The sequence below is a fragment of the Kitasatospora sp. NPDC006697 genome, assembly GCF_042869935.1.
Classification (GTDB): Bacteria; Actinomycetota; Actinomycetes; order Streptomycetales; family Streptomycetaceae; genus Kitasatospora.
This window is the reverse complement of record NZ_JBIAGU010000005.1, coordinates 55,142-281,213: the sequence shown is the minus strand read 5'-3', so window position 1 is coordinate 281,213 and position 226,072 is coordinate 55,142. Positions and strand designations below refer to the sequence as shown.

Below are 226,072 nucleotides of genomic sequence, written 5' to 3'. Positions count from 1 at the left end.
CCTCCCGTCCCCCGCCGAGCGCGGCGCCGAGCCCGGCGGCCTCGATCGGGTCGCCCACCCGGGTGCCCGTGCCGTGCAGTTCGACGTACTGCACCCGCTCGGCGGCCACCCCGGCGCGCCGGGCGGCGGCCCGGATCACGGCGGCCTGCGCGGTGGCGCTGGGCACGGTGAGCCCGTCGGTGGCACCGTCGCTGTTGACGGCGCTGCCCAGCAGCACGGCGTAGACCCGGTCGCCGTCCTCGACGGCCCGCCGCAGCGGCTTGAGCACCAGCAGCGCCGCACCCTCGCCGCGCGCGTAGCCGTTCGCCCGGGCGTCGAAGGTGTAGCACCGGTCGTCCGGCGAGAGGGCGCCGAAGCGGTCGACCGTCTCGGTGCTGTCCGGCGCCAGGTTGAGGTTGACCCCGGCGGCCAGCGCCAGTTCGCTCTCGCCGCCGCGCAGGCTCTCCATCGCCAGGTGCACGGCGACCAGCGAGGAGGACTGCGCGGAGTCCACGGTGAGGCTCGGGCCGCGCAGGTCCAGGGCGTAGGAGACCCGGTTGGCGATGATGCCCCGGTTGAGCCCGGTCAGGCTGTGCCGGCCCACCGCCTCGGCCCGGGCCACCAGGGTCGCGTAGTCGCCGCCGATCGCACCGACGAAGACGCCCGCCGGGCCGCCGCGCAGTTGCTCCGGGCGGAGGCCGGCGTCCTCCAGCGCCTCCCAGGCCAGCTCCAGCACCAGCCGCTGCTGCGGGTCGGCGGCGGCGGCCTCGGCGGCGGAGAGGCCGAAGAACTCGTGGTCGAAGCGGTCGACCTGGTCGAGGAAGCCCCCGGCCCGCACCGGCCGCTCACCCGCCGGGAACCGCCCCGCGGGCACCTGGCCGACGGCACTGCGGCCGCCGTCCAGCAGGTGCCAGAAGGCCCCCGGGTCGGCCGCCCCCGGGAGCCGGCAGGCGACACCCACGACGGCCACGGCGTCGGCCGGGACGCGGTCCGGGGCTTCGGGGACGACCAGTTCCAGGCGTGCCATCGTCAGTTCCAGTCCTGAGGGAGCGGGGTGCGGAGCCTCAGACTCGCCTCCGTCTCAGCGGAACTGACCCCTAGCCAACCCCTGTCGAACCCCTAGGAGGCGGCCGCCCCCCTCGATTCGGGTACCGAGCAGCCGCTGTTCTAGGCTGTCGGGATGACCGAGGCCCTGATCAACCGTCACCGCAGGAACGTCGACCCGCTGCTCGAACCGGGCGAGCGCCTGCTGGACATCGCGAGCGTGGTTCCGGTGGCCGGCTCGCACGGCGCAGGGCACGGGCTCGGCGGCGCGGTGGGCAACCGGCTGGCGCAGGCCGGGGCGGTCTCCGGCGGCACCGGCAGCATCGCGAGCGGCTTCCCCACCACCTCGGGCAACGCGATGGCCCGCCTGCTGGTGGTCACCGACCGCCGCGCCGCCTACGTCCACGTCCGGGACATCCGCAAGACCGGCCAGGTGCTCTGGCACGCACCGCGCCAGCTGGTGCTGCGGGTCGAGCGGCGCCCGCGGCTGCAGGCGATGGCCAAGTTCCGCCTGCACTTCGTGGACGGCTCCTCGGTCGCGATCGCGACGATGCGCCGCCGCACCATCGAGGGCCTGGCCGACCACCTCGGCCGGTAGGCCGCGTCGGGCGGCGCCCGCCGGCCGACAGGGCAGTGCCGGGCAGCCCTCCGCCCAACGCGGCGCCGGGGGCCTGCCATTCGGATCACCCCGGGCGGTCGCCGACGGGGTCCGCCCACTGCCGGTCTTCGGCGGGGAGGGGAGCCCCACCGCTTCGGGCTCCCCTCCCGGGCACCGCCGAAGCACGCACGCGTGGGCCCCTCCCAGCCTGAGGCCGGGAGGGGCCCGTCGAGCCAGCAGGCGGATCCCCTAACCCACCTGGTCCGCCATCATCAGCTCCATCTCCGCCGGCGCCGCCGAACCTCCCCCGCTCGCCAGCAGGTTGCGCAGCTCGACCCGGCGGCGGACCCCGAGCTTGCGGTAGACCCGGGTCAGGTGCTGCTCGACGGTGCTGACGGTGATGTAGAGCCTGCGCGCCACCTCGCGGTTGCTCAGGCCGCGCGCCGCGAGCTCGGCCACCCGCTGCTCCGCCTCGCTCAACTCGGCTGCGGGCACCGCGGACGGCGCCACCGCCGGTGCCACCGCGACCGGCGCGCCACGCAGCCGGGCCGAGGTGTGCCGGGCCTGCACCGGGTCGCCCAGCACATCCTGGGCCTCGCTCAGTTCGGCCAGCGCAGCGCCGAGTTCCGCCTCGTCGCCCGACTCCTCCAGCACCGCCACCGCGCTCTCCAGCAGCGCGGACCGCTCGGCCGGGACGCCGGCCGCCGCCCGGACCCGCAACGCCATGCCGCGCACCCGGGGTTGGCCGGCCGGGGTGAGCCGGGCCAGCTGCTGGTCGGCGAGTTCGGCGGCGGCCACGGGACGGCCGAGGGCGAGCTGGGCGCGGGCCGCGCCGATCCGCCACGGGGCGAGCGCGGGCAGGTGGTCCAGGCCCCAGCGGGCCATCGCCTCGCCGCAGGAACGGAATTCGGCCAGCGCCCGCTCGGGTTCACCGGTGGCCAGCAGGTGGCCGCCGAGCGCATGGCGGTAGTGCAGGGCGGCGGGGGTGCGGTCCATCTCCTCGGGGACGGCCAGTTCCAGGAACCGCGCGGCGTCCTGGTGCCGGCCCAGCGCGGTGCGCACGGCCACCATGGTGGCGAGCGGGAACCCGACGGCCACACCCCAACCCTGCGGCGGCACCCGGGAGAAGGCGGCCCGGGCGGACTCCTCGGCCGCCTTGAGGTCGCCCTGCCGCAGTTGGGCCTCGGCGAGCAGCGCGGAGAAGAGCGCGTGCCAGGTGTCGGCGCACCGGGTGCCGGTGCGCTCGGCGATCGGGCCGCACCAGCGGGCGGCCCGGTCGGCGCGGTCGGTGTAGAGCAGCACGGTGAGCGCGGAGGTGAGCGAGGCCATCGGGATGCGGCCGAGCCGGCTCTCCCGGAGGATCCGCTCCGCCTGGGGGACCACGCGCTCGGCGGGCGCCCCGCGCAACAGGGTCTCCAGCACGCGCAGCCCGTCATGGACCGGGCCACGGGACGGGGTCGGACGGCTCGCGGCCTCCGGCAGCAGCCCGGGGTACCAGTAGGCGAGCCAGGAGCGCAGTTCGCCGGTCTCCTCGGGGCCGCCCGGTTCGGCGTCCAGCCGGGCCAGGCCGGCCAGGCCCTGGTCCACCCGGCCGTGCCAGAAGTGGTGGCGCACGGTCTTGAGTTCGCGCCGAAGCGGCGGGTCGGTCTGCTCGGAGCCGGGCAGCCAGGGCACGCACTGGATCGCGACCTGCTCGGCGCGCTGCGGGACGGCCGCGACCGGCGGGAGGGCGGTGATCGGCGGAGCGGCCTCGGCCGACGGGACGGCCGTGATCAGCGGAGCGGCCGCGGCCGACGGGACGGCCGCGACCGGCGGGCTCTCCGCCACCGCGGGAGCGGAGCCGCGCTCCCCCGCGAGCAGTTCGGCCGCCCGCTGCTGCAGGGCGGCGAGTTCGGCGGGCCGCACCGCCGCCAGCAGGTCGCCGCCGCCGCTGGGGTGCCGGAACCCGTCCTCGCCGAACAGCCCGGCGGCCCGCAGCAGGTAGAAGGCCCGCTCGAGCGAGTCCGCGCCGAGCTGCAACAGCTCGGCCAGCAGCGGGACTTCCACCGACCCACCGAGCGCCGCGACACCGCGCGCGCAGCGCAGCGCCAGCGGGTCGATCCGGTGCAGGCAGTTCATCAGGGCCCGCCGGTAGCCCTCGCCGACGGCCAGCCCGCCGTCGGCCGGCTGCGGCCAGCTGCCCTGGTCGTCGATCAACGCCCGCAGCAGCAGCGGGTTCCCGCCGGTGAGGGCGTGCGCCTGGACGGTGTGCACGGCGGCCGCGGCCACGCCGAGCCGGTCGGCGAGCTGCTGCTCGACCTGTCCGGGCGGCAGCAGGTTGAGCCGGACCCGCTCGTGGTGCGGCTGGCTGGCGAGTTCGACCTCGAAGAACGGGTTCTCCGGGGTCATCGTCTCGCGGGAGCTGAGCAGGGTCAGCACCGGGGCGTTGCGGGTGCGGCGGACCAGGTAGAGCAGGAACTCCAGCGACGGCACATCGGCGTCCTGCCGGTCGTCCACGGCGATCAACACCGGTGCCCGTCCGGCGAGTTCGAGCACGATCCGGGTCAGTCCCTCCAGCGTGCGCTGGTCCAGCCCGCTCGGTGCGCCCTCGGCGGCGGGTTCGTCGGCGGGCCGGGCCGGTGCGCCCTGCCGGACGCCGTCCGCGAGCAGTTCGGCGGCCTCGGCGGCGGCCGCCCCGTCCAGCTCGGCGCTCTGCAGCAGTTGGCGGACCAGGCCGAGCGGGAACCCGCGCTCCAGCGGCGAGCCGGTGCCGAGCAGCACCTGCGCCCCGGAGCCTGCGGCCAGCTCGGCGAAGCCGTAGAGCAGTTCGCTGCGGCCGCTGCCGACCGAGCCGTGCAGGGCGACCACCGAGCCGGCGCCGGCCAGGCAGCGGTCGAGCGCGGCGCGCAGCCGCGCGGTCTCGGCCTCCCGGCCGGCCGCGGCGAGCCGCGCCCAGGCACCTTCGGCGGCGGCGGGCTCCCCTGCTCCGGCCTCGGCGTCGGCCTCGGCCAAGGGCACCGCGGCGCGCAGCCGCGGCGCGGACGGGAACCAGCCGGGCCGATGGAGCTGTTCGCGCCGATCGAAGGGATCGAGCAGTTCGCGCGCCGAGCGCGCGGGGAACGCGGACATCGTTCTCCTGGAGCAGTGCGCACCCGGCCGCCCACGGCCGCGAGGGAGCGGCGGGCGGTGCCGGGTGGGTGACGTGCGTGACGGGTGACCGGAAGCGAACGGGTCGCGCGGTCCGGGTGCGGGCGGTCGGCGGGCCGGGGAGGCGAACCCACGGGGCGCGGGGCGGGCGGCCACCCGCGGCGCGGGTCAACCGGACCGGAGGTCAGCCGCTACACAGTGAGCTGGCGTGGCGCAGCAGGTCGATGTCGAGCCTGGCGACCAGCACGAGCCGCGCGGCACGGCTGCCGACGCACTGCCGCATACCTGCCCCCCGGTGCACTCGCTCGCCCGCCGGCACGTCGCCGGCCGTCATCCGTCGGCCCGAGTGTACGAATGCGCCCGCTGCACCGTCAATCGAGCCGCCCCGACCATCCGACAAGCCGTCAGCCCCGGCGGCGCCCAGCCCGCGCACCACCCGCCACTCCCACCACCACCCCTCCCACCGGCCAACCTGTCCTACACAACCGGACGGAGTTGTTCAGAAGAACGGTCCGGAGTTGTCCAGTCATCTTGCCCCCGGAGAGCCGTCTGTTCGTCACGTCCCGTCCCTCTGCGGGCCGTTGGCTGGACAGCTGGTGTCCGCAGGATGTCTGCGGCCCGGGCACCGGCCCGGCGTCGCTCTCACCTCCACCCAGTGTCGAGAGGTCTTTCCCCGATGCGTCTCACCCGCTCCCCCGGACGCGCCCGCGTCCTCGCCGCGAGCACGGTGTTCTCCTGCCTGGTCGGCCTGGCCGGCGCCGTCGCCGCGGCCCCGCCCGCCTCAGCCACCGGCGTCACCGGCACCATCACCGGCCTGGCCGGCAAGTGCCTGGACGACTCCGGCGCGGGCACCGCCGACGGCAACCCGATCATCCTCTGGACCTGCGACAACGGGGCCAACCAGTCCTGGAACCTGCCCGGCGACGGCACCATCCGCACCCTGGGCAAGTGCCTGGACGCCACCAACGGCGGCACCACGGCCGGCACCTACGCCGACCTGGTGAGCTGCGACGGGCTGCCCCGCCAGCAGTGGGCCGCCAAGGGCGCCACCCTGGTCAACCCGGTCTCCGGCCTCTGCCTGGACGCCTTCGGCGGCGCCTCGGCCGACGGCACCAGGATCGACCTGTGGACCTGCGGCAGCAACCAGGCCAACCAGCAGTGGACCGTCCCGGCCCCGGCCGGCTCCGGCGGCGGCTCGACCAGCGCCAACCTGCTGACCGACCCGGGCGCCGAGTCGGTGGCGATCTGCTCCGGCACCGGCGAGGACGGCATGACCGTGCCGGGCTGGACCATCACCAGCGGCGAGCCGAGCCTGGTCTGCTACGGCGCCTCGGGCTTCCCGACCTCCGCCACCCCCGGCCCGGCCAATCGCGGCACCGCCTTCTTCGCGGGCGGCGCCACCGGCAACTCCGGCCTCTCGCAGACCGCGGACGTCTCCTCGGCGGCCACCGCGATCGACGGCGGCGGCGTCTCCTACAACCTGTCGGGCTGGCTGGGCGGTTACGCCGGCCAGAACGACCGGGTGGGCCTGACCGCCACCTTCCAGGGCGCGAACGGCGCCTCCCTCGGCACCGCCGCGATCGCCCCGGTCTCCAACACCGACCGCGGCAACACCACCGAGCTGCTGCAGCGTTCGGCGGTCGGCACGCTGCCGGTCGGCACCCGGTCGATCAAGGTGGACCTGGCCTTCACCTGGACCGCCGGCAGCACCACCGACGGCTACGCCGACAACCTCTCGCTCACCCTCTCGGCCCCGCTCCCCGCGCCCGCGCTGACCGCCCCGGCGTCCAGCGTGCCCGGCTACGACCACGTCTTCCTGGTCTACATGGAGAACGAGGACTACGGGAACATCATCGGCAACACCTCGGCCGCCCCGTACATCAACAGCCTTCTGCCCCAGGGAACTTCGCTGACCCAGTCGTACGCCACCACGCACCCGAGCGACCCCAACTACGTCGCCCTGGCGGCCGGCGGCCTGTACGGCCTGACCGGCAACAGCGTCTCCACCACCACCATCGACGCCCCGCACCTGGGCAACGCGGTGGAGAACGCGGGCAGGACCTGGAAGGAGTACCTGGACGGCGCCAACGGCAACTGCGACAGCACCAGCCACGGTTACTACGCGCCGGACGACGCGCCGTTCTACTACTTCAAGGACATGAAGACCGACGCGGCCTACTGCCAGGCCCACATGCAGCCGCTCACCCAGATGGCCACCGACCTGAAGTCCACCGCCACCACCCCGGCGTTCTCCTGGTTCGCGGCCGACGACTGCAACGACATGGAGGCCTGCGGCATCACCCCCGGCGACACCTGGCTGAAGCAGACCCTGGCCCCGATCCTCACCTCCCCGGCCTGGACCACCCAGCGCTCGCTGCTGATCGTCACCTGGGACGAGGGCGCCACCAAGGCCTTCGGCCCGAGCTACCCGAACCGGATCCCGACCATCCTGCTCGGCTCGCAGAACTCGGTGAAGGCCGGCTACTCCTCCAGCCAGCGCACCGACCAGTACGGCCAGTTGCGCACCATCGACACCGCGCTCGGCCTGCAGCCGCTGACCACCAACGACCGCTACGCCGCCACCGTCAACGACGCCTGGCAGTAGCCGTCCCCCGCCCCACCCGGCGACCCGGCGACTCCACGGTCCGGCGGCCCAGCAGGCCGCCGGACCTCCCATTTCCGTAACGACAATCTGACGGTACGAATTATTGTTCCTCCGCATGCCACCAACCGGTCACGCCCCGCGTCTGAGTTGTAGGAGGGGGCACCGGGACGTTCCCCGGCGACCGAGGAGGACGGATGACCGAGCAGGACCGCAGCAGCACACCGGAGCAGGAGGCGGACGCCGGGGGGCGGCGCGGGAGCGGTCGGCGCGGGAGCGCCCGGCGTGCCGGGCCGCTCGCGGTGGTCGGGCGGACGCTGGTGCTCGGGGTCTCGCTGGCCGTCTTCGGCACCTGCGGCTTCACCTGGTACACGTACCACTCGCTCGCCGCCGGGATCACCACCTCGCACGCGCTGGACCCGGTCAAGCAGGCCGCCCCGCCCCGGCCCACCGACAGCGCGGGCCACCTGGACACCTCGGTCAACGTGCTGCTGATCGGCCTGGACAGCCGCCGCGACCAGGACGGCCGGTCGCTGCCGCAGGCGGTGCTGGAGAACGACCTGCACGCCGGCTCCAGCTCGGACATCGGCGGCTACAACACCAACACCCTGATCCTGATGCACATCCCGGCCAACGGCGGCAAGGTGGAGGCCTTCTCCATCCCGCGCGACGACTACGTCGACCTGGTCAACGCGCCGGGCCAGCCCAAGCTGGGCAAGCACAAGATCAAGGAGGCCTACGACCGGGCCAAGTACCAGGCCGTCAACCAGCTGACCGCACAGGGCGTCACCGATCCGGTGGAGCTGGAGCACCGCAGCCGCGAGGCGGGCCGGCAGGCCACCCTGCTGACGGTGCAGAACATGCTGCAGGTGCCGATCGACCACTTCGCCGAGGTCAACCTGATCGGCTTCTACCACGTGGCCCAGGCGCTCGGGCCGATCGAGGTCTGCCTGAAGAAGGCGGTCAAGGACCCGATCGTGGCCCGCACCTCCACCCGGGTCGGCCACGGCTCCGGCGCCGACTTCCCGGCCGGGCCGCAGTTCCTGAACGCCGCCCAGTCGCTCTCCTTCGTCCGCCAGCGCTACAACCTGCCCAACGGCGACCTGGACCGGACCCAGCGTCAGCAGGCCTTCCTCGCCGGGGTGACCAAGCAGCTCCGGGACCAGGGCGTCTTCGGCGACCTCGGCCGGATGCAGGGCCTGCTGGACGCGGTCAAGCAGGACGTGGTGATCGACGACAGCTGGAAGCTGCTCGACTTCGCCCAGCAGGTGCCGGACCTGACCGGCGGCAACGTCGAGTTCCACACCCTCGGCTCCGTGCTCAGCCAGCCCGACCTGGGCGGCAGCGACGGGGACGTCAACATCGTCGACGTCGCGAAGATCCGCGCCCAGGTGAAGCAGACCATCGGCGACACGGACAGCACACCGCCGGCGCCCCCGGCCGGCCCGTCCGACGTTCCAAGCGCAAGCCCGAACGCAACCGCGAACGCGAACGCGAACGCGGACTCCACCGCAAGCGCCACCCCGGGCGCAGGATCCAGCACCGGCGGACCCACCACCGACACCCCCGCCCCGGACTCCGGCGCCACCGCCACCGCCTCCCCCACCAGCGGAACCATCGCCGACGAGTTCAGCGGCAGCGCCGTCGACGGCGGCAGCATCCCCTGCGTGTACTGACCGCTCCCCCTCCCCGCGTCAAGGCCGTGTCAACACCCCCGGCGCGCGGATCAAGGAGCCGTCAGGAGCGGGCGCCGGGTCCCCGGCGGCGGGGTTAGCGTCGAGACGCGCCCCGCCGCCGCGGGACCGACCCGCCCCTGGAGGAACCCATGGACCAGCGCAGCACCACCGAGGCCGAGCCCGAACTGGTCGTGCCGGTCCGCCCCGGTCCCGCGGGCCACGCGGTCCGCCTCTTCCGCACCCCGCTGGGCGAGCGCACCGCCGTCGCCTTCAGCACCGCCGAGCGCCTGTCCGCCGCGCTCGGCCCGGAGCAGGCCTGGGTCACCCTCTGCCCGACGGCCCTGCGCGAGCTCACCGCCCCGATCGGCGTGGCGCTGCTGACCGTCGACCCGCAACTGGTCGCCCCCGCCCCGGCCCCGCTGAGCCCGACACCGCTCCCCACCCCGGTGGGCTAGTCGAGCGCCGCCCGCACCGCCGCCGCCACCCGTTCGGCGGCCGCCCGGTCGGCGTAGCGGGTCCGCGGCCAGAAGAACCCGCGCAGCCCGTCCTTCGGGTTGCGCGGCACCACGTGCACGTGCAGGTGCGGCACCGACTGGCTGATCCGGTTGTTCATCGCCACGAACGACCCCGCGGCGCCGGTGCCGCGCTCGACGGCCGCAGTGAGCCGGCGCACCCGGTCGAAGAACGGACCGGTCAGCTCGGGCGGCAGCTCGGTCAGCGTGGCGGCGTGCCGCACCGGCACCACCAGCAGGTGCCCGGGGAAGAGCGGGCGGTGATCCAGGAAGGCCAGCACCACCTCGTCCCGCAGCACCACCTCGATCTCCCCCTCCCCCGCCGCGAACCGGCAGAACAGGCAGTCGCTCACGCCGCCGCACCCCCGTCCCCGGCCCGCAGCTCGCTGACCACCGCCCAGATCACCGATACCAGCGGCAGCGCCACCACCGCCCCGATCACCCCGGCCAGCACACCCCCCGCGATCACCGAGAGCGCCACCGCCACCGGGTGGATCCGCACCGCCCAGCTCATCACCACCGGGTGCAGCAGGTGCCCCTCGATCTGGCCGATCACCACGATCAGCCCGAGCACGATCACCGCCGTCACCGGCCCGCGCGCCGCCAGCGCCACCACCGCGGCGATCACCATCGCGATCGGCGAGCCGATCAGCGGCACCAGCGTGGCGAAGAACTCCAGCACCACCAGCGGCAGCACCAGCGGCACCCGGAGCAGCGCCAGCGCGATGCCGACCAGCACGGCGTTGCTGGCCGCGACGATGACGATGCCCCGGGTGTAGCCGGCGAAGGTGTGCCAGGCGGTGCGCCCGCCGCGGTCCCAGCCGCGCCGGGCGCCGGGCGGCAGCTGGCGCAGCAGCCAGCCCCACATCCGGTCGCCGGAGTGGATGAAGAAGACGGCGCAGAACAGCGCCAGCACACCGCCGGTGACCACCTCCACCACCCGCCCGGCCTGGCTGACGGCGGTGTTGATCAGGGTGGCGCGGTGTTGGGAGAGGTAGGAGCCGAGCTTGTTCTGCAGCGTGGTGGCGGTCTCGGGACGGACGTGGAAGGGCGCGCCCTCCAGCCACCGCTCGATCCGCCCGACGCCGCCGCGGAACTCGCTGCCCAGGGTGTCCCACTCGTCGGCCACCGAGGCGCCGATCAGCGCCAGCAGCCCGGCGACCAGCAGCAGCGCGCCGAGCACGGCGCCGGCCACCGCGAGCGAGCGGGGCAGCCGGCGGCCCAGCAGGTCGGCCAGCGGGCGCAGCACGGAGGTGATCACCAGCGCCAGGAAGACCGCGCCGACCGGCAGCACCAGCCGCCCGACGACGAGCAGCAGCAGGTAGACCGCGACGGCCAGCACCAGCAGCCGCCAGGTGTAGCCGGCGGCCCGCTGCAGCCCGGGCGCCACCGGCCGCCCGTCGCGCCCCGGCCGCCGCGGGCGCATCCCGCCGGTCACCCGCCACCCCCGCTCGCTCGCTCCATGACGGCCAGTCTGCGGCCGGGGCGGGCCGGTGCCCCCGCACCGCGCGGTACGGGGGGACCGAATGGGGCAACTGCTGACGCTGCGTCACGCCGGGTGGAGCACGCCCGGCAGCGTCACGGCAGCGGGGTGGGCGCCGCCAGGTACGACTGGGTCCGGGTCGCCCAGTACCCGAAGTCGCCGGGCGCGCTCTGGTCGGCGCCGGACATCTCCGGCACCCCGTACGTCCCGCTCCCCGTCCCCGCGCCGAACAGGATGGCGACCACTCCGGCGGCCGCGGCCTCCGGCAGGTGCGAGCCCCAGCTCACCGTCGAGCCGTTGACGCTCACCTTGGGGTCGGCCCCCGGGTTGGCCGAGTAGAACGCGAGGTTGTTGCCGCTGGAGGTGAAGGTGTCGCCGTAGAAGAAGGTGGACGAGGAGTCCTCGTTCTCCTCCTGGGTGGTGTTGTCCAGGTCCGGGAACCTGCCGGAGGCGTTGAAGTAGGTGGGGCTGGGGGTCTGGGTGGAGTTGAGGTGGCCGACCGGCAGCTGCCAGAGCACCGCGGGCAGTCCGAGCGCCTGTCGGATGGTCTGCACGTAGAGCAGGTAGTTGCTCCAGTGCGCCGCGTTCAGGTAGCGGATGTCGCCGGCCGGGTTGGGGTCGCGCAGCACGCCGAAGTCCTGGCCCCACTGGTCGAAGGCGACGAAGTCGGCGTGGTAGCCGAGGTCGGCGGTCTTCAGGAAGGCGGCCACCTGGTTGGCGGTGGTGACCACGGACTGGCGTCCGGCGGTCCAGCCCATGCTGTCGGTGTCCTTGAGCGCGTCGCGCACGCCCCAGGTGTTGACCTGCCAGCCGAGGAAGGCGGCCGGGTCGTACTTCTTGATGGTGTAGCTGATCGCCTCCACCAGGCCCTTGAGGGTGTTGTCGAAGGCCGGGTCGGTGCCGCCGGCGAGGACGCCGGAGGAGTAGGCGGCGCTGGTGGCGGCGGCCATCCTGGTGGCGTCGCTGCCGTAGTTCTGCTGCAGGTAGCCCATCATGTCGGGCTCGACGACCCAGCCGACGGGCTTCCCGCCGGAGGCCGTGTTGGCCGCGCCGGCCGCGTTCTTGAGCGCCTGGAAGTAGGTGGTGAGCCAGCCGGGGTTCTGCATGTTGTTCCAGTCGACGCTGGTGCCGTCGATGTTGCCGTTCATGCCGTACTCGGTCAGTACCGGCGTCATGCCGAACTGCTCGGAGTGCTGCACCATCGTGGTGGTGGTCGCGGCCCAGTTCGGCATGTCGTTGCCGACCAGGTACTCGTACCCGTAGTCGGGCAGCTTGCCGTGGGTGCCCCAGCTGCTGAAGAAGGAGTCCACGGTGGAGCCCGGGGTGTAGACCGAGCCGATCGCCAGGTAGCCGGGGTGCCAGCCGGTGCCGGTGCCGCCTCCGCCGCCGCTGCTCTGCGTGGTGGCGGTGACGGCGGCGGAGTGGGCGGACTCGTGGCCGGCCGCGTCCACGGCGGTGACGGTGTAGCTGTGGGTGCTGCCGGCGGCCAGGCCGCTGACGGTGGCCGTCAGGCCGGTGCTGGTGGCCACCGCCGTGGCGCCCTCGTAGACCTTGTAGCCGGTGGCCTGGGTGTAGGCGGTGTTGGCGGGCGGCATGGTCCAGCTCAGCGAGACGCTGGAGCTGGTGGTCCCGGTGACGGCGAGCATGGCGGGGGTGGCGGGGCCGCCGGCGGTGCCGCCGCCGGGGCCGGTGAGCTGCACGTCGTCGGCGTGGTAGGTGCCCTGGCCGTACCAGCCGTGCAGGTAGAGGGTGACCGAGGTGGCCGAGGCGCCGGTGGTGAAGCTGGTGCTGAGCTGCTGCCAGTTGGTGGCGGAGGGGGTCCAGGCGGCGTTTCCGTTGTTCTGCGCGCCCAGGTAGACGTACGCGCCCTGGACCCAGGCGCTCAGCGTGTAGGTGGAGTTGGGCTGAACGGCGACGGTCTGGGTGCACTGGGCGTCGTCGGAGGCGGTGGCGGCGCCGGCCAGCGCGTCGCTGCCGGAGTGTGCCGGTGTGTGCACGACGCCGGCGGTGCCGGCGTCGCAGCTCCAGCCGGTCAGGTCGCCGGTCTCGAAGCCGGGGTTGGTCACCAGGTTGCTGCTGTCGGCGTACGCGCTGCCGGTGACGGCGAGTGTGCCGCCGAGCAGCAGGGCGCTGCTGGTCAGCAGGGCCAGCGCGGTGCGCGGCCGGCGGACGGCATGGCGGGGCAATGGATCCTCCTGCGTGCGAGCGGTGGGGGGCGACGCATGGCAGTTGATACGGGCTTGACAATGGACTAGACCTTTCACTCCGTCAAGAGCTGCTCCCGCACGACCCCTTGACGGGTTCCCGGCAATGGGTGGACCCTGTGGGCCAGGTTAGGAAGCTTTACTAACTCCGTCTCCACCAGCTCCGCCCCAGCGCGCCTCCCTCCCCACACGCCAGGAGCCCGCATGCGCCCGCACGCGTCGAGAATCCGCCTCCTGGCCGGCACCGTGGTGTCGGCCCTGCTCACCCTCCCGCTCACCGCGCTGGCCGCCGCGCCCGCGCAGGCGGCCACCGCCGCCCACCCGTTCCCCACCCACACCACCTACCGGGTCGGCGTCATGCCCTCGGCCTCGCAGTCCAGCCGGGACGCCGCCGTCGAGAAGCAGTACGACTCCTGGAAGGCGAACTACCTGGTCCACGGCTGCGCTTCGAACGAGTACTACGTCTCCACCAAGGGCGACGGCGACGCCACCAACAACGGCCCGGTCTCCGAGGGCCAGGGCTACGGCATGAACATCGTCCCGCTGATGGCGGGTTACGACGCCAACGCGCAGACCGAGTTCAACGGCCTCTGGCAGCTGGTCAAGGACCACAAGGACCAGGACGGCCTGATGGAGTGGCAGTTGGACGGCAAGACCTGCACCTACTACAGCAGCGGCACCCCGGACGCCGCCACCGACGGCGACCTGGACATCGGCTACGGCCTGGTCCTGGCCGACCACCAGTGGGGCGGCTACACCGCCGACGCCAAGGCCTGGCTGGCCGCCGTCTACGCCCACGACGTGGCCCCGGACGGCCACCTCAAGTGCGAGGACGACGGCCCCAACACCGACACCCGGCCCAGCGACCACATGCTCGACCACCTCAAGGCCTTCGCCGCCTACGACACCGCGCACGACTGGAACAAGGTGCTCACCCGCACCGAGGCGGTGATCAACGAGTTCACCTCCGCCTACTCGTCCACCGGCGGCCTGCTCTCCGACTTCGTGGTCGGCGCGGACACCACCAGCCCCAAGCCGGCGCCCGCCAACTACCAGGAGAGCCAGCCGGACAACATCGTCGGCTACAACTCCATCCGGGTGCCCTGGCACCTGGGCACCGACGCGCTGCTCTACGGCGACACCACCGCCCAGTCGGTGGCTGCCAAGGAGTCCGCCTGCCTGAAGAAGGAGTCCGGCGGCAACCCGCAGAAGGTGTACCCGCACACCAAGTTGGACTGCACCGCGTACTCCACCAGCGACCAGGCCGAGGAGGCCGGCGACGCGGTCGGCCCGGCCGCGATGGCCGCGGGCGACCAGGCCTGGACCGACACCCTCTGGAACTACCTTGCCACCAACCCGTTCGGCGACGGCTACTACGGCGAGTCCATCAAGACCCTGGTCTACCTGGTGATGGCCGGCGACTACTGGGCGCCCGGCAGCACCCCCACCGGCGGCACCGGCTGCACCGCGGCCCAGCTCCTCGGCAACCCGGGCTTCGAGAACGGCAGCAACCCCGCCCCGTGGACCCAGACCTCCACCCTGGCCCAGTCCCCGGTGAACAACGACACCGCCGACCAGCCCGCCCACTCCGGCAGTTGGACCGCCTGGCTGAACGGCGACGGCAAGGCCGACACCGACACCCTCGCCCAGACCGTCAGCATCCCGGCCGGCTGCACCGCCGGCCTCGGCTACTGGCTGCACACCGACACCACCGAGAGCACCAGCACCGCCAAGCCCGACACCCTCAAGGTGCAGGTGCTGAACGGCGCGGGCACCGTGCTGGCCACCCTGGCCACCTGGTCCAACCTGGACCACAACACCGGCTACGCCCAGCACACCGCCGACCTGACCGCCTACGCCGGCCAGACCGTCACCCTCAAGTTCACCGGCACCGAGACCGACGCCAACGGCGGCACCACCAGCTTCGTGCTGGACGACACCTCGCTCTCCGTCAGCTGACACCCGCACCCCATGACGGCTCCCGGCGGCACCGCCCGCCGGGGGCCGTCCCACATCGCCCGGCACACAGAGGAGTTGCCCATGGTCCAGCACGCCCGCACGCTCGGCGCCGCCGCGCTGGCGCTCGGCCTCGCCCTGCTCGGCCTGCAGCCGCCCGGCGCGGCCGCCAGCCCGCGCAGCACCCCGCAGGAATCCGCCCCGGTCGCCTTCACCGACCCGCCCACCGGCTCCAGCGCCCTCAGCGACCTCGGCGCCACCGGCGGCTGGAAGGTGCTGAGCAGCGCCACCGCCACCCAGTCCGGCGCCGCCATCTCCACCCCCGGCTTCGCCACCGCGAAGTGGCTCAGCGTCGCCAACGACGGCGGCGGAGCCCCGGGCACCGAGATCAACGCACTGCTGCAGAACGGCGGTTGCCCGGACGTCTTCTACTCCACCACGATGAAGGGCTGCTACGGGCAGCTCACCGCCGTCGGCCCCGACACCCTGGCCCGGTTCGCCGTGCCCTGGTGGTACCGCACCGATTTCGCCTCCCCGCCGGCCGGCCGCTCGGCCCGGCTGGTGCTGAACGGCGTGATCGGCGCGGCCGACGTCTGGGTCAACGGCACCGAGGTGGCCACCGCCGCCACCGTGACCGGCGGCTACGCCCAGCACGTGCTGGACATCACCAAGCTGCTGCGCCCGGGCGGCAATTCGCTCGCCATCGAGCTGCACCCCAACGACCCGAACAGCATGCTCACCCTGGACGACGTGGACTGGACCCAGATCCCGCCGGACAACAACACCGGCATCCAGTTCCCGGTCCAGCTGCAGTCCGGCGGCCCGCTGATCGACGGCAACGCCCATGTGCTGCAGGACACGTCGGCCGACCTCAAGAGCTCCCGGCTGACCGTGAAGACCGATGTCACCAACACCACCGGCAGCCCGCAGACCGGCACCGTGACGGCCACCGTCACCCCGCCCGGCGGCGGCGCCCCGATCACCGTCAGCAGCCCGGTCACCGTCGCCGCCAACAGCACCGCCACGGTGGTCTTCGACCCGGCCGGCTACCCCCGACTCGCTCTCACCGCCCCGAAGATCTGGTGGCCCTACCAGCTCGGCGGGCAGCCGCTCTACACCCTGGCCACCACCGTCTCCCAGGGCGGCGCCACGCTCGGCTCCACCAGCTCCACCTTCGGCATCCGCACCGTGGACTCCCGGCTCACCGGCCCGTCCGCCGCCGCCCCCGACGGCGTGCGGGCCTTCGCCGTCGACGGCACCCCGCTGGTGATCCGCGGCGGCGGCTGGGATCCGGACCTCTTCCTGCGCTACGACCCGGCCGACACCGCCCAGCAGATCGGCCTGCTCAAGGCGATGGGCATCAACATGGTCCGCCTGGAGGGCCACTTCATGCCCGCCGACTGGTTCCGGCAGATGGACGCCGCCGGCATCCTGGTCAACGCGGGCTACCAGTGCTGCGACTTCTGGGAGGCCACCAGCTACACCCCGGCCGAGCAGTCGCTCTACCAGCTCACCGCGCAGAGCGTGGGCACCGCACTGCGCGACCACCCGAGCGTCTTCAGCTTCCAGTGGAGCGACAACGCGCCCACCGCCACCCAGGAGAGCCTGGCCCTGAACGGCTTCCGGGCCGCCGACCTGGACGTGCCGTTCGTCGCCTCCGCCGAGTACAAGAGCAGCCCCAAGCTCGGCAGTTCGGGCGAGAAGGAGGGCCCGTACGACTGGGTCCCGCCGAACTACTGGTACGACACCTCGCACTTCGACCCCAAGGACGCCACCCGCACCAACGCCGGCGGCGCCTGGGGCTTCGACAGCGAGCAGGGCTCCGGCAACACCGTGCCCACCCTGGACTCGATCGGCCGCTTCCTCTCCCCCGCCGAACAGGCCGCCCTCTGGCAGCGCCCCACCGCCGCCCAGTACCACGACAACTACGAGGGCACCGGCCACACCGGCTACGCCTTCGGCACCAACTACAACCTGGACCAGGCGATCGACCACCGCTACGGCACCCCGACCAGCCTGCCGCAGTACGTCGAGGAGGCCCAGCTGCAGAACTACGAGTCGGTCCGCGCCCAGTTCGAGGCCTTCATCGACCACTCCACCAACACGGCCGCCCCGGCCACCGGCACCATCTACTGGCAGCTCAACAAGGGCTGGCCGAGCATGCTCTGGTCTCTCTACAACAACGACGGCGACCAGGCCGGCGCCTTCTTCGGCGCCCAGCGGGCCAACCGCCCGCTGCACGCGCTCTACGCCCTGGACACCGGCACGGTCACCCTGGACAACCTGACCGGGGCCGTCCAGTCCGGCCTCACCGTGGAGGCCAAGGTGTACGACACCGCCGGCCGCCTGCTCGACGACCGCACCAGCCCCACCCGCTCGCTCGCCTCCCAGCAGGTCGCCAACGCGGTGCTCAGGCCCAGCGTGCCGACCACCGCCCACACCGTCTACTTCGTCGAACTGCTGCTCCGTCAGAACGGCACCCTGGTGGACCGCAACACCTACTGGAACTCCACCACGCCCGACGTCACCGACTGGTCCAGGACCATCGGCCAGCCGCAGGCCGTGATGAGCTCCTACGCCGACCTCAAGGCGCTGGCCCAGCTGCCCGCCGCCACCGTCCGCACCACCGCGAAGTCCACGGCGCAGGCCGGTCCGAACGGGGCCGACCGGCTGCTGACCGTCACCGTCACCAACACCTCCGGCACCCCCGCGGTCGGCTTCTTCCTCCGCGCCGACCTGCGCCGGGGCACCGCCGCCGGGGCGGAACTGCCCGGCGACAACGAGGTCCGCTCGGCCATCTGGGGGGACGACGACGTCACCCTCTGGCCCGGCGAGTCGGAGACCCTGACGGCCAGTTACCGCTCGGCCGACCTGCGCGGCGCCGTCCCGGTGGTCAGCCTGGCCGGCGCGAACACCGCCCGCACCGACACGGTGGCCGCCGGCTGACGGACACCGGCCGGCCGGTGCCGCCGGTGCCACCGTCCACCTCCGCGTCCACCAAGTGACCCCCTTTCCGACGGCTCCCGGTCACCTCCGGGAGCCGTCGCGACGGGACATACTGTCCTCAGGTGTGGAAGCGGGACCGGTGGTCCCGAACAGGGCGGTTGCCGAGCCGGAGGAGGTGGCGGGTGGACCCTGCGGTACCGGACCGGCCGGCCGCAGACGCACAGCTGCGGGCGGCCGCGGAGGCGCTGGACGGCGACCCGGTCGAACTGCTCCGGGCCCTGACCGAGCAGGCGCCGATCGGCCTCGCCCTGCTCGACCGCCGACTGCGCTGGCGGTACGTCAACCCGGCCGTCTCCCGCCTCACCGGCCACCCCGCCGACCGGCTGACCGGCAGCGTGCTGGGCCCCCGCGCGGCCCGGGTGCTGGAGCGGGTGCTGGCCGACGGCCGGACCAGGACCATGCCGATCACCGACCTGCTGCCGCTGCCCGACCCCGGCGATCCAGCCCGGCGCCCGCTGGCCGCCCTGGTCCGCCGGCTGGAACTGCACGACCGGCCGGTCGGCCTGGTGGTCGCCGTGACCACCGTGGAGGCCGCGCCCGACCGCCACGACCTGGAGCACGCCCGGGCCCGGCTCACCCTGCTGGACGCAGCCGCCGAGCGGATCGGCACCACCCTGGACATCGGCACCACCTGCACCGAACTGGCCGACTTCACCGTGCCGCGGCTGGCCGACCTGGCCACCATCGACGTGCTGCCGCCGGAGGCCGCCGTCCGGGAGAGCGGCGCGGGCGGCGCGGTGCCCCGGCTGCGCCGCACCGCCGTGGCCCGGGCGCCGCAGCTGCTGGCCCGCCTCGCCGAGCTGGCCGCGCCCGGCGAGACCGTCCGCTACCGCCCCGGCACCGCCGCCGCCCGCTGCCTGGCCACCGGGAAGCCGGTGGCCGCCAACCAGCTGACCGCCGAGGAGCTGGCCGCCACCGCCGCCGACCCCGCCACCCTGGCCGCCTATCGGGCGGCCGGCGTGGACTCGCTGCTGGAGGTGCCGCTGACCGCCCGCGGCCAGCTGATCGGCATGCTCTCGCTGGCCCGCACCGCCGAGGCCTCGCCGTTCGGCTTCACCGACGACGACGTGGTGCTGGTCCAGGACCTGGCCGGCCGGGCCGCCCTCAGCATCGACAACGCCCGCCGCTACACCCGCTCCCAGGGCATCGCGCTGGAGCTGCAGCGCGCCCTGCTCGCCGAGCCCGGCAGCCCGCACCCCAACCTGGAACTGGCCTCCCGCTACCTGCCCTCCGGCACCAGCTCGGTGGTCGGCGGCGACTGGTACGAGACGGTCCGGCTGCCGTTCGGCCGCACCCTGCTGGTGATGGGCGACGTGATGGGCCATGGCGTGGAGGCGGCCGTGGACATGAGCAGCTACCGCTCGATGCTGCGCTACATCGCCTCCATGGACCTGCCGCCGCACCGCATCCTGCGCCAGCTGGACCACCTGATCTCGGAGAACGAGTCGGCCCGCCCCGCCACCTGCCTGCTCGCCCTCGCCGACCCGGCCCGGCAGCGCTGGACCCTGAGCAGCGCCGGCCACCTGCCGCCCGCCCTGCTCACCGCCGGGCGGCCGATAGAGCTGCTGGCCGTGCCGACCGGCCCGCCGCTCGGCACCGGCCTGGGCGGCTACGAGCAGACCGCCCGCGAGCTGCGGCCCGGCCAGGTGCTGATGCTCTACACCGACGGCCTGGTGGAGCGCCGCGGCGAGGACATCGACGACTCGCTGGCCCGGCTGGCCGGCCTGCACCTGCCGGTCGGCGGCGACCTGGAGGACCTGCTGGACGCGGCCCTGCACGGCCTGACCCCGCAGGCCGCCGAGGACGACATCGCGCTGCTGGCGGCCCGGGCCAGGGCCCGCCCGGGTGTCGGACCCCGGGCCTAACCTGGGCTGCATGGCCGCCGACCTCCCGCCCGCCCGCCACCTGCTGCGCGCCAAGGACCTCGCCGACGCCCGGTACGCCGAACCCCTCGGGGTGGCCGACCTGGCGGCGGCGGCCGGGCTCTCCCGCGCGCACTTCAGCCGCGCCTTCCGGCAGGCCTTCGGCGAGTCGCCGCACGTCTACCTGCTGACCCGGCGGCTGGAGCGGGCCGCCCACCTGCTGCGGCACACCGACCGGCCGATCGCCGAGATCTGCTACGCGGTCGGCCTGAGCAGCCTGGGCTCCTTCACCACCAGCTTCACCCGGATGTACGGGCATTCCCCGGCCGCCTACCGGGCCGCCTACCCGCCGGCCGCCGACTACGCCCGGGTGCCCAGCTGCATGCTGCGCGCCTACGGCCGGCCGCAACACCGCACGTTTCGAGAAGACGGCGCCTGACACCACACCCTAGGTTTGGGGCATGTCCTCCGGGCGGGCGCACGCGGCCCCCGGCGGAGCGCGGAGTACCGAGGAAAGGTGGAAGAGGACCATGAGCATGAAGATCAGCACGATACAGGTCTGGGTGCACGACCAGGACGCGGCGCTGGAGTTCTGGACCAAGAAGGTGGGCTTCCAGGTCACCGCCGATGTGACCGTGGCCGAGCTGGGCAACTTCCGCTGGCTGACCGTCGGCCCGGCCGGCCAGCCCGACGTGTCGCTCAGCCTGATGGCGGTGCCCGGCCAGCCGGTGATGGACGAGCAGACCCGCGACCAGGTGCTCGAGGTGGTCGGCAAGGGCTTCGCCAACACGGTCTTCCTCACCACCGACGACGTGGACGGCGACTACGCCCGGATGACCGCCCTGGGCGTGGAGTTCGTCGAGAAGCCGGAGGACCGCCCGTACGGCCGTGACTGCGGCTTCCGCGACCCGTCCGGCAACCACATCCGGCTCAGCCAGCTGAACCCCGACTTCGCGGGCTGACGCCGCTCCTGACGCTCCGTACGACGGGCCCCGCCACCGGAGGGTGGCGGGGCCCGTCGGCGTTCCGACCCCGGATCAGCCGGCGGCGACCGCCCGCACCGCCTCGGCCACCGGCTCGCTGCCGCCGATCAGCTCCAGCGTCCGGCGGGCGGTGCCCGGCTCGTCGAGCAGCGCGGCCAGCACGGCGGCCACGTCGTCGCGCGGCACCTGGCCGCGGCCGGTGGACTCGGCCAGCGCCACCCTCCCGGTGCCGGGCCCGTCGGTCAGCGCGCCCGGGCGCAGCACCGTCCAGTCCAGGCCCGGGCGGGAGCGCACGTCGTCGTCCGCCGCGCCCTTGGCCCGCAGGTAGCGGGTGAAGACCTCGTCCGCGCCGCCGCTCGCTCCGGCGTCGGCGCCCATCGAGGAGACCACCAGGAAACGCCGCACCCCGGCGGTCTCGGCCGCGTCGGCGAAGAGCGTGCAGGCGCCCCGGTCCACGGTGTCCTTGCGGTCCGCGCCGCTGCCCGGGCCGGCGCCGGCCGCGAAGACGGCGGCGTCCGCGCCCTCGAGGTGGCGGGCCACCTCGTCCACCGTGGCCGACTCCAGGTCGCAGACCACCGGCACCGCGCCGGCCGCCTCCAGGTCGCCGGACTGCTCGACCCGCCGGATCAGGCCGGCCACCTCGTCGCCCCGCGCGCTCAGCAGCCGCTCCAGCCGCCGCGCGATCTGTCCATGTCCGCCCGCGATGACAATGCGCATGCGGCCGAGCATACGGGCGCCCGCCCCGGCGGACCCGGCGAACCGCCGGGACTGATCCCCCGTCACCCGGCGGCCACCTCGGCGCCACCGTACGCTCGGGAAACCGTTTCCCCCGCGCACCGCCGCGCTGGCATGCTGGCCGGGTGGAGAAGCAGCAGATCACCATCGGCTTCGCGGCCGACCTGCACGTGTTCGTCCCGGCCCGGCAGCGCACCGACGCCTCGGCGGTCCTGGTGGACGGCGTGTCCTCGCTGGGCCACGTGGTGGAGTCACTGGGCGTGCCGCTGACCGAGGTCGGCGCGCTGCTGGTGGACGGCGCGCCGGTGCGCCCCGGCCACGTCCCGGCCGCCGGCGAGCGCATCGAGGTGCGGGCCTTCGGGCGTCCGCAGCCGCTGCCCGGCCCGGCCCGCTTCCTGCTCGACGTGCACCTCGGCACGCTGGCCCGCCGGCTGCGGCTGCTCGGCGTGGACGCCGCCTACGAGAACCTGGACATCGGCGACGCCGCGCTGGCCGCCCGCTCCGCCGCCGAGCAGCGGGTGATGCTCTCCCGCGACCGCGGCCTGCTGCGCCGCCGCGAGCTCTGGGCCGGCGGCTACGTCTACAGCCACCGCCCCGACGAGCAACTGCACGACGTGCTCTCCCGGTTCGCACCCGCGCTCGCGCCGTGGACCAGGTGCACGGCCTGCAACGGGCTGCTCCGGCCGACCACCAAGTCCGCCGTCCACGAGCAGTTGGAGGACGGCACCGAGCGCTCCTACGACGCCTTCGCCCAGTGCGGCAGCTGCGGCCAGGTCTACTGGCGCGGCGCCCACCACGCCCGGCTGGACGCGATCGTCGAGGAAGCCCTGCGCGCGTACGCCTGACCCGTCACTCCTGCTGCTCCGGCGGCTGAGGCTGCGGCTGCCGCGCCGCGCCCTGCCGCAGCGCGTCCAGCACCGCCAGGCCCTGCCCGACGATGCCGGTGGCCACCTGGGTCAGCCCCTCGCTGCCGTTCAGCACGGTCAGGTTGGCGCCCGCCAGGCTGCGGGCCGCCGCCTCGACCAGCGCGGGCAGGTTCTCCACCACCCGGTTGGCGGCGATCAGCTCCTGGGCACCGTCGCGCAGCGAGTCGGCGCGGGCCGAGTTGGCGGCCGCCTGGGCCTCGGCGGTGGTCCGCTCGGCGTAGGCGGCGCCGTCCGCCTGCACCCGGGCGGCCTGCGCCTCGGCGGTGGCCAGCGTGGTGCGGCGGTAGGCCTCGCCCTCGGCCTCGAACTTGGCCCGGTCCCGCTGGGCCTCGGCCAGGGTCCGCTGGCGGTAGGCCTCGGCGTCGGCCGGGCGGCGCACCTCGGCCTCCAGCCGCTGGGCGGCCAGGTCGGCGTGCCGGCGGGCCAGCGCGGTCTGCTCCTCGATGACCTCCTGGGTGGCCCGGGCCTCGGCCAGCGGTCCGGCCTGGGCGGCCTGGGCGTTGGCCTGCTCGGTCTCGGCGACGAAGCCGGCCCGCTTGATCGCGGTGTCCCGCTCGTACTGGGCCTTGAGCGCGGCGGCCTCCTGCTCGCGCTGGGCGGCCTCCTGGTCGGCGCGGGCCTGGGCGATCCGGGCCTGGCTGGCCACGGCGGCGGCGTGCGGGGCGGCCAGGTTGGTGATGTAGCCGGTGGAGTCCTCGATCTCCTGGATCTGCAGCGCGTCCACCACGATGCCCAGCTTCTCCATCTCGGAGTGGCTGCCCGCCTTGACCTCCTGGGCCACCCGGTCGCGCTCCCGGATGATCTGCTCCACCGTCAGACCGCCGACGATGGACCGCAGATGGCCCGCGAAGATCCGGCCGACCAGCTCCTCCATCCGCCGCTGCTCGGTCAGGAACCGCCGGGCGGCGTTGGCGATCGAGACCGGATCGTCGCCGACCTTGAACACGGTGACCGCCCGCACCCGCAGCTTGATGCCCTGCTGGGTCACGCAGTCCTCGGAGATCTCGGCCTCGCGCAGCGCCAGCGAGAGCATCCGGGCCTTCTGCTTGATCGGCAGCACGAAGCTGCCGTGGCCGGTGACGATCCGGAACTGGGTGTCCTGGGCCTGCCGTTTGGACCCCGAGATCAGCAGCGCCTCGTTGGGCGCCGGTACGTACCAGAACAACATGGCCGGTCTCCTCAGCTGTCGGGGAACGGAACGACGACGACGGACCGGGCGGAGGACTGCTCGACCACCATGACGATGGTGTTGCGGGGGATCGGCCGCTCGGCCCAGGCGGCGAAGGCCTCGCTGCCGCCGCGCACCGGGACCAGCACCTCGCCGGGCCCGTCGGCCGGGATCGAGACGGTGACCCGGCCGATCGCGCCGACCGGGCTCTGCTCCGCCGCGTCCGGCACACCCATCAGGCTCACCCGCTCCCGCCCGTCCGCACCGCCGGCCATCGCTCCTGTCCTCCAATCTAACGAGCCCCGGCCGGAAAGGCGCCGGTCCGGAGCGCACGGCTCGGCCCGCCACTCACCCGGTCGGCGCATTCCCCGGGCGCGCCGTCCGCGCCGGGGCGCCCGGCCGTGCCAGCCTGGGGCCTGTCGTACGGGCCCCGAGCCGGCCGCCCCTCGTTCCCACGGGAGCTGATATGACGTCAGATCCCGCCGATCCCCCGGCCGCCCGACCGCATATGCCGGGCTACGGCGTGCTGCCCGCCGGCGAGGGGCGCGGGCTGCTGCCCTGGTTCTGGGCCGAGCGCCGGCTGGCCGACTCGCACGAGTACTGGGTCGGCTCGGTGCGCCCGGACGGGCGGCCGCACCTGATGCCGGTCTGGGGCGTCTGGCTGCGAGGCTCGCTCTGGTTCAGCAGCAGCGTGCGCTCGCGCAAGTACCGCAACCTGGCGGCCCGCCCGGCCTGCACGGTGGCCACCGACGACGCGCACCAGCCGGTGGTGCTGGACGGGGACGCGGCCGCCGTGACCGACCCGGCCGGGATCGCCGGCTTCCTGGCCGCGCTCAACGCCAAGTACGCCACCGCCTACGGTCCGGAGTTCCTGGACCCGGCGGTGAACGCCACCCTGCGGGTGGTGCCGCGCAGCGTCTTCGGGCTGGACGACGCGGACTTCACCGGCACTCCGACCCGCTGGACCTTCCGCTCCGGCTGACATAATCGTCACCGTGCGCATCCTCATCGCCACCGCCGGCTCCCGCGGCGACGTCGCGCCCTACACCGGCCTCGGCGCCCGCCTGCGACAGGCCGGGCACCAGGTCGCCCTGGCCTCCCACCAGGGGTTCGCCGAGCTGGTCGCGGCGGCCGGCCTGGAGTTCCGCGCGCTCCCGGTGGACCCGCGCCAGGCGCTCGCCTCCCGGGGCGGGCAGCGCCTGCTCGCGGCCGGCAACGGGCCCCGGGCGGTGCTCGAACTGCTGAAGCTGGGGCGGGAGTTCATGCCCGAGCTGGCCGCCGGGCTGCTCGCCGCGACGGAGGCCGGCACCGATCTACTGCTGCTCAGCAGCACCACCGCGCCGTTCGGCGAGGTGATCGCCGCCGCGCTCGGCCTGCCCGCTCTCCGGGTCTACCTCCAACCCCTGGACCCGACGGGCGAGTTCCCGCCGATCGTGGCCGGCCCGCGGTCCTTCGGCCGGCTCGGCAACCGGGCCGCCGGACAGGCCGCCCGGCTGGCCCTCGACCAGCTCTTCGGCCCGACCGTGCGACAACTCCGCCGCCGACTCGGCCCCGGCGCCCGCCAGGCCGTCGACTCGCCGACCCTGCACGGCATCTCGCCGACCGTGCTGCCGCGCCCCCGGGACTGGCATCCGGGGCTGACGGTCGACGGCTACTGGTGGCCGCACCACCCGGACGGCTGGCAGCCGCCCGCCGAGCTGGCCGACTTCCTCCAGGCCGGCCCGCCGCCGGTCTTCCTCGGCTTCGGCAGCCTGGTCACCGATGCCGACCGGCTCGGCCGGGTGGTCGGCACCGCCCTGCGCCGGGCCCGGCTGCGGGCCGTGGTGCAGGCGGGCTGGACCGGCCTGCGGGTCGAGGGGGACGGGGTGCTGGCGGTCGGCGACCTGCCGCACCACTGGCTCTTCCCCCGGGTCGCCGCCGTGGTCCACCACGCGGGCGCGGGCACCACCGCGGCCGGGCTGCGCGCGGGCGTCCCGGCGGTGCCGGTGCCGGCCCAACTCGACGCCCCCTTCTGGTCGGCCCGGCTGACCGCCCTGGGGGTCAGCCCGGGCCCGGTACCGCTGCGCGAGCTCACCGCGGACCGGCTGGCGGCGGCCCTGCACCGGGCCGTCCACGAGCCCCGGCACCGCGACCGGGCCCGCGCGGTGGCCGGGCGGATCGCGGCGGAGGACGGCGCGGCGGCCGTGCTGCGCGCGGTGGAGCGGATCCGCACCCGCTGAGCGCCCCGAACCGCCGCGCGCGGGGCTACACTTGTGCGTACACCAGACAACCGGAGAGAGCCGCACCGCCCTCGGAGACGTCCGACGGCCGTCCGAGCGACTCCCGTGTCCAGGAGGCCTGGCCAGGCCCCCGGTGGGACCAGTCGACAGCGCCGCCCCGAGCGACGGCAGGAGCGCGCCGAGCCGATGCCGTGCCCTACCGGGGACCGACCCATGCCGTCACTGCGGCAGCTCCTGCTCGGTCCAGATGGTCTTGCCCGAGGAGGTGTACCGGCTGCCCCACCGCCTGGTCAGCTGCGCCACCAGGTAGAGCCCGCGCCCGCCCTCGTCGGTGAGCCGGGCCCGCCGCATCCGCGGCTGGGTGCTGCTGCCGTCCGACACCTCGCAGGTGAGGGTGTCCGCCCGGATCAGCCGCACCACCACCGGGCCCCCCGCGTACCGGATGGCATTGGTGACCAGCTCGCTCAGCACCAGTTCGGTGGTGAAGGCCAGCTCGCCCAGCCCCCAGCGGTCGAGGGTGGCGGTGGCGTCCTCGCGGACCCGGGCGACCGCCGCCGGGTCCGGCTCCACGCTCCACACCGCCGTGTCGGCGGGCGGCACGGTCTTGGTGCGGGCCAGCAGCAGCGTGACGTCGTCGTGCAGCCGGGTCGGCGGCAGCCCGGCCACCAGCCGCTGCCCGGCCTCCCGCAGCGGCACCTCCAGTCCGCGCACGGCGGCCAGCCGGCGCAGCAGTTCGGCGGTCCCGGCGTCGATGTCGCCGTCGCCCCGCTCGATCAGCCCGTCGGTGTAGAGCGCCAGCACGCTGCCCTCGGGCAGTTCCACCGGCGTCGACTCGAAGGGCAGGCCGCCGACCCCGAGCGGCGGCCCGGGCGCGACGGGCAGCACGGCCGCGCTGCCGTCCGGGTAGGCGACGGCCGGCGGCGGGTGCCCGGCGCTGGCCACGGTGCAGATCCGGGAGACCGGGTCGTAGACCGCGTAGAGGCAGGTGCCGCCGAAGGAGCCGGGCTCGGGCCGGGCGGGCGGGACCGGCCCGGGCTGCGGGGGTTCGGCCGGCCCCTCGGCGCCCTCCTCGTCCACGTCGGCCACCAGCGCCGCCTCCACCAGCAGCTGGGCGACCAGGTCGTCCAGGTGCACCAGCAGTTCGTCCGGCTCCAGGTCCAGATCGGCCAGGGTCCGCACGGCGGTGCGCAGCCGGCCCATCGTGGCCGAGGCGTGCAGGCCGTGCCCGGTGACGTCGCCGACCACCAGCGCGACCCGGGCCGAGGAGAGCGGGATGACGTCGAACCAGTCGCCGCCCACCCCGCCGACGGTGTCGGTGGGCAGGTAGACGCTGGCGGTGGAGACCGCGGCGACCGAGCGCACGGCGGGCGGCAGCAGGCTGCGCTGCAGCCCGATCGCGGCCCGGTGCTCGCGGGTGTAGCGGCGGGCGTTGTCCAGGGCGAGCGCGACCCGGGCGGCGAGCTCGCGCATCAGCGCCCGGTCCTCCTCCACGAAGGCGTCCTTCCAGCGCTCCCGGCTCACGCTGATCCGGCCGAGCAGCACGCCGCGGGCGATCAGCGGCACGGTGATCGCCCAGGCCTGGGCCGGGTCCTCGGGCTCGCTCAGCCCGTCCTCGTCCACCAGCACGGTGTCGCCGAGCGGCGGGCGGGCCTCGGGCGGTCCGGCCACCGCGATCCGGCGCAGCAGCAGCCGGCCGTCCTCCTCCGGCACCGGCTCCTCGCCGGTGGAGACCGCGGCGGCCACCTCCACGGCCGCGACGTCGGCGAAGCCGATCACCAGGGCGTCGGCCATGTGCCGGGCGTTGTCGCCGACCGAGAGCGAGTGGCCGGCCGAGGCGGTCACCTGGTGCAGCAGGGCGAGCCGGCGGCGGGCCTGGTACTGCTCGGTGATGTCGTTGAAGAGCGCGGTGACCCCGATCACCGTGCCGTCGGTGGCCTGCAGCCGGAAGGCGGAGATGGCCATCATGCGGCCGCTGCGCGGGTCGACCAGGGTGCGGGCCAGCTCCTCGCCGAGCACCAGCGGCTGGCCGGTGCGCAGCACCTCGCGCAGCAGCACCTCCAGCGCGAGGGCGTCCTCGGTCCGCAGGAAGTCGTTCAGCCGGCGCCCGGCGAGGTCGTCGGGCACGCCGGTGTAGGGCAGCAGGTGGGTGTTGGTCCGGATGATCTGCAGGTCGGCGTCGAAGACGGCCAGGCCGAACCGGTCCTGGAGGAAGAGCTCCCGGGTGAAGGCCTGGTCCTGGCGCCAGCGGTCGGCCTGCCGGGCGGTGGCGCCGAGCACCACGTAGCGCGGGGCGCGCCGGTCCCGGGGGTCGGGGCCGCGCAGTCTGAGCACCCGGATGTCCAGCTCGGCCGGCTCGCCGTCCTCGCCGGTGCGCACGGTCACCCGGCCGCGCCAGCCGCCGATCGCGCCGTCGGTCCGGTCGGCCGCCCGCGGCCCGCCGGCCAGCACCAGGTCGCTGAGCGGGCGGCCGCGCAGCCTGTCGACCGGCAGCCCGAGCAGCCGTTCCGCGGCGGCGGTGCCGGCCAGCACCTGGCCGCCGCCGTCGACCAGTACCCCTGCCACTCCGCTGAGGAACGGGAAGCGGGAGTCGTCCAAATCGTCCACCTCGCCCGGTTCTGCCCTTCCCATCCTGGCCCGGCGCAGTGCCGCGCGGGCGCGCGGCACTCCGGCAGGGTCCGTCCGATCACGGTCCGTCCGATCAGTGGCCGCCGGCGTCCAGCACCTCGACGTCGGCCACGTTGCGCTCGATCTCCTCGGCGGGCAGCGCCACCGCCAGGGCCCAGTAGTAGACGGCGAGCGAGAAGCCGGCCACGACCCCCAGGTCCCACCAGAGCGGCAGGTTGCCGGTGGCGCCCGCGCCGAACTGGCCCTGCCAGGAGATCAGCCCCATGCCCAGCAGGTAGACCGGCAGCCACTGGCCGGCCCTGAAGTCCATCCGCGGCGCCTGCGGCAGGCCCTTGGCCCGGGCCCAGGCCGCGTAGCCGCCGAGCAGGAGGTAGCCGATCAGGATGGAGGCGCCCAGGCGCCAGAGGGTGTCCCAGCCGGACCAGTAGATGACCAGTCCGGCGATGACGAAGGAGAGCGGGGAGACCAGCCCGCCGGCCGGCAGCCGGTAGGAGCGCTCCAGGTCGGGGAAGCGCCGCCGGAGCACCCCGAAGGCGAGCGGCGCGCCCGCGTACATCAGCACCACGGCGGAGGTGATGAAGCTGACCAGCCGCTGCCAGCTGGGGAAGGGCAGGAAGCAGAGCACCCCGGCGGCCCAGGCCACCACCAGGCCCAGCCAGGGCACGGCCCGCCGGTCGGTGGCCTGCAGCGCCTGCGGTGCGTAGCCGTTGCGGCTGAGGCCGTAGCTGATCCGGGAGCTGGAGGTGATGTAGATCAGGCCGGTGCCGGCGGGCGAGACCACGGCGTCGATGTAGAGCACGGTGGCCAGCCAGCCGAGGCCGATCAGCGCGGCCAGCCCGGCGAACGGGCCGCTGATCCCGTGGTAGTCCAGCGCACCCCAGCCGGCGGCGAAGGTGTCCGGCGGCAGCGCGCCGATGAAGACCACCTGGAGCATCAGGTAGATCAGCGAGCCGATCAGCACCGAGCCGAGCACGGCGCGCGGGATGTCCCGGCGCGGGTTGCGGGACTCGCCGGCCCACTGGATCGCCTGCTCGAAGCCGAGCAGCGCGAAGATCACCCCGCTGGTGCTGATCGCCGAGAGCACCCCGCGGGCGCCGAACGGGGCGAAGCCCTGGCTGTGGAAGTTGCTCGCGTGGAACTCCTTGAGCCCGAACACCACCATGGTCACCACCGGGACGGCGACCTTCCACCAGGTGGCCGCGCTGTTGGTGTGCGCGAGCCACTTGACGCCGAGGAAGTTGATCGCGGCGAAGATCGCCAGCAGGGCGGCGGCCACCACGAAGCCGGCGGCGGTCAGGGTCTGGTCCTTGTGGTGCTGCAGGCCGGAGGCCCAGGTCCAGTGCTGGGAGTAGCCGATCATCGCCTGCACCTCGATCGGCGCGATGGTGGCGGCCTGCAGCCAGGTGAACCAGCCGAAGCTCATGCCGACGAAGCCGCCGAAGGCGTAGTGCGGGTAGCGGGCGGTGCCGCCGGCCACCGGGAAGAGGCCGCCGAGCTCGGCGTGCACCAGGGCGAGCAGCACGATGGCGACGGCGCCGACGCCCCAGGAGAGCATCGCGGCGGGTCCGGCTGCGCGGACGGCCTTCTCGGCGCCGAACAGCCAGCCGGAGCCGATGATCGCCCCGACCGAGGCCCAGAGCAGCCCCGCCAGCCCGACCTCGCGGCGCAGCGCGTGCCGTCCGCGGCCGCGTCCGCCGTTGGGCCGGCCGTTGGGTCCGCCTGGTGCCGGATGTGGTGCGGCCATGGGGGCGGGCCCTCCGATCGACGGCGGTGGCGGTGACTGGGCCTGACGCTGCCTCAGATCGGGGGCGGGCCGGGCGGTGCGCGCGGGAGCGGCGGCGGAGCGCCAGCCATCCGGCGCAGTCATATCGGCTGAAATGAACGGGGTGCGGCGGCTGATCCATGACGGTTGCTAAACGCGGGCGCGCCTGGCAGGCTCTTCACCGCCAGACCTGCGGACCCGCCGCCCAGTACCAGAGGACGTCCCGTGCGCAGCAGACCCCCGCTTGAGCGGACCACCCGGCCCGACGCCTCCGACCTCGCGTCCGGCCCCGCGTCCGGCCTCGCGTCCGGCCCCGCGTCCGGCCTCGCGTCCGGCCTCGCGTCGGCCGGCCCGAGCCGCCTGGACCGGGTCCCCCTCCCGGTCCAGGCCTCCGCTCCGACCCGCTACGCGCTGAGGTTGCGCTCCACGGCGGCCAGCAGCCGGACCAGCTCGGCGCGCTCCCCGGAGTCCAGCCCGGCCACCGTCAGCTGCTCCAGGTCCCGCCAGATCCCGCCGACCTGCTCGCGCAGCGCCCGCGCCGCCGCCGTCGGCTCCACGATCACCGCCCGCCGGTCCAGTGCGCTGCGGCTGCGCCGGACGAACCCGGCCTGCTCCAGCCGCTGCACCATCCGGGTCACCGTCGAGGCGTCCAGCCCCAGCAGCTCGATCAACTCGCCCTGCGGCAGCGCCCCGCGCTCCCAGAGCGCCATCATCAGCAGCTCCTGCCCGGCGTGCAGGCCGGAACGGCGCAGCATCCGCTCGGCGGCGGCCCGGTGCAGGCGGGCCACCCGCGCGATGGCGTGGCCGGTGGTGTCGGTGGAGGCACTCACGCGCTGATTGTACGCACAACGGGGAGCCCTTTCGGAATAGCGGATACCCTGGGATCTCCCTTGCCATAAAAGGACCTTAAGTGTGCCAATTTGTATAGTTGGCCGGACAACTTATTCACGTTGACGGCACGACAACCCCACCCGGCGCGCGACCCACGACCGCACCTTCCGTCCACCCCGTCGGGACAGCGTCCCCACATACGTGATTCTCATGTGATGTGTGCGATGCGGGGTTGTTATCGAGATGATGATCCGTCTAGTCTCCCTGCCAGGCCCGCTCACGCGGGCACCGGACGCGGCACGCCGAACCCTGCCCACCACGTCCGCGGCTCCCGACACCACGACTCGTCAGGGCAGGGACGGGGGACCCAGGTTCTCCACCGCCGTCCCGCACGGCTAGGGGTGAAGCCGGGCGCAGGGGTATTCCGCTGCGGCCGGCCGGGCCAACCTCACCGGCCCGAACCCGACAGCTCACCTCGCAGGCGTGCGGAGAGGGACATCTTCATGGTCTTCACCGGACCGGGCCGGCACCGCCGCCCGACCCAGGCCGAACGCGCCGTCGCCACCGCCACCGTGGTGGGCGCCGGGCTGGCGCTGCCGCTGCTCGCGGCCACCGGCGCGCACGCCGCCCAGGCTCCCGACTGGGACGCGCTCGCCCAGTGCGAGACCGGCGGCAACTGGACCATGGACACCGGCGACGGCTACTACGGCGGGCTGCACCTGACCCAGCGCCAGTGGGACGCGCACGGCGGCGACCTGTTCGGCGCGGAGCCCTCGCACGCCACCAAGGCGCAGCAGATCACGGTGGCGGGCGCGGTGTTCGCCGACGAGGGGCCGAGCGCCTGGCCGTCCTGCGCGACGGCCGCGGGGCTGACGGGTCAGGGTGACCAGGGCGGGCAGGGCGGCCAGCCGAGCGCGGCGCCTACGGCTGCGGCCACCGCCACGCCCACCGCCGCGCCGACGCCCGCGCCGGGCGATCCGGGGACGGCCGCGCCGGCTCCTGCCGCCACGCCCACCGCGGCGCCGTCGGCGGACCCGACCGCCGCGCCCACGCCCACCGCCGGGAGCTCCACCGCCGCGCCCGCGCAGCCCGCGCCCGCGGCCACCTCGACGCCTCCGGCCGCACCCGCGCCCTCGGCTTCGGCCGCGCCCACCCAGGCGCCCGCGCAGGCGAGCACCGCCCCCGCTCCCGGGCAGTCGGCGCCCGTCTCCGCCCCGGCCACCAGCGCGCCGGGCGCCCCCGCGGGCACGCCTGCGCCGGTCGCGACGCCCGTCACTCCGGTCATGCCCGTGGTGCCGGTGGTGCCCGCCTCGCTCGCGGCCGCCCCCACGGCCGCCCCCGGCGGCGAGTACACCGTGGTCGGCGGCGACACCCTCTCCGGCATCGCCTACGCCCACCACCTGGACGGCTGGCAGCAGTTCTACCAGCAGAACGCCGGCGTGGTCGGCGACAACCCGAACCTGATCTACCCGGGCCAGCAGCTCCACCTGTCCTGACGCGCTCGGCGGGGCGAACGGTGCGTCCACGGCCCGACGAGCCGTCACAATGGACCCATGTCCCGACGCACCGCCCGCCCTGCCAAGCGCCCCGCCGCGCCCGTCCTCCCGCAGGACTGCCCCTGCGGCCTGCCCGCCGCCTACGCCGACTGCTGCGGCCGGCTGCACCGCGGACTCGCCCCCGCCGCCACCGCCGAGCAGCTGATGCGCTCGCGCTACAGCGCCTTCGCCGTCCGGGACACCGCCTACCTGCTGCGCAGCTGGCACCCCGACACCCGCCCCGCCGAGCTGGACCTGGCGCCCGCACTGAGCTGGGAGCGGCTGGAGATCATCGGCAGCACCGAGGGCGGCCCGTTCCACACCGCCGGCACGGTGGAGTTCCGCGCCCACTACCGCGAGCACGGCGTGCCGGGCAGCCTGCACGAGAACAGCCGCTTCCTGCGCCACGAGGGCGCCTGGGTCTACCTGGACGGCGACCACTGCGACGACTGACCCCGCCCGCACCAGTCCTCCAGGAGAGCTCCGCGATGGCCCAACTCCCGCTCGCCGACCACCTGCGCACCCTGCCGCACGGAATCCTGTTCGGCCTGGTCCACTTCACCGACACCGAGGGCAACCCGCTGCTGCTGAAGTCGGTCTACGACCCCGAGGTCTGGCAACTGGCGGGCGGCAACCTGGAGTTCGACAGCGAGCCGTGGCACTGCGCCCGGCGCGAGGTGCTGGAGGAGACCGGCCTGGTGCTGCCCGCCGAGCCGGCCGCGCCGCTGCTGGCGCTGCTCTTCCTGCCCGCCGCGGGCGAGTGGCCGTTCCGGGTCGGCGTGGTCTTCGACGGCGGCGCGCTCAGCGCCGAGCAGCTGGCCGGCCTGGTGCTGGACCCGGCCGAGCACACCGAGTTCGCCGTCCGCCCGCTCACCGAGTGGCGCACCGTGCTGAGCCCGGTCCGGCTGGCGCTGGTGGAGGCCGTCGCCGAGGCCCGCCGCACCGGCCGGGCCGCCTACCTGCACCTGCCGGGCCCGCGCAGGCCGAGCTGAACCCGCGCCACCCCGCACCGACACCTTCGACCCACCCGACGAGAGGACCCGCAGTGTCGCCGACGACCACCGAGGACCAGCAGCGCCGCGCACTCGCCTTCCGAGAACTGCACGCCGGTCCGGGCGCCTTCGTCATCCCCAACGCCTGGGACGCCGGCACCGCCCGGCTGCTCACCGGCCTGGGCTTCGCCGCCCTGGCCACCACCAGCGGCGGCCTGGCGTTCAGCCTGGGCCGGGGCGACGGCGCCAACCTGGTCACCCGCGACGAGGCACTGGCCAACGCCCGCGCCCTGGTCGCCGCCTCCCACCTGCCGGTCTCCGCCGACCTGGAGAGCGGCTACGGCGAGGACCCGGAGCAGGTCGCCGAGACCATCCGGCTGGCGGCCGCGAGCGGCGTGGTCGGCGGCTCGATCGAGGACGCGACGGGCGACCCGGACGAGCCGCTGCACCCGTTCGCGGAGGCCGTCGCCCGGGTCCGCGCCGCCGTGCTGGCCGCGCGCGAACTCGACTTCCCGTTCACGGTCACCGCCCGCGCGGAGAACTTCCTCTACGGCAAGCCCGACCTGGACGACACCATCCGCCGCCTCCAGGCCTTCGAGGCGGCGGGCGCCGACGTCCTGTTCGCCCCCGGCCTGCCGGACGCCGAGTCCGTGCGCGCCGTCTGCTCGGCCGTCTCCCAGCCGGTCAACGTCCTGGTCGCCGGTCCGCTGCTGGAGCTGACGGTCGACCAGCTCACCGAGCTGGGCGCCCGCCGGATCAGCCTGGGCTCGGGCCTCTCCCGGCTCGCCCTCACCTCCACCGTCAACGCCGCCCGCACCATCCAGCACACCGGCACCTTCGCCCCGATCGCCGAGGCCCTCCCCTACGGCACCGTGAACGCCCTGCTCAGCTGAGGCTCACCCGAGGTCGATCGCCAGCTGGCTGCCGATCTCCCGGTACCCCAGCGCCACCGCCGCCCGCCGCGAGGCGGGCACCCGCGCCCGCCACTGCGGCAACAGCCCCGCACCGAGCGCGTGCGCGGTGGCCGCCGTCCCCGTCACCCGCACCAGACCGCGCCCGCGCCACGCGGGCGCGGTCAGCACGCTCAGGTGCGCGCCCCGCCCCGCCCACACCTGGTACCCGGCGGCGGCCACCACCTCGCCGTCCACCCGCACCACGAAGGCCGGCGAGCCGATCTCGAACAGCCCGGCCTCCTGGGTGTCGTCCTCCCCGGCCGCCTCCTCCAGCCGCCGCAACGCCGGATCGCTCCCGGGCAGTTGCTCCACCGCCCACTCCCCCGCCGCCACCGGCCGGAACTCTGCCTCGTCCAGGTACGCCAACGCCACCGGCCCGAGCACCCGCGCCTCCGGGAAGACCGCCCCCAGCTCCGCCACCCCCGCCTTCGCCAGCCCCTCCCGCACCATCCGCGCCACCCGCTCATCGGGCGCGCTCGCGATCACGGACCCGGCGACCTCCACCACCCCGGCCCACCCCCAGGGCGCGAGCGCCGCGCCCTGGGCGAGGACGGGGGTCACCTCGCCATCACTGAAGCGGGCTGCGCCGCCCAGGAGCTCGACCCACATCCGACGAGCCCTGGCGACTATCTGATCATCACTCATGCGACCATCATCCATCGCACTGTGCGCTGGTCGTGCCCGACCCGCTGCCGGCCCGGCGATGGCCAGAGCGGCGGCGTCCAGCGGGTGCGCGGTGGTGCTCGTGCCCCAGCGGTGCCAGTGCGCGATCCGCTCGCGCAGCTGCGCGCCGGCCGCGGTCGCGCCCAGCGCCTCCCGGCGGGCGGCGGGCGGGATCGCCACGGCGTCGAGCGGCGGTGCGACGGGGTGCCTTCAGGGGCTGCTAGCAGATCCTCAGCCGCGCCCGCACAGTCGCCCGCTCACCGGGCCCGAGGTTCCGGTTGCCGTGCGCCGCCTCCCCCGGTGCCTCCAGCACGAAGCCGAGCCCACCGAGGAACTGTGCTCCCGGCCGCCACCCCTCCGCGACCGACGCGACGACCTCGGTGCAGCCCTCCGCCGTCAGGGAGTCGATGAGTGCCGAGGCCACGGCCCGCCCCACGCCACGCCGACGGCAGTCGGGGTGGATCAGGAACATCCCGACCGAACACGCACCACGCTCGGGGTACTCCCGGACCGCGTCGACGAGACCGACGATCCGCCCCCCGGCCTCCAGCACCAGGATGGCCTTGTTCTCGAACTCCGCCCCCTCGGGCAGTCCGTAGTAGAGGCTCTGCACATCACCCGGCATGGCCGGCTGCCCGTGCGCGTACCCGAACCAGTCCTCGCAGGCCTCGAACAGCTCGAGCACACCGGCTTCGTCCGCCGGATCGAGATCACGGATCCGAAGGCGGCGACCGCCCGAGTCCACCTCCAGCAGCATGCCGACCACCGTACGCTCACCTCCCGCACGGCAAGCCCATCGCCGCGCCGCCGCCCGTCCCGTCCCGCCTCGCCTGCCCGGACCGGGCCGCCCCATGCGTCCCGAGGCAACAGCCGGAACCGGTCGACGACATGACGCACCTACAGCACCGCACCGCCCGGCCGCTCACCGGCTCCGCCGCCGCCCGTCACTTCCCCCGCACCGTGCGGAACCCCGGGTGCACGCCGGGCACCAGGCCCTGCGCGTCCGCGACCCGCCGCAGCAGGGCGATGAACTGCTCGCGCTCCTCCCCCGACAGCGACTCGCACATCTGCCGCTCGTGCTCCATCGCCACCTTCGCCAACTCCCCCAGCAGCGCCGTGCCCTGGTCGGTGAGGTGGAGGGCGTAGAGGCGGCGGTCCTCCGCGTTGCGGCGGCGTTCGATCAGGCCGCGCTGCTCGAGGCCGTCGGCGAACGGGACGAAGCGGCTGGGCGGCATGCCGAGGTCGTCGGCGAGTTCGCGCTGACTGCGGCCGGGGGCGCGGGCCAGGGTGCGCAGCAGGCCGGCCTGGGCGGGGGTGAGGTCGAGGACGGCGATCCGCTCGGCGAAGCGCTCGGCCGCGTGGGCGCCGAGCTGGGCCAGCAGGAAGGCCGCGCCGCCCTGGGCCGGGGGGCGGCCGGCGGCCCCGGGGTTCGTAGTCATGGGGACATGATAGCCGCTTGACAATCGTTCCATTGTGTAATCATTATCTTGTGTATACCGCTACTCCGGGAGAAACCGAGAGGCCCGCCATGACCACCACCACCCCGCCCCCGACCCCCATCGCCGCCCCCGTCCCCAAGCCCGCGCGCCGTCCGCAGTCCGGACCGCCGCTGCTCGCCCCGGCGATCGCGGTCGCCGTCGTGACCATCGCCTACGCCGTGGTCAACCGCTCCACCCCGCATCCGGAGGCCTCGGGCGCCGCCGTCCTGCAGTACGCGCAACAGCACGGCGGGACGGCGCGGTTCGGCGCCTTCCTGCTGCTCTCCTCCGCGGTGCCGCTCGCGCTCTGCGCGGCGGTGTTCTACCGGCGGCTGCGCGCGCTCGGCATCACCGCGCCCGGGTCGGCGATCACCCTGGTCGGCGGGGTGCTGGGCGCCGGCGCGCTCGGCATCAGCGCCACCGCCGCCTGGGCGGGCAGCCGCCTGCCGGCCGACTCGCCGACAGCGCTGGCCCGGGCGCTCGCCGACATCTCGTTCGCCGCCGGCGGCCCGGCCTTCGCGGCCGGATTCGCGGTCTTCGCCGCCGGGGTCTCCGTCTCCGCGCTGAAGGCCCGGCTGCTGCCGCGAGCCGTCTGCTGGCCCGGCCTGGTGATCGCCGCCGCCGGAATGCTCGGACTGCTGGGCCTGCTGGTCAGCGGCTTCGCCTACCTGCTGCCGGTGGTGCGGTTCGGCGGCCTGATCTGGCTGCTCTTCGCCGCGGCCCTGCTGCCGGCCACCCGCCCCCGCACCACCTGACCCCTCGGACAACGCCGACAGCGCTTAGGAGCCCCACCATGACCAGCACCACCCTCCACCCCAGCCTCGCCGCCAAGACCGTCCTCGTCACCGGCGGTTCACGCGGCATCGGCGCCGACACCGCCCGGGCCTTCGCCGCGCAGGGCGCCAAGGTCGGCGTGGTCGGCCGGGACACCGCCGCACTGGCGGACGTCGTCGCGGGGATCACCGAATCCGGCGGCACCGCCCTCGCCCTGACCGCCGACGTCACCGACGCCGCCGCGGTGGCCTCCGCCCGGGACGCCGTCGAGTTCCAGCTCGGCCCGGTCGACGTGCTCTGCGCCTTCGCCGGCGGCCAGGGCTACCCGGTGAGGTCCACCGAACTGACCGAGCAGCGCTGGCGCGAGGTCCTGGACGCGGACCTGACCTCGGCCTTCCTCAGCATCCAGGCCGTCCTCCCCGGCATGGTCGAGCGCGGCTCGGGGAGCATCATCACCATGTCCTCCACGGCCGGCCGCCAGCCCGGCCAGGCCAACCTCGCCTACGCGGTCGCCAACGCGGGCATCGTGATGCTGACCCGCCACCTCGCCACCGAACTCGGCCCCCAGGGCATCCGGATCAACTGCCTCGCCCCGACCTCCATCCTCACCGAGAAGGTCCGCGCCAACATGCCCCCGGCCGTCCAGGACCAGGTCGCCGCCATCCACCCCCTGCGCCGCCTCGGCCTCCCCGCGGACGTCACCGAAGCCGCCCTCTTCCTCGCCTCCGACGCCGCCTCCTACCTCACCGGCCTCACCCTCGACATCTCCGGCGGCCGCGTCACCAACTGACTCGCCCGCCCGGACTCCCGGGCGCACGGGCGGGCAAGCCCAGACACCTCAACCGGACTGGTGCCACTCACCGAACACGGCCGCACACGCAAGGAAGAGCCCCATGAAGACCACCACCGCTCCCACACCCCGCATGCTCCCGGACGGCCCGAGGTGCCTGAGGACCCGGTTCCGCTGCCGCGCGGCATCCGCCGAAGCCTTGAACCGGGTACTGACTCCGCGGTAGTCGAGCACCAGGAGCATCCCCAGCGCTGCTACCGCGAGACCGCCGACCACAAAGGGAACACGCTCCACGTCAACCCCCTACCGAACGGACCACCGCGATCGTGCGGAGCGGAGCGTAGCACCGCCAAGTCCCGTCGGTAGCTGCGATTATGCGGACAGTACCGCCCGGGCTCACGGCTTCGGCAGCAGCCGCGGCTCCAACCGGTGCTCGACCGCCTTCTCGCCCTCCCGCTCGACCACGTAGGCCGCCTTGCCCTCCGTCTCCGCGACGACCTCCACCAGCTCCGTGCCTCGGTAGACCAGCCCCACGCCGTCGTCCGTGCAGTGGGTGGTGGGCAGGGTGCCGTCGGCGACCAGTTGGTGGACCAGGGGGCGGCGGCCGGGGTCGACGTCGTAGTGGACGCCGTTGCCGTACGGAAGGAGGCCCAACGCATTGGTGATCGGGCGGAGTTCGCGGCCGAAGGAGTCCGTCGTGCCGCCCTGGAACCAGCAGATCGAGCCCGCGCTGACGCCGCTGAGGACCACGCCGGCCTCCCAGGCGCGGCGCATGATCGCGTCGACGCCGTGGACGCGCCAGACGGCCAGCAGGTTGGCGACCGAGCCGCCCATCACCCAGACGACGTCCTGTTCCAGCACGGTGCCCTCGATGTCCGCCAGGTTGGGCATCGGGAAGAGGTGCAGCGGCGTCAGGTCGAAGCCGGCGACCCGGGCGGCCTCGGTCATCCGGCCGGTGAAGAACTCGGCGTCGCCGATTGCCGTGCCGACGTACATCACCCGGGGGCGGCGGCCGTGGGCGCCGGAGAGGTCGACGGCATGGTGGACCAAGGCGTCGAACTCCACCGGGGTGCGGGCACCGGGCCGGTGCCCGCCGGACGTGGCGAGGATGGTGGGTTCAGGAGCAGCCATGGTTCGTGATCATAGAGTGAGCGTGCGTGGGGACTTGCTCCGGGCCGGTGGCGGCGGGCTCCGAGGGCGGCCTGCGCGGGTACGCGCCTGCGGGTGACGGGTGCTCGGTGCTCGGTGTTCGGGGCTGGCGGGAACACGAACGACTACCCGCTGTGATGTGAGCCACAGACCCGTAACCGGACTGACGGATCGTCAATTAATCGATACATGACAACGATTCCGACGACTCGAGCCCCGCTGCGACTCCCCGACACCCCCACACCCCGCCCCGGCAGCACCGCCACCACCCACCTCACCACCCTCCTCTTCGGCTCCGACCGCGACCGCACCCACGCCCCCTGGCGCGCCCTCACCACCGACCCCGCCATGCACCGCGCCCCCGAGGACGCCCCCGCCGACCAGATCGCCGCCTCCTACGACCGCCTGCGCCGGATCAACGCGGTCACCCCCGCCCCGGCCGCCCTCGCCGCCGATCCCCGCCGCCTGGCCGCCCTGCACGAGTGGACCGCCCCGCTCGACGGCGCGCTCACCGTGCTCGCGGGCATCCACTACAACCTCTTCCTCGGCAGCCTGCTCGACCACGACCCGGACCCGGCCCGCCCCCTGGACCCGTACCTCCGGATGGACCGGATCGGCACCTTCCTCTGCACCGAGGTCGGCCACGGCAACGACGCGGCCGCCTTGGAGACCACCGCCGAGTACCACCGGGCCACCCGCACCTTCACCCTGCACACGCCCGGCCCGGGCGCCCGCAAGTTCATGCCCAACACCGGCCCGGCCGGCGGTCCCAAGTCGGCCGTGGTCGCCGCCCGCCTGCTGGTGGACGGCGAGGACCAGGGCGTCTTCCTCTTCCTCACCCCGCTCACCGGCGCCGACGGCCCGCTGCCCGGGGTCACCGTCCGTCCGCTGCCGCAGCGCCCGGGCAGCCCGGTGGACCACTGCCTCACCTCCTTCGACCGGGTCGTCCTGCCGCGCGAGGCCCTGCTGGCCGGCCCGCACGGCCGCCTCGCCGCGGACGGCACGCTGAGCAGCACCCTCGGCAGCAAGCGGAAGCGGTTCCTCGCCGCGATCGGCCGGGTCACCACCGGCAAGCTCTGCATGAGCGCCAGCGCCCTCGGCGGCGCCCGGACGGCGCTGGCGACCGCCGTCCGCTACTCGCTGCACCGCTTGATCAGCGGCGGCCGGGCCGACCGACGGATCCCGGTCTGGTCCCACCGCACCCACCACGGCCCGCTACTCGCCGCGCTGGCCACCGGCTACGCGATGACCGCTTTGCACCGCGTCACCGTCGACCGCTGGACCGGCCACGACCCGGCGGATCCCGCCGGAACCGCCGAGGCCGAGCGCCAGGTCGCCATCGCCAAGGGCTGGATCACCTGGCAGTCCCGCGACGTGATCACCGAGTGCCGCGAGCGCTGCGGCGCGCAGGGACTGCTGCCGGTCAACGGGCTGACCGCCCTGGCCGCGGACGTCGAGGGCGCCATCACCGCCGAGGGCGACAACCTGGCGCTCTGGGCGAAGGCCGCCGCCGAACTGCTGCTGACACCGAACGGATCGTCGGATGAGCCGACCGTCGTCGACCTCACCGACCCGTTGAGCCGCCAGGCCCTGCTGCGCGCCGCGGGCGACCACCACCTGGACCGGGCCCGCGCCCTGCTGCGCGGCTCACCGGCCGGCGACGGCCTGCGCCGCTGGAACGCCGCGGCACCCGACGCCCTGACGGCCGTCCGGGCCCGCGCCGAGCACGACGCCGCGGCCGCCCTGCACGGCTGGTGCACGGCCGCGACCGACCCGCTCGCCCGCGCCCTGCTGCTCGACCTGCACCAGCTCTTCACGCTGCGCCGGATCGAGGCGCACGGCCTCGCGCTGCTGGCCGGCGGGCGGCTGACGGCGCACCAGCTGGCGGACCTGCCGGCGCTGCAGGAACGATCCCTCGCGGCCCTCGCCGGACACGCCCGCTGCCTGGTGGACGCCTTCGACCTGCCCGAGGAGTTCCTGGCCCGGCGCCCGATCACCACCCCGGGGTACCAGGAGGCGCTGGCGGACGAGCTGAGCCGACCGGCCTAGCCGACATCCCCACAGCACGGGACAACACGCCGTCGGACAGCCGCAGCCGGACGGAGCCGCCCCCGCCCGCCTATGCTCACCAGCGCCGGACCCTGGTGTGCGGGGCGGGCGCGGGCTGGGAGGGCTGGGACGTAGGCACCAATCGAGAGCGCGCCGTCAGGGCGCTCACCTTCTGGCTGCGGCCGGTCTTCGCCCTGCGGGTGGTCAACCGGTTCCAGCGGCTGGTCGGCTTCGACCGGTCGATGGCGCTGGCCTCGAGCGCGCTCTCCGCCGTGGTGCCGCTGTCGATCCTCTCCGGCATCCTGCTGAAGCACATCGGCTACCCCGACACCGCGCAGCGGATCATCGACCGCTACCACCTCACCGGCGGCGGGGCGCAGGCGGTCAGCTACGTCTTCTCGCCCAGCAGCGACACCGGCGCCGGGGCGAGCATCTTCGGCGGGGTGTTCCTGCTCGTCTCGGTGCTCAGCTTCTCGCGCGCCGTGCAGCGGCTCTTCGAGCAGGCCTGGGAGCTGCCGCCGCTCAGCGTGCGCAACACGCTCAACGGGCTGCTCTGGGCGATCGCCCTGATCATCTACCTCGCGCTCGGCAGCTGGGTCTTCGCCGTGCTCGGCGGCGGCCCGCTGGGCGTGCTCGCCGCGGGGGTGCAGGCGCCGCTCACCGGGCTCTTCCTGCTCTGGAGCGGACGGATCCTCAGCGCCAAGCGCACCACCTGGCGGGGCCTGGCGCCGTTCGCGGCCGTCGCGGCGATCGCGGAGGCCGCCTACTCCGTCGCGACCACCGTCTACCTGCCGCACCTGTTCAGCACCTCCGCCGACCGCTACGGCGCGATCGGCGCGGTCTTCGCGATGCTCTCGGCGCTCTTCGGCATGATGCTGGTGCTGGTCGCCGCCGCGGCCACCGGGCGCGAGGTGGGCGACGAGCTGGAGCGGATCGCCCGGGGCGAGCGGCCGGCCGACGACGAGGTGCGCCAGGAGTGGCACAAGGTGATCGCCGAGGCGAAGCTGCGCTGGGAGGCCGCCCGCGGCCAGTGGGCGCGGCGGCGCCGCCGGGCCGGGAGCCCGGGCGAGTAGCGGTCCCGACCGTATGCTGATCGGCATGGTTCTGGGACGCATCGCGATCACGGGCGCGGCGGGGACGATCGGTACGGCGGTCCGGCGGGCCCTGCGGTCGGAGGCGGAACTCCTGCTGCTCACCGACCGCGTTCCGCTCCGCGCCGAGGCGCCGAACGAGGAAGTCCGCCCGGCCGACCTTTCGGACCCGGCGGCCGTCGAAGCCGCGCTCGCCGGCGCCGATGCGGTGCTGCACCTCGGCGGCATCCCGGACGAGGCGCCGCTGGCCGCGCTGCTGACGGCCAATGTGCTCGGGACGCACCACGTGCTGGAGGCCGCACGGCGGCTCGGGATCGGCCGGGTGGTGCTGGCGAGCAGCAACCGGGCGGCGGGCTTCTACCCGGCCGGGCACCTCACCAGCCCGCGGGAGCCGGTGCGGCCGGACGGGCTGTACGGCGTCAGCAAGGCCGCGCTGGAGGCGCTGGGCAGCCTCTACGCGGACAAGTTCGGCCTCTCGGTGCTCTGCCTGCGGATCGGCACCTTCGCGCCCGCGCCGGTCGAGCCGCGCGACCTGGCCACCTGGCTGAGCCCTCGGGACGCCGTCGGCTTCGTCCGCGCGGCGCTCACCGCGCCCGCGCGCCCCGGGTTCGCCACGGCGTACGCGGTCTCGGCCAACACCCGCCGGTTCTGGGAGCTGCCGGACCGGGACGTCCTGGACTACGTGCCGGTGGATGACGCGGAAGTCCACTCGGCCGACGTTCCGGGAGCAGAGCTGCCGACCGACCCGACCGCCCCGCAGGCCGGACCGTACGCGCGGCCGGAGTTCACGCTCCGTCATCTCGGCTGAGCCGGAGGCGGACGCCGCGGGTCCGGTCGCCTTGGCGGTCACGGCCTCGCGCGGGTGGTGCGAGAAGACGGCCACCGCTCGGTCATGCCGTCACCGTGCCGGGGACTGACGGCCCATCATTCCCCCAGGTGGCGCCCCCAGCACGGGAATTCCTGCACACCGCCCATACGTTGTGGAGGTCATGAACACGCTCTTGGGTGGTGCCGGGAGCCTGCTGGTACCGGCGATCGTCACCGTGCTCTTCTTCGTCACGGCGGTCGCCCGCCGGGTGCTGCTCCGATCCCGCTCGACATCGACCGACCGCCCGGCGAACGGGCAGTCCCGCGGCGCCGCCGCCGGCGCCACCGAGGAGCTGCACGCCCTGCTCTACCCGGGCAAGCGGATCCAGCTGGAACAGCGTCAGGTGGAGCTCGTCCTGCGCGACGACGAGCAGGACGGGGCACCGCCCCGCACGGGCATCGACCTGGCGGGCGGCACGGCCGTGGTCCGGCCTCCGCACCGGGGCGGGGAGGGGCACCAGCCCGGCGCGGCCGGCTGAGGGCCGAGCCTCACCCCACCGGGATCTCGGCGGCGGAGACGGTGACGCGGTCTCCGAAACGGGCCCCCAAGTCCCGCTTGGCCTGGGCCAGGTCGCCGGCGACCCCGACTTCCACCACGCCCTGACCGAAGCTCAGCTCCGACCCGTCGCCAACGGTCACGAAGGTGTAGCCGGTCGTCTTCCCCATGAGCGCCTCCACCTGTCCACGGGTGGCCGCCAGCTCACCGATCGAACGCGGCGCGTCCCGCAGGTCGATGGGAACGCCCGGGGCGAGGCGGGCGAGGGCGCTGTCGAAGTCGGTGCCGGGCTTGCGGTAGACGACCAGGCGAGCATTCCGGGTGTCGACGACCAGGCCGGTGAAAGCGTCCTGGTGGGAGCGCCCGAGAGCCGAGACCCGGCCCGCCGCCACGTCCAGCCGCTCCTGGTCAGCCGGGCCGGAGCCGGACGGGGCGGGTGGGGCGGGTGGGGTGGACGAGCCGGGTGGGACGGGCGGCAGCGTTGGGCTCACCGGTGCGAAGCCGGACGGCGCCGGCGAGAGCGCAGGGCTCACCGCTGCGGCACTGGACGGGGCCGGCGGAAGTGCAGGGCCCGCCACCGAAGCGGTACTGCTCCGCCCGGCGCACCCCGCCGCCACCAGCACACACGCGACGGCCAGACCGGCGGCTGCCGCCGGCCTCCAGGGACGGGTGCGGAGCATGCGTCCACCTCAATTCAGCGGCAGCGGCGCCCGGTTGTCCGCCGCTGTTCGCCCTACTCTAGAGCGGCGCCCTCCCCCGCCGACCGCCCGCACTCGCCGCCCAGGCCGCTGCTCCGGCCCCGCTCGCCCAGGCAGACCGCCTCGATCAGCCCCTGCTCCGCCACCCCCGCGAGGAAGCCCAGGACCTGTTCCGCCGTCACCTCGAAGAACTCAGCCTCCAGCAGCGCCGCGATCTCGCCCGCCCCCCGGGTGCCGTCGCAGAGCCGCAGGACGGCGGCGGCGGTGGCGTTGAGCCGCAGCACGCCCTCGGCGTGCAGCAGGACGGGCACACCGTGCGCATCGTCCAGCGCGAGCCGGACGTCCCGGCGCAGGCGCCAGCCGACCGGGTGGGCCAGGATGCCGCGGCCGATCCAGCCGCCCTCCACCGGTTACCCGCCCGCCCCGGCGCGCCCGGCCGCCGCGGGTCTCTCGCGGACGGCGGCGCGGTGGCCGCGGTGCTGGCGCCCGGCGGCTCCGGCGCGCCGCTCGCGCAGCCCGTCGGCCCGCGGCCCGCAAGCCCGGCGTGCCCGAGTCCCGCTCATCAGCTGCCCCCGTCCGTGCCCCTGAGCACCGATCAGTCCTGCTGCGTATACGGCCGACACCATGATGACGCCACGCTGAGCAACCACGCAATCACCAAATGGAGTGAATCAACCCCCTACTCCACCCGCGACCCACAGGGTTGCGATGTCAAACCCGCCCCCGCTACGGTGCAGCCTCATGCAGACAGTTGGAAATCCAAACTCATCAGCTGGGCGCCCGCCCGGTCGTGCGGTGTTCCTGGTCGTCGCCACCGCCGTCTTCGTCGCCAACCTCGACCTCTTCATCGTCAACGTCGCGCTCCCGGCGATGAACCAGCACTTCCACGGCAGTACGCTGTCCGCCCTCTCCTGGGTGCTGAACGGCTACGCGATCGTCTTCGCCGCGCTGCTGGTGCCGGCCGGGCGGGTGGCCGACCGGATCGGGCACCGCACCGGGTTCCTGCTCGGGCTGGCACTGTTCACCGCCGCCTCCGCGCTCTGCGCGCTCGCCCCGGGCGTGGGCTGGCTGGTCGCCGCCCGGGTGCTGCAAGCGGCGGGGGCCGCTCTGCTGATGCCCACCTCGCTCGCCCTCCTGCTGGACTCCACCGCCCCCGAGCGGCGCGCCGGTGCCGTGCGGGCCTGGGCCTCGATCGGCGGGATCGCGGCCGGGCTCGGCCCGGTGGTCGGCGGACTGCTGGTGGAGGCCGACTGGCGCTGGGTCTTCCTGGTCAACGTGCCGATCGGCGCCGCCGGCCTGCTGGCCGGCCTGCGCGTGCTGCCCCGGCGCACCGTCAGGACCGCGGACGCCGGGGAGCCCTGGCCCGACCTCGCCGGCGCGCTGCTGCTCACCGCCGCGATCGGCCTGCTCGCCGTCGGCCTGGTCAAGTCCGACGGCTGGGGCTGGGGCTCCGCCCGGGTGCTGGGCTGCCTGGCCGGTGCCGCCCTGCTCACCGCCGGCTTCCTGCTGCGCTCCGCCCGCCACCCGGCCCCGGTGGTGGAGCTGCCGCTGCTCCGGGTGCCGGTCTTCGCGGCCGCCAACGCCACCGCGCTGCTCTTCTCGGTCGCCTTCGCGGGGATGCTGCTCACCTCCGTGCTCTGGTGCCAGCAGGTCTGGGGCTACTCGGCGCTGCGCACCGGGCTGGCCGTCGCCCCCGGACCGCTGCTGGTGCCGCCGATCACCCTGGCCGCCGCCCCGCTGCTGCGCCGCCTCGGCGCGGGCCGGCTGGCGGCGCTCGGGCTGCTGGCCTTCGGCGCCGGCCTCGGCTGGTGGGTGGCGGCGATCGGCACCGCCCCGGACTACGCCGCCGGCCTGCTGCCGGGCATGCTGCTCACCGGCGCGGGGGTGGGCCTGACCCTGCCGACCCTGCTCGGCACGGCCGCCGCCGCACTCCCGCCGACCCGCTTCGCCACCGGCTCGGCCGTCACCACGATGGGCCGTCAGGTCGGCGCGGTGGTCGGCGTCGCCGTGGTGGTCAGCCTGCTCGGCACCCCGCGCACGGCCGACCAGGCCCGCACGGCCTTCCAGCACGCCTGGTGGGCGCTGATCGCCGCCACGGCGCTCGCGCTGGTCACGACGGCGGTGCTGACCAGGACGGCGGCGGCCAGGGCGGCTGAGTAGCAGGGCAACCGGCCGGGGCCCGCAACCGAGCGCCCCACCCCCACTCCCACCCCCACCCCCGCCCCGGACGCCGCACCCCGATGGCCCGTCAGCTCCCCCGGTGCCAAGCTCGAAACCGGAGACCGCCCCCGTGCCCGAGGAGATCCGCCATGTCCGAGCGTGCCGCCGCCCACTCGGGAGCCGCCGCGCAGGCGCCGGCCGTGTCGGGACCGCAGGACCTGCGCAACGTGGTGCTGGTCGGAGTGAGCGGCTCGGGCAAGACCACGCTGGTGGAGTCGCTGGCGCTGGCGGCCGGTGCGGTGACCCGGGCGGGCAGGGTCGCCGACGGCAGCACGGTCTCCGACCACGAGGAGATCGAGCAGCGCCGCCAGCACTCCGTCCGGCTCTCCCTGGTCCCCGTCGAGTGGCAGGGCGTCAAGATCAACCTGCTCGACCCGCCCGGACATGCCGACTTCCTGGGCGAGTTGCGGGCGGGGCTGCGGGCCGCGGACGCCGCCGTCTTCGTGGTCTCCGCCACCGACCCGGTCTCCGGGCCGGTGCTGGCGCTCTGGCAGGAGTGCGCGGCGGCCGGGCTGCCCCGGGTCATCGCGGTCACCCACATGGACGCGGCCCGGGCCGACTTCGACGAGGTGCTGACGGTCTGCCAGGCGGCCTTCGGCGAGGGCCGGACCGACGCGGTGCAGCCGCTGGACCTCCCGGTGCGCAGCGACGGCCGGATGCGCGGCACGGTCGAGCTGATCTCCGGCGAGACCCACGGCGAGGCCGGCCGGCCGCCGGCCACCGGACCGGCCCGGGAGCGCCTGGTGGAGGCCATCGCGGGCGAGGACGACGAGCTGCTGGAGCGCTACCTCGGCGGCGAGGAGCTGGCGCCGGACGCGCTGACCCGCGGCCTGCGCGGCGCGGTGCTGCACGACGCGATCCACCCGGTGCTGCCGCTCACCGAGGACGGCACCGGCGCGGTGGACCTGCTGGACCTGATCGTCTCCGCCTTCCCAACCCCGCCGGACCGTCCGGGCCCGGAGGGCCTGCCGCCCGGCACGGCCGGCGACGCCTCGGCACCGCTCGCCGCCCAGGTGATCCAGAACACCGGCGACCCGTACGTCGGCCGGCTGAGCCTGGTCCGGGTCTTCTCCGGCACGCTCCACCCGGACCAGCCGCTCCGGCTGGCGGGCGCGGACGGCGCCGAGCCCGCCGAGACCAAGGCCACCGGCCTGACCAGCCCGTTCGGCAAGCAGCAGCGGCTGGTGGACCGGGCGGTGGCGGGCGACCTGGTCTGCATCGGCAAGCTGACGGAGGCCCGGGTCGCGGACACCCTCACCGATGCCGCCGAGCCGGCCGCCCCGCCGCCCCTCGCGCCCTGGCCGCTGCCCGAGCCGCTGCTCCCGGTGGCCGTGGAGGCGCAGAGCCGCAGCGACGAGGACAAGCTCTCCCAGGGCCTGGCCCGGCTGACCGCCCAGGATCCGACGGTGCGGCTGGAGCAGGACCCGGCCACCGGGCAGCTGGTGCTCTGGTGCACCGGCGAGGCGCACGCGGCCGTGGTGCTGGAGCAGTTGGCGGAGCAGCACGGCGTGCGGGTGGCGCAGGTGCCGTACCGGGTGGCGCTGCGGGAGACCTTCGGCGCCGCGGCCACCGGGCACGGGCGGCTGGTGAAGCAGTCCGGCGGGCACGGCCAGTACGCGATCTGCGAGCTGCTGGTGGAGCCGCTGCCGGAGGGCGGCGGCTTCGAGTTCGTGGACCGGGTGGTGGGCGGGGCGGTGCCGAAGCACTTCGTGCCCTCGGTGGAGAAGGGGGTGCGGGCACAGCTGGAGCGCGGGGTGGCCGGCGGGCGGCCGCTGGTGGACCTGCGGGTGACGCTGGTGGACGGCAAGGCCCACTCGGTGGACTCCTCGGACGCGGCCTTCCAGTCGGCGGCGGCGCTGGCGCTGCGGGACGCGGCGGCGCAGGCCCCGCTGCGGCTGCTGGAGCCGGTGGCCTCGGTGGCGGTGCTGGTGGCGGACGAGTTCCAGGGCGCGGTCTTCGGCGACCTGTCGGCGCGGCGCGGCCGGGTGCTGGGCGCGGAGCCGGCCGGACCGGGCCGCAGCCTGCTGCGGGCGGAGGTGCCCGAGCTGGAGCTGACCCGGTACGCGGTCGACCTGCGGGCGCTGACCCACGGCACCGGGTCCTTCACCCGCACCCCGCTGCGCCACGAGCCGGTGCCGCCGGCCGTGGCGCAGAAGCTGGCCAAGCCCGACGAGGGCTAGGCGCCCAGCAGCCGGACCGCCTCCTCCCGCATCTCCACCTTGCGCACCTTGCCGGTGACGGTCATCGGGAAGCCGTCCACCAGGTGCACGTAGCGCGGGATCTTGTAGTGCGCGAGCCTGCCGGTGCAGAAGGCGCGCAGGGCCTCGGCGGTGAGCGGGGCGGCGCCGGCGCGCAGCCGGATCCAGGCCATCAGCTCCTCGCCGTACTTCTCGTCCGGCACGCCGATCACCTGGGCGTCCAGCACGTCGGGGTGGGTGAGCAGGAACTCCTCGATCTCCCGGGGGTAGATGTTCTCGCCGCCGCGGATCACCATGTCCTTGATCCGGCCGGTGATGGCGAGGAAGCCGTCCGGGTCCATCACGGCGAGGTCGCCGGTGTGCATCCAGCCGTCGGCGTCGACGGCCTCGGCGGTCTTCGCCGGCTCGTCCCAGTAGCCGAGCATCACCGAGTAGCCGCGGGTGCAGAGCTCTCCGGGGGTGCCGCGCTCGACGGTGCTGCCGGTGGCGGGGTCGACCACCTTGACCTCCAGGTGCGGGCCGACCCGGCCGACGGTGCTGATCCGCTGCTCGAAGGTGTCGCCGGCCCGGGTCTGGGTGGAGACCGGGGAGGTCTCGGTCATGCCGTAGCAGATCGAGACCTCGCGCATGTTCATCTTCTCGATGACCTGCTTCATCACCTCGGCGGGGCAGGGCGAGCCGGCCATGATGCCGGTGCGCAGCGTGCTGAGGTCGTGGTCGGCGAAGCCGGGGTGGTTGAGCTCGGCGATGAACATGGTGGGCACGCCGTAGAGCGAGGTGCAGCGCTCGGCGGCGACGGCGGCCAGGGTGGCGGCGGGTTCGAAGGCGGGGGCGGGGATGACCACGCAGGCGCCGTGCGAGGTGGCGGCCAGGTTGCCCAGCACCATGCCGAAGCAGTGGTAGAAGGGGACGGGTACGCAGATCCGGTCGGCCTCGGTGTAGCCGCAGAGCTCGGCGACGAAGTAGCCGTTGTTGAGGATGTTGCGGTGCGAGAGGGTGGCGCCCTTGGGGAAGCCGGTGGTGCCGGAGGTGTACTGGATGTTGATCGGCTCGTCGGCGTCGAGCCCGGCCTCGATGGCGGCCAGTTCGGCGGGGTCGCCGGCCCGCCCGTCGGTGAACAGCCGCTCCCAGGACTCCTCGCCGATCAGCAGCACGTCGCGCAGCGCCGGGCAGTCGGGGCGGGCCTCGGCCAGCATGCCGGCGTAGTCGGAGGTCTTGAAGGACGGCGTCGCGACCACCGTCCGGGCCCCCGACTGGCGCAGCACGTAGCTCAGTTCGTGGGTGCGGTAGCCGGGGTTGATGTTGACCAGCACGGCGCCGATCCGGGCGGTGGCGTACTGCAGCAGCATCCACTCGGGGCAGTTGGGCGCCCAGATGCCGACCCGGTCGCCCTTGCGCACCCCGAGGGCGTGCAGGCCGAGGGCGAGCACCGCGGTGTCGGCGCCGAACTGCCGGTAGGTCCAGCGGCGGCCGCTGGGGACGTCCACCAGCACCTCGCGCTCGCCGAAGCCGGCGACGGCGCGCAGCAGGTTGGCGCCGATGGTGTCGGTGAGCAGCGGCGGGTCGGTGGGTCCGCTGGCGTGGCTGGGCGCGGTGGCGAGGGTCATCGGGTGACTCCGGAGGGTGCGGGGACGGGCACGCAGGAGGCTGCCACAGCCGGGGCCGCGCGGCCAGACCCCGCCGGCTCATTTCAGCAGGCGGGAGAGCCTGCGGTCGGCCAGCGGCTTGCCGCCGGTCTGGCAGGTCGGGCAGTACTGCAGCGAGGAGTCGGCGAAGGAGACCTCGCGGATGGTGTCCCCGCAGACCGGGCAGGGCTGACCGGTGCGGCCGTGCACCCGCAGGCCGGTCTTCTTCTCGGCCTTCAGTTCGCCCGCGGCCACGCCCCGGGAGCGTTCCACGGCCTCGCGCAGGGTGTCGCCGATCGCCGCGTACAGGGTGTCGGTCTCCGGTCCGGTGAGCTTGGCGGCGAGCTTGAAGGGGGACATCCTGGCCGCGTGCAGGATCTCGTCGGAGTAGGCGTTGCCGATGCCGGCCAGCACGCTCTGGTCCCGCAGCACGCCTTTGAGCTGGCGGCGCTCGCCGGCCAGCAGCTCGTGCAGCCGCTGCACGGTGAAGCCGGGGTCGAGCGGGTCGGGGCCGAGCCGGGCGATGCCGGGGACCTCCGCGGGGTCGGCGACGCAGTAGACGGCGAGGCGCTTCTGGGTGCCGGCCTCGGTGAGGTCGAAGCCCTCGGCGGGGTCGCCGGCCAGCCGGACCCGCAGGGCGAGCGGGCCCTTGCCGGGGCGGGGCGGTTCGGCGGGCAGACCGGCCTGCCAGCGCAGCCAGCCGGCCCGGGCCAGGTGGAAGACGAGGTGCAGGTCGCCGGCGGTGACCACCAGGAACTTGCCGCGCCGTCCGACGGCCTCCACGGTGCGGCCGTGCAGCGCGTCCAGCGGCGGCGCGTAGGTCTTCAGCACGTTGATCGCCACCGGGTGGATCCGGGCGATCTCCCGGCCGACCAGGTGTTCGGTGAGGTAGGCGCTCAGCGCCTCGACTTCTGGCAGCTCCGGCACCCGTCCAGCATGCCGCACGGCACCGGCGGGCCGGGCGAGCCGCGCCGATCAGTCGGATCATCCGTCCGGCCCCGGCCCACCCCGCACGACCTCGGGAAACACGTCCCCGCGCGCTCCCCCACCGGGCGTGCCGCCGCCGCTACGCTGGCCCCGCCCGCGCCTACCGAGGAGCCGCCCGATGAGCCCGACGCCACGCGAGGCGCTGCTGACCCTCCGTCAGGAGCTGGCCCCGGCCGAGTCGGAGAACCGGCTGGTGCCCCGGCTCGAGCAGGGCCTGGCCCCCGTCTCGCTGCTCGCCGAGCTGGCCGCGCAGCAGTACCGGATCCTGCGCAGCGACCGCCGCAGCCTGCTGGTGCTGGCCGCCCGCTGCGCGGACCGGCCGGCCGGCGGGTACTTCGCCAAGCTGGCGGCCGGCGAGTCGCTGGCGCTGGCCGAGCTGCCCGCGCTCGGCGCCGCCTGCGGCCTGGACGAGGCCGGGCTGGCCGGGCGGGAGCCGCTGCCCGGCTGCCAGGCCTACCCCGCGCAGCTGGCCTGGCTGGCGCTGAACGGCGACCCGGTCGCCACCGTGCTCGCGCTGACCGCCAACTTCGCCGCCTGGGGGCGGTACTGCGCGATCACCGCGACGGCGCTGCGCCGCCACTACGGCTTCTCCGACCAGGCCTGCGCCTTCTTCGACTTCTTCGCCACGCCGATGCCGGAGCTGGAGGAGGAGGCGGTCGCGGTGGTGGCGGCGGCCGGCCTGGACGAGGCCGTGCTGGCCGAGGGCCGCCGCTACGGGCGGCTGCTGCAGGCCTACGAGTTGATGTTCTGGAACACCCTGGCCGCGCTGACCCCCGCCGCCGAGCCGGCCGTCGACCCCGGCCTCGGACTCGCCTGAGCGGAAAGCCCCGATCCGTCCGGTTTGCCCGCCCCGTGCCCCCGGGCGCAGGCTGGAGGGATCGGAGCGGCCGCGCCGCTCACCGTCGCGAGCAGGGAGGACACCATGCCCATCGGCCCGGAGCACCCCGAGCGGGCGACCGCACCGGCGGAAGCCGACCAGGGCGCAGTCCCGGCGGAGGAACCGGGGGACACCAGCCTGCTGGAGGGCATCACCTCGGATCAGGTGATGCGCGCGCGTGAGGAGAGCCGCGCGGAGGGCGAGCCCTACGAGGACGCGGAGTGATCGGATGCACACCCTGGAAGAGCAGATCGACCTCGACGTCCCGGTCCAGGTGGCCTGGGAGCAGCTGCACCGGGTGCACCAGTACCCGGAGTTCGTCGACGGCCTGAAGCACGCGCACGCGCACGGCAACCACCGGGCCCACCTGGACATCGAGGTCGACGGCCAGGAGCGGGTCTTCGAGACCGCGATCAGCGACCACGGGGCCGGCCAGGTGATGGACTGGCGGACCCTGGACGGTGCCCACCTGCACGGCACCGTGGTGCTGCGGCAGCTCGACCCGGGCTCCACCCAGCTGCAGGTCCGGGTCGAGTACGAGCCGGACGCGGTGCACGAGGCCTTCGGCGGCCCGCACGGCTTCGCCCAGTCCGGCGTGATCGAGCGCACCGTGCGCAGCGACCTGGAGCAGTTCAAGCGGCTGGTCGAGACCGACCGGCCGCTCCCCGGCGGCTGAGCCCCGGGGCGAACGCGGCGGACGCCGGACCAGTCCTGGTGGTCCGGCGCCCGCCGCGTTCGCTGTCTCCGAATGTCCGACGGGGCGTCAGTGGCCGCCCTCGTCGACCACCTCGACGTCCGAGATGTTCCGCTCGATCTCCTCCGCCGGCAGCGCGACGGCGCGGGCCCAGTAGTAGATCCCCACCGCGAAGGCGGTGATCAGGGCGATGTCCCACCAGAGCGGGATGATGTTCTTCGCCGAGTCGCCGAAGCCGCCCAGGTAGGAGATGACGCCCAGGCCGATCAGGTAGACCGGCAGCCACTGGGCCGCCTTGAAGGCCATGCTCGGGGCGTTCGGCAGCCGCTTGGCGGTGGCGTACCAGGCGTAGCCGCCGAGCAGCAGGTAGCCGAAGACGATGGCGCAGCCGAGCCGCCACAGGGTGTCCCAGCCGGACCAGTAGATGATCAGGCTGGCGACCACGAAGGAGACCGGGGAGATGATCTCGCCGTAGGGCAGCCGGTAGGGGCGGTTCATCTCCGGCATCCGCTTGCGCAGCGCGCCGAAGGCGAGCGGGGCGCCCGCGTACATCAGCACGCTGGCCGAGGTGATGAAGCTGACCAGCTGCTGCCAGCTGGGGAACGGCAGGAAGCAGACCACGCCGGTGACGAAGGAGATCGCCAGGCCGAACCACGGCACGCCGCGCTTGTCGGTGCGCTCGAAGAGCTGCGGGGCGTAGCCGTTGCGGCTCAGGCCGTAGGAGATCCGGGAGGTGGAGGTGGTGTAGATCAGGCCGGTGCCGCCGGGCGAGACCAGCGCGTCCACGTAGAGCACCCAGGCCAGCCAGCCGAGGCCGACCACGGTGGCCAGGCCGGCGAACGGGCCGCTGATGCCCTCGTAGGCCAGGTTGGCCCAGCCCTTGGCGAAGCTGGCGCCGGGCAGCGCGCCGATGTAGACCACCTGCAGCAGGGTGTAGATCGCGGCGCCGATGAAGACCGAGCCGAGCACGGCGCGCGGGATGTCCTTCTTCGGGTTCTTGCTCTCGCCGGAGAGCTGGATCGCCTGCTCGAAGCCGAGCAGCGCGAAGATGATGCCGCTGGTGCTGATCGCCCCGAGCACGCCCTTGGCGCCGAACGGCAGGAAGCCGTGCGAGGTGAAGTTCGACGGGTGGAAGTTGGTGATCGCCAGCACGAAGATCGTCGCCAGCGGGACGAAGACCTTCCACCAGGTGGCCACGCTGTTGGTCCGCGCCAGCAGGCGCACCCCGAGGAAGTTGACCGCGACGAAGACCGCCATCAGCAGCACGGCGACCGCGAAGCCGGACGGGGTGAGGGTGCCGTTGGCGTGCAGGAAGCCCTGGGCGAAGTGCCAGTGGCCCGCGTAGCCGATCATCGCCTCGACCTCGATCGGCGCGACGGTGGCCGCCTGCAACCAGGAGAACCAGCCGAAGCTCATGCCGGCCAGGCCGCCGAAGGTGTAGTGCGGGTAGCGGGCGGTGCCGCCGGCCACCGGGAACATGCCGCCGAGCTCGGCGTGGACCAGCGCGAGCAGCACGATCGCGACGGCCCCGACCCCCCAGGAGATGACGGCCGCGGGGCCGGCCACCACGACGGCGTTCTTGGCGCCGTAGAGCCAGCCGGAGCCGATGATGGAGCCGACCGAGGCCCAGAGCAGGCCGATCAGGCCGATCTCGCGGCGGAGCTTGCCGCCGCTTCCGGTGCCGGTCGCCGCTATTTTGTCAACAACTGCCATGAATGGGGACCCTCTTCAAAGATGGCGGACGAGAGTGCGGTGAACGCTAGCGGTCGATTAGGGATCTGCAAAGACCCGTGGTCCGAATAGTTATGTTCCGGACGCTTGCTAGCACGGAGATTCAGAATCCGCACTCGCCGCCCGCCTGTTGAGATCGCCGCAGGTCAGAGCCGTAGCGGCACTGGGCCACTTACACGTGACAAAGTCCGTACCAACATTTGAGGAGGATTTGAGCTTCGCCGGACGGCGGCTTTCGATGAGTTCCGCACACGGTTTGGGATCGCATTTCCGGGGCAGATCAGGGCCCGTTCGGGTCCCATTGCGGCCGGGCCGGGCTGATCTGACGGTCCGTCCGCCCGGCCGTGCCCCGGCGGGATTCAGCCCGCCGCCGGGGCCAATGTGACCTTCTGGTGCTGCACGGCCAGCGGCTGCGGCAGCGGCAGCCCGCCGGAGGTGTCCAGGCGCACCAGGCTGACCTCGGCCTCGGCCGGTCCGCCGCTGCTCAGGGTCAGGTAGCGCGGGGTGTCCTGGCTGCTCCAGGCGTGCTCGGCGCCGTCGCAGACCGCCCGGCTGCTGCCCAGGCTCTGCTGGATGTCGCCGGTGCGCAGGTTCGCGGCCAGGAAGACCGGGCCGGAGCCGGTGCAGCGGTAGGTGCCGGAGAGGGTGACCGAGCCGTCCTGGCCCAGGGCCGCGGTGGGCGAGACGGTCACCTGGTCGGCACCGGCCGCGAGGGCCGGGGTGGCCGCGGTCAACACGGCACAGAGCAGGGCGCCGCCGGCGGCGGCGAGGGCGGACGGGCGGATGGCCACGGTTACCTCCGGTCACGGGCGTCACCCTGCGGTGACGGCTGATTCGGGCCAGTGGTACCGCCTCGCGACCGGTTTGCGCCGGATTGTCACCCGCCCGGCGGCGTGTCCTGGTCCACACCAGTGACCCTCTTGCCCCGGTAGCGGGCCCTGCGGCAGGCTCGTCGCCAGGGGGCACAGCGGCGTGCCCCCGCAGCTACCGGAGAAGGACCTGCCAGATGACGAGCCCTCAGGCCCCCCAGAGCGTGATCCCCCCGCTCTTCGCCGGCCTCTGCGACGATGCGGCGGTCTTCCCGCCCGGTGACCTCCCGCTCACCGAGGCGCTGCCCGCCCACCGGGCCCACCGCACGGCCTGGTACGCGGACCTGGTCGGCCCGTTCCTGGTCGCCGCCGGCCGGCTGGGCCAGCTCGCCGAGCAGCTGGAGGCGCTGCCGGGCGAGTCCGGCGAGCCGCTGGCCGTCGGCCTGATCGTGCCCGACGGCAGCAAGGGCCTGGAGCCGGCGCTGCGCCGGGTCGCGGCCGACCCGCGGCTGCGGCTGGCCGGGCTCGAGGTGCTGGCCGACCAGGGCGGCAGTGCGGCCGAGGGCGTCCGCTCGGTCCGCGCGGAGCTGGACCGGCTGGTGCCGGAGCTGGCGCCCGGGGCGCCGGTGGCCGTGGAGGTGGTGCGCGGCCCGGACCTGCTGCTGGCCCTGGACGAGCTGGAGGGCGGCCCGTACCGGGCCAAGTTCCGCACCGGCGGCCTGACCGCCGAGGCCTTCCCCGGCGAGCTGGAGCTGGCCTCCTTCCTCTACGGCGCGGTCTACCGCAAGCTGTCCTTCAAGTGCACCGCCGGCCTGCACCACGCGGTGCGGCACGAGGACCCGGCCACCGGCTTCGCCCACCACGGCTTCCTCAACGTGCTGCTCGCCGCCCACCTGGCGCTCGGCGGCGCGGAGCACCCGGAGCTGGCGGCGGCGCTGCGCGAGCGCGAGGGCCAGGTGCTCGCGGCCGCCCTGGCGGAGCTGACCGCGGAGCAGACGGCGGCCGTGCGGGCGGCCTTCACCGCCTTCGGCACCTGCAGCATCGCCGAGCCGCTGGCCGATCTGGCGGCACTCGGACTGGTCGCCATCCCGCCGAGCTGACCGGCTCGTCCCCGCCCCTTACCCTGCGCGCTACCTGGCGGTAACCTCTCCCGGTCCCACCCGCGCGGCCAACCGGGCCGCGCCGGGTGCCACGGGAGGGTCCATGCGCATCTCCAGCAGAACCGGCCGCCGCCTGCGCGCCGCGGCCGGCGCCGCCGTGCTCGGCACCACGCTGCTCGGCCTGGCGGCCGGCCCGGCCGCGGCCGCCGAGCCGCACCACACCCGCTACTACCTGGCGCTGGGCGACTCGCTCGCGGCCGGCTACCAGTCGCTGCCCGGCGGCGGCCACGAGGTCGGCCACGGCTACGCCCAGGACCTGGCCCGCACCCTCGGGCAGCGGGCGGCGGCCGACCGCCGGGGCTTCTCCTTCACCGACCTGGGCTGCCCGGGTGAGACCAGCGGGTCGATGATCAACGGCGGCTGCGCCTTCCCGCACGACTACCAGGGCCCGCAGCTGGCTGCCGCGGTCGCCTACCTGAAGGCGCACCACAAGGACGACCTGACGGTCACCCTGGACATCGGCGCCAACAACGTGGACGGCTGCGCGGACGGCGGCTCGCTGGACGCGGCCTGCGCCGCCAAGGGCATCGCCACCGCGGGCAAGGACCTGGGCACCATCCTGACCGCGCTCAAGTCGGCGGCCGGCCCGCACACCCGGATCGTCGGGATGAACCTCTACGACCCGTTCCTGGCCGCCTGGATGACCGATGCCCAGGGGCAGGCCATGGCCACCCTCTCGGTGCCGCTGGCCGACACCCTGAACGGGGTGCTGGAGTTCCAGGACTTCGTGCACGGCGTGCCGACGGCGGACGTCGCGGGCGCCTTCGACACCAACTCCTTCCTGCCGCTGGTGGACCTGGGCGGGCAGCGGGTGCCGCTGAACGTGGCCCGGATCATGAGCTGGACCAACATGTCCCGCGGCGACATCCACGCCAACGACACCGGCTACCAGGTGATCGCGGACGCCTTCCTGCGCAAGCTCTGAGCCTGCTCAGCTCCCCAGGGCGGCGGTGAACTCCTTCGCCCTTCGGGTCAGTCCGGCCCAGTCGCCGGCCGCCACCGCGGCCGGCGGCACCAGCTCGCCCCCGCCGCAGACCGCCAGCGCCCCGTGCGCCAGGTAGTCGGCGGCATCGGCCCCGGTCACCCCGCCGGAGGCGACCAGCGGCACCCCGGGGTACGGGCCGCGCAGGTCCTTGAAGTAGCCGGGGCCGAAGGCGCGGGCCGGGAAGACCTTCACGGCGGCGGCGCCCAGGTCCACCGCCTCGGCCACCTCGGTGGGGGTGAGCGCGCCCAGCAGCACGGGCACCGCGCCCGCCGCGGCCGCCTCGGCGACCGGCCGGCGCAGCCCCGGGGTGACCAGGTAGCCGGCGCCGGCCCCGATCCCGGCCCGGGCCTGCTCGGCGGTGAGCACGGTGCCCAGGCCCACCCGGCAGTCCAGCCGCTCGGCGGCGGCCGCGGCCCGCTCCAGATGGGCCGTCACCTCCGGGGTGGTGCAGGTCAGTTCGATCCACCGGATGCCGCCCTCGCGCAGCGCGGCGCAGAGCCGGACGGCGTCGGGTATCGCGGGGGCGCGGACCACCGCGATCACCCGGTCGGCGGCCAGCTCGTCGCGGAACTCGGTCATCTGGGGGCTCCTTCGGTCAGCGGACCCGGCCGTCCGGGCCGCGGCGCAGCGCGCGGCCGGGCAGCGCGCCGGTGGGGCGGGTGTCGCGCAGCACGGCGGTGCCGTTGACGAAGACGTGCTGGATGCCGGCGGCGGGGCGGCGCGGGTGGTCGTAGTCGGCCCGGTCGGCGACCGTGGCGGGGTCGAAGAGCACCAGGTCCGCGCGGTGGCCGGGGCGGACCAGGCCGCGCCGGTGCAGGCCGAGCCGGCGGGCCGGGCGGCCGGTCATCCGGTGCACGGCGGCCTCCAGGGTGAGCACGCCCTCCTCCCGCGCGTAGCGGCCGAGGTAGCGCGGGAAGGTGCCCCAGGCCCGGGGGTGCGGGCGGGCGCCGACCAGCAGGCCGTCGCTCCCGGCGGTGTGCGCCCGGTGGCGCATGATCGCCCGGACGTTCTCCTCGTGGCCGACGTGCTGCAGGATGGTGCTGCCCAGCGCGTCGGCCAGCAGCAGCTCGAAGAACGCCTCGGTGCCGGACTGCCCGCGCTCGGCGGCGAGTTCGGCGATGGTGCGGCCGACGGCGGCGCCCAGTGCGGGGTCGGCGGTGCCGGAGATCTGCACGGTGTGCCAGTCGGCGACCACGCCGTGGCAGCCGTCGCTGCCGGTCTGCTCCAGCTCCCGGCGGATCCGCTCCCGGGCCGCCGGGTCGGCGAGCCGGGCCAGGGTGGCGTCCGGGCCGCCCTCGGCGGCCCAGCTGGGCAGCAGCGCGGCCAGCGTGGTGGAGCCCGGCAGGTAGGGGTAGCTGTCCAGGGTGAGGTCGACGCCCTCGGCGAGGGCCGCGTCCAGCAGGTCCAGCAGCTCGCCGGCCCGCCCCTGGTTGACGGCGAAGTTCATGGTGGCGTGGGCCAGGTGGAGCGGGCAGCCGGAGCGGCGGGAGATCTCCACCATCTCGGCGTAGCCCGCCAGCGCCCCGGCGCCGTAGGACCGCTGGTGCGGCGAGTGGTAGCCGCCGTGCTCGGCCACCACGGCGCAGAGCGCGGCCAGTTCGTCGGTGTCGGCGTACATGCCCGGGGTGTAGCTGAGCCCGCTGGAGAGCCCGACCGCGCCCTCCCGCAGCGCCTGCGCCAGCAGCTCGCGCATCCGGTCGAGTTCGGCGGCGCCCGGCGGGCGGCGGTCCCAGCCGAGCACCAGGGTGCGCAGGGTGCCGTGCGGCACCAGGTAGCAGGCGTTGACGGCGATGCCCCGGTCCAGCCGGTCCAGGTACTGGCCGACGGTCCGCCAGCTCCAGTCGAAGCCGGCCGGATCGCCGTTCCAGCCGGCCAGTTGGCGGCGCAGCACGGGCAGCGTGCGCTCGTCCACCGGCGCGTAGGAGAGGCCGTCCTGGCCCAGCACCTCGCAGGTGACGCCCTGGGTGACCCGGGACGGGTGGCCGGGCTCCACCAACAGCCGCAGGTCGGAGTGCGAGTGCATGTCGATGAAGCCGGGAGCCAGCGCCAGCCCGTCGGCCGCCACGACCTGACGGGCCGTCAGCCCCTGGCCCAGCTCGGCGATCACGCCGTCCCGGACCAGCACGTCGGCGCGGAACCGGTCGGCGCCGGTGCCGTCGATGACGGTGGCACCGCGCAGCAGCAGCTCGGCCATCAGAAGAACGTCCGGACCAGGTCGACCACCCGGGGCCCGGCCGCGTCGGCGTCGTCGAGCACCGGGATCAGGGTCCACTTGTCGAAGGCCGTGCAGGGGTGCGAGAGCCCGAGCCGGACCACCTCGCCGAGCTCGGCGCCGCTGTCGCGCAGGAAGGCGTGCTGGTCGTTGAGGGCGGTCACGGTGCCGGTCAGCGCACGGCCCTCGCGCGTGCGCTGCACGGTGGGCAGGCCCTCGTCATAGGGGAAGTCGCGCTTGCCGCCGTCCAGCAGGGCGAGCCCGGGCTCCGGCCGGGAGGCGACCCTCGCCCAGCCGTGCATCGCGGTGCGCAGCGGGGCCGGGCCGCCGCCCCGGGCCAGCGGGGAGATGCCCTGGTAGAAGCCGGAGTCGTGGATCAGGTAGGCGCCGGAGCGCAGCACCGTGACGGTGTCGGGGACGGCGCCGAGCACCCGGGCGACCTGGTCGAAGTAGGCGCTGCCGCCGGCGCTGAGCAGCACCGGGCCGGTGCCGTCGTAGAGCCGGTCGGCGGCGATCCGGGCGTGCAGGGCGACCAGGCGCTCCAGGTAGGCCTCGACGACGGCCAGTCCGTCCGGGCCGGCGTCGTGGGCGAGCGCGCCCTCGTAGCCGCCGACGCCGGCCAGCCGCAGCCCGGGGGTGGCGGCGATCGCGCGGGCGGTGGCCAGCGCCGCCTCCTGGTCGCGGGCACCGGTGCGCCCGCCCGGGCCGCCGAGTTCGACCAGCACGTCGATCGGGCGGCCGGCGCCGGTCAGCGCCGCGCCCATCTGCCCGACGGCGGCGGGCGAGTCGGCCCAGCAGGTGAACTCGAAGCCGGGGTCGGCGGCCAGCTCGGCGGCGGCCCAGCGCAGCCCGGCCGGGTCGAGCAGCGCATTGGCCAGCAGCAGCCGGCGCACCCCGAAGGCCCGGGCCACCCGCAGCTGGGCGAGGTTGGCCAGGGTGATGCCCCAGGCGCCGGCGTCCAGTTGGGCCTGCCAGAGGGCGGGGGCCATGGTGGTCTTGCCGTGCGGGGCGAGCCGCACACCGGCCGCGGCGCACCAGTCGGCCATGGTGCGCAGGTTGTGCGCCAGCGCGCCCTGGTCAAGGGTCAGCAGCGGGGTCGGGAACTGCGCGAGCACCGGCTCGGTGGCCAGGAACTGACGGGCCGTCAGTCCGTGCGCGGCCGCCGGCAGCGCCTTGAACCGCCAGTCCAGCTGCTCCTCGGCCAGTGCGGCCACCTTCGCCCGGTCCACCCGGCACCTCCCGATGCGCTGCAGCATGTGCAACGGTCTTTGCATATGTTGCTACAGCGGTTCTAACATGCGCCACGAAGCCGGTCAACGAAGGAGCGTGCCTGGTGGGAGAGGTGCCCGAGGCGGTCTGCCTGGGCGAGTCGATGGCGGTGCTGCTGCCCGACCGGCCGGGCTCGCTGGCCGCCGTGGAGTCCTTCCGCGCGGCGGTCGGCGGGGCGGAGTCCAACACCGCCTGCGCGCTGGCCGCGCTCGGCATACCGACCGCCTGGGTCAGCCGGGTCGGCGACGACGGCTTCGGCCGCCGGCTGCTGGCCGAGGTCGCCGCCCACGGCGTGGACACCTCCGCCGTGGCCGTGGACCCGGAGCGCCCGACCGGCCTCTACCTCAAGGAGGGCGGCCCGCACGGGCCGGTCCCCCGCTACTACCGGGAAGGCTCCGCCGCCGCCGCGCTCGATCCCGGCTACCTGGCCGAGCCCGCCGTGGCCCGGCTGCTGGCCGGCGCCCGGCTGCTGCACCTGTCCGGCATCACGCCCGCGCTCTCCGACGGCTGCCTGGCCCTGGTCCGCGAGCTGCTGGCCCGGCCCGGCCGGCCCACCGTCAGCTTCGACCTCAACTGGCGTCCCGCGCTCTGGCGCCGGCGTGACCCGGCCGTCCTGCGCGAACTGCTGGACGCGGCCGACCTGGTGCTGTTCGGTGCCGACGAGGCCGCCGCCGCGCTCGGCACCGGCGACCCGGCCGAACTGCGCGCCCTGCTCCCGCACCCCGCCACCCTGGTGGTCAAGGACGCCGCCCACCAGGCCACCGCCGTGGACCGGGACGGCCGCCACAGCACCGAGCCCGCCCTCGCCGTCACCGTCGTGGAGCCGACGGGGGCGGGCGATGCCTTCGCCGCCGGCTACCTGGCCGGCACCCTGCGCGGCCTGGACCAGCACCGCCGGCTGCGCCTGGGCCACCTGGCCGCGGCCGCCGCGCTCACCGCCCACGGCGACCAGGGCACCCTGCCGCCCGCCGACCGGCGGGCCGCGCTGCTGGACGCCTCCCCCGCCGACTGGGCCGCGGTCCGGGTCGGCCCCGAGGGGTGGCGGCTGCCGTGAGCCAGACCGTCGACCGGGCGCTCGTGCTGCTCACCGAACTGGCCGAGGGCGAGCGCTCGCTGGAGCAGCTGGCCGGCCTGCTCGGGGTGCACAAGACCACCGCGATGCGCCTGCTGCAGAGCCTGGAGCAGGCCCGGCTGGTCTACCGCGACGCCGAGTACCGCTACCACCTGGGCGCCGGCCTGTTCGCGCTCGCCAGCCGCGCCGTGGAGCAGCGACCGGTGCGCCGCACCGCCGCCCCCCACCTGGCGGCGCTGAACGCGGCCACCGGGCAGACCGTGCACCTGGCCGCCCTGGAGGGCAACGAGGTGGTCTACATCGACAAGTACGAATCCCGGCAGCCGGTGCGGATGTACTCCCGGATCGGGCTGCCGGTGCCGATGCACTGCACCGCCTCGGCCAAGGTGCTGCTGGCGGCGCTGCCGCCGGAGGAGCGCGACCGGCGGGTGGCCGAGCTGGAGTTCACGCCGTTCACCGAACGGACCCTGACCACCCCGCAGGCGCTGCTGGCCGAGCTGGCCCTGGTCGCCGAGCGCGGCTGGGCCCAGGACCGGGCCGAGCACGAGCCGTTCATGAACTGCCTGGCCGCGCCGGTCCGGGACCCCGGCGGGCAGGTGGTCGCCGCCGCCTCGCTCTCGGTGCCGAACCTGGTCCTGCCCTACGAGGGCGTCCTGGAGCTGCTGCCGCAGCTGCTGGCCGCCACCGCCGCCGCCTCCGCGGTCGGCAACTGACCGCCCACCAGAGGAGCACGCCGATGACCGAGAAGACCGAGATCCGCACCACCGGTGCCCCCGCCCCCGCCTGGGTGTTCTCCCAGGGCGTGCGCAAGGGCCCGGTCCTGCAGGTCTCCGGCCAGGGGCCGCAGGACCCGCGGACCGGCGCCTACCTGTACCCGGGCGACGTCCGGGCGCAGACCCGGCGCACCCTGGAGAACGTCAAGGCGGTGCTGACGGCGGGCGGCGCCGGGGTGGCCGACGTGGTGATGTTCCGGGTCTACCTGACCACCCGGGAGGATTTCGCGGCGATGAACGAGGCGTACGCCGAGTTCCTGGCCGAGAACCTGCCCGAGGGTGCGGTCAAGCCGTGCCGGACCACGGTCATGGTGGAGCTGCCGAACGAGGCGATGCTGGTCGAGATCGACGCCCAGGCCGTGCTGGACTGAGCACCCGCCGAACGGTCGGCCCGGTGCCGGGGCGGTCCCCGGCACCGAGCCGAGGCCGGGTCAGATCCGGCAGAGCGAGCGGCCCGCCGAGCGCGCGGGCGCCGGCACCTTGCGCGGCTGTCCGCCGGGGTGCCCCGTCGCCACCCGGGCGGTCAACGGCTTCGGCTTGCGCTGCGGCATCGCCTTGGGGGTGATCCGGGGCGGCTGCGCGGGCACCGGCACCGGGTGCTCGCCGGTGTGCGGTGCCGCCATGTAGTCGGACAGGAACTGCCGCTCCGAGCTGCTGAGCTTGCGCGAACGGCCGGAGGCCCGGTCCCGCGCGACCACCACCGTGCGGGCCGTCATATACGTCGACCGGTCCCGGCAGACGTCCACCCGGACGTGTGCGGAACTGCGGCCCAGCCGCTCCACCGAGAGCCGCACCGCGAGCGGTTCCGGCTGGTGGTGCAACTGCTCCAGATAATCGATCTCGTGCCGCGCGATCAGGAATCCGGCCGGAAAGAGGGATTCCCGGGCGGCGTGCGCGTGGTGGTGAAAGAGATCGTAGATTCCCTCCTGGATGTAGCCGACCAGCCGGGCATTGTTGATGTGCCCGTTCTCGTCGACGTCGCTCCACCGGGTGGGGCAGCGCAGCACGTGGGCGTTCCGGGTCGCCGGCGGTGCGGGGTGCGGGGTGCTCCGGTGCGTCATCGGGTGGTCCACTCCTCGTCCGCGGAGGCCAGGGCGCGCTGCAGGCGGGCGTGGTAGCCGGGCGCGGTCTCCCGCATCCGGCCGGTGGTCCAGCCCTCCTCGGCCGCTTCCGCGGCGGTCCGGACGATCAGCGAGTCCATCGCCCGCTCGACCTCCTCGCAGAGCGCGGCGACCACGCTGATCCGCCCGGCCACGTTCTCCGCTCCGGCCCGGACGGGGAATTCGGCGAGCGCGTTGACCGCGAGCCGCAGACTGTCGGCGGCGACCGCACTGCTTTCCGGCTGGCAATTGTCGTGCACGGGTTCTCCCGGGGAAATAGCGGTGGGCAGGGACGGCGGCACCCGAATGCCGGGTGCCGCCGCGAGACGCAGCGAGCCCGACGCTAACCCAGCCCGCCCGCCCAATTCACCGGTTCTCCGCCGAGCTGGGGTACTTCCCCACGTCCGGAGTACGGATAATTCACCGACATCAGTCAAGTAACCAGCCGAACGGCGGCACTCCCGGGAATTGGCCCCGCCCGGTCAGCCGGCCGCGAGTTCCTTGCCCAGGCAAATGCTCTCGGGGGCGTCCCGGTAGACGCCGAACTTGGTGATCGGGGCGTATCCCTCGGAGGTGTAGAGCGCCACCGCCTCGGGCTGCTCGGTGCCGGTCTCCAGCACCACCCGGCGCCGGCCGGCCTCGGCGGCGGCCGTCTCCAGGTGCCGCAGCAGCACCCGGGAGAGCCCCCGGCCGCGGGCGCCGGGGATCACGAACATGCGCTTCAGCTCGGCGTCGCCGTCCCGCAGGTACGGGTAACTGCCGTCCTTGGCCCGCCAGCCGCCGCAGGCCACCGGCTCGCCGTCCAGGTAGCCGACCACGAAGACGCCGTGCGGCGCGGCGAAGTGCTCGGGCCGCATCTCGGTGGTGTCGATGCCGCCGTAGCGGCGCACGTACTCCTGCTGCACCGCCTCGGTGAGCGTGACGGCGTCGGGGTGGTCGTAGCCGGTGATGCGCAGTTCCATGGCCGCCAAGCATACGGCGGCCCGATCATCGGACGATTCCAGCATCCGACCTCCGCGGACCTCAGGCGGTGAACCGGGCGACCAGCTCCTCCTTCTGGAACATCTGCGCCGTCATCAGCGCGGACGGCTGCCCGGCCCGCGGGTCGGCCCCGGCCGCCAGCAGCGCCTCCAGCACCGCCTCGTGCCCCTTGAAGACGGCCCCGGCCAGCGGGGTCTGCCCGCGGTCGTTGGTCCGGTCCGGGTCGGCGCCGCGCGCCAGCAGCAGCCGGACCGCCTCCGCGTGGCCGTGGTAGGCGGCGAGCATCAGCAGGGTGTCGCCGCCCTCGTTCGCCAGGTCCACCGAGACGCCGGCCGCCAGGTAGGACTCCAGGGCGGGCACCTCCCCGGAACGGGCGGCGCCGAAGATCCGGGTGCCCAGCTCGATCAGCTCGGCCTCGGTCAGCGGGTCGGGGTTCTGGTGGGTCTCGGACATCGCACGCCCTCTCTCGGTTCCGCAGCCTGCGGTGGTCGGCCACCGGAACCGTACCCGACGCCGCCCGGCGGCCATCCGGGGAGCCGAGTGGGCGCATTTTGCACCCGAGCGGGCGACAGAGGGAGGTCTTGGGAGTCAATCCACCCGTTTGCCCCGTTCCATCATCTATTACTTTTTGTCACGATGATGGAACATTCCGTGACACTGTCCCCACAGTGACCACCTGTCCCCCGCCTCACCGAGGAGCAGACCCGTGATCCTGTCCATCTCCGGCATCGTCCTGTTCGGCACCATCGCCTTCCTCTTCTTCCGACGGGACGGACTCAAGGTCTCCCACGCCTTGACCTGCGCGCTCTTCGGCTTCTACCTGGCGGGCACCGCGATCGCCCCGAGCATCCAGGCCGGCGGCGCGAGCCTGGCCAACCTGCTCGGCGGCATCAAGTTCTGACCGTCCCGCCACGGCCCGGGCCCGGCGGCCCGGGCCTCCCCCACCGCCGAAGGCTCAGGAGACCATGTCCCTCACCCGCCACCTGACCCGCGGTCGCGACTTCGCCCGCACCGCCGGGGACCACGCCGCCGACATGTTCGCGCCGCTCACCCTGATCGGCCGGGGCCTGCGGCGGCACGCCGGCTGGGCCCGGGCCCGCTGGCAGGCCACCCCCAAGGAGAAGCGCGGACCCACCGCGCTGCTCGCCGTCGCCGCGGTCGTCGGCGTCGTGCTGCTGCCGCACGGCCCGCTGCTGGCGGTGGCCGCCGTGCTCGGCAGCGCCGCCTGGACCGGACGGCAGCCCAAGTCGGCCCCGGCCCCCGAGCCCGACCCCGCCGACGTGAAACTGCCCGCGCTCTACGCCGCGCTCACCCCCTACCTGGCCGGCCCCGACGAGCCGTGCCCGCTCTACCGCCCGGACGGCGGCTACCAGGACGCCTTCGCCGACTGGGCCTTCGACCCGGACGGGCGGCTGGCCGCGCTGGAGATCGGCTACCCGGCCTGGTTCACCGACACCGAGCCCGCCGCCCGCTCCCGGATCGAGCAGGTGGTGCAGGGCAAGGCCGGCCGCGCCCGGGAGTACCGCTTCGACTGGGACCTGGAGTGCAACCGGCTGCAGGTCACCGCGCTCGCCCCGCTGCCGCAGGACGTGCCCGCCCAGCCCTGGGTCACCGCGCCCGGCGAGGTCCTGCTCGGCTTCACCGACCAGGCGGCCACCCAGCGCCGCATCCCGGTCGCCCACGACGGCGGCCCGGGCCACCAGCCGCCGGTGATCTGGCGCACCGGCCCGCGCTCCGCCGAGCCGCACCTGCTCGCCCTGGGCGGCACCGGCTCCGGCACCTCCACCCTGCTGCGCACCGTGGCCCTGCAGGCGCTGGCCCACGGCGACCTGCTGGTGATCGACGGCGCCGGCACCGGCGAGCACGCCTGCCTGGTCAACCGGCCCGGCGTGCTCACCGTGGAGACCAGCCTGCACGGGGCGCTGGCCGCCCTGGAGTGGGCCGCCCGGGAGACCGAGCGCCGGCTCGCCGCGCTCAACGCCGCCCGCTACGCCGGGGAGCCGGCGCCGGCCGACGTCACCCGCCCGCTCTGGCTGCTGATCGACCACCCCACCGAGCTCTCCGAGCTGGCCCAGGCCGAGGGCCGCCCCGACCCGCAGGAGCTGCTGGAGGTGCCGCTGCGGCACGGCCGGGCCGCCCGGGTGACGGTGGTGGTGGCCGAGTCGCTGGCGGCGGCCGACCGGCTCTCCCCCGCGCTGCGCGGCGCCGTCCGGGCCCGGGTGGTGCTCGGCGACCACCCGGCGCCCGAGCTGGCCGCCGCGCTCGGCACCGCCCTGGACCTCACCCCGGCCGCGCACATCCCGCCCGGCCGCGGCTACGCCCGGATCGGCACCGGCCCGGTCGCCCGGCTGCAGGTGCCGGCCACCGTGGACCCGCTGGACGAGGAGGCCCCGGCCCGGCTGCGGGACGCGGTGATCGCCCTGCTGCCGCACCGCGGCACCCGGATCGAGGCCGCCGCCCCGCCCCACCCCGAGCAGCAGCCCCAGGTACCGCCCGCGGCCGAGGAGCCGGCCGCCCGGGTGGTCCTGGACAAGGGGACGGCGGCCCGGCCGACGCCATTGAGGTGAACACGCGGCCACTGCCCGGACAAATGGGCAATAAGGAAAACGACCCGTCACAGGGCGCTAATTCCAGGCCACTCAGGGTGATATCCCACTCCAGATGTGACAAATCGGACGGAGATGGGTACAAACAGGGGCGGCACGACAGACGACTGACGCCCGGACGGGAATCTTCGTCGACGGCCAGGCGTTGACCGAACGACGAAGACAGCGACCCCAACTAGTCCTGTGGGCCATAAGCCCTGGAGGCACGATTCATGAGCGAGCGAGCTCTCCGAGGCACGCGACTCGGCGCCACTAGCTACGAGACCGACCGTGGCATTGACCTGGCCCCGCGCCAGACCGTCGAGTACGCATGTCAGAACGGACACCGGTTCGAGGTGCCCTTCTCCGTCGAGGCGGAGATCCCCTCGGTGTGGGAGTGCCGGTTCTGCGGCACCGAGGCCGTCCTGCTCGACGGCGACGAGCCGGAAGAGAAGAAGATCAAGCCGACCCGCACCCATTGGGACATGCTGATGGAGCGGCGGACCCGTGAGGAGCTGGAGGAGGTGCTGGCCGAGCGGCTGGCCGTGCTCCGCTCCGGCGGGATGAACCTCGCGGTCCACCCGCGGGACACCCGCAAGAGCGCCTGACCGCACCGGCCCCGCAGCGCCCGGGGTCTGCGGGAGGCGAGAACGAGTCAAGGCCCTGGGCCCGATCCGAGGATCGGGCCCAGGGCCTTTCTCGTAAGCCTTTCTCGCGTCTGCGATCAGCGGCTGAGCGGGGGCCGGGGGTCGTCGCCGTCCGTGCGGGGCTGCGGCTCGGCCGGGTCGACCACCTCGCCCTGGACCACCTTGCCGTCGGGGCGGTGCATCCGGAACTGCTGCTGCATCCGCAGCGCGTCCGCCAACGGATCGCCCATCGGGGCGGCGCGCACCAGCTTGCGGGCGGTGCTCCGGCCGGCCACCCGCCAGAGCGCCCGGGTCGGCGGGAAGAGCAGGGTGAGCGCCAGCGCGTCGGAGAGGAAGCCGGGCAGGATCAGCAGCAGCCCGGCCAGCACGGTCAGGCTGGTCCCGGTCTCGGCCGCGCCGGACTCCGGCAGCCGGCCCTGTTCGAAGGCGGCCGAGGCGCTGCGCAGCGCCCGCAGGCCGGCCCGCTTGATCAGCCGGGAGCCCAGCACCGCGCCGAGCACCAGCAGCAGGACCACCAGCAGGCCGTTGGTGGCGTCGGCCACCTGGATCATCAGCCAGATCTCCAGCAGCATCCAGGCGACCAGCAGCAGCGGCAGCACCCGGCGCAGCCGGCTGCGCCGGGGGGCGCGGGTCAGGTCAACGTGCGGGGTCACGGTAGGAATCCACTCCATCGCGGCACCGTTTCGCGCCGTTCGGGCTGGTCCCGCGCGGTCTGGGTGCCAACGGGTCCAACGGTTCGAGCGGGCCGGGTGTTCCGCCCGTCGCCCCTGGTCAGGGCCGACGGGCGGACTCCGGGTCAGGCCTGCGCGTCCGCCTTCGCCGCCGCGGCCCGGCGCCGGGTCAGCGCCACGGCGGCGGCGCAGGCCAGCAGGCCGATCACCGAGATCGCCCACTCGGGGGCCTCGCCGAGCCGGTCGGCCAGCGTCTTGCCGTCCCGCAGCGGGACGGTGGCGTTCAGCTCAGCAGCGGTGAGCTCGCTGGTGCGGCTCTCGATCGTGCCGTCGGGCCGGATCACCGCGCTGATCCCGCTGGTGGCGGCGATCAGCACCGCCCGGCCGTGCTCGACGGCGCGCAGCCGGGACATCGCCAGCTGCTGGTCGGGCTGGCCGCTCTCGGCGTAGGTGGCGTTGTTGGTCTGCACCACCAGCACCCGGCCGCCGCCGTTGACGGTGCCGCGGACGATCTCGTCGTAGGCGACCTCGAAGCAGATCACGTCGCCGATCTTCGCCGGGCCGAGCTGCATCACGCCGATGCCCTTGCCGGGGTAGAAGTCGTGGGCGACCCGCTGCAGCCGGGTGATCACCTTCATCAGCACCGAGCGGAACGGCACGTACTCGCCGAACGGCACCGGGTGCTGCTTGGTGTAGTGCGCGCCGGGGCCGCTGACCGGGTCCCAGACGATGCCCTCGTTCTGCACGTGCTGCGCGTCCGGGCCGTTGACCAGGGCGCCGACCAGGGTGGGCAGGCCGATGGTCCGCACGGCCTCGGTGATCCGGCTGTAGGCCGCCGAGTCGCTGTAGGGGTCCAGGTCGGAGGAGTTCTCCGGCCAGATCACCGCGTCCGGCGCGGGCACCTGGCCGGCCTTGATCGCGGCGGCCAGCCGCTCGGTCTCGGCCGCGTGGTTGTTCAGCACCTGCATCGGCCGGCCGAGGAAGTCCATCCCGGGCTGCTGGACGTTGCCCTGGATCAGCGCGACCTTGAAGGAGGCGGGGCCGCCGGCGGTGTCGCCGCCGGTCGGGATCGGCACCAGCGCGCCGCCGCCGGTGGCCATCGCGGCGCAGAGCACCGCGGCGGCCGGCTTGAGCCAGCCCGGCGAGCCGGCGCCGGCGCCGGTGCCGGCGGCCGCGCGGAGCCGGACGGCCCGCAGCACCAGGAAGGCCAGCAACGAGCCGGTCAGCGCCACCGCGAAGGTGACCAGCGGCGCGCCGCCGAGCGCGGCCAGCGGGGTGTAGGGGCTGGCGGTGTTGGCGAAGGCCAGCCGGCCCCAGGGGAAGCCGCCGAGCGGCTGCCGGTCGCGCACCAGCTCCTCGGCCACCCAGAGGCAGGCGCCCCAGAGCGGCCAGCCGCGCAGCCGGGAGGTGAGCGCCAGGCCGCCGCCGAGCGCGCAGACGAAGAGCGCCTCGGCGAGCGAGAGCCCGAACCAGGCGTCCCAGCCGATCACCCGGATCCAGTCCAGCAGCCAGAGGAAGAACGGCAGCCCGAAGGCGAACCCGGTCCACAGGCCCTGACGGACCGTCCGGCCCCGGGTGAGCAGCGCCAGCGCGGCGACGGCCAGCAGCGAGAGCGGCCAGACGCCGTAGGGCGGGAAGGCGGCGGCCAGCGCCAGCCCGGCGGCCGCGGCGAGGGCGCTGCGCTTCCAGCCGGCGCGGACCTTGCCGCGCATTCGGCTCAGCCGGCCCTCGGCGCGCTCCGGGCGGGCCGGCTTCGGGTCGACGGCCTGCGGGGCCGCGTCGACGGGCACTGCCACCTGGACACCCATCTCTCTGTGGCGGATCGGTCCTGCCGATGGCAGGTGTTGGACGAAGGTACCTCCCCGCCGGGGGCTCGCGGTAGCGGCCCCTGGTGAGAAATGCCAGGTGGGAAAGCGGCGGCTCAGCCGGTGGCGCGCGCCTCGTGCACGGTGCGGCCGCGGACCACGGTGCGCAGGCAGACCGGCAGTTCGGTGCCGGGGGTGAGGTCAGGCAGGCCGGGGGTGCCGGAGCGCGGGTCGGTGGACCAGCCGGCCACCCGGGAGTCGGGGGCCTGGACCACCAGCTCGCCGGTGCGCCAGACCGCGTAGCTGGCGGGTGCGCCGGGCACCAGCACGCCCTCCTGGTCGCGGCCCAGGGCCCGCCAGCCGCCGCGGGTGTGGGCGGCGAAGGCGGCCCGGACCGAGATCCGGTGCTCGGGCGTGCGGTGGAAGGCGGCGGCCCGCACGGTGCCCCACGGGTCCAGCGGGGTCACCGGCGAGTCGGAGCCGAAGGCCAGCGGCACGCCGGCCCGCAGCAGCGCGGCGAACGGGTTGAGTCCGGCCGCCCGCTCGGCGCCCAGCCGGGCCGCGTACATGCCGTCCGGTCCGCCCCAGGCGGCATCGAAGGCGGGCTGCACGGAGGCCGTCAGGCCCAGTTCGGCGAAGGCGGCGACGGCCGCCTCGTCCAGCGCCTCGGCGTGCTCGACCCGGTGCCGCAGCGCCTTGACGGCGGGCAGGCCGAGCTTGTCGGCGGCGGCCCGCACGCCCGCCAGCACGGCGGACAGGGCGGCGTCGCCGATCGCGTGGAAACCCGCCTGCAGGCCGGCCTCGGTGCAGGCGGTGACATGGTCGGCGATCTGCTCGGCCGTCAGGTAGGCCGTCCCCGTGTGGTCGGCGTCCTGGTACGGGGTGTGCAGGCAGGCGGTGTGCGAGCCGAGCGCCCCGTCGGCGAAGAGGTCGCCGCCCGCGCCGGCCGCGCCGAGCTCGCGGGCGGGGTCGACGCCGCCGAGCTCGCCCCAGTAGCCGTACACCTCGGGGCCGTCGGTCTCGGCGGCCAGCGCCAGCAGGGCGGTCAGGTCGCGGGCGGAGGAGATCTCCGGCCCGGCGCACTCGTGCAGCGCGGCGATGCCGAGGCTCGCGGCGTGCCGCAGGGTGGCGAGCTGGGCGGTGCGGCGCTGCTCGTCGGTGAGCCGGGCGAGCGCGGCCCGGCGCACGGCGTGGTGGGCGTCCCGGGTGAGCGGGCCGTCGGGGTGGTGGCCGGGCAGCCCGGCCAGGCCCGGGGTGCGCTCGCGCAGCGCGCTGGAGGCGAGGGCGGAGTGCACGTCGGTGCGGGAGAGGTAGAGCGGGGCCCCGCCGGCGGCCGCGTCGAGCTCGGCCAGGGTCGGCGGGCGGCCCTCGGGCCAGCCGGTCTCGTCCCAGCCGTGGCCGATCAGCACCTCGGTGCGGCCGGCGGTGAAGTCGGTGACCCGGCGCAGCGCCTCGGCCAGCGAGGGGCAGCCGGTGAGGTCCAGCCCGGTGAGCGCCAGGCCGGTGGCGGTGGCGTGCACGTGGGCGTCCACGAAGGCGGGGGTGACCAGCGCACCGTCCAGCTCGACCACCTCGTCGGCGACGGCCGCGTAGGCGTCCGCGGCGCCCTCGCTGCCGACCCAGGCGATCTGCCCGCCCTCGATCAGCATCGCGGTGGCGAAGGGGTCGGCCGGGCTGTAGACGTTGCCGCCGCGCAGCAGCACGGTGCGGGGGGTGCGTTCGGTCATGACTGGAGCTTAGGTCGAGCTTGTCCCGGTATGGGACGCGCCCCCTACAGCTTGGGCGGTCGCGCCTCGTACGGGGTGGAGAGGACGACGGTGGTGCGGGTGGAGACGCCGGCCGCGCTGCGGATGCGGGCGAGCAGGTCCTCCAGGTCGCCGGGGGCGCCGACCCGGACCTTGAGGATGTAGTTCTCGTCGCCGGCCACGCTGTGGCAGGCCTCGATCTCGGGCAGCGGGGCCAGCCGCTCGGGCACGTCGTCGGGGGCGCTCGGGTCGAAGGGCTTCACCGAGATGAAGGCCGTCAGCGCCAGGTTGACGGCGTCCGGGTCGATGATCGCCGAGTAGCCGCGGATCACCCCGCGCTGCTCCAGCCGCCGGACCCGCTGGTGGACGGCCGAGGTGGACAGGCCGGTGGCCTTGCCCAGGTCGGTGTAGCTCATCCGGCCGTCCTGGACGAGCAGCTGAACGATGCGCTGGTCGAGATCCTCCACGAGGTGTAAACCTACCCGACACCCGGACTCCCGGTGCCCGTCACGGTGCCCGGAGGCCGCCGGCGGCACATGCCGACGGAATGTGGCGAAGGCCACACCGGAGCGCATCACCCTGCGGCGACCTGCAGGGTTATGAGGGTCCGTCAGCGGGAAGTGCTGGTGGTGGCCCCGGCCGAGTTGGCCCGGCCCGATCCATAGGGGGATCACTATGCCTTCCACTGAGCCGCGCACACGGCGCGCAGCAGACTTCGAGGACGCCGAGGGCGACGATCTCGTCCCGGGTCCCGACAGTGCCGCCGGGGTCGAACCCGGCGAGACGGAGACCTGGGACCTCGTCCGGGTGGACTGTCCCGAGTGCCACCGTGCCATCGCCCTGGTGGGCGACGAGGAGCAGTTGCCCCAGCACGCGGTGCTGCGGCAGGCCTGGCACCCGTTCTCCCCGGCGCTCTGCCCGGGCTCCGGGGTGCCGACCGAGGAGCTGGCGCTGGTCGAGCCGGAGGCCGGCAAGCCGGCCGACGCGCTGGCCGCCCTGCTCACGCTGCCGGCCGGACTCGACTGGCGCACCCAGCCGTTCTCGCACTCGCAGACGGTGCGCGCGGCCTGAGGCCGCGGGGCCGTGGACGTGCGAACGGAGGGCCGGCCGCGGCGGCCGGCCCTCCGTCGGTCCGGGGCTCAGACCCGGGTCAGGTGGCGGCCGATGACCAGCCGCTGGATCTGGTTGGTGCCTTCGACGATCTGCAGCACCTTGGCCTCGCGCATGTACCGCTCGGCCGGGAAGTCCTGGGTGTAGCCGTAGCCGCCGAGCACCTGCACCGCGTCGGTGGTCACCTTCATCGCCGTGTCGGTGCAGAACAGCTTGGCCATCGCCGCCTCCTTGGTGAACGGCAGGCCGGCGTCCCGCAGCCGGGCGGCGGAGAGGTAGAGCGCGCGGCCGGCCTCGATCTGGGTGGCCATGTCGGCCAGCATGAAGGACAGGCCCTGGAAGTCGGCGATCGGGCGGCCGAACTGCCGGCGGGTGCCTGCGTACTCCACGGCCTGGTCCAGCGCGGCCTGGGCCACGCCGATCGCGCAGGCGGCGATGCCCAGCCGGCCGGAGTCCAGCGCGGCCAGCGCGATCTGGAAGCCCTGGCCGGGCTCGCCGACCAGGCGCTCGCGGTCCACCCGGACGCCGTCGAAGTGCAGCTGGGCGGTGGGCGAGCTGTTCATCCCCATCTTGTGCTCCGGCGGGGCGGCCGAGAGGTGGTCGGCGTCGCCGGGGATGAGCAGGCAGCTTATGCCGCGCGGGCCCTCCTCGCCGGTGCGCACGATCGCGCTGTAGAAGTCGGCGCGGCCGCCGTGGGTGATCCAGGCCTTGGTGCCGTTGACCACGTACTGGTCACCGGACAGCTCGGCCCGGGTGCGCAGCGCCGCCGCGTCCGAGCCGGACTGCGGCTCGGAGAGGCAGTAGGCGCCGAGCTGCTCGCCGGAGAGCATGCCGGGCAGCCAGGCCGCCCGCTGCCCGTCGGTGCCGAATCCGGCCAGCGCGTGGCAGGAGAGGGTGTGCACGCTGACCCCGAGGCCGACGGCCAGCCAGCCCGCGGCCAGCTCCTCCAGCACCTGGAGGTAGACCTCGTAGGGCTGCTCGCCGCCGCCGTACTGCTCGGCGTAGGGCAGCGAGAGCAGGCCGGCCTCGCCGAGGATCCCGAACACCTCCCGGGGGAACCGCCCGGCAGCCTCGAACTCGGCCGCGCGCGGGAGCAGTTCGCGCTCGACCAGCTCGCGGGTGAGGCCGAGCAGGGCGTGCGCCTCCTCGGACGGCAGCCGGCGCTCCACAGGCTTGACGGGTGCGGCGTTCATGAGGGTGGTCGCCTCCTCGGACGGGCCCCGGGGTGACCGGTGCGGCACGGTAGGGAGAACACCCGCGGCCGGATCGCGGTGAACGGGCGTTCACATGGGGGTAGCGAAGCGAGTATGCCGCATGCCGCGCCGTTCGTCACGACCACGAACATCAGCAGGTCAGCGGGCGCGTAACGTACCGCCTCGTGTCCGCACGGAACCCTTCTGTCGATCTTGCTCCCCTGGCCGGCCGGCTCCGCGCCCTGCCGCCCTCGCTCGGCCCGGTGCGGCTGGTGGCGGTGGACGGCCACGCCGGCTCGGGCAAGACCACCTTCGCCACCCGGCTGGCGGCCGCGCTCGGCGGCGCGCCGGTCGTACACCTGGACGACCTGGCCACCCACGAGGAGTACTTCGCGTGGACCGGACGGCTGCGCACCCTGGTGCTCGATCCGCTCGAACGGGGCGAACCGGCCACCTTCGAGGCATACGACTGGGTGGCTCGGAGCTTCCAGGGGGCGCGCGAGATCACTCCTGCGCCGGTGGTGCTCCTGGAGGGCGTCGGCGCGGGGCGCCGGGCGGTGCGGCCGGTACTGGCCGCGCTGGCCTGGATGGAACTGCCGGCCGCCGAGGCCCGGGAGCGCGGACTGCGCCGGGACGGCCCGCAGCTGTCCGCCTTCTGGGAGCGCTGGACGGCGGCCGAGGCGGCGCACTTCGCGGCCGACCCGAGCCGTCCGTTCGCGGACCTGCTGGTGGACGGCCGAACGGGGACGCCGATCGTCCGACCGCACACTAAGCGGTCGCTTGACCGGGATGCCGAAGAAGAACTAGGTTTTCCTCTCAGCGGGAGTAGTTGAGCCCGCAACTAGACGCGGCACCTCCGGCTTGTTCCCCCGTGAGCCGGAGGTGTCGTTCCCCTTTTCGGCCGGATTTCGGCACTGACCGTCCGTCAGTACACCAACGGTCATCCGGCCAGGGCGATTTGGCCGTGACCGACCGCTACCGGATCTGTCCGGCCCGGGTACGATTCCGAACAGGCGCAACAGCGTCCCGGGTGCACGGCGCTGAGGCTGCCGACGACCGGGCCTCGGTGCACACCACGGGGGGCGTGAGTGATCATCGGTGACAACTTGGGCACCGGACCGCAAGGACCGGCCGACCGGGCATGGCTGCGTGCCATGGACGCGTACACGGCCGGGTCCTACGCACGGGCCGAGGAGGAGTTCCGCACGGCCGTGCGGCTCGACCCCGGCATGGCGGACGCCTGGCTCGGGCTGCACGCACTGCGCTGCGACACCTCCGGCGCGCTGCTCGCGATGCACCGCAACAAGAAACGTTTCGGCGAGCAGCGCCGCATCCACTCCCGCCCGCTCAGCTCCTGGTACTGGCTCGGCTGGTGGGTGCAGCCGGTGCTGGAGGACGACCGCGACCTCGCGCTGGCGCACGCCTCGCACTGGCTGGACGGCCGCCACCTGACCGAGCTGGACCGGGCGATGGCGCACTGCCCGCCGGTCGACCAGGACCCCTCGGTGCGCTTCCTGCACGCCTGCCGCTCCTACCTGGTCAAGGACTGGGAGCAGCTGATCCGGGACACCGACCAGCTGCTGGACGATCCGCTGCTGGGCATCGAGGCCGGCCTGTTCGGCGGCATGGCCCGGGTCCGGCTGGACATGTGCGCCCAGGCCCAGCGCCCGCTCGCCGCCTCGCTGGCCCGCTGCCGCTCCGAGCAGCCGCAGCGCAAGGAGCTGCGCTACTGGCTGGCCCGCGCCTACGAGGGGGCCGGCCGCAGCGCCGCCGCCCTGCCGCTCTACCGCTCGGTGCACCGCGCGGATCCGGCCTTCATGGACACCGCCGCCCGGCTGGCCGCGATCGCCGCCGAGGACGGCCTCGGGCTGCTGGACGAGCTGCCCCCGCTGCTGGATCTCGGCGCCGGGCCGGCCGAGTCCGCCGACACCATGGCGCTGGACCTGATCACCGGCCTGGGCCCGGCCCCGGTGGCCGAGAGTGCGGGGCCGGCCGACGGGCCGCTGCCGCTGGCCGAGCGCTCCGGCCAGGGCCCGCGCGAGGGCGAGCCGCCCAGGGGGCCCGCCGCCGAGCCGGCCGCCCCGCCGGCGCCGGTGCTGGCCACCCGTCAGGAGGACGGCGGGCCCGTCCCCGCCGCTCCCCCGGCCGTGCCGGCCGGCGACCAGCAGCGGCTGGACGCGGCACTGGAGTCGCTGGAGCAGATGGTCGGCCTGGACCCGGTCAAGCGCCAGGTCCGGGCGCTCTCCGCGCAGTTGCGGATGGCCGGGCTGCGCGCCGAGCAGGGCCTGCCGGTGCAGCCGCCGAAGCGGCACTTCGTCTTCTCCGGCCCCTCCGGCACCGGCAAGACCACGGTGGCCCGGATCCTCGGCCAGGTCTTCCACGCCCTCGGCCTGCTCTCCGGCGACCACCTGGTGGAGGCCCAACGGTCCGATCTGGTCGGCGAGTTCCTGGGCCAGACCGCCGTCAAGGCGAATGAGCTGATCGACTCCGCGCTGGACGGCGTGCTCTTCATCGACGAGGCCTACAGCCTGGCCAACTCCGGCTACAGCAAGGGCGACGCCTACGGCGACGAGGCACTGCAGGTGCTGCTCAAGCGGGCCGAGGACAACCGGGACCGGCTGGTGGTGATCCTGGCCGGCTACCCGGAGGGGATGAACCGGCTGCTGGCCACCAACCCGGGCCTCAACTCCCGCTTCACCACCCGGGTGGACTTCCCCAGCTACCGCCCCGCCGAGCTGACCGCGATCGGCAGCGCGCTGGCCGCCCGGGACGGCGACACCTGGGACGAGGACGCCGCGGACGAGCTGGCCAGCATCTGCGCCCACGTGGTCGCCGAGGGCTGGATCGACGAGCTGGGCAACGGGCGGTTCATCCGCACCCTCTACGAGAAGTCCTGCGCCTACCGCGACCTGCGGCTCTCCCAGTCCCGCGAGCTGCCGAGCCGGGACGACCTGGCCACCCTGCGGCTGCCCGACCTGGTGCAGGCCTACGGCGAGCTGATCGACGGCGCCGGCTGACCCTCCGCCGCAGGTGGCGGGGGCCGGCCGGCGCGCCCTCAGGCGGCCCGGCGCACGTGGTCCGGGTCGTGCATCTCGCCGACCAGCTCCTCCAGCACGTCCTCCAGCGTCACCACGCCGAGGGTGTGCCCGGCCGGGTCGGTGACCGCCGCCAGGTGGGCGGCCGCCCGCCGCATCGCGGTCAGCGCGTCGTCCAGCGGCAGCGACTCGGGCACCGCGGTGACCGGGCGCCACAGCCGCACCGGCAGCGGCGCGTCCGGGTCCTCGGCCTCCAGCACGTCCTTGAGGTGCAGGTAGCCGAGGATCGCGCCGTCCGGGCCGACCACCGGGAACCGGGAGAAGCCGGTGGCCAGCGCCCGCTCCTCGACCTGCCGGGCGGTCACCGCGGAGTCCACCGTGACCAGGCCGTCCAGCGGCATCAGCACCTCGCGCACCGGCCGCTGGCCCAGCTCCAGGGCGTCCTCCAGGCGCTCCTGCTCGGCCTCGGCGAGCAGGCCGGCGGCCCGCGACTCGGCCAGGATCCAGAGCAGCTGCTCGTCCGTGACCACCGACTCCACCTCGGACTTCGGCGCCACCTTGAAGAGCCGCAGCACCAGGTTGGCGAAGGCGTTCAGGAACCGGATCACCGGACCGAGCAGCCGGGCCAGCCGGGCCAGCGGCGGGCCCAGCCAGAGCGCGGCCTTGTCCGGGGCGGCGAGCGCCATGTTCTTCGGCACCATCTCGCCGATCACCATGTGCAGGAAGACCACCAGGGCCAGCGCCAGCAGGTAGGAGACCAGGTGCTCCACCGAGTCCGGCATCCCGAGCGCGTGGAACGGCCCGGAGAGCAGCTCGGCGATGGTCGGCTCGGCCAGCGCGCCGAGCAGCAGCGAGCAGACCGTGATGCCCAGCTGGGCGGCGGCCAGCATCGCCGACACGTCGGAGAGCGCGCCCAGCACGCTGCGGGCCCGGCGGTTGCCGGCCTCGGCCAGCGGCTCCAGCTGGCTGCGGCGGACCGAGATCACGGCGAACTCGGCGCCGACGAAGCAGGCGTTGCCGAGCAGCAGGAGCAGCGCGGCGAAGAGCTGGAAGGCGATCACGCCGTCTCCCCCTGGTGGACCAGCCGGACGCTGGTGGTGCGGTGCCGGTCGACGGCCTGGACGGTCAGCTCCCAGCCGGGCAGCGCGGCGGTGTCGCCGCGCTCCGGGATCCGGCCGAGCAGGTCGGCGAGCAGGCCGGCCAGCGTCTCGTAGGGCCCGTGCGGGGCGTGCAGGCCGATCACGGCCAGCTGGTCGAGCCGGGCCCGGCCGTCGGCCAGCCAGGCCGGGTGGCCGCCGACCGGCGGGGCGGCCAGCAGCTCCGGGTTCTCCCCCGGGTCGTGCTCGTCGCGCACCTCGCCGACGATCTCCTCGACGATGTCCTCCAGGGTGGCCACCCCGGCCGTGCCGCCGTACTCGTCGATCACGATCGCCATCGGCTGACGGCGCCTCAGCTGCTCCAGCAGCTGCTCGGCGGGCAGCGTCTCGGGCACCAGCAGCGGCGCGGCGGCCAGCCCGCCCACGGTCACCTCGGTGCGCCGGTCGGCGCTGACCCCGAGGGCGTCCTTGAGGGTGACTGTGCCGGTGATGTCGTCCAGGCCCTCCCCGTAGACCGGGAACCGGGAGAAGCCGGTGGCCCGGGTCAGGTTGATCACGTCGGCGGCGGTGGCGCCGTGCTGCAGCGCGGCCACGTCCACCCGCGGGGTCATCACCGACTCGGCGGTCAGCTCGCCGAGGTTGAGGGTGCGCACGAAGAGCAGCGCCGCGTCCGCCTCCAGCGCCCCCGCCTGGGCCGAGTGCCGTGCCAGGAAGGCGAGTTCGTCGGGGGTGCGGGCGTGCTCCAGCTCCTCGGCGGGCTCGATGCCGAGCGCCCGGACCAGCCGGTTGGCGGCGCCGTTGAGGGCGCGGATCAGCGGGCGGCAGGCGGCGCTGAAGATCCGCTGCGGGGCGGCGACCGCCCTGGCCACCTGGAGCGGGCGGGAGATCGCCCAGTTCTTCGGCACCAGCTCGCCGATCACCATCTGCAGCACGGTGGCCAGCAGCATGCCGGCCACCGCGGAGACCGCGCGGGCCGTGCCGGCGGAGAGTCCCAGGTCGGTGAGCAGCGGGGAGAGCAGCACCGAGAGCGCCGGTTCGGCGAGCATGCCGACCACCAGCGAGGTGATGGTGATGCCCAGCTGGGCGCCGGAGAGCTCGAAGGAGAGCGAGCGCAGCGAGCGGGACAGGCCCTGGGCCCGCCGGTCGCCGGCCTTCGCCGCCCGCTCGACCTCGCCCCGGTCCACGGTGACGAAGGAGAACTCGGCGGCCACGAAGAGGCCGTTGGCGAGGATGAGCAGCAGGGCCGCGAGCAGGAGCAGCAGTGCGGTGATCACAGCGCCGCCTGCCCGGTGATCGTGTGGTGGGGCACGGCGGCGTGGCTACTACCGGACGGATCGTCCATCGAGGGAGGGAGTCACTCCTCAGGTCGCGGGCGGGAGGCGCGCAGGGCTTTTTGCCCCGGCTTTACCAGCGTAGACGATACCTGTTCGAATGCTCAGGACGGGTCAGGCGTGCGCCGGTTCGCCGGCCGCGCCGTGCAGCTCCACCAGGTCGCGCAGCTGGACGGCGGCCCGGATGGCCTGCTCGCGGCCGCCGCCGGGCTGGATGCCCATGGCGGCGAGCGAGGTGCCGTCGGCCAGGTCGAGGGTGGCCCAGGGGTCGCCCTGGCGCAGGTTCACCCGCAGGATCTCCGCCCAGGCGAGCTGCCGGGAGCGCAGGTGGTTGACCACCAGCACGCCTTCGGCGCTGGCCACCACCCGGGGGCGGGCCAGCATCAGGCCGACGGCGGAGAAGCACAGGCCGAGCATGACCAGCATCACCCGGTCGTTCAGCTGCCAGCTGGGCGGGAGCACCAGCGCCATCCCGACGAAGACCGCCGCCAGCACCGCACTGGCCGTCAGCAGCACCGCGCGGCTGCGGCGGGGCAGCCAGGTGACGGGCAGGGCGGGCGGGGTCGACGGGACGGGGCCGGTCATGGTGCTGGTGCTCCTGGCGGATCGGTCAGAGACGGCAGGCGTGGATGTTGGTGACCAGGACGCCGCGGGCGCCGATCGCCCAGAGGTCGTCCATGATCCGCTGGGCCTCCTTGCGGAGCACCATCGAGCGGACCGCGACCCAGCCCTCGGTGTGCAGCGGGGAGACGGTCGGCGACTCCAGTCCGGGGGTCAGGTTGACCGCCTCGGAGACCTTCTCGGCGCGGATGTCGTAGTCCATCAGCACGTAGCGGCGGGCCACCAGCACGCCCTGCAGCCGGCGCAGGAACTGCTCGACGGCGATGTCGTCTCCGGCGCCCTTGGGCCGGATCACCACGGCGTCGGAGACCAGGATCGGCTCGCCGAAGACCTCCAGGCCGGCGTTGCGCAGGCTGGTGCCGGTCTCCACCACGTCGGCGATCACGTCGGCGACGCCGAGCTGCACCGCGGTCTCCACCGCGCCGTCGAGCTTGGTGACGGTGGCCTGCACGCCGTGCTCGGCCAGGTGCTGGGTGACCAGGCCGGTGTAGGAGGTGGCGATCCGCAGGCCCTGCAGGCCCTGGACGTCCTTCGGCGAGCCGGCCGGGCCGGCGAACCGGAAGGTGGAGCCGGCGAAGCCGAGCGCCAGCACCTCGTCGGCGTCGGCGTTGGAGTCCAGCAGCAGGTCGCGGCCGGTGATGCCGATGTCCAGGCGGCCGGAGCCGACGTAGACCGCGATGTCGCGCGGGCGCAGGAAGAAGAACTCGACCTGGTTCTCCGGGTCGACCAGGACCAGTTCCTTGGGGTCCTTGCGCTGGCGGTAGCCGGCCTCATGGAGCATCTCCGCCGCGGGACCCGAGAGCGAACCCTTGTTGGGGAGGGCGATGCGCAGCATGGGAGGAAGATCCTTCGTTGGGTGCCGGTACGGGCGTTGGCGGGTGGGTCGGGCCGGTGGGATCAGAGGTAGGCGTAGACGTCGTCGAGCGTCAGCCCGCGCGCGACCATCATCACCTGGAGGTGGTAGAGCAGCTGCGAGATCTCCTCGGCGGTCTGCTCCTTGGTCTGGAACTCGGCGGCCATCCAGACCTCGGCGGCCTCCTCGACCACCTTCTTGCCGATCGCATGGACGCCCTGCTCGACGAGCTGGGCGGTGCGGGAGGTCGCGGGGTCGCCGGTGGCGGCCTTCTGCTGGAGCTCGGCGAAGAGCTCCTCGAATGTCTTCGAAGCCATGATGGGTCACACCTTACGGGGTCCGGCCGGACGGATCGGCCGACGTCCCGGACAGTGGACACCGGGGTGGACGTCCGGCGCCGGCCGTATCGCCTGAACGGTACCGGCCGGGGGGCCCCGCCCCCCCCCCCGGGCCCCCCCCGGGGGGGCCCCCCCCCCGTGGGGGCCGCGGGCGCGGGCGCCCCCGCCGCCGGGGCCGCCCCCGCTGCCCAGGCGCGGCCCGCGCCCCGCCCGCCCCCCCCCCCGCGCCCCCGCGCCCCCCCCCGCCCCCGCCGGGCCCCCCCCCGCGGGGCCCGCCCCCCCCCCCCCGCGCGCCGCCCCCCCCCCCCCCCCCCCCCCCCCCCCCCCCGGGGGGATCACGCCAGTGTGCGGAGCGCGGCGGCGGTCGCGACGGCGGCGGTGACCGCCTCGTGGCCCTTGTCCTCGGCGGAGCCGGGCAGGCCCGCCCGGTCGATCGCCTGCTCCTCGTTGTCGCAGGTCAGCACGCCGAAGCCGACCGGCACGCCGGTGCGCACCGAGACCTCGGTGAGGCCCACGGTGGCGGCCTGGCAGACGTAGTCGAAGTGCGGGGTGCCGCCGCGGATCACCACGCCGAGGGCGACCACGGCATCGAAGCCGGCCCCGGCGAGCCGGGCGGCGGCCACCGGCAGCTCGAAGGTGCCGGGGACCCGCAGCACGGTCGGCTCCTCGATGCCGAGTTCCTTGAGGGCGCGCTCGGCGCCGTTCAGCAGGCCGTCCATCACCTGGGTGTGCCACTGGGCCGCGACCACCGCGACCCGCAGTCCGGCGGTGTTCTCGACGGTGTCGACAGTCAGCACCGGGGCGCCGTGACCAGCCATGTCTCTCGTTCTCCTTGGTGTGGTGGGCTTGCGGGCGTCAGCCGACGAGCCACGGCAGGTCGTGGCCCATCCGGTCGCGCTTGGTGAGCAGGTAGGCCAGGTTGTACCGGCCGGCCTGCACCGGGATCGGCTCGCGGGCCTTGACCTTGAGGCCGTGCTCGGTGAGCGCGGCCTGCTTGTCCGGGTTGTTGGTGAGCAGGGTGAGCGAGTGCACCCCGAGGTCGCCGAGGATCTGGGCGCCGGTGCTGTAGTCCCGGGCGTCGGCGGGCAGGCCGAGCTCCAGGTTGGCGTCCACGGTGTCCCGGCCGCGCTCCTGCAGCTGGTAGGCGCGCAGCTTGTGGCCCAGGCCGATGCCCCGGCCCTCGTGGCCGCGCAGGTAGACCACCACCCCGCGGCCGGCGGCGGCCACCTGCTCCAGCGCCGCGGTGAGCTGCGGGCCGCAGTCGCAGCGCAGCGAGCCCAGCACGTCGCCGGTCAGGCACTCGGAGTGCACCCGGACCAGCACGTCCTCGCCGTCCGGCAGCCGGCCGTCGGCGTCCAGCCCGCCGGCCACCAGGGCGACGTGCTCGGTGCCGTCCAGCAGGTCGCGGTAGCCGACCGCGGTGAAGTCGCCGTGCACCGTGGGCAGCGAGGTGACGGCCACCCGCTCCACCTGCATCTCGGTGCGGCGGCGGTAGGCGATCAGGTCCTCGATGGAGATGATCGCCAGGCCGTGCTCGCGGGCGAACCGGACCAGCTCGGGCAGCCGGGCCATGGTGCCGTCGTCGTTGACCACCTCGCAGATCGCGGCCGCCGGCGGCAGGCCGGCCAGCCGGGCCAGGTCCACGCCGGCCTCGGTGTGGCCGGGGCGGACCAGCACCCCGCCGTCCATCGCGCGCAGCGGGAAGACGTGGCCTGGTCGGGTGAAGTCCTCGGCGGTGGAGGCGGGTTCGCCGAGCAGCCGGATGGTGAGCGCGCGGTCCACGGCGGAGATGCCGGTGGACTCCACCTCGCGGGCGTCGACCGAGACGGTGTAGGCGGTGCCCTTGCGGTCCTGGTTGACCCGGACCATCGGGGGCAGGCCGAGCCGGTCGGCGTCGTCCTGGGTGACCGGCACGCAGATCACGCCGGAGGAGTAGCGGATGGTGAAGGCGAGCAGTTCGGGGGTGGCGGCGGTGGCCGCGAAGATCAGGTCGCCCTCGTTCTCGCGGTCCTCGTCGTCCACCACGACCACGGCGCGGCCGGCCGCGATGTCGGCGATGGCCCGCTCGACCGGGTCCAGGGTGAGGTCGAGGTCGTGCACCGTGGCGCTCATACCGGGGCTCCCTGCAGCGTGGGGGTGGTGGGGGTGGCGATCCGGGTGCGCAGCCACCAGGACCGCAGGCCCAGCAGCACCAGGACGAAGTAGACGAGGTAGACGGTCCCGGAGAACGGCAGGCCGCTGTTGAAGGCGAGCGGCACGCCGACCACGTCGACCGCGATCCAGGCGAACCAGAACTCCACCCAGCCGCGGGCCTGGGCCACCATGGCGGCCATCGTGCCGACGAAGATGTAGGCGTCGGCCCAGGGGGACCAGGAGAGGTTCCAGTGCTGGAAGACCAGCGCCACGACGGTGGTGGCGACGGCGGTGCCGAGCACCAGCAGGCCGCGCTCGGTCCAGCCGGCGAACCGGATCCGGATGTCGCCGTCCTGGCGCAGGCCGCGCTGCCAGCGGGTCCAGCCCCAGATCGAGGCGGCGATCACCACGACCTGCTTGCCGGTGCCGCCGGCCAGGTGGGCGGAGAGGTTGGCGCTGATCAGCACCAGGCCGGAGAGCAGCTGGACCGGCCAGCTGAGCACCGAGCGGCGCCAGCCGAGCGCCAGGGCGGCCAGGCCGAGCAGGTTGCCCAGCACGTCGTTCCACTTGAACTGCTGGCCGAGTACGGCGAAGGCGTTGTCGTTCAGCCAGTTCACGAGGCGTCCCGGGCGGTCTGGACGCGGGTGTCCTGAGCGCGGGTGTCCTGGGCGCGGTCGCCGAGCAGCCGCTCGACGTACTTGGCGAGCACGTCCACCTCGAGGTTGACCGGCTCGCCGACCTGCTTGGCGCCGAGCGTGGTGAGCGCCAGGGTGGCGGGGATCAGGCTGACGGAGAACCAGTCCTCGCCCGCCTGGACGACGGTGAGGCTGATGCCGTCCACCGTGATCGAGCCCTTGTCGACCAGGTAGCGGGCGATGCTCGAGGGTAGCGAGAAGCGCAGCACCTCCCAGCGCGGGCGGCCCTCGGTGTCGAGTTCGCCCGGGGCGCGGGAGAGCAGTTCGCCGGTGGCGTCGACATGGCCCTGGACCAGGTGGCCGCCGAGCCGGGCGCCGAGCGCCATGGCCCGCTCCAGGTTGACCGGGGAGCCGGGCCCGAGCGCGCCCAGGCTGGACCGCAGCAGCGTCTCGGCCATCACATCGGCGCTGAACTCGCCGTTCTCCTCGGCCAGTTCGTCCGGGCTGTCGACCACCGTGAGGCAGACGCCGTTGACCGCGATGGAGTCGCCGTGCCGGGCACCGGTGGAGACCAGCGGGCCGCGCAGGCGGATGCGCGAGGAATCCCCGTACTCCTCGATGGAGACGACCTCGCCGAGCTCTTCGATGATGCCGGTGAACACCCGGGTTCTCCTCGCGCTTGGAGCGCGGTTCCGGGGTGTGGCAATGGGAAGGCGACTACGGGTGCGGACAAGGGGCAAGCGGGGAAGGCGGGTTGGGCGTGGCCCAGCCCTCGGTTCCGGACACGGCTCCCCGGGGGAAGACGCGCCTGCTGCCGTCGTGCCTGTCGAACCCGTCGCGCACGCCTCCCATCCGGACTTTAACCGTCGGTCCAGGAGTTTCACCTGGTCAACCGGCCGCTGGCTGCGGACGGGTCGCGGACTGTAACCGCCGGTTCGGAATTACACCGACCCCGGAGTGCGCTGAACGTCACTGCTTAGTGCAGTGGACTCATCATGCCATGATCCGCAACTGGCGCGGGAGGGGGCCCGGCTGTGCTCTCTTTCACTCCGGCGGCGGGAATGCGGGTGCGCCCGGCCGCCCTCGCCGCACGCCCCGGCCTCAGCGGCGCACGAACCACCGGCCCAGGTAGGCCGCCACCTCCTCCGGACGGCTCGCGCCGAGCGCCAGGTGGCCGTCCGGGCGCACCAGCACCAGCGACTCGGGCGGCAGCAGCCGGCCGTGCCCCTGGGAGGGCGTGACGGCCCGGGTGCGGACCGGCACCGGGTAGCCGGCCAGCAGCCGGGCCAGCTGCGGGTCGGCCGGCCCGGTGGTCACCCGCAGCAGCGTCCAGTGCTGGTAGTCCAGCAGCGCGTGCAGCCGCCGCCAGCCGCCCTCGGACCAGACCGGCAGGTCGGGCAGCCGCTCCCCCGCCCCGCTGCCCACCGAGAGCGGGCTCTCCCGGTGGTGCATCTCCAGGTCGCTCAGCCGGCTGCGGATCCCCGCGGCGGCCCGCCGGCTGCGCACCAGGTGCGGGCCGAGCAGCCGCATGCCGAGCAGGGTGAGCCGGCCGGCGGGCAGCTCCATCCGGTCCCGCGAGGTCTTGCGCATCACCCGCAGTGCGGTCAGCCGCTGCTCGCTGGAATACGTGTCCAGCAGCTCGGGCCGGGCCCAGCCGCGCTGCACGCTGGCCAGCTTCCAGGCCAGGTTGTGCGCGCCGCGCAGGCCGGTGTTGAGTCCGTGCGCGGCCACCGGCGCCCACAGGTGGGCGCTGTCGCCGGCCAGCAGCGCCCGGCCGCTGCGCAGGGTGCGGGCGAACCGGTCCTGGAACCGGGCCCGGTTGGTCCACGGCGGGTCGGTCGGCCGCAGCCGCAGGTCCGGGTCGTGGGTGACCCGGGCCAGGTAGTCGCGCATCTCCTCCAGGGTGGGCGGGGTGAGCGGGCGCCGGTCCGGGTCGCCGGTGAAGCCGTAGAACCGGTAGCCGCCGCCGGGCCGGGGCGCCGCGCCCGCCGACATCCCGTGCTCCAGGAACATGTAGGTGTGGCCGGGGAGGTACGGGTAGCGCCAGTCGGCGAGCGCGTTGAACTGCACCACCCGGAGGTTGGCCCGCGGCCCGCCGTCGAACGGCAGCCCGAGGGTCCGGCGGACCAGGCTGTGCGCGCCCTCGCAGCCCACCACCCAGCCGCAGCGCAGGGTGCGCACCATGCCGTCCGGGCCGCGGGCGGCCACCTCGGCGCCGTCCGGCCCGACCTCGACGCCGACCGCCTCGGTGGACCAGTCGACCGCCCCGCCGACCTCCCGCAGCCGTTCGCCGAGCAGCCGTTCCATGGCGTCCTGCTCGATCGAGAGCGGGCGCGGGTAGCGGGTGCCGGGCGCGGCCATCGAGAGCACGCCGAGCGGGCGGCCGCGGACCACCAGCTCCGAGCTGTGCAGCGGGATGCCGTGGGCCACGAACCGCTCGGCGCAGCCCAGGTCGGCCAGCACCTCCAGGGCCCGCTGCCAGACCACGCCGGCCCGGGCCTGCCGCTTGGACCGGTCCTCCTTCTCCAGCACCGCCACGTCGAGCCCGTACTGCCGCAGGCCGATCGCCAGCGCCAGGCCGGTCGGGCCGGCGCCGATCACCACCACGTCGTGGGCGTTCTCCGACACAGCGTCAGCTCCTCTGCAGCAGCAGGCGGGACGGTCCGTGGAAGACCAGGTCCCGGGCGTACCGGACCGGTTCGGCGGTGCGGGTGGAGAGGGCGGGGACGGGCAGCCGGCCGAGCAGCGCGGCCAGGCCGATCTCGGCCTCGGCGCGGGCCAGCGGGGCGCCCACGCAGTAGTGGATGCCGGTGCCGAAGCCGCAGTGCCGGTGGGTGTCGCGGGCCAGGTCGAGCCGGTCGGGGTGCGGGAAGTGGGCCGGGTCGCGGTTGGCGGAGCCGAGCACCAGCACCACCTTGCTGCCGGCCGGCACGGTCCGCCCGCCCAGCACGTCGGCCCGGGCGGCGTGCCGGGTGATCATCTGCACCGGCGGGTCGTAGCGGATCAGCTCCTCCACGGCGGCCGCGGCGACCAGCGGGCGGGAGCGCAGCGCGGCCAGCTGCCCGGGGTGGGCGAGCAGGGCGAGCAGGCCCTTGGCGAGCAGGTTGGTGGTGGTCTCGTGGCCGGCCGTCAGCAGGTGCACGCAGGTGCCGACCAGGGTGTCCTCGGGCAGGTCGGTGCCGTAGCGGAGCATCAGGCCGATCAGGTCGCCGCGCTCGGCCCGGCCGGGGCGGCGCAGTTCGGCGCGGAAGTAGGCGTCCAGCTCGCCGGCGGCGGCCTCGGCGACCGCGAAGCCGTCGGCCCGGCGGCCGGTGCGGGCGCTGGTGGCCTGCTCCAGGTCGAGCGCCCGGGCCCGGAACCAGTCGCGGTCCTGTTCGGGGACGCCGAGCAGTTCGCTGATCACCAGCACCGGCAGCGGGGCGGCGAATCCGGCCACCAGGTCGGCCTCGCCCTCCTCGCGGATCCGCACGGCCAGCTCCTCGGCCAGCCGGGTGGCGATCCGCCGGATCCGCGGGCGGAGCACCTGCACGGTGCGCGGGGTGAAGCTGCGGGCCACCAGGGCGCGGGCCCGGGTGTGCGCGGGCGGGTCCATGAAGACCATCCAGTTGGCCACGGTGCGGCGCAGGTGCGGGCAGTCCGGCGGGATCCGGGCGGGGGCCGGGCCGCGCAGGTACTCGCGGCGGCCGGAGAGGACCTGGGACACCTCGGCGTGGCCGAAGACGTACCAGCTGCCGTCGGGGGCGAGGTGCACGGGCTCGGCCTCGCGGTAGCGGCGGTAGTGCGGGTAGGGGTCGGCGATCGGCACCTCGGCGGGGCGGAAGCCGGCGGCCGGGACGGCGGGGTCCTCGGTGGGTGCGCTCATCGGGCGCCGCCGCGCACGGTGTCCGCCAGCGCGCCGGGATCGGCGGGCAATTCCTGGGCCCGCCAAGCGACATGGCCGTCCGGGCGGACCAGCACGTAGCGGTCCGGGTAGACCGCCGCCCGGGTGGTCTGGAACGGGATCTTCCGCTCGCCGAAGGCCCTTGCCACGCCGTCGAGTTCGCTGCTCGGGGTGACCAGGCGGTAGTCCCGGCCGTAGTGGTCGAGCACCGAGGCGCCGTCCGGCAGCCAGGCGTGCGGGGCGCGGGCGCCTGGCAGCGGGGTGCTGCGCCAGTCCGCGTCCGGCCGCTCGGCCGGGTCGGGGACGATCAGCGGGGAGCGGTAGCGGTAGCCGAAGTGCACGTCGGGGGCGTCGAATTCGCCGCGTACCTCGCTGCGGCGCAGGCCCTCGGCCAGGGTGGCGCGGGCCTGCTCGCCGGCCGGGGAGTCCAGCAGCAGCTCCATGGGCAGCTCCCGGCCCAGGGTGCGGCGCAGGTTGCGGTTGGCCTCGGTGAGGCTGCGCTCGGCGACCGGGCGGCGTTCGGTGTCGTAGCTGTCCAGCAGTCCGGGCCCGGCCCAGCCGGCGAGTTCGCCGGCCAGCTTCCAGCCGAGGTCGGCGGCGTCCGCCAGGCCGGTGTTCATGCCGAAGCCGCCGGAGGGCGAGAGGGTGTGCGCGGCGTCGCCGAGCAGCAGCACCCTGCCGTGCCGGAACCGGGCGGCCACCCGGTGGGTGAGGTGCCAGACGTTCTCGGAGAGCAGTTCCAGCGGGGTGTCCAGGGCGATCGCCGAGCGGACCAGGCTCAGGCCGTCGGCCAGGCTGTCCTCGGCCACCGTGAGCCGGTACAGCTCGCGGCCGTCCATCGAGCGCAGCGGGTAGCGCAGGCCGGGCGGCTGGGTGAGGAAGAAGACCAGCGCCGAGCGCTCGCCCAGCTGTTCGCGCAGCCGGGGGGCGCGGAACAGGATGTTGCGGAAGACCCGGGTCTCGAAGTACTGCGGGGACTCCACCCCGAGCTGCTTGCGCACGGTGGAGGCGGCACCGTCGCTGCCGACCAGGTAGCGGGCGGTGATGGCCAGCGGGGTGCCGTCGGAGAGGTCGGTGGCCCGGGCCAGGACCAGGCCGTCCCGCTCGGCGAAGGAGTCCAGCCGGACCCGGCGGCGCAGCGGCCCGTCCGGGTGGCGGCCCACCGCATCGGCCAGCAGCGGCATCAACCAGTGCTGCGGGCAGACCTGTTCGGGCTCGGGGGTGTACGGCGGGGGGGTCCGGGTGTCGGCGGTGCCGAAGTCGATCCGGTGGATCTCGTGGCCGCCGAGCGCCGTCACCCAGGCGATGTCCAGCGGGTGGTCGCCCGGCCAGCCGGCCGCCCGGACCCGGCCGGCCAGCCCCCAGCGGCGCATCAGCTCCATCGAACGGGGGCCCACGGTGCCGACCTTGGGGTGGCTGACGGTGCCGTCGGCGGCGTCCAGCACCAGGCACCTGACACCCCGGTAGCCGAGGTCGAGGGCCAGGGCCAGGCCGACCGGGCCGCCACCGACGATCAGCACCTCGGTCTCCTGGTGCTCCGGGACTTGTTTCTGACTGCTCATCACATCACCTACCGATCAGGGAGTCTCTGCTTGCTTCCTGAAGCTCTCGGCGTACCAGCCCATCAGCTCGGGCACCTGCGGCGGCGCGGCCGCGCACCGCCGGGCGGCCGCCGCCAGGTGCTCGAAGCGCAGCGCCAGCGCGCGCCGGGCCACGTCCGGGCGGGGCACGAAGCCCGGCACCGACTCGAGTTCGAAGGACGGCCCTGCGGTGCGCCCGGGCCGGCCGGATTCCATCGTCACCAGCCGCTCCCCCAGCGGGCGGAGCAGCCCGGCCATCACGTCGATGGCGGCGTTCATCAGCTTGGAGCGGCGCAGGCTGCCGTCCGGCGCCTCGCCGAAGTGCTGCACCATCAGCTGGCACATCAGCAGGTAGCTGCGGTTGAAGAGGGTCAGCACCTCGCGGGCCGCCGGGTCGGTGACCCGGGCCAGCGCGCCGTCCGGCCCGTCCAGGGTGGGGTTGCGCAGCACCGGGTGGGCGGGCTCCCAGGGCAGCAGCAGGCCGGCCGGGCCCGGCACCCGCTCGGTGGTCAGGGTGTCGGCGATCCGGCAGAAGGTGCGGTGGTGGGAGACCTCCGGGCCGTCGGTGGCACTGCTGCCCCGGCCCTCGCCCTGTTCGGTGATCAGGTCGACGGCGGTGAGCGCGCTGGGCAGGTCGTCCACCTCCAACTGGTAGTCCGGGTGGGCCGAGTCGACCGACTCGCGGAGGAAGAGGTGGTGCTCCCCGCCGCCCCGGCCCGGCTCCACCAGGAAGAGCTCCGGCACCCGCTGCAGCCCGTCCCGGATCGCCGCGTAGAGCGCGCTGATCGAGCCCCAGCCGGTGGGGTTCGCGCCCGGGTCGGGCCGCTCGACGGCGATGAAGCGCTGCACGCTGCCGATGTGCAGCCCTTCGAGGGCGAAGTCCAGCGGCACCGGGAGCCGGGCGCCGATGGTGGCGAAGTCGATCGCGGGCAGGTGGAACGGCTCGCCCATGGCGGTGATGATGTTGTTCACCAGCAGGAAGTGGATCATCTCCTCGCGGGCCACCCCGAAGAGCGCACCGCGGATGCCGTCCTCGGTGTCCGCACCTCCTCCGCCGCAGACCAGGGCGAGTTGGCGCTCCGTCCACGCGCCGCGGCGCAGCAGCTCGCGGGCGGTGGCGTGGGTGGGCAGGGAGAAGGCGGCGTAGAGGTACTGCAGCATCACCGCCAACTCCAGGGCGGCGGCCTGCTGGAGGGCGGCGAGCAGGCGGCCACGGGTGCGGATCGGCTCCGCGGCGGGGGCGGCCGACGGGGGGTGCGGGGTGCTGCGGGCGCGCTGGACGTTGCGCAGGTAGGCCAGCAGCAGGCGGGACTTGGGGGCGGTGAGGTCGCGACCGGGGGGCATGGCGTAGGTCAGACGGCGGTTGCGCGGGTCGCACATCTGCCAGATCAGCTCGGCGTAGGTGGCCACCTTGCACTCGTCGGCGAGGCTGAACACCTCGGCGGACATGAAGGAGGAGGTCTGCTCGTAGAAGGCGAACACCTCGCGGTGCAGGAGGCCGAAGTCCACCTCGCCGTCCGGGACCGCGTCGAGCCGGCGGTCGTCCGGCAGCACCCGGGCAGCCACCAGGCCGGCGCCCGCCCAGAAGCGGTGGGCGTCCTGCTCGTCGAAGTCCTCCGGGTCGCCGGGGCGGGCGTCGAGCAGCAGGCGGCAGCCGCCGGGGTGCGCGCCGCGCAGCTGGAGGGTGGCGTGGCCGCGGTCGTCCAGGGCGAGGGCGCAGGCGGCGGCTGCTGCGGGGCCGAGGGCGAGGGGGTGGGGGTGGGGGTGCGGCTGCCCGCCGCTGCGGGGGTTGGCGCACTGGCGGACCTGCACGGTGCGGGCGGTGGCCGGTGCACCGCGCCAGTAGCCGCGCACGGGGAGGTCGGTGGTGCCCTGGTCGGCGGGGTCGAGCAGGAGGAGGGCTTCGTCGCTCTGCAGGACGAGTTCGCGTTCGGTGAGCCCGTTGAGCCGGAGCGGTTCCTCCGCGGCGGCCTGCCACCCCGGTTCGGCGGGCACGGTGACGATGCCGGAGGTGGTCGTGTCATCGCGGTAGGCGGCGGCGGGCAGGCGGGCGATCAGGCGGCCGGAGGCGGTGCGCAGTTCGAGGTCGCCGAAGTCGGCGAGCGGGCCGAGCGGGTGCAGCCCGTCCGGCCCTGGCCCGGCGGCGCGGGTGGTCGGGGGGATGGCGGTGATGAGGTTGAACTGGGCGAGGCCGTCCGCGACTTGGACGGTGAGGTGGTGGGGCGTCGGCGTCGCGGCGGTCGGCTGCAGCAGTCGCCCGGCGGGGTAGCTGCGGAGCTCGCCGGCCCGCCAAGGCGCGATGGTGCCGCGCAGCCGCCAGCGGTTCGGCGCATCGGGGGCGGTGGGGGTGGCCATGGCGTCGAGCGCGAACTGCACCACCAGCCCGTCGGCCCGCCGGGCGGCCTCGCGCAGCGCCGCGACGGCGGGCGATGTGTCGGCGGCGGGCAGCCAGTCGAGCCCGTCCTCGGTGGCCACGGCGAACTGGTGCACGGCGGCGTACCGGAACGGCGCCTCGGCCCGCACGATCCGCCGGAAGTCCACCCACCGCGGCGGCTGCAGCCCGTGGACGACACCGCTGGCGGCGTACCCCGCGTCGTGCGACCGGCCGCGCCGCCCGAAGGCGAACCGCCCGACCTGGACGGTCATGGTCCACGCACTCGCCGGGTCGACGTCGAAGACGCGCGCGCGGTTGACGGTGGTGCGGAGGTAGGGGTTGTAGTGGCCCCAGACATCGACGGCACTGCCGACGACGGGATCGCGGTGGTCGGGGGCACCGGGGGTGAGCTCGACGGTGGTGACCTCGGCGTCGAACCAGAAGTGGCCGTTGCCACCGTAGTTCCAGCCGTGCTGGGGGGTGGCGGGAGCGGGCGGGGAGGCGCGAACGGTGTGGGTGGTGAAGTCGACAAAGCCACTGCGGAGGCCGGTCGGAAGCCGGGTGACGGCAACGCCCGCGAAGTGCAGCCGCGGCAGATCGAAGACGCTCATGCCGGCGCCCACCGATCGCCCGGAACCCCGGGCAGGAGGCGAGCCCCCCTCACCCCGCCACCCCCGCCCCGCGCCGTCGTGGCTCGGCGAAGTCGCCCACCGCGGCCACCGCCTGCTCCGCCGACTCGATCGCGCCCTCGATCCACGCCGGCGTGCTCGAGCAGTGCTCGCCCGCGAAGAACAGCCGGTGGACCGGGCGCGCCGCGCGCTGCGACTGCTGCACCGCGCGCTGCGGGTCGAGCCCCCACCGGGTGGCGCAGCCGCCGCTGAGCGGGGACTGCCCCCAGGCGGCCGTGGCGGAGCCCAGCACCATGCCCGGCCGCAGCAGTTCGGGGTGGACCGAGGCCAGTTCGCGCACCACCTGGCGGTGCCGCAGCCGCGGTGGTAGCAGGCCCAGGCCGTCCGCCTCCGCGCCGATGGTGTAGGAGGCGAGCAGTGCCGCGCCGCGGCCGGGGGCGCCCTCGACGGGCGGGTAGTAGGTCTGGCGCAGCCGCCCCCCGGTGAACGAGGCGCCGCCGGTGATCCCCGCCCGCTGCCAGAACGGCTCCCGGCAGTGCAGCGCCACCTTGGTCGCCGCGCAGTAGTCCACCTCCCGCAGCACCGCGAGCTTCTCGGCGTCCACCCCCGTCAGCCGCATCCGCCGGACGGTCGGGAACGGCGCGGTGCAGACCACGAAGTCGCTCGGCCTCAGGTACGTCCGCCCGCCGTGCCGGACGTGCAGCACCACCTCCCCCGCCCGCACGTCGATCCGCTCCACCCGGTGCCCGCAGCGGATCGGCCCCTGCAGTGCGCGGGCCAGCCGGTGCGGCAGTTGGTCGAGCCCGCCGGCCAGCCGGTGCAGTCCGGTGCTGGTCTCCAGCAGGATGTCGTCCAGGAATCCGTTCAGCCGGGCGCTGCAGCCGGCCCGGATGCCGGGGTGGTCACGGAAGAGGGCGTGCAGGTCGATCCGCCCGTCGTCGCCGCGCGGCACCCGCTCCAGCCGGTCGACCAGGCCGAGCAGGTGGCAGCGCAGGTCGGTGGCGAGGGCTTCGCGCAGCTCCGGCGGCGCGCTCGCCCCGACGACGGCCGTGAACCAGGCGCCGAACGCCAGGGTGTCCGGCCGGTAGTGGTCGGCGGGTGCCCCGAGCCGGCCGCGCAGTTCGGCCCGGAGCGGATCGGTGGCCTCGCCGATCCGGACGTGTCCGCGCCCGGTGGAGACGAAGGCGTGGGGCTCGGAGAGCAGCGGACGGAATTCGGTGAGCCGGTCGCCGAGGCCCAGCCGGTCGATCCAGCGGAGCGTGCGCCGATGGTGCGCGGGAATCCGCATCGCGCCGAGTTCCACCGAGGGCGCGCCCGGATCGGTGCCGAAACGGTGCGTCAGAATGCGGCCGCCGATGCGCCCGTCGGCCTCGACCACGGTGACCCGGTAGCCGCTCCGCTCCAGCTCGGCGGCGGTCACGAGCCCTGCCATTCCGGCACCGATCACGGTCACCTGACGGCCAGCACGCATCGCGCCACCCTCCAGAATGTTCGGACACGGTGGAATCGCTGACAGTATTTCAGGAATTCCACTCCACTAAACCCGATGGTTCGTCAACGACGGCTCACGGCGAGGCGCTGCCCGCCCCACCGGTGCTTCCCGCGCCGCCGGGGCCGGTGCCCGGCGCGCTGGTCACACCGGCACCACCACCGCCACTGCTGCCGCCGCCGCCCGGAGCGGGCGAGCCGGCGGTGCTGTGCGAGGAGCCGCTGCTCGCACCGGAGGCGGAGGCCGAGGCGGAGCCCGAGGTCGCGGCCGAGTGCGTCCCGGTCCCGGTTCCCGTCGCCGTCCCCGACCCCGTGCCCGTGCCCGTTCCCGTCGTCGTGGCGGTCGGGGAGCTGGTCCGCTGGTCCCCCGTCCCGGAGCCGCCCACCGGCCGGACGAACCAGCCGCCCGTCTGCTGGTCCACCAGCACCAGCGACGGCACCGCCGAGGGCGCGGGGCTGACCGTGACCACCTGGCCGGCGTGGAAGCCCGGCCAGCTGTCCCCGCCGAACTGCGGCGGCGCGGTGTCGGCGGTCGGCGGGGTCAGCGGGTTGCCGCAGGCGCAGCGGGCGCGCGGCACGCCGTGGTCGTCCACCAGCACGGCGCTGCCCGCCTGCAGCACGGACTGGAACGCCGTGGCCTGCCCGTCGACGAAGCCGTGGTTGGTCACCCGGGTGTCGAACCGCAGCACCACGGGGGTGAGGGCGTGCAGGTACTGGGGGATCGCGCTCGGCTCGATACCCTCCACACCTGCCCAGGCCTTGCCCTTGTCGGCGTGGCTGGTGAGGAAGTCGGAGAGTTGCTGCACATCGCAGCTGGCGGCGTGCTCGGTGCCGCCGTAGAGGCCGACCGTGCCGCCGTCGACGGTCCCGCTCCCGTTCGCGCTCGGGCTCGCACCCACGCTCGCACTCGGCGAGGCACCGGCACCACCGCCGCTGGTGGACGCCGCCACGGCGACCGACCCCGTGTACGGATCGCGCCCGGGTGAGCCGACCGCCTGCCCGGTGACCTGCGCCGCCGCCACGGTGCTGTGGCTGCCCGAGGGCTGGCGCTCGACCAGCAGCACCGAGAGCCCGGCGACCACCGCCACGGCGACGCCCGCGACCACCAGCGTGCGGGTCCGCCGCCACCAGGGCTTGCCCGGGCCGCCGCCGCTGCCGCCCGCACCGACCAGCGTCCGGGCCGGCGGCGGGGGCGGGGGCGGCGCGCCCGAGCCGCCCGAAGCACCGGAGGGCACCGACGCCGACTCCGAGGTCGGCGGCTGCGCCACCACCTCCGTGGGCCCGGCCTCCCCGGGCTCCGAGGCCGGCCCGGACGGCGGACCGGACGGCGCGTCACCGGCGCCCGACCCGCCCGCCAACGGTCCGGACGGCGGACCCGAGGCCGACTGCTCGGTTGGCTGGTCTGACGGGTTCTCAGCGCTCACGCCCCATTCTCCGCGTACGCTCCGTCACCCCCGCAACCGCTGCTGCGGTGAACGGGGCAACGGCGCCTCAGCGCCTGCGGAAGACCGGCGCCGCCCAGCCCGGTGGCTCCGGCGGCGCCACCGACGGCACCGCCGCCACCCGCACCGCCTCCCCCGCCCCGCGCAGCGCCGCCGCCAGCTGCGCGCAGCTGGCGTACCGCCGCTCCGGCTCCTTGGCCAGCGCCCGCGCCAGCACCCCGTCGACCCGGGTGCCCAGCCCGGCGGCCGGCGGCTCGTCGTGCAGGTGCGCCCAGATCAGCGCCATGTCGGTGTCCCGGACGAACGGCGGCCGCCCGGTCAGCATCTCCTGCAGCACGGCGGCCAGGCTGTAGACGTCGCAGCGCCCGTCCACCGGCTTGCCGGCGATCTGCTCGGGCGCCACGTAGTCCAGCGTGCCGACGAACTGGCCGACGGTGGTGAACCCGGTGAGCGAGAGCGACTTCTTGGTCAGCCCGAAGTCGGTCAGGTAGATGTGCTCGGGGTGGTCCGGGTCGGTGCCCTCGGCGACCAGGATGTTGCCGGGCTTGACGTCCCGGTGCACCAGGTCGTGGGCGTGCGCGGCGTCCAGCGCGGAGGCGACCTGGACGGCGATCCGGGCCGCCCGCTCCAGCGGCAGCGGCCCCTCGCGGTCCAGCAGCGCCCGCAGGTCGCGCCCCCGCACGTACCGCATCGCCAGGTAGAGCACGCCCTCCGCCTCGCCCGCCTCGAAGATCGGCACGATGTGCGGGTGGTCGATCGAGGCGGCGATCCGGGACTCGTGCTCGAAGCGCTTGCGGAAGACGTCGTTGCGGGCCAGGTCGGGTGCCAGCACCTTGACCGCCACCGTCCGCCCGAGCCGCAGGTCCTCGGCCCGGAAGACCACCGCCATGCCGCCCCGGCCGATCTCCCGCTCCAGCCGGTAGCCGGCGATCCGACGGCCGGTCAGGTCCGACGGGACGCCGCTCACCGGTCCGCGCCGTCCCGCCCGGCGGCCGGGTCGGCCGCGTGCCCGGCGGCCCCGTCCCCGGCCTGCCCGGCGTCCGCGTACGGCACCAGCCGCCGCCCGTCGCAGTAGGTCCAGCGCCGCTCGGCGAGGTCCAGCAGCCAGGCGTCGGTGCCGTCCAGCACGGCGCCGAGCCGCAGCCCGGCGGTCCGCTCGGCGAAGGCGGCGGCGGTCAGCCGGCCCTCAGCCAGCTCGTCCAGCAGCGCCCGGTACTCGGCGAGCGCCGCCTGCAGCCGGGCCAGCAGTGGTCGCGGGTCCTCGCCGGCGGTCAGCTCGCCGCCCTCCGGCGGGTGCGGCAGGCCGAGCAGCAGCCGCCCGTCCAGCCAGGTCTGCCAGCCGTTGGCGCAGGCCACCCTGGCCCAGTCGCCGCGCAGTTCGGTGAGCCGTACCGGCAGCAGCGGGTCCAGCCGGGCGGCCGGGCGGCCCGGGTCCGGCGCCGCCCAGCTGGGCAGTCCGCCCGGCGGCACCACGTGGGTGGGCTCGAAGTCCGTCACCGCCCCGCTCCCCGCTCGCTCACCGCCGCCGCATCACGGCGGGCTCGACCCGGCGCAGCAGCCGGGCGGTGATCAGTCCGAAGAGCAGGCCGAGCACCACCAGCATCCCCATGTCCAGCAGCCAGATGTGCCCGGCGTGCCGGAACAGCGGGTCGGCGGTGAGCGTGCCGGGCACGATGGTGTGCAGGTCCACGGTGGCGGCCATCGCGGCCAGCGCCCAGCGGGACGGCACCAGCCAGGAGAGCTGGTTCAGCCCGGGCACCCCGTTCAGCCGCAGCAGCGCGCCGCAGAAGACCACCTGCACGATGGCCAGCAGCACCAGCAGCGGCATGGTGACCTCCTCCTTGCCGACCAGCGCGGAGACCATCAGCCCGAGCATCATCGCGGTGAACGAGAGCAGCGCCACGGCCAGCGTGATCTCGGCCAGCGGGGGCAGGAACACCCCGCCGCCGCCCTGTGGTCCGAGTCTGACCCCGGCCAGCCCGATCATGGTCAGCACCACCGACTGGAGCACCGTCACCGTGCCGAGCACCACCACCTTGGAGCAGAGGTAGGCGGACCGGGAGAGCCCGACCGCCCGCTCCCGCCGGTAGATCACCCGCTCCTTGACCAGCTCGCGCACCGCGTTGGCCGCGCCGGTGAGCACGCCGCCGACGCAGAGCAGCAGCAGCGCGTTGAGGGCGCTGCTCTGGGTGAGCGTGCCGCCGGCCAGCGCCCGGGTCATCGCGCCCATCACGAACGGCAACGCGATCATGATCGCCACGAAGGTGCGGTCGGCGGTGAGCGCCGTGGTGTAGCGGCGGACCAGGGTGCCGAGCTGGCGGTGCCAGCGCTGCGGGGTGGGCTGGTTGAGCGGTGGCGGTGGCTTGGCGAGGTCGCCGGCCGGGGCCGCCGCCACGGGCGCGGCGTACCGGCGGTACTCGGGCGAGGAGCGGAACTCCCCGGCCCAGTCGCGGTCCTCGGCGGTCTCGAACTGCTCGAAGGCCTCGGGCCACTGCGGGCAGCCGAGGAACTCCAGGGCGTCGCCGGGCGGTCCGTAGTAGGCGGTGCGGCCGCCCGGGGCGAGCAGCAGCAGCCGGTCGCAGAGGTCGAGGCTGAGCACGCTGTGGGTGACCACGACCACGGTGCGGCCGTCGTCGGCGAGCGCGCGCAGCATCTGCATCACCGAGCGGTCCATGCCGGGGTCCAGGCCGGAGGTGGGCTCGTCGAGGAAGAGCAGCGAGGGCTTGGTGAGCAGTTCCAGTGCGACGCTGACCCGCTTGCGCTGGCCGCCGGAGAGGCTGGCGACCACCAGGTCGGCCCGCTTCTCCAGGCCGAGTTCGCCGATCACCTCGCTGACCCGGGCCTCGCGCTCGGCGGGCGCGGTGTCGCCGGGGAACCGCAGTTCGGCCGCGTAGCCGAGGGCGCGGCGCACGGTGAGCTGGGTGTGCAGGATGTCGTCCTGCGGCACCAGGCCGATCCGGCGGCGCAGTTCGGCGTAGTCGCGGTAGAGGTCGCGGCCGTCGTAGCGCACGCTGCCCTGGTCGGCGGGGCGCAGGCCGGTGAGCGCGTTGAGCAGGGTGGACTTGCCGGAGCCGCTGGGGCCGGCGACGGCCAGCAGGCAGCGCTCGCCGACCGGGAAGCTGATGCCGTCCAGCAGCCGGCGCTGTTCGGCGACGGTGACCACCAGGTCGTGCACGTCCAGGGTGATGTCGCCGGTGTCCGCGTACTCCTGGAGTTCGCCCTCGACCAGGCAGAAGACCGAGTGGCCGATGCCGAGCAGGTCGCCGGGGCCCATCGAGGCGCTGCGCACGGCGCGGCCGTTGAGGTAGGTGCCGTTGTGGCTCTCCAGGTCGGTGATCTGCTGCGTGCCGTCGGGGCCGGTGGCCAGTTCGGCGTGGTGGCGGGAGACGGCGAGGTCGTCGACCACCAGGTCGTTGTCGTGCGAGCGGCCGATCCGCACGGTGCGGGCCCGCTCGGGCAGCGGGTAGACGTTGGTGGGCGGGCGGTAGGAGCCGGTGATCGCGGTCAGCGCGGTGGGGCGGGCGGCCTGCGGGGCGGCGGCCGGGGCCAGGGTGAGTTCCACCTCGGGGCCGTCGCCGGGGCTGCCGAACCGGAGCCGGCTGTCCGGTCCGAGGTCCAGGTGGGAGACCCGGTGTCCGCCCAGGTAGGTGCCGTTGGTGCTCTGCAGGTCGTCCAGCTCCCAGTGGCCGTCGTAAACGTGCAGCAGCGCGTGGTGGCGGGAGACCCGGGTGTCGTCGAGCACGATCTCGCAGTCCGGATCGCGGCCGAGGCGGTACGTGCGGCTCGGGTTGAGGACCAGCGAGTCGCCGGCGGTCTGCAGGACCAGCTGCGGCGCGGTGGGCGCGACCTGTCGCTCTCCCATACCTCGACCTTAGCCCGCGGGCGGGGGCGCAGCGATCGGGAGCGGGGCGTCGCCCCGGGGTGCATCACCGGCCGTGATAGCCTCGTCACACAGCGCACACGGGCCCCTATTGCCCCGTGCGCCACGGGAGTTTCACGCTGCGCACGCCGCTATGCACACCGCGGACCCGAGGGGGCCGAACACCGATGCGCGAGTCCACCCTGCCGCGCCCCGCCGCACCGCCGGCCGCCACCACCGCCCCGCTTGCCGGGGTGCCACTGGCGGTGGCCGGGCAGGGACCGGCGGTCGACCTCGCGGTCCGCCAACTCACCCACCTGGGAGCTCAGCTGACGGCCTACCAGCAGCACGGGCCGGCCCTGCTGCGGCTGGGCCGGGGCGCCGAGGCGGTGGAGTGCGAGCTGGACTGGTCCGGCCGGGTCGAGTTGCCGCTGGCCACCGAGGCCGATGTGCAGGCGGCCTGCGGGATCGCCGCCGTGCACGGGCGCCGACACGGGGCGCCGCGGCGGCTCGGCATCGGCTGCGCGGGTGCCGCAGCAGGGGTGTTGGCGGTGCAGGGCCTGCTCGCGGCGCGCTACGCGGTGCTGCGCGGCGCTGCCGGGCCGCGGCGGGTGCGAACCTCGGTGGCGGAGGCGGCGCTGCTCGTGGTCGGGCAGTACCTGGCGGCGGCCACGGCGGACGAGGAGGCCGAGCCGCTGGCGGCCGGCGCCGGTGCGCCGCCGTTCACCAGCGCGGACGGGGTGCGGTTCGAGATCGAGGCGCTGGAGCCCGGCCAGTGGCTGGCGTTCTGGACGGCGCTCGGCGTGGACCGCCGGGTGGTGGGCCGGGGCTGGCCGCCGTTCCGGCTGCGCTTCGCCACGGGGTGCTGCGTACTGCCGGCCGAACTCGAGGCGGCGACAATAGATCTGACGTATCGTCAGCTCTGCTCCGCCGCCGCGGCCGCCGAGGTCAGCATCCTCCCCGTGCGCACCTCGCCGAGCGCGCAGGCCGGCCCCGCCGGCCTGCCGTGGCGGATCAGCCCGTTGGGCCGGGCCGGCGCCCCGGAGCCGCCGGCCGTTCCCGGGGGCCCGCCGCTGGCCGGGCTGCGGGTGGCCGAGATGACCCGGCGGCTGCAAGGCCCGCTGGCCGGGCACCTGTTGGCGCTGCTGGGCGCCGAGGTGACCCGGGTCGAACCGCTCGGCGGCGACCCGCTGCGCGGGGTGCCGCCGATGGCGGGGGCGGTCTCCGCCCGGTTCCACGCGCTGAACCGCGGCAAGCGGGTGCTGGAGGCCGACCCGCGCTCCGCCGAGGGCCGGCTGGCGGTCCGGCGGCTGGTCGCCGCCTCCGGGGTGTTCCTGCACAACCTGGCCCCCGGCAAGGCCGAGCAGTTCGGTCTGGGCGCCGCCGAACTGCTGAATCTCCGGCCCGGGTTGGTGCACGCCTGGGCGGGCGGCTGGGAGGACCGGGGCGCCGGGCCGAGGCCGGTCGGCACCGACTACCTGGTGCAGGCGCGCAGCGGGCTGGCCGCCCTGGTCACCCCGCCCGGGCAGCCGGTCGCGCCGACCCTGATGACGGTGACCGACATCTTCGGCGGCCTGACCGCCGCGACCGGCGTGCTGGCCGCGCTGGTGGCCCGGGCGGCGGGCGGGCCTGGGCAGCGGGTGGAGTCCTCGCTCTGGACGGCCGCTGTGACGCTGCTGGACACCGCCCTCCCGCCGGACACCCCGCCCGCCCGGTTCCCGGCCCGCACCCCCGCCGAGATCGCCCGCGACCCGCGGTTCGCGGGCGCCCTGCTGCGGGACGGCTGCGTGCTGCCGCGCAGCCCCTGGCAGTTCGACCCCTCGGCCTGACACCCGATCCACCCCACCCACCGCTGGAGCCGCCGCCATGACCTGGACCTCCCGCCAGGGCCTCGACCTCCCCGACCGCGTCGGCGCCGAGCAGCGCCGGGCCTGGGCCGCCGAGGGGCACTACCTCGACGTGGACCTCTACCGGCTGTTCCGCCAGCGGGTGCTCGCCCACCCCGACCGGCCGGCCGTGATCGACCCGACGGCCTCCGTCAGCTACGCCGAACTGGACTCCGGCGTCCGCCGGTTCGCCGGCGTGCTGCGGGCCGCCGGGGTGCGCGACCGGGAGATCGTGGCGATCCGGCTGCCCAACGGCTGGCCGGCGGTGGCGGCCGAACTCGCGGTGGCGCTGCTCGGCTCGGTCGCGCTGACCTTCCCCGACGGCCCCGGCAGCAGCGAGGCCCGCTCGCTGCTGCTGCGCTCCCGGGCCACCGCGCTGATCAGCGACCGCCCGTTCGATCCGGCCGGCCTCCCCTTCCTCCGGGCCGTCCTGACGACCGACCGGCTGCTGGCCGGCCGCCTCCCGGCCGCCCCCGCCCCGGCCGCCGAGCCCGACGCGCCGGCCCGGATCCTGGTCTCCTCCGGCTCCGAGTCCGAGCCGAAGATGATCGCCTACTCGCACAACGCGATGGGCGGCGGGCGCGGCAACTACCTGCGCGCCATCTACGCGGGCCAGGACGCGCCGCGCGCCCTGGTGCTGGTGCCGCTCTCCGCCTCCTACGGCTCGCTGGGCACGGTCTCGCTGCAGCGGCACGGCGCCACCCTGGTGCTGCTCGACCGCTTCGACCCGGCCGCCGCGCTGGCCGCCGTCGCCGAGCACCGGATCACCCACCTGTTCGGCGTGGCCACCATCCTGCGCCGGATGACTGCCCACCGGCCGCTACCGGCGGAGGACTTGAGCAGTCTGCGGGCGGTGATCGCGAGCTGCGACGGACTGCCGCCCGAGGTGCTGGCCGCCGCCCTGGAGCGGTTCGGCTGTCCGATCAGCAACCTCTACGGCTCCTCCGACGGCGTCAACTGCCGTGGCGAGTACGCGGCCGCCGGAGCCGAGACCACCACCCTGGCCCGGCCCGACCTGGCGGTCTGCGACTTCGAGGTGCGCGACGACCGGGGCCGCCCGCTGCCCGACGGCGCCCCCGGCGAGCTCTGGGCGCGCGGCCCGATGACCCCGCACTGCTACGTCGGCGCACCGGAGTTGGACGCCGCCCGGCGCGACCCGGGGGGCTGGGTGCGGACCGGCGACCACGGGGTGCTCGACGGCGCGGGGCGGCTGCGGCTGCTGCGCCGCAACAGCGCGGTGATCAAGCGCGGCGGTTACACCATCAGCCCGGCCGAGGTGGAGCGGCACGCCGGCGCGCATCCGGCGCTGGCCGAGGCGGTCTGCGTGGCGGTGCCGGATCCGGAGCTGGGCGAACGGCTCTGCGTCTGCGTGGTCCCGCACCAGGGCGCGGCGGCGCCGAGCCTGGCCGAGCTGAACCTCTTCCTGGCCGAGCAGCGCGGCCTGGAACGCCGCAAGCTGCCCGAGCAGTTGGTCTCGCTGGCGGTACTGCCGCTGGGCAGCACCGGCAAGCTCTCCCGGGTCGAGCTCTCCCGGCTGGCCGCGCGGCGCACCGGCTCCTGAGGACGCGTCAGGAGGTCACACCGGTCATCTGCTGCGAGCCGATCACCCGCAGCAGCTCCAGCCGGCCGGCCGACTCGCTGCCGGGGCGGGCCGTGTAGACCAGCAGCAGCTGGCCGTCCTGCGTGCTGGTCAGCACCTCGCAGTCCAGCTCGACCGGGCCGACCACCGGGTGCAGCACGGTCTTCTGCCCGGAGCGCCGCACCGCCACGTCGTGCCGGCTCCAGAGCTCGGCGAACTCCTGACTGGCGGCGAGCAGTTCGGCGACCAGCTCGGCGGCCTCGGCGTCCTGCGGGTCGGCGGCGCGGATCGCCCGCAGGTTGGCCACCTGGGCCCGGGCCAGCTGCTCGTGCTCGGCCTCGGGGAACCGCGCCCGGGAGGCCGGGTCGGTGAACCAGGTCCAGACCACGTTCCGCTCGCGCGGCGGCAGTTGGGTGCGGTCGCCGAGCAGTGCGATGGCCATCCGGTTCTGCGCCAGCACGTCGCCGAGCCGGGAGACCACCTGGGCCGGGGTGTCGTGCAGCCGGTCCAGGATCAGCAGCAGCGAGGGGCGCAGGTGGGTCAGGGTCCGCCGGGTGCGCGGCGGTTCGTGGCCGGCCAGGTGGAAGAGGTGGTCGCGCTCGTCCTCGCCGAGCCGCAACGCGCGGGCCAGCGAGACCAGCAGCTGCGGCGAGGGCTGCGGCCCGCGGCCCTGCTCGAGCCGGGCGTAGTAGTCCATCGACAGGCCGGCCAGCTGGGCCACCTCCTCGCGGCGCAGCCCCGGGGTGCGGCGCCGGGCGCCGGGCTGCAGGCCGACGTCGGCCGGGACCAGGCGGGCGCGGCAGCGGCAGAGGAAGTCGGCGAGTTCCGTGCGGTCGGTCATGCGCCCAGCATGCCCAGTCGGGAAGCCCCGATCCAGGGCCGGTTTATCCGGGGATCGCCAGTCCCTGGTTGGCGGAGCCGCTGCTCAGCGGGTCTCTCCCGCCGCCGTGCCGGCCCCGGCAGGCTGGTGGCCGTGCCCGGCGGGGAGCGCCGGGGAGCGGACGGGAGAGCGATCATGGCGGGCATTCTGGTGACCGGGGCGACGGGTCGGGTCGGCCGGCGGTTCGTGCCGCGGCTGGCGCAGTGGGCGGGGGCCGGGGCGGTGCGGGTGCTGGTGCGGGACCCGGAGCGGGCCGAGCCGCTGGCCCGGCTGGGCGTCGAGGTGGTGGCGGGCGACCTGCGGGACGCGGGCGACCGGGCCAAGGCGCTGGCGGGCGTGGACTCGGTGGTGAACGTGGCGGCCGCGCTGCGCGGGGTGACGGACGAGGAGGCCTTCGCCGTCAACCGGGACGCGGCAGTGGAGCTGGCCCGGGACGCGCTGGCGGCCGGGGTGCGGCGGTTCGTGCAGACCAGCACCAACCTGGTCTACGCCGGCGGCCTCGGCCGGCCGGCCGTGGAGGAGGACGAGCTGGCGCCGGCCCCGGCCTGGGGCGCCTACGCCCGGTCCAAGGCCGAGGCCGAACTGGCCCTGCGCGAACTGGCTCCGGCGCTGGGCCTGACGGTGGTGCGGCTCGCCTTCGTCTACGGCGAGGGCGACAGCCACCTGCGGGAGTCGCTGCACTGGGCCGGGCACTGGCCGGCCCACCGGCGGCTGCCGGTGGTGCACCACGCGGACGCGGGCCTCGCCCTGCGGCTGGCGCTGGCCCACCCGGCGGCGGCCGGGCGCAGCTACAACGTGATGGACGACGCGCCGGTCTCCGCCCATGAGCTGCACGAGCTGCACGGGGTGCCGCAGCCGGTGGACGCGGCGGAGCAGCCGGCCGGCGACCCGTGGGAGGGCGTGGTCTCCACCGCCCGGCTCCGGGCCGAGCTGGGCTGGCGGCCGCTCTACCCCTCGGTGTGGACCGCGCTGGACGCCGGCGCGCTGTGAGGGGCCCGGCCGGCGGTGCGGCGGCCCCCTGCCCGGGGCCGCCGCACCCCAGCTGACCTGCCGCGCTGCGGCCCGCCGACCCTTGTGCCGCCCTTGTGATGACCGGAAATCAGGTCCGCTTAAGGGTCGGTGTATTGACGCACCACATTGGTCTCTACCAATGTGGTGATGCCGCGGCACACCCCCACACTGTCCCTGGCAGCGTGCCCCCGCGCGCCGCCCCATGCCAAGGAGGACCCGCCCATGAGGCGCGTCACCCTGCCCGCCTTCGTGACCACCGCCCTGCTGGCGGGCGCCGTCCTGCCGCTCGGCCTGCCGGCCGCCGCCCAGGCCGACGCCGGCGTCTCCGGGCTGGTCGCCATCGCCACCTCGCCGCAGAGCTGGTCCACCGGCTTCGAGGTCGACTACACGGTCACCAACCACACCAACGCCACCGTGAACTCCTGGTCGATCACCTTCGACCTGCCGGCCGGCGAGACCGCCGGCAGCGCCTGGAACGGCACCATGACCGTGAACAACGGCCACTACACCATCACCTCGCCGAGCTGGGCCGCGCCGCTGGCCCCCGGCGCCTCGGCCCCGGTGGTCGGCTTCGACGTCAGCACCACCGGCCCGCAGGGCCTGCCGGTCAACTGCCTGATCAACAACAAGTCCTGTGCCGGCGCCCCGGTGGACACCAGCGCGCCCACCGTGCCGGCCGGCGTGGCCGTCTCCGGCACCGGCCCGGACGCCGTCTCGCTGCGCTGGAACGCCTCCACCGACAACGTCGGGGTGACCGGTTACCGGGTCTACGAGGGCGGCACCGTGGTCGCCTCGACCACCACGGGCACCTCGGCCACCGTCTACGGCCTGCTCGCGGGCAGCAGCCACACCTTCACCGTGACCGCCTACGACGACGCGGGCAACGAGTCCGCCAAGTCCGCCGCCGTGACCGGCGTGGCCGGCAGCGGCGGCACCGCCGGGGTGGCCGCGCCCTTCGTGGACCTGGGCGCCTACCCGACCCCGAGCCTGACCCAGATCGCCGCCGCGACCGGGCTGAAGCAGTTCTCGCTCGGCTTCATCGTCAACGGCACCACCGCCTGCACCGCCAGCTGGTTCAACGCCTACGACCCGGGCACCGCCTGGAACAAGGCCGACTTCGACGCCTTCCGGGCCACCGGCGGCGACATCCGCCCGTCCTTCGGCGGCGCCAACGGCACCGAGCTGGCCCAGTCCTGCACCGACGTGCCGAGCCTGACCGCGCAGTACCAGAAGGTCGTCGACGCCTACAACCTGGACCGGATCGACTTCGACATCGAGGGCTCCGCGGTCTCCGACCACGCCTCGATCGACCGCCGCTCGGCCGCGATCGCCGCCGTCCAGGCCGCCCAGCGGGCCAAGGGCCGCGACCTCAAGGTCACCCTGACCCTGCCGGTGCTGCCCAGCGGCCTGACCACCGACGGCGTCTACGTGCTGCAGTCGGCCAAGGCGGCCGGCGTCGGCGTCGACGCGGTCAACGTGATGGCGATGGACTTCGGCGACACCGAGGCCCCCAACCCGTCCGGCAGGATGGGCGCCTACGCGATCCAGTCGGCGCAGTCCACCCGGGCGCAGATCGCCTCGGTCTGGACCAGCCTGACCACCGCGCAGACCTGGGCGATGGTCGGCGTCACCCCGATGCTGGGCCAGAACGACAACGCCAGCGAGGTGTTCGGCATCTCCGACGCCCAGCAGCTGCTCGCCTTCGCCCAGCAGAACCACCTCGGCGAGCTCTCCTTCTGGGAGGTCACCCGGGACGGCAACGCCTGCACCGGTGCGCTCTTCAAGTGCACCAACATCAGCCAGACCCCGTACCAGTTCTCCAAGATGTGGGCCGGCTACACGGGCTGACGCCCCGTCACACGACTGAGCCCCCGGCCGCCACGCGGCCGGGGGCTCAGCCCTTCTCCCCTACCAGCTGGAGTGCAGCGGCTTGCCCTCCGCGTACCCGGCCGCGCTCTGCACGCCGACGATCGCCTTCTGGTGGAACTCCTCCAGGGTGTTGGCGCCCGCGTAGGTGCAGGAGCTGCGCACGCCCGCGATGATCGAGTCGATCAGGTCCTCCACACCCGGGCGGGCCGGGTCGATGAACATCCGGGAGGTGGAGATGCCCTCCTCGAACAGCGCCTTGCGGGCCCGGTCGTAGGCCGACTCCTCGGCGGTCCGGTTGCGCACCGCGCGGGCCGAGGCCATGCCGAAGCTCTCCTTGTACTGCCGCCCGTCGGGCGCGGTCTGCAGGTCGCCGGGCGACTCGTAGGTGCCGGCGAACCAGGAGCCGATCATCACGTTGGACGCACCGGCGGCCAGCGCCATCGCCACGTCCCGCGGGTGCCGCACCCCGCCGTCGGCCCAGACGTGCTTGCCCAGCCGGCGCGCCTCGGCGGCGCACTCCAGCACGGCGGAGAACTGCGGCCGGCCGACGCCGGTCATCATCCGGGTGGTGCACATCGCGCCCGGGCCGACCCCGACCTTGAGGATGTCCGCGCCGGCCTCCACCAGGTCGCGCACCCCGGCGGCGGAGACCACGTTGCCCGCCACGATCGGGATCTGCGGGTCCAGACCGCGCACCGCGCGCAGCGCGCTGATCATGCTCTCCTGGTGCCCGTGCGCGGTGTCCACCACCAGCACGTCGGCCCCGGCCTCGATCAGCGCCTTGGCCTTGCCGGCCACGTCGCCGTTGATCCCCACGGTCGCCGCGATCCGCAGCTTGCCCGCGCCGTCCACGGCGGGCGTGTACAGGGTGGCCCGCAGCGCGCCCTTGCGGGTCAGGATGCCGACCAGCTTGCCGTCCGCGTCCACCACCGGCGCCAGCTTGCGGTGCCCCTCGCTCAGCCGCTCGAAGGCGGCCCGCGGGTCCACGCCCTCCTCCAGCAGCAGCAGGTCCCGCGACATCACCTGCGACAGGCTGGTGAACCGGTCCACCCCCTGGCAGTCACCCTCGGTCACCACCCCGACGGGCCTGCCGTCCTCGACCACCACCAGCGCCCCGTGCGCCCGCTTCGGCAGCAGCGCCAGCGCATCCGCCACGGTCGCCCCGGGAGTCAGCGTCACCGGCGTGTCGAACACCAGGTGCCGCCCCTTGACCCACCCGATCACCTCGGCGATCACCTCGGTCGGCAGGTCCTGCGGAATCGCCACCAGCCCGCCCCGCCGGGCCACCGTCTCCGCCATCCGCCGCCCCGCGATGGCGGTCATGTTCGCCACCACCAGCGGGATCGTCGTCCCCGTCCCGTCGTTCGACGCGAGGTCCACCCCCTGCCGCGACCCCACGGCGGATCGACTGGGGACCATGAAGACGTCGTCGTACGTCAGGTCGTACGGTCCCGAGTAGCGGTTGTCGATCGTGCCGGTCTGGGGGTTCAGGAAACGCATGTGATCGGACTCTCTGACGTCGGGAGGGTAGACCTCTGGTGCAGTAGGGGGCCGGCCGACCAGGCGTTCTCGGGCGCCCAGCACCCAACCGTCGAGTCTGACTCCTACCCGGATCGAAAGCCAGTTCACACGCGAACGTTGAAGATCCACACAACGAAGATCGTCGGATCGGCTCACCGCGCTGTAGGAACATCCAAAGGAAGCACTGGCGCGGCGGCCGGCAGCGGCACGGTGCCGGACGGCCCCGGTACGGAGGTGCGGCGGGCGCGTCCGGCTGGGCCGCGCCTCGGCCTCGGAACGGATTCGCTGCCTGCCGGCTCCCCGTAACTTCCCTTGCTGGTACGGGACTTCGGACGGCTCCGGGCGGCGGCCCGCGGAGGGGTCGACGGCGGCGTCACGGGATCGCGTTGAGGTGGATCCGGGCTCCCGAGTACAGCTCGAAGGTGGCCCCGCGGCCCACGGCCGGCGGGTTCGGCCGCTGCGAGTACCGGTCCACCGCGCGGATCTCGCCCGGGTCCGCGCGCAACACGGCGGCCACCAGGGCCCCTTCGACGGTCGCCGGGTCGGAGCCGACGGCCGGCAGCGGCTGCTCGGGCAGCCGCTCGCCCAGGGTCGGGGCGGGCTCCGGACGGGAGTAGTCGTCGCCCGGGGTGACGGCCACGACCTGCCACCGCGTGGTGCGGCCGGCCGCCTCGGCCGCGATGCCGTAGGGGTGCGCGGTGTGCCCGGCGGCGGCGAGGGTCCGCGCCGTGATGCCGGGGACGCAGTTGGCGGCCTCGAGGAGCAGGCGCTCGAAGCGTTCGGGTCTCACGGTCCTCAGGTCCCCTCATCGGACGCGGTCCCGGCCGGGCCGGCCCGCTGGGGCGAAGGCCTGCAGGGGCGAAGGCCCGGCCGGGCGGTGGGCAGTGGGCGGTTCAGGCGGCCTGGGCCAGCAGGTCGGCGCGGCCGAACAGCAGGGCGTAACCGCGCGGCAGCGCGGCGAGGAGGCTGTCGACCAGGTCGCTGCCGGTCAGCTCGGCCAGCCCGGCCAGGACCGAGGAGGCGTGCCAACGTGCCTGGCCCAGCGGGATGTTGAGATTGCGTGCGACGGCCTCGACGAATGCCGGGGCGGTGACCGGCCGGGTGAGCGGGATCGGTGCGACGAAGGTGGCCCGGGCGCGGTCGGGCAGGGCCGCGGCGAGGGCGCAGCGCTCCTCGCCGGCGAGCTGGGAGCCGAGGATGCCCAGGACGGCCTCGAGGGCCTGTCGGGCTTCCTCGTCGGTGGCGTACTGGCCGGCGACGCGGACGCTGTGGAGGAGTTGCTGCCAGGTCATGAGGGCCTTCGGTGATCGGGGCCGCGGACGCGGCTCGGGAGGGTCAGGGGCGCCGGCCGGGCTCGGGGCGGCCGACGAGGATGTCGTAGCCGGGCGGGAGTTGGAGCAGGATGCGCTGCATCAGTTCGTCGCCGGCTGCGTCGGCGGCGGTGGACAGGACGGCGCCGACGTCCCAGAGGGCGGTGGCCTCGGTGGCGCCCTCGATCCAGGCCGCGGTGGCGCGCACGAACCGCTCGGGGCTGAGCGGTTCGGCGGCGGGCAGCGGGTTGAGGAGGATCAGGGCCAGGGTTTCGGGCAGCCGGGCCGCGAGGTCGGCGCGGACCTGCCCGAGGAGGTGGGCGCCGAGCAGCGCGAGCACCACGCGCGCCGCCCGCTCCGCCTCCTCCGGGGTGGCGTACTCGCCGCGTTCCCGGACCTGCTCCAGGAAGGCTTCCCATCGAACTGTCACCTCGTGCCTCCCTTCGGGATGCGCGGGCGACCGCTGCCCGCTCAGGGCCGGACGGTCACCCGCGTGCCGAAGCCGGTGAGTTCCAGCAGCCGCCGGACGGCGGGGCCGACGCCGCGCACCGCCAGGGCGACGCCCAGGCGGTCGGCCTGGTTCTGCGCGTGGACGAGGGCCTTCAGGCCCGAGCAGTCCATGAAGTGCACGCCGGACAGGTCGAGCACGACCTGCCGGTGGGTGCGGATCGCTGCGCTGAGCTCGCGGGACAGAGCGGGCGCGGAGTCGAGGTCGAGGTCGCCGTCAGCGGTGACCACGGCGACCGCGGGGTTCCGGTCCGTCATGGCACTTCGCCTGCCTCAGTGGTCCGCTGTGCCGGCCGGCGCGAACGCGGCCTGTCTGCGGTGGGCCGGACCGCCGCGCGCGGCAACGGGGGAGGGAAGCCGCGCGGGGCGGTCCGGCGGGGGCCGTCAGGCCTGGATCTGCCTGCGGTCGCTGCGGTGGCTGATCGCGATCTTCCGGGGCTTGGCCTTCTCGGCGACCGGAATCCTCAGGGTCAGCACGCCGGCGTCGTACTCGGCGCTGATCCCCTCCGGCTCGAGGGTGTCGGACAGCATGACCTGCCGGGAGAAGACGCCGAGCGGGCGCTCGGACAGCTCCCACTTCACGTCCTCGCCCTGGTGGCGGGGACGGCGCTCGGCCTTGACGGTCAGCATGTTCCGCTCGACGTCGATGTCGATCGCCTCGGGGTCCACCCCGGGCAGGTCGAAGCAGACCACGTACTCGTCGCCGACGCGGTAGGCGTCCAGCGGCATCGGCGCCGGACGGGACCAGGTGCCGTTCGTGCCCAGGAACTGCTGGGTCAGGCGGTCCAGTTCGCGGAACGGGTCAGTGCGCATCAGCATTGCGAAACACCTCCAGGACTTGATGGGTGCCAGTGCGCTTCACCTGGAATCCGTTCTAACATGTCATCCATCGGATGACAACTTCCCGAGTCGCCAGGAGAGTGACACTGATGCGCGAGACGCCCGCACGGCCGCCCACCGGACCCGGGGGCGAGGACGGCCCCAGCTCCTTCCTCGCCGCGGCCGCCGCCCTGGCCGAGGTGGCCGACGCCCTGGGCACCGCCGAGACGGCGGTGCGGCCGGCGGACGAACCGCAGCCCCACCCGCAGGACGCCCTGGCCGCCGTCCTGCTGCTGCGCGAGCTGCGCGGCCGACTCGCCGGTTGGGAGGCGACCCTGGTGGAAACCGCGCGCGCCACCGGCGCCACCTGGGCCGACCTCGCCCGGCCCATGGGCGTCGCCAGCCGCCAGGCGGCCGAGAACCGCTACCTGCGCCTGCGCCCCGCCGGCACCGGCGCCGAGCGGGAGAAGAGCACCGGCGCCGAGCGGGTCAAGGCCGTGCGCGACCGCCGGGCCGCGGACCGCACCGTCGACGTCTGGGCACGCGCCAACGCCGCCGACCTGCGCGTCCTCGCTGCCCAGGCCATCGCCCTCACCGGCCTGCCGCCCCGGGGCCGCGCCGCCCAGGCCGCCCTCACCACCGCTCTCGGCGACGCCGACCCGGCCGCCCTGCTCCCACCGCTGGACGAGATCCGCCCCCACCTCGCCGCCGGCCACCCCGATCTGACGGGCCGGCTGGACGCCCTCGCCAACCACACCGACCAACTCCGCCAGGACAGTGACCAACGACGCGCCTGACACCGCCGAAGAGCGCTGGCAGCGGATCCGGCAGCAGCTCGACCGGGTCCGCCGCCGAGTACGCAGCGAGACCGACCCGGCCATCGCCGCCCTGGACGACTGCCTCCGCCGCCTCGATGCCCTCCGCGACGGCCTCGCCCGCGCGCCGGCTGCCCCAGGGCCGGGCGACCAACTCCGCGTACGTGCACAGCCGGTGGCCAGCCAGCCCGCCGGAGCCCTGGTCCACCAGGGCTCCGGCCGCAGCGGGGTGACCGACGCCCCGGGAGTTCCAGTCCCGGCTGGAGCGGCTGGCCCGGCGGAGTAGCGCAGGTGGACGCCTCGGGCCCGCGCGGGGCGGCTAGGGATGAGAACGGCGAGGGCGGGTAGCCGAGCAGGTGCTCTGCCCCGTCCCGCACCCGAATCGCCAGCGAAGGTCGTGCCGAATGCCCGGTTCCACGGAGCGCACCATCATCGTCGCCCTGCCGTACAGCGAGCTCCCCATGGTCCGGATCCCGGCCCAGCTGGAGTACGACACTTCGCTGCCGTACGGGGTGTGCATCACCTTCACTCCGGCCGGGAACCCGGTGCGCTGGTACTTCGGGCGGGACCTGCTCAACGAGGGACGCCTCGTGCCCAGCGGGTGCGGGGACGTCCGGGTCGCCCCCGGCGACGCGGGACGGACCATGATCACCTTGCGTGCCTGGGGGAAGGAGGCGGTGATCGCGGCCCCCACCGAGGACGTGACGGCCTTCCTCGCGGACACCTACGCGCTGGTGCCGGCCGGCGCCGAGTCCCAGCACATCGATGTCGACGAGGTGCTCGAACGCATCCTGCTCTGAGCCTCCGGCTGGGGGTCTCGGGGTGGGGGTCTCCGGGTGGGGGTCTCCGCCGCCGTGGCCCTCGCGGATCCGCATTCCTCAGGGCCGGGTCGGCGTGTCGGGCGCGCCCCGATCGGCTGTGGGCTCCGGACAGCCTGACCTGCCCCCACCGGCCCCGGAGGCGGTTTCCGTCGCGACGGTCGGGGCAGACGCCGGGCCGATGGACGGCGGCTCGGGGGCTGGGCCGGCGGCGGTGCGCCGTGCGCGCAGACGAGTGAGCGGGAGGGTGGCCTATGACGACCACACAGCCGGAATCCACAGTGATCAGGACCGATGTGCCGGCCAGGCTGGACCGGCTGCCGTGGTCCCGCTGGCACTGGCGGATCGTGATCGGCCTGGGGACGGTCTGGATCCTGGACGGCCTCGAGGTCACCATCGTCGGCAACATGGCGAGCCGGCTCGCCGAGCACGGCAGCGGCATCGCAATCAGCACCTCGCAGGTGACCACGGTGGCGGCGGCGCTGTACGTGGCCGGTGCCTGCAGCGGGGCGCTGTTCTTCGGGTGGCTGACCGACCGGCTGGGCAGGAAGCGGCTCTTCATGGTGACCCTGGCGGTCTACCTGGCGGCCACCGCCGTCACCGCCCTGTCCTGGACGGCCTGGTTCTTCTTCCTCTGCCGGTTCTTCACCGGCTTCGGCATCGGCGGCGAGTACGCGGCGATCAACTCGGCGATCGACGAGCTGATCCCGGCCCGGGTCCGCGGCCGGGTCGACCTGGTCATCAACGGCAGCTTCTGGGTCGGCGCGGCGATCGGCGCGTTCGCCTCGATCGCGCTGCTGAACACCGCGCTGTTCGCCACCGACCTCGGCTGGCGGCTGGCCTTCGGCATCGGGGTGGCGCTCGGCCTGGTGATCCTGCTGGTGCGGCGGCACGTGCCGGAGAGCCCGCGCTGGCTCTTCACCCGCGGCCGGGCCGACGAGGCCGAGGCAGTGGTGCGCGAGGCGGAGCGGGAGGTCGAGGAGGAGACCGGCGAGGCGCTGCCCGCGCCCGAGGGCGAGCCCATCGCCATCCGTCCCCGCGCCTCGATCGGCTTCCTGACCATCGCCCGCACGGTGACCCGCCGGTACCCGCGCCGGACCGTGCTCGGACTGGCCCTCTTCGTCGGCCAGGCGTTCCTCTACAACTCGGTCACCTTCGGCTACGCGGTCATCCTCACCACCTTCTTCAAGGTGCCCGCCGGGAACACCGGCTACTACTTCGCGGTGATCGCGGTCGGCAACTTCCTCGGGCCGCTGCTGCTGGGCCGGCTGTTCGACACCGTGGGCCGCAAGCCGATGATCGCCGGGACCTACATCGGCTCGGGCGTGCTGCTCTTCGGCACGGCGTTCCTCTTCCAGCACGGCGAGCTGTCGGCGGCGACCATGACGGCCTGCTGGACGGCGGTGCTCTTCCTCGCCTCGGCCGGCGCCAGCGCGGCCTATCTGACGGTCAGCGAGATCTTCCCGCTGGAGACCCGGGCGCTGTGCATCGCGTTCTTCTACGCGGTCGGCACCGCGATCGGCGGCATCACCGGGCCGCTGCTCTTCAACAGCCTGGTGAGCAGCGGCAAGGTGTCCGACACCACGCTCGCCTTCTGCATCGGCGCCGCGCTGATGACGCTGGCCGGACTGGTCGAGGCCGCGATCGGCGTGCGGGCCGAGCGGCGCAGCCTGGAGTCCCTGGCCGCTCCGCTCAGCATGGTGGACCGCCCCGCCTCCGCCGCCCGGTCGGCTGAATCGCCGGGCTGAGGCGCCTCCTGCCGGGGTGGTCGGCGCGGCTGATCGAGGGTGGCCTTCCGGTGGGCAGCGCGGCGAGCGCTCCGAGCGGCGGCGGCCCCGCACCTGGCTGCCCACCCCGGCGGGCCTCAGAGCACCACGCTCACCACGGTGGTCGGCGCCCCCTGGCTCAGTGCGGCCACCGCGGCCGAGCCGACGGTCAGGCCGGCGAGGATCGCCACCCGCAGCCGGGCCTGGCGGGCCGCGTGGTCAGCCGCCGTGCGGGGCTCGTCGGTCTCCTGCGGCTCGTTGTCCGCAGGGTCGAGCAGTTCGCCGTCCAGCATGGTGATGCCTTTCCTCTCCTTCGACGGGCCTCGGTGCTGCTGCCGCCGGTCGCAGCAGCAGCACCGAGGGGATCCTGGGGCCGAGGCCGAGCCGCAGCAGGCCGTAGCCGATGCCGGCCAGGCCGGTCAGCAGGCCGGGGGTGGGCACCTCGCCGGGGGTGGCGCAGCGGGGGGCGTGCCGGTCGGCGGACCGCAGCAGTCGGGCGGCCTCGGCGGGGGTGGGCGCCATCCGGAGCTCGAGGTACTGCTCCGGCACCGCCCGCTCCCCCAGTGCCCACGCGACGCCCTGGTGACCGTGCAGGAAGCCGGGCCGCTCGGGGCGGGGTCGGCGGTCCGCCAGGGCCCGGACGGTGCGGGCGAGTTCGGCGGCCGCGGGCAGCCGGGTCTGCGCGTGCACGGCCTCGGCCGCGAGCAGGGCGCCGGCCAGGCCGTCGGCGAGGTCCGCGGGGGCGGCCGGGTCGACGGCGGCCGTGCGGAGGGCGGCGAGGCCGGCGGGCAGGGCGGCGGCGAGCTCCGGGGAGTCCAGCAGGGCGGCGAGCCGGGCGGTGGCGTAGCTGATGCCGCCGAGTCCGGAGAAGCCGCCAGGGCCCACGGCGCGGGCGAGTTCGGGGTGGTCGGCCAGGAGGGAGAGCAGCCGTGGGAGGGCTTGGACGGCCTGGGCGGCGGCCTCCTGGTAGCGGGCCGTCCCCGTGAGCCGGCCGAGTTCGGCGAGGAAGAGCGCCGGGCCGGTGTAGCCGTCGCCGAGCGCCATGCCCATCGGCAGCACCGCCCACTGCCCGGCCCCGACCTCCTGCAGGCCGAGCCAGTTCACCCGGTCCGCGCCCCGGCAGGCCCTGGCGAGCAGGTCCTCCCCGATCTCCCGGGCGAGTTGCAGCGCCTCGGTGGCGGGGTCGCCGTCGCGGGCGCCCGGGGGTTCGGCGGCGGGGCGGGCCGGAGCGGGTCGTTCGGTGGCCAGGGCGGCGCGGATCAGCCAGCTCTGCCGGTCGAGGTCGGCCTCGGACATGCCCCGGATCGTCCGGGTGGCGGCCGCCAGCCCGGACTGCTCCAGCAGGAAGGGGAGTTCACGGCCGGTCCAGCTGCGCGGGGTGCGGGCGGCGGGGGTCGTGGTGAAGAGCGGGAGGTCGCCGGCGAGCAGGTCGGCGCGTTCCTGGGGCGCCAGTGCGTGCAGGTGCGGGTGGCCGGTCTCGTCCTGCAGGGCGGCGAAGGCGCGCTCGCGGCCGGCGTGGTCGCGCAGCAGCTCCGGCTCGGTCGCCTCGGCGAGCAGCGTCGCGTAGCTCTGGCTGGGCCGCACCACCAGTCGCATCGTCTCGCCCGCGAAGCGGGACAGCAGCCCCTGCTCGGCGAGCAGTTCATCGGCGTGGGCGGCGACCGTCCGGTAGCCGGCGCGGAACCCGCGCAGCAGCGCGTCGAGTTGGCGGGCCGGGTCGACCTGTCGGCCGGCCGGGACGGGACGGTTGCCGGCGCCCGGCCAGCGGGCCGGGCGGCGGACCAGCCGCATCCGGTCGGTGCCCGGGTCCGCCCAGCCGGGCACCGGGTCCGGCGTCCACTGGCCGGGCCGGCCGCCGAGGGCCGAGAGGTCGAGTGAACCGCCGTCGCCGACGTGCGGATCGGGCAGCACCATGGTCCGCTGCACGGACCCGGCGAGCGCCCGGGCAGCCGGGTCGGCGCCGCCGTCGGTGACGGGCACCCAAGACGGATGGAAGAGCGTCTCCACATCGACCACGACCGGCTGGTCGCGCGCGGCGATCAGGTTCTCGGCGTGGATGTCGACCGCGTTCACCGCGTACAGCAGGGCGAGTTGGGCGCCGAGCCGCTCGTAGAACCGCCCGACCGCGGCCCGCGACCGGCAGCGGACCGGGGCGATGTACTCGGCCCAGCCGTACCCCGCTCGGGGCAGCAACCGGACGGCCCGCGGCGCCAGGTGGGGCTGGTGTCCGCCGAACCAGGCGAGCAGCTCGTTCCACCGGGCGTGCAGGCCGAGCGGGCGCGGCTTGTAGACCAGGCGCCGCCCGCCCTCGAACTCCAGCACGGCGACGGAGCGGCCGGCCGCATGCCGGTCCCCCAGCCCGAAGCGGACCCGGGTCAGCCGACCGGGCCCGCCGCCCGCGAACTGCTGGAACCGCTGCACCTGCTCGCGGTCGGTACGGAACCGCTCCAGCAGTTCGGTGGCGGCGGCCACGGTGTGCAGGCAGCGTTCGGCCAGCAGCCGGGCCAGCACGGGATGCCGGCTCAGCAGTTCGCCCAGGGCGGGCCCGGCGGCGGCCGCGCGCAGGAAGGCGTCGAACCGCTCGCGCCCGTCCTGCCCGGCCAGCGTTCCGGCCCGCCGCGCCTGCCCCAACTCCCGTACCAGCGTGCGCCCGGCCAGCCGCACCAGGCCGTCGGCCAGCCCGCGCCGGGCACCGGCCCACACCACCCGCCGCTCCGGCCCGGCGGGGTTCGCCGCCGCGAACCGGTGGGCGGCGACCCGAAGGAACGGCCGGAGCGGATGCAGCAGTCGGCCCTCGGGCCCCGCGCCGGGCAGCGAGTGGAGCCGCCCGCCGGCCACCGGCCCGGCGAGGCTCACCGCCTCGGCCGCCAACTCGGCCCAGCCCGGCGCCCGTCCGGGCGCCAGGGCGTCCCGCTCGGCCGGCGACAGTGCGGGCAGCCACCAGGCGCCGGACGCCGCGGGCGGCGGACCCGTCCGAGGCGTCTGCACCGTCACTCCACAATCGTGACACACCATCACCCGCGTCGGCAGGGTGGTGGATCAGACTCCCCGGGGCCCTATCGTGCGGCGAGGAACTCCGCCACGAAGTCGCAGAGATGCGCGCGGGAACCGGAATTGGTCTTGCCGATCAGACTGGCGATGTGCTTCTCGACCGTCCGGGGCGAGATCTGCAGCCGGGCGGCGACGGCCTTGTTACCGACCCGTTCGACCAGCAGCCGGAACACGTCGTACTCCCGCAAGGTGACGCCGAGCGCGAGGAGTTCGGCCGGAATCCGATCCGTGCCGGTGCGGCGCCGCCCGACCGGGGCGCCCAGCGACCGCAGCCGGGACCGGCAGGCGGCGGCGACGGCGTCGGCACCCGACCGGTGGAAGTAGGTCTCGGCCTCGACCAGCCAGTCGCCGGCCTCCCCCCATCCGTCGGTGAGCGCGGCGTCGGCGACCAGGCGCAGGCCCAGGTGACGGGCCGTCGGGAAGACCGCCGCGTCGGCCTGCGCGGTGCGGCACGCGGCCGCCGCCTCGGCCCCTCGGCCGTCCCGGCCGAGCAGCACCGCCCGGGCCAGGCCGACGAACTGCCGGTTCCACCGCATCCGGCCGGCCTGGCCGGCGGCGATCCGGTCGACCTCGGCCCGGTCGGCCCGCCCGGCGAGTGCCGACAGCAACAGCACCAGCCCGTGGCTGCCGGCCAGGTGGAAGTAGTTCTCCTCGTCCGGCGGGACGGCGGCGGCCAGCCGCGCGGCCAGCTCCGCCGCCTGCTCGTGGTCCTCCTCCAGCAGTGCGCAGAACAGCTCGGCGAGGCCGAGCACCAGCGGTGCCTCCCGCGACTCCTCCCCGCCGCCGCTGCGGAACCGGGCCAGCGCCGCCCGCAGTTGGGGCCGGCGGGCCCGGTGGGCGGCGGCCACCGCGCTCACCATCAGGGCGTACCGGGTCACCGAGTGCAGCTGCAGGCGCTCGGTCTCGGCGATCGAGCCGTCCAGCAGCGCGGTGGCCCGGTCGAAGTCGGCCCGCAGCACCGCGTCGAGCGCCAGCATCGCCCCGACGTTGTGCGCCAGGCTGACGCACCCGGTGCGCGTCGCCTCGTGGTGGGCGTGCTGCAGCCCGTCCGGATCGGCCTCGGCCAGCCAGGCGTTGCTGCCCAGGCCGATCAACCCGTGGTTGTGCCAGCTCACCTGGCGGCTCTCGGCGGCCAGCCGCAGCGTGCGGCGGAAGCACCGGTCGGATTCGGCCAGCGAGCGCCCCCGGGTCGCGAAACCCATCGCGTACCAGGCCTGGCAGGCCAGGGTGTGGTCGCCGCGCTGTTCCGCGCCCTCGATCGCCCGGCGGGCCAGCTGCTCGCTGCGGGCGATCCGGCCCTGCTCCGCCGTCGACACCGCCAGGTAGGCCTCGACCACGTCGATCCCCGCGGTCTCCCGCGCGCCCGCGCCCTCGGGCAGCAGCGCCCGGGCCGCGCGGACCTGTGCCAGCCCCGCGTCCCACTGCCCGGCCACCTGCGCCGCCCAGGCGAGCCGCACGTGCAGTTCCACCCGGCGTCCCGGATCGGCCTCCACATCGGCCCGGCGCAGCTGCTGCGCCACCTCGGTGGCCCGGTCGAGCCGGCCGTCGTCCGCCAGGGCGAACAGCAGGGTCTCCAGCAACTCCCTTCGCACGCCCGCCGGTACGGCGTCGTCGGGCGGGAGGAGGGGCGATCCGTCGACGGGCCCCAGGGCCGAGCGGGCCTCGTGCAGCACCGCGATCGCCGTGCCGGGCCCGTGGCCGGCCAGGGCCCGCCGGGCCACCTCCAGGTAGCCGAGGGCGGCGGCCCGGCGGTCCCCCGCCTGCCCGTGCAGCCGGGCGGCCAACAGGCACCAGGTGCCGGGCAGGCCCGGGTTGAGCTCGTACATGGCGGCCACCGCCCGGGCGGCGAGCTCGGCCCGGTCGGCCGGGGTGAGCCGGTCGAGCAAGGCCTCCTGGGTCAGCGGGTGTTCGAAGGCGTACCAGTCCGGCCCGCGCTCGTCGTCCGGCACCAGCAGGCCGTCGACGACGGCGGCGCGCAGCGAGCCGGCCAGGTCGTGCTCCTCCGGCAGGGTGCAGCGCCGCGCCACCGAGAGCGGGAAGCTGCGGCCCAGCACGGCGGCGGCCGACAGCAGCCGCAGCGTCTGCGCGCCGAGCCGCTCGGCCCGCTGCTCGACCGCCCGGACCAGGGTGAACGGGATGACCGCGCGGCTGGTGCCGACCAGCCGCCACCGGCCCTCGGTCCGGACCAGCCGGCCCTCGGCGCGCATGCCGCGGATCAACTCGGCGGCGGTGAAGGGGATTCCGCTGCTGTCGGCGAGCACCCGGCCGGACACCTCCGCGGGCAGTTCGGCCGGCGGGCAGCCGAGGCAGCTCGCCGTCAGCAGGTGCACCTGGGCGGCCTCCAGCCGGCCGAGCCGCAGCAGGCCGGCCTCCCCGCGCTGGGCCAGCGTGTCGGCGAGCTCGTGGGCGGCGCCCGGCGTGTCCCGCAGGGTGGCGATGACGGCGACCGGCAGCAGGGCCAGGTTGGCCGCCAGGTACTCCAGCACCGCCAGCGTCTCGGGGTCCGCGTCGTGCAGGTCGTCGATGACGAGCAGGCAGCCGCGCTCCCGGCCGCAGGCGGCGGCCAGCCGGAGCACGGCCTCGGCCAGCACGATCGGCGACCGGTCGTAGGCGTCCCCGGTCGCCCACTCGGGCACCAGCCGGCCCAGCACGGGCAGGTACGGGCCGAGCGCGCCGATGGGCGGCGCGCCGCCGGCCCGGGTGAGGGAGAGCAGCGCCTCGGTGAGCGACCGGTACGGCACGGCCGGGCCGGTGGCGACGCAGCGGCCCTTGAGCACCGTCATCCCGGTCTCCCGGGCCAGTGCGACCGCCTCGGCGGCCAGTCTGGTCTTCCCGATCCCCGGCTCTCCGGTCACGCAGACCGTGCCGCCCCGGGACTGCCGCGCGTCGTGCAGGGCGCGGCCCAGCAGGTCGAGTTCGTCCTCGCGTCCGACGAGTCCACCGGACCGGTCCGCGCGCGGTTCCGTCATCGTGATCCCCTCCGGTCTGCCCGATCCGGTCCGTCCGCTGTGCACCCTATGCCGACTCCTCGCCTCCGTTGAGGGCGTCCTCCAGCCACTTCACGATGGTCTCGGCGGCCTCGTCGGGCATCGGCATGCCGGGCCCGACGCCGTTCTCCCGCTGCCACAGCACGAACATCTCGCGCTCGACCGGTTCGACCACGGTGTGGCCGTCGGCGCGCAGCGTGCTGACGTGGCGTCGGGTCACCGGCTTGTGCCACATCGAGCCGTTCATGTTCGGGAAGAAGAGCGCGGGCCGCTCGTGGGCCAGCAGGGCCGTCTGGGCCGGGGTGCCGGCCAGCCCGAGCGCCGCCGCGGCCAGCGTGTGGGCGGTGGCGGGCAGCACCACCAGGCCGAGCGAGCGGTGCGCCAGTTCGGTGGGGTTGAGGGCCGGGTCGTCGGCCGCGAACACCTCGTCCGCGTGCCAGGCCACGACCTGGGGGTGGACGAAGCGCGCGGCGCTCGCGGTCAGCAGGACCCGCAGCGGCAGGTCGACCTCCTGGCGGAGGAAGACCAGGTAGTTCGGCAGGTCCTTGGCCGCGACCGAGCCGCAGGCGATCACGGTGAGGGCGTCATCTCGCATGGCATGGATGGTGTCCGAGCCCGGCCGGGCCGCGGTATGGGGAGCGGGCCCCCGTTTTCCGTCCCGGGCGGCGGCGGGAAGACGGGGAGCGACTACCCATGCCCGCCCGGCGGGTGGCATGCCACCGTCGGAACCGCCGATCCACCACCGGGGTGGAGCGGCGCCAACTCACCTCTTCATTCAGGGAGTCGAACCATGAAGAAGATCACCGTGCGCAAGACCGGTGCCATCAAGCTGACCTCGCCGGCGCTCTACGTCATCGTGATCGGCATCTGCTGATCCGGTGACGCCCCGGGCCTGCGCGCCGCAGCGCGCAGGCCCGGTCCGCCGCACCGCACCCGTCCGAGAGGCCCGCACCGCTCCGAGGGAGAGACCATGGCGACCGCCGACCTCGCGTTCCACCCCCTCACCTTCGTCACCGAACGCGACGGCACCCTGGTGGGCCGGCCCGACACCGGCTCCTACGCGCTGCTGCCGGAGGACGGCGCGGCGCTGCTGCGGCGCCTGGCCGACGGCATGCCGCTCGCCGAGGCCGCCGCCTGGTACGACGCGGCCTACGGGGAGCCGGTCGACCTGGCCGACTTCGTCGAGTCCATGCGCGACCTCGGCTTCGTCCGGGAGGCCGGCGCCGCCGCCGAGCCCCGTCCGGTGCGCCTCCAGGCCTGGGGGCGCGCCCTGTTCTCACCGCTCGGCTGGCTCTGCTACGCGCTGATCACCGCCCTGGCGATCGCGGCGATGACCGGCGAGCCCCGGCTGCGGCCGCACGCCCGCAACCTGTTCTTCGTCCCCTCCCTGGTCGCGGTGGAGCTGACCCTCGCCATGCTGCAGCTGCCGCTGACGCTCTGGCACGAGAGCTGGCACGTGCTGGCCGGCCGCAGGCTCGGCCTGCCGACCGGTCTGGGCATCGGGCGGCGGCTCTACTTCGTGGTCTTCGAGACCCGGCTCAACGCGCTGTTCGGCGTGCGGCCCGGGCAGCGCTACCTGCCCTTCCTGGCCGGGATGCTCGGCGAGGTCGTGCTCTTCGGCATGCTCACCCTCGCGGCGGCCGCCGACTTCGCGACCGGGCCGTCCTGGCTGGGGCGGTTCGCCCTCGCCGCGGCCTACCTGATCCTGCCCCGGCTGGCCTGGCAGTTCCTGGTCTTCCTGCGCACCGACCTCTACTACGTGCTCGCCACCGCCCTGGGCTGCGCCAACCTGCACGAGGTGGGTTCGGCCTACCTGCGGCACCGCCTGGGCCGGGGCGGCTGGGCGGCGGAGCCCTGGTCGGCGCGCGAGCGGGCGCTGGCCCCCTGGTTCGCCCTGCTGACCGCGATCGGCACCGCCGTCCTGCTGGTCGCCGCCGTGTTCACCGTCGTGCTGCCCGCCGTGACCTTCGTCCACCGCCTCACCGACGGCATCGCGCACCGCTCGCTGGGCGACGGCCGGCTCTGGGACGCCGCCACCGCCCTGCTGGTCATCGTCGTGCAGGTCCTCGTGCTGCCCCTGCTGGTCGGCCGCCGGCAGCGCCGCGCCGCCGCCTGACCGGCCCGCGCCCTCACGAAAGGAAGATCCGTGACCTCCCACACCTGGCGCCTCCAGCCCGAAGGCACCGCGCCCGCGGACCGGTACGACGTCCGAGCCGACTGCCACCGGCGGCTGCGCGGACCGTACACCGGCGTGGGCACCCTGCTGCGCGCACTGGTGCCGGACGCCCACCGGGCGCACCCGGAGCTGGTGGCGCACCACGCCGTCGAGATCCTCTCCGCCGCTCCGGAGCTCAAGGAGCTGACCGGCGCCGGGCGGCAGACCCTCACCTCGCTGGCCGTGCCCAACGAGCGCACCCGCCTCTACCCGGCGAAGCGCACCCGCCGGCTCGCCCACGGCATCGTCGAGTTCCTGCACGGCCACGCCCGCGAGCTCGGCCGGCCGCTGGCGCTCTGCTTCGACCGGGTCGACGAGGCCGACCACACCGACCAGGAGTTCCTTGCCATCCTGCTGCGCCGGACCCGGCCCGAGCTGGTGACCGTCACCGTGCACGCCGGCGGCGCCGAACCGGCCCCCGAGCTCGGCACCGCCCTCGCCGCCCACTGCGCCGTCCAGGAACCGCAGGAGCCGCAGGAGCAAGCGGATCCGACGGAGCACCAGTCCACGGCCCAGGCCTACGTCGACTCCGACGGCACCTCCGGGGACCCCGCCGCGCAGGCCGCCTACCACCGCGCCGACCCCGCCGAGCGGGCCCGGCTGCACGACCGGCGGGCGGCCGAGCTGCGCGGCAGCGGCGACTGGAGCCTGCGCCTCGGCGCGATCCCGTACCACCTGGAGCACGGCAGCGACCGGGCGGCTGCCGCCGAGGCCTTCCTCGAAGCCGCCGAGTACCTGGTCTCGATGGGCTTCTACGAGGCGCTGCTCGACCTGGCCGAGCGCGGCACGGCCCTGGTGGACCCGGTCCAGGAGCCCCGCAAGTACTGGGTCTTGGGCACCAAGGTCACCACGGCGCTGGCGGTCCTCGGCCGGCCGGAGCAGGCCGAGCGGCGCTACATCGAGCTGCGCGCCATGTTCCACCAGCCGATGCTGCACATCTTCTCCGGCTACGCCCTCGCCATGCTCTACACGCGCTACTACCCGAGCGGGCAGAAGGACCACCAGCTGGCCAAGGCCCACCTGAACAACGTGCTGGCGATCGCCTCCCTGCTGACGGACCACCACGAGCGGGTCTTCCAGACGGTCTTCAACCGCAACGGCCTGGCCCTGGTGGAGCTGCACCTCGGCAACCTGGCCGAGGCGCTGCGCCTGGTGGACACCGGTCTGGCCGACATCGACCGCGAACTCCCCGCCGAGAAGCACCGGTTGCACCGCTCCGTGCTGGTGCACAACCGCGGCCGGGTGTACGCGGCGCTCGGCCGGCTGGACGAGGCGCTGGCCGACATCAGCACTGTCATCGAGCTGGACCCCAACTACCCGGACTACTACTTCGACCGGGCCGACGTGCGACGCCGGATGGGCGACCTGCCGGGCGCGCTGGCCGACTACAGCGAGGCGATCACCTTCACCGCGCCGTTCTGGGAGCTGCACTACAACCGGGCCGACCTGCGGCTGGAACTCGGCGACCTGGCGGGCGCGATCGCGGACCTGGCGTACGTGCTCGAGCTGGAACCCGAGGAGCTGGACGCCCGGATCAACCTCGCCAGCCTGCTGCGGGAGCAGGAGGACGCGGCGGGCTCGCTCGCCCACATCGAGCAGGGGCTGCGCCACCACCCGGGCAACGCCCGGCTGTTGTGCGCGCGGGGGCTGCTGGCGCTGGACGCCGGTGCCGAGGCGGAGGCGCTGCGCGACTTCGACCTGGCGCTGGCCGCCGAGCCCGACCTGGTGAGCGCGCTGGCCAACCGGGCGGCCCTGGTGCTGGAGGCGGGCGACCACCGCACCGCCGTCGCGGACCTGACCCGGGCGCTGGCGGTGGAGGCCGACAATCCGGACCTGCTCTACAACCGCGGCTACGTCCACCAACAGGCCGGGGACTGGGAGTCGGCGCGCCGCGACTACACCGCAGCGCTGCTGCTGCCCGGCGCCGACCGGGCCGACCTGCTGCGGCAGCGGGCCGAATGCCACCTCGCGCTCGGCGATCCGACGGCCCATCAGGCCGATCTGGCGGAGGCCGAGAAGGCGGACCCGGAAGCGGCATCGGAGTCGGATGGGGTGAGGGTGTCGTGACGGCCCGGCCGGACCCTGGCGCCGTCACCGGACCGGCCCTGCGCAGCGTGCTGCGCCGCTGGGCCACGGGGGTCGCCCTGGTCACCGCCACCGCCCAGGGCCGGCCGACCGGTTGCACCGCCAGCTCCTTCACCTCGATCTCGCTCAGCCCGCCGCTGGTGCTGGTGTCGCTGGACCGCGGCAGCCGCACCCTGGCCGCGATCACCGGCGCGGGCGCCTTCGGCATCAACCTGCTCGGCCGCCACCACCGGGACCTGGCCGAGCGGTTCGCCACCGCACCCGCCGACCGGCGGTTCGACGGGGTCGGCCACCGGCTGGTCCGGGAGGTCCCGGTGGTCGACGGGGCGATGGCGGCCCTGGTGTGCCGGCTGGAGCGCACCGTCGCCGCCGCCGACCACCTGCTCGTGCTGGGGCAGCCCGTCTGGTGCGACCAGCGCGGCACCGCCGACCCCCTGGTGCACTTCGGGAGCCACTACCAGTGCCTGGCGGTGGGAACGCCGAGCGGGTGATCCGCGGCAGCGGCCTCAGGCGACGGCGGCGGTGTCCTGGTGGCTGCTGGTGAGCTCGATCCCCTCCCCCAGCAGGCCGCGCAGGATCCGCCCGATGCTGTCGATCAGGGCGCGCATGGCGACCGGGTTGATGATCGGCTCCAGGCTGGGGATGCCCAGGTCGAACTCGCAGGAGAACAGCACCGCGATCCGGTCACCGGTCGGCCGGACGTCCCAGCTGCCCACGAACCGGGCGAAGTCCCCGGTGAGCTGTTCGAAGGCGATCGTCCGGGCGGCGGCGTCGATCACGTCCCGTTCGGTCCAGCGCAGCACTCCGCCGCGGAAGTTGACCGCCCAGGCGGAGTCGACCGTGCCCGCCCGGTCGGCGGTCACCGTGACCTCGCGCACGGCGTCGGTGTGGTCGGCGTACCGTTCGAAGTCGCGGATGCGGTCGAAGACCTCGTCCGCGTCCCGGCCTGAGAGCAGTCCCTCGACACGTATCGAGCAAGGCATTGCGGGGTCCTTTCCAGAAGGTCGAACGCCAGAGAACGCCAGGAGGGCGCCAGAAGATCGAGTGCCGGAGAGTCCGCCGGGGGCGGCCGGCACGGTCAGCCCAGGACCAGCGGCCCGCCGGCGTAGGCCGTGCAGAGCGCCTGGCCGGACCAGGCGCGCGAGGGCGGGTGGAACTTCAACGCGGCCGTGCAGGCGGCCAGGTACGAGGTCTCGTCGCTGGAGACGTACGACATGCCGCCGAGCGCCTCCAGGCAGCGCGGGACCACCCGGTCGATGGTGTCCTGCGCCGCGAAGCGGACCACCAGGGACTGCAGCAGCTCCGCCTGTCCCACCGGCCCGTCGCCGTCCAGCGGCGCGGCGGCGCCGGCCACGGCGCCCATCGCGGCCTCCAGCTCCACCAGGATCCGGGCCCGCTCGGCGGCATCCGTCCGCTCCCGGGCGAGCACCCGCTCCGCCAGGGCGCTGGCCATGCCCAGGTAGGAGGCCGCCATCATCAGCTCGAACCAGATGAAGCCCACGGTCTGGATCCGGTCCAGGCTGCCGTCCTCGCCCAGTTCGGTGCGGACCACCATCGCCGCCGGCACCCGGACGTCCGCCAGCCGCACCTCGTCGCTCTCGGCGCCGGCGAGCGCGGCGGTGCCCCAGAACGGGTGCACGGAGATGCCGGGGCTGGCGGCCGGGACCAGCGCCACGGCCAACTGCGGTCCGCTGTCGGTGTCCAGCGCCACCGAGGCGGTCAGCAGGTCCATCGAGGCGGACAGGCTGCAGGGCTTCTTGGACCCGTTGAGGACCACGTCCTCGCCGTCCTGCCGGGCCGTGATGGCGGAGGCCAGGATCGACTGCCCCGACCTGCCCTCGGCGAATCCGGAGGCCATCAGCAGCCGCTGGTCGGCGACGGCCTCCAGCAGCATCCACTCCAGGCCCTTGGTCGCCTCGTACGCCTGGATCAGGCCCGCGACCGAGAAGTGGTGCATGGTGGTGGCCACCGCCAGCGAGGGGCTGCGCGAGGCCACCGCCCGCTGCAGCCGGACGGCCTGCACGGCGCCCGCGCCCAGCCCGTGGTGCTCCGCGGGCACCACCAAGCCGGGGCCGCCCGCCTCCTTGAAGAGGGTCAGGGCGGGACCCTGCGGCCGTTCGCGCTCCTTCAGCGGGAGGGCGGCCAGCCGCTCGTCCAGTCCGGGCAGGAACGTCTCCAGGATCTCGCGCTCGGGTTCAAGAAACCGCATCGCCGCCTCCTTCGGGTCCGGGCCGGGGCTTGCCCGCGAGCGTGGTGTCGATCCATCGGCCGATCTCGCCGGCGACCGGACCGGGCCGGGTGGCCCAGCCGGTGTGGCCGAGCGGTTCGGCGTGGTGCCGGCGGGACACCTCGGCGCGCGGCATCAGCGCGCACAGGGCGTCCACCGCGCCGGGCGGGGCCAGCCGGTCGTCGCCGACCGACACCGCCAGCACGGGCAGCCGCAGGTCCGCGATCCCCCGCTCGTAGTCGGTGTCGGCGCCGGCCGGGCGGAACCGGCCGGTGCGGGCCATCCGGGCCCAGTCCGCGACCAGCACCCGGGACTGCCGCCCGGCGAAGCCCAGCAGGTCGCCGGGCCAGTAGCCGCGCAGCCGGGCGACGCCCGCCATCGCTCCGGTGCCCAGCAGCGGGATCAGCGCGGTCAGCCCCGGGTAGCTGCGGAAGTGCGGGGTACCCGAGGCGACCAGCAGGATCCCGGACAGCCCGGCCGGGTTCCCGGCCGCGTACATCAGGCCGAGCTGGCCGCCGATGCTGTGGCCCAGCAGGAACACCGGGCTGCCCGGCGCGCGCCCGCGCAGGGCGTCGAACACGGCGGGGTAGTCGACGGTGGCGAGCTCGTGGTAGCCGTACCGGGCCGAGGAGTCCGGCCGGGGGCGGCTGTCGCCCTGCCCGCGCAGGTCCACGGCCGCCACGCCCAGTCCGTGCCCGGCCAGCGCCCCGGCGAAGCGCCGGTAGAACCGGGCCGGCACACCGAGTGCGGGCCAGAGGACCACCAGCGGGGCTCCGGCCGGACCCGGCCAGTGGAGCACCGCCAGTTCCGCTCCGTCCGGCAGTGCCACCGTCAGCCGCTCGGCCGGGCCGTCCGCCGCCGCCGGCCCCGGCGGACCGCTCACTCGCCGATCCCCATGTAGGCCAGGCGGGCGGTCTGGGTCCGGGCGGACCACTCCAGCGCGGTGCCGATCCGCTCGTCGACGGTGCTGTCCAGCAGGCGGCGGCCCGGCCAGATCTCGTAGTCGCCGACCAGGTCGGCGATCTGCTGGACGCCCTCCTGGAACAGCTCCTCCCGGCGCTGCAGCACGGCGAAAGCCGGCAGCGTGGCCCACAGCTCGTTGCCCCGCCGGAGCACCTCCGCCAGGTGGCCCCGCAGCGAGGGGTCCCGCTCCAGGTGCCGCTTGACGATCTCGCTGCCGACGGTCAGGTGCCGGATCTCGTCGATGCCCGCGCCCCGCTCCACGCTGGCCGCCGCGGGGTCGACGACCTTCCACTTGTGCTCGCTGAGTTCGCCGGTGGGCGCCAGGACGCCCTCGACCAGGATGGTCAGCACCGCCACGCCGGAGACGAACGGGTGCGGCCCGTCCATCACCTCCAGGCCGAACTCCTCCAGCGGGTCCAGCACGTTGCTCCGGTGCTCGCCCGCGTACTTCTCGACCACGTCGTCGAGTTCCGCCGCGGGGACGCCGACCTCCAGCATGTGGGCGCGGAACGCCTGGGCGTGCCGGGCCTCGTCGATCAGCTGGGTGGCGTAGAACTCCATGGACTTGACGTCGGGGGCGTTCTGCACCAGGGAGGTGATGGCCCGGGCGGCCTTGTCCTCGGCGATCGAGCGGAAGGAGAACTCGGAGAGCAGCGCGTCGCGCAGCGGTCCGGGGCGGCGCATGTGCTCGGGTGTCACGGCCTCCGGCCGGTGGCCGTTGACCAGCCCCCGGAGGGTGCCCTGGGCGACGTTGGCGATCCAGTAGTCGAGGTCGCACCGCTCGGGGCTGAGCCGCAGTTCCCGGGCTCCCGCCAGCACGTCGGGGGCGAGGTCCCAGTCGGTCTCGGGTGCGCCGGCGGGGTGCTCTTGCGTCGTCATCCTGTGGTCCTCGTGGTCGTCGGTCAGATGGCGTTGGTGATGCGGAACAGCTGCCAGAGGGAGGACGGCCGGGGTCCGCCCCAAAAGGCCACGTACTCGGGCTCGATCACCTGCGGCGCCCACTTGAGCTTGAACGCCTGCTGGGACCGGGCCGGGTAGACGAAGCTGCCCCGCTCGGCGATCAGCGGCACCATGCGGGCGAGCAGCGGGCTGGCGTTGGCCGGCTCGGTGCCGAGCCCGGCGAACGGGGTCAGCCCCAGGTGGAGCCAGCCCGCCCCCTCCTCGGTGAACGCCTGCAGGGCGGTGTGGTTGATCAGTTCGATGGTGCCGACCGAGGCCTGCGGGGTGCGCCTGGTCAGGTCGTACAGCCACCCCGGGCGGGTGCCGTAGGAGGGCGAGTAGGAGATGTAGCCGATCACGGCCCCGTCCCGCTCGGCCACGAACAGCCGCCGGTGCGGGATGCCGCGGCCGGTGCGTTCGCCCACCAGGAAGGTCATCCGCTTGACGTGCCAGCCCTTGTCGCGCAGCCAGCTGCGGTCGATCTCGTCGAGTTCCGCCGGCGGGTCGGCGGCGGGCACCTCGCGGACCGTGACGCCCTCGCGGCCGGCCCTGGCCATGTTCTGCCGGATCTTGGCCAGCGGCTTGCCCTTCAGCGTGAACCGGGTCAGGTCGATGCTGTAGGAGCTGCCCAACTGGTTGACCGTCCACTCCGGTCCGGCGAACAGGTCCAGGTCCGCGGCCCGGACCTGGGCGGCCACCAGGCGCTGCCGGGCGCCGACCACCCGCTGCCGGAACTCGGCCAGCAGCGCGGCCCGGTGCTCGGCCGGCGCGAACGGCCCGCCGAAGGTGAACACGGTGCCCCCGCGCCGCCGGTAGGCGATGACGCCCGGCACGGACGGGGTGCTGAAGTGCTCCACGCCGTCGTTGTAGGCGAGGAACCCGCTCGGGTGGTCGGCGTAGGCGGCGATGCTCGCCAGCGCGTCGAGCTGAACGGCCGTCATACGGCTTGCACCTCCGCCTGCCGCGCGATGCGGAAGGCCTTCTGCCGGCCGGTCTCGAAGTGCTCGAAGGGCTCGTCCACCGGCTTGGCGTAGTTGCCCAGCAGGCCGCGGTCGCCGAACAGGTGCAGCGGGACGACCAGCAGGGCCCACTCCGGACCCACCAGCCAGGCCCAGAGCAGGATCACCACGCCGGCCGACAGCCAGGTGTGCATGACGTTGTACAGCAGGTGGAAGACCGGGTGGATCCGCCCGTCCTCGGAGAGGCTGTAGGCGATCAGGCCCGGCAGGTAGCCGATCACGTCGATGTAGGCGAACAGCAGGATCGCCGGGCCCCAGCGCACCTCGCCGATGTGCCAGAGGAAGGCGACGGCGGCCACCACCAGGGCGCCCAGGTACTCCGCCCGGGTGGTGCGGTAGTTCTGCCGGTGCCCGAAGGCTTGCTCCGCGCTCATGGTTTCCCTCCGATGCTCGGGCGGTCAGGCCGCGGCGTAGACGTGGTACCGGTTCTGGATCATGCGGCGGATGGAGGCCCGCCAGGCGTTCTCGGTGGCCCGGACGTCCGCCGCGGACTCGCAGCCGGGGATCTCGGTCAGCGAACTGGGGATCGGGTGTTCGTGGAAGAGCACGGCGGACATGTCCAGCAGCCGGTCGAGCCGGGTCTTCGCCCAGGTCGGCACCACGTCGAAGAACGCGGGGCGGACCAGCCGCTCCACGATGTCCGGGGCGAGCACCCGCAGCGGGTTGACGGTGATGCCCTGGGCGGCGGCCTCCTCGATGATCACCTCGGTCAGCCGGTGCGAGGTGAGCGCGTGGGGGCCGCTGCTGATCCAGTACTCGCCCTCCCGGACGTCCCGGTCGAGCAGCGTCACGATCGCCCTGGCCACCAGGTCCTGCGGGACGAAGTCCACGTAGCCGGTGGGGTCGCTGGGGACGAACGGCAGCCGGTTGCGCAGCACGTTGTGGGCGAAGGTGTGCAGGCCCTGCGTCTCGGAGATCTCCCCGGTGGCCGAGTCCCCGATGATGATCGACGGCCGGACGATCACGGCCTGCGCGCCGCTCTCCCGGACGATCCGCTCGCCGGCCAGCTTGGAGGTCACGTACAGCGAGGGGCTGCTGCCGGCCCGGCCGGCCTGCTCCCCGCCCGCCACCCGGATCTCCTCCGCCCGGGCGACGTACGCCGTGCTGACGTGGACCAGGGGTGCGTCCGCGTCGACGGCGAACCGCGACATCCCCTGGGCGCCCCGCACGTTGAGGGTCTCCATCTCCTCCGCGGTGCTGCTGAACTTCACCATGCCCGCGGCGTGGATCACCGCGTCCACCTCGGCGCAGAGTTCGCGGTAGGCGTCTTCGCCCAGCCCGAGCAGGGGCTGGGAGACGTCGCCGTACACCACCGCGTCGCAGTCGGCGGGGGCTTTGCGATGGGCCAGGGCGATGACCCGGTGGTGGCGCAACTGCGGTACCAGCGCGGTGCCGAGGACTCCGGAGCCGCCGGTGAGCAGGACGGTCTTCGTCGGGTTCGCCGACTTCCTTGACGTAGCCATGTGCGTGGTCCCCCGAATGCTGTCGGGTCGACTGGACAGGACGGTCTCAGAACTTCTTCGCCATGGCCGACAGCGCCCCGTCCACTGCTTCCAGCAGCCGGGCCTCCTCGTCGGCGGTGGTCACGGCGGGCGGGGTGAGCCGCACCACCGGGTGCGCGTTGAGCGAGTGGTTGACCACCAGGTGGCGGTCGATCAGCTCCAGCAGCAGCTCGCCGGCCTGGCTGGCGTCGACGAGCTCGATCCCGATCAGCAGGCCGGCGCCGCGCACCTCGCGGACCAGGTGCGGGGCCCGGTCGGCGGCGATCGCGCGCAGGGCCGCCAGCAGCCGGGCTCCGGTCTTGGCGGCCCGGTCGACCAGCTGCTCGTCGCGGATCACCTCGACGGTGGCCTGGGCGGCCGCCATCGCGATCGGTGCGCCCGCGTAGGTGGAGGTGTGCAGGAAGGGGTCGGAGTCGAAGGGCGCGAACGCCTCCTCGGTGGCCAGCGCGGCCGACACCGGGACCACGCCCCCGGAGAGCGCCTTGCCGATCAGCAGGACGTCCGGCCGGACCTCCTCGAGGTCGCAGCCCCACCAGGCGCCCAGCCGGCCCAGTCCGGTCATCACCTCGTCGACCACCAGGAAGGCGCCGTGCGCCCGGCACAGGGCCGCCACGCCCTGGAGGTAGCCGGGCGGCGGCAGGATGACGCCGGCCTCGCTCTGCACCGGTTCGAGCACCACGCAGGCCTCGCCGCCGGCCGCCCCGAGGGCCGCGGCCAGCGCCACGGTGTCACCGAACGGGACGTGCGCCACATCGGGCAGCAGCGGCCGGAACGGGTCCTGGTAGAAGGACTTCGCGGTCAGCGAGAGCGCGCCGATGGTCTTTCCGTGGTAGCCGTTCTCCATCGAGATCAGCCGGCGCTTGCCGTGTGCCCGGGCCAGTTTGACGGCCGTTTCGGTGGCCTCGGTGCCGGAGCCGGAGAAGTGCACCCGGTCGAGCCCGGCCGGCGCGACCGAGGTCAGTGCCCGGGCGGCGAGCCCGACGGCGGGATCGAGGAAGAGGCGGGTGGAGAGGGCCTGCGTCTCCAGCTGCCGCCGCACCGCCGCGACGATGCGGGGGTGCCCGGCTCCGGTGAAGAAGACCCCGTAGCCACCGCAGTTGAGGAATTCCCGGCCGTCGGTGGTGCGGACCAGGCTGCCCGAGGCGGACTGCTCGACCAGACTGCCGAACATCGCGGCGAGTTGACTGCGGCCCTTGCTCAGGTGTGCGCGGTGCAGGGCGATGGCCTCGTCGGCGGAGCTGCCGCCGGCTAACGCGGATTCAGTCATTCGGTACGTCTTCTCCAGGAGGGCGGCTTGTTCTCTTCGCCGCGCGCGGACGGGGACTCACTCTCGCTCCAGTGCGTTCTTGAGCCTGGCCAGCGTGGCGCGCATGCCCGCCCGGTTGGCCGCGGGACGGCGCTTCGGCGGGGTGCCCGTGAAGACCAGGCCGAGCAGTTTGGCGACCGGTGCACTGCGGCCGGACCGCAGGTCCTCCCAGTACTCGGTCACCCGGCAGCCGTCCTCCCGGTCCTCGAAGCGGTAGCCCCAGAGCGCCACCGGCATGCCGAAGGTGCTCACGCTGAAGGCGAACTCGCGCGCCTCCTCGGCGCGCACGACGGTGCAGGTGGTGAACCAGAGCCACAGCCGTCTGCGGTTCCACCCGACGAACCGCGTCCCCGCCTCGAACCGCCGGCTGCGGGACCACACGGCCACGCACTCGGGGCTCCACTCGCCCATGCGCCGGACGTCGCTCACGGCGCGGTAGGCCGACTCCGCGGAAGCCGTGACGAGCACGTCCTCCTCGACTCGCGGCGGGTGTTCCATCAATGCTCCGAAACGTGTAGGAGATGTCGTTCCCGAATCGGAAATCAACCTGATCTGTTCACCGAGTTGCTGCTCATGCGGGCGCTGCCAGTCTGTGCGGCCGGTGCTGCAGGGAAAATCCGGATGCGCTGCGCGAGCTGTTGGTCCAGAGTCTGGACAGGGGTGGATTGGCTCTTGTGACGCGAGCTCGGAGCCAACTTTAGCCAGCGTGATCGCCTCAGCAAGTGGCTATTCCGCCAACATCGCGGAGCCCGACGGCCGATGTTTATTCTCCGGGCGGCGGGTGGAATGCGACGGCCGCACGCCGCGTGAAACGGGACCCACCGGAGTAAATCCGCCCCATCCCGCATTCAGCCGGTCCTCCCCGGCCGCCGGCAGGTCTCGGCAGGAGGGACCGGCTCCCCTGCCGGCGCGGCCGAGATCCGTCGACGGCCAGAGCGGAAGGAGGCCGGCGCCGGGGGGCGGGGGTGGCGCGGTCGGAGGCGAGGAGGGTGCCCCCGCGGGGCCGGGCGGCGGGACATCGGGCGGCGGCCCCGCGGGTAGTCTGCGGCCATGGACGCCCATGACTCCCTGCTCGAACTCATCGGCAACACCCCGCTGGTGCGGCTGCGGGCCCCGGGCGGCGGGGACGGTGCCCCCGTCTACGCCAAGCTCGAGTACCTGAGCGCGGGCGGCAGCGTGAAGGACCGGATCGGCCTGCGGATGATCGAGGAGGCCGAGCGCTCCGGCGCGCTGCGGCCCGGCGGCACCGTGGTCGAGGCCACCTCGGGCAACACCGGGGCCGGGCTGGCCATGGTGGCCGCGGCCAAGGGCTACCGGGCGGTCGTGGTGCTGCCGGACAAGAGCAGCGCGGAGAAGATCGCCACCCTGCGCGCCTACGGCGCCGAGGTGGTGGTCCGGCCCGGCGGGCTGCCGCAGCACGACCCGGAGCACGTGGTCAACGTCGCCGAGCGGATCGCCGCCGGGACGCCCGGCGGCTGGTTCGCCGGCCAGTACGGCAACCCGGCCAACCCCGAGGCGCACTACCTGACCACCGGGCCCGAGATCTGGCGGCAGACCGACGGGCGGGTGACCCACCTGGTCTCCTGCGTGGGCACCGGCGGCACGATCAGCGGCACCGGCCGCTTCCTCAAGGAGAGCAGCGGCGGCCGGGTCCGGGTGATCGGCGCCGACCCGACGGCCTCGGTCTACTCCGGCGGCGACGGGCGCCCCTACTTCGTCGAGGCGGCCGGCCGGTTCCGCCACCCCGAGACGGCCGAGGACGTCTGGCCGGACTCCTACCACCAGGAGGTGGTGGACCAGCTGCTGCCGGTCCCCGACCGGGAGGCGCTGCACACCATCCGCCGGCTGGCCCGCGAGGAGGGGCTGCTGGTCGGCGGCTCCTCGGGCACGGCGGTGGCGGCGGCCCTGCGGGTGGCGGCGGGGCTGGGCCCGCAGGAGCTGGTGGTGGTGATCCTGCCGGACTCGGGGCGGCAGTACCTCTCCAAGTACTTCAACGACGAGTGGATGCTGCAGCACGGCTTCCTGGACGGCGACCCGGCCGCGCCCCGGGTCGGCGACGCGGTGCCCGCCGCCGAGCGCGAGCGGCCGCTGCCGTACCTGCACCACCGGGCGACGGTCGCGCAGGCGCTGGCGGCACTGCGCGAGCGGGCCGCGGCCGGGGCCGCGCCGGTGCTGCCGGCCGGGCCCGCGCCGGTCGCGCCCGGGCGCCAGCCGACCGTGCCGGAGCTGGCCGGGACCGCCACCCTCGACCGGCTGGCCGCGGCCGCCCCGGCGGACCCGCTCGCCGACCACCTCGACCCGCCGCTGCCGCGCCTCGGCACCGGCCGGGACGCGGCCGCCGCACTGGCCGAACTCGAGGACTCGGGCGCACCGTTGGCGGTCGTCGTGCACGACGGCCACGGCGTGGCGCTGATCGGCCCCGACGGGCTGCGCACCCTGCTCGCCCCGAACGCGGGGAATGCCCCCGGATCTTCCGGACGTTGACGTCCTCGTGACCACAGCGACACCCGCGCTCCGCCTCTCGGTGCTGGACCGCTCCCGCATCCGCCAGGGGGAGCCGCCGGCCCAGGCGCTGCGCGACACGGTGGCCTTCGCCCGCGAGGCGGAGCGGCTCGGCTACCACCGCTTCTGGGTGGCCGAGCACCACGGCGTTCCGGGCGTGGCCGGGTCGGCGCCCACCGTGCTCGCCGCCGCCGTGGCGGCGGCGACCACACGGATCCGGATCGGCACCGGCGGCGTGATGCTGCCCAACCACCAGCCGATGGTGGTCGCCGAGCAGTTCGGCGTGCTGGCCTCCCTCTTCCCGGACCGGATCGACATGGGCCTGGGCCGCTCGGTGGCCTTCACCGACGGCGTCCGCCGCGCGCTCGGCCGCGAGAAGGACGCCGCTGACCACTTCCCCGAGCAACTGGCCGAACTGCTCGGCTACTTCGCCCCACCCCCGGACTCCCGCCCCGAGGTGCACGCCCGCCCGGCCGAGGGCCTGCGGGTCCCGGCCTTCGTGCTGGCCACCGGCTCCGGCGCGGACCTCGCGGCCGAGGCCGGCCTGCCCCTGGTGATCGGCGGCCCGCACGGCCCCGACGCCCTGCTCGCCGCCGTCGACCGCTACCGCAGCCGCTTCCGCCCCTCCGCCCAGTCCGCCGCCCCGTACGTGGTGCTGGCCGGCAACATCGCGGTCGCCCCCACCCCCGAGGCCGCCCACGACCTCCTGGTCTCCGAGGCCTGGTCCACGGCCTACGCCCGCACCCACGGCGAGTTCCCCCCGCTCACCCCCACCGCCGAGGTCCTCGCCCGCCCGATGACCCCCCGCGAGCGCACCGCCTACGACCAGGCCCTCACCGGCCACCTCTGGGGCCCGCCGGACCGGGTCGTCGCCGACCTCCGCACCCTGCTCGCCCGCACCGGCGCCGACGAGTACCTGGTCACCACCCACAGCCACGACCGCGCCGCCCTGCTCACCTCCTACCGCCTGCTGGCCGAGGCGGCGGGGCTGACACCGGCGCCTGAGTAGGCCGAGCTGGTCCCTAGGATTCAGCCATGACCCAGGAGACCCTCGGCAGGATCCTCGGCTCGGTGGCCAAGCGGATGCACGCCGACTTCGAGCAGTCCCAGAACTTCAAGCACAATGGCGAGAAGGGCACCTCGCGCGAGACTCTGGTGCGTGACTTCCTCGCCGGCTACCTGCCCTCCCACGTCGAGGCGATTCACAACGCGGAGATCATCGCGGCCACCGGGAGCGTGTCCCCGCAGTGCGACATCGTCATCGTCGATCGCGGGGCGCCGCCTTTCACCATGCTCGAGGGGTACCGGATCATTCCCAACGAATGCCTCTACGGTGTCATCGAGGTCAAGTCCTCGCTGGATTCCGCGGCACTCGTGGATGCCTGCGAGAAGATCGCGAAGGTGCGCAAACTCCGGAAGACCGCCTACCGCCCGGTCCCCGGCCTCATCCCCCGTACCGCCCAGGCCTACGGTCGGACGTATGACCACTTCCCGACCTCCGGCATCGTTTTCGCCTTCGGCGGCAATCAGTTGGAGACACTCGGCACTCGTCTGATGGAGTGGTGCCGAGGTCGCGACCCTGAGGAGTGGCCGGACAGCGTCTGGGTCCTGGGCAAGGGCCACCTCCAGTGGTGGGACCCGCGCGCCAGGAGGCTCCTGCGGTCGCCCACCGCGGGGGCAACCCTGATGCAGGTCGATGCACTACCGGGGCACGACATCCTGCTCCCGCTGGTCCTGCACCTGAACCTCCACTTCTCCGATGCCTGGATGGATCCGCTCGACCTGTTCCCCTATTCGGCGGCCACCAGCCTGGGTGCGTTGCAGAACCAATGGAGTTTCTGACGCTCGTGGCACTGCAGCGGCAGCATCAGGGGCGGTGCCAGGGTGCGTCGGGGACGCCGTCTCCCGTGAATCCGCCGTCGGGCAGCTGGTGAACTACGCGCACTCCGTATCGATTCAGTAGTTCACTCAGGTCCTGATGAGGGTCAGCCGGCAGCAGGATCGCCAGCTGAGGCTCTTCAGGGTGCTCAGGAGTGCTGACGTGGCGTCCGTAGTCCAGTAGTTGCCCGAGCCCCATCCGTATGTCCTCGCGCGAGGTGGAACCCTTGGCTTCGTACAGCACGTGGGCCGTGGCGTCGTAGAGGTCGGTGCGGAGGGTGGAGGTCTGTCCCGCCACCTTGATCTGGAAGGCACCGGTCCGGCGACCAGCAGCCTCCAGGTGCTCGCGGAAGGCTTGGGTCAGTTCGGCCTCGCGCCGGACCACCACATTGGCGGCCGTCGCGGCCCGGTGACTCATCTTGGTCACGAAGGCTTCCGACACAACGAAGGTGCCGCTGGTTTCCGGATGCGGGTCGACAGCACGCCCGGTCCTCTTCTTACTGGCGCGGCGCTTCGGGCGGCCCAGGGCACCGCTGGTCGCCGGCTCGCTCTCGAACATCTCCGTGGTGACCATGCCCTGCATGGGCACCAGCGTCGCCGTCGTCCGCTCCGCAACCGGCACCTGTGCTTCTGCCTGGCGGACCACCTCGCCATCGGGCCGGAGCCGGAAGATGATGACCTGCCGCCGGGTGCCCGCCGCGTCGGGCACCTCCCGCCACTCGTAGGGCCGCTCAGCGTCCAGCGTGAACGGTCCGAGGTACTTGTGGGGCTTGGGACCTCGCTTGGGCGGCTGCCCGTCCAGTTCGAAGACCCGGAGGGTCCGACCTTGCTGAACGTGCTGGAGGATCGCTCGGTTGCCGGTTCCCTCGAAGGTCTGGTCGCCCTGGAGTCCTGCACCCGTGTACTCGAAGATCGGACCCAAGTCGTCCTCTTCGGCGAGCCAGCCGTCGTGGTAGCCGACCTTCTTGCCGACGGACGGGTCGGAGAAGAGATTGACGTTCTTCTTCACTACGGCAGGGCAGATTCCGCCTTGCGTACTTCCCCCGAAGAACGCCGCTATCTCGGCGCGCGTGCGAACGTCTCCGGGCTCGATGGGAGCAGGACCAGTCGTCATGCGATCAGACTTTAGGCGATCCATCAGACAATCACTTTGACTGCTCGGAGGTCAGCTCCGGCAGGCCGCCGCACGATAGCGTGGGCCGCCGAGCGAGCCGTCGAGGGGCGGCGCCGCCGCCGAGCACAGGGGGTACCGCGGATGTCCGACGAGTTGCTGCTCGCCAAGATCGGCCACGGCTTCGAGCATCTGGACGCCGACGGCGACGGGCTGCTGACCGAGCGGGACCACATCGCGATGGGTGAGTCGGTGGCCCGCTCGCTCGGGCATCCGCTGGGGTCGGAGCCGGCCGAGCGGATCATCGCGGCCTACCTGGCGGTCTGGCACGGGCTGCATCTGGCGGCGCTGCCGGCCGGGACCACCGGGATCACCCGGGAGCAGTTCACGGCGTCCACCGCGGGGCTGGCCGACGACCCGGTGGCGGCCCGGCAGGTGCTGGGGGCGCTGGCCGGGGCGTTCCTGTCGGTCGCCGACACGGACGGGAGCGGCGCGGTGGATCCGGAGGAGTTCTACGTCTTCCAGCGCGGCCACTTCCCGGGGCTGACCCGGGAGGCCGCCGATGCCGCGTTCGGGCGGCTGGACCGCAACGGCGACGGGCTGCTCTCCGGCGACGAGTTCCACGGCGCGATCCTGGAGTACTGGACCAGCCGCGACCCGGCCGCGCCCGGCAACTGGTGGACCGGGCGCTCCTTCGAGTAGCCGCCAGGCCCCCGCCCCGCGTGAGCGGGGCGGGGGCCTGGCGCACCGTCAGCCGCGCGGTGCGTAGCCCACCGGGCGGCTGGTGAAGGTGCCGCGCCCCTGGGTGCGGCCGCGCAGCCGCGAGGCGTAGCCGAAGAGCTCCGCCAGCGGTACGACGGCCGTCACCACGGCGGTGCCGGAGCGCCCGGCCTGGCCGAGGATCCGGCCCCGCCGCGCCGCCAGGTCGCCGAGCACGCCGCCGACCGCCTCCTGCGGCACCGTGACGGTGACCTCGACGACCGGCTCCAGCAGCGCCATGGTGCAGCGCCGCAGCGCCTCCCGCAGGCCCAGCCGCGCGGCCGTGCGGAAGGCAAGCTCGGAGGAGTCCTTCGGGTGGGTCGCCCCGTCGGTGAGCACCACCCGCAGGCCGGTCACCAGGTGGCCGCCGAGCGGGCCGCCGTCCCGCAGCGCGTCGCGGCAGCCGGCCTCGACCGCCCGGACATACTCCTGCGGCACGCGTCCGCCGACCACCGTACTGGCGAACTCGAAGCCCTCCACCTCCTCGATCGGCAGCACGTCCAGCACCAGGTGGGCGAACTGCCCGGCGCCGCCGTCCTGCTTGACGTGGCGGTGGACCAGCCCGGTCACCCCGCCGACCACCGTTTCGCGCAGCGCCACCTGCGGTCGGCCCGTGGCGACGGCGCTGCCGAGGGCCTGGCGGACCTTCTCCACCGCGACCTCCAGGTGCAGTTCGCCCATCCCGGAGAGCAGGGTCTGCCCGGTCTCCGGGTCGGTGCGGACCACCAGCGACGGGTCCTCCTCGACCAGCCGCGCCAGCGCCGCCGACAGCCGGTCGGTGTCGGTGCCGCGCCCGGCCTCGACCGCGACCGAGACCACCGGCTCGGCACGGCCGGCCGGTTCGAGCACCAGCGGCGCCGCCGGGACGGTCAGGGTGCTGCCGGCCCGGGCCGCCTTGACCCCGATCACCGCGACGATGTCGCCGGCCACCGCCTGCTCCACCTCCTCGTGGCGGTCGGCCTGCACCCGCAGGATCCGGCTGATCCGCTCGCCCCGCCCGCTGCCCGCGTCCAGCACCGACTCGCCCTTGCGGACGGTGCCGGAGTAGACCCGCAGGTAGGTCAGCCGCCCGGTGGCGGTGGAGCCGACCTTGAACACCAGCCCCGCGAACGGCGCCGCCGGGTCGGCGGGCCGCTGCTGCTCGGCACCGTCCAGCGTGCCGCGCACCGGCGGCAGGTCGGCCGGCGCGGGCAGGTAGGCGGCCACCGCGTCGAGCAGCGGCTCGATGCCGCGGTTGCGGTAGGCCGAGCCACAGAGCACCACCAGGCCCGCACCCGTGCGGGTGAGCTCGCGCAGGGCGGTGCGCAGCGTCGCCGCGCCGAGGGTGCCGGTCGCGCAGTACTCCTCCAGCGCCTCCGGGTGCAGTTCGGCCACCGCCTCGGCGAGCCCGCGCCGGCGCTCCCGGGCCTCCGTCAGCAGGTCTTCGGGGACCTCCCGTTCGACCAGGCCGGCCTCGCCGCCGGGCCAGACCAGGGCCCGCATCGCGAGCAGGTCGACCACGCCGGTGAAGCCGTCCTCACGGCCGATCGGCAGCTGGACCACCAGCGGGACCGGGTGCAGCCGCTCGCGGATCGAGGCGACCGCCGGGTCCAGCTCGGCGCCGGCCCGGTCCAGCTTGTTGACGAAGGCGATCCGCGGCACGCCGTGCCGGTCGGCCTGGCGCCAGACGCTCTCGCTCTGCGGTTCGACCCCGGCCACGGCGTCGAAGACCGCGACGGCGCCGTCCAGCACCCGCAGCGAGCGCTCGACCTCGTCGGCGAAGTCCACGTGGCCGGGCGTGTCGATCAGGTTGATCCGGTGGCCGGCCCAGTCGCAGCTGACCGCGGCGGCGAAGATGGTGATGCCGCGGTCGCGCTCCTGCGGGTCGAAGTCGGTGACGGTGGTGCCGTCGTGGACCTCGCCGCGCTTGTGGGTGGCGCCGGTGGTGAAGAGGATCCGCTCGGTGACGGTGGTCTTTCCGGCGTCGACGTGGGCCAGGATGCCCAGGTTGCGGACGGCGGTGAGGACGGGGGTGGGAGTGCTGCGCACGACCGTGCCTTTCAGGCGGTGGTCCGGAAGGGGGCGGCGCGATGCGTGGGGCGGGGACGCCCGCGGGCGTGGGTCAGCCCCTGCGGTGCCGGGCGCGCAGCCGGCACCGGGCGGCCGGGGACACCAGGATCACCTCGAACCGGGCGCGGGGGGACGGCACGGCGGCGATGGCGCGCATGGCTGGTCCCCCTTCCGGCGGCTCGGTCGTCACGCGCCCGCCCTTGGTGGCGGCGCGTCCTCGGTGGCGAGGGTAGTGCGGTGGGTGCGGCGGGCGGTACCGGTTTTCGCGGACGGTCCGTCAGCTGGGCGGGGCGGGGCGGACGGGCGGGGGCGACCGGCCCGCCGCCCGTCCGATCGGGTCATCCGCGGCTCGGAGGAAGTCGTACTCGAGACGGACTTTGACGGTCACTCAGTGATCGTCGCCGGCGGTCGTCGCGGCGGTCGGGGAACCCGTTCGCCGCCCTCCGCGTCAGAGCCGCGACCGGCGCCCGCAGCGGGCGCCACGAACGGAACGGGGTGGGCAGGATGCGGATCCGACGGACCGGTCTGGCGGCGGGGGCCGGGCTGCTGGCGGCGGTGCTGGCGACGACGCTGGCGGGGTGCGGCACTACCGGCACGTCCGGCACCGGGATGCTGGAGGCGGCGGCCGCCGCCCCGGAGGCGGCACCGACCGACGCCGAGCTGACCGCCACCTCGGCCGGCACCGAGCAGTTCGGCGTGGACCTCTACCTGGCGCTGGCCCAGCAGCAGAACCTCGCCCTCTCGCCGGCGGGTCTGGCGGCCGTGCTGGGCATGCTGGTGCCCGGCGCGCGCGGCGCCACCCAGCAGGAGCTGACCGCGGCGCTGCACACCGCGCTGCCGGCCGACCGCTACGCGATGGCACTCGGCGCGCTGGGCGCCGCCGGCCGCAAGACCGGGAAGGGCGTGACGCTGAAGCAGGCGGACACCGTCTGGGCCCAGCGCGGCTACCCGGTGGGCCAGGACTACCTGGCGCTGCTCTCCGCCGCCTTCCGCACGGGCGTGCGGACCACCGACTTCGCCAAGGACCCGGACGGCGCCCGCAAGGCCGTCAACCAACTGGTCGAGCAGCAGACCGGCGGGCTGGTCAAGGACCTGTTCGCGCCCGGCCAGCTGAGCGCCGACACCGTGCTGGCGCTCACCGACGCGCTCTACCTCAAGGCCGACTGGGCCCAACCGTTCGAGCCGAAGGACACCGCCGACGCCGACTTCCACCGGCTGGACGGCAGCACGGACACCGTCCGGATGATGCACCAGACCACCGCCCTCCGGTACGCCGAGGGCAGCGGCGGTATCACCGGGCAGCCCTGGCAGGCGGTGGAACTGCCGTACGTGGGGAACGGCCTGGCGATGGACCTGGTGGTGCCGGCGCAGGGCGGGTTCGACGCCTTCCGCAAGGCGCTGACCGGCCCGGCGCTGGACCGGATCCTGGGCTCGCTGGCGCCCTCCGACGTGACGCTGGCGCTGCCCCGGTTCACGGTGCAGAGCGGCGAGCAGCTGAACCAGGTGCTGACCGGGCTCGGGGTGCGCACCGCCTTCGGCTCGGGCGCGGACTTCAGCGGGATGGTGACGCCGGGCAGCGTCTCGTCGCCGCAGCTCGGCGCGGTGGTGCAGAAGGCCTCGGTGACGGTGGACGAGACGGGCACCACGGCGGCGGCCGGCAGCGGGGGCGGGATGGTGGCCACCGCGGCGGCGCCGCCGCGCGACGTCCGGGAGCTGACGGTGGACCGGCCGTTCCTCTACCTGATCCGGGACACCGCCACGGGGCAGCCGCTCTTCCTGGGGCAGGTGACGGACCCCAAGGGGTGAGGCGGTCCGGGGAGGTCCCGACGCACGGGTAATCCGACTGATTGTCAGTCTATTTCGGAGAATCGAAACAACCTTGACGGCATTTCAGTTCGTGCACTAATCTTGCGGATAGCCGATTGGTTGCGCTTTCTTACGATTTGTCGGACTAATCAGGGGGACGTCGATGAATTCACCCGAGAAGTCGGTTCACCCGGGCGCCGCGGAGAGCACCGGCACCTCCCTGGCGCTGGTTTCCGCCCGCCTGATCGACGGGACGGGGGCCCCGCCGCTCGCCGACCACGACCTGCTCATCAGCGACGGGCTGATCCGCCGGATCGGCCCCACCGGCACCCTCGGCCTGCCCCCGGAGGCCACCCGCATCCCCTGCGCGGGCCTCACCGTGCTCCCCGGCCTGATCGATTCGCACACCCACATCGAGCAGCGGATCCCGGCCGTGCTCGCCGATTTCCTGCGCGACGGCGTCACCAGCATCGGCAACACCGGCTGCGGCCCCCAGCTGATCGATCCGCTGCACCGGGCCGGCCGCGATCCGGCCGCGGCCCACGCCTTCGTCGCCGGCCCCGCGATCACCGCCCCCGGCGGCTACCCGGTTATCCGGGGCGACGGCTCCGCCGCCCGCGGCGTCCGCACCGGGGCCGAGGCGGTCGCCGCCGTCGACGACCTGGCCGCCCGCGGCGTCGACTTCATCAAACTGACCCAGGAGTCCTTCGACTTCGACTACCGCAGACCCGGCCACCTGCCGGTGCTCGCCCCCGCGCTGATCGCCGCCGTGGCCCGCCGGGCCCGCGAGCACGGCCTGCCGGTCCGCTCGCACGTCCACCACGTCGACCAGCTCGACGTGGCGCTGGACGCCGGCGTCACCAGCGTCGAGCACCTGCTCTTCCCGCTCCCGCCCGAGACGGGGTACCTGGAGCTGCAGCGCGCCGGGCGGCTGCGCACCGACGCGCTGCCCGAGCTGGAGCGCCGGATCGACCGGATGGTCGAGGCCGGGGTCCGGCTGGTGCCCACCGTGGGAAACGAACTCACCGGCATCCGGCTCGGCCTGCCCGAGCTGCCCGCCGCGGCGCTGCAGGAGATCGAGCAGCTGATGGTCGGCGTGCTGGCCCGGTTCATCGCGGCCGGCGGGCAGGTCGCGCTGGGCAGCGACTGGGTCGGCCTGCCGGGCATCCCGGCCGGTCAGCCGCGCCAGGAGCTGGCCTACCTGCGGGCCGCCGGGCTCTCCCCGCTCCAGGTGATCCAGGCCGCCACCCAGGGCGCGGCCGCCGTCTGCGGCCAGGCCGGGCGCCGCGGCGTGCTGGCGCCCGGCCTGGCGGCCGACCTGATCGCGGTCGAGGGCGATCCGGCCACCGACCTCGGCGCGCTGGACGCGCTGCGCCTGGTGCTGAAGGACGGCCGGGTGGCCTCCTCCACGCTGCCCGCTCCCGGTCTCCCGACCGCTGCCGCCGCGCCGCTGGCGGGCTGACGGGCGGCCATGGCCTCGCACTCCACCTCCGCCACCTGCGCCGGTGCCCGGGCCCGCCCGGGCGGCGGCTCCCCCTGGCTGACCCTGCTCGCGGTCGCGGTCGGCTCCTTCATGACCATCCTGGACACCACGGTGGTCAACGTCGCGGTGCACGCCCTGCAGTTGCGCTACGACGCGCCCACCGCCGAGGTGCAGTGGGTGGTCAGCGGGTACGCGCTGGCGCTCGGCATCGCCACCCCGCTGGCCGGCGAGCTGGGCGAGCGGTTCGGCACCAAGCGGGTCTTCCTGGCCTCGCTCTTCGCCTTCGCCTTCGCCTCGCTGCTCTGCGGGCTGGCGCCCAGCCTGGGGCTGTTGGTCGCCGCCCGGGTGGTGCAGGGGCTGGCCGGCGGCTTCGCGCTGCCGCTCGGCTCGGCCCGGCTCTTCACCGCCTTCCCGCCCGAGCGGCGCGGGGTCGCCTTCGGGGTCTTCGGGCTGGTGCTGGTCTTCGCGCCGATGATCGGACCGCTGGTCGGCGGCGCCTTCGTGGACGCGGGGCTGGGCAGCTGGATCTTCTTCGTCAACGTGCCGATCGGGGTGCTCGGGGTGCTGCTCGGCAGCCGGGTGCTGGCGCCCGACCCGCCGCCCGACCCGGACCGGCCACCGCCGGACTGGATCAGCCTGGCGGCGATCTGCCCGGGCTTCGGCGGGCTGCTGCTCGGCGCCACCCAGCTCGGCACCGGCCGGCGCTCCACCGCCGTACTGGCCTTCGCCGTGGGTGCGGCGGCGCTGGCGCTGCTGGTGATCCGCCAGCGGGCCGGCCGTCAGGGCCCGTTCGACTTCGGCCTCTACCGCCTGCGGAGCTACGGCATCGGCAGCGCGATCAACGTGCTGGGCCAAGTGCCCTTCTTCGGCACCCAGTTCCTGCTGCCGCTGGCCATCCAGGTGGTGCACCGCTCCAGCGCGCTGGACGCGGGGCTGGCGCTGCTGCCGCTGGCCGTCTCGGCGGGCGTCACCGGGCTGCTCGGCGGGCGGATCCGCGACAGCTGGGGGCCGCGGCTGCCGCTGACGGCGGGGTTCCTGCTGCTGGCGGTGGGGATCGCGCTGATCCGGGCCAGGTCGGCGCAGTCCGATCCGGCCGCGCTCGCGCTGCCGCTGGTGATCACCGGCGCCGGCGCGGGGGTGGTCCCGCCGCTGACCCAGGTCACCGCGATGAGCGCGATCCCGGCCGCCGCCGTCACCCGCGGCACCGCGCTCTTCCAGGCCACCCAGCGCACCTGCCAGGCGCTCAGCGTGGCCGTGCTCATCGCGATCGCCGTCCGCGGGGTCACCGTGCCGCCCGACCACCCCGGCTACGCCGGCCAGTTCGCCGCCGGCCTGGCCGATGCCTACGGCCTGGCGGTGCTGCTCGCGCTCTGCTGTGCCGGGCTGGCGCTGCTGCTCCCCGGCGGCCGCCTGCCCGCGCGGGCGGGGAGCGGCCCGGCGCCGGCGGTGGACTGATGCGGGCGGGTCCGGGTGCGGCTGCGGGTGCGAGGTGCTGCGGGGCAGCGGCGGCGGTGGTCGCGTGCTGACCGGTGTGCGGGTGCCCGTCCAGCGGCCCGCCCCGGCGGCCGGCCACGCGCTGCCGCCGCTGCGCGGCCGCGAGGACGAGCTGGAACTGCTCGGCCAGTGGGCCGACCGGGTCCTCGGCAGCCGGCAGGCGCTGCTCGGCCTGGTCTGCGGCGGCCCCGGCAGCGGGCGCTCGCGGCTGCTCCGCGAGGCCGAACTGCTCGCCGCCGGCCGCGGGTTCCAGCCGGCCCGGGTGCTGCCAGGCCCGGTCGAGACCCTCCCGGGCGCCCTCGCCGCCGCCCTCGGCCTCGGCCACCCCCGACCCGGCGGCGCCCCCGACCCCGAGGACGGCCCCGCCCAGCAGGCCCTGCGCCGGGCCCACGCACTGCTCACCGAACAGCTGCGCTCCGTCCCGGTGCTGATCAGCTGCGACCAACCCGCCGTCCAGCCGCCGGCGCTGCGCCGGCTCCTCGCGCCCTACCGCGAAAGCCCGCTGCTGCTGCTCGCCACCACCGCCGAGACCGCTCCGGCGCTCTCCCGGGCCGCCGGCGAGCGCCTGCAGCGGCTGGCGCTGCCGCCGCTCGCCCCGTCGGCGGCCCGGCAGATGGCCACCGACCTGCTCGGCGCCCCGCCAGACCCGGAGCTGGCCGAGCTGCTGAGCATGGCGCAGGGCGGTCCCGGGCTGCTCGCCGACCTGCTGGAGGCGCTGGACGCCGACCGCGCCCTGCGCCTGGACGAGGGCCTGGCCCGGCTGGCCCCGCGCACCGCGCCCACCCGCTCGCTGCACGGCCTGGCCACCCGCCGGATCGCCGCCGCGCCCGCGCCCGCCCGGGAGCTGCTGGAGGCCGCCGCCGTGCTGGGCCGCTCCAGCCTGCCGGAGGACGTGGCCCAGATACTGCAGCGGCCGGTCGCCGCCCTGGCGCCCGCCGTCCGGGAGGCCACCGGCACCGGGCTGCTGGACAGCGCCTCGGAGGAGCTGACCTTCCGTCACGAACTGCTGCGCCAGGTGGTGCTGGGCGAGCTGCCCCGGGCGATCCGCTCGGCGCTGCACCGCCAGGCGCTGGGCATCCAGCTGGCCCGGGGCAGCTCGATCACCGCCGCCGCCCCGCACCTGCTGCACGGCGCCCACCCCGACGCGCCGGCGACGGGCGCGCTGCTCCGGGTGGCGGCCACCGAGTCGCTGGCGCAGAACCCGCGCACGGCGGCCGCGCTGGCCCTGCGCGGGGTGGATGTGCTCACCGAGCCGGGCACGGCCACCCCGATGCTGGCCCTGGCGGCCGAGGCCTGCCTGCGTTCGGGGGCGCTGACCAAGTCGATCAGCCTCGCGCTGGGCGCGCTGGGCGAGCCGGACGGCTCGGCCGCTGACGCCACCGACTCCGACACCGACACCGATTCCGACACCGACAGCGACAGCGACAGCGACAGCGACAGCGACACCGACACCGACACCGACACCGACACCGATCCTGTCGTGCTCGCCCGGCTGCGGACTTCGCTCGCCACCGCGCTGCTGCTGCGCGGCGAGTACCGGGCCGCGCTGACGGCCGCGGCGGCGGTTCCGACCACCGGCCGGGTGCCGGCCGCCGTGCGGACGGACGCGCTGCTCGCCCGGGTCGCCGCGCTGGCCGCCGAGGCCGGCGCCGGGGCCCGGGAGCGGATCGCCGAGCTGCGCCGGCTGGCCGGCGGGCAGGGGCTGGACCTGGGCTCGGCCGCGGTGCTCGGCGAGGCGGTGCTGGTCTGGCGGGAGGGCCGGGCGGGGCGGGCGCTGGAGCTGGCCGCCGAGGCCGCCGCACTGCGGCTGCGGGGCTCGCTGGCCGCCTGGCACCATCCGCCGGAGCTGACCCACGCCCTGCTGCTGGCCCAGCTCGGCCTGGTCTCCAGGGCCCGGGCCGCGCTGGCCACCGCGCCCGACACCCCGGAGTTCACCGGCCCGCTGCTGCGTCATCTGGCCGCCGCCCGGCTGGCGATGGCCGAGGGGCGCGCGGCGGCCGCGGCGGCGGAGGCCACGGCGGCGCTCGACCAGTCGGCGGCCGCCGGCCTGCCCTGGGCCGAGCGGCAGGCGCGCACGGTGCTGGCCTCGCTCGCCGTCCAGCAGGGCGAGTTCCCGCTGGCGCATGAGCACGCCCAGGTGCTGCGGCGGGCCGATCCGGGCAGCGCGGCCGAGCTGGCCGGCCACTGGATCGAGGCCCAGCTGGCCGCCGCCGAGGAGCCGCGCGGCGGCGGCGAGTCCGACCGCCTTCGGCACGCCCTCGGGGTGCTCTGGCCGACCCCGCCGCCGGTGGGCGGTCCGGCCCTGCTGGTCCGCGAACCACCCTTCGCCCCCTGGCTGGTGCGCGCCCTGCTGGCAACGGGTCAGCGGCACCGGGCCACCTCCTTCGGCGCCACGGTCCGCGCCCTGGCGGCGGCCAACCCCGGACTGCCCGCACTGCACGCGGCCGCCGCCCATGTGCGCGGACTGCTGGAGCAGGACCCGTCCGCCCTGGAGACCGCCGCCCGCGGCCACCGCGACGCCTGGGCCCGCAGCTCCGCCCTGGAGGACTTGGGCGTCCAGCTCGCCGACTCCAACCGCCCCCGCGCCGTTCGCGCCCTGGAGGAGGCCCTCGACGCCTACCGCCGCTTGGGCGCCGACCGCGACGCTGCCCGCGCCCGCCGCCACCTCCGCACTCTCGGCATGCGCCAACGCCACCACACCCACCCCGACCGCCCCCGCGAACGCCGCCCCACGGCCGGCTGGCCCAGCCTGACGGCCACCGAACGCACGGTGGCGGAGTATGCGGCGCAGGGAATGACGAACCGCCAGATCGCGGGCCGGATGTTCTTGTCACCGCACACGGTGGCGTTTCATCTGCGGCAGATCTTCCGCAAGCTGGCGATCCACTCGAGGCTGGAGCTGGCGCTGAAGGCACGGGAGAACTGAGGAGGGGGAGGGGAGAGCGGCGGCGGACTCGGGTGTCGCGATCGTCCCGCGGTGCTTGCCGCCGGAGCCGAGCCGTCGGCTGCTCGGCGCTCGCGCACCCGGGTCACCGGTCCGGGTGCCCGGTGCTGTGCCCCACCATCGGCGTGGGCAACCGGGGCCCTGGCTACCGCCGCCGCCGTGACGGCCACTCAATGCCAAGCACCCCGTCCACCCCACCCACCCCGAGACACGGGGGCGCCACAGCGCCGACGCTATGGACCGGGTGCGGAGGCCAAGGCTCCCTCACCGCTGCGCCGCACTCCTCGCCTACCCCAGTGCCTCGCGCTGCGCGGCGCTAGGCGGCCCGCCCCAGCAGCGAAAGGGCAGGCACCGACAGCGGCCAAGGCGCCCCCCTCACACACACCCAGAACCGCCCACCCGGCAACCAGCCGCCCCAGAACCCACCGTCGAGCAAGCGCCACCGAGCCACCCTCACCACCCACTCACCACCCTCGCCACCCGCCCCACACCCTCCCCCGCATCCCCCCGCCACGCCACGTGCCCGTCCGGCCGCACCACCACCAGCGGGGCGCGGTACAGCGCCGCCACCTCCGGGTCCTCGCACCTCGTCGTCGCCAGCGGCACGCCCCTCGCCTCGAAGGCGCGGCGGAGCGGAGCGGGGTCGGCGCCGAAGCTGAGCAGGTGGTGGTCGCGGCCGAAGAGGTCGAGCGTCGAGCGGCCCGGCGCGAGCCAGGCGTGCGGGGCGCGGGAGCCCGGGAGGGCGTTGGGCCGGTCCAGCGGCTCGCCGGGGGCCGGCGGTGCGGGCAGCACGATGCGGGAGGTGTACCGGTACCCCATGTGGATCATCGGTGCGTCGAACTCCCGCCGCGCCCCGTCCGCCTCCAGGTGCTCCGCCAGCGCCGCCCGCGCCGCGCGGCCGGCCGCGTCCTCGCGGTGCAGGTCGGCGGGGAGTTCGCGGTCCAGGGCGCGGCGCAGGTTGCGGTGCGCCTCGTCCAGGGCTTCGACGGCGACCGGCCGCCGCTCCTCCTGGTAGCTGTCCAGCAAGGCCGGCCCGGCCCAGCCGGCCAGTTGGGCGGCCAGCTTCCACCCCAGGTTCGCCGCCGCCGCGATCCCCGCGTTGCAGCCGAACCCGCCCGAGGGCGACAGGGTGTGCGCGGCGTCCCCCACCAGCAGCACCCTCCCGCGCCGGAAGTCGGTGGCGACCCGGTGGGTGAGCTGCCAGTGCTGGTCGGAGAGCACCCTCAGCGGCAGGTCGTCGAACGCGACGGCCCGGCGCAGCAGCGCCAGCGCGGGCTGCGCCGCCTCCGGGGTGCCGCCGCGGCGGATGGACAGCCGGAAGAGGTCCCGCCCGTCCACCGCCCGCAGCGGGAACCGCAGCGCGTCGGAGAGCAGCAGGTAGTAGAAGAGCGCGTGCCGCCCGCCGAGCCGCTGCCGCAGGCCGGGCGCCTCGAAGAGGATGTTCCGCAGCAGTTGGGCGGGGTGCCGGGCGGGCGCGGGGATGCCGCAGGCGGTCCGGACGTCCGAGTCGGCCCCGTCCGCGCCGACCAGGTACTCCGCCCGGACGCTGACGGGCCGTTGGCGGTCCAGGTCGGTCAGCAGCGCGGTCACCCCGTCGGCGGCGGGCCGCAGGCCGTCCAGCCGGCAGCGCCACCGCAGCGGCCCGTCGGGGTGCCCGCTGAGCGCGTCGGCGAGCAGCGGGGTGAGCCAGTGCTGCGGGCAGATCGCCTCCGGTTCGGGGGTGTGGCGGAACGGCGCCCTGGTCTCGCTGGTGCCGACCCGCAGCCGGTGCACCTCATGGCCGCCGACCCGGGTGACCCAGGCCGTGTCCAGGCTGTGGTCGGCGGGCCAGCCGGCGGCCCGGATCCGGTCGGCGAGGCCCCAGCGGCGGAAGTGCTCCATGGCGCGCGGGCCGACGGCGCTGGTGCGCGGATGGGAGGTGCTGCCGTCGCCCTGATCCACGATCAGGAAGTCGACGCCCTGCAAGCGCAGTTCCAGCGCCAGGGCCAGCCCCACCGGCCCGGCGCCGACGATCAGCACCTGGGTCTCGGCCGCGATCGCCTGATGGTCGGTCATCTTCCCCTCACGTCCTTCCGCCAGGGGCCGGGTGCAGGGCCTCCCGCAGCACGCCGTCCAGGTGCGCGAGCACCCCGCCGACCTGCTCGGGCACCAGCGGGCAGTCCCGGACCGCCCGGTGCAGCCGCGCGGTGCGCCGGCGCAGCAAGTCCCGGGCGCGCGCCGGATCGGGCACCGGCACGGGCGCCCGGGTGAGCGCGAACGGCGGCCCGGCCGTCCGCCCCGGCACCCCCGAGGGCAGGGTGACCAGCAGTTCGGCGAGCGGGCGCAGCACCCCGTTCATCACGTCGATGGCGGCGTTCATCAGCGCGGAGCGGCGCAGGCTGGGGCTGGCCGGCTCACCGAAGTGCTGCACCATCAGCTGGGCCATCAGCCCGTACGCCTCGTCGCAGAGCCGGGCGATGCCGCGGGCGGCCGGGTCGGTGATCTGCTGCTGGTTGCCGCCGGGGCTGAACCGGGTGGGGTTGCGCAGCACGGGGTAGCCCAGCCGCGGCACCTCGGGCCCGGGCTCCGGCCCGAGCCCGTCCAGCAGCCCGGCGATCCGCCGGAACGACGCGTGGTGCGACTCCTCGCCCAGGTCCTCCCCCTCTGGAGCGGCCGCCCCTCCCCCCTCCCCCTGCTCCGTCACGAAGTCGATCGCGAACAGCGCGCTCGGCAGGTCGTCCACCTGCAGCTGGTAGTCCGGGTGCGCGGAGTTGACGGAGCGTCGCAGGAAGACGTGGTGCTCGCCGCCCGCCCGCTCGCCACGGCGGTCGAAGAGCCCGGGCTGCCTGGTCAGCCCGTCCCGGATCGCGGCGTAGAGCCCGCTGAGCGTGTCGGAGGCGGTGGGCGCGAGCGCGGCCCGGTTGCCGTAGCGCGGGTCGGGCAGGCCGCGGTCGGGCTGTTCCAGCGCGATGAACCGCTGCACGCTGCCCGCGGTGAGCCCTTCGAGCGCGAGGTCGAGCGGGATCCGCAGCCGCTGGTTGAGGGTGGCGAAGTCGAGCGCGGGGAACCGGAACCGCTCGCCGATCGCGGTGAGCAGGTTGTTGACCACCAGGAAGTGCGTCATCTCCTCCCGGGCGATCCGCAGCAGGGTGCTGCGGACGGAGTGCTCCAGGGTCTCGCCGCCGTCTCCGCTGACCAGCCGCAGCCGCTCGGCCGTCCAGCCGCCGGGCCGCAGGTAGCCGAGGCCGGCGCCGTGGGTGGGCAGCGAGTAGGCGGCGTAGAGGTACTGCAGGGTGACGGCGAGTTCGATCGCCACCGCCTCCCAGAGCGCGGCCACCAGCTGCGGCCGGGTGGTGAGCGGGGCGGGCGGCGGGCCTCCGGGGGCCGCGGGTGCCAGGGTGAGCAGCGCCGCCGGGGTCTGCAGCGCGCGCAGGTAGCGCAGCAGCAGCCGGGCCTTGGGCTCGGAGAGGTCGCGGGTGGGCGGCATGTAGTAGGTGCGGGACTTGTTGCGCGGGTCGCACATCTGCCAGATCAGCCGGGCGTAGGTGTCCACCCGGGCCCGGTCGGCCAGGCTGAACACCTCGGCCTTCATGAAGCCGGAGGTGAGTTCGTAGTGGGCGAAGACCTCGCGGTAGAGCAGGTCGAAGCTGAGCCGGTCGGCGGGCAGGCCGTCCAGCCGCCAGTCGTCGGGCAGCACCCGCAGGGCCAGCTGCCCGGCGCCGGACCAGTAGCCGAGCGCGTCCTGGTCGTCATGGGCCCGCTCCGGCGCGCCCTGGGGCGAGGCGCCACGGTCGGGCGACGGGCCGCCGCCGGGCAGCGGGCTGCCGGGCGGGGCTAGCAGCAGCCGGGCGGTGCCGGCCCGGGCGCCGCGCAGGGTGAACCGGCCCAGCCCGTCGGGCCCGGTCTCCACGGTGCAGCTCTCGCCCCAGTCGCCGGCCCCCGCCCGCAGCCGGACCACCGCGGCCGGCGGGTCGAGCGGGCGGGCCCGCGGGTTGGGGTACTGGCGGACCTCGATCCCGCTGACGGCGGCGGGCCGCCCGCGCAACTGGGCGCGGACCACCACCTCGGTGTCCCACTCGCCGTCAGCCGGGTGCCGGGTGTGCTCCAGGAAGAGGGCGGCCTGGTCGGTCTGCACGGTGACCTCGCGCTCGCGCAGCGCCGTGCGGCGGCTGCCGTCGGCGGCCACCCGGTCCAGCCGCAGCGGCTCCGCCACCTCGTCCCGCCCCTCCGCCCTGGGCAGGGTGAGCACGGTGCGCGGCAGCGGCTCGGGCAGGGTGGCGAGCAGCCGGCCGCTGCCCTCCGCGCGCAGCTCCCAGCGGCCGGGGCGCTCCGGCACGGGCGGCGGCGCGGCGATCAGGTTGACGCCGACGGTCCGCTCCCCGATCTCGACGGTCAGCTCCCGGGGCGCCTGGCCGGTCCACCGGCCGTCCGCGGTGAGCAGCCGCCCGGCCGGGTAGCTGCTGAGCTCGCCCGGCCGCCAGGGGGCGATGGTGCCGTCCAGCCGCCAGCCGACCGGCCGGCCGCTGGGCAGCGGGCCCGGCAGCGCGTTGAGCACCAGCTGCACCACCAGCCCGGCGGCGCCGCCCCGCTCGATCAGCCGGCGCAGCCGGGCGACGGTGGGCGAGGGCTCGGCGGAGGGCCAGCCGAGCGCGGCGGCGGCCACGGTGAACTGGTGCACGCTGCGCAGCGGCAGCCGGGGGACGGCGCTCGGGCCGGGCGGGAAGACCTGCCAGCGGGGCGGCTGACTGCCCGTCACCTCGCCGGTGCAGAGGTAGCCGACGTCGTGCGAGCGGCCGAGCCGGCCGAAGCAGAGCTGACCGACCATCAGGGTGGTGGTCCAGGAGGAGGCGGGGTCGACGTCGAAGACCCGGGCCCGGTTGGCGGTGGTGGCGAAGTACTCGTTGTAGTGGCCCCAGAGGTCCACGCTGCGGCCGAGCAGCGGCTCGGGGCCGTCGGGGGCGGGCTCGACGGCGGTCACGGCGGCGTCCACGGTGAAGTGGCCGTTGGCGTCGAAGTGCGTGCCGGGACCGGTGCGCAGCTCCAGCCGGTCCAGCTCGCGGTGGTACTCGGCGGCGGGGCGGTGCGGCGGGAAGCGGCGGCCGTCGGGGGTGAGCGCGGTGTTGCCGCCCAGGTCGAGCAGGCCGGTGCGCAGCCCGGTGGGCAGCTGGGTGGTGGCGGTGCCGGCGAAGTGCAGCCGCGGCAGGTCGAAGACGCTCACGCACCCACCTCGCAGGGTTCGTCGGCGTCGAGGGCGGGGGCCGGGTAGCGGTGGATCTGCCGCACGGCCTGCTGGGCGGACTCCACCGCGCCCTCGATCCAGGCGGGGTGGCCGGAGCAGTGCTCGCCGGCGAAGAAGAGCCGGCCCTGCGGGCGGGCCATCCGCTCCCGCTCCTCCTCGCAGGCCTCGGCGTCCTTGCCCCAGCGGACGGCGGCCGCACCCCGGGTGGAGGGCTCGCTGCCCCAGACCTGGTCGGCGACCGAGAGCACCATGCCCGGCCGGCGCAGCTCGGGGTGGACGGCGGCGAGCTCGTCCAGCACGGCGGCGATCCGGGCGGGGCGGCTGAGTTCGGCCAGCCGGTCGGCGTCCTGGCCGATGGTGTAGCTGGCGAGCAGCGCGGCGCCGAGCCGGGGGTCGCCCTCCACGGGCGGGTAGTAGGTCTGCCGGATCAGGCCGCCCGTGAAGGAGCCGCCGCCGGTGATGCCCTCCCGGGCCCAGAACGGCTCGCGGCAGTGCAGCGCGACCTTGGTGGCGTTCCAGTACCGCTGGTCGGCTATCGCGGCCACCTTCCGGTCGTCCAGCCCGCGCAGCTCCAGGCCGCGCAGCACCGAGAACGGGATGGTGCAGAGCACGTAGTCGCAGGACCGGGTGCGGCTGCCGAAACCGTGCCGGATCCGCAGCCGCACCTCGCGCTCGCCCAGCTCGATGCCGGTGACCTCGTTGCCGCAGTGCACCGGGCCGCGGATCCGCTCGCGCAGCCGGTGGACGAACTGGTCCAGGCCGCCGGCCAGCCGCAGCAGGGTGGAGCCGGTCTCGTTGACGATGTCGTCGACGAACCGGTAGAGCCGGCCGCGGCAGCCGGCCCGGATCTGCGGGTGGTCGGCGAACAGGCCGTGCAGGTCGATCAGTTCGCCGCCGCCGGGGCGGCGCACATAGCGGCTGAGGTCGATCCCCTCGACCAGGCCGATCAGCTCGGCCTCCAGGCCGCGGGCGACCGCGTCGCGGAAGTCGCCGGGGGCCAGCGCGTTGACCCGCACCGCCATCCAGGCGCCGAAGAGCAGCATCTGCGGGGTGTAGTGCTCCGGGGCGCCGGCGGGCAGCCGATCGCGCAGTTCCTCGACCAGGGCGGCGGAGGCCTCCCGGATCCGCTGGTGGCCGCGCCCGGTGCGGACGTAGGCGGCCTCGTCCTGGAAGAGCGTGGTGAACTCGCGCAGCTTGTCGGCCAGTCCGAGGGCGCGCAGGTAGTCCAGGGTGCGGTGGTGCCCGGCGGGGATCCGCATCGCGCCCAGCTCGACCAGCGGGCCGGGCCGGCCGGGCAGGAAGCGGTGGGTGCGTATCCGGCCGCCGATCCCCGGATGGCCCTCCAGCACGACCACCCGGTGGCCGAGCCGCTCCAGCTCGTGGGCGGCCACCAGGCCGGCCACGCCGGCCCCGATGATGGTGACGCGCTTGGCAGCCATGCCCTTCCCCCTTCGGTCGGCCGACCGCTCCCGACTGCGCTGACCGCGCCGGGCCGGTCGTGCGGAACGCTGCGGCCGGCTGGATCCTCCGACCATCTGGCAATTGTCCGAAAGGTCTGCCTTCGTCCGCATCCCCCGTTCTGGTGGACTCCCGGCGGCCGGATCCGCTCCTCCTCACCCGTTCGCGCCATCTGACGGCGGGTCACCCCGCATGTTCGAACGGTTTGCGATGGCACGCATCCGAACCACCCCTCGGCGCGGACATGCTGGGAGCAGCAGCCGCGGCGGGCCGGACCCGCCGGCGGCCGCAGCGATCGGCCTGCCGAGCGAGGAGGGAGGAGCGGCGATGGCACCGAACACCCGCGGCACGCCGGGCCCGGCGACGGAGGTCGCGGGCCCGGCGATGCCGCGGCCGCTGGAGGGCGCGGTCTACGGACTGCTGGCCACCCGCGCGCTGGAGCTGGCGGTGCGTCACGGGGTCTTCCGCGAGCTGGCGGAGCACGGCCCGAGCCGGGACGGCGAGCTGGCCACCGCCCTCGGGCTGGACCGGGACACGCTGGGCCGGCTGCTCACCCTGCTCCGCTCGCTGGAGGTGGTCACCGCCGACGCCGAGGGCCGCTACACCGTGCCCCCGCACTCCCGCCCCTACCTGGACGGCGCCGACCCGCGCTTCCTCGGCGGCTTCCTGCGCCACCTGGTGGAGAGCACCGCCGATCAGCTGGCCCACCTGGAGGCCTGTCTGACCCGGGGCAAGGCGGCCGCCGACGCCGCCCTGCCGGAGCCGTTCGCCCGGATCTACCGGGACGAGGAGTCCACCGACCGGTTCCTGGACGCGATGTGGCAGCTCAGCTTCGACGTCTCCGGCGAGCTGGTGGAGCTGGCCGGGCTGGACCGGGTGCACCACCTGGTGGACGTGGGCGGCGCGGGCGGCCCGTTCGCGGTGGCCGCGCTGCTGCGCCGGCCGGTGCTGCGGGCCACCGTCTTCGACCTGCCGCAGGTGGCCGGCCGGCTGCGGCAGGCGGGGCTGCGGTTCCGGCTCGGCGCCCGGCTGGCCTTCGCCCCCGGCGACTTCCACCAGGACGAGCTGCCCCGCGGCGACTGCCTGGCCTTCGGCTACATCCTCTCCGACTGGCCGGACGAGGTCTGCCTGGAGCTGCTGCGCAAGGCACACCGGGCGCTCGCCCCGGGCGGGCTGGTGCTGGTGATGGAGCGGCTCTTCGACGAGGACGGCTACCGCCCGCTGGCCACCGCGGCGATGAACCTGGCGATGCACGCCGAGACCCAGGGCCGCCACCGCACCGCGGCCGAGTACCTGGGCCTGCTGCGCCGGGCCGGTTTCACCGACTGTGCGGTGCGCCGCTCCGGCCGGGAGAAGCACCTGGTGCTCGGGCGCCGCTCGGAGAGCGCGTTGCACCCGCCGGGCCGGTGGTGGTGAGCCGTGGCCGAGCCGGTGACCGCGCCGCTGCCGGGGCGCGGCGAGGAGATAGCGCGGATGCAGAGCGCGCTGGGGCGGGCGGCGCTCAGCGCGGCCCAGCGCGAGCGGCTGGCCGACTGGTACGAGGAGACCCGCGGGGCCGCTCGCGGGTCCGCCCGCCCGGCGGCCTCGCCGGCCGGCGAGGAGCAGGTGGTGGTGGCGCTGCTGACCCGTCCGTTCAGCCGCCGCACCGACATCCCGGAGTACTACCGCTACACCAGCCTGCACGTCTACGACTGGTTCCTGACGCTCTACCGGCAGGAGCCGGTGGAGGCCGGGATCGCCGCGATCCGGGCCACCCTGCTGGACCTGGCCGCGCGCGAGCAGGCGCCGCACCCGCTGCCGGGGTACGGCCCGGCGGAGGCGGCGGAGCGGCGCGAGCGGCTGGCGGAGCTGATCGGGGAGCTGGACGGGCTGCTCGCCACCCCGTGGCGGGCGGCCGACGAGCGGCTGGCCCGGCGGCTGCAGGTGCTGGTGCGCTGCACCGGGCTGCCGCAGTCCCAGGTCCACCACGAGCACCTCTTCCTGCGCTCGGTGCACGCCTGCGAGGTGGTCTTCTTCCTGGCCCGCTGGAGCGCCTGCCGGGCGGTGGCGGCGATAGCGGCGGGCGACCGCGCGGCGGCGCTGGCCCACCTCGGGCGCACGGCCGGCTGCGCGGACCTGCTGAGCGGCATCCTGCGGGTGCTGCGCACCCTCTCGCCGGAGCAGTTCCTGAGCTTCCGGGCCGAGACGGGCGCGGCCAGCGCCGTGCAGTCGCTCAACTACCACCTGGCCGAGCTGGCGGTCTACGGCTACGACCCGCGCAAGGCCGGCATCTTCCGCGGCCTGACGCACCTGCGGCCGCTGAACGAGCCGCCGCTGCGCGACCTCTGGCCGCTGCGGGCGGCCGTCGAGTCGGCCCGCGATCCGGAGCTGACCGCGGCGCTGCTGGTGGTGGAGCGCTCGCTGCTGGTCTGGCGCGGCCGGCACTACGGCTTCGGGCGCAGCCACCTGCCGCGCGAGGTCAAGGGCTCGGGCGGCACCGAGGGGGCCGGCTACCTCAAGCGGATCGTCGACAAGGAGATCTGCGGCACCGGTCCGCCGGCGCCGCTGCCGGAGGCGATGTTCCGCTTCGCGCTCTCCTGAGGCACCGTGATAGAAGATCTGACGGCACATCAACTTCCTTAGCTGACAAGCACATTGGCATCATTCCAAGCAATCGCACCCCCTGACGAGAGGACCATCCGACCATGTCCAACGCCCCCGTGCTCGACGCCGCGCTCTCCCGCAAGGTCCTGGACGCCGCGCTGGCCCAGGCCGCGCAGCTCGGCGTCGCCGTCGCGGTGTCCGTGGTGGACGCCGGCGGCAACCTGCTGACCACCGCCCGGGCCGACGGCGCGACCTTCTGGGCCACCACCCTGGCCACCCACAAGGCGACCACCGCGGCCGGCCTCGGCGTGCCGACCGCCGACTTCGGCAAGGCCGCCGCGGCCGACCCGGTGCTGCTCGCCACCATGGCCGCCCAGCCGGGCTTCGCCCTGCTGCCCGGCGGCATCCCGATCGTGCTCGACGGGGCGATCGCCGGCGCGATCGGCGTGGCCGGCGGCACCCGCGGCGAGGACCAGCCGGTCGCCGAGGCCGGAGCGGAGGCCGCCAACGCCTGACCCGGACAACCGCAGGCGGTGTGCCGCGCGGCGCACCGCCGGCCGGCCCCCGATCCGGGAGACTCGACGCCATGCGCGTATCGGTGATCGGCTGCGGCCACCTCGGGACTTCGCACGCGGCCGCGATGGCCGAGCTGGGCCACGAGGTGATCGGCGTCGAGCAGGACCAGGAGAAGTGCCGGGCCCTGGCGGCCGGCCGGGCGCCCTTCTACGAGGAGGGCCTGGACGAGCTGCTGGCCCGGCACACCGCGAGCGGCCGGCTGCGGTTCACCGACCGGCCGGCCGACGCGGCCGACTGGGCCGAGCTGCACTTCCTGGCCGTCGGCACCCCGATCGACCCGGAGGGCCAGGGCTACCGGACCGATCAGCTGACCGGCGCGCTGCGCACCCTGGTCCCGCTGCTGCACCAGCCCTGCACCATCGTCGGCAAGTCCACCGTCTCCGCGGGCACCGTGGAGCGGCTGCAGGGCATCATCGACCAGCTGGCCAACGTCCCCGGGATCGAGCTGGTCTGGAACCCGGAGTTCCTGCGCGAGGGCCACGCGGTGGCCGACACCCTGCGCCCGGACCGGATCGTCGCGGGCCTGACCTCCCCCGAGGCCCGCAAGGCGATCGAGGCGGTCTACGCCCCGGTGCTGGCCCAGGGCGGGACCGAGCTGGTGATCACCGACCCGGCCACCGCCGAGGTCGCCAAGTCCGCCGCCAACGCCTTCCTGGCCGCCAAGATCTCCTTCATCAACGCGATGGCCGAGGTCTGCGAGCGCACCGGCGCCGATGTCGCCGACGTGGCCCGGGTGCTGGGCATCGACCCGCGGATCGGCCCACTGGGCATGCGCCCGGGCATCGGCTACGGCGGCGGCTGCCTGCCCAAGGACGCGACCGCCTTCACCCACCGGGTGCGCGAGCTGGGCGCGGGCACCGCCGCCGAGCTGCTGCAGGCGGTGGACGGGGTCAACCGGGGCCGGCTGGAGGCCGCGGTGGCCCTGGTCGAGCGGGCCGCGGGCGGCCGGCTGGAGGGGGCCAGGATCGGTTTCCTGGGCGCCGCCTTCAAGGCCGGGACCAGCGACGTCCGGGACTCCCCGGCGCTCCGGCTGGCCGACCGGCTGCACCTGCGCGGCGCCGTCGTGGTGCTGCACGACCCCCGGGCGCTGGCCGAGGCGCACCGCGCGCTGCCGCCCGCGCAGGTCCGCGAGACGGCGCTGGAGGCGGTGGCCGAGGCCGACCTGGTGGTGCTCGGCACCGAGTGGCCCGAGTACCTGACGGACCCCCGGTTCCCGGCCGCGGCCGCCGCGTCGGTGCGGCTGCCGATCCTGGTGGACGTGCGCACGGTGGTGGAGCCGCTGCCCTGGCTGGCCGCCGGCTGGTCGGTCTGGCAGCTCGGCCGCCCGCCCCGGCACCCGCAGCCGCCCGTCCCGCCGGCGGAGCCGCAGCGGTAGGACCAGTACGTTTGTCGATATGACGCGCATCCTCGTGACCGGCGGCGCCGGCTTCATCGGCTCCCGGTTCGTCCGCCACCTGCTGGACACCCGACCCGGGGTCCGCGTCACCGTGCTCGACAAGCTGGCCTACTCCGGGGTGGCGGCCAATCTGGACCCGGTCGCCGACCGCCCCGGCTACCGCTTCGTCCGCGGCGACATCTGCGACCCGGCGGTGGTGGCGGAGGTGATGGCCGGTCAGGACGCGGTGGTGCACCTGGCCGCCGAGTCGCACGTGGACCGCTCGATCACCGGCGCCGACGCCTTCGTCCGGACCAACCTGACGGGCACCCAGGTGCTGCTGGACGCCGCGCTGCGGGCCCGGATCGGCCGCTTCCTCCAGGTCTCCACCGACGAGGTCTACGGCTCGATCGCCGCCGGCGCCTGGACCGAGGAGCAGCCGCTGGCCCCGAACTCGCCCTACGCGGCCAGCAAGGCCGGCGCCGACCTGCTGGCGCTGGCCCAGCACCGCACCCACGGCCTGGACGTGGTGGTGACCCGCTGCTCCAACAACTACGGCCCGTACCAGTTCCCGGAGAAGCTGATCCCGCTCTTCACCACCCGGCTGCTGGCCGGCCGGCCGGTCCCGCTCTACGGGGACGGCCGCAACGTCCGCGACTGGCTGCACGTCAGCGACCACTGCCGGGCGCTGGCCCTGGTGCTGGACGGCGGCCGGGCGGGCGAGGTCTACCACGTCGGCGGCGGCACCGAGCTCTCCAACCGGGAGCTGACCGGCCTGCTGCTGGCGGCCACCGGCACCGACTGGAGCCTGGTCCGCCGGGTGCCGGACCGCAAGGGCCACGACCTGCGGTACGCGCTGGACGGCGGCAAGCTCCGCCGCGAGCTGGGCTTCGAGCCCACCGTCCGCTTCGAGGCCGGACTGGCCGCGACCGTGGACTGGTACCGGGAGCACCCGTCCTGGTGGCAGCCCCTGCTCGAGCGGGCGGCGCTGGCATGATGGCGCCCATGCCCGTGATCGGTTTCCTGCACACCGCCGAGATCCACGTCCCCGCCTTCCGCGCCCTGCTCGCCGAGCTCGCGCCGGACGCCCGCGACCTGCACCTGGTCGACGCCACCCTGCTGGCCAACGCCCGCGACGGGCTGCCGTACCAGGAGCGGCTGACCGCCCGGCTGGCGGAGCTGGCCGGCGGCGGGGCCGAGGTGGTGGTCTGCACCTGCTCGACCATCGCGGGCGCGGCCGAGCGGCTGGTCCCCGGGGTGCTGCGGATCGACCGGCCGATGATCGAGCAGGCGGTGGCCCACCGCCGGATCGGCCTGGTCCACGCGCTCGAGTCCGCCCTGGCACCCGCCCGTGAGCTGCTGGCGGAGCTCGGCGCGGGCTGCGAGGTGGTGGAGCTGCCCTGCCCGGCGGCCTGGGCGCTCTTCGAGGCGGGCGACCTGGCGGGCTACCGGGCGGCGGTCGCGGCCGAGGTGCGCGCGGCGGCCGCCGGTCTGGACGTGGCGGTGCTCGCCCAGGCCTCGATGGCCCCCGCCGCCGTGCTCCTCGCCGATCTGCCGCTCCCGGTGCTCGCCAGCCCCCGGCCGGCCGTGGCGGCGGCCCTGGCGGCGGCTCAGCTCCGGGCCGCCGGGCCGGCCACCAGCGCGTCGCCCAGCTCGGTCCGGGCGTAGAGCACCACCCGGCCGGCCCGGCGCCGCCGCAGCAGTCCGGCCTCCAGCAGCACCCTGAGGTGGTTGCCGACCGAGCCAAGGCCCTGCCCGGTGAGGGCGACCAGGTGCGTGGTGCTCAGCGGCTCCGCCAGAAGCACCAGGATCCGGGCCCGCGCCGGGCCCAGCAGCCGGCCCAGCGCCGGCTCCCCGGGCGCGCCCGGCTCGGCCAGCACCCCGCCCGCCGGGTAGACGATGGCGTGCCGCTGCTCGTCCCAGGCGAACCAGCCCTGACTCGGCGTCACCGGCACCAGCAGCAGCGCCGTCCCGCCCAGCTCCCGCGGCTCCTGGTCACGCAGCGTGATCCGCAGCCGGCTGTCCCCGAGCCACCGCATCCCGGGCCGCAGCCCGGCCAGCGCCGCCTCCCAGCCGCCCTGCGCGAGCCGGGTGGTGCGGGCCAGCACATCCGCCTCGACCACCCGGCGCCGCCGCGCCCAGTCGGGCCGCACCACCGTCCGCCACACCCAGTCCAGCAGCTCGGCCGCCCGCCCCGGCAGATCGGCCCCCGCCAGCACCGGCGGCAGCGCCCCGCCCATCGCCCGCGCCAGGTCCGCCCGCGCCCGCCCGCCCTCGGTGCCCGCGACCCGCGCCAGCTCCTGCTCGAACTCCCCTTCCCCGGCCCGCGGCGTGGGCGTCAGGAAGGTGGCGTTCCACGATCCGCCCAACCCGCCCCGCACCAGCTCCGCCCCCACCGGATCCCCCGCCACCCGCTGGCGGTACCGCGGCACCCACTGCGCCAGCCACTCCCGCTCCCCGGGATGCCCGGCCCGCGCCTGGTGCAGCGCTTTCAGCACCGCCGTGGTCTCGGCCAGCGGCGACACCGCGAACCTGCTCCCGGCCAGCGTGTCGGCATCGAGCTGCCACCACCCCACCGGTCACCTCCCCCCTGCCGCTGCGCTGACGGAGCCTCAGTCGGCCGCCGGCACCTCGACCGCCTCCGGCTCCTCCGGCTCCTGCGCCTGCACGGGCCGCACGGCAGGGCGGCGCTGCAGCAGGGCCGTCCAGACCAGGCCGCCCACCGTCAGGGCCGAGGCGACGAAGAAGTTCAGCCGCAGGCCGAGGAAGTGCTCGGAGGCGTCCACCCGCAGCGACTCCTCGAAGATCCGGAACGCCGAGTACCCCACCACGTAGAGCGTCATCAGGCTGCCGGGCCGCAGCCGGCCGCGCTTGCCCAGCTGGATCAGCACGGCGGCGAGCAGCAGGTCCCAGACCAGCTCGTAGAGGAAGGTCGGGTGGAAGGTCGTGTCCTGGAGGTAGCCGGCGGGGCGGAACGCGGGGTCGATCTCCAGGCCCCAGGGCAGGCCGGTCGGGCCGCCGAACAGCTCCTGGTTGAAGTAGTTGCCGATCCGCCCGACCGCCTGGGCCACCAGCAGGCAGGGCGCCAGGGTGTCCATCATGGCGGCCACGTCGGCGCCCGCCTTGCGCACCCGCCAGACGCCGACCAGCGTGGCCAGCGCGACCCCGCCCCAGATGCCGAGCCCGCCGGACCAGACCGCGAACGGGCCCCACCAGTGCGGCGGGATGTACTTGGGCGTGGTGATGTCGAAGTAGATCCGGCCGCCGACGATGCCGGCCGGCACGCACCAGAGCGCGACGTCGTCCACCAGCTCCGGGTCGCCGCCGGTCGCCACCCACCGCCGGCGGCCGATCAGCACGGCCAGGCTGATCCCGACGATGTACATCAGCGCGTAGAAGTGCACGAAGAGCGGCCCGATGGAGAAGCCGTTCACGGAGGGCGACGGTATGGCAGCCAGCAGCATGCCGCGAGCGTACCGGCGCCGCCGCCACCCGCACGGCGCGGGGGCACCGCCCGCACCTTTCGCCCCCGCGCGAAACTCTGGCGCCCGCCCCCGCCCGCTCGGCAGGGTCGCCGCATGCCCGCTCCCACCACCCTGCGTGCCCTCGCCGGGGTCCCCGGCTTCACCCCGCTGCTGCTCACCGCCACCGCGCAGAGCGCCGCCCAGACCACCGCCGGACTGGCCGTCGGCCTCGGCGTCCTGCACCGCACCGGGTCCGCCCTGCTGGCCGCGCTGGCGATGTTCGGCCCGGCGCTGGCCCGGGCGGTGGGGGCGGCGACGGTGCTGCGCTGGGCCGACCGGGTGCCGCCGCGCGGGGCGCTGGCCGGCACGGCGCTGCTCTTCGCGGCCGGCACGGCGGTGCAGGCGCTCCCCGGCCTGCCCGGCCCGGTGCTCTTCGCGGTGCTCTTCGGCCTGGGCACGGCCGGCTCGCTGGCCGGCGGGGTGCGCGGCGGACTGCTCAGCGAGCTGCTGCCGGCCGGCGCCTACGCACTGGGCCGGGCCGCGCTCAGCATGGCGGACGGGCTGCTGCAGGTGGCCGGCTTCGCCCTCGGCGGGCTGCTGACGGCCCTGCTGACGCCGGGCGCCACCCTGCTGGTCGCCGCCGCGCTCCACCTGGCCGCCGCCGCGGTCGCCCGGTTCGGCCTGCCCCGCCGACCGCCCCGGCAGCGCGCGGGCCGCACCCGGCCCGCGCTGCGGCTGCTCGCCGACGGTCCGCGCCGCACCGTGCTGCTGGCACTCTGGCTGCCGAACGGGCTGGTGGTCGGCTGCGAGTCGCTGCTGCTCCCCTACTCCCCGGCCCACGCCGGCCTGCTGCTCGCCTGCGCGGCCGCCGGGATGCTGCTGGGCGACACGGTGACCGGCCGGTTCCTGCCCGCCCGGCTGCGCTCGCGGCTGGCCGTGCCGCTCTGCCTGCTGCTCGCCGCGCCGTTCCCGCTGCTCGCGCTGCACCCGCCGCTGCCGCTGGCCGCCGCCGCGGTCGCGCTCGGCGCCATCGGCTACGCGGCGGCCCTGCCGTTGCAGGAGCGCCTGCTCGCGCTCACCCCGCCCGAGCGGCACGGCCAGGCGCTCGGGCTGCACAACGCCGGCATGCTCACTGCCCAGGGCGCCTGCGCCGCCCTGGCCGGCGCCCTCGCCGACCACGGCTCGCCCGGCACCGCCATCGCCCTGCTGGCCGCCGCCTCGCTCGCCACCACCCTGGCGCTGGCACCGGGGCTGACGGACCGCCACCGTCCTGTCGGGCCGGTAGCCTGCGGAACGACCGACCGGAACGATCGAGGAACGACATGGACGACGCCCGTCTGACCGCCTACCTGGCCCGGCTCGGCCTGCCCCGGCCCACCGCCCCCGACCTGTCCGCCCTGCGCGCGCTGCAGCAGGCGCACCTGACGGTCTTCCCGTTCGAGAACCTGAGCGTGCGACTGGGCGAGCCGATCGAGCTGACCGAGGAGGCGCTGGCCGCCAAGCTGCTCGACCGGCGCCGCGGCGGCTTCTGCTACGAGCTCAACGGCGCGTTCGCCGCACTGCTCGGCGCCCTCGGCTACCGGGTCGAGCTGCTGAGCGGCCGGGTCTTCGCACGCGGCGGGCGGGGCCTGCCGTTCGACCACCTGGCACTGCGGGTCCGGATCGACGGGCAGGCCTGGCTGGTGGACGTCGGTTTCGGCCGGCTCAGCGTGCTGCCGCTGTGCCTGGACGAGCGCGGTGAGCAGGCCGACCCGGCCGGCCGGTTCCGGATCACCGAGCACCCGGTGCCCGGCGGGCCGCTCCCCGACCTGGACGTCAGCGACGAGTCGGGCCTGCTCTACCGCCTGGACCAGCGCCCCTACCAGCTGGCCGACTACGTGCCCAGCTGCTGGTTCCAGGCCACCTCGCCGGACTCCCCGTTCACCGGCCGCACCCTCTGCTCGCTGCTCACCCCGTCCGGCGGCCGGGTCACCCTGGTGAACGACCGGCTGATCCTGGGCGAGGACGCCGGGCAGACCGAGCGCGCCCTGAGCGGAGCGGAGCTGCGCGAGGCCTACCGGGAGCACTTCGGCATCGAGCTGACCGAGGCGCAGGTCGGGCGGCTGGTCTGACGGCCGGTTCACCACCGGCGGTCAGTTCACCACGTGCTCCAGCGGCTCGCCGTTGGCGAAGCGGGCCAGCTGGGCGCCGATCAGCCGCTTGGCCCGGGGCAGGAAGGCCGAGGAGCTGCCGCCCACGTGCGGCGTGATCAGCACCCCGGGCGCGTGCCAGAGCGGGTGCCCGGCGGGCAGCGGCTCCGGGTCGGTCACGTCCAGCGCGGCCCGCAGCCGGCCCGAGGCCAGCTCGGCGAGCAGCGCCTCGGTCCGCACCACGGGCCCGCGGGCCACGTTGACCAGCAGCGCGCCGTCCCGCATGGCGGCCAGGAAGCCGGCGTCCACCAGTCCGCGGGTCTGCTCGGTGAGCGGCACCACCAGGATCACCACATCGGCCCGGCCCAGCAGCTCCGGCAGCTCGCTCAGCGCGTGCACCGGACCGCGGGCGGTCTGCCGGGCGGTCCGGGCGACCCGGTCCACGGTCACCTCGAAGGGCAGCAGCCGGTCCTCGATCGCGCTGCCGACCGAGCCGTGGCCGACGATCAGCACGTTCTTGTCGGCCAGCGCCGGGTAGAAGCCGGCCCGCCACTGCTCGGCGTCCTGGCCGCGGACGAAGCCGGGCAGGTCGCGCAGCGCGGCCAGGGTGAGGGCGACGGCGAGTTCGGCGGTGCTGGCGTCGTGCACCCCGCGGGCGTTGCAGAGCGCCACCCCGGCCGGCACGTGCGGGGCGATGTCGTCGGTGCCGGCGGTCTGGGTCTGGACGGCCCGCAGCCGGGGCATCGATCCGATGAACGGCAGCACGGTGTCGGTCCGCAGGTAGGGGGTGACCAGCAGCTCGACCCGCGCCAGCAGCTCGGCGGGCGGCGGTCCGGGGCGGCCGTCGGTCCGGTCGCCGTCGAAGGTGTGCAGCTCGAGCCCGCCGGCGGGCAGGCCGGGCAGCTGTTCGGCGGGGTAGGGCGTGAGGACCACGGGGGCGGCAGCAGCGATCATGCCGGGCAATCTACCGAGTACCCGGGTCGGCGCCGTTTGGCCGGGTGCGGCGCACTCCGTACGATTCATCGAGTAATCGGGGCGGAGAACCAGGGCGAGCAGGGAAGCAGCGGGATGACCAGGGCAGCGGAGCAGCAGGACGCGGGTACGGCCGAGGCGGAGTACGGGCCCGGTCTCGACCCCGAGCGGCTGCGGCTCTGCCTGGAGGTGCTGGGCGAGCTGGACGGGCTGGACGTGGACCACCCGGACGCGATCGCCGTGCGCCGGGCCGTGGCGCACATCTTCCGCACCGTGAAGCAGCGCCGCCGCCAGGAGGTGCGCGCGGCCAAGACCGCCAACGACCGCGAGGTGACCTCGCGCACGGCCACCGGCGCGCCGGGCCGGATCGACGACGAGACGGCCGGCGTCTTCGGCCTGTCCTCGCCGTCCGCCGGCCGCGAGCTGGCCGGCATCCTGCAGCGGCCGCGCTCCTGCTACGTCTGCAAGCAGCGCTACGTCGAGGTGGACGCCTTCTACCACCAGCTCTGCCCGGACTGCGCCGAGCTGAACCGGTCCCGCCGCCACCAGCGGGCCGACCTGACGGGCCGTCGGGCGCTGCTGACCGGCGGCCGGGCCAAGATCGGCATGTACATCGCGCTGATGCTGCTGCGCGACGGCGCGCACACCACCATCACCACCCGGTTCCCGAAGGACGCGATCCGCCGCTTCAAGGCGATGCCGGACAGCGCGGAGTGGCTGCACCGGCTGAAGATCGTCGGCGTCGACCTGCGCGACCCGGCGCAGGTGGTGGCGCTGGCCGACTCGGTGGCCGCCGAGGGCCCGCTGGACATCCTGATCAACAACGCCGCCCAGACGGTGCGCCGCTCCCCCGCCGCCTACGCCGAGCTGGTGGCCGCCGAGGCGGCGCCGCTGCCGCCGGGCGAGCTGCCCGCGAGCCAGGTGATCGGCGCCTTCGGCAGCGGCGCGGTGGACCGCCCGGCGCTGCCGGGGCAGGCCGCCGGCGAGGTGCTCTCCGCGCAGCAGGTGGCGGAGCTGGCGCTGGTCACCGGTTCGGCCTCGCCGGCCCGGATCGCGGCGGGCACGGCGATCGACGCGGGCGGCCTGGTGCCGGACCTGGTGGACACCAACAGCTGGGTGCAGACGGTCAGCGAGGTCGACCCGATCGAGCTGCTGGAAGTGCAGCTGTGCAACTCGACCGCGCCGTTCATCCTGGTCAGCCGGCTGCGTCCGGCGCTGGCCGCGGCCGCGGCCCGGCGCAAGTACGTGGTGAACGTCTCCGCGATGGAGGGCCAGTTCTCCCGCGGCTACAAGGGCGCGGGCCACCCGCACACCAACATGGCCAAGGCGGCGCTGAACATGCTGACCCGGACCAGCGCCCGGGAGATGCTGGAGGCCGACGGCATCCTGATGACCGCGGTGGACACCGGCTGGATCACCGACGAGCGGCCGCACCCGGACAAGATGCGGCTGGCCGACGAGGGCTTCCACGCGCCGCTGGACCTGGTGGACGGGGCGGCCCGGGTCTACGACCCGATCGTCCGCGGCGAGCGGGGCGAGGACCTGTTCGGCTGCTTCCTGAAGGACTTCGAACCGAGCAACTGGTGAGCTAACTCGCCCGGTGGGGCGGGAGAGGCGGGGAACCGTGGGCGCTGCGACCGGGACGCACCTGATCGGGGCGGGCGTGATCGTGCCCAGCACGGACGGGCGGGAGGTGCTGATCGGCCGCCGCACCACCGCCGGTGAGCCGCCGACCTGGAGCCTGCCGGGCGGCAAGGCGGACGGTCCCGGCGAGTCCTTCGAGCAGACCGCCGCGCGCGAGCTGGCCGAGGAGACCGGGATCGTGCTGCCGGCCGAGCGGATGCGGGTGCTCGGGGTGGTGCTGGACCACGTGGAGGGGCGGCCGCGGCTGACCGCCGCGGTGCTGGCCCCGCCGAGCGACGCGCCCGCCTTCGTGACCGAGCCGCACGCCTGCGCGGGCTGGGAGCGGGTGCGGCTGGAGGAGCTGCCGGAGCCGATGTTCGGGCCCTCGGCCTGGGTGCTGGCGCAGTGGCTGCCGGGTCACGGGCTGCCGGCCGGGGTGCACGCCTACCGGCTCTGAGGGCGGCTCAGCCCTGCCCCTCGTCCGCCTCGTCCGCCTCGTTCTCCAGGACCGCGCCGAGCCAGCACTCCAGCGCGTCCGAACACTGCTCGCCGCCGGAGGGCACCCGGGCGTAGCTGCGGTCCAGGAAGTCGCGCAGCCCCTGCTCCTCGGCGCGCAGCACGGCGGCCGCGCCGTCGGCGCCGCGGAGCAGCATCAGCACGTGGTCGAGGTCGGCCTCGGGCTCCAGGATCACGTCGCCGGTGCCGGCCGGCGCCTCCAGCCCCTTGGCGAGCAGCTCGCGGGCGAAGGTCCAGCGCTCGGGGGCGCCGAGCGGGAGCAGGAAGTCGACCCGGACCGCCAGCGGGTCGTAGCTGTCGTAGGCCCAGGTGGAGCGGAGTGGAATCCGCTCGTCCTGGCCGGGGATCAGTAGCTCCACCGCCACCTCGGCCGTCACGTTCTCGTCGCCGCTCATCTCGTACGCCTCCGATCCGGTCGGTGCGCTCCCCGTGCGCGTCGTGCGACCGCTCTTGCCCCGCTACCGGGCGGTCAAACCGCCCGAAAGTCCCTGGACAGGGCGCCGGAGGGCAGGACCGCTCGCTGCTCAGGACGCGTCGAGGCGCCGCCGCAGTTCCGCACCCAGCTCGGGATAACCGGCCGCGATGTCGAAGAGGTCGACCTGATCCGGTAGGTCCCACGCCTCTTGACGGCTGATCAGGAAGTCGGCAGTGGCCTGGACCACACGCGGCTCGGGCCGGTCGGCGAGCCCCAGCTCGTCCACCACCTCGGGTTCGGCCCGCAGCCGTGCCGCGACCGGATCGCGGCCGCTGTCGTCGCCCAGCTCGACCAGGTACTCATGGTCACCCAGCGGCTCGATCCGCCGGATACGAATCTCCGTACTCATACGGCCAGCACTACCCCCAGCTGCCCGTTCGGAAAACCTGGCCGTGCGCCGAACGGCGGTCACCGCGGCTCGGCCGGCTCCCAGTCCGCGATCAGCGCCAGCAGGCCCGGGAACCGCAGCTCCAGGTCGGCCACCCGCACCTGGCTGCGCCGCTCCAGCCCGTACTGCCGCTGCCGGGTGACCCCGGCCTCGCGCAGCACCTTGAAGTGGTGGGTCAGCGAGGACTTCGGCCGGTCGATGCCGAACCAGCCGCACGGCTGGTCGTACTCCTCGGACTCCAGCAGCAGCTTGCGCACGATCGCCAGCCGCAGCGGGTCGGCGAGCGCACCTAGCACCTGCTCCAGTCGCAGCTCGGCCACCCCGGGCTCGGCCAGCGGCTCGGGCGCGCCGGGGCGCGGCGGCGGCGGTTCGAAGGCCGGTGCGGCGGCGGTCATCGGCGGTCCCTCCCGATCCGGGATCAGCTGTACGAGTTTCATCGTACTGCATGCTATCTTCGAAAAAACTCGTACTGAGTTCGAGAAAACTCGTACAACCTCCGGGGGGACACCCATGTCCGCGACTCTCACCACGGGCGCGCCCGTGGCCGGCCGTGAAGCACCGCGCCGCTGGATCTGGGCGGCGGCCTGGCCGGTCACCGCCGTCTTCGTGCTCTCCAACGCCGCCACCCCGCTCTACGTGCTGTGGCAGCGCTCGATCGGCTTCTCCAAGGGGACCCTGACCCTGGTCTTCGCCTGCTACATCGCCGGGCTGCTGGCCTCGCTGCTGGTCAGCGGCACCCTCTCGGACCGGCTGGGCCGCAAGGTGGTGCTGCTGCCGGCGATCGGCCTGGCGCTGGCGGCCTGCGCGGTCTTCGCCACCGCCGCCTCGGTGCCGGCCCTGATCGCCGCCCGGCTGCTCACCGGCATCGCGGTCGGCGCGGTGGTCAGCGCGGGGATGGCCGCCGTCACCGACGTGGCCGGGTCGCGGCGCCGCCCGCTCGCCGCGCTGATCGCCTCCTGCGCCATGGTCTTCGGCGCCGGCCTCGGCCCGCTGCTGGCCGGCCTGCTGGCGCAGACCGCCCCCGGGCCGACGGTGACGGTCTTCCTGGTCGAGGCGGTGCTGCTGGCCCTCGCGGTGCTGACGGTCCTGCGGATGCCGCTGCCGCCGCGTCAGCGCGGGAACAGCGCCGGCGGGCGCCGGCTGCGGGTGCCGGGCGTGCCCGCCGGGGGGCGGCTGCCGCTGCTGCTCGGCATCGCGGTCTTCGCCCCGGGCATCACCGCCACCTCCTTCGTGCTCTCGCTCGGCCCCTCGCTGCTCGCCTCCCTGCTGCACTCGAGCAGCCGCGTGCTGGCCGGGGCGATGGCCTTCGTGATGTTCGCGGCGGCCACCGGCGCGCAGTTCGCGGTCCGCCGGATCCGGCGCCGCACGGTGCTGCTGGCCGGCGCGGCGGCCACGGCGGCCTCGATGGCGGCGCTGGCGCTGGCCGTGCGCGGCGGCTCGATCCCGCTGCTGGTGCTCGCGGCCGCGCTGGCCGGCACCGGCCAGGGCCTGGGCCAGCTCGCCGGGCTCTCGCTGCTGAACACCGCCGTCCGCCCGGACCGGCTGGCCGAGGCGAACGCGGCGCTCAACGTCGGCGGCTACCTGCCCGCCGGCATCCTCCCGGTGGCCGCCGGCTACCTCAGCGACGCGATCGGCCTGACCACCGGCGCCACCCTCTTCGCCGCCGTGCTGGCCGGCCTGGCCGTGGCGGGCGGCCTGCTGGTGCTGGCCAACCGCCGGCGGCTCGCGGAGTGAGGCGCGACGTGCGACCGCCACCGTCCCGCGGAACGCACGGGGCGGTGGCGGCGGATCCCACCGGGGCGGTCAGTGCTTGACGGCGATCCCGGCGTAGAAGGAGACCTGCGCGTCCGTCACCTCGGCGGGCAGCCGCGACTCGGACTCCTCCGGGCGCCAGCGGTGGGCGGGCACGACGCCCGGCTCCAGCAGCTCCAGCCCGTCGAAGAGCGACTCGAACTCGGCCTTGGGGCGCAGCTTCAGCGAGGTGCCGGCCTGGTTGTAGATCTCCTGCACCTTGAGCGCGCCCTGCGGGTCCAGGTCCGCGGTGGCGTGCGAGAGCACCAGCACCGACCCGACCGGCAGCGGGGCGAGCAGCCGGTCCACGATGGCGCGCGCGTCGGCCAGCTCGGGCACGAAGTGCAGCAGGGCGATCATCGAGAGCACCACTGGCTGCTCGAAGTCCAGGGTCTCCAGGACCTGCGCGGCGCCGAGGATCTTCTCCGGCTCGGTGACGTCGCCGTGCACATAGGCGGTCCGGCCCTCGGGCGAGCTGGTCATCAGCGCCCGGGAGTGCACCAGCACGATCGGGTCGTTGTCCACGTAGACCACGCGCGCATCGGGCGCCACCGACTGCGCCACCTCGTGCAGGTTGGGCGAGGTGGGAATGCCGGTGCCGATGTCCAGCCACTGGCGCAGCCCGCGCTGGGCGGCGGCCCGGGTGGCGCGGTGCATGAACGCCCGGTTGGCCCAGACGGCCGCCCGCATGCTCGGGAAGACCGTCAGCACCCGCTCAGCGGCTTCCCGGTCGACCGGGTAGTTGTCCTTGCCGTTGAGGAAGTAGTCGTACATCCGGGCGCTGTGCGGTATGTCCTGCCGCAGGAGGGCGCTCGGGGGCGTCTCCTGGCCCTGGTCCTCGGTGCTCATGCGCGCCACTCCCTTGCTCTCCCCGATGATGGTGCCGCGCCGCAGTGTAGCCAAGATGATGATCACTTTGGCAGTGGCTGACATGGCTTCCCGGGGTCGCCCTGCTGAAGAGTGACGGTCCGTCCGGTGCGCCCGGCCGTTTCCGAGGCAGCGCTGACGGCGCGCCCCGGCTCCCGCCCGCCCTCAGCTCGGTCCCACCACCCGCACGAACACCGTCCGCCTCCGCAGGGTGAACCCGATCGACTCGTACAGCCTGATCGCACTCGTGTTCGCCGCGGCAGTGTGCAGGAACGGCGTGTCCCCCCGCTCCCGGATGCCGGCGGCGACGGCCCGGACCAGGCGGGTCGCCAGGCCCCGGCCCCGGTGGGCCGGGTCGGTGCAGACGGCGCTGATCTCGGTCCAGCCGGCCGGGTGCAGGCGCTCGCCCGCCATGGCGATCAGCGGGCCGTCCGGGCCGTCCTCCCGGATGCCGAGGTAGGTCCCGAGTTCGATGGTCCGGGGCAGGAAGGGCCCCGGCTGGGTGCGGGCGATCAGGTCAAGGATCTCGGGCACGTCGGCCGGGCCGAGCCGCACGGCCTCCGGCGCCGGCTCGGCGCGCAGCGAGGTGTCGGCGAGCTGCACGCCGGCCACCTCGCCGTCGATCCGCCAGTCGGCGGGCGGTTCGAGGCTCCCGGTGAGCGCGGCGGCTCCGCCCGGGCCGACCAGGGCGGCCAGGTCGGCCCAGGCCCCCGGGTCGGCCGGGTCGGCGAGCGCACCGAACGGGGAGACGTCCTCGGGATAGCGGGCCGCCCGGCCGACCCGCTCGGCGAACCGGGCGTGCGGGCCGCTGAGCGCGGCCCAGACCGGATTGTCGAGCAGGTCGAGCTGCGGAGGGGTGATGCTGGTGGTGGGCACGGTGCCTGGTCTCCCTGTCTGTCCGGTGGTGTCGCGGCGATCGGGGCCGACGGCCGGTCCGGCCATCATCGCCGGTCGTCGGCCCCCGGCCGTCAGGAGTTGCTCAGCGGCAGGCCGGGCGGGTTGATCTGGGAGCTGGGCACCGCCTCGTTGGCGAGGTTCCAGGCCGCCAGCCACTTGGCGTACTGGCCGTCCTGGATCAGGTGGTTGAGCGCGTCGGCGACCGGCTTCGCCAGTCCGCTGTCCTTCTTCGCGGTGGCCGCGATCAGCCCCTGCAGGCTCTCGCCCGCGCCGGAGTAGGTGCCCGCGTTGCGCACCGGGTCCGGGCTGCCCGCCTTCTGGGTGATCTGGTAGGCGATGCCGGGGTTGGGTCCGAAGGAGGCGTCGATCCGGCCGCTGGTGAGGGCCAGGTAGATGGCGTTGGGGTCCGGGTAGTAGGAGATGGTGAGCTGCTTGCCCTCCGCCTTCAGCTTGCTCTGCCACTCCAGCAGGATCTTCTCCTGGTTGGTGCCGGAGCTGACCGCCACGGTCTTGCCGGCCAGGCTGTGGTAGTCGCCGCCGAAGCTCCAGGTGCTGCTCTTCAGCACCTCGAAGGCGAGGTTGTCCTGGCGGTAGGAGGCGAAGTCGTACTTCTTCTTCCGCTCCTCGGTGTCGGTGACGTTGGAGAAGAGGACATCGGTCTTGCCGCTGTCCAGGCCGACGAACATGTTCTCCCAGGTGGCGTTCTGCAGCACCGGCCTGAGGCCGAGCACGGCGGCCACCAGTCGGCCCAGGTCCGGCTCGGCGCCGGTGAGGGTCTTCTGGTCGCTGCCGACGTAGGCCAGCGGCGCGAAGCCGGCGGGCAGCGCGCCGACCCCGATCACCAGCTGGCCGGACTTGACCACCGAGGCCGGCAACTCGGCGCGGATATCGGCGACTTCGGGCACCGTGAGGTCGGTCTGGGTGGCGGCGCCGTTGGCCAGCGCGCCCACCGTCACGCTGTCGCCGGAGGCGCCGCCGGACGAGCCCGCGGCGGTCGAGCCGCTGCTGCCGCAGGCGGTGACGCCGATGGCGAGCGCGGCGCCGGCGACACCTGCGGAGAGCGAGCGGATCAGTCTGCTGCGGAAACCGGGCATGGTCGTTCCTTGGTTCGTGGTGAGCATGGGAAGAGGAGGTCACAGGTGCGGGGGTCAGAGCACGCGGCTCAGGAACTCCCGGGTGCGCGGGTGCTGCGGTCGGTCCAGCACCTGCGTGGGCGGGCCCTGTTCGAGGATCCGGCCGCCGTCGATGAAGACCACCCGGTCGGCCACCTCCCGGGCGAAGCCGATCTCGTGGGTGACGATGACCAGCGTGGTCCCGCTGGTCGCCAGGTCGCGGATGACCGCCAGCACCTCGCCGACCAGCTCCGGGTCGAGCGCCGAGGTGGGCTCGTCGAAGAGGATCACCCCGGGCCGCAGCGCCAGTGCCCGGGCGATCGCCACCCGCTGCTGCTGCCCGCCGGAGAGCTGCCGCGGGTAGGCGCCGGCCTTCTCGGCCAGCCCGACCCGGGTCAGCAGCGCGCGCGCCAGCTCCCGGGCCTCGGCCTTGCGCAGCAGGCCGTTGGCCACCGGCGCGGCGGCCACGTTCTCCAGCGCGGTCAGGTGCGGGAAGAGGTTGAAGTTCTGGAAGACGAAGCCGATCCGGCTGCGCTGGGCGAGGATCGCCCGTTCGCTCAGCTCCTTCAGCCGCTCGCCGTGCCGCCGCACCCCGATCAGCTCGCCGTTGAGGCTGACCTGGCCGATCTCCGGCTTCTCCAGGTGGTTGATCACCCGCAGCAGGGTGGACTTGCCCGAGCCGGACGGCCCGATCACCACCGTGACCTCGCCGGGCGCCACGGTCAGGTCGATCCCGTCCAGCACCCGGTGGGCGCCGTACCACTTGTGCACGTCGCGGACCTCGATCGCGGCGGGCACGGACTCCGCCGCCGAGCGGTCCTCGGTCAGGGTGCTCACAGCGCGGCCTCCCGCCGGATCCGGGCCCGCAGCGCGGAGAGGCCGGCCCGCAGCCGCTGCAGCGGGGTGGGCGGCAGGGTGCGCAGCGCGCCGCGCGAGTAGTACCGCTCCACGTAGAACTGGACGATCGAGACGGCGCTGGTGAGCAGCACGTACCAGACGGTGGCCACCAGCAGCAGCGGCACGATGTCGCCGGGGTAGGTGCTCCCCATGTTCTGCACGGTGCCGAACAGGTCGAGCAGCGAGACGTAGAAGACCAGCGAGGTGCTCTTCACCAGTCCGATCAACTGGTTGACGTAGGACGGGATCACCGCCCGCAGTGCCTGCGGGAAGACGATCCGGGCGAACTGGTAGCGCCGGGGCAGTCCGAGCGCGGCGGCCGCCTCGTGCTGGCCCTGGTCCACCGAGAGCAGTCCGGCCCGCACCACCTCGGCGGCGTAGGCGGCCTCGTTGAGGCTGAGCCCGATGACCGCGACCACGGTCGCGCTGGCCAGCTTGGCCTCGCTGAACTGCAGCAGCCCGGGCCCGAACGGCACCCCGAGGCTCAGTGTCCGGTACAGCGCACTGAAGTTGAACAGGAAGAGCAGCACCACGATCAGCGGCACCGAGCGGAACAGCCAGATGTACACCCAGCTGATCGCCCGCAGCACGGGGCTGCGCGAGAGCCGGGCGAGCGCCAGCAGGATGCCGCCGGCCAGGCCGAGCACCGCGCTGTACGCCGTCACCTCCAGGGTGACGCCCAGGCCGTCGACGACCACCGGGCGGAGGAACCAGTACTGGAACCGGCCCCACTGGTAGAACGGGTTGGTGGCCAGCCCGTGCAGCAGCTGGGCGAGCAGCACCAGCGCGACGGCGCTGCCGATCCACCGACCGGGGTGGCGCAGCGGAATCACCCGCTGCGCGCCGGCTCTCGCGGTGGCAGCGGACGGGCCGTCAACTGACGTCGGCTGATCGGGTTTCGAGGGATGGACGGCCGTACCGGGCGGCACGGCGGGGAGCAGGGATTCGCTCATCGGTGAACTCCGGCGGAGCCACCCGGGGGCGCGCCTGGCGCGCCGCGCGGCGGGTGGCGGGTGGGATGGACGAGGGGAGAGCACGCCCTCGGGGACAGCGGGGCGTGGCGCGCGCCTCAGGGAGCGAGCGGGTCCGGGTGGGGAGCCGTCAGTCCCGGCAGAGGCCGAGGCAGGCCTGACACAGCGCGCTGCTGACCCGGGCGAGGTCGATGTGCCGGCACAGGTACGCGGCGACGCGGCCGTGGCGCCGCCAGGCGGCCATCCCCGGTCCTGCGTACATCGCCGTCACCCTTCCGCCGTCGTGCCGCCCGGTCCGACCCGGGTTCGTCGTGGGCCAAGGTAGGCGCTCGCCGGACGGGGTGTCAACGGCTCCCCACCAAGCCTGACATGCCTCCAAATTCCTTTCGTTTCATCCATGTTGACTGACATTGCGGCAGCCGGAACAGGGTTGTCCGGCCCGTCCGGGCCGGGTTACGGTCCGGATCGTGCCCGCGACCACGGAGGAGTCACCATGACCGACCAAGCGACCCGTCCCGCCGCCGAGCCCGAGGTCCCGGGCGGCCTCGCCACCTTCGTCGAGGAGTGGGAGGAGTGGCACGCCGAGCACCAGCGGGTGCGCGCCGACAAGCACGGCTTCCTCGCCATCACCAGCATCAACTGGCTGGACGAGGAGCCCACCCGCTTCCCCGACGCGCCCGGCGCCTGGTCCACCGGGCCGGAGGGCGTCACCGTCCGGCTGGACGAGGGCGAGGAGCTGGTCGTCGACGGCGCGGTGGTGCACGGCACCCACCACTTCGGCGTGATCGCGGAGCGGGACAGCCTCTACCCCGGCTTCGGCGAGGCCGTGATCGAGGTCGCCAAGCGCGGCGGCCACGACATCGTCCGCCCGCGCCACCCCGACAACGAGCTGCGCACCGGCTACACCGACAACCCGGCCTACGCCCCGGACCCGCGCTGGCGGCTGAGCGGCCGCTACGTCCCGTTCGAGGAGCCGCGCCCGATCACCGTCGGCGCCACCGTCGAGGGCCTGGAGCACGTCTACGAGTCGCCCGGCACCGTGGAGTTCGAGCTGAACGGCGAGACCCACCGGCTCACCGCCTTCAACGGACCCACCCCCGGCAGCCTCTTCGCGCTCTTCACCGACGCGACCTCCGGCGTGACCACCTACGCCGCCAACCGCCACCTCGCGATCCCGGCCCCGGACGCCGAGGGCCGGGTGGTGCTCGACTTCAACCGCGCCAACAACCTGCCCTGCGCCTACACCGACCTGGCCACCTGCCCGCTCCCGCCGGCCGAGAACCACCTGCCGGTGGCGATCGAGGCGGGCGAGCAGCTCCCGCCGCCGCGCCCCGCGAAGGCCTGACCCCACCCCGGCGGGGCCGGTGCGCACGACCGCGCACCGGCCCCGCCGGGCTGTTCGGCCTCAGGCCAGCTGGGTGGCCTGCAGCCCGGCGTAGACGCCGGCCCGGCCGAGCAGTTCCCGGTGCGAGCCGATCTCGGCGATCCGCCCGTCCCGCATCACCACGATCCGGTCGGCGTCCCGGATGGTGGAGAGCCGGTGTGCGACCACGAAGACGGTGCGCCCGCGGAGGTGGCCTCGTCCAGCACCAGCACCCGGGGGTCGCGGATCAGCGCCCGGGCGATCGCCAGCCGCTGCCGCTGCCCGCCGGAGAGCCGGGCGCCGCGCTCGCCGACCACGGTCTCCAGCACGTCCGGCAGCCGGTCGATGAACTCCAGCGCGTTGGCGTCGGCCAGGGCGCGGCGGACCGTCTCCTCGTCCACCTCCTCCAGGCCGTAGGTGACGTTCTCCCGGACGCTGCCCTCGAAGAGGATGGAGTCCTGCGGCACCACCGAGAGGTGCGAGCGGTAGCTGCGCAGGTCCAGGGTCTCCATGTCGCGCCCGTCCAGCAGGATCCGGCCCTCGGTCGGGCGCAGGAACCCGATCACCAGGTTGAGCACCGTGGACTTCCCGGCGCCCGAGGCGCCGACCAGCGCGATGGTCTCGCCGGCCCGCACCGTCAGGTCGAAGCCCCGCAGCGCCGGTTCCGGGTCCTCGGGGTAGCGCAGGCCGACGCCCTGGAACTCGATCCGGCCGACCACCTCGCCGACCTCGGCCTTGCCGGCGTTGACCTCCAGGTCGGGCTCCTGCAGCACCTCGCCCGCCGAGCGGACCGAGGCCAGCCCCTTGCCGATGACCGGGGTGAGCGTCATCAGCCCGGTGACGGCGCCGGTGAGGGTGGAGAAGTAGGCGCTGAGCATGACCACCTGGCCGGGGCTGACGTCCAGCCAGCCGTAGTAGGCGATCAGCGCGGAGCCGGCCAGCGTGGAGACGCCGATCGCGTTGAGCAGGATCCAGGCCATCGAGCCGAACCGGCCGTTCACCAGGTCCAGCCGCAGGCCGGCGGTGAGCACGCTGCCGAGGGTGCGGTCCACCCGGCGCAGCGCGGTGCGTTCCAGGCCGTGCGCCCGGGTGATCGGGATCAGCGTGGTCATCTCGCTGATCCGGCTGGAGAGCTGTTCGACCTCGCGGCGGAAGCTCTCGTTGTCGTCGCGCATCCGGGTGCGCATCCGCACCACCAGCGCGGCCGAGGCGGGCACCAGCACCAGGAAGACCGGCAGGAAGACCGGCGCCTGGATGCCGATCACCACCAGGCCGCCGAGCACGGTGGCCACCGCGGCCAGCCCGAGGTCGGCGACCTGCTGGGCGGCGGTCTCCACGCTCTCCACGTCGCGGATCACCTTGGCCTGCAGCACTCCGGCGCTGACCCGGTCGTGGTAGCCGATGGAGAGCTCCTGCATCCGGTGGCAGAGCGCGGAGCGCAGCCGGGTGCCGACCCGGCGGATGCTGCCGTTCATCCAGCGCACGTAGAGCAGGTGCAGCGGGAGGTTGAGCGAGAGGATCACCAGCAGGATGCCGGCGTTCCACCAGAGCACGGCGACCGGCTCGTGCTTCACCACCACGTCGATGATGTTGGCGGTGCTCAGCGGGAGCAGCCAGACCGGGGTGTGCTTGGCGAAGAAGACCAGGACGGCGCCGACGGTGCGGTGCCGCTCCGGATGGAAGAGGTAACGCAGGGTGCGTACGGGATGCTCGCCGCGGTAGTCGTGGGTCAGGGGTCCTCGGGGCAGCGCCATGGACGGGCTCCAAGCGGAGTCGGGCGTTCGGGGGCATGAGGGGCGAGGGTGCCCCAATCCTGTCAGCGGCTGCCGGGTGCCCCGCAACCGATTAACCGGTAAAGCCCGGGGCGGTCCAGCCGCCGGACACCGGCCGCCCGCCCACCCGGGACCGCCTGCGGATCCAGTGATCCTCCACCGTGCGACTGGCGCGATCACGGATACTCATAAGCACAAGCATGCGAACCCATAATCCGTGTTTATGACGTCATAGGTCTGAAGCACCTACTCCGGCCACGAACCCCCGGTTACCGTGGCGACGTCTCCCGTCCTGCGCGCCCCGGAGGAATCCACCGCCATGGCCCGTCCCATCCGCGTCGCGATCGTCGGCGCCGGCCCCGCCGGCATCTACGCCGCCGACGCCCTGCTGAAGTCCGACTCCGCCGCCGACCCCGGTGTCTCGATCGACCTCTTCGAGCGGATGCCCGCGCCGTTCGGCCTGATCCGCTACGGCGTGGCGCCGGACCACCCCCGGATCAAGGGCATCGTCACCGCGCTGCACCAGGTGCTCGACAAGCCCGCCGTCCGGCTCTTCGGCAACGTGGACTACCCGGGCGACCTGGCGCTGGACGACCTGCACCGGTTCTACGACGCGGTCGTCTTCTCCACCGGCGCGATGGCCGACCGCGCCCTCGACATACCCGGCATCGGGCTGGAGGGCTCCTACGGCGCCGCCGACTTCGTCTCCTGGTACGACGGCCACCCGGACGTGCCGCGCGACTGGCCGCTGACCGCCGCCAAGGTGGCCGTGCTCGGCGTCGGCAACGTCGCCCTGGACGTGGCCCGGATCCTCGCCAAGACCGCCGAGGAGCTGCTGCCCACCGACATCCCGCCGAACGTCCACGCCGGGCTGGCCCGCAACCAGGCCGTCGAGGTGCACGTCTTCGGCCGCCGCGGCCCGGCCCAGGCCAAGTTCAGCCCGATGGAGCTGCGCGAGCTGGACCACTCGCCCAACATCGAGGTCATCGTCGACCCCGAGGACATCGACTACGACGAGGGCTCGATCGCCGAGCGCCGCGCCGTCAAGCACGTCGACCTGGTCGCCGCCACCCTGGAGCGCTGGGCGATCCGCGACCCCGGGGACCGCCCGCACCGCCTCTACCTGCACTTCTTCGAGTCGCCCACCGAGGTACTGGGCGCCGACGGCAAGGTGGCGGGCCTGCGCACCGAGCGCACCGAGCTGGACGGCACGGGCAATGTGCGCGGCACCGGCGCCTTCACCGACTGGGACGTGCAGGCGGTCTACCGGGCCGTCGGCTACTACTCCGACGAGCTGCCCAAGCTGCCCTTCGACCCGGTGGCCGGCACCGTGCCGAACCAGGCCGGCCGGGTGCTGGCCGCCGACGGCAGCCACCAGGAGGCCACCTACGTCACCGGCTGGATCAAGCGCGGCCCGATCGGCCTGATCGGCCACACCAAGGGCGACGCCAACGAGACGGTCGCCTGCCTGCTGGACGACCACGCGTCCGGCCGCCTCCCCGGCGCCGTCGAGCCCGAGCCGGAGGCGATCGTCGCCCACCTGCGCGAGCAGGGCGTACGGTTCACCACCTGGGAGGGCTGGCAACTGCTCGACGCCCACGAGCGGGCGCTCGGCGCGGCCGAGGACCGCGAGCGGATCAAGGTGGTCGAGCGCGAGGACATGCTGCGGGCCAGCGGCGCCTGAGCCCTCGGCGGGAGCTCCGGCTGACGCCCGGCGTCAGCCTGAGCTCCCGGCGAACGCCAGCGGCGGCGCGATCGCCTGCGCGTCCGCCCCCTCGCCGATCCAGAGCCCGATCAGCAGCGCCGCCGTGGCCTCCAGCAGCCCGGCCCTCCCCAACCCGCCGGCGCCGACCGGCTCGCACCCCAGCCCCCGCACCAACTGCCGCACCACCGCCACCGCCTCCTCGCCGTCCCCGCACACCGGCACCGCGAGCGGCCGGCCGTCGAAGACCGGCGGATTCCGCCGCCACACGCTCTCGTGGCACCGGTTGAACGCCTTCGCCACCCGCGCACCGGGCGCGGCCGCCGCGATCCGCTCGGCAGCCGACGGCCCGCCCGCCGTGAGCAGCCCGAACCCCTCGCCCACCGGATTCGTGCAGTCCACCACCGTCCGCCCCGCCAACGGCAGTTCCGCCACCACCTGCTCCGCCACGGCGTACGGCACGGCCACCAGCACCGCACCCGTGCCGAACTCCGCCGCCTCCCGCAGACTCCCGGCCCCGATCCGCTCGCCGAGCGCGGCCGCCCGCCGCCCGTCCCGCCCACCGACCAGCACCTGATGCCCCGCCCGGACCCAACCCCCGCCCAGGGCCTCCGCCATCGACCCGGTCCCCAGAATTCCGATCCTCATCGCCGTCCCCCAGCTCGCCGGTCGCCCTTGCGCTTGCACCTGCGATGACGACGTTGGGCACCGCCTCGGGCACCATGTGGTAAGTGACCACCGATCAGCCGTTCCTCGCCGACTGCCGGGCCCGCCTCGCCTTCGACCTGCTCGCCAACACCTGGAACGCCGTGGTGCTCTGGTCCCTGCGCCACGCCCCGGCCCGCCCGGGCGAACTGCGCGAACGCATCGGCGGCATCAGCCCGAAGGTCCTCACCGAGACCCTGCGCCGCCTCCAGCTCAACGGCCTGGTCACCCGCACCGCCCACCCGGGCTCGCCCCCACACGTCGACTACGCCCTCACCGGGCTGGGCCGCACCCTGCTCGGCCCGATCGAAGCCCTCGGCGCCTGGGCGTACGAGCACGGCGACGAGGTCCTGGCCGCCCAGGACCGCGAGCGGCCCTTCGGCCCGTGACCCCGGTCGCCGCGTCACCGGCCGGCCCTGGCTAGACCTCCTGCTCGCGGGCGGCAGCCGCCGCCCGCTCGGCGGCACCGGCGATCACACCGGCGGCGCGAGCCGCCTCGCCGCTCGCCCGCCACTCCTGGATCCGCTGGAGAGTGGCGCCGCCCGGCAGGAGGCCGAGTTGGCCGAAGAGCGTGACATCGTCGCGGACCGCCTCGTGCCGGACCACCTTGCCCTCCCGCAGTTGCAGGAGGTGGACCTGCTCGGTGTCGATCTCGACCCCGGTCGGCGGGATCGCCTGGTCGAGTTCGCCGTCACGGTAGCGGACGAAGGGGCCGGTGTGCCTGCCGCGCATGTGCATCCGTATCCACACCCGGTCGCCGTCGTGGACCAGGTCGACGACGGGGAAGTCCAGATCGCTGAAGGCGGCGCGCAGCCACACCCCCGATGCCAGCACACCGGCCGGCCCGGGCAGCGAGCAGGCGGCGGGCGAGACGGCCGCCTGGCGGTTGGTGAAGTCCCGGTGCACGACCGCCGCGGCCAGTTCCGCGTCCCCGGTCGCCAGGACGGTGAAGAGTCCGCGGGCCGCGTCCTCTGCAGACATACCCATGAGCTTGGGTTCCTCTCCCACGCAACGGGGCGGCCGGCCGCCCCTGACTGATATTCAGGTTACACGTCACCTATTGAATAGGTGGACCACTTTCCACGACTAGGCTGACCCCCATGCCGACCAAACGCAGATACGTCTCCCCCCTGCGGGAGCAGTCCGCCGCCGAGACGCGTGCCCAGATCCTCCGGTCGGCGACCCGGCTCTTCGCCGAGCGCGGCTACGGGCGGGTGACGGTGGCCGACATCGCGACCGAGGCGGGCGTCTCCGCCAAGGCCGTCTTCGCGAGCGCCGGCAGCAAGGGCGACATCCTCAACGAGATCGTCGACACGGCCGTGCGGGCCTCCGGCCATGAGCAGGCGACGCACGCCGTACTCGCCGCGCAGGACCCGGAGTCCACGCTCCGGGCGCTGGCCCACGGCACCCGGTCGGGCAACGAGAGCCTGTTCACCGTCCACCAGGCGATCCACAAGGCGCTGCCGTCCCACGAGGACGGCGACGCCCTGTGGGAACGCGCCACCGCCGACTACCGCACCACCCTGCACACCGCGGCGCGCCGGCTGCACGCCCTGGCGCCCGGCAGCTGCCCGGAGGAGGAGACGGCGGACCTCCTCTGGTTCTGGTTCGGCCCGGGCAGTTGGCGCACCCTGGTCGCGGAGAACGGCTGGTCCTGGGACCGCGCCGAGGCCTTCCTGCTCCGCACCGCGGTCGCCACCCTGCTCGCGCGGAGCTGATCAGCCCAGCGGCCGCCGGCCTGCTCGGCCGCCTGGAGGAGCAGGGCGGGAGGGTGCTCGCGGATCACGTCCTGCGCGAGCGCACCTCGTCGGCGGCGATGGGCGCGGCGCTGATCGCGCGCCCGAATCCGCGGCCGGCACCTGCACCGCCACCGCTCAGACCGCCGCCACCCGGGCCCGCAGCAGGCAGAACTCGTTCCCCTCCGGGTCGGCCAGCACCCGCCAGCTCTCCTCCCCGGTCTGCCCGACGTCGACCGGACGCGCCCCGAGTGCCAACAGCCGCTCCAGCTCCGCCTCCTGGCCGCGATCGGTCGGGTTGACGTCGAGGTGCAGGCGCAGCTTCGCCGGGCGCGGGTCGGTGCTCGGGCTCAGCACCAGCGTCGGCTGCGGGCCGCCGAAGCCGACGCCGGGCGGACCGATCTCGATGCTCCCGTCGTCCTCCCGCCCGACCTCGACGTAGCCGAGGACCTCACACCAGAACGCGGCCAGCCCCTCGGGGTCGGCGGCGTCGATGACCAGTTCACTGATGCGGCATGCCATGACGGCTACCGTATCCCTGCGGATGATCGCGAAGCCGTCCCGGCCCCTGGGAGTCGACCTCGCGCCAGGCCTACTCCGATGCGGACACGCCGTCATTCGCCGTCCGGTTTAGCGGACTTGACGCCCGGTCCGTTCGTAGATGCTCCCGCCGGGCGCGAACCAGCCCGCCTTCTTCCGGACCGCCGGGCTCGGGTCCCGGGCCTGGGCCAGCCGCAGGGCGGCGACGGCCCGCGGATCGCCGTGCGCGAACTTGCCGACCAGCTCGGCGGCCCGGGACCGCACGCCCGGGTCGGGGTCCTCGGCGAGGTGCCGCAGCGCCGGCTCCAGGACCCGGTCCGCGCCCGGCGCGCAGGTGTCGCCCTTGCAGCGGTCGCAGGCCAGGGCGTGGAGGGCGGCGATCCGGACGCCCGGGTCGGGGTCGTCGGCCATGGTGATCAGCCGGTCCATGGACCCCGCGTCGACCAGGTGGTCCAGCAGCCGGCAGCAGCCCTCCCGGACGGCCGCCCGCTCATCGCCCAGCCCGGCCCGGATGGCCTCCAGCGCACCGTCGGCCCGCCGCAGCAGCTCGCGGTAGGCCGCCACGGCGCGCTGCGGGTCGCCGAGACAGGAGACCAAGGCCTCGTTGTCCGTTCGCACGAATCCGAGCATGCCCCCAGTGTCGAACCGCACCGGGCAGCCCGGCAAAGGGATTTCCGCCCGCTCCGCCTGACGCTCCGTCAGTCACGCGGACCGGAGCGGCGCGGGGCCGCTGCTCTCCCGGACCGTCAGGACCGGCGTCAGCAGCGTGACCTCGGCGGGCTGGTCGCCGTTGATCCGGCGCATCACCAGATCCACGGCCTGGCTGCCGAGTTCGCGCGCGGGTCCGGTGACGGCGGTGAGCCGGGGCGCGTACTGCTCGGCCAGCGGCTCGGGGCAGAGCGCCACCACGGAGGCGTCCTCGGGGACGGTCCGCCCGGTGGCCCGCAGCAGGCTGAGCAGCGGGCCGATCGCGCCCTCGTTCTGCACCACGAAGCCGGTGGTGCCGGGGCGGTCGGCGAGGATCCGGGAGAGCGCGCCGGCGGTGCTGTCGTAGCCGCCCTCGCACGGGCGGTGGACGAACCGCAGACCGCGGAGTTCGGCCTGGGCCCGGAAGCCGGCCAGGGTCCGCTCGGCGTAGCCGGCACGGCGCCGGTAGACCTCGGGGGCGTAGCCGATGAAGGCGACGTCCTGGTGGCCGAGGTCGGCGAGGTGGTCGGCGCAGAGCGCGCCGGCGGCGGCGAAGTCGTGGTCGACGCAGGCCAGGCCGGCGGTGTCCTCGGGCAGGCCGATCAGCGCGGCGTGGGTGCCCTGTTCGCGCAGCACCGGGATCCGGTCGTCGTCGAGTTCCACGTCCATCAGGATGACGCCGTCGGCCAGGCCGCTGCCGGCCACCCGGCGGACGCCGGCGGGGCCTTCGTCGTTGGTGATCAGCAGCACGTCGTAGCCGTACCGGCGGGCGGACACGGTGACGGAGATGGCGATCTCCATCATGATCGGCACGTAGACGTCGGTGCGCAGCGGGACGACCAGGGCGATGATGTGCGAGCGCTTGCCGGCCAGCGCGCGGGCGCCCGCGTTGGGGTGGTAGCCCAGTTCGCTGATCGCTCGCTCGACCCGCCGCCGGGTGGCCTCGGAGATCGAGCGCTTGCCGCTGAGCACGTAGCTGACCGTGCTCGGCGAGACGCCCGCGTGCTTGGCCACTTCGGCCAGTGTCGCCATTCGGTCTGCTCCTCGTCCTGCGGTCGGTGGTCGGAGGGGAGTCCGTGCCGGTCCCCGTCCGCAGCGTAGTGGCCGGGGTCGGGGACCGGCTCCTGCCGACCGCCGCACCCGACGTCACGGGCGCCGACGACCTCGACCCGGTCGTCGGCGACGGCGGTGACGGCCCCTCGGAGGACCACGGCGACCGGGGGAACGCCCAGTTGCCGTGCCACTGACCCGACAGCACCGGTGGGGCGGCTGCCTCCGGGGCCGGATCAGTTCGACACGTACTCGGCCGCCGGCGGCTCCGCCTCCGCCTGGCCGTGCACGAACGGCTTCAGCCACTTGTCGTAGCTGGCCTGCCAGTCGCGGGCGCGGTACTGCTCCAGCACCTGGTTCACCCAGGCGACCAGGTCCGCCTCGCCCGGCGGCATCGCGATCGCGTACGGCTCGGGCGAGATCGGGTCGCCGACCACCATGGTCGCCGGGTCCTGGGCGGCCAGCCCGTAGGCGATCGCGTCGTCGGTCAGGACCGCGTCCGCCAGGCCCAGCTGCACCCGCACCAGGCAGTCGAGTTCGGCGGGCGCGGTGACGATGCCCGCCGGCTGGAACTGCTGCTGGTCCCTGGGCTTCTTCAGGTCCCCCGCCAGGTTGTCGTACGAGGTCGAGCCGGCCGCGACGCAGACCCGCCGGCCCTTGAGCGCCGCCGGGCCGCTCTCGTTCGGGTCGTCGTGCGCCCGCGGCACCAGCACCCGCTCGCCCGCCACGAAGTAGACGGTGGAGAAGTCCACCTTCCGGGCCCGCTCGCAGGTGGCCGTCATGGTGTGCACCACCAGGTCCACGTGCTGCGCGCCGGAGGACTCGAGGCGGGGTATCCGCTGGTCGTCGTCGAGCGCGACGTAGGTGACGGCGTCCGGCCGGCCGAGGATCGACTGGGAGATGGCGTGCACCAGGTCGATGTCGAACCCGGCGGGCTTGCCGTCCGGGCCGAGGAACCCCCAGTGGTAGTCGTTCAGGTCCACGCCCACCACCAGCGAGCCGTGGGCCCTGATCGACTGGATGGTGCTGCCGCCGGAGTCCTCGGCCGGCCGGTACCGGCTGGCCCGCGGATCGCACCCCGGATCGTCCGCCGGCCGCGCCGCCGCCACCCCGCTGGGCGCCGGGGCGGCCGCGGTCGCCCCCGGCCGCGCCGGCGCGGCCCCCGCGCTCCACCACCCGGCGGCCGCCACCAGCACCGCGCCCGCCACCGCCAGTACCCGCACCCGCTGCCCCATCAAGTCCTCCCGAACCCGAGCCGGCGTGAAGTCCACTGTCGTCCGTGGGAGGTGACACGCCGTCAGGCAGCCGGGCGGTTCCCGCCGAGCGCCGGGCGAAGGGCCGCGCCGGCCGACTCCGGCCGTGGGGCGGCCATGGGGTAAAGTGGGAACGTCGAGTGCGGAATTATATCCAATGGCCTTCCGGAGAACTGAAGTGGCGCAGCCGAAGCGGGGCAATGTCGAATCGGGGGACGAGGCCGCCGCACCGGCGCAGCACTATTTCTCCGCCGATCCGTCGGTCGCCAGTTCCCGCACTTCCATCGAACTCTCGCTGCGCGGCATTTCGCTGGAGCTGGAAACCGATGTGGGCGTCTTCTCCACCGGAAAGCTGGACAAGGGCACCCGAATCCTGCTTGAGAACATCCCGACCCCGCCGAACCGCGGCCGCTACCTGGACCTCGGCTGCGGCTACGGCCCGATCGCCACGACCATGGCGGCCATGCGGCGGCGGGCCGAGGTGTGGGCCGTGGACATCAACAACCGGGCCCTGGAACTGGTCCGGGACAACAGCGCGCGGGCCGGCCTGAAAAACGTCACGGCCTGCCGTCCGGAAGAAGTCCCGGACGACCTGGAGTTCTCGTTCATCTATTCGAACCCGCCGATCCGGATCGGCAAGGCGGCGCTCCACGAACTGCTGCTGAAATGGCTGCCGCGATTGACCCCCGACGGGGCCGCACTTATGGTGGTCCAGCGAAATCTGGGCTCGGATTCCCTGGCCAAATGGCTGAACGAACAGGGCTTCCCGACCGAACGCCTCACCTCCCGCGAGGGCTACCGGATCCTGCGGACCACCCGGCCCGCCGACGGGCAATGACAGGAGCGACCTCAATGCAACAGCTCGGCGGCACCGACCTGAAGCGCCTGCACCGCACCTGGCGGCGGCGGAACGATAACCGGCTGGCCGTGCTGCTGGAGCACGTGGAGTCGCCGTTCAACGTCGGCTCGATCGTCCGCACCGCGGCCGCCATGGGCGCCGAGTCGATGTACCTGGTCGGCCGCACCCCGGACGTGCAGATCCCGGGCGTGCGCAAGGTGTCGATGGGCACCGACCGGTTCCTCGCCGTCGAGCGCTGCGAGACCTTCAAGGAGGCGGCGGCCAAGGCCCGCGCCGCCGGGTACCGGCTGGTCGCGCTGGAGTTGGCGGACGACGCCGTACCGCTGCCGGAGGCCCCGCTGGACACCGACGTCTGCCTGGTGGTGGGCCACGAGGACCGCGGCGTCTCGGTCGAGGCGCTGGCCGGCAGCGACGTGGTGGCCTTCGCCCCGCAGCTCGGCAAGGTCGGCTCGCTCAACGTGGCCACCGCGCTGGCCCTCGGCTGCTACGAAGTCCGGCGCCAGGGCTTCGACTTCGCCGACCTGCCGGACGCCCCCGCAGCCGAGTAGCGGCTCACCCGGCGGCGGCCCGGAGCAGCGCGATGTCGTCGGCCGGCCGGTGGGTGAAGTCGGCGACGTCCTCGGCCGGTCCGCGGACCAGCGGAGGGAACCCGCCCGAGCCCTCGCGCGCCCCGCTCACCGGTGCCGACGCAGCCGCTGCCATCCGCCGCGGACGGCGGCGACCGGGTCCCAGCTGCCCGGACGGTCCCGGACCAGCGGGTAGCAGGCCAGGCCGATCAGCACCGCGCTCAGGTGGCCGATGCTGGTGAAGTCGCGGCTGCGAACCACGCCAGCGCCGTAGAAGACCAGCAGGCCGGCCAGGTAGACGAACCGCCAGGGCTTGGCGATCAGGTAGACCAGCACCGCCTCCACCCCGGCCAGCGCGTAGCTGACGCCGTAGTCCAGGGTGAACCTGGCCCGCTCGGGCGCGTGGCCGTGCCGGATCGCCCAGTAGAGCACGCCCTCGCTGAGGTAGGTCGCGCCGACGTGGGCGATCGCCGCCACGCCGAGCCAGCGCCAGGTGCCGAGCCAGCGCTCGGCCGGGACGTGGAAGATGTTGTACAGCACCAGGTAGAAGAACCAGCCGCCGCCCGCGATGTAGAAGGCGCTGGTGACCAGCACCCGGACCGGTGACTGCTTGAGGTAGTGCAGGTTGGTGGAGTGCCGCTCCAGCACCCGGTGCTCCACCGAGGGGGCGACGTGGTGCAGGATCACGGTGGTGAAGAGCAGCACGGCCAGCCAGGTGAAGGTGCCGGGCGCCCTTCTGACGTAGCGCCACAGCGCGGCGCCGAGGCGGCGCGGCCGCCCCCGCCACGGGGATCGCCGGTGCCGGACCGTCCCGGTGGTGCCGCTCGCCATCACTCGCCTCCCTGGTCGTCCGTCCCAGCCTCACCCGCGGGTGCGGTGGCCACCCGGACAGCTGGGCTGTCCGGGTGAGCAACCACGTGCTGGGGAGGGGCCCGGGGAGGTGGGCGGCAGCGGACGCGGTTGCCGCGGGGCCGTCGGCCATGGGGGTGCCGACGGCCCCGCGCTCCCTACAGGCGCTGCCAGAGGGCGGGGACCGCGGGGGGTTCCCAGCCCGTCATGGAGGTGTGCGCCTGGAGGCACTGGTAGACCGCGCCGCCGTAGCCGACCCGGTCGCCGGCCCGGTACGCCACGCCGGCCGCCCAGGCAGGGGTGGAGCTCGACGGGCTCGGGGTGGGCGTCGGGGTGCCGGTCCCGGTCGGGGTCGGCGTGGGTGTGGGCGCGGGCTGCTGGGTCAGGTTGAGCACGAAGTCGAAGACGGCCGCCTGCCCGGCACCGTTCTGGCTGATCGTCATCAGCAGCGCCGGGTCGTAGTAGGCGTCGGTGGCGTTCTCCGCCTCGCCCGGGAAGTACAGCTGGGTGGTGAGGATCGGCTGGCCGGGCGCCTGGACCTTGACGTGGATGTGCCGGGTCCGCCCCGGGTAGAGGCCCGGCACGATGGTGGTCAGCCGGTAGCCGCCGTCGCGGCCGGTGAACTGGTGGCCGCGGAGGTTGAAGCCCGTGTTGTCGTAGGTGCCGCCGTCGTCGGCCTGCCAGAAGTCCAGCAGCGCGCCGGCCACCGGCCGGCAGTTCAGGTCGAAGACGTAGCCGGTCAGGGTCAGCGGGATGCCGACCGTGGAGGCGTCGGCCAGCACGGTGCGCAGCGGCGAGTTCGGCTTGAAGTACGGGCCCTCGATGTTGTCGTGGGTGGGCCCGTCGCCGTCGCTGCACTGGGGGGTGACGGCGAGCGGGCGGCCGGACGAGGCCCGGTCCCTGGCCAGCGCCACGCCGCCGCCGATCAGCAGCGGCGAGGTGGCGGCGGCCAGGACGGCGGCCTTCAGCAGGGTCTTCCGGGTGAGGAGGCCGGGCTGTGGCTCTTCGGGGTCCGCGGGGGGGCGGGGTGAGCGGTCATGGCTGGTGATGCTCCCTGTGCTCGGCTGTGCTCGGGGGACGGGCGGTCGTGGTGCAGGGAGTAGGCCGCTGGGGAGTGGCTAAGCCATGACATGCAAGGTAGGGCGGGCGCCAGGTCGCCGACGATGGACCTGACTCGGGGAACGTGGTGATTCTCCCCGGGTCAACCCCGCTGCACCGAGAGTTCCTGGCTGCGCTCGCGGGTCTCGACCGTCCCCTCCCGGGCGGCCTTGCGGTAGGCGCCCGGGCTGGCGCCGGTCTCCCGGCGGAAGAACCGGCAGAAGTAGGAGGCGTCGCCGAAGCCGATCCGCTCGGCGATCCGGCGGATCGTCATGTCGCTACCCATCAGCAGCCGTTTGGCCTCCAGGGTCTGCTGCTCGCGGACCAGCCGGCCCGGTGTGCGGCCGGTGCTCTGCTTGACCGCCTCGTGCAGGTGCCCGGCCGAGACGCCCAGCTCCCGCGCCAGCGCCCCCACCGAGCGCTCGGTGGCGCCGGGCAGTGCGATCAGCCGGCTGAACCGCTCGGACAGCTCCCCCGCCCGGTCCGCCCCGGCGATGGCGGGCCCGCCCGCGGCCGGCAGCCGCAGCGCCCGCAGCACCAGGATGTGCAGGTAGGAGGCGAGCACCCCGGCGAAGCCGGCCTCGGCCAGCAGGTACTCCTCGTGCATCGCGGTGAGCAGCGCCTCGAACCGGGCCCGCTCGTCCTCGGACAGCCGCGGCCCGGGGCGCCCGGTCAGGCCGCGCAGCGCGGCACCGTCCTCGGGGTGGTCGAGCAGGAAGTCCTCGTTGAAGACGGCGACCCAGCCGGTCAGGCCCTCGGCCTCCCAGTGGTGCACCTGGCCGGGCGCGATGACGTAGAGCTGGGGCGGCCGCAGCTCCAGCCGTTCCAGGTCCAGCACATGGGTGCCGCTGCCGCCGGTGACCAGAACGATCTCGTAGAAGCTGTGCCGGTGCGGGAAGGGCGCCCGGGCCAGCGGGCCGATGCTCTCGAAGGAGCCGATCTCGAACGGCAGCATCCCGGGCTGGGCGGCCGGCAGCTCGTGCAGCTCGACCGGGTTCCGGGGCTGCCTCGGCCGCCGGCGGCACTGTGACCGGCTGGTGTCCTGCTGTGGGGGTTGGGTGGTCATGGCACTGTGCTGCCCCGCGCGGGCGCCCGCTACCCCGCGCCGCGGGTTCAGCGCACCACGACGGTGGCCTGCCAGTCGTGGCCGGCGCCGTTGGCGCTGGTCAGCCGGACGGTGCCGGCGCTCTCGGCGCGGAACAGCGCGGGGGTGACGCCGATCGGGGCGGTGAGCATGCTGCTGCCGACCGCCGTCAGCACGGTCGGGCCGGAGCTGGCGACGGGGGCCCAGTGGCCCTCGGGGGCGGTGAGGAAGACCGAGAGCTGCTCGCCGACGGCCAGGCAGTAGCGGCCGGTCTCGGTCTCGGTGAGGTTGCCCGCGGTGTGCGGGAGGACGGCCTCCGGCGGGGCGCCGCAGGAGCCGTCCCGGCCGGACGGGCCGCTCGCGCAGGCGGCGGTGAGCAGCAGCACGGCCGCAGCGGCGGTGGGCAGGGCAGACCGGGAGGTGCGGGAGGTGGGCATGGCGCGGCTCCTCGATGGGGCCCGCCCCCCAGGCGGGAAGGGGCGGGCCCTCCGGGTGGGTCAGTGCTGGTTGGTCGCGCTGGTGTAGGAGGTCACGCAGCCGCCGGCGCCGCCGTTGAAGTTGTTGCTCCACAGCGACTGCACGGCGAACTGGGCGCCGTTCATCGAGATGATGCTGGAGGCGCCCTGGCCGCTGGAGACCCAGGCGCACTTGTCGCCGGTCTCGGCGCCGCTGGAGTCCACCCAGCCGCTGGACGGCGCCGGGTCGGTCAGCGTCTCGGCGTACTCGTGGCCGCCGACGATGGTGACGCCCTCGCTGGCGCTGTTCACCCCGGAGGAGCCGGTGGCCACGAAACCGGCGCCGCAGCCGGAGCCCGCGTCGGCCACGTACGGCATGTTGGTGTACGGCAGGTCGGCGCCGTTCACCGTGGTGTGGTCGTGCCAGGCGCAGTACGAGGACTTGAAGCCCTGCGGGACCACGCCGTGCGGCGCGTCCACGATGATCTGCACGTTGTCGCCGGAGACGCCGAAGTGCGCGGCGGCCCGCTGGGCCTCCGCGGCGATCGCCGAGCTGCCGGGCTTGGACGGGGCCTTGACGCCGCTGTCCAGCCAGGTGCCGGCCACCGGGTTGGCGGCCGGGTGGCCGACCGGGGTGCCCGAGGTGCCGCAGCTGGTGGCGCCGGTGGCCACGCCCTGGCAGTACTGGGTCTGCGAGGTGGACCAGCTGTCGCCGCCGCCGTAGGCGTGCTGGAAGAAGGAGAGCTGCAGCGCGGCCTCGCCGTTCGGGTCGTTGGTGATCGACCCGGTGCCCCACTGAGAGCCCCAGTAGACGATGTAGACGGACGGGCTGGTGACCACGTTGCCGCCGCCGTAGGCGAGCTGGCCGCCGGCAGCGGCCGCGGCCCGCCCGCCGTGGGTGTTCATGTGGTGCGCGGTCTCGGGGGCGCTGGCGCCGGCCGAGGTCGCGGTGGCCAGGCCGGCGGTCGCCAGCGCGACGGCGGCGGTGGCGGCCAGGAGGGCACGCTGGAACTTCGTGGATCGCATGGTGGGGAGCCCTTCGACTGTGGGTGTTCGTCGGGTACACACGCGTCCGGGCCGGCCGGTCGGACCGCGCCGGACGGAAAGCCTGCGCCAAGGCCTAGGGGGTCTCCGCGATTGCGGGTGGCTGGAGCGTAGCGATGGCCCGAGGGGCGGTCAACGGTTTCGGAGGAAAGGCGAATTCACTGTATGCCCGGTGAATCGGCGGCCGGCTCCGGCGCACTGGCGGACGGTATTCCCGGCGGGAATTCCCGGACCGCCCGGTGAAGATCCCGAAACGCGGAAATGTCACGCGCGGGAGGCGGCGGGGAGCCGCGGGGAGCACGGCGGCGCGCCGGGAGCCCGGGACGCGGTGCGGTCACGCGCCCCGGGCAGGGCCGCTGTCGAAGGGTCAGGCGACCAGGGCGAAGTCCGCCTGGGTCAGGGCCGTCGGCGCCGGCCGGGCGGCCTTCTTCCCGCACCACGAGGTGTCGGCCGCGGCCGGGCCGGCCCCGCCGACGGGGTGCTCGCCGCTCCCGGTGACGACCGGCTGCTGGCGGTGAAGTGACGACATGGGTCCCTCTCGACGCATGGTGGTTCGGTGGCCGAAGTGCCGCCCACAGCCTCGCGCGCGCCGGCAACCCGGCGGAAACGAACGGGCAACGGCCCAGGCAGCACACGTGATCCGCGGCCTTCCCGGCGGATCGGCCGCGGCTGTCGAAGATCCGCAACAGCGCTAACATGCGGTGACGCTCCGTCGCGGCACGCGGCGGCGGGCCCGATTCGGTAGGTGGGGGGAACCACGGATGCGCTTCAGCCTGCTCGGCCCGCTGGCCGTCCACGACGGCCGCACGGCCCGCACCCTGGACGGGCCGAAGGCACACGTCCTGCTCGGCGTGCTGCTGCTGCACGCCAACCAGCCGGTCCCGCACGACCGGCTGCAGGAGTCGCTCTGGGGCGAACGACCGCCCTCCACGGCCGGGGCCTCGCTGAAGAACCACATCGCCCGGCTGCGCCGCGCGCTGGCCGAGCCCGGCGAGGCCGAACCGCGGATCAGGGCGGTCTCCGGCGGTTATCTGCTGCGGGTCGAGCCGGGTGAGTTGGACACCGAGGAATTCACCGCGGCGCTGGAATCGGCGCGGGCCGGGTATTTGCGCCGGGATTGGCCCTGCGTCAGCCGGGAGGCCGGCCGGGCACTCGCACTCTGGCGCGGTTCGCCGATGCCGGAGCTCGCCGAGACGCCGGTCGCCCGGCCGTTCGTGGAACGCTCCGCGCAGGCCCGCCGGCAGGCGCTGGAATGGCGGATCGACGCGGAGCTGGAGCTGGGCCGCCATCAGGGCCTGGCGCCCGAGCTCACCGGGCTGATCGCCGAGCAGCCGCTGCACGAGGGGTTCCACCGGCAGCTGATGCTGGTGCTGCACCGCAGCGGCCAGCAGGCGGAGGCGCTGGCCGTCTTCGGCCGGCTGCGGGCCACCCTGGCGGAGGAGCTGGGGGTGGACCCGGGGGCCGAGGTGCTGGCGGCCCATCAGGAGATCCTGCGCACCGCCCCGCCGGCCGCGCCGCCCGAACCGCCCGAACCCGTGGAGGCCGGTCCGCCCGCGCCCAAGGGCGAGCTGGCGCTGGCCGCCGAGTCGCTGGCCCGGCACGTGCACGGGCGCTGGATCCGGGAGGAGGAGCAGCGCCGGATCCACGACCCGTTCCCGCTGCCGGTGCGCTGGCGGGCGGCACCGGCCGGGCTGCTGGACCACTGGGACAACATCGGCGGCGCGGCACCCGGCGCGAGCGCGGGCCCGGTGCCGCTGGAGGGCGGGCTGAGCCGGATCGCCGAGATCTACCGACGGGTCGGGTCCGGCCGACTGGTGGTGCTCGGCCGGGCCGGCTCCGGCAAGTCCGTGCTGATGCTGCGGTTCGTCCTCGACTACCTGGCCGGCCGGGCCGCCGACGAGCCGGTGCCGGTGATCTTCAGCATCGGCTCCTGGGACCCGACCGTCACCGGCCTGCGCGACTGGCTGCTGGAACGGCTGCTGCGCGACCACCCCAACCTGGCCGCCCGCACCGGCGGCCGCTCGACCCTGGCGGAGGCCCTGGTCGACGCGGGCTGGATCCTGCCGGTGCTGGACGGCTTCGACGAGATCGCCAAGGGCCTGCACGCGGCCGCGCTGCGCGAGCTCAACGAGATATCCCTGCCGCTGCTGCTGACCAGCCGCACCGAGCAGTTCGCCGAGGCCGCCACCACCGATGTGCTGAAGAAGGCCGCCGGCATCGAGCTCACCGACCTCACCGCCGAGGACCTGGCCCACTACCTGCCGCGCACCGCCCGCCCGGCCCAGGACGCCGCGGCCGGCTGGACCCCGGTCCTGGCCGAACTGCGCGAGCGCCCGCGGAGCCTGGCCAGCGCCAACCTGACCACCGTGCTCAGCACCCCGCTGATGGTGCTGCTGGCCCGCACCCTCTACAGCGACGCCCCCGACCAGGAGCCCGCCGCGCTGCTCGACACCGGGCGCTTCCCCTCCCCCGAGGCGCTGGAGGAGCACCTGCTGGCCGGCTTCGTCCCCACCGTCTACCGCGCCCGGCCCACCGCCGCCCGCTCCCGGCACCACTGGGGACCGCGCCGCGCCCACCAGTACCTCGGCCATCTGGCCGGCCACCTGGACCGGCACGACCTGGCCTGGTGGCGGCTCTCCAACGGGCTCAGCCTGCCCTCCCGGGTGCTCGCCATCGTGCTGGCCTGCGGCGTGGTGACCATCGGCACCACCGTGCTCCAGGGCGAGGCTGCCAATCTGATCGTGGGGAAGGGCACGCCCTGGATCAGCGAGACCGCCATCTGGGCCCAGGCCCTGATGCTCGGTCCGGTGGTCGGCCTGGCCTTCGGACTGGTCTACCTGGTGACGGTCCGGTTCGGCCGGCAGGCCTTCGAACCCTCCCCGGTGCAGCTGAGACTGCCGCGCCGCAACCAGCCGACGGTGGCCGCCCCGGGCCGCCGGATCCTCTCGGCGCTGCGCACCGGCCTGCTGCTCGGCTTCACCGTGGGCCTCGCCCAGGGCCCGTGCAAACTGGCGCTCAGCGCCCTGGGCGTGCTGCCGCCGCTGCCGGGGATGCCGATCGTGGAGCGGGTGCTGATCAACTCGGGCGCGAACGGCTTCATCCTCGCCCTGGCGGCCGGCCTGGCCCTGGGCCTGATGGCGGCCCTGGAGGCCCCGGTCGACCTCGAATCCGCCGCCACCCCGGGGGCCCTGCTCGCCCTCAACCGCTCCAACGTCATCCGCCAGGCCCTGCTGGTCACCCCGGTGGTCGCCGTGGCGGTCGCCCTGGTCGGCCAGCCGGTCGGCGCCCTGGTGCAGAACTGGTACGGCCTGCGCCAGGCCGCCTGGTACTGGCCGCTGCTCGGCATCCAGTGCGGCATCACCGGCACCCTCGGCTACGTCTTCACCCTCACCGCCTGGGGCCAGTGGCTGCTCTTCACCCGCATCTGGCTCCCGCTCACCGGCCGCCTCCCCTGGGCCGTGATGGCCTTCCTGGACGACGCCTACCGCCGCGGCGTGCTGCGCCAGGTCGGCGCCGTCTACCAGTTCCGCCACGCCCGCCTGCAGAGCCGGCTCAGCCCGGGGCCGCTGAAGCCCTGAGGCCCGCGCAGCGCGGCGCCCGGGCGCGGGCCTCGGCGGTCGGGCTACCAGGGCGCGGGCGCCGGCGGCACCACCACGGCGGGCCGGTCCTCGCAGGTGATCGTGTTGGGCAGCTCCCAGGGTGCGAGCCAGGGACCGGTGGTGCCGCCGCCGGTGTTCCCACCGAGGTCGGTGACGCTGAACTCCGAACCGGCGGGCGTGAAGTCGAAGGCCCCGCAGTTGTCGATCCCGACCGCGCCCACGTTGCGCGCCCGCACGTTCTGGAAAGTCGCCGACCCGGCCGAGCGGGCGCTGAGCACCGAAGTCCCGGCCCCGTCCACCGTGATGTCCTTGAAGTGCACGTCGGTGATCGCGTACTTGTCCTTCACCGGGAAGTCGGTGACCAGCATGATCGCGTTGTAGGTGTTGTCCAGGAAGGAGTCGCCGACCACCTCCACATCGGCGTTGATGTCCTGCTCCAGCGCGTAGAACCAGATCGCGCCCAGCCCGATCTTCCAGTTCAGCTCGAACGTCCCGGCCCGCACGGTGGTGTTGTCGGTGATCCACAGGTGCCCGGTGAACGGCTGGGCGCCGAACCGGGAGCCGACCTGGATGCCGCTGCCCTCCCGGATCGGGTCGGCCACCAGGTTGGCGGAGACGGTGTCGTCGGTGCCGCCGTAGAGGGCGATGCCGTTCGCCAGCACCGGCGTCTGCACGGTGTTGTGGTCGACGGTGTCGCGGGCGTCCTCGCCCTTCTCCGACCAGAGCGCGATGCCGTCGTCGCCGGTGTTGCGGACGAAGTTGCCGGAGATCGTCGAATCCGTCACGCCGGTGTGGAAGTTGATGCCGTCCGCGATCTGGTCGGCGATCTGGTTGCCGGTGATCCGCAGGTCGTGGATCGGGCCGTCCAGCCACATCCCGACCTTGGTGTGGTGGATGTACAGGCCCTCGACGGTGGAGTCGTTCAGCGCGCCGCCGATGCCGTTCACCTGGTCGGTGTCGATCCGCTCGCGCACGTCGCCCTCGATGGCGAAGCCGGACAGGTGCACGTGGTGGCTGCCGCCCGCCGAGGCGTCCTTGCCGTAGAAGCCGACGCCGGTGTGCACCGAACCGTCCGGGGCCGGGGTCGCCAGGTCCACCTGGTGGCCCTTGACGACGGTGTACCAGCTGCCCGCGCCCTCGACGGTGACGTCGTCCACCAGGATGTGCCGGTTCACCTGGTAGGTGCCCGGCGGCAGGTAGACCTTCAGGCCGGTCCGGTGCGCGAAGGCGATGGCCCGGTCGATCGCGTCGGCCGAGTCCCGCCGGCCGGTGGGGTCGGCGCCGAAGGCGAGCACATCGGCCGCCAGCGGGTCGAAGGCCGGCGGCGCGACCAGCTGGGAGTCCAGCACGTCGACCGTGGTGGTCACGCCGCCGGCCGGCACCGCCAGCCGGATCCGGTCACCCGCCTGGTAGCTGTGGTCGAGCATCAGCCGCTGCTCGTCGTAGAAGTGGCCGGCCCGGAACGGCGTCGGGAAGCTCGGCGCGGGGCTGGTGGCCGAGGGCACGCAGGAGCACTCGGTGGTCCACCAGTCCGGGTGCAGCGGGCCGGCGGCGGGGTCGTTGCTGAACGGGTACTCGTTGTAGAGCCAGGAGTACTGCGAGGTCAGCGTCATGGTGGCGCGGTGGTGCCCGTTGACGGCCACGTCCAGCGGCGCGGTCAGCCCGCCGCCGCCGGGCGCGTCCGGGATGCTGTACCGCACGGTGATCGCGTTGGCGGCGGCCGGCAGCGTGAACTCCACGTACTGGCCCGGCGCCAGCGAGACGGCGGTGCGCCCGGTGGCCTCGGCGGCCAGGGTGTACGGGGCGGTGCTGAGGGCGAGCCTGGTGCCGTCGGTGGCGGCGCTCACGGCCTGCTGCTCCTGGAAGCCGACCGGCGCGCCCCGCCCGGCCACCAGCGCCGGCTCCAGCCCGGCCCGGCTGACCTGCACCGCGGGCCCGGCGGCGGCCTGCGCGGCGGTACCGGCGGAGCCGACGGTGAGACAGACCACCGCGATGGCCAGTGCGTTGGCCGCGGCCCGTGGAACGTGCATCAGGGGTACCTCCTGGCTCGGGGGTCGGCGGGCAGCGCCGACGCAGCAGGAACGTAGGCTCTCCGACCTCCGGACGCAAGATGCTGACACAAAGGCGCAAAGTAACGACTTGGCCCCATCGGCCGAGCCAACCCGGTTGACTGACCCGGGCCGGTCAAGTCGACAGCAGGAGAGAACGGGAGGACGAGCATGACCGAACACGGTGCCGATCTGCTGATCCGGGCCGCCGCGGTGCACACCCTGGTCCCCGGGCAGCGGCCGCAGCGCGCGCTGGCCGTGCGGGGCGACCGGATCGCCGCGCTCTCCCCCGACCCCGACGGGCTCGACCACCTGGTCACCGCCCGCACCGAGGTGCGCGACCTGCCCGGCGCCACCGTGCTGCCCGCCTTCGACGACACCCACACCCACCTGGTCCTCGCCGGCCACAGCGCCCACGACGTGCCCGTCCACCTGGCCCGCAGCATCCCCGAACTGCTGGACCTGATCCGCGAGCGGGCCGCTCGGACCCCCGAGGGGCAGTGGATCCGCACCACCACCAACTGGCAGGAGCTCAACCTCGCCGAGCGCCGGATGCCCACCGCCGCGGAGCTCGACCGGGCGACCGACCGCCACCCCGTGCTGCTCAAGCGCGGCGGCCACAACGACGTCGTCAACGGCTGCGCCCTGCGGCTGGCCGGCATCACCGAGCACACCCCTGCCCCGGCCGGCGGCGTGATCGGCCGCGACGCCGACGGCCGGCTGAACGGGCGGCTGATCGACAACGCCATGCCGCTGGTCGAGCGGCTGCTGCCGCCGGCGGACCCGGCACAGCGGATCGACGGCCTCCGGCTGGCCAGTGCGCAGTACGCCGCCACCGGCATCGGCACCGTCCGGGACTGCGCGGTCTCGCCCGAGGACTACGCCGTACTGCTCGCCACCCGCGCGGCCGGCGCGCTCAACACCCGCGTGCGGGCGCTGATTTCGGCGATCGGCCTGAGCGGCACGGCCCAACTGGCGGGCCTGCTCGACGCGATGGAGGAGTGGCGGTACGGCGCCGACCCGTGGCTGCGGGTCTGGGGCGTCAAGTTCGGCCTGGACGGCGGCCTGGAGGCCGGCGCGACCGAGCAGCCCTACGCCTGCGACCACGCCTACTCCGGCACCCTGCTCTGGGAGCCGGCGGCCCTGGCCGAGGCGGTCGAGGCCGTGGTCCGGCGCGGCTGGCGGGTCGGCACCCACGCCTACGGCGACCGCGCCGTCCGGGTCCTGCTGGACGTCTACGAGCAGGTGCTCGCCCGCAACCCCGGCCTGCCCGCCGGCACCCTGGTGATGGAGCACGGCGGACTGGCCGGCCCCGCCCAGCGCGCCCGGGCCGCCGCCCTGGGCATACCGGTCACCATCCAGCAGCCGCTGCTGCACGACACCGCCGAGGTCGAGCGGGAGTTCTGGGGCCCGGAGCGGGTGGCCGCGCTCTTCCCGGCCCGCGGCTGGCTGGACCAGGGCGCGCTGGTGGCCGCCGGATCGGACTTCCCGGTGGGCCGGTTCGGCGCGATGCGCTCGGTCTGGGGCCTGACCACCCGGCAGACCGTGATCGGCGTCCAGGGCCCCGAGCACGCGATCTCCTACCGGGAGGCCGTCGCCCTGCACACCACCAGCGCGGTCCGGCTGCTCGGCGAGGAGGCGCTGCGCGGCAGCCTCACCGCCGGGCGCCTGGCCGACCTCACCGTCTGGGACCGCGACCCCGCCGACTGCCCGCCGCAGGAGCTGCGCGACCTGCTGCCCAGCCACACCCTGCTCGGCGGCCGGCCCGTCCACCCGACGGACTGACGACCCGTCAGGTGCCGTGTGACATCACCCGTTCGAGGAATGCCGCGTTCGGCACGGTTCGCCTACGCTTGATCAGGTACCAGTCCCAGGGCAGGAGGTCGGGTCCCATGGCCGATCGCGCGATCGAAGACGACCAGTCGAAGCCGAGCATCGCCCGGATCTACGACTACCTGCTCGGCGGCCACGACAACCACCCCGTCGACCGCGCGATCGGCGACATCTTCATCAACGACCTGCCCGGCTCCCCCGCCATCGCCCGGGCCAACCGCCAGGCCCTGATCCGCGCCGTCGGCGCCATCGCCGACGAGGGCGTCAGCCAGTTCGTCGACCTGGGCAGCGGCCTGCCCACCGAGGACAACGTGCACCAGGTCGCCCAGCGGCACAGCCCGGACGCGCGCGTCGTCTACGTGGACCACGATCCGTCGGCGGTGGTCCGCAGCCGTGCCCTGCTGGCCGGCGACGAGCGGACGGTGGTGATCGAGGCCGATCTGCGCGATCCGGAGCGGATCCACGGCGATCCGGCCGTGCGGGCCCTGATCGACTTCGACCGGCCGGTGGGCGTGATCTTCAGCGGCGTGCTGCACCACCTCAACGACTCCGAGCGGCCCGCCGAGCCGGTCCGCCGGTGGGCCGAACTGGTCGCGCCGGGGAGCCGGTTCTACATCTCGCACTTCCGCAGCGGCCGCAACGGGGAGACCCGGGCGGTGGAGCAGAAGCTCCAGGCCAGCCTCGGCCGCGGGCGCTGGCGCACCGACGAGGAGATCGCCGCGCTCTTCGGCGACCTCGAACTGCTGGAGCCGGGCGTGGTCCCGTGCACCCTCTGGCGCCCGGAGGGCGTGCCGGGCGAGCCGACGGTCTGGGAGCAGCTGATCACCTGCGGCCTGGCCGCGAAGCGTTAGCCGGAGGCCTCCTCGCGGTACGCCTTGGGAGTCGTGCCGTAGACCGCACGGAAGGTCCGGCCGAAGGCCGCTGCGCTGCTGAACCCCCAGCGGGCGGCGATCGCGTGGACCGGGTGCCGGCGAAGCTGCGGCCGGGCCAGGTCCGCCCGGCAGCGCTCCAGCCGCCGCCGGCGGATCACCGCCGCGACGCCCTCGGCCCGGCCGTGCTGCTGGAAGAGCGTGTACAGGCTGCGCAGCGAGATGTGGTGCCGCTCGGCGATCGCCCGCGGGGTCAACTCCGGGTCCGCCAGGTGCTGTTCGATGTACGCGTCGACCCGGCTGAGCAGCGCGTGCGCCGGCGTCCGCAGCTCCCGCCCGGCCCGCTGCCGCAGGAAGGCGCCGGCCAGCTCCACCGCCGCGCTCCCGAGCCCGCCCAACTCCTGCGGCCCGCAGTCGGGCCCGTTGCCCGCGGCCGACACCAGGAACTGGGCGAGGACCGCCCCCATGCCGGTGCCGCCGTCCATCCGGCGGGCGAGCAGCCCGTCGAGGTCCCGGGCGGGCAGCGGCATCCCGGCCTTGGGGACCTGCAGCACGACCACCTCCACCTCCCGGCGGTCGAGCCCCGACCCGGACTCGTACGGCCGGGAGGTGTCCCACAGCACCAAGTCCCCGGCGCGCAGCTCCGCTTCGCTGCCGCTCTGCGCGTACCAGGCCGATCCCCGCAGCACCAGGCCGAGTTGGTACTGCTCCGGATCCCCCCGGCGGATCAGCGCGGGGGTCCGCCGGGAATGCAGCGGGGAGTACGAGAACCGCGACACCCGGGCCGGCCCGAGGTCCAGCAGAGCACCCTCGGCGTGGAACCGGGCCGGGTCCGGTGTGCTGAACGCGGAGGGCATCAGGGCGCTGGAGACCGTCTCCATGAACCAGTCGAACCTGTCCGGCGCTGGCACGTTCTCCGCACCCATGGCATTGCGCACCGTCAGGCCCCCGCCCTTCGCTTTCCCCCCCGGACGGCAGCAGTCTCGCACGCGTCGTCAAGGAATCCCGCGCGCCACGCACAGGGCACCGGCCGACCGCGCCCATACGCTTCTGCCGAGTCAACGGCGGTGGCCAGGCATTCGCCCGACCACCGCCGCCATCCGCCCCCGAAGGAGCCGCCATGCCTGCCATTCTCCTCGCCAACCCGGGTTCGGCCCTCGCCTCCACCGGCTGCATCAGCTGGGACAAGGCCTGGAACGGCGAAGAGCGCCCGGCCGATCCGCATCAGCCGGGCGACCACCCGAACATTGACGACAGTCGGCCCGGAGTCGGCCTTCCGAGCCACTGCCTCGCCGGGCAGGACGCCTGACCGCCAGGCGTCAGTGGTACGTCCAGCTCTGGTTGTCCCAGCCGTTGCAGTCCCACAACTGCACGATGGCCCCGTTGTTGCCGATGGTGTTGAGGTCGCCGTCCAGGCACTTGCCGCCGTGGGTGTTCTTCAGGGTGGTGCCGTCCCAGGCCCAACTCTGGTTGTCCCAGCCGTTGCAGCCCCAGAGCTGCACCTTCGCCCCGTTGTTGCCGATGGTGTTGAGGTCGCCGTCCAGACACTGCAGGCCGTGCCCGTTCTGCAGCGTGTAGACGCCCGACTGCCCCTCGACCGGGGTCCAGTACCAGGTCTGGTTGTCCCAGCCGTTGCAGTCCCACAACTGCACGATGGCCCCGTTGTTGCCGATCGTGTTGAGGTCGCCGTCCAGGCACTTGCCGCCGTGGTTGTTGGTGAACGCCGTGGTCCGGTAGGTGATGCCGGGCTGGTCGGCACCGGCCGGAGCGGTGGACGCGCGGGAGCCGGTGGTCGGGATCTGGTCGGGCGAACTGACGTCGACGACCTGCTTGTTGGCGGCCGGCCCGGCCATCGGGGCGGCGGCGGCCGGCCCGTCGGAGTGCGGCACCGCCTGGGCGGTGGCCGCGAGGGCGAGGACGCTGGTGCCGGCCAGCAGGGCGAGGGCGAGGCGATTGATGCGCATACGATCTTTATAGGGAACGACGGGCGCTCGGCGCAAGCATGTCGTAAATAGAGTGACGATACGAACTATCTGGGCAACTATCCTGTTTCGATAGCGAGTTCGGCCGGTCCGCCATCCGGCTCAACGCGGTAGGCGGCCCTCCGGGGCCGGCCCGAGTGGGCGCCCTCCCGGGCGCTGTTTCGTCTTCCGAAGCGGTCGCCGATGGTAGCGTTTCGGAATCAGAAGCATCAACCGTGGAGGCTGGACGCCGCACCATGTCAACACCGAAGCCCGGCGCGCCGGTTCGCGGCTCGACCACCGGCCGCCCCCTGATGGCCGCACTGGACCTGTTCGGGCGGCGGTGGAGCCTGCGCATCCTCTGGGAGCTGCGCGGCGGCCCCCTCGGGTTCCGCCCCCTGCAGCAGCAGTGCGACGACATGTCCTCCAGCGTGATGCGCCAGCGCCTGACCGAACTGCTGGACGCCCGCGTGGTCCACCAGCTGCCCGACAGCCGGTACGAGCTCACCGCGCTCGGGCGGGAGGCCTGCCTCTCACTCAACCCGCTGGCCCAGTGGTCGGAGCGCTGGGCGGCGGCGCTCGAGAGCGGCGCCACGGACTGACCGCCGACGCCTGGCGCCTCTCCATCGGAAGCGCCGGCATCCCGTCCTGCGGCCGTGCTTCCCTTGCAACGGGCCCCTGCACCAGGCCGGTTGGCCATCAGGCGGTCCAACCGGCGGCCACCCTGGCGACGGGCCGCAGGCGCGTCAACGCACCCGGCAAATCCCTCCGCCCGGCCGGAACCGAGCACTCCACCCGCGCCGGAATACCGAAGCCGCGGAAGGCCTTGACACCCGGGCAATTCAGCGATGAAAGTTCGGCATGGGAATTCCGCCGACTCCCTCCGGCCCACCGGGAAGAGGTTCCGCCACTCCGTGAAAGACACCGCCGCAGCACCGCCCAGCAGCGTGGGAGCGCTCCCAGAGAGCCGAGTCCGTCCGACCGGAGAGGAAGAGCAGCAGAGATGCCCGATCGTCGGCCCGACCGGCCAGGTCCGCTTGTTCCTGATGCGCCGGCGCCACCGGGCCGCGGCGGCGGTGGACTGACGGGCACCCGGCAGCCGGTGGCCGCCCAGCGGGTGCCGGTGGACTTCGCGGGCCCCGGCTCGGGGGTCGAGGAGCTGTCCTGGGGCATGTGGGAGATCTGGCACGCGATGGTGGAGCAGCGGAGCGCGCTGCCGAACGGCGGCCGGACGGCGCTGCCGCCCGGCTCGACGGTGGCGGGGGTGGCGGAGGAGCTGCGGTACCTGATGGGCCGCTTCCCCTCGATGCGGACCAGGCTGCGGTTCGACGCGGCGGGCCACCCCACCCAGGAGCTGTTCGACTCGGGCCGGACCGTCCTCGAGGTGTTCGACGCGGACGGCGCCGATCCGGCCGGGCTCGCGGCGGAGGTGGAGGAGCACTACCGGGCGGCGCCGTACGACTACACGGCCGACTGGCCGGTGCGGATGGCCGTGGTGTGCGAGGGCGGCACGCCCACGCACCTGGTGTCGGTGATGCACCACCTGGTCATGGACGCCGCGGGCGGGGCCATCATGCTGCGCGAGGTGGGCACGCGCTCGACCGAACCGGTCACCGGCCTGCAGCAGTTGGAGCAGGCCGCCTGGCAGCGCTCGCCGGCCGGCCGGCGCCAGAACGAGCGGGCCCTGCGCCACTGGGAGCGGATCCTGCGCACCGTCCCGGCCCGCCGCTTCCCGCCCTCGGCGGCCCCGGCGACGCCCAGCCACTGGACGGGCGAACTCTTCTCCCCCGCCCTGCCGTTGGCCCTCCAGGTGATCGCCGACCGGACCGGCTCGGGCCTCCGGCCGGTGCTGCTGGCGCTGTACGCGGTCGCGCTGCGCCGCCTGGGCGGGCACGGGCCGGTCGTGGTCCGGCCCGTCGTCAACAACCGCTTCCGCTCCACGCTGCGCGACGTGGTGTGCATGGCCGCGCAGGCCGGCATCGCGGTGCTGGACGTGGACGGCTGCACCGTGGACGAGGCGGTCGAGCGCGCGACGGGCGCCGCGCTGGCGGGCTACAAGTACGCCTACTTCCACCCGGAGGACCTGAACGCACTGGTCGCCCGGATCTCCGAGGAGCGCGGCGAGCAGGTCGACGTGCGGTGCTTCTTCAACGACCGCAGCGCGCACCGGCCGGTGGAGGCACCGGCCGGCGACCTCGCGCGGCACCTCCGGGCGGCGCAGGCCGCCGGCGGGTTCCGCTGGGTGCGCCGCGCCGACCTGTCGGCGCACGTGCTGCAGGTGCAGTTCCAGGACGCGCCGGACGGGACGCTGCTGGAGGTGCTGACGGACACCCGGCACTTCTGCGCCGAGCAGGCCGAGGCGCTGCTCCGCGGCATCGTCGCCGTCGCGGTGGAGGCCGCCCTCGACCCGGCCGCGACCGTACGGGGCGTGCGGTGACGGCGCTGCTCGCGGTGGCCGACCACCTGCCGCCGGGGCGGGTGCCGATCGAGGCGCTGGCCGGGGAGTTCGGCCTGACCCCGATGCAGGTCAAGGTCTTCCGGCGCTACCACGGCTTCGGCGAGGTCTCCCGCGACCCCGGCGGCACCCTGCTGGACCTGCTGCGCGGTGCGGTGGCCGCGCTCCCCGCGCTGCGCGGCCGCGAGCAGCGCGTCCGGTACGTGCTGCACGCCCGCTCGATCCCCACCGTCGCCCCGTACCCGCACCACCCCGTCCGGGAGCTCTGCGCGGAGCTGGGCCTCGGCCGGGCGGAGGTGCTGGCGGTCGGTCACCACGCCTGCGCCTCGGGCCTGCTGGCCATCGACGCGGCGGGCCGGCTGCTGGCCGCCGACGGCGACCCGGACGGCCTGGCGCTGGTGCTGGCCGGGGAGAAGGCGTTCACGCCGGAGGCCGCGCTGGTCCCCGGCAGCTCCTTCTTCGGCGAGGGCGCGGCGGCCTGCCTGGTCGCGCCCGGCGGGGAGCGGGACCGGGTGCTGTCCTACGCGGTCGACCTGCGCGGCGAGTTCGACACCGGCGGGCCGGAGCAGGTCCAGGAGTTCCAGCGGATCTACGCCGACGCGCTGGCCGGGGCGGTGCTGGCCGCCGTCGACCGGGCCGGCCTGGCGCTGGACGCGGTCCGCGCGATACTGCCGCACAACGTCAACCGGGCGGCCTGGCACCAGGTCTGCCGCACCCTCGGCTACCCGCGCGAACGGATGGTGCTGGACACCGTGGCGAGCGTCGGGCACGTCTTCTGCGCCGACCACTTCGTCAACCACCGCACGGCCCGCGAACGCGGGCTGCTGCGCCCCGGCGAGCCGTACGTGATGGCCGCGGCCGGCGCCGGACCCGGCGCGGCCTTCGCGGCCATGGCCCTGCGCCACTGACCCTCCCTCCCCTCCCCCGATGGACCGATGGACCGAAGGACCGGACCCGGATGCCCCTCTCCCCCACCGACCCCGCGCTGCGGGACCAACTCGTCGACCCGCTCCGCGCGTTGCCCCCGAAGGTGCTCGACCGCGAGGTGACCGGCGCGAGCGCCGACACCGCCCTCAGCGCACCCGCTGGCCGACCAGTGACCGTCCGCGCCCTCCTCCCACCCGCCGACACCCAGCCGGGCGGCTGGGGCCTGCGCCGCGCCGCCCGGCTGACCTTCCCCGCCCCGGCCGCACTGGCCGCCGACCCCGTCCACGCCGAGCGCCTGCACCGCTACCTGACCGACCTGCTGGCGCCGTACGGACTCGCCCTCCCGGACGGCGAACTGCCGGAGGACCAGGGCCAGTCGTACGCCGAAATGGCCGAGGCGCTGATCCGCGACGTCGTGCCCGCCGGCGAGCAGGTGGACCTGCTGGTGCTCGCCCACGCCGTCCCCGACCTCACCCCCGGCCGCGCCACCGCCTGCTGGCTCGGCCACCTCTGCCCGGGCCGCCCGCTCGCCATCGCCGTCACCGACGAGACCGCGCCGACCGGTACGGCGGCCCTGCGGCTCCTCGAGGCCTACGCCCGCTCGGGCGGCCTGCGCCGGGCCCTGCTGCTGGTGCTCGAACAGCACTGGCTCCCCTACGACCCCGGCCGCCCCGCCCCCGTCCCGGCCACCAGCCGCGGCGTCGCCCTGCTCTACGGCGACCTCCAGCCGGGCGATCCCCTCCCGCCCCCGATCCGGCCGCTCCCGCCCCCGGACCCGGCCCACCCCGCCACCTCCGGCTGGTGGGAGCTGGCCGCCGCACTCACCGACGGCGAGGCACCCCGATGACCCCTGCCGCCGCCGACCCCGGCACCGCCGCGTTCCAAGTGAGGCTCCAGCACCGGCCGGGGCCCACGGCGGATCGCGTCCTTCCCCCGCGATGCGGGTAGCGTTCATACTCGACCATCATGGAATCGGCGAGGCGGCGGACGCTCGAGCGGGAACTGGCGCACGCGATGCGGACCGGCCCGTTCTCGGCGCTGCTGCACCTCGCGATCGAGGCCAGCGCCCTGACGCTGGATGAGCTGCAGCACCGGCTGACGGCCCACGGGGTGCGCGTCTCGGTCTCGACCCTCAGCTACTGGCGTCGGGGGCGCAGCCGTCCGGAGCGGCCCGAATCGCTGCGCGCCGTCCGGCTGCTGGAGAAGATCCTCGAGCTGCCCGAGTACGCCCTGACGGCTCAGCTCGGACCGCAGCGCCCTCGCGGCCGCTGGCTGACCCATCCGGCCGGCGGACTGGACCTGTCGGCGGCCTACGGCGGCGGTCCCGAGTTCGAGGCGCTGCTGAACGACGTCGAGACCCCGGTTCACAACGGCCTGACCCGCCTGAGCGTCCACGACCTCTACTCCGTCGGCCCGACCCGTGAGGAGCTCGGCCTCACCACGCGTGCTGTGCTGCGCGCGCACGCGAACCGGGTCTCCCGGTTCACGGTCACCTACCGGCAGGAGGATCCCGCCTCCCGGACGCCCCGGCTGCGGGCCGTGCGCGGCTGCCGGGTCGGTCGGGTCCGGGCCGACCTCGCGGCCGGGTTCCTGGTCGCCGAACTGGTGCTGGACCGGGTGCTCGACCGCGGCGACACGGCGGTCGTGGAGTACGAGGCCTCGGACATGGCCTTCGGCGAGGTGGACTACTACTACCGCGTCTTCCCGGCGCCGGTGGGCGAGTACCTGCTGCAGGTGCAGTTCGACCCCGCGGCGGTGCCGGCCCGCTGCTGGCGCTACGAGCGCAGAACGGTCAAGGAGCCGGACAGGCGGGTGGGGGAGGTATGGGTCGGCGGGACCCAACTGGCCCATGTGGTCGCCCTGGACGTGTCGCCGAGCGTGCTGGGGATGCGCTGGGAGTGGGACTGAGCGGGGCCGCCGGGCCCGGGACGGCTCCCGGGCCCGGTGGCCGTGCCGCAGTGGGGCCGGGCCGGTCAGAACACCTGGTAGGTGAAGGTGGTGGAGCCCGTGCCGCCCCCGCCGTCGCTCGCGGTGACGGTCACCTGGAAGGCGCCGCTCGCGGTCGGGGTGCCGGAGATCCGGCCGCCCGGGGTGATCGAGACGCCGGCCGGCAGGCCGGAGGCGGTGAAGGTCAGCGGCAGGCGCGCGCTGTCGGTGGCGTTGATCTGGATGACCAGGCCGTAGTAGACGGAGCCGTACTGGGTGCCGGGGTTGGCCACGGTGACGGTGCCGCCCCCGCCGCTCCCCGTGACGGTCAGCGTGTAGACCGCCGAGTGGGCGGTGCTCCCGGCGGTGCCGGTGACCGTCACCGGGTAGCTGCCGGTCGGCGTCGTCGCGGCGGCGCCGATGGTCAGGGTGGAGCCGCCGCCGGCGGTCACCGTGGCCGGGCTGAAGGTCGCGGTCGCGCCGGAGGGCAGCCCGCTGACGGACAGTTGGACGCTCACCGCGGACCCCGCGGTGACCGCGGTGGAGACCGTGGAGGTGACCGACTTGCCCTGGACGGCGCTGCCGGAGGCCGGGGCGAGCGAGACCGAGAAGTCGTTGGCCGGCGGCGGCGGGGGGTTGCCGGCCTTGAAGGCGGCGGTGCCGATCGGGGTGCCGAGCCCGGTCGGGCCGTCCCAGCCGGTGCCGGCGGTGCAGATCGGCGCGCCGCAGGGCCCGTTGGTGCCGGCGGTGACGTCGTTGAACTTGTCGGCGTGCGCGTAGGGGTAGGCGACCGGGTTGTCGCTCGCGCCCGGGACGCCGGCGAGGGCCCAGATCGAGGAGATCACCGGCGTGGCGAGACTGGTGCCGCCGTACTGCAGCCAGCCGTTCTCGCCGTAGCTGTCGTAGATCGCCAGGCCCGTCTGCGGGTCGGCGACCGCCGACACGTCCGAGGTCGCGCGCTTGGCGCAGGAGGTGTTCACGCTCTGCTGGTACGAGGGCTTGGCGTAGGTGCCCGAGCAGCCGCTGCCGGTGCCGAGCGCGCCGGCCGTGCTGCTGCCCCAGACCGTCTCGGTCCAGCCGCGGGTGTTGGCCGCCTTCCGCAGCGAGGTGCCGCCGATGGAGACGACGGTGGGCGAGCTCGCCGGGTACTGCGTGTCGGCGCCCGACTTGCTGCCGTAGTCACCGGTCGCCGCGGCGATCATCACGCCGGGGTGGTTGTAGTGGACGTCGGTGCCCGACGGGACGTCGGACTCGGAGTCGGAGTAGCTGTTGGAGACGAACTTGGCGCCGAGCTGCACGGCCTCGTCGACGGACGCGCCGAGGTTGACGTCGAGGTTGCTGTCCGCCTCGACCAGCAGGATGTGGCAGCCGGGGCAGGCCGCGCTGACGGCGTCGAGGTCGAGGGTGATCTCGGTCCCCCATCCGGTGTCCCCCTTGGGGTAGCCGGACCCGCCCCGCTGGTCGACCTTCTTGAAGCAGCCGTTGGCGGTGGTGCACGCCGACAGGCCGAACTGGGACCGGTAAGTGGCCAGGTCCGACTCGGCGTTCGGATCGTCGTAGGCGTCCACGACGGCGACGGTCTGGCCGCTGCCGGGGTTGGTGCCGAGGCCGTAGGCGGACTGGATGTCGGCCGGACCGTAGCCGTTGGGCGCGGCGGGCCGGGCGGCACCGGTCGCCGCGGAGCCGACCAGTTGTATCGCGTTGCAGTGGGCGTGCCCGGCCTGCTCCGTCGCGCAGGAGGCCGGGGCCAGTCGCGGCGCGGGCGCTGCCGCGGCCGGAGCGGCCGGGGCCGCCGCTCCGGCCGCGGCCAGGATGAGGACCGCCGCACCGCTGGGGAGGATTCGTCGCACCAAGTACTCCCGTTCGCTGGATTCGTCGCGGGAGCGCCCGACAGGCGCCGCCGCGGGGGGTGAAGGCAGCGTCAAGGATCAAGGCCCTTACTGGAAAGGCCGTTTCACAGGCGTGCGGCGGTTCGCCTGTCAAAACTGTGGAACGGCCCGAATACCTCGAAGGCCAGGGGAGGCAACCGGTTCGGCCTCGTCCCAGCTGCTCGACCGGAGCGGTCCGCCCAGGTCCGCCCGCCCGATCGCCCTCAGTACCGGATGGAACGGGGCGAGGCGGGCGTGCCGCAGGTCCGGGTCGGTGAAGACTTCGTCGAGCTCCGTGAGCGCGGCGAAGGGCACCAGGGACCGGGCACCGAGGACGGCGGGTTCGGCCAGCAGGACCCGGCGGTCGGCGACCCGCAGCAGGAGCCCCCGCATCTCGGCGTCGAGGTGGTCACGGACCGTCAGCCCCAGCTCCGGGTCGGCGCCTTCGCAGTCGACGAAGGCGGTGTGGAGGCAGAGGCCTTCCAAGGACGCGGTGGCGAGGGGGCCGACCAGGCGGCCGGTGGGGCCGTACTGGCCACCGGTGAGCAGGACGGAAGGGCCTGCCGCGCCGCGCTGCCCGAGCGCGTCGGCGGCGGCGAGGGAGTTGGTGACGACGGTGATGTCCCCGCGGTGCGCGAGCTCCTCGGCGAGTGCGACCGCGGCGCGGCCGCCCATCAGGCCGATGGCCGTGCCCGGCGCCACGGCGGCGGCCGCGGCTCGGGCGATCACCCGCAGCACGGCGCAGTGTCCGGCGCTCCCGGAGCTGGGACCGGAAGGCGGGTTCTGCTGTGCCGCCGGACGGGCGGTGGACACGGCGCCGCCGTGGACCCTGCGGGCGTCTCCCTCGGCCGCCAGCACGGCGAGGTCGCGCCGGATGGTCCCGCCCGACACGGACAGGCGCCGGCTCAGGTCGTTTGAGCGGACCGCGCCGTCGCGGTGCAGCTGGGCACGGATCTCGTTGCGGCGCTGCTGGGTGAGCAGGACGGTCTCGGCCGCGGTGGTGGTGGGCATGGCGTCTCCTTGTGGTCCCCCGGCCGGGGCCGTGCCGGAGCCGCCGGGGGCCGACCGGCCTGGCGGCCGGGGGTTCGGGGTCAGCAGTCGGGGGCGGGCGCGGTGGGTCCGAGCGCGGGCTCGTCGCGCAGTTCGACGGTGAGCGGGGTGGTGGCGGCGCTGAGGTCGAGGACGGTGATCTCGTTGGCGCCGGCCTTCCAGAGGGGGGCAGGAGCGTAGAGGGTCTGCTGCGGTCCCTTGTCGGTCCACAGGCGCCCGAGGAGGAAGCCGTTGAGCCAGAGCAGGGTGCGGCCGCTGGCGGGGACGGCGAGGAACGCATCGGCGGGTCGGGGCAGTTCGACGGTGGCCCGGTGGAACGCGATCCCCTCGGCGGGTGCGGCGCCCTCGGGCAGGGCGATCGGGTCGTCGAGCGGCAGCACCCGGATGTCCCAGCCGAACAGGGAGCGCTTGTCCAGGCGCACGGCGCCGACCAGGCCCTTGCGGTCGGCCAGGTGGGGCCCGTAGTTGACCCGGCCGAACGGCTCCACCAGGATCTCCAGTTCGGCGCCGCCCTCGGGGACGGTGATCTTGACCGTCGGGTCCGGGTCGTCCCGTTCGATGGTGGCGAGGTGCCTGCCGTCGAGGAAGACCTGGGCGAGGTCGCGGATGCCGTCCACGGTGAGGACGCCGTCGCCGGCGGGGCCGGTGATCCGGTGGCGGTAGTGGACCAGGCCGTGGCCGAAGCCGAGCTTCTCCATCGGCGCGGGCGTCGGGCGGCGCACCGGCTCCGACAGCGCGTCCAGGCGGTCCAGCAGGCCGGCGACGGGCCGGGCCGGCACGGTCTGCGGGGCGACGCGGGGCAGGAGTCCGGGCAGCGGCTGCTCGGCGACGGGGACGTGCTTGGCGATGACCTCGCGGAAGCGGTGGAACTTCTCGGTCAGTTCGCCGGCCTCGCCGACGGGTGCGTCGTAGTCGTAGCTGGTGGTGGTGGCGGCGTAGCCGGGCTGCCCGGAGGTCTCGCCGGTGTGGTTGGCGCCGGCCCACCAGCCGAAGTTGGTGCCGCCGTGCGCCATGTAGATGTTGACGGAGCCGCCGGCGGCGAGGATCTCGTCCAGGGCCCGGGCGGCATCCTCGGCGGCGCGGACGTGGTGGGGGGTGCCGTGGTGGTCGAACCAGCCGTTCCAGAACTCCATGCAGACCAGCGGTTCGCCGGGCCGGAACGCGGCGAGTTCGGCGAAGGCGTCGGCGGCGCGGGAGCCGAAGTTGGCGGTGGCGAGCACACCGGGCAGGGTGCCGTCGTGCAGCATGCCCGGCTCGGGTCCGTCGGAGGTGAACAGCAGGCCGTCGATGCCGCGGGCGGCCAGTCCGTCCCGCAGGTGCCGCAGGTAGTCCCGGTCGGTGCCGTGGCTGCCGTACTCGTTCTCGATCTGGACGGCGACGACCGGTCCGCCCCGCGAGGCCTGCAGCTCGGCGATGACGGGGATGAGCTGGTCGAACCACTGGTCGACGGCGGCCAGGAACGCCGGGTCCGAGGTGCGCAGTTGGACGTCCTCGTCGGCGAGCAGCCAGGCGGGCAGACCGCCGAGGTCCCATTCGGCGCAGATGTACGGTCCGGGGCGCACGATCACGTCCAGTCCCAGGGCCCCGGCCTGGCGGATGAACGCGGCGGCGTCGTACCAGCCGTCGAACCGCGCCGGGCCCGGGACGGGCTGGTGGAAGTTCCACGCGATGTAGGTCTCGATGGTGTTGCACCCCATGGCCCGCACCCGCTCCAGCCGGTCCCGCCACAGGTCGGGATGGATGCGGAAGTAGTGGATCGCGGCGGAGACGATGCGGTGCTCCCGGCCGGCCCGCAGGAAACGGGTGCCGTCCGTGGTGAGTGCCGCGTGGTGGGCGTTGTTGAGCACAGGGCTTCCTCTGGATCAGGGGCGTGGGGCGGGTCTACTTGACGCTTCCGGCGCTCAGGCCGGCCCGCCAGAAGCGCTGCAGGCACAGGAAGGCGAGCAGCAGCGGGATCACGGACAGGAACGCTCCGGTGATCGGGAGCATCGGGGGGACGCCGTTGGCGAACTCCGAGCGCCACTGCACCAGGCCGACGGTCACGGGCAGCTTGGCCGAGTCGTTGAGCATCAGGGAGGGCAGCAGGTAGTTGTTCCAGATGGCGACGAACTGGAACAGGAAGATGGTCACGGCGGCGGGGCCCATCAGCGGCAGCGCGATCCGGAAGAAGGTGCGCTGCTCGCCGGCGCCGTCCATCCGGGCGGCTTCGAGGAGTTCGTCCGGGATCGAGGCCGCGGCGTAGACACGGGAGAGGTAGACGCCGAAGGGGCTGACGAAGCTGGGCAGCAGCACCGACCAGTAGGTGTTGGTGAGGTGCAGCTTGGCCATGAGCAGGAAGAGCGGCAGGGCGAAGAGCGGGGCGGGGATGAGCACCGAGGCCAGGATCGCGTTGAAGGCCGTCTCGCGGCCGCGGAAGCGGTACTTGGCGAGCGCGTAGCCGGCCATCAGGGAGAGCAGGGTGCCGGCGGTCGCGCCGACCAGGCTGTACAGGGCGCTGTTGGCCAGCCAGGTGCCGAAGATCGCGTGGTCGAAGGTGAAGACCTTGCTGACGTTGCCGCCCAGGTCGAAGTTCGAGAACCAGAGCGGGTTGCCGTGGTACAGGTAGCCGGAGCCCTTGGTCGCGGAGACGAACAGCCACCACAGCGGGATCACCATGTACAGCGCGGTCAGGCCCAGCACGGTGTTGACGACCAGTCGCCCGGCCAGCGGGTCGGCGGTCGCGCCGCGCCGGGCGACGGCCGGCCGGGGCGCGGCGGCGGCGCTCCTGGTGGTGGTGTGGGTGGTCACGAGTCCGCCGCCTTCCGCTGGGTGAACTTGAGGAATCCGAAGGACAGGACGAGCGTCACCAGGGCCAGCAGCACTGCCTCGGCGGCGGCGAGGTTGGGCTGGGCGCCGGAGTTGAGCAGGGTGGTGTTCATGATCGGCGTGAACTTGCTGGACGCGCCCGGGATGCGGGCCGCGTAGAGGACGGCGGGCTCGGTGTAGAGCTGGGCGGTGCCGATGATGGAGAAGACCGTGGTCAGGACCAGGGCCGGGCGCACGAGCGGGACCTTGACGTGCCAGGCCAGTCGCCAGCCGGAGCAGCCGTCCAGCGTGGCCGCCTCGCTCAGCTCCGGCGGGATCGCCTGCAGCGCCGAGTAGATGATCAGCATGTTGTAACCGGTCCAGCCCCAGGTGATCATGTTGCCCACCGAGGCCGTGATCCAGCCGGGGGACATGAAGTCGGTGTGGATGCCGATCGCGGCCAACGGGCCGGTGAACGGGGAGAGGTCCTTGACCAGGAGGAAGGACCACATGACGGCGGCGATCGCGCCGGGCAGCGCGTAGGGCATGAACAGCGTGAGGCGGAACAGGCGCTTGAACCGGGCGGAGCGGGAGTCCAGCAGCAGCGCCAGCAGCAGGGCCAGGCCGAGCATCACCGGCACCTGGACCACGCCCAGCAGGGCGACCCGGACCAGGGCGGAGGTGAAGTCGTGGTCCCCGAGCGCCTGGGTGAAGTTGGAGAATCCGGCGTAGACCGTGCTCTGGGTGCCGCCGAACAGCCCGGCGCGGTGCACGGTGTAGAAGCTCTGGTAGATCGCGTAGCCGATCGGGGCGACCATCATCGCAACGAACAGCAGGCCGAACGGAAGCAGGAAGCCCCAGGCGTGCACGGTGGTGCGGCGCACGGACCAGCGGCGGGTCGTCGTAGTCGTCATGGCAGGTCCTTGGTGTCGGGAAGCCGGTCCCCCGGGGTCTCGCGTCCCCGGGGGACCGGCGGTGTCTTCCGGCTCGGCCGTCGCTCCGGGCCGGAAGGCGGCGTCCGTCGGCCAGGGGCGACGGACAGTGCGTGGCTGCGGCGGGGGCGGGCCGGTCAGCCGTTGCTGACGGACAGTCCGAGGTTCTTGATGGCGGCGATGGTGTTCTTCTGCACGGTGGCGGTGGCGGCGGCGTAGCTGCTCTTGCCGATCGCGTCGGTGTAGTCGGACTCCATCTGGCCGAAGGTCGGGCCGACGACCCAGTTGGTCGGCACGTTCGCGGCGGACTGCTTGAACACGTCGTAGATGTTCTGGGTCCCGTAGTAGGGGTCGGCCTGGCTCAGCAGCGGGTTGGACTGGCCGGCGGTGGAGGCCGGGTACAGGCCGCCCTCCTTGATGCCGGTGGTGACGGCGCCGGTGTCGGTGGCCATCCAGACCGCGAACTGCTCGGCCTGCTGCGGGCTCTTGCAGCCGCGCAGCACCGAGGTGTCGGAGCCGCCGCTGTTGGCGCTGGCCTTGTCGGAGGCCGACCAGGTCGGCATCGGCGCGACCGCCCACTTGCCCGCCAGGTCCTTCAGGTCGTCCTTGATGCCGGCCGAGGCCCACACGGCGTTGACGAAGGTCAGGACCTTGCCCTGCTCGGCGGCCTTCTCGAAGCTGGCGTCCCAGGCGTTGCCGGAGTTCATCACCAGCTTCTGGTCCTTGAGGGTCTGCCAGTACTGGGCGACCTTGGCGGTGCCGGGGTTGTCCACCGACACGGTCCAGGAACTGCCGCTGGTGGAGAACCACGGCTGGCCGGCCTGCTCGGCCAGGGCCGACATGTCGTAGGCGTCCTGGGGGGCGTTGCCGAAGGCGACGGTCGGGTCGGCCGCGGCGACCTTCTGTGCGTCGGCCTGGTACTCGTCCCAGGTGGCCGGGGGCTTGGTGATGCCGTACTTGGCGAACAGGTCGGTGCGGTAGAACAGGGCCATCGGGCCGATGTCCACCGGGATGCCGTAGACCTTGCCGCCGGCCGTGGACGCCTGGGCGGCCGACGGCGCGAACTTCGCCATGTCGCCCTGGGCGTACTGGGTGATGTCCACGAGCGCGTTCTTCACCAGCATCGACGGGATGTCGTTGTAGGTCACCTGGGCCAGGCAGGGGCCGTTCCCGGCGGCCAGCGCGTTGGTCATCTGGTCGTAGCCGCCCTTGCCGCCGGACGGGATCTTCTTGAAGGTGACGTGGACGTCGGGGTGGGCGGCGTTCCACTGGTCGACGATCTTGTCGTAGCCCGGGGCCCAGCCCCAGAACTCCATGCTGACCGGCCCCGCCGGGGCCGGGGAGCCCGCGGCCGAAGAGCCCGACGACGAGCTGGAGCAGCCGGCCGCGGTCAGCAGGGCGAGCACCGCGGCACCCGCGGCGGTGGACTTGGACGAGAACTTGCGCATGGCTTCCTCACTGGGGGGATGTGGGTGGCGCGTGGTGCGGGACGGGCGGACGGACCGGTCCGGCCGTGGGGGGACGAAGGCTCGGGCGGCCCCGCCTCGGGTACTTCGACGGATGGGGGGAACCCTGGCCGGCTGCGCGGGTGTGGTCACCGCGGGGTCCAGCGGGTGTGACGGGCACGCTCGACCGCGGCCCGGTGGCCGGGCCGCCGCCGCGGACGGGTGGTGGGCAGCCCCGGGTGCCGCCGAACGGCGGGGCCTCGGCGCGGGCCGCCGGGACGGTGGTGCTCATGGTGCGGGTGGGTGCGTCGGTGCTGGCACTTTCCTCCGGGGAGCGGTGGGGCGGCTGGAGCGGGAACGGATCAGGCCGAGGGCGGCGGCCCGCTGCTGGCCCGGACGGTCAGGCTGGGGCGCAGCAGCGAGATGGCGTTGGTCGGGGGCTTTCCGGCGTCGACGGCGCGCAGCAGGAGTTCCACGGCCTGCTGCGCCATCTCGCGGGTGGGGAATGCGACGGTGGTCAGGGCGGGTTCGCTGTGGCCGACCAGGGCGAGGTCGTCGAAGCCGACCACGCTGACGTCCTCGGGCACGCGCCGCCCCGTCCGCGCCACCGCGTCCAGCGCGCCCAAGGCCAGGACGTCGCGGGTGGCGAAGATCGCGGTGAGCCCGGGATCGGCGGCGAGCGCCGCGCTGGCGGCGGCGAAGCCGGCGGAGGCGTCGTCACTGGCCGGTGTGAACACCATGCTGTCGTCGATGTCCAGCCCGTCCGCGGCGAAGGCCCGGCGCAGGCCGGCGACGCGCGGTGCGTGGAACGGCAGGGAGGCCACCACCGCCACCTTCCGGTGGCCCAGGTCGCGCAGGTGGCGACCGGCCAGGAAGCCGGCGGCCTCGTAGTCGATCGACACCACCGGCAGGCTCTGCGGCGGATCCACCTCCCAGGCGAACAAGCCGACGGGGAACTGCGCGGCGGCCAGCAGCGGCAGCTGCTGCACCACGCCCGCGTCACCGGCGACCAGCAGCGCGTCGACCGCTCGTGCCGTGAGGTTCTCCAGGTGCGCGCGGGCGTACTCCGGGTCGTGCCGGGTGGTGGCCAGCAGCAGGTTGTAGCCGTGCCGGACCAGCACGTTCTCCACCTCCTCCACGACCGAGGAGTAGAAGGGGTCGGCGACCGACGGCACGAACAGTCCGAACGTCATCGTCGTACCGGTGCGCAGCGAGCGGGCGAGCAGGTTCGGCTTGTAGCCCAGCTCCTCGATCGCCGCGTTCACCTTGGCGGCCGTCTCCGGCCGCACCGACTTGCCGGCCAGCACGTTGGAAACGCTCTGCTTGGTGACCCCTGCCCGTTCGGCCACCTCTGCCATCGTCACCATCGGCCACCCCTGCGTTTATCGATCCACGAAAGTGAGCGTCAGCGTAGACAGCGCTGCGCGAGGAGCACAAGCCTCCGGGCGAGATTGACACCCTCCCCGTGACATTCACCCGCCACCTGGCCCTCGGTCGCGTCCGCCACCTGCAGTTTTCACTCTACGGAGCCGAACCCGTTGACGCCTTCGGAGATCCGGGACTACCCTCCCGGCTACTTGACCGGCGTAGATCGGTCAACGCACCGGGGCTCACCTTCCCTCCCGGACGCGCAATCCGACAACGCGTCAACGGCGTTGCGCGTACCCCGTCCTCCCCTTCTCCCCTCGTCACTCCGTCGCTGCCGAGGGCCCTCTCCTTCTCCCCCACAGAACAGACTTGAGAGGCGTTCTGATGAGACGAACCCGCGGACTCCGCCCGCCCCTGGTCACCACGAGCGTGCTCGCGCTGGCAGCCGCGATCCTCGGGCCGGTGACCGCCGCTCCCCCCGCCCTGGCCGCCACCGCCGGCCGGATCACCACCGGCGGCAAGTGCCTGAACGACGCCAACTCCGGTACCGGCAACGGCAACAGCATCAACGTGGCGGACTGCGACAGCAGCTCCGGCCAGAGCTTCAGCTGGAACACCGACGGCAGCATCACCGTGCTGGGCAAGTGCCTGGACACCACCGGCGGTTCCAACGCCAGCGGCACCGCCATCGAGCTGTTCGACTGCTCCTCCGGCTCGGCCGAGCAGAAGTTCGCCGCACTGCCCGACGGCACCGTCTACGCGCCGAAGTCCGGCAAGTGCCTCCAGGTCCAGGGCACTTCCGTCACCGACGGCGCCACGGTCGGGCTGGAGCCCTGCGATCCCGCGCAGGCCCTGCAGCAGTTCTCCGCGGCCACCGCCCCCGCCGCGCCCTACAGCATCTCCGCGACCGCGATGACCAGTGGCGGTTTCAGCGGCAGTGACAGCCCGTCGATGCCCTACATCGACAAGAACGGGCAGTTCTACTACCAGGACGCCTACTCCGGCTACGGCGCGACCGAGGGCCACGTCTGGCTCTTCCAGACCGGGGCGAACATGTCCAGCTCCAGTGCCGCGTCGATCAACACCTCGGTGAACCCGAACAACCCCGCCGACGCCAACAACAACACCGTCTGGCGCTGCAACAACGGCCCGACCGGCAAGGGCTCCACCCCCGGCGGCTACGCCTACGGCGACTACTGCGACCTGGTCGGGGTGTGGGTCGACCCCGACACCGGCTGGTGGTACGGCCTGGTCCACAACGAGTTCGACATGAGCCCGTTCGGCGACTCGGCGCACTTCGACGCCATCGACTACGCGGTCTCCAAGGACCAGGGCGCCACCTGGGCCATCACCGACCACGCCATCACCTCCCCGTACGGCACCGCGCGGCCGAACAACCAGCTGTGGACCACCGCCTCCAGCGGCCCGGTGCAGAGCGGCAACACCTGCCTGGACATCACCGGCGGCGGCACGGCGGCCGGCACCGCCGTCGGCACCTACGGCTGTACGGGCGGCGCCAACCAGAAGTGGACCGCCACCAACGGCGAACTGGTCAACCCCGCCTCCACCCTGTGCCTGACCGCCTCCGGCAGCACCACCGGCAGCACCTTCACCATCCAGTCCTGCACCGGCTCGGCGGCCCAGCTGTTCACCCCGGCCGCCTCCGGCGCCAAGGGCCAGATCAAGGTCACCGGCACCACCACCGAGTGCCTCGACGGCAGCAGCGGCCTGAAGCTCAACACCTGCAACGACCCGTCCCAGGACGGGCGCACCGCCTTCCCCAACCAGACCTACTACTGGGGCGACGGCGACCCGCGCCTGTACACCGACTACCGCTCCGGCTACTTCTACGTCTTCTACACCTCCCGCCTGGTCGACCAGGGCGGCGGCTGGGCCGCGTTCGAGGAGCACGTCGCCCGTGCCCCGATCTCGCAGAAGATGGCGCCCTCCTCCTGGCAGAAGTGGTACGACGGCTCCTGGTCGACCGCGGGGGTGGGCGGCGCCGAGTCCGACGTCATCCCCGCCGACGGCGGCGGCCCGGGCTACCTGCCCCCGGCCGACAGCTACTCGCCCGGCACCACCGGCAACGTCAAGTCCCAGGTCGCCGCGGGCACCGCACCGGCCATGTCGCAGCTGTCGTTCATGAACGTCATCTACGACGCCTACCTCGGCAAGTACATCGGGACCCCGGAGAGCGACTACCCCTCCGGCGGAGCCCCGCAGCACATCTACGCCACCAGCGACCTGGCCACCGAGCAGTGGACCGACCTCGGCCCCGTCGGCACCAGCCAGACCTCCTGGTACCGGATGCTGGTCGACCAGCAGAACCTCACCAGTAGCACCACCACCGGCAGGACCGTCCGCATGTACTGCAACATCTCCTGCGAAAACGGCGGCAGCGGCTACACCGACATCACCATCTCCCCCACCGCCGCCGGCTCCCTGCCCGCCACCCCGGTCACCACCGGCACCGCCTACCGGATCGGCGCCGGCAACGGCCAGTACCTGGCCCAGAGCGGCACCGGCCTGACCACCACCACCTCCGCGACCGGCACCAGCGGCCAGTGGACCTTCACCCCGACCGGCGACGGCTTCTACACCGTCGCCAACGCCGGCAGCGGCCAGGTCCTCGGTGTCGACTCCACCGGCAACGCCGGCCGCGCCTGGGGCGCCACCGTCACCCCGGCCGCCGCCGGCAGCAGCCCGACCGTCGGCCAGCAGTGGTCCGTCCAGGCCGTCCTGAGCACCCCGGCCGACAGCGGGGCCACCACCCCCACCGGCACCTACCGCCTGGTCAACCGCTACAGCGATCTCGCCCTCAGCCTCACCGGCGGCGCCACCTCCCCGGTCGCCACCGCCCCCCAGCGCAACTGGGACAACGCCGGCACCAGCGGCGACACCCGTTCCAGCTCCGCCCAGACCCTGGCCCTCACCGCCGTGGGCAGCACCAGCACCAGCCTCAACGGCACCCGCACCCTGACCATCTCCGGCCAAGCCCTCGACGACCCCAACTGGTCCACCGCCACCGGCACCCAGCTGGACACCTGGACCGCCAACGCCGGCAGCAACCAGAACTGGACCTTCACCCAGCAGTCCGACGGCTCCTACCAGATCGCCAACGCCTACTCCAAGCTCTGCCTCGACGACGCCGACAACAGCACCACCTCCGGCACCAGCGTCATCCAGTGGACCTGCGCCGGCGCTGACAACCAGCACTGGAAGGCCACCCTCCAGCCCGACGGCAGCTACACCCTCACCAACGTCCACAGCGGCCTGCTGCTGACCACCGCCTCCAGCGCCAGCGGCGCCCTGGTCACCCAACAGACCAGCTCCACCACCGCCCTGCAGCGCTGGACCGTCAACTAGCCGTCCGACCCGCTCTCCTGAACCGCGACGCCCCGCAGGCCAACAGCCTGCGGGGCGTTCGCGCCCGACTGCAGCGCCGGAGCGTGCAGCAGCACCCCGAGCCGATTCTAAGCGGATGGTTCATCCGATTTCGTGCTACCGTCCCAGCAAGCGGATGAACTATCCGAATATCTGAGTGGAGGCGCACATGGCGAAGACAGCTGTGGTCACGGCGGGGACGGGCGGCATCGGGCTGGAGACGGCCCTGGGACTGGCCGACGCCGGGTTCTCGGTCACCGTGGTCGGACGCGACGCCGACCGCGGTGCCCGGGCGGTCGGCCGGATCAACGCGACGAACCCGGCGCATCCCGGACGGTTCCTGGCCGCCGACCTCGGCTCGCTCGACCAGGTGCGCGTGCTCGCCGACCGGATCGCCGCCGAGCACGCGGCCTCCGGCGACCCGCTGACCGTGCTGGTCAACAACGTCGGGGCGATGTTCCCGCAGCGACGGACCCTGGACGGCATAGAAGCGTCGTTCGTCGTCAACCACCTCTCGCCGTACCTGTTGACGGAGCTGTTGCTGCCCACGCTGACCAGCGGTGCGCCGAGCAGGATCGTGAACGTGACCTCGGGCGCCGTCGGGCTCGCGAAGAGGGCCTTCGACGCCGTCGAGCCGCCCGGCGGCTACTACGGGTTCCACTGGTACGGCCGCGCCAAGCTCGCCAATCTCGCCTACACGCTCGACCTGGCGGACCGGCTGAAGGGCACGGCCGCCTCCGTCTTCGCCGCCGACCCGGGAGGCGCCGCGACCGACATGACCAACGGCACCATGACCGACCCGAAGATCGTCTCGCCGGCCCTGCGACTGCTGTGGCCGCTGGTGCGCCGCAGGTTCGACCGCTCCACCTCGGGTCCGGCGTCCGTGGCTGCCCGGCCCTCGATCGTCGCCGCCACCGACGAAGCCCTGGCGGGCCGGACCGGCATCGTCGTCGGGGCCCGGGCACGCCCGGTGACGCCGCTGCGCGCAGCAACCGACCCCCGCATCGCCCAGGCTGTGCGCCGGCTCAGCGAGCGGTACGCACCTGTCACCGTCAGCTGACCCCGCCAGGCGGTATCGGTGCTGTCGGCGGCGTCATCCGGATGGAGAATCCGGTTAGCATGTCCCCATGACGACGCCCCTGCGCAAGGACGCCGCCCGCAACCGGGACCGGATCGTCGCGGTCGCCCGCACCCTGGTCGACCAGGGCACACCCCTGCAGCTGAACGACGTCGCCGGCCGCGCCGGACTCGGAGTCGGCACCGTCTACCGGCACTTCGCCACCCCCGAGGCGCTGCTGGAGACCGTCGCCACTCCCTGCCTGGAAGCCCTGGCCGACCACGGCCGGCAAGCCCTGACCAGCACCGATCCCTGGCGCGCCCTCGAAGGCTTCCTGTACCGCACCGTCGAGGCCCAGGTCACGGATGCGTCCCTGGCCCCGGTCGCCGCGGCGGCCACCGACGCCCTGCCGCGCACCACGGAACTCAAGGAGACGCTTCGGTCGGTCGGCACCGCACTCCTCGACCGGGCTCGCGATGCCGGAGCAGTCCGACGCGACCAGGCCGCCGGCGACCTCGTCCCGCTCATGTGCGGCATCGCCTACGCCGTCGACGTCCACGGCGGCACACCCGCCGACCGGATCGACACCGCACACCGCTACCTGGCCACCCTCCTCGAAGGACTACACACCCCGCCACACCACGCGTGAGAACACCGCCCGCGCACCAACCGGGGTGATCCGCACCTGCCGCGCCGGGTCGGGCGCCGTTTGGAGTGCTGGTTCCTTCCCCAGGGTCGTCTCCCGCGTTCCGGCGGGGAGCGTGGCAGTGCTGGGGCCGGCGGCCACGCGCTGTCAGCGTGCCTCGGAACGCGGGACGGTCCAGGAAGGACGGTCGTTGACGTCAGCGACCGTGGCCAGGGACAGCTTCTTGTAGCGCTGGGAGAGGGCGGCGGCCCGCTCGGCGGGAAACGCGCCCTCGTGCTCGGCCGCGCGGGCGATGATCTCCTCCGGCCCGAGGGCGCGGTTGGCCAGGACCAGCTCGTTCAGGACCGGCCGGCGCAGCTCGTCGTACGTGCGCAGGGCGGCCACCGGATCGGCCTCCCGTGCCAGGCACCAGGCCAGGACCCGGGCGTCGACAACGGACTGCGAACCGCCGTTCATGCCCATCGGGAGCATCGGGTGGGCGGCATCCCCGAGCAGGGTGACCCGCCCCTCGCTCCAGGAGGGCAGCGGGTCGCGGTCGACCATCGCGTACGCGAGGACGGTAGCGGTGCGCCCGACCAGGGCGGGCAGGTCGATCCACGGCAGCTGCCACTCGCGCACCCGGGCCCGGGCCTCGGCCGCCGTGACCAGTCGGACGTCGGCGGGGGCGGCGCAGTGCCCCGGCACTGCTGCGGGCGGCTCGTCGGGTACCTCCAGCACCCAGTTCAGCAGGTCTTCGCCAGGCCCGGTGGCCGGGGCGATCGGGTAGGCGACGAACTTCGCCCCGGGCGTGCCGCCCGCCACCACCAGCGAGCGGCCGTCGAGCAGCCGCGGGTGGGGCGCGACACCGCGCCACATCACGACGCCGTGCCGGCGCGCGGCGCCCTCGCGCGGGTGGAGCCCGGCCCGGACGACGGAATCGATCCCGTCGGCGCCGACCAGCACCTCGGCCTCCTCCACCGCCACCGCCCCGCTCGGCCGGTCCAGGAAATGGGCCCGGACACCGCCCGGCACCGCCTCGAAGTGCCGCAGCCGCCGCCCGGTACGCACCGCGTCCGGTCCCAGCCGCTCCCGCACCGCCGCCAGCAGCAGGGTGTGCAGGCGGCCGCGGTGCACCGAGTACTGCGGCCACCGGTAGCCGGCCGCCGTCCCCACCGGCTCCTCCCACACCGGCGCCCCGGACCGGTCGTAGTAGCGCAGCCGCTGCGGCGCCAGGCCGATCGCGGCCAACTCCTCGGCCAGGCCCAGCTCGGCGAGCTCCCGGACGGCGTGCGGCAGCAGATTGATTCCCACACCCACCGCCTCGATCGTCCGCGCCGACTCGCTCACCCACGGGCGGAACCCCGCCGCGTGCAGGCTCAGGGCACAGCTCAGTCCCGCGATACCGCCCCCGACGACGCCCACTCGCACCGCAGCCTCCCTCCCCTCCTGCTGCGCCCGAACGGCGCAGCCCACAGCCGAACGTACCCGCACTGCCGCGCCAACCAGGGGCCGACCGTCGAACAGCCGTCCCCCGCACGGCAGATGACATGCTGCCAGCCGTCCGGACGAAGGCGGCCCGCCCAGTCGGCCGGCGACCCGAACGGGTGAACCTCCTCTGATGCGACGGATCCGCCCCGGGCCGGTCGGTCAGCCCGCCGGTGAGCGCCCGTCGACGTTCTTTCTCCACACGGAACAGCCCTGCCCGGTGCGCGGCCCACGCCGGCGGCGGTCAAGTTCATGCCCAACGTCGCCGAGGAGAGCGTGCCGCGCATGACCGTGGTCGCCGCCCGCCTCACCGCCGACGGACGCGACGAGGGCGTGTTCCCCTTCCTGCTCCCGCTGCGCCGCTCACAGCAGGACCCGGTCGGGGTCCGGGTGCACCGCTTGCCCGACAAGGGCTTCTGCCCCATGGACAATGCGCTGATCCGCTTCGACGGCGCCGTGGTGCCCGAGGACGGCTGGCTCGCCGGCGGCATCGCCCACTTCGATGCCGACGGCTCCTTCCACAGCAGCCAGGAGAGCCTGCGCTCACGCTTCCACCGCACGATCGAACAGCTCCACACCGGCCGTGTCGGGCTCGCCTGCGGCACGCTCGCCGCCGCCCGCTCGGCACTATCGACCGGGACAACGTCCGAACCCCGCTGACCCGCGCCATCGTCTCGACGAGCACGATCCGCACCGACCTGGCT

The 226,072-nt window shown here is 74.5% G+C and carries 200 protein-coding genes, 1 pseudogene and 2 riboswitches (1 of these 203 only partly in view); of the genes and pseudogenes, 88 read left to right on the top strand and 113 right to left on the bottom strand.

Going from position 1 to position 226,072, the window contains the following annotated elements:
- Positions 1-1,006, bottom strand: partial view of a type I polyketide synthase gene (locus ACFYNO_RS10095; protein ID WP_388008339.1) — the 5' end (the start) only. 8,153 nt of this gene lie to the left of the window's left edge; 1,006 of the gene's 9,159 nt are visible here — the first part of the coding sequence; it begins with the start codon at positions 1,004-1,006; the stop codon falls past the left edge of the window.
- A 153-nt stretch (positions 1,007-1,159) separates the two neighbouring features.
- On the opposite strand from ACFYNO_RS10095, the gene ACFYNO_RS10090 reads away from it, so the two are divergent.
- On the top strand, positions 1,160-1,621 hold the full coding sequence (locus ACFYNO_RS10090) for a hypothetical protein (protein WP_388008336.1): 462 nt from the start codon (positions 1,160-1,162) through the stop codon (positions 1,619-1,621).
- 249 nt (positions 1,622-1,870) lie between these two features.
- On the opposite strand, the gene ACFYNO_RS10085 is transcribed toward ACFYNO_RS10090, so the two are convergent.
- On the bottom strand, positions 1,871-4,729 hold the full coding sequence (locus ACFYNO_RS10085) for an AAA family ATPase (protein ID WP_388008333.1): 2,859 nt from the start codon (positions 4,727-4,729) through the stop codon (positions 1,871-1,873).
- Positions 4,730-5,423: 694 nt separating this feature from the next.
- Between ACFYNO_RS10085 and ACFYNO_RS10080 the strand changes: the two genes are divergently transcribed.
- The 3 genes from ACFYNO_RS10080 to ACFYNO_RS10070 all read left to right on the top strand — a co-directional run bounded on the left by ACFYNO_RS10080 (position 5,424) and on the right by ACFYNO_RS10070 (position 9,480).
- Positions 5,424-7,352, top strand: coding sequence for a ricin-type beta-trefoil lectin domain protein (locus ACFYNO_RS10080; protein ID WP_388008330.1), 1,929 nt, complete (start codon positions 5,424-5,426; stop codon positions 7,350-7,352).
- Positions 7,353-7,546: 194 nt separating this feature from the next.
- Positions 7,547-9,025, top strand: a complete 1,479-nt coding sequence (locus ACFYNO_RS10075) for an LCP family protein (RefSeq protein ID WP_388008327.1) — start codon at positions 7,547-7,549, stop codon at positions 9,023-9,025.
- A gap of 149 nt (positions 9,026-9,174) precedes the next feature.
- Positions 9,175-9,480, top strand: a complete 306-nt coding sequence (locus ACFYNO_RS10070) for an SAV_915 family protein (RefSeq protein WP_388008324.1) — start codon at positions 9,175-9,177, stop codon at positions 9,478-9,480.
- On the opposite strand, the gene ACFYNO_RS10065 is transcribed toward ACFYNO_RS10070, so the two are convergent.
- The 3 genes from ACFYNO_RS10065 to ACFYNO_RS10055 form a co-directional block, all read right to left on the bottom strand.
- A complete protein-coding gene (locus ACFYNO_RS10065; protein ID WP_388008321.1) occupies positions 9,477-9,890 on the bottom strand; it encodes an HIT family protein in 414 nt (137 codons plus the stop codon). The two genes, ACFYNO_RS10070 and ACFYNO_RS10065, sit on opposite strands and share 4 nt — an antisense overlap.
- Positions 9,887-10,975, bottom strand: coding sequence for an AI-2E family transporter (locus ACFYNO_RS10060; protein WP_388008318.1), 1,089 nt, complete (start codon positions 10,973-10,975; stop codon positions 9,887-9,889). Before ACFYNO_RS10060 ends, ACFYNO_RS10065 begins: the two co-directional genes overlap by 4 nt.
- Positions 10,976-11,115: 140 nt before the next feature.
- Positions 11,116-13,206: a carbohydrate binding domain-containing protein gene (locus ACFYNO_RS10055; RefSeq protein WP_388008315.1), complete on the bottom strand. Its 2,091-nt coding sequence runs from the start codon at positions 13,204-13,206 to the stop codon at positions 11,116-11,118.
- A 222-nt stretch (positions 13,207-13,428) separates the two neighbouring features.
- Here ACFYNO_RS10055 and ACFYNO_RS10050 point away from each other — a divergent pair, with 222 nt between their 5' ends.
- The 5 genes from ACFYNO_RS10050 to ACFYNO_RS10030 all read left to right on the top strand — a co-directional run bounded on the left by ACFYNO_RS10050 (position 13,429) and on the right by ACFYNO_RS10030 (position 21,010).
- On the top strand, positions 13,429-15,183 hold the full coding sequence (locus ACFYNO_RS10050; RefSeq protein ID WP_388008312.1) for a glycosyl hydrolase family 8: 1,755 nt from the start codon (positions 13,429-13,431) through the stop codon (positions 15,181-15,183).
- An 81-nt stretch (positions 15,184-15,264) separates the two neighbouring features.
- Positions 15,265-18,126: a beta-mannosidase gene (locus ACFYNO_RS10045; RefSeq protein ID WP_388008309.1), complete on the top strand. Its 2,862-nt coding sequence runs from the start codon at positions 15,265-15,267 to the stop codon at positions 18,124-18,126.
- A 182-nt stretch (positions 18,127-18,308) separates the two neighbouring features.
- Positions 18,309-20,051 (top strand): SpoIIE family protein phosphatase, encoded by a 1,743-nt coding sequence (locus tag ACFYNO_RS10040; RefSeq protein ID WP_388008306.1) that lies wholly within the window; start codon positions 18,309-18,311, stop codon positions 20,049-20,051.
- Positions 20,052-20,061: 10 nt separating this feature from the next.
- Entirely contained in the window at positions 20,062-20,487 is a 426-nt protein-coding gene (locus ACFYNO_RS10035; protein ID WP_388008303.1) for a helix-turn-helix domain-containing protein, read from the top strand.
- A 91-nt stretch (positions 20,488-20,578) separates the two neighbouring features.
- Positions 20,579-21,010 carry a VOC family protein gene (locus ACFYNO_RS10030; RefSeq protein ID WP_388008300.1) on the top strand — a complete coding sequence of 144 codons (432 nt, stop codon included), beginning with the start codon at positions 20,579-20,581 and terminating at the stop codon, positions 21,008-21,010.
- 75 nt (positions 21,011-21,085) lie between these two features.
- Here ACFYNO_RS10030 and ACFYNO_RS10025 read toward each other — a convergent pair whose 3' ends face one another.
- Positions 21,086-21,748, bottom strand: coding sequence for an NAD(P)H-binding protein (locus ACFYNO_RS10025; RefSeq protein WP_388008297.1), 663 nt, complete (start codon positions 21,746-21,748; stop codon positions 21,086-21,088).
- Between the two features lie 143 nt (positions 21,749-21,891).
- On the opposite strand from ACFYNO_RS10025, the gene ACFYNO_RS10020 reads away from it, so the two are divergent.
- Positions 21,892-22,611, top strand: a complete 720-nt coding sequence (locus tag ACFYNO_RS10020) for a Mut7-C RNAse domain-containing protein (protein ID WP_388008294.1) — start codon at positions 21,892-21,894, stop codon at positions 22,609-22,611.
- A gap of 4 nt (positions 22,612-22,615) precedes the next feature.
- On the opposite strand, the gene ACFYNO_RS10015 is transcribed toward ACFYNO_RS10020, so the two are convergent.
- Positions 22,616-23,860 (bottom strand): SPFH domain-containing protein, encoded by a 1,245-nt coding sequence (locus tag ACFYNO_RS10015; protein WP_388008291.1) that lies wholly within the window; start codon positions 23,858-23,860, stop codon positions 22,616-22,618.
- Between the two features lie 11 nt (positions 23,861-23,871).
- A complete protein-coding gene (locus ACFYNO_RS10010; protein WP_388008288.1) occupies positions 23,872-24,135 on the bottom strand; it encodes a hypothetical protein in 264 nt (87 codons plus the stop codon).
- Between the two features lie 191 nt (positions 24,136-24,326).
- On the opposite strand from ACFYNO_RS10010, the gene ACFYNO_RS10005 reads away from it, so the two are divergent.
- Together ACFYNO_RS10005 and ACFYNO_RS10000 are read left to right on the top strand one after the other, a co-directional pair.
- The gene (locus tag ACFYNO_RS10005) at positions 24,327-24,842 is read left to right on the top strand and encodes a pyridoxamine 5'-phosphate oxidase family protein (RefSeq protein WP_388008285.1); all 516 of its coding nucleotides are present in this window, start codon (positions 24,327-24,329) and stop codon (positions 24,840-24,842) included.
- A gap of 13 nt (positions 24,843-24,855) precedes the next feature.
- Positions 24,856-26,079: a glycosyltransferase gene (locus ACFYNO_RS10000; protein WP_388008282.1), complete on the top strand. Its 1,224-nt coding sequence runs from the start codon at positions 24,856-24,858 to the stop codon at positions 26,077-26,079.
- A 219-nt stretch (positions 26,080-26,298) separates the two neighbouring features.
- Here ACFYNO_RS10000 and ACFYNO_RS09995 read toward each other — a convergent pair whose 3' ends face one another.
- From ACFYNO_RS09995 to ACFYNO_RS09985, 3 genes are all read right to left on the bottom strand, one after another.
- Entirely contained in the window at positions 26,299-28,683 is a 2,385-nt protein-coding gene (locus ACFYNO_RS09995) for a SpoIIE family protein phosphatase (RefSeq protein WP_388008279.1), read from the bottom strand.
- Between the two features lie 94 nt (positions 28,684-28,777).
- A complete protein-coding gene (locus ACFYNO_RS09990) occupies positions 28,778-30,448 on the bottom strand; it encodes an APC family permease (protein WP_388008276.1) in 1,671 nt (556 codons plus the stop codon).
- Between the two features lie 422 nt (positions 30,449-30,870).
- Positions 30,871-31,296: a MarR family winged helix-turn-helix transcriptional regulator gene (locus ACFYNO_RS09985; RefSeq protein ID WP_388008273.1), complete on the bottom strand. Its 426-nt coding sequence runs from the start codon at positions 31,294-31,296 to the stop codon at positions 30,871-30,873.
- 336 nt (positions 31,297-31,632) lie between these two features.
- Positions 31,633-31,795, top strand: a riboswitch (cyclic di-AMP (ydaO/yuaA leader).
- Positions 31,796-31,800: 5 nt separating this feature from the next.
- Here ACFYNO_RS09985 and ACFYNO_RS09980 point away from each other — a divergent pair.
- Genes ACFYNO_RS09980 through ACFYNO_RS09965 form a run of 4 tightly spaced genes read left to right on the top strand, consistent with a single transcriptional unit; the run spans position 31,801 to position 34,717 of the window.
- Complete coding sequence (locus ACFYNO_RS09980) at positions 31,801-32,793, top strand: transglycosylase family protein (RefSeq protein WP_388008270.1); 993 nt, start codon at positions 31,801-31,803, stop codon at positions 32,791-32,793.
- A gap of 57 nt (positions 32,794-32,850) precedes the next feature.
- The gene (locus ACFYNO_RS09975; RefSeq protein WP_388008267.1) at positions 32,851-33,285 is read left to right on the top strand and encodes a YchJ family protein; all 435 of its coding nucleotides are present in this window, start codon (positions 32,851-32,853) and stop codon (positions 33,283-33,285) included.
- Positions 33,286-33,320: 35 nt separating this feature from the next.
- On the top strand, positions 33,321-33,824 hold the full coding sequence (locus ACFYNO_RS09970) for an NUDIX domain-containing protein (RefSeq protein ID WP_388008264.1): 504 nt from the start codon (positions 33,321-33,323) through the stop codon (positions 33,822-33,824).
- A 53-nt stretch (positions 33,825-33,877) separates the two neighbouring features.
- Entirely contained in the window at positions 33,878-34,717 is an 840-nt protein-coding gene (locus ACFYNO_RS09965; RefSeq protein ID WP_388008261.1) for an isocitrate lyase/phosphoenolpyruvate mutase family protein, read from the top strand.
- 3 nt (positions 34,718-34,720) lie between these two features.
- Here ACFYNO_RS09965 and ACFYNO_RS09960 read toward each other — a convergent pair whose 3' ends face one another.
- From ACFYNO_RS09960 to ACFYNO_RS09950, 3 genes are all read right to left on the bottom strand, one after another.
- Complete coding sequence (locus tag ACFYNO_RS09960) at positions 34,721-35,620, bottom strand: GNAT family N-acetyltransferase (RefSeq protein WP_388008258.1); 900 nt, start codon at positions 35,618-35,620, stop codon at positions 34,721-34,723.
- Positions 35,621-35,660: 40 nt separating this feature from the next.
- Positions 35,661-36,197 carry a GNAT family N-acetyltransferase gene (locus ACFYNO_RS09955; RefSeq protein ID WP_388008255.1) on the bottom strand — a complete coding sequence of 179 codons (537 nt, stop codon included), beginning with the start codon at positions 36,195-36,197 and terminating at the stop codon, positions 35,661-35,663.
- 187 nt (positions 36,198-36,384) lie between these two features.
- Positions 36,385-36,879, bottom strand: a complete 495-nt coding sequence (locus ACFYNO_RS09950; protein ID WP_388008252.1) for a MarR family winged helix-turn-helix transcriptional regulator — start codon at positions 36,877-36,879, stop codon at positions 36,385-36,387.
- 89 nt (positions 36,880-36,968) lie between these two features.
- Here ACFYNO_RS09950 and ACFYNO_RS09945 point away from each other — a divergent pair, with 89 nt between their 5' ends.
- Together ACFYNO_RS09945 and ACFYNO_RS09940 are read left to right on the top strand one after the other, a co-directional pair.
- A complete protein-coding gene (locus ACFYNO_RS09945) occupies positions 36,969-37,673 on the top strand; it encodes a DUF4386 domain-containing protein (protein ID WP_388008249.1) in 705 nt (234 codons plus the stop codon).
- Positions 37,674-37,711: 38 nt separating this feature from the next.
- Positions 37,712-38,482: an SDR family NAD(P)-dependent oxidoreductase gene (locus ACFYNO_RS09940; protein ID WP_388008246.1), complete on the top strand. Its 771-nt coding sequence runs from the start codon at positions 37,712-37,714 to the stop codon at positions 38,480-38,482.
- A gap of 396 nt (positions 38,483-38,878) precedes the next feature.
- On the opposite strand, the gene ACFYNO_RS09935 is transcribed toward ACFYNO_RS09940, so the two are convergent.
- Positions 38,879-39,613 carry a Type 1 glutamine amidotransferase-like domain-containing protein gene (locus ACFYNO_RS09935; protein WP_388008243.1) on the bottom strand — a complete coding sequence of 245 codons (735 nt, stop codon included), beginning with the start codon at positions 39,611-39,613 and terminating at the stop codon, positions 38,879-38,881.
- A 207-nt stretch (positions 39,614-39,820) separates the two neighbouring features.
- Here ACFYNO_RS09935 and ACFYNO_RS09930 point away from each other — a divergent pair, with 207 nt between their 5' ends.
- The 4 genes from ACFYNO_RS09930 (at position 39,821) to ACFYNO_RS09915 (ending at position 44,117) form a co-directional block, all read left to right on the top strand.
- The gene (locus ACFYNO_RS09930) at positions 39,821-41,680 is read left to right on the top strand and encodes an acyl-CoA dehydrogenase (RefSeq protein WP_388008240.1); all 1,860 of its coding nucleotides are present in this window, start codon (positions 39,821-39,823) and stop codon (positions 41,678-41,680) included.
- A gap of 95 nt (positions 41,681-41,775) precedes the next feature.
- Complete coding sequence (locus ACFYNO_RS09925; protein WP_388008237.1) at positions 41,776-42,753, top strand: hypothetical protein; 978 nt, start codon at positions 41,776-41,778, stop codon at positions 42,751-42,753.
- A gap of 25 nt (positions 42,754-42,778) precedes the next feature.
- The gene (locus ACFYNO_RS09920; RefSeq protein ID WP_388008234.1) at positions 42,779-43,579 is read left to right on the top strand and encodes an NAD-dependent epimerase/dehydratase family protein; all 801 of its coding nucleotides are present in this window, start codon (positions 42,779-42,781) and stop codon (positions 43,577-43,579) included.
- 181 nt (positions 43,580-43,760) lie between these two features.
- A complete protein-coding gene (locus ACFYNO_RS09915; protein ID WP_388008231.1) occupies positions 43,761-44,117 on the top strand; it encodes a DUF6191 domain-containing protein in 357 nt (118 codons plus the stop codon).
- 10 nt (positions 44,118-44,127) lie between these two features.
- On the opposite strand, the gene ACFYNO_RS09910 is transcribed toward ACFYNO_RS09915, so the two are convergent.
- Together ACFYNO_RS09910 and pqqD are read right to left on the bottom strand one after the other, a co-directional pair.
- Positions 44,128-44,526 carry a hypothetical protein gene (locus ACFYNO_RS09910; protein WP_388008228.1) on the bottom strand — a complete coding sequence of 133 codons (399 nt, stop codon included), beginning with the start codon at positions 44,524-44,526 and terminating at the stop codon, positions 44,128-44,130.
- A 341-nt stretch (positions 44,527-44,867) separates the two neighbouring features.
- Positions 44,868-45,239 carry a pyrroloquinoline quinone biosynthesis peptide chaperone PqqD gene (pqqD, locus tag ACFYNO_RS09905; protein WP_388008225.1) on the bottom strand — a complete coding sequence of 124 codons (372 nt, stop codon included), beginning with the start codon at positions 45,237-45,239 and terminating at the stop codon, positions 44,868-44,870.
- Positions 45,240-45,627: 388 nt separating this feature from the next.
- Between pqqD and ACFYNO_RS09900 the strand changes: the two genes are divergently transcribed.
- Together ACFYNO_RS09900 and ACFYNO_RS09895 are read left to right on the top strand one after the other, a co-directional pair.
- The gene (locus ACFYNO_RS09900; RefSeq protein ID WP_388008222.1) at positions 45,628-46,992 is read left to right on the top strand and encodes an MFS transporter; all 1,365 of its coding nucleotides are present in this window, start codon (positions 45,628-45,630) and stop codon (positions 46,990-46,992) included.
- A gap of 149 nt (positions 46,993-47,141) precedes the next feature.
- A complete protein-coding gene (locus tag ACFYNO_RS09895; protein ID WP_388008219.1) occupies positions 47,142-49,232 on the top strand; it encodes an elongation factor G-like protein EF-G2 in 2,091 nt (696 codons plus the stop codon).
- On the opposite strand, the gene ACFYNO_RS09890 is transcribed toward ACFYNO_RS09895, so the two are convergent.
- Both ACFYNO_RS09890 and ACFYNO_RS09885 read right to left on the bottom strand, forming a co-directional pair.
- The gene (locus ACFYNO_RS09890; RefSeq protein ID WP_388008216.1) at positions 49,229-50,857 is read right to left on the bottom strand and encodes an AMP-binding protein; all 1,629 of its coding nucleotides are present in this window, start codon (positions 50,855-50,857) and stop codon (positions 49,229-49,231) included. The two genes, ACFYNO_RS09895 and ACFYNO_RS09890, sit on opposite strands and share 4 nt — an antisense overlap.
- A 78-nt stretch (positions 50,858-50,935) precedes the next feature.
- The gene (locus tag ACFYNO_RS09885) at positions 50,936-51,802 is read right to left on the bottom strand and encodes an Fpg/Nei family DNA glycosylase (RefSeq protein WP_388008213.1); all 867 of its coding nucleotides are present in this window, start codon (positions 51,800-51,802) and stop codon (positions 50,936-50,938) included.
- Between the two features lie 178 nt (positions 51,803-51,980).
- On the opposite strand from ACFYNO_RS09885, the gene ACFYNO_RS09880 reads away from it, so the two are divergent.
- From ACFYNO_RS09880 to ACFYNO_RS09870, 3 genes are all read left to right on the top strand, one after another.
- Positions 51,981-52,679: a transcriptional regulator gene (locus tag ACFYNO_RS09880; protein WP_388008210.1), complete on the top strand. Its 699-nt coding sequence runs from the start codon at positions 51,981-51,983 to the stop codon at positions 52,677-52,679.
- Between the two features lie 105 nt (positions 52,680-52,784).
- Complete coding sequence (locus ACFYNO_RS09875) at positions 52,785-52,964, top strand: hypothetical protein (RefSeq protein WP_388008207.1); 180 nt, start codon at positions 52,785-52,787, stop codon at positions 52,962-52,964.
- Positions 52,965-52,968: 4 nt separating this feature from the next.
- A complete protein-coding gene (locus ACFYNO_RS09870; RefSeq protein ID WP_388008204.1) occupies positions 52,969-53,415 on the top strand; it encodes an SRPBCC family protein in 447 nt (148 codons plus the stop codon).
- 87 nt (positions 53,416-53,502) lie between these two features.
- On the opposite strand, the gene ACFYNO_RS09865 is transcribed toward ACFYNO_RS09870, so the two are convergent.
- Both ACFYNO_RS09865 and ACFYNO_RS09860 read right to left on the bottom strand, forming a co-directional pair.
- On the bottom strand, positions 53,503-55,146 hold the full coding sequence (locus ACFYNO_RS09865) for an APC family permease (protein WP_388008201.1): 1,644 nt from the start codon (positions 55,144-55,146) through the stop codon (positions 53,503-53,505).
- Between the two features lie 377 nt (positions 55,147-55,523).
- A complete protein-coding gene (locus ACFYNO_RS09860) occupies positions 55,524-55,955 on the bottom strand; it encodes a DUF6299 family protein (RefSeq protein WP_388008198.1) in 432 nt (143 codons plus the stop codon).
- 215 nt (positions 55,956-56,170) lie between these two features.
- On the opposite strand from ACFYNO_RS09860, the gene ACFYNO_RS09855 reads away from it, so the two are divergent.
- Both ACFYNO_RS09855 and ACFYNO_RS09850 read left to right on the top strand, forming a co-directional pair.
- Positions 56,171-57,073 (top strand): hypothetical protein, encoded by a 903-nt coding sequence (locus ACFYNO_RS09855; protein ID WP_388008195.1) that lies wholly within the window; start codon positions 56,171-56,173, stop codon positions 57,071-57,073.
- A 103-nt stretch (positions 57,074-57,176) separates the two neighbouring features.
- Complete coding sequence (locus ACFYNO_RS09850) at positions 57,177-58,058, top strand: SGNH/GDSL hydrolase family protein (protein ID WP_388008192.1); 882 nt, start codon at positions 57,177-57,179, stop codon at positions 58,056-58,058.
- 6 nt (positions 58,059-58,064) lie between these two features.
- On the opposite strand, the gene ACFYNO_RS09845 is transcribed toward ACFYNO_RS09850, so the two are convergent.
- Genes ACFYNO_RS09845 through ACFYNO_RS09835 form a run of 3 tightly spaced genes read right to left on the bottom strand, consistent with a single transcriptional unit; the run spans position 58,065 to position 61,586 of the window.
- Entirely contained in the window at positions 58,065-58,697 is a 633-nt protein-coding gene (locus ACFYNO_RS09845) for a bifunctional 4-hydroxy-2-oxoglutarate aldolase/2-dehydro-3-deoxy-phosphogluconate aldolase (protein ID WP_388008189.1), read from the bottom strand.
- A gap of 16 nt (positions 58,698-58,713) precedes the next feature.
- Positions 58,714-60,312 (bottom strand): amidohydrolase family protein, encoded by a 1,599-nt coding sequence (locus ACFYNO_RS09840; protein WP_388008184.1) that lies wholly within the window; start codon positions 60,310-60,312, stop codon positions 58,714-58,716.
- Positions 60,312-61,586 (bottom strand): alanine racemase, encoded by a 1,275-nt coding sequence (locus ACFYNO_RS09835; RefSeq protein ID WP_388008181.1) that lies wholly within the window; start codon positions 61,584-61,586, stop codon positions 60,312-60,314. Before ACFYNO_RS09835 ends, ACFYNO_RS09840 begins: the two co-directional genes overlap by 1 nt.
- A gap of 77 nt (positions 61,587-61,663) precedes the next feature.
- On the opposite strand from ACFYNO_RS09835, the gene ACFYNO_RS09830 reads away from it, so the two are divergent.
- From ACFYNO_RS09830 to ACFYNO_RS09820, 3 genes are read left to right on the top strand one after another with little or no spacing between them, the layout of a single operon-like run.
- Complete coding sequence (locus tag ACFYNO_RS09830) at positions 61,664-62,653, top strand: sugar kinase (RefSeq protein WP_388008178.1); 990 nt, start codon at positions 61,664-61,666, stop codon at positions 62,651-62,653.
- On the top strand, positions 62,650-63,384 hold the full coding sequence (locus ACFYNO_RS09825; protein ID WP_388008175.1) for an IclR family transcriptional regulator: 735 nt from the start codon (positions 62,650-62,652) through the stop codon (positions 63,382-63,384). Before ACFYNO_RS09830 ends, ACFYNO_RS09825 begins: the two co-directional genes overlap by 4 nt.
- A gap of 23 nt (positions 63,385-63,407) precedes the next feature.
- Positions 63,408-63,815, top strand: a complete 408-nt coding sequence (locus ACFYNO_RS09820; RefSeq protein ID WP_388008172.1) for a RidA family protein — start codon at positions 63,408-63,410, stop codon at positions 63,813-63,815.
- A gap of 60 nt (positions 63,816-63,875) precedes the next feature.
- Here ACFYNO_RS09820 and ACFYNO_RS09815 read toward each other — a convergent pair whose 3' ends face one another.
- The 4 genes from ACFYNO_RS09815 to ACFYNO_RS09800 all read right to left on the bottom strand — a co-directional run bounded on the left by ACFYNO_RS09815 (position 63,876) and on the right by ACFYNO_RS09800 (position 65,978).
- Positions 63,876-64,505 (bottom strand): acyl-CoA thioesterase, encoded by a 630-nt coding sequence (locus ACFYNO_RS09815; protein ID WP_388008169.1) that lies wholly within the window; start codon positions 64,503-64,505, stop codon positions 63,876-63,878.
- On the bottom strand, positions 64,502-64,804 hold the full coding sequence (locus ACFYNO_RS09810) for a hypothetical protein (RefSeq protein WP_388008166.1): 303 nt from the start codon (positions 64,802-64,804) through the stop codon (positions 64,502-64,504). Before ACFYNO_RS09810 ends, ACFYNO_RS09815 begins: the two co-directional genes overlap by 4 nt.
- 222 nt (positions 64,805-65,026) lie before the next feature.
- Positions 65,027-65,506: a GNAT family N-acetyltransferase gene (locus tag ACFYNO_RS09805; RefSeq protein WP_388008163.1), complete on the bottom strand. Its 480-nt coding sequence runs from the start codon at positions 65,504-65,506 to the stop codon at positions 65,027-65,029.
- 61 nt (positions 65,507-65,567) lie between these two features.
- Positions 65,568-65,978 carry an ankyrin repeat domain-containing protein gene (locus tag ACFYNO_RS09800; RefSeq protein WP_388008160.1) on the bottom strand — a complete coding sequence of 137 codons (411 nt, stop codon included), beginning with the start codon at positions 65,976-65,978 and terminating at the stop codon, positions 65,568-65,570.
- A 253-nt stretch (positions 65,979-66,231) separates the two neighbouring features.
- Between ACFYNO_RS09800 and ACFYNO_RS09795 the strand changes: the two genes are divergently transcribed.
- The 3 genes from ACFYNO_RS09795 (at position 66,232) to ACFYNO_RS09785 (ending at position 68,718) form a co-directional block, all read left to right on the top strand.
- The gene (locus tag ACFYNO_RS09795) at positions 66,232-66,426 is read left to right on the top strand and encodes a hypothetical protein (protein ID WP_388008157.1); all 195 of its coding nucleotides are present in this window, start codon (positions 66,232-66,234) and stop codon (positions 66,424-66,426) included.
- A 64-nt stretch (positions 66,427-66,490) separates the two neighbouring features.
- Positions 66,491-68,092 (top strand): FtsK/SpoIIIE domain-containing protein, encoded by a 1,602-nt coding sequence (locus tag ACFYNO_RS09790; RefSeq protein WP_388008154.1) that lies wholly within the window; start codon positions 66,491-66,493, stop codon positions 68,090-68,092.
- Between the two features lie 251 nt (positions 68,093-68,343).
- Positions 68,344-68,718, top strand: coding sequence for an RNA polymerase-binding protein RbpA (locus ACFYNO_RS09785; RefSeq protein ID WP_230048025.1), 375 nt, complete (start codon positions 68,344-68,346; stop codon positions 68,716-68,718).
- Positions 68,719-68,834: 116 nt separating this feature from the next.
- On the opposite strand, the gene fxsA is transcribed toward ACFYNO_RS09785, so the two are convergent.
- From fxsA to ACFYNO_RS09765, 4 genes are all read right to left on the bottom strand, one after another.
- Positions 68,835-69,410 (bottom strand): FxsA family membrane protein, encoded by a 576-nt coding sequence (gene fxsA / locus ACFYNO_RS09780; RefSeq protein ID WP_388008151.1) that lies wholly within the window; start codon positions 69,408-69,410, stop codon positions 68,835-68,837.
- A gap of 143 nt (positions 69,411-69,553) precedes the next feature.
- A complete protein-coding gene (gene lnt / locus ACFYNO_RS09775; RefSeq protein WP_388008148.1) occupies positions 69,554-71,236 on the bottom strand; it encodes an apolipoprotein N-acyltransferase in 1,683 nt (560 codons plus the stop codon).
- A gap of 113 nt (positions 71,237-71,349) precedes the next feature.
- A complete protein-coding gene (locus tag ACFYNO_RS09770; protein WP_388008145.1) occupies positions 71,350-72,960 on the bottom strand; it encodes an amidohydrolase in 1,611 nt (536 codons plus the stop codon).
- A gap of 44 nt (positions 72,961-73,004) precedes the next feature.
- Entirely contained in the window at positions 73,005-73,445 is a 441-nt protein-coding gene (locus tag ACFYNO_RS09765) for an Lrp/AsnC family transcriptional regulator (RefSeq protein WP_388008142.1), read from the bottom strand.
- Between the two features lie 208 nt (positions 73,446-73,653).
- Here ACFYNO_RS09765 and ACFYNO_RS09760 point away from each other — a divergent pair, with 208 nt between their 5' ends.
- Positions 73,654-74,049, top strand: coding sequence for a hypothetical protein (locus tag ACFYNO_RS09760; RefSeq protein ID WP_388008139.1), 396 nt, complete (start codon positions 73,654-73,656; stop codon positions 74,047-74,049).
- A gap of 68 nt (positions 74,050-74,117) precedes the next feature.
- On the opposite strand, the gene ACFYNO_RS09755 is transcribed toward ACFYNO_RS09760, so the two are convergent.
- Complete coding sequence (locus ACFYNO_RS09755) at positions 74,118-75,281, bottom strand: acyl-CoA dehydrogenase family protein (RefSeq protein ID WP_388008136.1); 1,164 nt, start codon at positions 75,279-75,281, stop codon at positions 74,118-74,120.
- A 185-nt stretch (positions 75,282-75,466) separates the two neighbouring features.
- Here ACFYNO_RS09755 and ACFYNO_RS09750 point away from each other — a divergent pair, with 185 nt between their 5' ends.
- Positions 75,467-76,114: a uridine kinase gene (locus ACFYNO_RS09750; RefSeq protein ID WP_388008133.1), complete on the top strand. Its 648-nt coding sequence runs from the start codon at positions 75,467-75,469 to the stop codon at positions 76,112-76,114.
- A gap of 321 nt (positions 76,115-76,435) precedes the next feature.
- Positions 76,436-78,298: an AAA family ATPase gene (locus ACFYNO_RS09745; protein ID WP_388008130.1), complete on the top strand. Its 1,863-nt coding sequence runs from the start codon at positions 76,436-76,438 to the stop codon at positions 78,296-78,298.
- A 38-nt stretch (positions 78,299-78,336) separates the two neighbouring features.
- Here the strand turns inward: ACFYNO_RS09745 and ACFYNO_RS09740 are convergent, their stop codons facing one another.
- From ACFYNO_RS09740 to ACFYNO_RS09655, 18 genes are all read right to left on the bottom strand, one after another.
- Complete coding sequence (locus tag ACFYNO_RS09740) at positions 78,337-79,377, bottom strand: hemolysin family protein (RefSeq protein WP_388008127.1); 1,041 nt, start codon at positions 79,375-79,377, stop codon at positions 78,337-78,339.
- Entirely contained in the window at positions 79,374-80,687 is a 1,314-nt protein-coding gene (locus ACFYNO_RS09735; RefSeq protein ID WP_388008124.1) for a hemolysin family protein, read from the bottom strand. The genes ACFYNO_RS09740 and ACFYNO_RS09735 overlap by 4 nt, the downstream gene beginning before the upstream one ends.
- 171 nt (positions 80,688-80,858) lie before the next feature.
- On the bottom strand, positions 80,859-81,329 hold the full coding sequence (locus ACFYNO_RS09730) for a PH domain-containing protein (protein ID WP_388008121.1): 471 nt from the start codon (positions 81,327-81,329) through the stop codon (positions 80,859-80,861).
- Positions 81,330-81,354: 25 nt separating this feature from the next.
- Positions 81,355-82,200 carry an ATP phosphoribosyltransferase gene (hisG, locus tag ACFYNO_RS09725; protein WP_388008118.1) on the bottom strand — a complete coding sequence of 282 codons (846 nt, stop codon included), beginning with the start codon at positions 82,198-82,200 and terminating at the stop codon, positions 81,355-81,357.
- A 62-nt stretch (positions 82,201-82,262) separates the two neighbouring features.
- Positions 82,263-82,535, bottom strand: coding sequence for a phosphoribosyl-ATP diphosphatase (locus tag ACFYNO_RS09720; RefSeq protein ID WP_388008115.1), 273 nt, complete (start codon positions 82,533-82,535; stop codon positions 82,263-82,265).
- A gap of 356 nt (positions 82,536-82,891) precedes the next feature.
- Positions 82,892-83,374: a 6,7-dimethyl-8-ribityllumazine synthase gene (ribH, locus tag ACFYNO_RS09715; protein WP_388008112.1), complete on the bottom strand. Its 483-nt coding sequence runs from the start codon at positions 83,372-83,374 to the stop codon at positions 82,892-82,894.
- A 37-nt stretch (positions 83,375-83,411) separates the two neighbouring features.
- Positions 83,412-84,668 (bottom strand): bifunctional 3,4-dihydroxy-2-butanone-4-phosphate synthase/GTP cyclohydrolase II, encoded by a 1,257-nt coding sequence (locus tag ACFYNO_RS09710; protein WP_388008109.1) that lies wholly within the window; start codon positions 84,666-84,668, stop codon positions 83,412-83,414.
- The gene (locus tag ACFYNO_RS09705; protein ID WP_388008106.1) at positions 84,665-85,306 is read right to left on the bottom strand and encodes a nicotinamide riboside transporter PnuC; all 642 of its coding nucleotides are present in this window, start codon (positions 85,304-85,306) and stop codon (positions 84,665-84,667) included. Before ACFYNO_RS09705 ends, ACFYNO_RS09710 begins: the two co-directional genes overlap by 4 nt.
- Positions 85,303-85,986, bottom strand: coding sequence for a riboflavin synthase (locus tag ACFYNO_RS09700; RefSeq protein ID WP_388008103.1), 684 nt, complete (start codon positions 85,984-85,986; stop codon positions 85,303-85,305). The genes ACFYNO_RS09705 and ACFYNO_RS09700 overlap by 4 nt, the downstream gene beginning before the upstream one ends.
- Before the next feature lie 174 nt (positions 85,987-86,160).
- Positions 86,161-86,288, bottom strand: a riboswitch (FMN riboswitch).
- A 137-nt stretch (positions 86,289-86,425) separates the two neighbouring features.
- The gene (locus tag ACFYNO_RS09695; protein ID WP_388008100.1) at positions 86,426-87,952 is read right to left on the bottom strand and encodes an FAD-dependent oxidoreductase; all 1,527 of its coding nucleotides are present in this window, start codon (positions 87,950-87,952) and stop codon (positions 86,426-86,428) included.
- 4 nt (positions 87,953-87,956) lie between these two features.
- On the bottom strand, positions 87,957-89,186 hold the full coding sequence (locus tag ACFYNO_RS09690; protein ID WP_388008097.1) for a cytochrome P450: 1,230 nt from the start codon (positions 89,184-89,186) through the stop codon (positions 87,957-87,959).
- Positions 89,183-90,766 (bottom strand): FAD-dependent monooxygenase, encoded by a 1,584-nt coding sequence (locus tag ACFYNO_RS09685; RefSeq protein ID WP_388008094.1) that lies wholly within the window; start codon positions 90,764-90,766, stop codon positions 89,183-89,185. The genes ACFYNO_RS09690 and ACFYNO_RS09685 overlap by 4 nt, the downstream gene beginning before the upstream one ends.
- 15 nt (positions 90,767-90,781) lie before the next feature.
- On the bottom strand, positions 90,782-93,769 hold the full coding sequence (locus ACFYNO_RS09680) for a ferritin-like domain-containing protein (protein ID WP_388008091.1): 2,988 nt from the start codon (positions 93,767-93,769) through the stop codon (positions 90,782-90,784).
- Between the two features lie 49 nt (positions 93,770-93,818).
- Positions 93,819-95,258, bottom strand: a complete 1,440-nt coding sequence (locus ACFYNO_RS09675) for a flavin monoamine oxidase family protein (RefSeq protein WP_388008088.1) — start codon at positions 95,256-95,258, stop codon at positions 93,819-93,821.
- 94 nt (positions 95,259-95,352) lie between these two features.
- The gene (locus ACFYNO_RS09670) at positions 95,353-96,543 is read right to left on the bottom strand and encodes a DUF6777 domain-containing protein (RefSeq protein ID WP_388008085.1); all 1,191 of its coding nucleotides are present in this window, start codon (positions 96,541-96,543) and stop codon (positions 95,353-95,355) included.
- A 223-nt stretch (positions 96,544-96,766) separates the two neighbouring features.
- Positions 96,767-97,684, bottom strand: coding sequence for a serine/threonine-protein kinase (locus ACFYNO_RS09665; protein WP_388008082.1), 918 nt, complete (start codon positions 97,682-97,684; stop codon positions 96,767-96,769).
- A complete protein-coding gene (locus tag ACFYNO_RS09660; RefSeq protein ID WP_388008079.1) occupies positions 97,681-98,214 on the bottom strand; it encodes a hypothetical protein in 534 nt (177 codons plus the stop codon). Before ACFYNO_RS09660 ends, ACFYNO_RS09665 begins: the two co-directional genes overlap by 4 nt.
- A 19-nt stretch (positions 98,215-98,233) precedes the next feature.
- On the bottom strand, positions 98,234-100,579 hold the full coding sequence (locus ACFYNO_RS09655) for an FHA domain-containing protein (protein ID WP_388008076.1): 2,346 nt from the start codon (positions 100,577-100,579) through the stop codon (positions 98,234-98,236).
- A 185-nt stretch (positions 100,580-100,764) separates the two neighbouring features.
- Here ACFYNO_RS09655 and ACFYNO_RS09650 point away from each other — a divergent pair, with 185 nt between their 5' ends.
- Both ACFYNO_RS09650 and ACFYNO_RS09645 read left to right on the top strand, forming a co-directional pair.
- Positions 100,765-102,405: a CoA transferase gene (locus ACFYNO_RS09650; RefSeq protein WP_388008073.1), complete on the top strand. Its 1,641-nt coding sequence runs from the start codon at positions 100,765-100,767 to the stop codon at positions 102,403-102,405.
- A 37-nt stretch (positions 102,406-102,442) separates the two neighbouring features.
- Positions 102,443-104,023: a class I adenylate-forming enzyme family protein gene (locus tag ACFYNO_RS09645; RefSeq protein WP_388008070.1), complete on the top strand. Its 1,581-nt coding sequence runs from the start codon at positions 102,443-102,445 to the stop codon at positions 104,021-104,023.
- Positions 104,024-104,030: 7 nt separating this feature from the next.
- Here the strand turns inward: ACFYNO_RS09645 and ACFYNO_RS09640 are convergent, their stop codons facing one another.
- A complete protein-coding gene (locus ACFYNO_RS09640; RefSeq protein ID WP_388008067.1) occupies positions 104,031-104,882 on the bottom strand; it encodes a helix-turn-helix transcriptional regulator in 852 nt (283 codons plus the stop codon).
- A gap of 174 nt (positions 104,883-105,056) precedes the next feature.
- On the opposite strand from ACFYNO_RS09640, the gene ACFYNO_RS09635 reads away from it, so the two are divergent.
- On the top strand, positions 105,057-105,911 hold the full coding sequence (locus ACFYNO_RS09635) for an NAD-dependent epimerase/dehydratase family protein (RefSeq protein WP_388008064.1): 855 nt from the start codon (positions 105,057-105,059) through the stop codon (positions 105,909-105,911).
- Positions 105,912-106,154: 243 nt separating this feature from the next.
- Positions 106,155-107,780 carry a cellulose binding domain-containing protein gene (locus ACFYNO_RS09630; protein WP_388008061.1) on the top strand — a complete coding sequence of 542 codons (1,626 nt, stop codon included), beginning with the start codon at positions 106,155-106,157 and terminating at the stop codon, positions 107,778-107,780.
- Between the two features lie 60 nt (positions 107,781-107,840).
- Here the strand turns inward: ACFYNO_RS09630 and ACFYNO_RS09625 are convergent, their stop codons facing one another.
- The 6 genes from ACFYNO_RS09625 to ACFYNO_RS09600 form a co-directional block, all read right to left on the bottom strand.
- The gene (locus ACFYNO_RS09625; RefSeq protein ID WP_388008058.1) at positions 107,841-109,301 is read right to left on the bottom strand and encodes a GuaB1 family IMP dehydrogenase-related protein; all 1,461 of its coding nucleotides are present in this window, start codon (positions 109,299-109,301) and stop codon (positions 107,841-107,843) included.
- A gap of 394 nt (positions 109,302-109,695) precedes the next feature.
- The gene (locus ACFYNO_RS09620; protein ID WP_388008055.1) at positions 109,696-110,112 is read right to left on the bottom strand and encodes a hypothetical protein; all 417 of its coding nucleotides are present in this window, start codon (positions 110,110-110,112) and stop codon (positions 109,696-109,698) included.
- 103 nt (positions 110,113-110,215) lie between these two features.
- Positions 110,216-110,614, bottom strand: a complete 399-nt coding sequence (locus ACFYNO_RS09615) for a DUF2267 domain-containing protein (protein WP_388008052.1) — start codon at positions 110,612-110,614, stop codon at positions 110,216-110,218.
- Positions 110,615-110,657: 43 nt separating this feature from the next.
- Positions 110,658-111,062, bottom strand: coding sequence for a DUF2267 domain-containing protein (locus tag ACFYNO_RS09610; RefSeq protein ID WP_388008049.1), 405 nt, complete (start codon positions 111,060-111,062; stop codon positions 110,658-110,660).
- A gap of 41 nt (positions 111,063-111,103) precedes the next feature.
- Complete coding sequence (locus ACFYNO_RS09605; RefSeq protein WP_388008046.1) at positions 111,104-111,397, bottom strand: STAS domain-containing protein; 294 nt, start codon at positions 111,395-111,397, stop codon at positions 111,104-111,106.
- Between the two features lie 126 nt (positions 111,398-111,523).
- Positions 111,524-111,958 (bottom strand): Hsp20/alpha crystallin family protein, encoded by a 435-nt coding sequence (locus tag ACFYNO_RS09600; RefSeq protein ID WP_388008043.1) that lies wholly within the window; start codon positions 111,956-111,958, stop codon positions 111,524-111,526.
- A gap of 110 nt (positions 111,959-112,068) precedes the next feature.
- Here ACFYNO_RS09600 and ACFYNO_RS09595 point away from each other — a divergent pair, with 110 nt between their 5' ends.
- From ACFYNO_RS09595 to ACFYNO_RS09580, 4 genes are all read left to right on the top strand, one after another.
- Entirely contained in the window at positions 112,069-112,755 is a 687-nt protein-coding gene (locus ACFYNO_RS09595; RefSeq protein WP_388008040.1) for a hypothetical protein, read from the top strand.
- Complete coding sequence (locus ACFYNO_RS09590) at positions 112,736-113,059, top strand: hypothetical protein (RefSeq protein WP_388008372.1); 324 nt, start codon at positions 112,736-112,738, stop codon at positions 113,057-113,059. Before ACFYNO_RS09595 ends, ACFYNO_RS09590 begins: the two co-directional genes overlap by 20 nt.
- Positions 113,060-113,177: 118 nt before the next feature.
- On the top strand, positions 113,178-113,573 hold the full coding sequence (locus tag ACFYNO_RS09585; RefSeq protein ID WP_388008037.1) for an SsgA family sporulation/cell division regulator: 396 nt from the start codon (positions 113,178-113,180) through the stop codon (positions 113,571-113,573).
- Positions 113,574-113,845: 272 nt separating this feature from the next.
- A complete protein-coding gene (locus tag ACFYNO_RS09580; protein ID WP_388008034.1) occupies positions 113,846-115,339 on the top strand; it encodes an MFS transporter in 1,494 nt (497 codons plus the stop codon).
- Between the two features lie 116 nt (positions 115,340-115,455).
- Here ACFYNO_RS09580 and ACFYNO_RS09575 read toward each other — a convergent pair whose 3' ends face one another.
- The 4 genes from ACFYNO_RS09575 to ACFYNO_RS09560 form a co-directional block, all read right to left on the bottom strand.
- The gene (locus tag ACFYNO_RS09575) at positions 115,456-115,650 is read right to left on the bottom strand and encodes a hypothetical protein (protein ID WP_388008031.1); all 195 of its coding nucleotides are present in this window, start codon (positions 115,648-115,650) and stop codon (positions 115,456-115,458) included.
- On the bottom strand, positions 115,577-118,351 hold the full coding sequence (lanM, locus tag ACFYNO_RS09570; RefSeq protein WP_388008028.1) for a type 2 lanthipeptide synthetase LanM: 2,775 nt from the start codon (positions 118,349-118,351) through the stop codon (positions 115,577-115,579). Before lanM ends, ACFYNO_RS09575 begins: the two co-directional genes overlap by 74 nt.
- A 62-nt stretch (positions 118,352-118,413) precedes the next feature.
- Positions 118,414-121,377, bottom strand: coding sequence for an ATP-binding protein (locus tag ACFYNO_RS09565; RefSeq protein ID WP_388008025.1), 2,964 nt, complete (start codon positions 121,375-121,377; stop codon positions 118,414-118,416).
- A gap of 46 nt (positions 121,378-121,423) precedes the next feature.
- Positions 121,424-121,990, bottom strand: coding sequence for a flavoprotein (locus ACFYNO_RS09560; protein ID WP_388008022.1), 567 nt, complete (start codon positions 121,988-121,990; stop codon positions 121,424-121,426).
- Between the two features lie 375 nt (positions 121,991-122,365).
- On the opposite strand from ACFYNO_RS09560, the gene ACFYNO_RS09555 reads away from it, so the two are divergent.
- The 3 genes from ACFYNO_RS09555 to ACFYNO_RS09545 are packed head-to-tail and all read left to right on the top strand — an operon-like array spanning position 122,366 to position 126,186.
- Positions 122,366-123,511, top strand: coding sequence for a hypothetical protein (locus ACFYNO_RS09555; protein WP_388008019.1), 1,146 nt, complete (start codon positions 122,366-122,368; stop codon positions 123,509-123,511).
- Positions 123,512-123,541: 30 nt separating this feature from the next.
- Positions 123,542-125,677: a tetratricopeptide repeat protein gene (locus ACFYNO_RS09550; RefSeq protein WP_388008016.1), complete on the top strand. Its 2,136-nt coding sequence runs from the start codon at positions 123,542-123,544 to the stop codon at positions 125,675-125,677.
- The gene (locus ACFYNO_RS09545) at positions 125,674-126,186 is read left to right on the top strand and encodes a flavin reductase family protein (protein ID WP_388008013.1); all 513 of its coding nucleotides are present in this window, start codon (positions 125,674-125,676) and stop codon (positions 126,184-126,186) included. The genes ACFYNO_RS09550 and ACFYNO_RS09545 overlap by 4 nt, the downstream gene beginning before the upstream one ends.
- 15 nt (positions 126,187-126,201) lie before the next feature.
- On the opposite strand, the gene ACFYNO_RS09540 is transcribed toward ACFYNO_RS09545, so the two are convergent.
- The 9 genes from ACFYNO_RS09540 to ACFYNO_RS09500 form a co-directional block, all read right to left on the bottom strand.
- Positions 126,202-126,678 carry a type II toxin-antitoxin system RatA family toxin gene (locus ACFYNO_RS09540; protein ID WP_388008010.1) on the bottom strand — a complete coding sequence of 159 codons (477 nt, stop codon included), beginning with the start codon at positions 126,676-126,678 and terminating at the stop codon, positions 126,202-126,204.
- A 95-nt stretch (positions 126,679-126,773) separates the two neighbouring features.
- A complete protein-coding gene (locus tag ACFYNO_RS09535) occupies positions 126,774-127,904 on the bottom strand; it encodes an acyl-CoA dehydrogenase family protein (protein WP_388008007.1) in 1,131 nt (376 codons plus the stop codon).
- On the bottom strand, positions 127,891-128,805 hold the full coding sequence (locus ACFYNO_RS09530) for an alpha/beta fold hydrolase (RefSeq protein WP_388008004.1): 915 nt from the start codon (positions 128,803-128,805) through the stop codon (positions 127,891-127,893). Before ACFYNO_RS09530 ends, ACFYNO_RS09535 begins: the two co-directional genes overlap by 14 nt.
- Positions 128,802-129,764: a VlmB-like protein gene (locus tag ACFYNO_RS09525; RefSeq protein ID WP_388008001.1), complete on the bottom strand. Its 963-nt coding sequence runs from the start codon at positions 129,762-129,764 to the stop codon at positions 128,802-128,804. The genes ACFYNO_RS09530 and ACFYNO_RS09525 overlap by 4 nt, the downstream gene beginning before the upstream one ends.
- Before the next feature lie 23 nt (positions 129,765-129,787).
- Positions 129,788-130,765 (bottom strand): bifunctional lysylphosphatidylglycerol flippase/synthetase MprF, encoded by a 978-nt coding sequence (locus ACFYNO_RS09520; protein WP_388007998.1) that lies wholly within the window; start codon positions 130,763-130,765, stop codon positions 129,788-129,790.
- Positions 130,762-131,217: a hypothetical protein gene (locus ACFYNO_RS09515; RefSeq protein ID WP_388007995.1), complete on the bottom strand. Its 456-nt coding sequence runs from the start codon at positions 131,215-131,217 to the stop codon at positions 130,762-130,764. The genes ACFYNO_RS09520 and ACFYNO_RS09515 overlap by 4 nt, the downstream gene beginning before the upstream one ends.
- A 24-nt stretch (positions 131,218-131,241) precedes the next feature.
- Entirely contained in the window at positions 131,242-132,306 is a 1,065-nt protein-coding gene (locus tag ACFYNO_RS09510) for an SDR family oxidoreductase (protein WP_388007992.1), read from the bottom strand.
- 46 nt (positions 132,307-132,352) lie between these two features.
- Entirely contained in the window at positions 132,353-133,612 is a 1,260-nt protein-coding gene (locus tag ACFYNO_RS09505; protein ID WP_388007989.1) for an aspartate aminotransferase family protein, read from the bottom strand.
- A 57-nt stretch (positions 133,613-133,669) separates the two neighbouring features.
- Positions 133,670-134,149 (bottom strand): SRPBCC family protein, encoded by a 480-nt coding sequence (locus ACFYNO_RS09500; protein WP_388007986.1) that lies wholly within the window; start codon positions 134,147-134,149, stop codon positions 133,670-133,672.
- 552 nt (positions 134,150-134,701) lie between these two features.
- On the opposite strand from ACFYNO_RS09500, the gene ACFYNO_RS09495 reads away from it, so the two are divergent.
- Genes ACFYNO_RS09495 through ACFYNO_RS09485 form a run of 3 tightly spaced genes read left to right on the top strand, consistent with a single transcriptional unit; the run spans position 134,702 to position 137,995 of the window.
- Entirely contained in the window at positions 134,702-136,135 is a 1,434-nt protein-coding gene (locus tag ACFYNO_RS09495) for a PLP-dependent cysteine synthase family protein (RefSeq protein ID WP_388007983.1), read from the top strand.
- 7 nt (positions 136,136-136,142) lie between these two features.
- A complete protein-coding gene (locus tag ACFYNO_RS09490; protein ID WP_388007980.1) occupies positions 136,143-137,162 on the top strand; it encodes an LLM class flavin-dependent oxidoreductase in 1,020 nt (339 codons plus the stop codon).
- Positions 137,163-137,188: 26 nt separating this feature from the next.
- The gene (locus tag ACFYNO_RS09485) at positions 137,189-137,995 is read left to right on the top strand and encodes a DUF6602 domain-containing protein (protein ID WP_388007977.1); all 807 of its coding nucleotides are present in this window, start codon (positions 137,189-137,191) and stop codon (positions 137,993-137,995) included.
- 25 nt (positions 137,996-138,020) lie between these two features.
- On the opposite strand, the gene ACFYNO_RS09480 is transcribed toward ACFYNO_RS09485, so the two are convergent.
- Positions 138,021-139,040: a hypothetical protein gene (locus ACFYNO_RS09480; RefSeq protein WP_388007974.1), complete on the bottom strand. Its 1,020-nt coding sequence runs from the start codon at positions 139,038-139,040 to the stop codon at positions 138,021-138,023.
- A gap of 246 nt (positions 139,041-139,286) precedes the next feature.
- Here ACFYNO_RS09480 and ACFYNO_RS09475 point away from each other — a divergent pair, with 246 nt between their 5' ends.
- Positions 139,287-139,844, top strand: coding sequence for an EF-hand domain-containing protein (locus ACFYNO_RS09475; RefSeq protein WP_388007971.1), 558 nt, complete (start codon positions 139,287-139,289; stop codon positions 139,842-139,844).
- A gap of 48 nt (positions 139,845-139,892) precedes the next feature.
- On the opposite strand, the gene fusA is transcribed toward ACFYNO_RS09475, so the two are convergent.
- A complete protein-coding gene (gene fusA, locus ACFYNO_RS09470; RefSeq protein WP_388007968.1) occupies positions 139,893-141,929 on the bottom strand; it encodes an elongation factor G in 2,037 nt (678 codons plus the stop codon).
- Between the two features lie 525 nt (positions 141,930-142,454).
- On the opposite strand from fusA, the gene ACFYNO_RS09465 reads away from it, so the two are divergent.
- The 4 genes from ACFYNO_RS09465 (at position 142,455) to ACFYNO_RS09450 (ending at position 149,659) form a co-directional block, all read left to right on the top strand.
- The gene (locus ACFYNO_RS09465; protein WP_388007965.1) at positions 142,455-143,756 is read left to right on the top strand and encodes a serpin family protein; all 1,302 of its coding nucleotides are present in this window, start codon (positions 142,455-142,457) and stop codon (positions 143,754-143,756) included.
- A gap of 163 nt (positions 143,757-143,919) precedes the next feature.
- A complete protein-coding gene (locus tag ACFYNO_RS09460; protein WP_388007962.1) occupies positions 143,920-145,218 on the top strand; it encodes an amidohydrolase family protein in 1,299 nt (432 codons plus the stop codon).
- Between the two features lie 9 nt (positions 145,219-145,227).
- Positions 145,228-146,694 carry a DHA2 family efflux MFS transporter permease subunit gene (locus ACFYNO_RS09455; RefSeq protein WP_388007959.1) on the top strand — a complete coding sequence of 489 codons (1,467 nt, stop codon included), beginning with the start codon at positions 145,228-145,230 and terminating at the stop codon, positions 146,692-146,694.
- 64 nt (positions 146,695-146,758) lie between these two features.
- Positions 146,759-149,659 (top strand): LuxR C-terminal-related transcriptional regulator, encoded by a 2,901-nt coding sequence (locus ACFYNO_RS09450; protein WP_388007956.1) that lies wholly within the window; start codon positions 146,759-146,761, stop codon positions 149,657-149,659.
- A gap of 471 nt (positions 149,660-150,130) precedes the next feature.
- Here ACFYNO_RS09450 and ACFYNO_RS09445 read toward each other — a convergent pair whose 3' ends face one another.
- From ACFYNO_RS09445 to ACFYNO_RS09435, 3 genes are read right to left on the bottom strand one after another with little or no spacing between them, the layout of a single operon-like run.
- Positions 150,131-151,732, bottom strand: a complete 1,602-nt coding sequence (locus tag ACFYNO_RS09445) for an FAD-dependent monooxygenase (protein WP_388007953.1) — start codon at positions 151,730-151,732, stop codon at positions 150,131-150,133.
- 7 nt (positions 151,733-151,739) lie between these two features.
- On the bottom strand, positions 151,740-154,874 hold the full coding sequence (locus tag ACFYNO_RS09440; protein WP_388007950.1) for a ferritin-like domain-containing protein: 3,135 nt from the start codon (positions 154,872-154,874) through the stop codon (positions 151,740-151,742).
- Complete coding sequence (locus ACFYNO_RS09435) at positions 154,871-156,334, bottom strand: flavin monoamine oxidase family protein (RefSeq protein ID WP_388007947.1); 1,464 nt, start codon at positions 156,332-156,334, stop codon at positions 154,871-154,873. Before ACFYNO_RS09435 ends, ACFYNO_RS09440 begins: the two co-directional genes overlap by 4 nt.
- A 346-nt stretch (positions 156,335-156,680) precedes the next feature.
- Here ACFYNO_RS09435 and ACFYNO_RS09430 point away from each other — a divergent pair, with 346 nt between their 5' ends.
- The 6 genes from ACFYNO_RS09430 to ACFYNO_RS09405 all read left to right on the top strand — a co-directional run bounded on the left by ACFYNO_RS09430 (position 156,681) and on the right by ACFYNO_RS09405 (position 162,555).
- A complete protein-coding gene (locus ACFYNO_RS09430) occupies positions 156,681-157,769 on the top strand; it encodes a methyltransferase (protein WP_388007944.1) in 1,089 nt (362 codons plus the stop codon).
- A gap of 3 nt (positions 157,770-157,772) precedes the next feature.
- Entirely contained in the window at positions 157,773-158,933 is a 1,161-nt protein-coding gene (locus ACFYNO_RS09425; protein WP_388007941.1) for a hypothetical protein, read from the top strand.
- A 104-nt stretch (positions 158,934-159,037) separates the two neighbouring features.
- A complete protein-coding gene (locus tag ACFYNO_RS09420; RefSeq protein WP_388007938.1) occupies positions 159,038-159,451 on the top strand; it encodes a heme-binding protein in 414 nt (137 codons plus the stop codon).
- A 71-nt stretch (positions 159,452-159,522) separates the two neighbouring features.
- On the top strand, positions 159,523-160,887 hold the full coding sequence (locus ACFYNO_RS09415; RefSeq protein WP_388007935.1) for a UDP-glucose dehydrogenase family protein: 1,365 nt from the start codon (positions 159,523-159,525) through the stop codon (positions 160,885-160,887).
- 19 nt (positions 160,888-160,906) lie between these two features.
- Entirely contained in the window at positions 160,907-161,884 is a 978-nt protein-coding gene (gene rfbB / locus ACFYNO_RS09410) for a dTDP-glucose 4,6-dehydratase (protein ID WP_388007932.1), read from the top strand.
- An 8-nt stretch (positions 161,885-161,892) separates the two neighbouring features.
- Complete coding sequence (locus tag ACFYNO_RS09405; RefSeq protein ID WP_388007929.1) at positions 161,893-162,555, top strand: arylsulfatase; 663 nt, start codon at positions 161,893-161,895, stop codon at positions 162,553-162,555.
- Here the strand turns inward: ACFYNO_RS09405 and ACFYNO_RS09400 are convergent.
- Positions 162,498-163,463, bottom strand: coding sequence for a transcriptional regulator (locus tag ACFYNO_RS09400; RefSeq protein ID WP_388007926.1), 966 nt, complete (start codon positions 163,461-163,463; stop codon positions 162,498-162,500). The genes ACFYNO_RS09405 and ACFYNO_RS09400 overlap by 58 nt on opposite strands.
- 36 nt (positions 163,464-163,499) lie before the next feature.
- Complete coding sequence (lgt, locus tag ACFYNO_RS09395) at positions 163,500-164,321, bottom strand: prolipoprotein diacylglyceryl transferase (RefSeq protein WP_388007923.1); 822 nt, start codon at positions 164,319-164,321, stop codon at positions 163,500-163,502.
- Positions 164,322-164,465: 144 nt separating this feature from the next.
- Here lgt and ACFYNO_RS09390 point away from each other — a divergent pair, with 144 nt between their 5' ends.
- Both ACFYNO_RS09390 and ACFYNO_RS09385 read left to right on the top strand, forming a co-directional pair.
- Positions 164,466-165,692, top strand: coding sequence for an MFS transporter (locus ACFYNO_RS09390; protein WP_388007920.1), 1,227 nt, complete (start codon positions 164,466-164,468; stop codon positions 165,690-165,692).
- Positions 165,674-166,462 carry an arylamine N-acetyltransferase gene (locus ACFYNO_RS09385; protein ID WP_388007917.1) on the top strand — a complete coding sequence of 263 codons (789 nt, stop codon included), beginning with the start codon at positions 165,674-165,676 and terminating at the stop codon, positions 166,460-166,462. The genes ACFYNO_RS09390 and ACFYNO_RS09385 overlap by 19 nt, the downstream gene beginning before the upstream one ends.
- 21 nt (positions 166,463-166,483) lie before the next feature.
- Here ACFYNO_RS09385 and ACFYNO_RS09380 read toward each other — a convergent pair whose 3' ends face one another.
- Entirely contained in the window at positions 166,484-167,434 is a 951-nt protein-coding gene (locus ACFYNO_RS09380) for a 2-hydroxyacid dehydrogenase (protein WP_388007914.1), read from the bottom strand.
- A 114-nt stretch (positions 167,435-167,548) separates the two neighbouring features.
- Between ACFYNO_RS09380 and ACFYNO_RS09375 the strand changes: the two genes are divergently transcribed.
- Both ACFYNO_RS09375 and ACFYNO_RS09370 read left to right on the top strand, forming a co-directional pair.
- Positions 167,549-169,039, top strand: a complete 1,491-nt coding sequence (locus tag ACFYNO_RS09375) for an SDR family NAD(P)-dependent oxidoreductase (protein WP_388007911.1) — start codon at positions 167,549-167,551, stop codon at positions 169,037-169,039.
- Between the two features lie 37 nt (positions 169,040-169,076).
- Positions 169,077-169,532: an NUDIX hydrolase gene (locus ACFYNO_RS09370; RefSeq protein ID WP_388007908.1), complete on the top strand. Its 456-nt coding sequence runs from the start codon at positions 169,077-169,079 to the stop codon at positions 169,530-169,532.
- 7 nt (positions 169,533-169,539) lie between these two features.
- Here ACFYNO_RS09370 and ACFYNO_RS09365 read toward each other — a convergent pair whose 3' ends face one another.
- The 3 genes from ACFYNO_RS09365 to ACFYNO_RS09355 all read right to left on the bottom strand — a co-directional run bounded on the left by ACFYNO_RS09365 (position 169,540) and on the right by ACFYNO_RS09355 (position 170,849).
- Entirely contained in the window at positions 169,540-169,986 is a 447-nt protein-coding gene (locus ACFYNO_RS09365) for an SsgA family sporulation/cell division regulator (protein ID WP_388007905.1), read from the bottom strand.
- 129 nt (positions 169,987-170,115) lie between these two features.
- On the bottom strand, positions 170,116-170,415 hold the full coding sequence (locus ACFYNO_RS09360) for a hypothetical protein (RefSeq protein WP_388007902.1): 300 nt from the start codon (positions 170,413-170,415) through the stop codon (positions 170,116-170,118).
- A 59-nt stretch (positions 170,416-170,474) separates the two neighbouring features.
- A complete protein-coding gene (locus tag ACFYNO_RS09355) occupies positions 170,475-170,849 on the bottom strand; it encodes an ArsR/SmtB family transcription factor (RefSeq protein ID WP_388008366.1) in 375 nt (124 codons plus the stop codon).
- A gap of 115 nt (positions 170,850-170,964) precedes the next feature.
- Between ACFYNO_RS09355 and ACFYNO_RS09350 the strand changes: the two genes are divergently transcribed.
- On the top strand, positions 170,965-172,188 hold the full coding sequence (locus ACFYNO_RS09350; RefSeq protein WP_388007899.1) for an MFS transporter: 1,224 nt from the start codon (positions 170,965-170,967) through the stop codon (positions 172,186-172,188).
- 69 nt (positions 172,189-172,257) lie between these two features.
- Here the strand turns inward: ACFYNO_RS09350 and ACFYNO_RS09345 are convergent, their stop codons facing one another.
- From ACFYNO_RS09345 to ACFYNO_RS09320, 6 genes are all read right to left on the bottom strand, one after another.
- Complete coding sequence (locus tag ACFYNO_RS09345; RefSeq protein WP_388007896.1) at positions 172,258-173,094, bottom strand: SAM-dependent methyltransferase; 837 nt, start codon at positions 173,092-173,094, stop codon at positions 172,258-172,260.
- 183 nt (positions 173,095-173,277) lie between these two features.
- Entirely contained in the window at positions 173,278-173,988 is a 711-nt protein-coding gene (locus ACFYNO_RS09340) for a GNAT family N-acetyltransferase (protein ID WP_388007893.1), read from the bottom strand.
- Between the two features lie 92 nt (positions 173,989-174,080).
- A complete protein-coding gene (locus tag ACFYNO_RS09335) occupies positions 174,081-175,103 on the bottom strand; it encodes an ABC transporter substrate-binding protein (RefSeq protein ID WP_388007890.1) in 1,023 nt (340 codons plus the stop codon).
- A 54-nt stretch (positions 175,104-175,157) separates the two neighbouring features.
- On the bottom strand, positions 175,158-175,958 hold the full coding sequence (locus tag ACFYNO_RS09330) for an amino acid ABC transporter ATP-binding protein (RefSeq protein WP_388007887.1): 801 nt from the start codon (positions 175,956-175,958) through the stop codon (positions 175,158-175,160).
- Positions 175,955-176,971: an amino acid ABC transporter permease gene (locus tag ACFYNO_RS09325; protein ID WP_388007884.1), complete on the bottom strand. Its 1,017-nt coding sequence runs from the start codon at positions 176,969-176,971 to the stop codon at positions 175,955-175,957. Before ACFYNO_RS09325 ends, ACFYNO_RS09330 begins: the two co-directional genes overlap by 4 nt.
- A 148-nt stretch (positions 176,972-177,119) precedes the next feature.
- A complete protein-coding gene (locus ACFYNO_RS09320) occupies positions 177,120-177,251 on the bottom strand; it encodes a hypothetical protein (RefSeq protein ID WP_388007881.1) in 132 nt (43 codons plus the stop codon).
- A gap of 231 nt (positions 177,252-177,482) precedes the next feature.
- Here ACFYNO_RS09320 and ACFYNO_RS09315 point away from each other — a divergent pair, with 231 nt between their 5' ends.
- Entirely contained in the window at positions 177,483-178,334 is an 852-nt protein-coding gene (locus ACFYNO_RS09315) for a DUF1684 domain-containing protein (protein ID WP_388007878.1), read from the top strand.
- Positions 178,335-178,394: 60 nt separating this feature from the next.
- On the opposite strand, the pseudogene ACFYNO_RS09310 reads toward ACFYNO_RS09315, so the two are convergent.
- Positions 178,395-180,106, bottom strand: a pseudogene (locus ACFYNO_RS09310) (ABC transporter ATP-binding protein).
- A 337-nt stretch (positions 180,107-180,443) separates the two neighbouring features.
- On the opposite strand from ACFYNO_RS09310, the gene ACFYNO_RS09305 reads away from it, so the two are divergent.
- Positions 180,444-181,808, top strand: a complete 1,365-nt coding sequence (locus tag ACFYNO_RS09305) for an FAD-dependent oxidoreductase (protein ID WP_388007875.1) — start codon at positions 180,444-180,446, stop codon at positions 181,806-181,808.
- Positions 181,809-181,841: 33 nt separating this feature from the next.
- Here ACFYNO_RS09305 and ACFYNO_RS09300 read toward each other — a convergent pair whose 3' ends face one another.
- Positions 181,842-182,474 (bottom strand): NADPH-dependent F420 reductase, encoded by a 633-nt coding sequence (locus ACFYNO_RS09300; protein WP_388007872.1) that lies wholly within the window; start codon positions 182,472-182,474, stop codon positions 181,842-181,844.
- A gap of 83 nt (positions 182,475-182,557) precedes the next feature.
- Here ACFYNO_RS09300 and ACFYNO_RS09295 point away from each other — a divergent pair, with 83 nt between their 5' ends.
- On the top strand, positions 182,558-182,920 hold the full coding sequence (locus ACFYNO_RS09295) for a winged helix-turn-helix transcriptional regulator (RefSeq protein ID WP_388007869.1): 363 nt from the start codon (positions 182,558-182,560) through the stop codon (positions 182,918-182,920).
- 31 nt (positions 182,921-182,951) lie between these two features.
- Here ACFYNO_RS09295 and ACFYNO_RS09290 read toward each other — a convergent pair whose 3' ends face one another.
- On the bottom strand, positions 182,952-183,512 hold the full coding sequence (locus tag ACFYNO_RS09290) for an ester cyclase (protein ID WP_388007866.1): 561 nt from the start codon (positions 183,510-183,512) through the stop codon (positions 182,952-182,954).
- Positions 183,513-183,631: 119 nt separating this feature from the next.
- On the opposite strand from ACFYNO_RS09290, the gene ACFYNO_RS09285 reads away from it, so the two are divergent.
- Positions 183,632-184,249, top strand: a complete 618-nt coding sequence (locus tag ACFYNO_RS09285; protein WP_388007863.1) for a TetR/AcrR family transcriptional regulator — start codon at positions 183,632-183,634, stop codon at positions 184,247-184,249.
- Positions 184,250-184,405: 156 nt separating this feature from the next.
- Here the strand turns inward: ACFYNO_RS09285 and ACFYNO_RS09280 are convergent, their stop codons facing one another.
- The 3 genes from ACFYNO_RS09280 to ACFYNO_RS09270 all read right to left on the bottom strand — a co-directional run bounded on the left by ACFYNO_RS09280 (position 184,406) and on the right by ACFYNO_RS09270 (position 186,526).
- Positions 184,406-184,789, bottom strand: a complete 384-nt coding sequence (locus ACFYNO_RS09280; RefSeq protein ID WP_388007860.1) for a VOC family protein — start codon at positions 184,787-184,789, stop codon at positions 184,406-184,408.
- A 108-nt stretch (positions 184,790-184,897) separates the two neighbouring features.
- Positions 184,898-185,425, bottom strand: a complete 528-nt coding sequence (locus tag ACFYNO_RS09275; RefSeq protein ID WP_388007857.1) for a HEAT repeat domain-containing protein — start codon at positions 185,423-185,425, stop codon at positions 184,898-184,900.
- Between the two features lie 84 nt (positions 185,426-185,509).
- Positions 185,510-186,526, bottom strand: coding sequence for a LacI family DNA-binding transcriptional regulator (locus tag ACFYNO_RS09270; RefSeq protein WP_388007854.1), 1,017 nt, complete (start codon positions 186,524-186,526; stop codon positions 185,510-185,512).
- 44 nt (positions 186,527-186,570) lie between these two features.
- Between ACFYNO_RS09270 and ACFYNO_RS09265 the strand changes: the two genes are divergently transcribed.
- Positions 186,571-186,741 (top strand): hypothetical protein, encoded by a 171-nt coding sequence (locus tag ACFYNO_RS09265; RefSeq protein WP_388007851.1) that lies wholly within the window; start codon positions 186,571-186,573, stop codon positions 186,739-186,741.
- A gap of 39 nt (positions 186,742-186,780) precedes the next feature.
- On the opposite strand, the gene ACFYNO_RS09260 is transcribed toward ACFYNO_RS09265, so the two are convergent.
- Positions 186,781-187,779 (bottom strand): transporter substrate-binding domain-containing protein, encoded by a 999-nt coding sequence (locus ACFYNO_RS09260; RefSeq protein ID WP_388007848.1) that lies wholly within the window; start codon positions 187,777-187,779, stop codon positions 186,781-186,783.
- Between the two features lie 196 nt (positions 187,780-187,975).
- Between ACFYNO_RS09260 and ACFYNO_RS09255 the strand changes: the two genes are divergently transcribed.
- On the top strand, positions 187,976-188,635 hold the full coding sequence (locus ACFYNO_RS09255) for a class I SAM-dependent methyltransferase (RefSeq protein ID WP_388007845.1): 660 nt from the start codon (positions 187,976-187,978) through the stop codon (positions 188,633-188,635).
- Positions 188,636-188,649: 14 nt separating this feature from the next.
- Positions 188,650-189,204 carry a TrmH family RNA methyltransferase gene (locus tag ACFYNO_RS09250; protein WP_388007842.1) on the top strand — a complete coding sequence of 185 codons (555 nt, stop codon included), beginning with the start codon at positions 188,650-188,652 and terminating at the stop codon, positions 189,202-189,204.
- 4 nt (positions 189,205-189,208) lie between these two features.
- Here the strand turns inward: ACFYNO_RS09250 and ACFYNO_RS09245 are convergent, their stop codons facing one another.
- The 7 genes from ACFYNO_RS09245 to ACFYNO_RS09215 form a co-directional block, all read right to left on the bottom strand.
- Positions 189,209-189,334, bottom strand: a complete 126-nt coding sequence (locus ACFYNO_RS09245) for a hypothetical protein (protein WP_388007839.1) — start codon at positions 189,332-189,334, stop codon at positions 189,209-189,211.
- Positions 189,331-190,053, bottom strand: coding sequence for a rhomboid-like protein (locus ACFYNO_RS09240; RefSeq protein ID WP_388007836.1), 723 nt, complete (start codon positions 190,051-190,053; stop codon positions 189,331-189,333). Before ACFYNO_RS09240 ends, ACFYNO_RS09245 begins: the two co-directional genes overlap by 4 nt.
- A 176-nt stretch (positions 190,054-190,229) precedes the next feature.
- The gene (locus tag ACFYNO_RS09235; RefSeq protein ID WP_388008363.1) at positions 190,230-191,120 is read right to left on the bottom strand and encodes a carbohydrate-binding protein; all 891 of its coding nucleotides are present in this window, start codon (positions 191,118-191,120) and stop codon (positions 190,230-190,232) included.
- A 152-nt stretch (positions 191,121-191,272) separates the two neighbouring features.
- A complete protein-coding gene (locus ACFYNO_RS09230; RefSeq protein WP_388007833.1) occupies positions 191,273-192,235 on the bottom strand; it encodes an AraC family transcriptional regulator in 963 nt (320 codons plus the stop codon).
- Between the two features lie 47 nt (positions 192,236-192,282).
- A complete protein-coding gene (locus tag ACFYNO_RS09225) occupies positions 192,283-192,690 on the bottom strand; it encodes a hypothetical protein (protein ID WP_388007830.1) in 408 nt (135 codons plus the stop codon).
- A gap of 60 nt (positions 192,691-192,750) precedes the next feature.
- Positions 192,751-193,734, bottom strand: coding sequence for a hypothetical protein (locus tag ACFYNO_RS09220; RefSeq protein ID WP_388007827.1), 984 nt, complete (start codon positions 193,732-193,734; stop codon positions 192,751-192,753).
- A 385-nt stretch (positions 193,735-194,119) separates the two neighbouring features.
- Positions 194,120-194,281, bottom strand: a complete 162-nt coding sequence (locus ACFYNO_RS09215; protein WP_388007824.1) for a hypothetical protein — start codon at positions 194,279-194,281, stop codon at positions 194,120-194,122.
- 232 nt (positions 194,282-194,513) lie between these two features.
- On the opposite strand from ACFYNO_RS09215, the gene ACFYNO_RS09210 reads away from it, so the two are divergent.
- Positions 194,514-197,330, top strand: a complete 2,817-nt coding sequence (locus tag ACFYNO_RS09210; RefSeq protein WP_388007821.1) for a BTAD domain-containing putative transcriptional regulator — start codon at positions 194,514-194,516, stop codon at positions 197,328-197,330.
- A 44-nt stretch (positions 197,331-197,374) separates the two neighbouring features.
- Here the strand turns inward: ACFYNO_RS09210 and ACFYNO_RS09205 are convergent, their stop codons facing one another.
- Positions 197,375-199,381, bottom strand: coding sequence for a glycosyl hydrolase family 28-related protein (locus tag ACFYNO_RS09205; protein ID WP_388007818.1), 2,007 nt, complete (start codon positions 199,379-199,381; stop codon positions 197,375-197,377).
- A 189-nt stretch (positions 199,382-199,570) separates the two neighbouring features.
- On the opposite strand from ACFYNO_RS09205, the gene ACFYNO_RS09200 reads away from it, so the two are divergent.
- Together ACFYNO_RS09200 and ACFYNO_RS09195 are read left to right on the top strand one after the other, a co-directional pair.
- A complete protein-coding gene (locus ACFYNO_RS09200) occupies positions 199,571-201,184 on the top strand; it encodes an amidohydrolase (protein ID WP_388007815.1) in 1,614 nt (537 codons plus the stop codon).
- 107 nt (positions 201,185-201,291) lie between these two features.
- Positions 201,292-202,083, top strand: coding sequence for an SAM-dependent methyltransferase (locus ACFYNO_RS09195; protein ID WP_388007812.1), 792 nt, complete (start codon positions 201,292-201,294; stop codon positions 202,081-202,083).
- Here ACFYNO_RS09195 and ACFYNO_RS09190 read toward each other — a convergent pair.
- Complete coding sequence (locus tag ACFYNO_RS09190; RefSeq protein WP_388007809.1) at positions 202,080-203,012, bottom strand: helix-turn-helix domain-containing protein; 933 nt, start codon at positions 203,010-203,012, stop codon at positions 202,080-202,082. The two genes, ACFYNO_RS09195 and ACFYNO_RS09190, sit on opposite strands and share 4 nt — an antisense overlap.
- 209 nt (positions 203,013-203,221) lie before the next feature.
- Here ACFYNO_RS09190 and ACFYNO_RS09185 point away from each other — a divergent pair, with 209 nt between their 5' ends.
- Complete coding sequence (locus ACFYNO_RS09185) at positions 203,222-203,410, top strand: hypothetical protein (RefSeq protein WP_388007806.1); 189 nt, start codon at positions 203,222-203,224, stop codon at positions 203,408-203,410.
- Between the two features lie 10 nt (positions 203,411-203,420).
- On the opposite strand, the gene ACFYNO_RS09180 is transcribed toward ACFYNO_RS09185, so the two are convergent.
- Complete coding sequence (locus tag ACFYNO_RS09180; RefSeq protein ID WP_388007803.1) at positions 203,421-204,065, bottom strand: RICIN domain-containing protein; 645 nt, start codon at positions 204,063-204,065, stop codon at positions 203,421-203,423.
- Between the two features lie 254 nt (positions 204,066-204,319).
- Between ACFYNO_RS09180 and ACFYNO_RS09175 the strand changes: the two genes are divergently transcribed.
- The 5 genes from ACFYNO_RS09175 to ACFYNO_RS09155 all read left to right on the top strand — a co-directional run bounded on the left by ACFYNO_RS09175 (position 204,320) and on the right by ACFYNO_RS09155 (position 209,352).
- Positions 204,320-204,664: a winged helix-turn-helix transcriptional regulator gene (locus ACFYNO_RS09175; RefSeq protein ID WP_388007800.1), complete on the top strand. Its 345-nt coding sequence runs from the start codon at positions 204,320-204,322 to the stop codon at positions 204,662-204,664.
- A gap of 500 nt (positions 204,665-205,164) precedes the next feature.
- Positions 205,165-206,499: a condensation domain-containing protein gene (locus ACFYNO_RS09170; RefSeq protein WP_388007797.1), complete on the top strand. Its 1,335-nt coding sequence runs from the start codon at positions 205,165-205,167 to the stop codon at positions 206,497-206,499.
- Positions 206,496-207,425, top strand: a complete 930-nt coding sequence (locus ACFYNO_RS09165) for a 3-oxoacyl-[acyl-carrier-protein] synthase III C-terminal domain-containing protein (protein ID WP_388007794.1) — start codon at positions 206,496-206,498, stop codon at positions 207,423-207,425. The genes ACFYNO_RS09170 and ACFYNO_RS09165 overlap by 4 nt, the downstream gene beginning before the upstream one ends.
- Positions 207,426-207,475: 50 nt before the next feature.
- Positions 207,476-208,291, top strand: coding sequence for a hypothetical protein (locus tag ACFYNO_RS09160; protein WP_388007791.1), 816 nt, complete (start codon positions 207,476-207,478; stop codon positions 208,289-208,291).
- Positions 208,292-208,410: 119 nt separating this feature from the next.
- Positions 208,411-209,352 carry a hypothetical protein gene (locus tag ACFYNO_RS09155; RefSeq protein ID WP_388007789.1) on the top strand — a complete coding sequence of 314 codons (942 nt, stop codon included), beginning with the start codon at positions 208,411-208,413 and terminating at the stop codon, positions 209,350-209,352.
- A gap of 65 nt (positions 209,353-209,417) precedes the next feature.
- Here the strand turns inward: ACFYNO_RS09155 and ACFYNO_RS09150 are convergent, their stop codons facing one another.
- The 7 genes from ACFYNO_RS09150 to ACFYNO_RS09120 form a co-directional block, all read right to left on the bottom strand.
- Positions 209,418-211,220, bottom strand: a complete 1,803-nt coding sequence (locus ACFYNO_RS09150; protein ID WP_388007786.1) for a putative Ig domain-containing protein — start codon at positions 211,218-211,220, stop codon at positions 209,418-209,420.
- Between the two features lie 129 nt (positions 211,221-211,349).
- A complete protein-coding gene (locus ACFYNO_RS09145; RefSeq protein WP_388007783.1) occupies positions 211,350-212,249 on the bottom strand; it encodes a DeoR/GlpR family DNA-binding transcription regulator in 900 nt (299 codons plus the stop codon).
- An 80-nt stretch (positions 212,250-212,329) separates the two neighbouring features.
- Complete coding sequence (locus ACFYNO_RS09140) at positions 212,330-214,135, bottom strand: beta-galactosidase family protein (protein ID WP_388007780.1); 1,806 nt, start codon at positions 214,133-214,135, stop codon at positions 212,330-212,332.
- Between the two features lie 34 nt (positions 214,136-214,169).
- Positions 214,170-215,075: a carbohydrate ABC transporter permease gene (locus ACFYNO_RS09135; protein WP_388007777.1), complete on the bottom strand. Its 906-nt coding sequence runs from the start codon at positions 215,073-215,075 to the stop codon at positions 214,170-214,172.
- Complete coding sequence (locus ACFYNO_RS09130; RefSeq protein ID WP_388007774.1) at positions 215,072-215,986, bottom strand: carbohydrate ABC transporter permease; 915 nt, start codon at positions 215,984-215,986, stop codon at positions 215,072-215,074. Before ACFYNO_RS09130 ends, ACFYNO_RS09135 begins: the two co-directional genes overlap by 4 nt.
- 155 nt (positions 215,987-216,141) lie before the next feature.
- Positions 216,142-217,452: an ABC transporter substrate-binding protein gene (locus ACFYNO_RS09125; RefSeq protein WP_388007771.1), complete on the bottom strand. Its 1,311-nt coding sequence runs from the start codon at positions 217,450-217,452 to the stop codon at positions 216,142-216,144.
- Positions 217,453-217,811: 359 nt separating this feature from the next.
- Positions 217,812-218,816, bottom strand: coding sequence for a LacI family DNA-binding transcriptional regulator (locus ACFYNO_RS09120; RefSeq protein ID WP_388007768.1), 1,005 nt, complete (start codon positions 218,814-218,816; stop codon positions 217,812-217,814).
- 385 nt (positions 218,817-219,201) lie between these two features.
- Here ACFYNO_RS09120 and ACFYNO_RS09115 point away from each other — a divergent pair, with 385 nt between their 5' ends.
- The 3 genes from ACFYNO_RS09115 to ACFYNO_RS09105 all read left to right on the top strand — a co-directional run bounded on the left by ACFYNO_RS09115 (position 219,202) and on the right by ACFYNO_RS09105 (position 223,907).
- The gene (locus ACFYNO_RS09115; protein ID WP_388007765.1) at positions 219,202-222,183 is read left to right on the top strand and encodes an RICIN domain-containing protein; all 2,982 of its coding nucleotides are present in this window, start codon (positions 219,202-219,204) and stop codon (positions 222,181-222,183) included.
- A gap of 187 nt (positions 222,184-222,370) precedes the next feature.
- Positions 222,371-223,261, top strand: coding sequence for an SDR family NAD(P)-dependent oxidoreductase (locus ACFYNO_RS09110; RefSeq protein WP_388007762.1), 891 nt, complete (start codon positions 222,371-222,373; stop codon positions 223,259-223,261).
- Positions 223,262-223,328: 67 nt separating this feature from the next.
- Complete coding sequence (locus ACFYNO_RS09105) at positions 223,329-223,907, top strand: TetR/AcrR family transcriptional regulator (protein WP_388007759.1); 579 nt, start codon at positions 223,329-223,331, stop codon at positions 223,905-223,907.
- Between the two features lie 144 nt (positions 223,908-224,051).
- On the opposite strand, the gene ACFYNO_RS09100 is transcribed toward ACFYNO_RS09105, so the two are convergent.
- The gene (locus tag ACFYNO_RS09100) at positions 224,052-225,311 is read right to left on the bottom strand and encodes an FAD-dependent monooxygenase (protein ID WP_388007756.1); all 1,260 of its coding nucleotides are present in this window, start codon (positions 225,309-225,311) and stop codon (positions 224,052-224,054) included.
- A gap of 309 nt (positions 225,312-225,620) precedes the next feature.
- Between ACFYNO_RS09100 and ACFYNO_RS09095 the strand changes: the two genes are divergently transcribed.
- Positions 225,621-226,028: a hypothetical protein gene (locus tag ACFYNO_RS09095; RefSeq protein ID WP_388007753.1), complete on the top strand. Its 408-nt coding sequence runs from the start codon at positions 225,621-225,623 to the stop codon at positions 226,026-226,028.
- Positions 226,029-226,072: the final 44 nt, after the last annotated feature.

Coding starts and splice junctions, on each gene's coding strand:
- ACFYNO_RS09185 (WP_388007806.1), top strand. CDS start 203,222: ATGCCTGCCATTCTCCTCGCCAACCCGGGTTCGGCCCTCGCCTCCACC.
- ACFYNO_RS09285 (WP_388007863.1), top strand. CDS start 183,632: ATGCCGACCAAACGCAGATACGTCTCCCCCCTGCGGGAGCAGTCCGCC.
- ACFYNO_RS10010 (WP_388008288.1), bottom strand. CDS start 24,135: ATGGCCGGCGGTGCGGACGGGCGGGAGCGGGTGAGCCTGATGGGTGTG.
- ACFYNO_RS09315 (WP_388007878.1), top strand. CDS start 177,483: ATGACCGACCAAGCGACCCGTCCCGCCGCCGAGCCCGAGGTCCCGGGC.
- ACFYNO_RS09980 (WP_388008270.1), top strand. CDS start 31,801: ATGGTCTTCACCGGACCGGGCCGGCACCGCCGCCCGACCCAGGCCGAA.
- ACFYNO_RS09120 (WP_388007768.1), bottom strand. CDS start 218,816: ATGGTGACGATGGCAGAGGTGGCCGAACGGGCAGGGGTCACCAAGCAG.
- ACFYNO_RS09215 (WP_388007824.1), bottom strand. CDS start 194,281: ATGTCGTCACTTCACCGCCAGCAGCCGGTCGTCACCGGGAGCGGCGAG.
- ACFYNO_RS09390 (WP_388007920.1), top strand. CDS start 164,466: ATGCCCGCTCCCACCACCCTGCGTGCCCTCGCCGGGGTCCCCGGCTTC.
- ACFYNO_RS09970 (WP_388008264.1), top strand. CDS start 33,321: ATGGCCCAACTCCCGCTCGCCGACCACCTGCGCACCCTGCCGCACGGA.
- ACFYNO_RS09755 (WP_388008136.1), bottom strand. CDS start 75,281: ATGAACGCCGCACCCGTCAAGCCTGTGGAGCGCCGGCTGCCGTCCGAG.
- ACFYNO_RS09535 (WP_388008007.1), bottom strand. CDS start 127,904: ATGCGGTTTCTTGAACCCGAGCGCGAGATCCTGGAGACGTTCCTGCCC.
- ACFYNO_RS10045 (WP_388008309.1), top strand. CDS start 15,265: ATGGTCCAGCACGCCCGCACGCTCGGCGCCGCCGCGCTGGCGCTCGGC.
- ACFYNO_RS09850 (WP_388008192.1), top strand. CDS start 57,177: ATGCGCATCTCCAGCAGAACCGGCCGCCGCCTGCGCGCCGCGGCCGGC.
- lnt (WP_388008148.1), bottom strand. CDS start 71,236: ATGGGTGTCCAGGTGGCAGTGCCCGTCGACGCGGCCCCGCAGGCCGTC.
- ACFYNO_RS09345 (WP_388007896.1), bottom strand. CDS start 173,094: ATGAGCACCGAGGACCAGGGCCAGGAGACGCCCCCGAGCGCCCTCCTG.
- ACFYNO_RS09270 (WP_388007854.1), bottom strand. CDS start 186,526: ATGGCGACACTGGCCGAAGTGGCCAAGCACGCGGGCGTCTCGCCGAGC.
- rfbB (WP_388007932.1), top strand. CDS start 160,907: ATGACGCGCATCCTCGTGACCGGCGGCGCCGGCTTCATCGGCTCCCGG.
- ACFYNO_RS09565 (WP_388008025.1), bottom strand. CDS start 121,377: ATGACGGAACCGCGCGCGGACCGGTCCGGTGGACTCGTCGGACGCGAG.
- ACFYNO_RS09420 (WP_388007938.1), top strand. CDS start 159,038: ATGTCCAACGCCCCCGTGCTCGACGCCGCGCTCTCCCGCAAGGTCCTG.
- ACFYNO_RS09940 (WP_388008246.1), top strand. CDS start 37,712: ATGACCAGCACCACCCTCCACCCCAGCCTCGCCGCCAAGACCGTCCTC.
- ACFYNO_RS09385 (WP_388007917.1), top strand. CDS start 165,674: ATGGACGACGCCCGTCTGACCGCCTACCTGGCCCGGCTCGGCCTGCCC.
- ACFYNO_RS09730 (WP_388008121.1), bottom strand. CDS start 81,329: ATGACCGGCCCCGTCCCGTCGACCCCGCCCGCCCTGCCCGTCACCTGG.
- ACFYNO_RS09785 (WP_230048025.1), top strand. CDS start 68,344: ATGAGCGAGCGAGCTCTCCGAGGCACGCGACTCGGCGCCACTAGCTAC.
- ACFYNO_RS09645 (WP_388008070.1), top strand. CDS start 102,443: ATGACCTGGACCTCCCGCCAGGGCCTCGACCTCCCCGACCGCGTCGGC.
- ACFYNO_RS09930 (WP_388008240.1), top strand. CDS start 39,821: ATGACAACGATTCCGACGACTCGAGCCCCGCTGCGACTCCCCGACACC.
- ACFYNO_RS09160 (WP_388007791.1), top strand. CDS start 207,476: ATGCCCCTCTCCCCCACCGACCCCGCGCTGCGGGACCAACTCGTCGAC.
- ACFYNO_RS09990 (WP_388008276.1), bottom strand. CDS start 30,448: ATGGCCGCACCACATCCGGCACCAGGCGGACCCAACGGCCGGCCCAAC.
- ribH (WP_388008112.1), bottom strand. CDS start 83,374: ATGGCTGGTCACGGCGCCCCGGTGCTGACTGTCGACACCGTCGAGAAC.
- ACFYNO_RS09355 (WP_388008366.1), bottom strand. CDS start 170,849: ATGACCGCCGCCGCACCGGCCTTCGAACCGCCGCCGCCGCGCCCCGGC.
- ACFYNO_RS09095 (WP_388007753.1), top strand. CDS start 225,621: ATGCCCAACGTCGCCGAGGAGAGCGTGCCGCGCATGACCGTGGTCGCC.
- ACFYNO_RS09130 (WP_388007774.1), bottom strand. CDS start 215,986: ATGACGACTACGACGACCCGCCGCTGGTCCGTGCGCCGCACCACCGTG.
- ACFYNO_RS09200 (WP_388007815.1), top strand. CDS start 199,571: ATGACCGAACACGGTGCCGATCTGCTGATCCGGGCCGCCGCGGTGCAC.
- ACFYNO_RS09635 (WP_388008064.1), top strand. CDS start 105,057: ATGGCGGGCATTCTGGTGACCGGGGCGACGGGTCGGGTCGGCCGGCGG.
- ACFYNO_RS09290 (WP_388007866.1), bottom strand. CDS start 183,512: ATGTCTGCAGAGGACGCGGCCCGCGGACTCTTCACCGTCCTGGCGACC.
- ACFYNO_RS09805 (WP_388008163.1), bottom strand. CDS start 65,506: ATGGAACTGCGCATCACCGGCTACGACCACCCCGACGCCGTCACGCTC.
- ACFYNO_RS09770 (WP_388008145.1), bottom strand. CDS start 72,960: ATGACCGAACGCACCCCCCGCACCGTGCTGCTGCGCGGCGGCAACGTC.
- ACFYNO_RS09465 (WP_388007965.1), top strand. CDS start 142,455: ATGCGGATCCGACGGACCGGTCTGGCGGCGGGGGCCGGGCTGCTGGCG.
- ACFYNO_RS09110 (WP_388007762.1), top strand. CDS start 222,371: ATGGCGAAGACAGCTGTGGTCACGGCGGGGACGGGCGGCATCGGGCTG.
- ACFYNO_RS09405 (WP_388007929.1), top strand. CDS start 161,893: ATGCCCGTGATCGGTTTCCTGCACACCGCCGAGATCCACGTCCCCGCC.
- ACFYNO_RS09510 (WP_388007992.1), bottom strand. CDS start 132,306: ATGGCTACGTCAAGGAAGTCGGCGAACCCGACGAAGACCGTCCTGCTC.
- ACFYNO_RS09335 (WP_388007890.1), bottom strand. CDS start 175,103: ATGCCCGGTTTCCGCAGCAGACTGATCCGCTCGCTCTCCGCAGGTGTC.
- ACFYNO_RS09880 (WP_388008210.1), top strand. CDS start 51,981: ATGAGCCCGACGCCACGCGAGGCGCTGCTGACCCTCCGTCAGGAGCTG.
- ACFYNO_RS09455 (WP_388007959.1), top strand. CDS start 145,228: ATGGCCTCGCACTCCACCTCCGCCACCTGCGCCGGTGCCCGGGCCCGC.
- ACFYNO_RS09815 (WP_388008169.1), bottom strand. CDS start 64,505: ATGACGCACCGGAGCACCCCGCACCCCGCACCGCCGGCGACCCGGAAC.
- ACFYNO_RS09865 (WP_388008201.1), bottom strand. CDS start 55,146: ATGGCAGTTGTTGACAAAATAGCGGCGACCGGCACCGGAAGCGGCGGC.
- ACFYNO_RS10030 (WP_388008300.1), top strand. CDS start 20,579: ATGAGCATGAAGATCAGCACGATACAGGTCTGGGTGCACGACCAGGAC.
- ACFYNO_RS09260 (WP_388007848.1), bottom strand. CDS start 187,779: ATGGGGCAGCGGGTGCGGGTACTGGCGGTGGCGGGCGCGGTGCTGGTG.
- ACFYNO_RS09365 (WP_388007905.1), bottom strand. CDS start 169,986: ATGAGCGGCGACGAGAACGTGACGGCCGAGGTGGCGGTGGAGCTACTG.
- ACFYNO_RS09525 (WP_388008001.1), bottom strand. CDS start 129,764: ATGACGACGCAAGAGCACCCCGCCGGCGCACCCGAGACCGACTGGGAC.
- ACFYNO_RS09760 (WP_388008139.1), top strand. CDS start 73,654: ATGCCTTCCACTGAGCCGCGCACACGGCGCGCAGCAGACTTCGAGGAC.
- ACFYNO_RS09145 (WP_388007783.1), bottom strand. CDS start 212,249: ATGCCCACCACCACCGCGGCCGAGACCGTCCTGCTCACCCAGCAGCGC.
- ACFYNO_RS09675 (WP_388008088.1), bottom strand. CDS start 95,258: ATGCGTGCTGGCCGTCAGGTGACCGTGATCGGTGCCGGAATGGCAGGG.
- ACFYNO_RS09350 (WP_388007899.1), top strand. CDS start 170,965: ATGTCCGCGACTCTCACCACGGGCGCGCCCGTGGCCGGCCGTGAAGCA.
- ACFYNO_RS09585 (WP_388008037.1), top strand. CDS start 113,178: ATGCCCGGTTCCACGGAGCGCACCATCATCGTCGCCCTGCCGTACAGC.
- ACFYNO_RS09325 (WP_388007884.1), bottom strand. CDS start 176,971: ATGAGCGAATCCCTGCTCCCCGCCGTGCCGCCCGGTACGGCCGTCCAT.
- ACFYNO_RS09500 (WP_388007986.1), bottom strand. CDS start 134,149: ATGGAACACCCGCCGCGAGTCGAGGAGGACGTGCTCGTCACGGCTTCC.
- ACFYNO_RS09175 (WP_388007800.1), top strand. CDS start 204,320: ATGTCAACACCGAAGCCCGGCGCGCCGGTTCGCGGCTCGACCACCGGC.
- ACFYNO_RS09800 (WP_388008160.1), bottom strand. CDS start 65,978: ATGTCCGAGACCCACCAGAACCCCGACCCGCTGACCGAGGCCGAGCTG.
- ACFYNO_RS09655 (WP_388008076.1), bottom strand. CDS start 100,579: ATGGGAGAGCGACAGGTCGCGCCCACCGCGCCGCAGCTGGTCCTGCAG.
- ACFYNO_RS09835 (WP_388008181.1), bottom strand. CDS start 61,586: ATGCTGCAGCGCATCGGGAGGTGCCGGGTGGACCGGGCGAAGGTGGCC.
- ACFYNO_RS10005 (WP_388008285.1), top strand. CDS start 24,327: ATGACGTCAGATCCCGCCGATCCCCCGGCCGCCCGACCGCATATGCCG.
- ACFYNO_RS09515 (WP_388007995.1), bottom strand. CDS start 131,217: ATGAGCGCGGAGCAAGCCTTCGGGCACCGGCAGAACTACCGCACCACC.
- ACFYNO_RS09415 (WP_388007935.1), top strand. CDS start 159,523: ATGCGCGTATCGGTGATCGGCTGCGGCCACCTCGGGACTTCGCACGCG.
- ACFYNO_RS09685 (WP_388008094.1), bottom strand. CDS start 90,766: ATGAGCAGTCAGAAACAAGTCCCGGAGCACCAGGAGACCGAGGTGCTG.
- ACFYNO_RS09720 (WP_388008115.1), bottom strand. CDS start 82,535: ATGGCTTCGAAGACATTCGAGGAGCTCTTCGCCGAGCTCCAGCAGAAG.
- ACFYNO_RS10075 (WP_388008327.1), top strand. CDS start 7,547: ATGACCGAGCAGGACCGCAGCAGCACACCGGAGCAGGAGGCGGACGCC.
- ACFYNO_RS09710 (WP_388008109.1), bottom strand. CDS start 84,668: ATGAGCGCCACGGTGCACGACCTCGACCTCACCCTGGACCCGGTCGAG.
- ACFYNO_RS09250 (WP_388007842.1), top strand. CDS start 188,650: ATGCAACAGCTCGGCGGCACCGACCTGAAGCGCCTGCACCGCACCTGG.
- ACFYNO_RS09125 (WP_388007771.1), bottom strand. CDS start 217,452: ATGCGCAAGTTCTCGTCCAAGTCCACCGCCGCGGGTGCCGCGGTGCTC.
- ACFYNO_RS09605 (WP_388008046.1), bottom strand. CDS start 111,397: ATGACGGACCGGAACCCCGCGGTCGCCGTGGTCACCGCTGACGGCGAC.
- ACFYNO_RS09625 (WP_388008058.1), bottom strand. CDS start 109,301: ATGCGTTTCCTGAACCCCCAGACCGGCACGATCGACAACCGCTACTCG.
- ACFYNO_RS09595 (WP_388008040.1), top strand. CDS start 112,069: ATGCGCGAGACGCCCGCACGGCCGCCCACCGGACCCGGGGGCGAGGAC.
- ACFYNO_RS09870 (WP_388008204.1), top strand. CDS start 52,969: ATGCACACCCTGGAAGAGCAGATCGACCTCGACGTCCCGGTCCAGGTG.
- ACFYNO_RS09360 (WP_388007902.1), bottom strand. CDS start 170,415: ATGAGTACGGAGATTCGTATCCGGCGGATCGAGCCGCTGGGTGACCAT.
- ACFYNO_RS09820 (WP_388008172.1), top strand. CDS start 63,408: ATGACCGAGAAGACCGAGATCCGCACCACCGGTGCCCCCGCCCCCGCC.
- ACFYNO_RS10050 (WP_388008312.1), top strand. CDS start 13,429: ATGCGCCCGCACGCGTCGAGAATCCGCCTCCTGGCCGGCACCGTGGTG.
- ACFYNO_RS09615 (WP_388008052.1), bottom strand. CDS start 110,614: ATGACCTGGCAGCAACTCCTCCACAGCGTCCGCGTCGCCGGCCAGTAC.
- ACFYNO_RS09280 (WP_388007860.1), bottom strand. CDS start 184,789: ATGGCATGCCGCATCAGTGAACTGGTCATCGACGCCGCCGACCCCGAG.
- ACFYNO_RS09560 (WP_388008022.1), bottom strand. CDS start 121,990: ATGCGAGATGACGCCCTCACCGTGATCGCCTGCGGCTCGGTCGCGGCC.
- ACFYNO_RS09300 (WP_388007872.1), bottom strand. CDS start 182,474: ATGAGGATCGGAATTCTGGGGACCGGGTCGATGGCGGAGGCCCTGGGC.
- ACFYNO_RS09195 (WP_388007812.1), top strand. CDS start 201,292: ATGGCCGATCGCGCGATCGAAGACGACCAGTCGAAGCCGAGCATCGCC.
- hisG (WP_388008118.1), bottom strand. CDS start 82,200: ATGCTGCGCATCGCCCTCCCCAACAAGGGTTCGCTCTCGGGTCCCGCG.
- ACFYNO_RS09305 (WP_388007875.1), top strand. CDS start 180,444: ATGGCCCGTCCCATCCGCGTCGCGATCGTCGGCGCCGGCCCCGCCGGC.
- ACFYNO_RS09920 (WP_388008234.1), top strand. CDS start 42,779: ATGGTTCTGGGACGCATCGCGATCACGGGCGCGGCGGGGACGATCGGT.
- ACFYNO_RS09945 (WP_388008249.1), top strand. CDS start 36,969: ATGACCACCACCACCCCGCCCCCGACCCCCATCGCCGCCCCCGTCCCC.
- ACFYNO_RS10035 (WP_388008303.1), top strand. CDS start 20,062: ATGGCCGCCGACCTCCCGCCCGCCCGCCACCTGCTGCGCGCCAAGGAC.
- ACFYNO_RS09225 (WP_388007830.1), bottom strand. CDS start 192,690: ATGCCCACCTCCCGCACCTCCCGGTCTGCCCTGCCCACCGCCGCTGCG.
- ACFYNO_RS10015 (WP_388008291.1), bottom strand. CDS start 23,860: ATGTTGTTCTGGTACGTACCGGCGCCCAACGAGGCGCTGCTGATCTCG.
- ACFYNO_RS09875 (WP_388008207.1), top strand. CDS start 52,785: ATGCCCATCGGCCCGGAGCACCCCGAGCGGGCGACCGCACCGGCGGAA.
- ACFYNO_RS09180 (WP_388007803.1), bottom strand. CDS start 204,065: ATGCGCATCAATCGCCTCGCCCTCGCCCTGCTGGCCGGCACCAGCGTC.
- ACFYNO_RS09950 (WP_388008252.1), bottom strand. CDS start 36,879: ATGACTACGAACCCCGGGGCCGCCGGCCGCCCCCCGGCCCAGGGCGGC.
- ACFYNO_RS09460 (WP_388007962.1), top strand. CDS start 143,920: ATGAATTCACCCGAGAAGTCGGTTCACCCGGGCGCCGCGGAGAGCACC.
- ACFYNO_RS09115 (WP_388007765.1), top strand. CDS start 219,202: ATGAGACGAACCCGCGGACTCCGCCCGCCCCTGGTCACCACGAGCGTG.
- ACFYNO_RS09640 (WP_388008067.1), bottom strand. CDS start 104,882: ATGACCGACCGCACGGAACTCGCCGACTTCCTCTGCCGCTGCCGCGCC.
- ACFYNO_RS09210 (WP_388007821.1), top strand. CDS start 194,514: ATGCGCTTCAGCCTGCTCGGCCCGCTGGCCGTCCACGACGGCCGCACG.
- ACFYNO_RS10090 (WP_388008336.1), top strand. CDS start 1,160: ATGACCGAGGCCCTGATCAACCGTCACCGCAGGAACGTCGACCCGCTG.
- ACFYNO_RS09690 (WP_388008097.1), bottom strand. CDS start 89,186: ATGAGCGCACCCACCGAGGACCCCGCCGTCCCGGCCGCCGGCTTCCGC.
- ACFYNO_RS09630 (WP_388008061.1), top strand. CDS start 106,155: ATGAGGCGCGTCACCCTGCCCGCCTTCGTGACCACCGCCCTGCTGGCG.
- ACFYNO_RS09975 (WP_388008267.1), top strand. CDS start 32,851: ATGTCCCGACGCACCGCCCGCCCTGCCAAGCGCCCCGCCGCGCCCGTC.
- ACFYNO_RS09895 (WP_388008219.1), top strand. CDS start 47,142: ATGTCCGAGCGTGCCGCCGCCCACTCGGGAGCCGCCGCGCAGGCGCCG.
- ACFYNO_RS09505 (WP_388007989.1), bottom strand. CDS start 133,612: ATGACTGAATCCGCGTTAGCCGGCGGCAGCTCCGCCGACGAGGCCATC.
- ACFYNO_RS09855 (WP_388008195.1), top strand. CDS start 56,171: ATGACGAGCCCTCAGGCCCCCCAGAGCGTGATCCCCCCGCTCTTCGCC.
- ACFYNO_RS09540 (WP_388008010.1), bottom strand. CDS start 126,678: ATGCCTTGCTCGATACGTGTCGAGGGACTGCTCTCAGGCCGGGACGCG.
- ACFYNO_RS09205 (WP_388007818.1), bottom strand. CDS start 199,381: ATGCACGTTCCACGGGCCGCGGCCAACGCACTGGCCATCGCGGTGGTC.
- ACFYNO_RS10085 (WP_388008333.1), bottom strand. CDS start 4,729: ATGTCCGCGTTCCCCGCGCGCTCGGCGCGCGAACTGCTCGATCCCTTC.
- ACFYNO_RS10025 (WP_388008297.1), bottom strand. CDS start 21,748: ATGCGCATTGTCATCGCGGGCGGACATGGACAGATCGCGCGGCGGCTG.
- ACFYNO_RS09485 (WP_388007977.1), top strand. CDS start 137,189: ATGACCCAGGAGACCCTCGGCAGGATCCTCGGCTCGGTGGCCAAGCGG.
- ACFYNO_RS09680 (WP_388008091.1), bottom strand. CDS start 93,769: ATGAGCGTCTTCGATCTGCCGCGGCTGCACTTCGCGGGCGTTGCCGTC.
- ACFYNO_RS09915 (WP_388008231.1), top strand. CDS start 43,761: ATGAACACGCTCTTGGGTGGTGCCGGGAGCCTGCTGGTACCGGCGATC.
- ACFYNO_RS09430 (WP_388007944.1), top strand. CDS start 156,681: ATGGCACCGAACACCCGCGGCACGCCGGGCCCGGCGACGGAGGTCGCG.
- ACFYNO_RS09105 (WP_388007759.1), top strand. CDS start 223,329: ATGACGACGCCCCTGCGCAAGGACGCCGCCCGCAACCGGGACCGGATC.
- ACFYNO_RS09935 (WP_388008243.1), bottom strand. CDS start 39,613: ATGGCTGCTCCTGAACCCACCATCCTCGCCACGTCCGGCGGGCACCGG.
- ACFYNO_RS09790 (WP_388008154.1), top strand. CDS start 66,491: ATGTCCCTCACCCGCCACCTGACCCGCGGTCGCGACTTCGCCCGCACC.
- ACFYNO_RS09840 (WP_388008184.1), bottom strand. CDS start 60,312: ATGGCCGAGCTGCTGCTGCGCGGTGCCACCGTCATCGACGGCACCGGC.
- ACFYNO_RS09240 (WP_388007836.1), bottom strand. CDS start 190,053: ATGGCGAGCGGCACCACCGGGACGGTCCGGCACCGGCGATCCCCGTGG.
- ACFYNO_RS09435 (WP_388007947.1), bottom strand. CDS start 156,334: ATGGCTGCCAAGCGCGTCACCATCATCGGGGCCGGCGTGGCCGGCCTG.
- ACFYNO_RS09320 (WP_388007881.1), bottom strand. CDS start 177,251: ATGTACGCAGGACCGGGGATGGCCGCCTGGCGGCGCCACGGCCGCGTC.
- ACFYNO_RS09650 (WP_388008073.1), top strand. CDS start 100,765: ATGCGCGAGTCCACCCTGCCGCGCCCCGCCGCACCGCCGGCCGCCACC.
- ACFYNO_RS09955 (WP_388008255.1), bottom strand. CDS start 36,197: ATGCTGCTGGAGGTGGACTCGGGCGGTCGCCGCCTTCGGATCCGTGAT.
- ACFYNO_RS09375 (WP_388007911.1), top strand. CDS start 167,549: ATGACCAGGGCAGCGGAGCAGCAGGACGCGGGTACGGCCGAGGCGGAG.
- ACFYNO_RS09580 (WP_388008034.1), top strand. CDS start 113,846: ATGACGACCACACAGCCGGAATCCACAGTGATCAGGACCGATGTGCCG.
- ACFYNO_RS09845 (WP_388008189.1), bottom strand. CDS start 58,697: ATGACCGAGTTCCGCGACGAGCTGGCCGCCGACCGGGTGATCGCGGTG.
- ACFYNO_RS10080 (WP_388008330.1), top strand. CDS start 5,424: ATGCGTCTCACCCGCTCCCCCGGACGCGCCCGCGTCCTCGCCGCGAGC.
- ACFYNO_RS09745 (WP_388008130.1), top strand. CDS start 76,436: ATGGACGCGTACACGGCCGGGTCCTACGCACGGGCCGAGGAGGAGTTC.
- ACFYNO_RS09445 (WP_388007953.1), bottom strand. CDS start 151,732: ATGACCGACCATCAGGCGATCGCGGCCGAGACCCAGGTGCTGATCGTC.
- ACFYNO_RS09155 (WP_388007789.1), top strand. CDS start 208,411: ATGGAATCGGCGAGGCGGCGGACGCTCGAGCGGGAACTGGCGCACGCG.
- ACFYNO_RS09520 (WP_388007998.1), bottom strand. CDS start 130,765: ATGACGGCCGTTCAGCTCGACGCGCTGGCGAGCATCGCCGCCTACGCC.
- ACFYNO_RS09475 (WP_388007971.1), top strand. CDS start 139,287: ATGTCCGACGAGTTGCTGCTCGCCAAGATCGGCCACGGCTTCGAGCAT.
- ACFYNO_RS09890 (WP_388008216.1), bottom strand. CDS start 50,857: ATGACCCTCGCCACCGCGCCCAGCCACGCCAGCGGACCCACCGACCCG.
- ACFYNO_RS09575 (WP_388008031.1), bottom strand. CDS start 115,650: ATGCTGGACGGCGAACTGCTCGACCCTGCGGACAACGAGCCGCAGGAG.
- ACFYNO_RS09600 (WP_388008043.1), bottom strand. CDS start 111,958: ATGCTGATGCGCACTGACCCGTTCCGCGAACTGGACCGCCTGACCCAG.
- ACFYNO_RS10070 (WP_388008324.1), top strand. CDS start 9,175: ATGGACCAGCGCAGCACCACCGAGGCCGAGCCCGAACTGGTCGTGCCG.
- ACFYNO_RS09555 (WP_388008019.1), top strand. CDS start 122,366: ATGGCGACCGCCGACCTCGCGTTCCACCCCCTCACCTTCGTCACCGAA.
- ACFYNO_RS09230 (WP_388007833.1), bottom strand. CDS start 192,235: ATGACCACCCAACCCCCACAGCAGGACACCAGCCGGTCACAGTGCCGC.
- ACFYNO_RS09380 (WP_388007914.1), bottom strand. CDS start 167,434: ATGATCGCTGCTGCCGCCCCCGTGGTCCTCACGCCCTACCCCGCCGAA.
- ACFYNO_RS09220 (WP_388007827.1), bottom strand. CDS start 193,734: ATGCGATCCACGAAGTTCCAGCGTGCCCTCCTGGCCGCCACCGCCGCC.
- ACFYNO_RS09495 (WP_388007983.1), top strand. CDS start 134,702: ATGGACGCCCATGACTCCCTGCTCGAACTCATCGGCAACACCCCGCTG.